This is a genomic window from Pseudomonas sp. S3_C06, assembly GCF_054667675.1.
Map to the genome: position 1 here is coordinate 3,047,695 of NZ_CP162747.1, position 182,306 is coordinate 3,230,000.

171 protein-coding genes, 4 tRNA genes, 2 rRNA genes and 2 pseudogenes (2 of these 179 only partly in view) are annotated in these 182,306 nt (G+C 58.6%); 64 read left to right on the top strand and 115 right to left on the bottom strand.

Going from position 1 to position 182,306, the window contains the following annotated elements:
* A protein-coding gene (locus AB4N44_RS13450) for a DUF2788 domain-containing protein (RefSeq protein ID WP_007909655.1) crosses the window boundary here: on the top strand, positions 1–174 show its 3' portion. The gene continues 36 nt to the left of window position 1, outside the view; 174 of the gene's 210 nt are visible here — the last part of the coding sequence; its start codon lies beyond the left edge, outside the window; it ends in the stop codon at positions 172–174.
* On the opposite strand, the gene AB4N44_RS13455 is transcribed toward AB4N44_RS13450, so the two are convergent.
* The 4 genes from AB4N44_RS13455 to AB4N44_RS13470 form a co-directional block, all read right to left on the bottom strand.
* Positions 169–804, bottom strand: a complete 636-nt coding sequence (locus tag AB4N44_RS13455; RefSeq protein ID WP_455807161.1) for a pseudouridine synthase — start codon at positions 802–804, stop codon at positions 169–171. The two genes, AB4N44_RS13450 and AB4N44_RS13455, sit on opposite strands and share 6 nt — an antisense overlap.
* Before the next feature lie 70 nt (positions 805–874).
* Positions 875–2,374 (bottom strand): AMP nucleosidase, encoded by a 1,500-nt coding sequence (amn, locus tag AB4N44_RS13460; protein ID WP_016986142.1) that lies wholly within the window; start codon positions 2,372–2,374, stop codon positions 875–877.
* A gap of 181 nt (positions 2,375–2,555) precedes the next feature.
* Positions 2,556–4,205, bottom strand: a complete 1,650-nt coding sequence (locus tag AB4N44_RS13465) for an acyl-CoA dehydrogenase family protein (protein WP_460108713.1) — start codon at positions 4,203–4,205, stop codon at positions 2,556–2,558.
* Between the two features lie 97 nt (positions 4,206–4,302).
* Positions 4,303–6,657: a 7TM diverse intracellular signaling domain-containing protein gene (locus tag AB4N44_RS13470; protein ID WP_460108711.1), complete on the bottom strand. Its 2,355-nt coding sequence runs from the start codon at positions 6,655–6,657 to the stop codon at positions 4,303–4,305.
* Between the two features lie 303 nt (positions 6,658–6,960).
* Between AB4N44_RS13470 and AB4N44_RS13475 the strand changes: the two genes are divergently transcribed.
* The 4 genes from AB4N44_RS13475 (at position 6,961) to AB4N44_RS13490 (ending at position 10,481) form a co-directional block, all read left to right on the top strand.
* Positions 6,961–7,758 carry a hydroxymethylpyrimidine/phosphomethylpyrimidine kinase gene (locus tag AB4N44_RS13475; RefSeq protein ID WP_007909650.1) on the top strand — a complete coding sequence of 266 codons (798 nt, stop codon included), beginning with the start codon at positions 6,961–6,963 and terminating at the stop codon, positions 7,756–7,758.
* Between the two features lie 18 nt (positions 7,759–7,776).
* Complete coding sequence (gene thiE / locus AB4N44_RS13480) at positions 7,777–8,400, top strand: thiamine phosphate synthase (RefSeq protein WP_127929895.1); 624 nt, start codon at positions 7,777–7,779, stop codon at positions 8,398–8,400.
* A gap of 17 nt (positions 8,401–8,417) precedes the next feature.
* Positions 8,418–9,701: a glutamate-1-semialdehyde 2,1-aminomutase gene (hemL, locus tag AB4N44_RS13485; RefSeq protein ID WP_460108710.1), complete on the top strand. Its 1,284-nt coding sequence runs from the start codon at positions 8,418–8,420 to the stop codon at positions 9,699–9,701.
* Positions 9,702–9,926: 225 nt separating this feature from the next.
* A complete protein-coding gene (locus AB4N44_RS13490; protein WP_003228518.1) occupies positions 9,927–10,481 on the top strand; it encodes a tetratricopeptide repeat protein in 555 nt (184 codons plus the stop codon).
* A gap of 123 nt (positions 10,482–10,604) precedes the next feature.
* Here the strand turns inward: AB4N44_RS13490 and AB4N44_RS13495 are convergent, their stop codons facing one another.
* Positions 10,605–10,934 (bottom strand): DUF1820 family protein, encoded by a 330-nt coding sequence (locus tag AB4N44_RS13495; protein ID WP_077045543.1) that lies wholly within the window; start codon positions 10,932–10,934, stop codon positions 10,605–10,607.
* 133 nt (positions 10,935–11,067) lie between these two features.
* On the opposite strand from AB4N44_RS13495, the gene miaB reads away from it, so the two are divergent.
* The 5 genes from miaB to lnt all read left to right on the top strand — a co-directional run bounded on the left by miaB (position 11,068) and on the right by lnt (position 16,483).
* Positions 11,068–12,396 (top strand): tRNA (N6-isopentenyl adenosine(37)-C2)-methylthiotransferase MiaB, encoded by a 1,329-nt coding sequence (miaB, locus tag AB4N44_RS13500; protein WP_095048763.1) that lies wholly within the window; start codon positions 11,068–11,070, stop codon positions 12,394–12,396.
* A 215-nt stretch (positions 12,397–12,611) separates the two neighbouring features.
* The gene (locus AB4N44_RS13505) at positions 12,612–13,610 is read left to right on the top strand and encodes a PhoH family protein (RefSeq protein ID WP_034153779.1); all 999 of its coding nucleotides are present in this window, start codon (positions 12,612–12,614) and stop codon (positions 13,608–13,610) included.
* The gene (gene ybeY / locus AB4N44_RS13510) at positions 13,603–14,097 is read left to right on the top strand and encodes an rRNA maturation RNase YbeY (protein ID WP_007909643.1); all 495 of its coding nucleotides are present in this window, start codon (positions 13,603–13,605) and stop codon (positions 14,095–14,097) included. Before AB4N44_RS13505 ends, ybeY begins: the two co-directional genes overlap by 8 nt.
* A gap of 5 nt (positions 14,098–14,102) precedes the next feature.
* Positions 14,103–14,942 (top strand): HlyC/CorC family transporter, encoded by an 840-nt coding sequence (locus tag AB4N44_RS13515; protein ID WP_007909641.1) that lies wholly within the window; start codon positions 14,103–14,105, stop codon positions 14,940–14,942.
* Positions 14,943–14,959: 17 nt separating this feature from the next.
* The gene (gene lnt / locus AB4N44_RS13520) at positions 14,960–16,483 is read left to right on the top strand and encodes an apolipoprotein N-acyltransferase (RefSeq protein WP_127929897.1); all 1,524 of its coding nucleotides are present in this window, start codon (positions 14,960–14,962) and stop codon (positions 16,481–16,483) included.
* An 87-nt stretch (positions 16,484–16,570) separates the two neighbouring features.
* On the opposite strand, the gene AB4N44_RS13525 is transcribed toward lnt, so the two are convergent.
* Together AB4N44_RS13525 and AB4N44_RS13530 are read right to left on the bottom strand one after the other, a co-directional pair.
* A complete protein-coding gene (locus tag AB4N44_RS13525; RefSeq protein WP_460108707.1) occupies positions 16,571–17,332 on the bottom strand; it encodes a YdcF family protein in 762 nt (253 codons plus the stop codon).
* A 104-nt stretch (positions 17,333–17,436) separates the two neighbouring features.
* The gene (locus AB4N44_RS13530) at positions 17,437–17,760 is read right to left on the bottom strand and encodes a hypothetical protein (protein ID WP_127929899.1); all 324 of its coding nucleotides are present in this window, start codon (positions 17,758–17,760) and stop codon (positions 17,437–17,439) included.
* A 255-nt stretch (positions 17,761–18,015) separates the two neighbouring features.
* Here AB4N44_RS13530 and leuS point away from each other — a divergent pair, with 255 nt between their 5' ends.
* The 5 genes from leuS (at position 18,016) to AB4N44_RS13555 (ending at position 24,067) form a co-directional block, all read left to right on the top strand.
* Positions 18,016–20,622: a leucine--tRNA ligase gene (gene leuS, locus AB4N44_RS13535; RefSeq protein WP_150751743.1), complete on the top strand. Its 2,607-nt coding sequence runs from the start codon at positions 18,016–18,018 to the stop codon at positions 20,620–20,622.
* A gap of 87 nt (positions 20,623–20,709) precedes the next feature.
* Positions 20,710–21,315 (top strand): LPS-assembly lipoprotein LptE, encoded by a 606-nt coding sequence (locus tag AB4N44_RS13540; RefSeq protein WP_127929901.1) that lies wholly within the window; start codon positions 20,710–20,712, stop codon positions 21,313–21,315.
* A gap of 39 nt (positions 21,316–21,354) precedes the next feature.
* Positions 21,355–22,392 (top strand): DNA polymerase III subunit delta, encoded by a 1,038-nt coding sequence (holA, locus tag AB4N44_RS13545; protein ID WP_127929902.1) that lies wholly within the window; start codon positions 21,355–21,357, stop codon positions 22,390–22,392.
* Positions 22,393–22,519: 127 nt separating this feature from the next.
* Positions 22,520–22,684, top strand: coding sequence for an alternative ribosome rescue factor ArfA (arfA, locus tag AB4N44_RS13550; protein WP_053124158.1), 165 nt, complete (start codon positions 22,520–22,522; stop codon positions 22,682–22,684).
* Positions 22,685–22,744: 60 nt separating this feature from the next.
* Positions 22,745–24,067, top strand: a complete 1,323-nt coding sequence (locus AB4N44_RS13555; protein ID WP_460108704.1) for a lytic murein transglycosylase — start codon at positions 22,745–22,747, stop codon at positions 24,065–24,067.
* Positions 24,068–24,179: 112 nt separating this feature from the next.
* Here the strand turns inward: AB4N44_RS13555 and AB4N44_RS13560 are convergent, their stop codons facing one another.
* The 13 genes and pseudogenes from AB4N44_RS13560 to AB4N44_RS13620 form a co-directional block, all read right to left on the bottom strand.
* Positions 24,180–25,130, bottom strand: coding sequence for a S66 peptidase family protein (locus tag AB4N44_RS13560; RefSeq protein ID WP_368967551.1), 951 nt, complete (start codon positions 25,128–25,130; stop codon positions 24,180–24,182).
* A 173-nt stretch (positions 25,131–25,303) separates the two neighbouring features.
* Positions 25,304–26,302: a lipoyl synthase gene (lipA, locus tag AB4N44_RS13565; RefSeq protein ID WP_161986515.1), complete on the bottom strand. Its 999-nt coding sequence runs from the start codon at positions 26,300–26,302 to the stop codon at positions 25,304–25,306.
* 25 nt (positions 26,303–26,327) lie between these two features.
* On the bottom strand, positions 26,328–26,975 hold the full coding sequence (gene lipB / locus AB4N44_RS13570) for a lipoyl(octanoyl) transferase LipB (RefSeq protein ID WP_127929905.1): 648 nt from the start codon (positions 26,973–26,975) through the stop codon (positions 26,328–26,330).
* Positions 26,975–27,250, bottom strand: a complete 276-nt coding sequence (locus AB4N44_RS13575) for a DUF493 domain-containing protein (protein ID WP_008087908.1) — start codon at positions 27,248–27,250, stop codon at positions 26,975–26,977. The genes lipB and AB4N44_RS13575 overlap by 1 nt, the downstream gene beginning before the upstream one ends.
* An 85-nt stretch (positions 27,251–27,335) precedes the next feature.
* The gene (locus tag AB4N44_RS13580; RefSeq protein WP_016986121.1) at positions 27,336–28,493 is read right to left on the bottom strand and encodes a D-alanyl-D-alanine carboxypeptidase family protein; all 1,158 of its coding nucleotides are present in this window, start codon (positions 28,491–28,493) and stop codon (positions 27,336–27,338) included.
* Positions 28,494–28,678: 185 nt separating this feature from the next.
* Positions 28,679–29,688: pseudogene (locus AB4N44_RS13585) on the bottom strand (septal ring lytic transglycosylase RlpA family protein).
* A complete protein-coding gene (gene mltB / locus AB4N44_RS13590) occupies positions 29,688–30,698 on the bottom strand; it encodes a lytic murein transglycosylase B (protein WP_460108702.1) in 1,011 nt (336 codons plus the stop codon). Before mltB ends, AB4N44_RS13585 begins: the two are co-directional and overlap by 1 nt.
* A gap of 17 nt (positions 30,699–30,715) precedes the next feature.
* Complete coding sequence (rodA, locus tag AB4N44_RS13595; protein WP_049802149.1) at positions 30,716–31,819, bottom strand: rod shape-determining protein RodA; 1,104 nt, start codon at positions 31,817–31,819, stop codon at positions 30,716–30,718.
* Positions 31,820–31,850: 31 nt separating this feature from the next.
* Positions 31,851–33,746 carry a penicillin-binding protein 2 gene (mrdA, locus tag AB4N44_RS13600; protein ID WP_150751745.1) on the bottom strand — a complete coding sequence of 632 codons (1,896 nt, stop codon included), beginning with the start codon at positions 33,744–33,746 and terminating at the stop codon, positions 31,851–31,853.
* 10 nt (positions 33,747–33,756) lie between these two features.
* Positions 33,757–34,224, bottom strand: a complete 468-nt coding sequence (gene rlmH, locus AB4N44_RS13605; RefSeq protein ID WP_003185785.1) for a 23S rRNA (pseudouridine(1915)-N(3))-methyltransferase RlmH — start codon at positions 34,222–34,224, stop codon at positions 33,757–33,759.
* Between the two features lie 9 nt (positions 34,225–34,233).
* Positions 34,234–34,728: a ribosome silencing factor gene (rsfS, locus tag AB4N44_RS13610; RefSeq protein WP_016986117.1), complete on the bottom strand. Its 495-nt coding sequence runs from the start codon at positions 34,726–34,728 to the stop codon at positions 34,234–34,236.
* Between the two features lie 72 nt (positions 34,729–34,800).
* Positions 34,801–35,523, bottom strand: coding sequence for a nicotinate-nucleotide adenylyltransferase (gene nadD / locus AB4N44_RS13615; RefSeq protein ID WP_460108701.1), 723 nt, complete (start codon positions 35,521–35,523; stop codon positions 34,801–34,803).
* Positions 35,492–36,763, bottom strand: a complete 1,272-nt coding sequence (locus AB4N44_RS13620; RefSeq protein ID WP_127929909.1) for a glutamate-5-semialdehyde dehydrogenase — start codon at positions 36,761–36,763, stop codon at positions 35,492–35,494. The genes nadD and AB4N44_RS13620 overlap by 32 nt, the downstream gene beginning before the upstream one ends.
* 177 nt (positions 36,764–36,940) lie before the next feature.
* On the opposite strand from AB4N44_RS13620, the gene AB4N44_RS13625 reads away from it, so the two are divergent.
* From AB4N44_RS13625 to AB4N44_RS13645, 5 genes are all read left to right on the top strand, one after another.
* Complete coding sequence (locus AB4N44_RS13625) at positions 36,941–37,636, top strand: DNA-3-methyladenine glycosylase (protein WP_150751747.1); 696 nt, start codon at positions 36,941–36,943, stop codon at positions 37,634–37,636.
* A 127-nt stretch (positions 37,637–37,763) separates the two neighbouring features.
* Complete coding sequence (locus AB4N44_RS13630; protein ID WP_127929911.1) at positions 37,764–39,080, top strand: bifunctional DedA family/phosphatase PAP2 family protein; 1,317 nt, start codon at positions 37,764–37,766, stop codon at positions 39,078–39,080.
* A 570-nt stretch (positions 39,081–39,650) separates the two neighbouring features.
* Positions 39,651–41,417, top strand: a complete 1,767-nt coding sequence (locus AB4N44_RS13635; RefSeq protein WP_460108700.1) for a hypothetical protein — start codon at positions 39,651–39,653, stop codon at positions 41,415–41,417.
* 88 nt (positions 41,418–41,505) lie between these two features.
* Positions 41,506–44,988 carry a calcium-binding protein gene (locus tag AB4N44_RS13640; RefSeq protein ID WP_460108698.1) on the top strand — a complete coding sequence of 1,161 codons (3,483 nt, stop codon included), beginning with the start codon at positions 41,506–41,508 and terminating at the stop codon, positions 44,986–44,988.
* Positions 44,989–45,026: 38 nt separating this feature from the next.
* Complete coding sequence (locus tag AB4N44_RS13645) at positions 45,027–47,060, top strand: hypothetical protein (protein WP_238786303.1); 2,034 nt, start codon at positions 45,027–45,029, stop codon at positions 47,058–47,060.
* A gap of 56 nt (positions 47,061–47,116) precedes the next feature.
* Here AB4N44_RS13645 and AB4N44_RS13650 read toward each other — a convergent pair whose 3' ends face one another.
* The 5 genes from AB4N44_RS13650 to AB4N44_RS13670 form a co-directional block, all read right to left on the bottom strand.
* Positions 47,117–47,692 carry a hypothetical protein gene (locus AB4N44_RS13650; protein WP_127929913.1) on the bottom strand — a complete coding sequence of 192 codons (576 nt, stop codon included), beginning with the start codon at positions 47,690–47,692 and terminating at the stop codon, positions 47,117–47,119.
* Positions 47,693–47,762: 70 nt separating this feature from the next.
* Complete coding sequence (locus AB4N44_RS13655) at positions 47,763–47,993, bottom strand: hypothetical protein (protein ID WP_127929914.1); 231 nt, start codon at positions 47,991–47,993, stop codon at positions 47,763–47,765.
* Between the two features lie 114 nt (positions 47,994–48,107).
* Positions 48,108–48,698: an LON peptidase substrate-binding domain-containing protein gene (locus AB4N44_RS13660; protein WP_127929915.1), complete on the bottom strand. Its 591-nt coding sequence runs from the start codon at positions 48,696–48,698 to the stop codon at positions 48,108–48,110.
* Between the two features lie 10 nt (positions 48,699–48,708).
* Positions 48,709–49,425, bottom strand: a complete 717-nt coding sequence (locus AB4N44_RS13665) for an LrgB family protein (protein ID WP_053124192.1) — start codon at positions 49,423–49,425, stop codon at positions 48,709–48,711.
* Positions 49,425–49,790 carry a CidA/LrgA family protein gene (locus tag AB4N44_RS13670; protein WP_127929916.1) on the bottom strand — a complete coding sequence of 122 codons (366 nt, stop codon included), beginning with the start codon at positions 49,788–49,790 and terminating at the stop codon, positions 49,425–49,427. Before AB4N44_RS13670 ends, AB4N44_RS13665 begins: the two co-directional genes overlap by 1 nt.
* 194 nt (positions 49,791–49,984) lie before the next feature.
* Here AB4N44_RS13670 and AB4N44_RS13675 point away from each other — a divergent pair, with 194 nt between their 5' ends.
* From AB4N44_RS13675 to AB4N44_RS13685, 3 genes are all read left to right on the top strand, one after another.
* On the top strand, positions 49,985–50,440 hold the full coding sequence (locus tag AB4N44_RS13675) for a MaoC family dehydratase (RefSeq protein ID WP_007909575.1): 456 nt from the start codon (positions 49,985–49,987) through the stop codon (positions 50,438–50,440).
* Between the two features lie 102 nt (positions 50,441–50,542).
* Positions 50,543–52,270 (top strand): C13 family peptidase, encoded by a 1,728-nt coding sequence (locus AB4N44_RS13680; RefSeq protein WP_127929917.1) that lies wholly within the window; start codon positions 50,543–50,545, stop codon positions 52,268–52,270.
* A gap of 27 nt (positions 52,271–52,297) precedes the next feature.
* Positions 52,298–52,939 carry an oxidoreductase gene (locus AB4N44_RS13685; protein ID WP_008083662.1) on the top strand — a complete coding sequence of 214 codons (642 nt, stop codon included), beginning with the start codon at positions 52,298–52,300 and terminating at the stop codon, positions 52,937–52,939.
* 107 nt (positions 52,940–53,046) lie between these two features.
* On the opposite strand, the gene AB4N44_RS13690 is transcribed toward AB4N44_RS13685, so the two are convergent.
* The 4 genes from AB4N44_RS13690 to AB4N44_RS13705 form a co-directional block, all read right to left on the bottom strand.
* Entirely contained in the window at positions 53,047–53,331 is a 285-nt protein-coding gene (locus AB4N44_RS13690; protein WP_460108695.1) for a YceK/YidQ family lipoprotein, read from the bottom strand.
* Entirely contained in the window at positions 53,324–53,971 is a 648-nt protein-coding gene (ubiX, locus tag AB4N44_RS13695) for a flavin prenyltransferase UbiX (protein ID WP_007909567.1), read from the bottom strand. Before ubiX ends, AB4N44_RS13690 begins: the two co-directional genes overlap by 8 nt.
* A complete protein-coding gene (gene mpl, locus AB4N44_RS13700; RefSeq protein WP_460108694.1) occupies positions 53,968–55,317 on the bottom strand; it encodes a UDP-N-acetylmuramate:L-alanyl-gamma-D-glutamyl-meso-diaminopimelate ligase in 1,350 nt (449 codons plus the stop codon). The genes ubiX and mpl overlap by 4 nt, the downstream gene beginning before the upstream one ends.
* A 370-nt stretch (positions 55,318–55,687) precedes the next feature.
* Entirely contained in the window at positions 55,688–57,601 is a 1,914-nt protein-coding gene (locus AB4N44_RS13705) for a sigma-54-dependent Fis family transcriptional regulator (RefSeq protein ID WP_460108693.1), read from the bottom strand.
* Positions 57,602–57,902: 301 nt separating this feature from the next.
* Here AB4N44_RS13705 and exaC point away from each other — a divergent pair, with 301 nt between their 5' ends.
* From exaC to AB4N44_RS13750, 9 genes are all read left to right on the top strand, one after another.
* Complete coding sequence (exaC, locus tag AB4N44_RS13710) at positions 57,903–59,423, top strand: acetaldehyde dehydrogenase ExaC (RefSeq protein ID WP_034153748.1); 1,521 nt, start codon at positions 57,903–57,905, stop codon at positions 59,421–59,423.
* A 99-nt stretch (positions 59,424–59,522) separates the two neighbouring features.
* On the top strand, positions 59,523–60,974 hold the full coding sequence (gene eat, locus AB4N44_RS13715) for an ethanolamine permease (protein WP_127929921.1): 1,452 nt from the start codon (positions 59,523–59,525) through the stop codon (positions 60,972–60,974).
* Between the two features lie 52 nt (positions 60,975–61,026).
* Positions 61,027–62,421 carry an ethanolamine ammonia-lyase subunit EutB gene (locus tag AB4N44_RS13720; RefSeq protein WP_460108690.1) on the top strand — a complete coding sequence of 465 codons (1,395 nt, stop codon included), beginning with the start codon at positions 61,027–61,029 and terminating at the stop codon, positions 62,419–62,421.
* Positions 62,418–63,251: an ethanolamine ammonia-lyase subunit EutC gene (eutC, locus tag AB4N44_RS13725; protein ID WP_460108688.1), complete on the top strand. Its 834-nt coding sequence runs from the start codon at positions 62,418–62,420 to the stop codon at positions 63,249–63,251. Before AB4N44_RS13720 ends, eutC begins: the two co-directional genes overlap by 4 nt.
* 115 nt (positions 63,252–63,366) lie before the next feature.
* Entirely contained in the window at positions 63,367–63,828 is a 462-nt protein-coding gene (locus tag AB4N44_RS13730; RefSeq protein WP_003228592.1) for a GNAT family N-acetyltransferase, read from the top strand.
* 229 nt (positions 63,829–64,057) lie between these two features.
* On the top strand, positions 64,058–64,708 hold the full coding sequence (locus tag AB4N44_RS13735; protein ID WP_127929924.1) for a DedA family protein: 651 nt from the start codon (positions 64,058–64,060) through the stop codon (positions 64,706–64,708).
* Between the two features lie 4 nt (positions 64,709–64,712).
* Positions 64,713–65,525: a M90 family metallopeptidase gene (locus tag AB4N44_RS13740; RefSeq protein ID WP_150776542.1), complete on the top strand. Its 813-nt coding sequence runs from the start codon at positions 64,713–64,715 to the stop codon at positions 65,523–65,525.
* A gap of 112 nt (positions 65,526–65,637) precedes the next feature.
* Entirely contained in the window at positions 65,638–66,165 is a 528-nt protein-coding gene (ppa, locus tag AB4N44_RS13745; protein WP_003205933.1) for an inorganic diphosphatase, read from the top strand.
* Positions 66,166–66,388: 223 nt separating this feature from the next.
* Entirely contained in the window at positions 66,389–67,135 is a 747-nt protein-coding gene (locus AB4N44_RS13750; protein WP_460108686.1) for a S24 family peptidase, read from the top strand.
* A 363-nt stretch (positions 67,136–67,498) separates the two neighbouring features.
* On the opposite strand, the gene AB4N44_RS13755 is transcribed toward AB4N44_RS13750, so the two are convergent.
* The 6 genes and pseudogenes from AB4N44_RS13755 to AB4N44_RS13780 all read right to left on the bottom strand — a co-directional run bounded on the left by AB4N44_RS13755 (position 67,499) and on the right by AB4N44_RS13780 (position 76,997).
* On the bottom strand, positions 67,499–68,392 hold the full coding sequence (locus tag AB4N44_RS13755) for a helix-turn-helix transcriptional regulator (protein ID WP_460108684.1): 894 nt from the start codon (positions 68,390–68,392) through the stop codon (positions 67,499–67,501).
* Between the two features lie 206 nt (positions 68,393–68,598).
* On the bottom strand, positions 68,599–71,703 hold the full coding sequence (locus tag AB4N44_RS13760; RefSeq protein ID WP_460158219.1) for a type I restriction endonuclease subunit R: 3,105 nt from the start codon (positions 71,701–71,703) through the stop codon (positions 68,599–68,601).
* Entirely contained in the window at positions 71,704–72,753 is a 1,050-nt protein-coding gene (locus tag AB4N44_RS13765) for a PDDEXK nuclease domain-containing protein (RefSeq protein WP_460108683.1), read from the bottom strand.
* Positions 72,750–74,144 carry a restriction endonuclease subunit S gene (locus AB4N44_RS13770; RefSeq protein ID WP_460108681.1) on the bottom strand — a complete coding sequence of 465 codons (1,395 nt, stop codon included), beginning with the start codon at positions 74,142–74,144 and terminating at the stop codon, positions 72,750–72,752. Before AB4N44_RS13770 ends, AB4N44_RS13765 begins: the two co-directional genes overlap by 4 nt.
* A pseudogene (locus AB4N44_RS13775) lies at positions 74,134–75,812 on the bottom strand (class I SAM-dependent DNA methyltransferase). Before AB4N44_RS13775 ends, AB4N44_RS13770 begins: the two are co-directional and overlap by 11 nt.
* A gap of 141 nt (positions 75,813–75,953) precedes the next feature.
* Positions 75,954–76,997: a restriction endonuclease gene (locus AB4N44_RS13780; RefSeq protein ID WP_460108678.1), complete on the bottom strand. Its 1,044-nt coding sequence runs from the start codon at positions 76,995–76,997 to the stop codon at positions 75,954–75,956.
* Positions 76,998–77,533: 536 nt separating this feature from the next.
* On the opposite strand from AB4N44_RS13780, the gene AB4N44_RS13785 reads away from it, so the two are divergent.
* The 3 genes from AB4N44_RS13785 (at position 77,534) to AB4N44_RS13795 (ending at position 79,891) form a co-directional block, all read left to right on the top strand.
* Positions 77,534–78,709: a GGDEF domain-containing protein gene (locus tag AB4N44_RS13785; protein ID WP_460108676.1), complete on the top strand. Its 1,176-nt coding sequence runs from the start codon at positions 77,534–77,536 to the stop codon at positions 78,707–78,709.
* 127 nt (positions 78,710–78,836) lie between these two features.
* Complete coding sequence (locus AB4N44_RS13790; protein ID WP_460108674.1) at positions 78,837–79,394, top strand: hypothetical protein; 558 nt, start codon at positions 78,837–78,839, stop codon at positions 79,392–79,394.
* Positions 79,395–79,456: 62 nt separating this feature from the next.
* Positions 79,457–79,891, top strand: a complete 435-nt coding sequence (locus AB4N44_RS13795) for a hypothetical protein (protein WP_455807120.1) — start codon at positions 79,457–79,459, stop codon at positions 79,889–79,891.
* A 24-nt stretch (positions 79,892–79,915) separates the two neighbouring features.
* Here AB4N44_RS13795 and AB4N44_RS13800 read toward each other — a convergent pair whose 3' ends face one another.
* Genes AB4N44_RS13800 through AB4N44_RS13825 form a run of 6 tightly spaced genes read right to left on the bottom strand, consistent with a single transcriptional unit; the run spans position 79,916 to position 90,103 of the window.
* The gene (locus tag AB4N44_RS13800) at positions 79,916–80,728 is read right to left on the bottom strand and encodes a YfaP family protein (RefSeq protein ID WP_460108672.1); all 813 of its coding nucleotides are present in this window, start codon (positions 80,726–80,728) and stop codon (positions 79,916–79,918) included.
* 3 nt (positions 80,729–80,731) lie between these two features.
* Positions 80,732–82,351: a DUF2300 domain-containing protein gene (locus AB4N44_RS13805; protein WP_460108670.1), complete on the bottom strand. Its 1,620-nt coding sequence runs from the start codon at positions 82,349–82,351 to the stop codon at positions 80,732–80,734.
* Between the two features lies 1 nt (position 82,352).
* Complete coding sequence (locus AB4N44_RS13810) at positions 82,353–86,927, bottom strand: alpha-2-macroglobulin family protein (RefSeq protein WP_460108668.1); 4,575 nt, start codon at positions 86,925–86,927, stop codon at positions 82,353–82,355.
* Positions 86,924–87,562, bottom strand: a complete 639-nt coding sequence (locus tag AB4N44_RS13815) for a DUF1175 domain-containing protein (protein ID WP_127929933.1) — start codon at positions 87,560–87,562, stop codon at positions 86,924–86,926. Before AB4N44_RS13815 ends, AB4N44_RS13810 begins: the two co-directional genes overlap by 4 nt.
* Positions 87,559–89,271: a DUF2138 domain-containing protein gene (locus AB4N44_RS13820; RefSeq protein ID WP_150774606.1), complete on the bottom strand. Its 1,713-nt coding sequence runs from the start codon at positions 89,269–89,271 to the stop codon at positions 87,559–87,561. Before AB4N44_RS13820 ends, AB4N44_RS13815 begins: the two co-directional genes overlap by 4 nt.
* A 40-nt stretch (positions 89,272–89,311) precedes the next feature.
* Positions 89,312–90,103, bottom strand: a complete 792-nt coding sequence (locus AB4N44_RS13825; RefSeq protein WP_127929935.1) for a YfaP family protein — start codon at positions 90,101–90,103, stop codon at positions 89,312–89,314.
* A gap of 278 nt (positions 90,104–90,381) precedes the next feature.
* On the opposite strand from AB4N44_RS13825, the gene AB4N44_RS13830 reads away from it, so the two are divergent.
* From AB4N44_RS13830 to AB4N44_RS13850, 5 genes are all read left to right on the top strand, one after another.
* Positions 90,382–91,527 (top strand): Fic family protein, encoded by a 1,146-nt coding sequence (locus AB4N44_RS13830; protein WP_460108665.1) that lies wholly within the window; start codon positions 90,382–90,384, stop codon positions 91,525–91,527.
* Positions 91,528–91,640: 113 nt separating this feature from the next.
* Positions 91,641–91,883 (top strand): exodeoxyribonuclease VII small subunit, encoded by a 243-nt coding sequence (locus tag AB4N44_RS13835; protein WP_003228627.1) that lies wholly within the window; start codon positions 91,641–91,643, stop codon positions 91,881–91,883.
* Positions 91,880–92,767 carry a (2E,6E)-farnesyl diphosphate synthase gene (ispA, locus tag AB4N44_RS13840; protein ID WP_099757289.1) on the top strand — a complete coding sequence of 296 codons (888 nt, stop codon included), beginning with the start codon at positions 91,880–91,882 and terminating at the stop codon, positions 92,765–92,767. Before AB4N44_RS13835 ends, ispA begins: the two co-directional genes overlap by 4 nt.
* 91 nt (positions 92,768–92,858) lie before the next feature.
* Complete coding sequence (gene dxs / locus AB4N44_RS13845; RefSeq protein WP_150751763.1) at positions 92,859–94,757, top strand: 1-deoxy-D-xylulose-5-phosphate synthase; 1,899 nt, start codon at positions 92,859–92,861, stop codon at positions 94,755–94,757.
* Positions 94,758–94,896: 139 nt separating this feature from the next.
* Positions 94,897–96,780 (top strand): TonB-dependent receptor domain-containing protein, encoded by a 1,884-nt coding sequence (locus AB4N44_RS13850; RefSeq protein WP_460108663.1) that lies wholly within the window; start codon positions 94,897–94,899, stop codon positions 96,778–96,780.
* Positions 96,781–96,890: 110 nt separating this feature from the next.
* Here AB4N44_RS13850 and AB4N44_RS13855 read toward each other — a convergent pair whose 3' ends face one another.
* The 12 genes from AB4N44_RS13855 to nrdR form a co-directional block, all read right to left on the bottom strand.
* Positions 96,891–97,691, bottom strand: a complete 801-nt coding sequence (locus tag AB4N44_RS13855) for a cobalamin-binding protein (RefSeq protein ID WP_160041978.1) — start codon at positions 97,689–97,691, stop codon at positions 96,891–96,893.
* Positions 97,691–98,110 (bottom strand): MFS transporter, encoded by a 420-nt coding sequence (locus AB4N44_RS13860; RefSeq protein ID WP_122661425.1) that lies wholly within the window; start codon positions 98,108–98,110, stop codon positions 97,691–97,693. The genes AB4N44_RS13855 and AB4N44_RS13860 overlap by 1 nt, the downstream gene beginning before the upstream one ends.
* Positions 98,107–98,724 carry a GTP cyclohydrolase II gene (ribA, locus tag AB4N44_RS13865; RefSeq protein WP_016984117.1) on the bottom strand — a complete coding sequence of 206 codons (618 nt, stop codon included), beginning with the start codon at positions 98,722–98,724 and terminating at the stop codon, positions 98,107–98,109. The genes AB4N44_RS13860 and ribA overlap by 4 nt, the downstream gene beginning before the upstream one ends.
* A gap of 235 nt (positions 98,725–98,959) precedes the next feature.
* Positions 98,960–99,697 (bottom strand): substrate-binding periplasmic protein, encoded by a 738-nt coding sequence (locus AB4N44_RS13870; RefSeq protein ID WP_127929940.1) that lies wholly within the window; start codon positions 99,695–99,697, stop codon positions 98,960–98,962.
* 37 nt (positions 99,698–99,734) lie between these two features.
* Positions 99,735–100,238 (bottom strand): phosphatidylglycerophosphatase A family protein, encoded by a 504-nt coding sequence (locus tag AB4N44_RS13875; protein WP_011336134.1) that lies wholly within the window; start codon positions 100,236–100,238, stop codon positions 99,735–99,737.
* Entirely contained in the window at positions 100,235–101,200 is a 966-nt protein-coding gene (thiL, locus tag AB4N44_RS13880; RefSeq protein WP_460108661.1) for a thiamine-phosphate kinase, read from the bottom strand. Before thiL ends, AB4N44_RS13875 begins: the two co-directional genes overlap by 4 nt.
* 18 nt (positions 101,201–101,218) lie before the next feature.
* Positions 101,219–101,719, bottom strand: coding sequence for a transcription antitermination factor NusB (gene nusB, locus AB4N44_RS13885; RefSeq protein ID WP_460108659.1), 501 nt, complete (start codon positions 101,717–101,719; stop codon positions 101,219–101,221).
* On the bottom strand, positions 101,716–102,192 hold the full coding sequence (ribH, locus tag AB4N44_RS13890) for a 6,7-dimethyl-8-ribityllumazine synthase (RefSeq protein WP_003228649.1): 477 nt from the start codon (positions 102,190–102,192) through the stop codon (positions 101,716–101,718). Before ribH ends, nusB begins: the two co-directional genes overlap by 4 nt.
* A gap of 91 nt (positions 102,193–102,283) precedes the next feature.
* A complete protein-coding gene (gene ribBA / locus AB4N44_RS13895; RefSeq protein ID WP_127929942.1) occupies positions 102,284–103,375 on the bottom strand; it encodes a bifunctional 3,4-dihydroxy-2-butanone-4-phosphate synthase/GTP cyclohydrolase II in 1,092 nt (363 codons plus the stop codon).
* Positions 103,376–103,391: 16 nt separating this feature from the next.
* On the bottom strand, positions 103,392–104,057 hold the full coding sequence (locus AB4N44_RS13900) for a riboflavin synthase (RefSeq protein WP_116029888.1): 666 nt from the start codon (positions 104,055–104,057) through the stop codon (positions 103,392–103,394).
* A gap of 47 nt (positions 104,058–104,104) precedes the next feature.
* A complete protein-coding gene (gene ribD, locus AB4N44_RS13905; protein ID WP_455807108.1) occupies positions 104,105–105,238 on the bottom strand; it encodes a bifunctional diaminohydroxyphosphoribosylaminopyrimidine deaminase/5-amino-6-(5-phosphoribosylamino)uracil reductase RibD in 1,134 nt (377 codons plus the stop codon).
* Complete coding sequence (gene nrdR / locus AB4N44_RS13910) at positions 105,235–105,699, bottom strand: transcriptional regulator NrdR (protein ID WP_007910946.1); 465 nt, start codon at positions 105,697–105,699, stop codon at positions 105,235–105,237. The genes ribD and nrdR overlap by 4 nt, the downstream gene beginning before the upstream one ends.
* Before the next feature lie 128 nt (positions 105,700–105,827).
* On the opposite strand from nrdR, the gene AB4N44_RS13915 reads away from it, so the two are divergent.
* The 3 genes from AB4N44_RS13915 to trxA all read left to right on the top strand — a co-directional run bounded on the left by AB4N44_RS13915 (position 105,828) and on the right by trxA (position 107,998).
* A complete protein-coding gene (locus AB4N44_RS13915) occupies positions 105,828–106,292 on the top strand; it encodes a YbaY family lipoprotein (RefSeq protein WP_127929945.1) in 465 nt (154 codons plus the stop codon).
* On the top strand, positions 106,289–106,942 hold the full coding sequence (locus tag AB4N44_RS13920) for a class I SAM-dependent methyltransferase (RefSeq protein ID WP_127929946.1): 654 nt from the start codon (positions 106,289–106,291) through the stop codon (positions 106,940–106,942). Before AB4N44_RS13915 ends, AB4N44_RS13920 begins: the two co-directional genes overlap by 4 nt.
* Before the next feature lie 183 nt (positions 106,943–107,125).
* Positions 107,126–107,998 carry a thioredoxin gene (gene trxA, locus AB4N44_RS13925; protein ID WP_455807107.1) on the top strand — a complete coding sequence of 291 codons (873 nt, stop codon included), beginning with the start codon at positions 107,126–107,128 and terminating at the stop codon, positions 107,996–107,998.
* 88 nt (positions 107,999–108,086) lie between these two features.
* Here the strand turns inward: trxA and AB4N44_RS13930 are convergent, their stop codons facing one another.
* The gene (locus AB4N44_RS13930; protein WP_455807106.1) at positions 108,087–108,446 is read right to left on the bottom strand and encodes a hypothetical protein; all 360 of its coding nucleotides are present in this window, start codon (positions 108,444–108,446) and stop codon (positions 108,087–108,089) included.
* A 134-nt stretch (positions 108,447–108,580) separates the two neighbouring features.
* Between AB4N44_RS13930 and AB4N44_RS13935 the strand changes: the two genes are divergently transcribed.
* From AB4N44_RS13935 to AB4N44_RS13970, 8 genes are all read left to right on the top strand, one after another.
* Positions 108,581–109,162, top strand: coding sequence for a PAAR domain-containing protein (locus tag AB4N44_RS13935; RefSeq protein ID WP_224790146.1), 582 nt, complete (start codon positions 108,581–108,583; stop codon positions 109,160–109,162).
* Positions 109,159–110,109: a CHAP domain-containing protein gene (locus AB4N44_RS13940; RefSeq protein ID WP_150751771.1), complete on the top strand. Its 951-nt coding sequence runs from the start codon at positions 109,159–109,161 to the stop codon at positions 110,107–110,109. The genes AB4N44_RS13935 and AB4N44_RS13940 overlap by 4 nt, the downstream gene beginning before the upstream one ends.
* A complete protein-coding gene (locus AB4N44_RS13945) occupies positions 110,106–110,672 on the top strand; it encodes a hypothetical protein (protein ID WP_150751772.1) in 567 nt (188 codons plus the stop codon). The genes AB4N44_RS13940 and AB4N44_RS13945 overlap by 4 nt, the downstream gene beginning before the upstream one ends.
* Positions 110,673–110,830: 158 nt before the next feature.
* On the top strand, positions 110,831–111,430 hold the full coding sequence (locus tag AB4N44_RS13950) for a DUF2796 domain-containing protein (RefSeq protein ID WP_460108653.1): 600 nt from the start codon (positions 110,831–110,833) through the stop codon (positions 111,428–111,430).
* Positions 111,431–111,569: 139 nt separating this feature from the next.
* Positions 111,570–112,280 (top strand): ABC transporter ATP-binding protein, encoded by a 711-nt coding sequence (locus tag AB4N44_RS13955; protein WP_460108651.1) that lies wholly within the window; start codon positions 111,570–111,572, stop codon positions 112,278–112,280.
* 1 nt (position 112,281) lies between these two features.
* Positions 112,282–113,547: an ABC transporter permease gene (locus AB4N44_RS13960; RefSeq protein WP_150774595.1), complete on the top strand. Its 1,266-nt coding sequence runs from the start codon at positions 112,282–112,284 to the stop codon at positions 113,545–113,547.
* An 11-nt stretch (positions 113,548–113,558) separates the two neighbouring features.
* Positions 113,559–114,077: a DUF3299 domain-containing protein gene (locus tag AB4N44_RS13965; RefSeq protein ID WP_460108649.1), complete on the top strand. Its 519-nt coding sequence runs from the start codon at positions 113,559–113,561 to the stop codon at positions 114,075–114,077.
* Between the two features lie 222 nt (positions 114,078–114,299).
* Positions 114,300–114,998 carry an OmpW/AlkL family protein gene (locus AB4N44_RS13970; RefSeq protein ID WP_007910962.1) on the top strand — a complete coding sequence of 233 codons (699 nt, stop codon included), beginning with the start codon at positions 114,300–114,302 and terminating at the stop codon, positions 114,996–114,998.
* Positions 114,999–115,463: 465 nt separating this feature from the next.
* Here AB4N44_RS13970 and AB4N44_RS13975 read toward each other — a convergent pair whose 3' ends face one another.
* Both AB4N44_RS13975 and AB4N44_RS13980 read right to left on the bottom strand, forming a co-directional pair.
* Positions 115,464–116,396 (bottom strand): NAD-dependent epimerase/dehydratase family protein, encoded by a 933-nt coding sequence (locus AB4N44_RS13975; protein WP_127929952.1) that lies wholly within the window; start codon positions 116,394–116,396, stop codon positions 115,464–115,466.
* Positions 116,389–117,273, bottom strand: coding sequence for a sugar nucleotide-binding protein (locus AB4N44_RS13980; RefSeq protein WP_127929953.1), 885 nt, complete (start codon positions 117,271–117,273; stop codon positions 116,389–116,391). Before AB4N44_RS13980 ends, AB4N44_RS13975 begins: the two co-directional genes overlap by 8 nt.
* 278 nt (positions 117,274–117,551) lie before the next feature.
* On the opposite strand from AB4N44_RS13980, the gene AB4N44_RS13985 reads away from it, so the two are divergent.
* Positions 117,552–121,838, top strand: a complete 4,287-nt coding sequence (locus AB4N44_RS13985; protein ID WP_460108647.1) for a DEAD/DEAH box helicase — start codon at positions 117,552–117,554, stop codon at positions 121,836–121,838.
* 115 nt (positions 121,839–121,953) lie between these two features.
* Here the strand turns inward: AB4N44_RS13985 and AB4N44_RS13990 are convergent, their stop codons facing one another.
* Positions 121,954–124,047 carry a mechanosensitive ion channel family protein gene (locus AB4N44_RS13990; protein ID WP_150751775.1) on the bottom strand — a complete coding sequence of 698 codons (2,094 nt, stop codon included), beginning with the start codon at positions 124,045–124,047 and terminating at the stop codon, positions 121,954–121,956.
* A gap of 410 nt (positions 124,048–124,457) precedes the next feature.
* On the opposite strand from AB4N44_RS13990, the gene AB4N44_RS13995 reads away from it, so the two are divergent.
* The 4 genes from AB4N44_RS13995 to AB4N44_RS14010 are packed head-to-tail and all read left to right on the top strand — an operon-like array spanning position 124,458 to position 128,435.
* Positions 124,458–125,384 carry a DUF72 domain-containing protein gene (locus tag AB4N44_RS13995; protein ID WP_460108645.1) on the top strand — a complete coding sequence of 309 codons (927 nt, stop codon included), beginning with the start codon at positions 124,458–124,460 and terminating at the stop codon, positions 125,382–125,384.
* A complete protein-coding gene (locus AB4N44_RS14000; protein ID WP_038362074.1) occupies positions 125,381–126,178 on the top strand; it encodes an endonuclease/exonuclease/phosphatase family protein in 798 nt (265 codons plus the stop codon). The genes AB4N44_RS13995 and AB4N44_RS14000 overlap by 4 nt, the downstream gene beginning before the upstream one ends.
* Positions 126,175–127,449 carry a cardiolipin synthase ClsB gene (gene clsB, locus AB4N44_RS14005; protein ID WP_127929957.1) on the top strand — a complete coding sequence of 425 codons (1,275 nt, stop codon included), beginning with the start codon at positions 126,175–126,177 and terminating at the stop codon, positions 127,447–127,449. Before AB4N44_RS14000 ends, clsB begins: the two co-directional genes overlap by 4 nt.
* Complete coding sequence (locus AB4N44_RS14010) at positions 127,446–128,435, top strand: lysylphosphatidylglycerol synthase domain-containing protein (RefSeq protein WP_127929958.1); 990 nt, start codon at positions 127,446–127,448, stop codon at positions 128,433–128,435. The genes clsB and AB4N44_RS14010 overlap by 4 nt, the downstream gene beginning before the upstream one ends.
* A 93-nt stretch (positions 128,436–128,528) precedes the next feature.
* On the opposite strand, the gene AB4N44_RS14015 is transcribed toward AB4N44_RS14010, so the two are convergent.
* The 3 genes from AB4N44_RS14015 to AB4N44_RS14025 all read right to left on the bottom strand — a co-directional run bounded on the left by AB4N44_RS14015 (position 128,529) and on the right by AB4N44_RS14025 (position 131,665).
* A complete protein-coding gene (locus AB4N44_RS14015) occupies positions 128,529–129,284 on the bottom strand; it encodes an alpha/beta hydrolase family protein (protein ID WP_102901724.1) in 756 nt (251 codons plus the stop codon).
* Complete coding sequence (locus tag AB4N44_RS14020; protein ID WP_127929959.1) at positions 129,274–130,383, bottom strand: DUF3182 family protein; 1,110 nt, start codon at positions 130,381–130,383, stop codon at positions 129,274–129,276. The genes AB4N44_RS14015 and AB4N44_RS14020 overlap by 11 nt, the downstream gene beginning before the upstream one ends.
* 280 nt (positions 130,384–130,663) lie before the next feature.
* Positions 130,664–131,665 carry a GlxA family transcriptional regulator gene (locus AB4N44_RS14025; RefSeq protein WP_316917185.1) on the bottom strand — a complete coding sequence of 334 codons (1,002 nt, stop codon included), beginning with the start codon at positions 131,663–131,665 and terminating at the stop codon, positions 130,664–130,666.
* A 101-nt stretch (positions 131,666–131,766) separates the two neighbouring features.
* Between AB4N44_RS14025 and AB4N44_RS14030 the strand changes: the two genes are divergently transcribed.
* The 7 genes from AB4N44_RS14030 (at position 131,767) to AB4N44_RS14060 (ending at position 137,017) form a co-directional block, all read left to right on the top strand.
* On the top strand, positions 131,767–132,321 hold the full coding sequence (locus tag AB4N44_RS14030) for a cysteine hydrolase family protein (RefSeq protein ID WP_316917186.1): 555 nt from the start codon (positions 131,767–131,769) through the stop codon (positions 132,319–132,321).
* A 145-nt stretch (positions 132,322–132,466) separates the two neighbouring features.
* Positions 132,467–133,135: a YjfI family protein gene (locus tag AB4N44_RS14035; RefSeq protein WP_095122196.1), complete on the top strand. Its 669-nt coding sequence runs from the start codon at positions 132,467–132,469 to the stop codon at positions 133,133–133,135.
* Positions 133,136–133,152: 17 nt separating this feature from the next.
* Complete coding sequence (locus AB4N44_RS14040; RefSeq protein ID WP_016983574.1) at positions 133,153–133,851, top strand: PspA/IM30 family protein; 699 nt, start codon at positions 133,153–133,155, stop codon at positions 133,849–133,851.
* Positions 133,852–134,052: 201 nt separating this feature from the next.
* Positions 134,053–134,703, top strand: coding sequence for a DUF2491 family protein (locus AB4N44_RS14045; RefSeq protein ID WP_127929962.1), 651 nt, complete (start codon positions 134,053–134,055; stop codon positions 134,701–134,703).
* Positions 134,704–134,718: 15 nt separating this feature from the next.
* Complete coding sequence (locus AB4N44_RS14050; RefSeq protein ID WP_127929963.1) at positions 134,719–135,144, top strand: DUF350 domain-containing protein; 426 nt, start codon at positions 134,719–134,721, stop codon at positions 135,142–135,144.
* Positions 135,145–135,161: 17 nt separating this feature from the next.
* The gene (locus AB4N44_RS14055) at positions 135,162–135,857 is read left to right on the top strand and encodes a DUF1190 domain-containing protein (RefSeq protein WP_460108641.1); all 696 of its coding nucleotides are present in this window, start codon (positions 135,162–135,164) and stop codon (positions 135,855–135,857) included.
* Positions 135,858–135,859: 2 nt separating this feature from the next.
* Positions 135,860–137,017, top strand: a complete 1,158-nt coding sequence (locus AB4N44_RS14060) for a glutathionylspermidine synthase family protein (protein WP_150774585.1) — start codon at positions 135,860–135,862, stop codon at positions 137,015–137,017.
* A gap of 73 nt (positions 137,018–137,090) precedes the next feature.
* Here the strand turns inward: AB4N44_RS14060 and AB4N44_RS14065 are convergent, their stop codons facing one another.
* The 3 genes from AB4N44_RS14065 to AB4N44_RS14075 all read right to left on the bottom strand — a co-directional run bounded on the left by AB4N44_RS14065 (position 137,091) and on the right by AB4N44_RS14075 (position 140,472).
* The gene (locus tag AB4N44_RS14065) at positions 137,091–138,296 is read right to left on the bottom strand and encodes an acyltransferase family protein (protein ID WP_127929966.1); all 1,206 of its coding nucleotides are present in this window, start codon (positions 138,294–138,296) and stop codon (positions 137,091–137,093) included.
* A gap of 241 nt (positions 138,297–138,537) precedes the next feature.
* Positions 138,538–139,065, bottom strand: a complete 528-nt coding sequence (locus AB4N44_RS14070; protein WP_127929967.1) for a single-stranded DNA-binding protein — start codon at positions 139,063–139,065, stop codon at positions 138,538–138,540.
* Positions 139,066–139,074: 9 nt separating this feature from the next.
* Positions 139,075–140,472, bottom strand: coding sequence for an MFS transporter (locus tag AB4N44_RS14075; protein WP_460108639.1), 1,398 nt, complete (start codon positions 140,470–140,472; stop codon positions 139,075–139,077).
* 191 nt (positions 140,473–140,663) lie between these two features.
* Here AB4N44_RS14075 and uvrA point away from each other — a divergent pair, with 191 nt between their 5' ends.
* Positions 140,664–143,498, top strand: coding sequence for an excinuclease ABC subunit UvrA (gene uvrA / locus AB4N44_RS14080; protein WP_460108637.1), 2,835 nt, complete (start codon positions 140,664–140,666; stop codon positions 143,496–143,498).
* Positions 143,499–143,561: 63 nt separating this feature from the next.
* Here the strand turns inward: uvrA and bfr are convergent, their stop codons facing one another.
* The 52 genes from bfr to AB4N44_RS14340 form a co-directional block, all read right to left on the bottom strand.
* Positions 143,562–144,029: a bacterioferritin gene (gene bfr, locus AB4N44_RS14085; RefSeq protein WP_053124309.1), complete on the bottom strand. Its 468-nt coding sequence runs from the start codon at positions 144,027–144,029 to the stop codon at positions 143,562–143,564.
* Between the two features lie 149 nt (positions 144,030–144,178).
* Positions 144,179–145,633: a catalase gene (locus tag AB4N44_RS14090; RefSeq protein WP_460108635.1), complete on the bottom strand. Its 1,455-nt coding sequence runs from the start codon at positions 145,631–145,633 to the stop codon at positions 144,179–144,181.
* A gap of 240 nt (positions 145,634–145,873) precedes the next feature.
* Entirely contained in the window at positions 145,874–146,260 is a 387-nt protein-coding gene (rplQ, locus tag AB4N44_RS14095; protein ID WP_003176402.1) for a 50S ribosomal protein L17, read from the bottom strand.
* Positions 146,261–146,302: 42 nt separating this feature from the next.
* A complete protein-coding gene (locus tag AB4N44_RS14100; protein ID WP_003186012.1) occupies positions 146,303–147,304 on the bottom strand; it encodes a DNA-directed RNA polymerase subunit alpha in 1,002 nt (333 codons plus the stop codon).
* 22 nt (positions 147,305–147,326) lie between these two features.
* Entirely contained in the window at positions 147,327–147,947 is a 621-nt protein-coding gene (gene rpsD / locus AB4N44_RS14105; protein ID WP_003176404.1) for a 30S ribosomal protein S4, read from the bottom strand.
* Between the two features lie 18 nt (positions 147,948–147,965).
* Complete coding sequence (gene rpsK / locus AB4N44_RS14110) at positions 147,966–148,355, bottom strand: 30S ribosomal protein S11 (protein WP_002555466.1); 390 nt, start codon at positions 148,353–148,355, stop codon at positions 147,966–147,968.
* A 30-nt stretch (positions 148,356–148,385) separates the two neighbouring features.
* Entirely contained in the window at positions 148,386–148,742 is a 357-nt protein-coding gene (gene rpsM, locus AB4N44_RS14115; protein WP_003186020.1) for a 30S ribosomal protein S13, read from the bottom strand.
* A gap of 130 nt (positions 148,743–148,872) precedes the next feature.
* A complete protein-coding gene (rpmJ, locus tag AB4N44_RS14120) occupies positions 148,873–148,989 on the bottom strand; it encodes a 50S ribosomal protein L36 (protein ID WP_002555468.1) in 117 nt (38 codons plus the stop codon).
* A gap of 27 nt (positions 148,990–149,016) precedes the next feature.
* The gene (secY, locus tag AB4N44_RS14125; RefSeq protein ID WP_003228718.1) at positions 149,017–150,345 is read right to left on the bottom strand and encodes a preprotein translocase subunit SecY; all 1,329 of its coding nucleotides are present in this window, start codon (positions 150,343–150,345) and stop codon (positions 149,017–149,019) included.
* A complete protein-coding gene (rplO, locus tag AB4N44_RS14130) occupies positions 150,346–150,783 on the bottom strand; it encodes a 50S ribosomal protein L15 (RefSeq protein WP_003228720.1) in 438 nt (145 codons plus the stop codon).
* A 3-nt stretch (positions 150,784–150,786) separates the two neighbouring features.
* Positions 150,787–150,963 carry a 50S ribosomal protein L30 gene (gene rpmD / locus AB4N44_RS14135; protein WP_003176408.1) on the bottom strand — a complete coding sequence of 59 codons (177 nt, stop codon included), beginning with the start codon at positions 150,961–150,963 and terminating at the stop codon, positions 150,787–150,789.
* A 2-nt stretch (positions 150,964–150,965) separates the two neighbouring features.
* Complete coding sequence (gene rpsE, locus AB4N44_RS14140; protein ID WP_003186035.1) at positions 150,966–151,466, bottom strand: 30S ribosomal protein S5; 501 nt, start codon at positions 151,464–151,466, stop codon at positions 150,966–150,968.
* Positions 151,467–151,469: 3 nt separating this feature from the next.
* On the bottom strand, positions 151,470–151,820 hold the full coding sequence (rplR, locus tag AB4N44_RS14145; protein WP_003186037.1) for a 50S ribosomal protein L18: 351 nt from the start codon (positions 151,818–151,820) through the stop codon (positions 151,470–151,472).
* Between the two features lie 10 nt (positions 151,821–151,830).
* The gene (gene rplF, locus AB4N44_RS14150; RefSeq protein WP_003176412.1) at positions 151,831–152,364 is read right to left on the bottom strand and encodes a 50S ribosomal protein L6; all 534 of its coding nucleotides are present in this window, start codon (positions 152,362–152,364) and stop codon (positions 151,831–151,833) included.
* Between the two features lie 12 nt (positions 152,365–152,376).
* Complete coding sequence (gene rpsH / locus AB4N44_RS14155; RefSeq protein WP_007918458.1) at positions 152,377–152,769, bottom strand: 30S ribosomal protein S8; 393 nt, start codon at positions 152,767–152,769, stop codon at positions 152,377–152,379.
* Positions 152,770–152,978: 209 nt separating this feature from the next.
* On the bottom strand, positions 152,979–153,284 hold the full coding sequence (rpsN, locus tag AB4N44_RS14160; protein ID WP_003228726.1) for a 30S ribosomal protein S14: 306 nt from the start codon (positions 153,282–153,284) through the stop codon (positions 152,979–152,981).
* Positions 153,285–153,297: 13 nt separating this feature from the next.
* The gene (rplE, locus tag AB4N44_RS14165) at positions 153,298–153,837 is read right to left on the bottom strand and encodes a 50S ribosomal protein L5 (protein ID WP_003176415.1); all 540 of its coding nucleotides are present in this window, start codon (positions 153,835–153,837) and stop codon (positions 153,298–153,300) included.
* A 20-nt stretch (positions 153,838–153,857) separates the two neighbouring features.
* On the bottom strand, positions 153,858–154,172 hold the full coding sequence (gene rplX, locus AB4N44_RS14170; protein ID WP_008081905.1) for a 50S ribosomal protein L24: 315 nt from the start codon (positions 154,170–154,172) through the stop codon (positions 153,858–153,860).
* An 11-nt stretch (positions 154,173–154,183) separates the two neighbouring features.
* Positions 154,184–154,552, bottom strand: a complete 369-nt coding sequence (rplN, locus tag AB4N44_RS14175) for a 50S ribosomal protein L14 (protein WP_002555479.1) — start codon at positions 154,550–154,552, stop codon at positions 154,184–154,186.
* Positions 154,553–154,575: 23 nt separating this feature from the next.
* Positions 154,576–154,842, bottom strand: coding sequence for a 30S ribosomal protein S17 (gene rpsQ / locus AB4N44_RS14180; RefSeq protein WP_003194644.1), 267 nt, complete (start codon positions 154,840–154,842; stop codon positions 154,576–154,578).
* Between the two features lie 2 nt (positions 154,843–154,844).
* Positions 154,845–155,036: a 50S ribosomal protein L29 gene (gene rpmC, locus AB4N44_RS14185; RefSeq protein ID WP_002555481.1), complete on the bottom strand. Its 192-nt coding sequence runs from the start codon at positions 155,034–155,036 to the stop codon at positions 154,845–154,847.
* On the bottom strand, positions 155,036–155,449 hold the full coding sequence (gene rplP, locus AB4N44_RS14190; protein ID WP_007896757.1) for a 50S ribosomal protein L16: 414 nt from the start codon (positions 155,447–155,449) through the stop codon (positions 155,036–155,038). The genes rpmC and rplP overlap by 1 nt, the downstream gene beginning before the upstream one ends.
* A gap of 12 nt (positions 155,450–155,461) precedes the next feature.
* Positions 155,462–156,148: a 30S ribosomal protein S3 gene (rpsC, locus tag AB4N44_RS14195; protein ID WP_003176422.1), complete on the bottom strand. Its 687-nt coding sequence runs from the start codon at positions 156,146–156,148 to the stop codon at positions 155,462–155,464.
* A gap of 13 nt (positions 156,149–156,161) precedes the next feature.
* A complete protein-coding gene (gene rplV, locus AB4N44_RS14200) occupies positions 156,162–156,494 on the bottom strand; it encodes a 50S ribosomal protein L22 (protein WP_003103908.1) in 333 nt (110 codons plus the stop codon).
* An 11-nt stretch (positions 156,495–156,505) separates the two neighbouring features.
* Positions 156,506–156,781: a 30S ribosomal protein S19 gene (gene rpsS, locus AB4N44_RS14205; RefSeq protein WP_011336172.1), complete on the bottom strand. Its 276-nt coding sequence runs from the start codon at positions 156,779–156,781 to the stop codon at positions 156,506–156,508.
* Between the two features lie 16 nt (positions 156,782–156,797).
* Positions 156,798–157,622: a 50S ribosomal protein L2 gene (gene rplB / locus AB4N44_RS14210; RefSeq protein ID WP_003228734.1), complete on the bottom strand. Its 825-nt coding sequence runs from the start codon at positions 157,620–157,622 to the stop codon at positions 156,798–156,800.
* 14 nt (positions 157,623–157,636) lie between these two features.
* Positions 157,637–157,936: a 50S ribosomal protein L23 gene (rplW, locus tag AB4N44_RS14215; RefSeq protein WP_002555488.1), complete on the bottom strand. Its 300-nt coding sequence runs from the start codon at positions 157,934–157,936 to the stop codon at positions 157,637–157,639.
* Positions 157,933–158,535 carry a 50S ribosomal protein L4 gene (gene rplD, locus AB4N44_RS14220; protein ID WP_007918468.1) on the bottom strand — a complete coding sequence of 201 codons (603 nt, stop codon included), beginning with the start codon at positions 158,533–158,535 and terminating at the stop codon, positions 157,933–157,935. Before rplD ends, rplW begins: the two co-directional genes overlap by 4 nt.
* Positions 158,536–158,547: 12 nt before the next feature.
* Positions 158,548–159,183 carry a 50S ribosomal protein L3 gene (rplC, locus tag AB4N44_RS14225; RefSeq protein WP_003228738.1) on the bottom strand — a complete coding sequence of 212 codons (636 nt, stop codon included), beginning with the start codon at positions 159,181–159,183 and terminating at the stop codon, positions 158,548–158,550.
* Between the two features lie 80 nt (positions 159,184–159,263).
* Positions 159,264–159,575 (bottom strand): 30S ribosomal protein S10, encoded by a 312-nt coding sequence (gene rpsJ / locus AB4N44_RS14230; protein WP_003186070.1) that lies wholly within the window; start codon positions 159,573–159,575, stop codon positions 159,264–159,266.
* Positions 159,576–159,732: 157 nt separating this feature from the next.
* On the bottom strand, positions 159,733–160,926 hold the full coding sequence (gene tuf, locus AB4N44_RS14235; RefSeq protein ID WP_064361246.1) for an elongation factor Tu: 1,194 nt from the start codon (positions 160,924–160,926) through the stop codon (positions 159,733–159,735).
* A 31-nt stretch (positions 160,927–160,957) separates the two neighbouring features.
* Entirely contained in the window at positions 160,958–163,063 is a 2,106-nt protein-coding gene (gene fusA / locus AB4N44_RS14240; RefSeq protein WP_016984188.1) for an elongation factor G, read from the bottom strand.
* A 30-nt stretch (positions 163,064–163,093) separates the two neighbouring features.
* Positions 163,094–163,567 (bottom strand): 30S ribosomal protein S7, encoded by a 474-nt coding sequence (gene rpsG / locus AB4N44_RS14245; protein WP_007916467.1) that lies wholly within the window; start codon positions 163,565–163,567, stop codon positions 163,094–163,096.
* A gap of 107 nt (positions 163,568–163,674) precedes the next feature.
* Positions 163,675–164,046, bottom strand: coding sequence for a 30S ribosomal protein S12 (rpsL, locus tag AB4N44_RS14250; protein WP_003186084.1), 372 nt, complete (start codon positions 164,044–164,046; stop codon positions 163,675–163,677).
* 215 nt (positions 164,047–164,261) lie between these two features.
* Positions 164,262–168,461 carry a DNA-directed RNA polymerase subunit beta' gene (rpoC, locus tag AB4N44_RS14255; RefSeq protein ID WP_034156498.1) on the bottom strand — a complete coding sequence of 1,400 codons (4,200 nt, stop codon included), beginning with the start codon at positions 168,459–168,461 and terminating at the stop codon, positions 164,262–164,264.
* Positions 168,462–168,525: 64 nt separating this feature from the next.
* Complete coding sequence (gene rpoB, locus AB4N44_RS14260) at positions 168,526–172,599, bottom strand: DNA-directed RNA polymerase subunit beta (RefSeq protein ID WP_150751785.1); 4,074 nt, start codon at positions 172,597–172,599, stop codon at positions 168,526–168,528.
* A gap of 221 nt (positions 172,600–172,820) precedes the next feature.
* Positions 172,821–173,186 carry a 50S ribosomal protein L7/L12 gene (gene rplL / locus AB4N44_RS14265; protein WP_003228750.1) on the bottom strand — a complete coding sequence of 122 codons (366 nt, stop codon included), beginning with the start codon at positions 173,184–173,186 and terminating at the stop codon, positions 172,821–172,823.
* Between the two features lie 74 nt (positions 173,187–173,260).
* Positions 173,261–173,761 (bottom strand): 50S ribosomal protein L10, encoded by a 501-nt coding sequence (gene rplJ, locus AB4N44_RS14270; RefSeq protein ID WP_008081912.1) that lies wholly within the window; start codon positions 173,759–173,761, stop codon positions 173,261–173,263.
* A 198-nt stretch (positions 173,762–173,959) separates the two neighbouring features.
* Positions 173,960–174,655 (bottom strand): 50S ribosomal protein L1, encoded by a 696-nt coding sequence (rplA, locus tag AB4N44_RS14275; protein WP_007916481.1) that lies wholly within the window; start codon positions 174,653–174,655, stop codon positions 173,960–173,962.
* Positions 174,655–175,086, bottom strand: a complete 432-nt coding sequence (gene rplK / locus AB4N44_RS14280) for a 50S ribosomal protein L11 (RefSeq protein ID WP_003228756.1) — start codon at positions 175,084–175,086, stop codon at positions 174,655–174,657. The genes rplA and rplK overlap by 1 nt, the downstream gene beginning before the upstream one ends.
* Before the next feature lie 117 nt (positions 175,087–175,203).
* The gene (nusG, locus tag AB4N44_RS14285; RefSeq protein ID WP_007957598.1) at positions 175,204–175,737 is read right to left on the bottom strand and encodes a transcription termination/antitermination protein NusG; all 534 of its coding nucleotides are present in this window, start codon (positions 175,735–175,737) and stop codon (positions 175,204–175,206) included.
* Positions 175,738–175,746: 9 nt separating this feature from the next.
* Positions 175,747–176,115 carry a preprotein translocase subunit SecE gene (secE, locus tag AB4N44_RS14290; protein ID WP_127929972.1) on the bottom strand — a complete coding sequence of 123 codons (369 nt, stop codon included), beginning with the start codon at positions 176,113–176,115 and terminating at the stop codon, positions 175,747–175,749.
* A gap of 45 nt (positions 176,116–176,160) precedes the next feature.
* Positions 176,161–176,236: transfer RNA gene (locus AB4N44_RS14295), tRNA-Trp, on the bottom strand.
* A gap of 53 nt (positions 176,237–176,289) precedes the next feature.
* The gene (gene tuf, locus AB4N44_RS14300; protein WP_064361246.1) at positions 176,290–177,483 is read right to left on the bottom strand and encodes an elongation factor Tu; all 1,194 of its coding nucleotides are present in this window, start codon (positions 177,481–177,483) and stop codon (positions 176,290–176,292) included.
* A gap of 85 nt (positions 177,484–177,568) precedes the next feature.
* Positions 177,569–177,644 (bottom strand) — tRNA-Thr (locus AB4N44_RS14305).
* Between the two features lie 25 nt (positions 177,645–177,669).
* A tRNA-Gly gene (locus tag AB4N44_RS14310) sits at positions 177,670–177,743 on the bottom strand.
* A gap of 25 nt (positions 177,744–177,768) precedes the next feature.
* A tRNA-Tyr gene (locus AB4N44_RS14315) sits at positions 177,769–177,853 on the bottom strand.
* Between the two features lie 143 nt (positions 177,854–177,996).
* Positions 177,997–178,428 (bottom strand): hypothetical protein, encoded by a 432-nt coding sequence (locus AB4N44_RS14320; protein WP_150776696.1) that lies wholly within the window; start codon positions 178,426–178,428, stop codon positions 177,997–177,999.
* 7 nt (positions 178,429–178,435) lie between these two features.
* A complete protein-coding gene (locus tag AB4N44_RS14325; RefSeq protein WP_455807068.1) occupies positions 178,436–179,188 on the bottom strand; it encodes a pantothenate kinase in 753 nt (250 codons plus the stop codon).
* A complete protein-coding gene (gene birA, locus AB4N44_RS14330) occupies positions 179,178–180,131 on the bottom strand; it encodes a bifunctional biotin--[acetyl-CoA-carboxylase] ligase/biotin operon repressor BirA (RefSeq protein WP_460108633.1) in 954 nt (317 codons plus the stop codon). The genes AB4N44_RS14325 and birA overlap by 11 nt, the downstream gene beginning before the upstream one ends.
* A gap of 132 nt (positions 180,132–180,263) precedes the next feature.
* Positions 180,264–180,379: ribosomal RNA gene (rrf, locus tag AB4N44_RS14335) — 5S ribosomal RNA — on the bottom strand.
* Between the two features lie 164 nt (positions 180,380–180,543).
* Positions 180,544–182,306: ribosomal RNA gene (locus tag AB4N44_RS14340) — 23S ribosomal RNA — on the bottom strand; it runs 1,131 nt beyond the window's last position.

Consider the following 182,306-nt stretch of genomic DNA (forward strand, 5'->3'; position numbering starts at 1 on the left):
GGTCTGGTCAGCATCCTGATCATTTTCATGGGTTTCATCGTCTGGGATCTGGCGAAGAAGTCCAAGGCCGGGCGCTTTGGCTCGTTCATTCTGTTTTTCGTGCTAGGCCTGGGCGTGGCCGCGTTCATCATCAAGAGTGTGGTGATCGGCCTGATCGAATCCGGCGCTTTATAAGCGCGCCGACACTTCCTTCCACTGGCCCTGATCGAGGCCTTCGATCGTCCAGTCGCCAATCCTGACCCGCACCAGCCGCAACGTCGGCAGACCGACCGCCGCGGTCATGCGCCGCACCTGACGGTTGCGCCCTTCGCGAATCACCAGTTCCAGCCACGAAGTCGGTATGGTCGCGCGAAAACGCACCGGCGGATTGCGCGGCCACAACTCAGGCTCATCCAGTTGTCGCGCTTCGGCGGGCAAGGTCATGCCGTCATTCAGCTCAACGCCGTCACGCAAACGCTGCAGCTGTTCGGCCGTCGGCACACCTTCAACCTGCACCCAATAGGTCTTCGCCAATTTGTGTTTCGGATCGGCGATGCGCGCCTGCAACTGCCCGTCGTTGGTCAGCAGCAACAAGCCTTCACTGTCACGATCCAGGCGTCCGGCCGGATATATGCCGGGCACATCAATGTAATCCTTGAGCGTCGCCCGCCCTTCGCCGTCGCTGAACTGCGTCAGCACATCGAACGGCTTATTGAACAGGACCAGTTTCGGCTCGGCCGGGGGTGCCTTGGCAACACGGCGCGGGGAAGCAGACTGAGGCTTCGCGCCAGGGCGGCGGGAAGGTGGACGCGGGGGACGGGACATGGCGAAAAGAACATCTAACGGTCAGGGCTGCCAATGCTAGTAGCCTGACCGTTAAATGACCATCAACAAATCAGCGGAACGGCGGCTCGTCGAAGCTGCGCAGTTTGCGCGAGTGCAGCGAGTTGAGTTCGGTGCGCAGCAAGTCCACCGCCTCGATACCGATCTTCAAGTGCTGGCTGACCGCGCGCTCATAGAACGCGTTGGCCGACCCCGGCAGTTTGATTTCACTGTGCAGCGGTTTGTCCGAGACACACAGCAACGTGCCGTACGGCACCCGCAGGCGATAACCCTGCGCGGCAATCGTGCCGCTTTCCATGTCCACCGCGACCGCGCGGGACAGGTTGATCAACGGACGTTCCTGGGCCCAACGCAACTCCCAGTTACGGTCGTCGTAGGTCAGCACGGTGCCGGTACGCAGGCGTTTTTTCAGGTCGTCGCCCTTCTCGCCAGTGACATTCGCCGCTGCTTGCTGCAGCGCCATTTGCACTTCGGCCAGGGCCGGGATCGGAATGTTCGGCGGCACCACGCGGTCGAGAATGCCGTCGCGACGCATGTAAGCGTGAGCCAGCACGTAGTCGCCAATGGTCTGCGACTGACGCAAACCGCCGCAGTGACCGATCATCAGCCAGCAATGCGGACGCAACACCGCCAGGTGGTCGGTGATGTTCTTGGCGTTGGACGGACCAACACCGATGTTGACCAGCGTCACGCCGTGGCCATCGCTGGCGATCAGGTGATAGGCCGGCATCTGGTAACGGTGCCAGACCACACCGGCAGCAATCGCCGACGCTTCGCCGTGATCCATGCCCTTCTCGATGATCACGTTGCCCGGCAAGACCATGCGCACAAAACGCGGGTCGCGGCGCAACTGCTCCAGACCATGGACGATGAACTGATCGACGTAGCGGTGATAGTTGGTCAGCAGAATCCACGGCTGCACATGACGCCAGTCGCTGCCGGTGTAGTGCACCAGACGGCGCAGCGAGAAATCCACGCGCGCGGCGTCGAACAGCGCCAGCGGCAGCGGATCAGTGTTTTCCCAGTCATAGAGGCCGTCGGCGATGCCATCGGTGGCGGCGGACAGGTCGGTGCTCGGAAACACCCGCGCCAGCACAGCAGCGGTGACGCCGGAGCCGGCGAGTTCATCGCCCTGCTCGACCACGTACGGATACGGAATGTTCTGCTGGCTGACACCGACTTCCACGGTCACGGTGAAGTCGTGCATCAACGGCACAAGTTGTTCGAGCAGGTATTTGCGGAACGCCGCCGGGTGGGTGACGGTGACGCTGTAAGTGCCCGGCAGTTGCACCTTGGCGTAAGCGCGAGTGGTCTGCGGGACTTCGCCCTGGCAGTGATAGGTCAGACGCAGTTCGGGATAACGAAACAGAGCACGCTGCGCAGCGTCGGGTTCGACGCGATCCTTGAGGTAACGCTTGAGCGCCGAGTTCAGCGCAGTGGTGGCCCGCTCATGCAGCTCGGCCAGACGATCCACGGCTTGTTCGGCGGTTTGAACGACAATAAACGCTTCGGTCACGATCAGCTTCCTGTGTTCTGACTTGCAGAGCTTCATCTTGCCTGCATCGTGGCGTCACGGGAACAGTGGCGTTGTGGGTGTACCCAAATCTCCCCATCAACGGATATCCCATGTGGGAGCGAGCCTGCTCGCGATAGCGGTCTATCCGTCGACATTTGCATTGACTGATACACCGCTATCGCGAGCAGGCTCACTCCTACAGGGGATGTGTGGTGGGTCAGAGAATCTGTGGGGTTGCGCGGGCGACGATGGCTTCGACGTCCAGCCCACGCGGCAAGGCGCCGTAAACCCGGCCACCACCGCTCAGGCGGCTGGCAATGAAGGCATCACTGACCGCCGAGTTACCGGCCTCAAGCAACAGTTTGGCCTGCAAACCAAGCGCGATATCTTCAGTCAGTTGCCGCGCCCGATACTGAATATCGCTCGTATCCTTGAACTGCGCCTGCAATTGCTGAATATGCGCGGCCAGCCGTTTGTCACCATGCCCATCGCCCAACTCGCTGAACAACACATCCAGCACACCCGGCTCTTTCGACAAGGCTCGCAGCACGTCGAGGCACTGCACATTGCCCGAGCCTTCCCACGTCGAATTCACCGGCGCCTCGCGGTACAGACGCGGCAGAATGCTCTCTTCGACATACCCGGCACCGCCCATGCACTCCGCTGCTTCGTTGATCATCCCCGGCGCGCGTTTGCAGATCCAGTACTTGCCCACCGCCGTCACCAGCCGCGCAAATTGCGCTTCGTGGCGATCGTCCAGATGATCCAGCGCCTTGCCCATGCGCAAGCTCAGCGCCAGCGCGGCTTCGCTTTCCAGGGCCAGATCAGCCAAGACGTTCTGCATCAATGGCTGTTCGCTGAGCAGTTTGCCGCCGACCTTGCGGTGCGCGCAGTGATGGCTGGCCTGGGTCAGCGCCTGGCGCATCAGCGAACTGGAACCGACCATGCAATCGAATCGGGTCATCGCCACCATCTCGATGATGGTTGGCACGCCGCGCCCTTCCTCACCGACCATCCACGCCAGCGCGCCACGAAACTCCACTTCACTGGAGGCGTTGGACTGGTTGCCGAGTTTGTTTTTCAGACGCTGGATATAGAACTGATTGCCCGTGTCGTCCGGACGATGGCGAGGGAGCAGGAAGCAGCTCAAACCCTTGTCGGTCTGCGCCAGCGTCAGGAAGGCATCGCACATCGGCGCCGAGCAGAACCACTTGTGCCCGACCAGTTCATAGGCCTGACCCGGACCACTGGCGCCGACCGGATACGCCTTGGTGGTGTTGGCGCGCACGTCGGTGCCGCCCTGTTTCTCGGTCATGGCCATGCCGATGGTCACGCCGGCCTTGTGCGCGATGCCGACGTTGCGCGGATCGTATTCCGTGGCGAGGACTTTCGGCAGCCATTGCTCAGCCAGATTCGGTTGCAAACGCAGGGCCGGCACGCTGGCGAAGGTCATGGTCAACGGGCAACCGCTGCCGGCCTCGGCCTGGCTGTGCAGATAAGTCATCGAGGCGCGGGCGACATGGGCGCCATCCTGCGGGTGCGCCCATGGCAATGAGGTCAAACCGTGCTCGATCGCCGTGCGCATCAGCTCGTGATAGGCAGGATGAAATTCCACCAGATCGATGCGATGGCCGTAGCGGTCATGGCTGGCGAACACGGGTTTGTTCTGATTGGCAAGGAAACCGGCTTGCATCAACGGCCCGCCGGCGAGCGCGCCGTAAGCATCGATCCGCGACTCGGCCCAACCAGCACCAAAGCGCCGCGACCACTCCTGCAACGGCAGGTCGATGCGGTACAGATTGATGCCGTCCAACGACGGTGGCTGGTTGGTGACTTCGTGAGTTTCGGCGAACTGATGCAGGTTCATGTCGGGGCTCCTTTGGGCAACCAAGGAACTCAGTTAAGCACCGCACCGCGACGGGTCAAAGTGTCATACCAGCCGAATTTGCGGCGCTTTTACCTTGTCAGCAGCACAGTACCCGACGCTCCAGAGCCGACTGCAAATCTTCGAATTTGACCGGTTTGTTCAAGTAATCGACCGGCGCCCCCGTGGCGCAAAGCTCTCGGTCAGCGGTCAACGCCAACATGAACACCGGCAAATTCGTGCAGCCCGGCAAGGCGTGAATCTGGCAGCACAACGATGCGCCATCGTGAGCGGGTAGCTGACAATCGATCAGCACTGCGTCGAAGGTCTCTCGTTGCAAGCAATCCAATGCCGCCGCGCCGTTGTCGGCGGTACGCACGCGAAAACCGAGCTTGAGCAACATACCGCGCATCACCAGTTGATTGACGCTGTTGTCGTCCACCAGCAGCACCGTGCAATCCTGTGGTGCACGCACGCAATCGCGCGAAGGCGCGCAGATCGGCGCAGTTTCGACCACTGGCAGTTCAAACTCGACGTCCAGTTGGAAGCGACTGCCACGCCCGGGCTCCGAGCGATGTGTGAGCTTGCCACCGAGCAACTCGACCAACTGTCGGCAAATCGCCAGACCTACGCCCAGGCCGCCGTATTCGCGGGTCATCGAACCGTCGAGCTGGAAGAAGCGCTGGTACATCGTCGCTTCGCCCAGATCGGTAAAACCGATACCGGTGTCAATCACCGCAAAGGACAACGCCAAACGATTATCCGTCGACGGTTTACCAGTGACGCGCAATGCCAAACCACCGATGCGAGTGAACTTGATCGCGTTATCCAGCAGACACTCCAGGCATTGCGCGAGTTTGGCGCTGTCGCCGTGCAGGCGATCCGGCAGGGTCGGCAGCACCTCGACTTTGAAGTCCAGCGACTTGCTCGACGCATTGCCCTCGAACTGCACCCGCAGCGCCTCGACCACACCACGCAGGCTGAAACTGCCCGGCGCGGCCTTGAGCTTGCCGGCCTGCAATTCGGTGAGGGTGAGAATGCCGTTGACCATGCGCATCATGTCTCGCGCCGAACCGGCAGCGGTCTGCTGGTATTGCTCAAGTTCCGGATCCAGCTCGACGGTCTGCATCAATTCCAGCGAACCGATGACACCATTCATCGGCGTGCGCAGTTCGTGGGTCAGGGTCGCCAAAAACTCATCTTTGAGCTTGTTGCTGTGGGCCAGTTGCTGGTTGAGCACTTCGAGTTTCTGCCCGGCGTCGTACAGCGTCTGCGCCTGTTGCTCGCGCATGGCGTTGATGCGATCGGCCAGCGCCAGCGACAACAGCGCCACTTCGATGGCCGAACCGATCTGGCTGGCGTACATGGTCAGGAACACGTTCGGCAGCAGGCCGAGCACCATCAGCGTGTTGACGATGCCGCCGAGCAGGAACGCCGACCAGGCGATGATGAAATAGCGCGCCACCCGCAAGCCGCGCCACCAGGCCAGAATCCCGGCGGCGAAAATCACTACGGTGAAGGTCAGCGCCAGCGTCGTTGCCAGGCGCAGGGCCAGGGCGTAACTGGTCATCAGCGACAGGCCGATGACCAACGCACCGAATGCAATCAGGCCGATCAACAAGCGGTCGAGCCAGCGGCTGTGGGTTTTGGTCTGCAGAAAGCTGCGGGCGAACTGGCTGCCGAACAGGCCGGCGCAGCCAATGAAGAATGGCGTCGCGGCGTTGGCCCACCACGGGTTGTCCGGCCAGAAGTACTCGACCGCCGCACCGTTCACCGACAGTTGATAGAGACCAAACGAGGCAATGTAGAAGATGTAATAGAGGTAACTGGTGTCGCGCACGCTGAGGTAGATGAACAGGTTGTAGACCACCATCCCCAGCAGCACGCCATAAATGATGCCGAGCACATACAGGCGCACCGGTTGGTCTTCGAGGTACGCGGTGCTTGACCACAACGTCACCGGTGCCTGGATCGAGCCCTCGCTGGCCAGTCGCAGGTACACGGTTTGCTGTTGATCCGGTTTGAAGGAAAGGTCGAACAAATAGTTGTTCTGACGGATCTCGCGGCTGGCGAACGGCAAGGCATCACCGGTTTGCCGGACGAGGCGGTAGTCGCCAGTTGCATCAGGCATGTACAGGTCGAGATGATCGAGCGGTGGATACGCCAGTTCCAGCAGCCAGGTACGCTGGGCGGCGGGATTGCTCGGGCGGTAATGCAGATCGATCTTCAGCCAGAACGCCGAGCGCGAATAACCGGCATTGAGCGTGGCTTTATCGTGAGGTTTGAAATTGCCAGCGGCAGCCTGCGCGCGAACATCGGCAATGCTCGCCTGACCGCTCGGGTCTTCGAACACTTGCAGCGACCGGCCCAGAGGCAGGCTCTGGGTAAATTCGTCGAATTCGACGGCGCTCGCCAGGAGGGGCAAGCAGAACAGCAACATCAGCAAATAGCGCATTGAAGCCCCAGCGTGGCTCGTCCGGTTGTGTCAGGAAGCCCCCCATTCCCTTTGAGTAGACGTAAAACCGGTATTACCTGTTATTGGTTTGGATCCAGACTAGCATAGCCGTTGGTGGCCATTGAGCACCATCGAAATATTTCCTACAAAGGCTCTAGAACGGGCGTTTCAGAGCAAAGCAGCGAGCTAGAGCTGTTGAGTCGGTCAGGTTGTGACAGTACGGTCGGATTCTCTTGCCAGGTTATCGGCCATGCATAACGGCACTGAACCCGAAAATCAGCTTTGGTGGTAAGCTCGCGCACCATGAATATCTACAGCTCCCGCCCCGTTGTCCTCTGTCTCTCCGGCCACGACCCAAGTGGTGGCGCCGGCTTGCAGGCAGATATCGAAGCCCTGCTCGCGCAGGGTTGCCATGCGGCTCCGGCCGTCACCGCCCTGACCGTGCAAGACACCGTCAACGTCACTGACTTCCGCGTCCTCGACCGTGAGTGGGTGTTGGCTCAAGCCAATGCCGTACTCAACGACTCCGAAGTCGCCGCGGTCAAACTGGGCATGCTCGGTTCGCTGGAAATGGTCGACACCGTTGTCGAACTGCTCTCGGCGCACCCGCACTTGCCAGTGGTCTGCGACCCGGTGCTGCGCGCCGGTGGCGGCGGTCGCCTGGGCAAGGACGAGGTCGGCTATGCGATGCGCGAGCGTCTGCTGCCGCTGTCGATCATTGCCACCCCTAACCTTCCTGAAGCGCGAATCCTCGCCGAGCTGCCCGAAGGCACTGCGGACGAGTGCGCTGAAAAACTCCTGCCGTTCGTCAAAAACCTGCTGATCACCGGCGGCCATGGCGACGAAACTGAAATCCACAACCGCGTGTACAGCCGCGACGGCCTGCGTGAAACCTTTATCTGCCAGCGTCTGCCGGGCAGCTATCACGGTTCCGGTTGCACACTGGCCAGCGCCCTCGCCGGTCGTCTGGCCCAGGGCGAACACCTGGCCAGCGCTGTACGCAGTGCTCTGGATTACACTTGGCGCACCCTGCGCGACGCTGAACAACTGGGCAAAGGCCAGTTCGTCCCGCGTCGCCTGCCGCTGGATTTCTGCTCGTAACGTCGTGAGGTCTGCCCGATGAAACTACGTGGCCTGTATGCCATTACCGACAGCCAATTGCTGGCGGGCAAGTTTCTGTCTTACGTGGAGGCGGCGCTGGAAGGCGGCGTCACCCTGCTGCAATACCGCGACAAGAGCAGCGACGAGGCCCGCCGTTTGCGCGAGGCCGAAGCGCTGCGCGATTTGTGCGAGCGCTACAAGACGCAGCTGATCATCAACGATGATGCCGAACTGGCCGCGCGGCTTAACGTCGGCGTGCACCTTGGTCAGACCGACGGCCCACTGTCACCGACCCGCGCCCTGCTCGGTTCAAAAGCGATCATCGGTTCGACCTGCCACGCGCAAATCGCACTGGCCGAACAAGCCGCCAAAGAAGGGGCGAGTTACGTCGCCTTCGGCCGCTTCTTCAACTCCAACACCAAACCCGGCGCGCCGACCTGCAGCCTCGAACTGCTCGACGACGCCAAGCGCACGCTGCACCTGCCGATCTGCGCGATTGGCGGCATCAGCCTCGACAACGCCGCGCCGCTCGTAGCCCACGGGGTCGACCTGCTTGCCGTGGTTCACGGTTTGTTCGGTGCCGAGAGCACCGCCGAGGTGACACGCCGCGCCCGCGCGTTCAACGAATTGTTCAAATCCTGAAGATTGAGAGCCCGATCATGTCTCGTTCCGAAACCCTGTTTGCCAATGCTCAGAAACACATTCCCGGTGGCGTAAACTCGCCAGTCCGTGCATTCAAGAGCGTTGGCGGCACACCGTTGTTCTTCAAGCACGCTGAAGGTGCTTACGTTACCGACGAAGACGACAAGCGTTATGTCGATTACGTTGGTTCGTGGGGCCCGATGATCCTCGGCCACAGCCACCCGGACGTACTGGACGCCGTGCGCAATCAGCTGCAACACGGCTTGTCGTACGGCGCGCCGACCGCGATGGAAACCGAAATGGCCGATCTGGTCTGCTCGCTGGTGCCATCGATGGACATGGTGCGCATGGTCAGCTCCGGCACCGAAGCGACCATGAGCGCGATCCGTCTGGCCCGTGGTTACACCGGCCGCGACAGCATCATCAAGTTCGAAGGCTGCTATCACGGTCACTCCGACAGCCTGCTGGTCAAGGCTGGTTCTGGTGCACTGACCCAAGGCGTTCCAAGCTCGGCCGGTGTGCCGGCGGCATTCGCCAAACACACCCTGACCCTGCCGTTCAACGACATCGACGCGGTGGAAAAGATGCTCGCTGAAGTCGGCGAGGAAGTGGCGTGCATCATCGTTGAGCCGGTGGCCGGCAACATGAACTGCGTACCACCGGCACCGGGCTTCCTCGAAGGTCTGCGTTCGCAGTGCGACAAACATGGCGTGGTGCTGATTTTCGACGAAGTGATGACCGGTTTCCGCGTCGCCCTCGGCGGTGCCCAGGCGTACTACGGGGTCAATCCTGACCTGACCACCTTCGGCAAGATCATCGGTGGCGGCATGCCGGTCGGCTGCTTCGGCGGCAAGCGCGAAATCATGGAGCGCATCGCACCACTGGGCCCGGTGTATCAGGCCGGTACGCTATCGGGTAACCCACTGGCCATGGCCGCTGGTTTGACCACCCTCCGTCTGATCAGCCGTCCAGGCTTCCACGCTGAGCTGACCGACTACACCACGCGTCTGCTCGACGGCCTGCAACAGCGCGCCGATGCTGCTGGCATTCCGTTCGTGACCACCCAGGCCGGCGGCATGTTCGGTCTGTACTTCAGCGGTGCCGACGATATCGTCACCTTTGAAGACGTGATGGCCAGCGACGCAGCACTGTTCGGGCGCTTCTTCCATCTGATGCTGGAAGGTGGTGTTTACCTGGCCCCGAGCGCTTTCGAAGCCGGTTTCACCTCGATCGCCCATGGTGAAGCCGAGTTGCAACTGACGCTGGACGCTGCCGAGCGTGCCTTCGCTGCACTGAAATAATTGTCGTACCGCTGACGTTGGCTATCGCCAGCGTCAGCATTCACCTACATCCGCGCTGTTTTTCCGATGCCCCTGCTAAAAATCTCCCCTAAAGTGGGCGATATATTCCCCACGCAGCAGAAAAACGAGTAAAGACTTTGTAAGGTTGGCCCTGCTTATTTCATAATGCGCGCTTATTGGATCCCTCGATGGGTCCGCGTGCCCTTCAGAGGTAAGTCGATTCCCATGAACCGCACCGGCCGCACCCTTGCCTTGGGCTGCCTGTTGCTCCTTCAGCCCCTGCTCGCGCATGCACAAGCAGGCGGCAACTCGTTGTTGATCCCGGCGATGGGTCGTTGCACCCTCAATACTCAGCCGCAAGACGTCACGCAGGCACTGGCCGCCTGCCAGAAAGCGGCGGATGAAGGGGATGCGCAAGCGCAATACGAGTTGGGTGAGTTCTACTACGACGGCAAGAATGCGCCGCGCGACCTCAATCAAGCCCTGAGCTACTTCGAAAAAGCCTCGCTGCAAGGCCACGCTCAGGCGCAATTCAAACTTGGCACCATGTTCTTCCACGGTGAAGGCGTGCAAGCCAACAATATTCAGGCGTACATCGTGCTGAAGATGGCCGCGGTCAACGGCGCTGAAGACGCGCTGGACACGGCCGACGAAGTCTCCGAAAAAATGTCCCGCGAAGACCTCGAAACCGCCACGCAGGTGCTCGGGCAAATTTTCCGTAAATACCTGATGGAACTGCAGAGCGCCGATGGGCGTACGCCTTTCTCGCCTCTCCCCTGATTTTTGCGCCGACCTTTCCGGCCCCTTCGCGAGCAAGCTCGCTCCCACAGTAGATCTCCAGTGTTCAGAAGATCCCCTGTGGGAGCGAGCCTGCTCGCGAATGAGGCGACTCGGTTTTAAGGCTTACTTCTCAGGCATCGGCACCGGGAACGGCATTACATTGCCGACCGCGCCACGGGCTTCGCTGATTTTCGGGGTGCCCAGACGCTCCACTTCGTCGATGCGCACAATCGAGTGCATCGGCACAAAGCTGCGCACCACGCCTTCGAACTGCGCCTTGAGCTTTTCTTCGCTCGGATCGACGACCACTTGCGTGCGCTCGCCAAAGACGAACTCTTCCACTTCCAGAAAACCCCACAGATCACTTTGATAGATCTGCTTGGCGTACATTTCGAACACCTGGCCCTGGTTGAGGAAAATCACCTTATAGATTGGAGCTTCGCGTTTGGTCATGGCGGGGGGATAACATCGGGGATAAAAATGAGGGCGCAAACTATAGCATAGCCACCGGACGCGCAGCGGTAGGAACCTGAGGGCTTGTTCCCTATAATGCCGGGTTCTTTGAATCACGTGACGACCCTACTCCATGGCCAAGAAGCTTTACATCGAAACCCACGGTTGCCAGATGAACGAGTACGACAGCTCGCGCATGGTCGATCTGCTGGGCGAACATCAGGCCCTGGAAGTCACCGCGCGTGCGGAAGACGCCGACGTGATTCTGCTCAACACCTGCTCGATCCGCGAGCGCGCGCAAGATCGCGTGTACTCGCAGCTGGGCCGCTGGCGCGAACTGAAACTGGCCAACCCGGAAATGGTGATCGCTGTCGGCGGTTGCGTAGCCAGCCAGGAAGGCGCGGCGATTCGCGATCGCGCGCCGTACGTCGACGTGGTCTTCGGCCCGCAGACCCTGCACCGCCTGCCGGAAATGATCGACGCCGCGCGTATCACCAAACTGCCGCAAGTCGACGTTTCGTTCCCGGAAATCGAAAAATTCGACCACTTGCCCGAGCCGCGTATCGATGGCCCGAGCGCCTATGTGTCGGTGATGGAAGGCTGCAGCAAGTACTGCACGTTCTGCGTGGTGCCTTACACCCGTGGCGAAGAAGTCAGCCGACCGTTCGATGACGTGGTCGCCGAAGTCATTCACCTCGCCGAAAACGGCGTGCGTGAAGTGACGCTGCTGGGGCAGAACGTCAACGGCTATCGCGGTACGACCCATGACGGTCGTCTGGCTGATCTCGCCGAACTGATCCGCGTTGTCGCCGCCATCGACGGCATCGACCGCATTCGCTACACCACGTCGCACCCGCTGGAGTTCTCCGACAGCCTGATTCAGGCCCACGCCGATGTGCCGGAACTGGTCAAGCACCTGCACTTGCCGGTGCAATCGGGTTCCGACCGGATTCTAGCGGCAATGAAGCGCAACCACACGGCGCTGGAGTACAAATCCAAGCTGCGCAAATTGCGCGCTGCCGTGCCGGGCATTTGCATCAGCTCGGACTTCATCGTCGGTTTCCCCGGCGAGACCGAGAAAGACTTCGAACAGACCATGAAGCTGATTGCCGACGTCGGTTTCGACTTCTCTTATTCCTTCGTTTATAGCCAGCGCCCGGGCACCCCGGCTGCCGATCTGGCCGACGAGACCCCGGAAGAGTTGAAGAAGGAGCGCCTGAACGCGCTGCAACATCGCTTGAACCAGCAGGGCTTCGAGATCAGCCGACAAATGGTCGGCTCGATCCAGCGCATTCTGGTGACCGATTATTCGAAGAAAGACCCGGGCGAGTTGCAGGGGCGTACCGAGAATAATCGTATCGTCAACTTCCGCTGCGACAATCCGACCCTGATCGGCCAGTTTGCTGATGTGCACATCGATGCCGCACAACCGCACTCGCTGCGTGGCTCGCTGATCCAGTAACACTGCATTTCCCTGTGGGAGCGAGCCTGCTCGCGAAAGCGGTCTGTCAGACACATCAATGTTGAATGTGTCGCCGCCTTCGCGAGCAGGCTCGCTCCCACAGGTACAGCGTCAGAGGCATGAATCGGGCGACCTCATATAAGAGCTTTCGCACCCAGGCCTCTGGCGTTATCCTTGATTTCATCTTAATTGCCCCAGGGCGGCTAAATACGACCTTGAACGCACCCATAGAACCACATCGTTTTATCCTCGAGCCCTTTGAGGCTCGCCGCTTCGCCAATCTGTGCGGGCAATTCGACGAGCATTTACGCTTGATCGAACAGCGCCTGACCATCGAGATCCGCAACCGCGGAAACCAGTTCGAGCTGATCGGCGACCCCAAACTCACCACGTCTGCGGAAAATCTGATTCGCCGCCTGTACCGGGAAACCAAAGGTTCAGAGCTGTCGCCAGATACGGTGCACCTGTTCCTGCAGGAATCGTCCGTCGTCGAGCTGGACAATCACGCCCCCGCCGAAGCCTCCGTTGCCCTGCGCACCAAGAAAGGCATGATTCGCCCTCGTGGCTTGAATCAGTTGCGCTACGTGAAGGAAATTCTCGGCAACGACATCAACTTCGGCATTGGCCCGGCCGGTACCGGCAAGACCTATCTGGCTGTCGCTTGCGCTGTCGATGCACTGGAGCGCGAGCAGATCCGTCGCATCCTGCTGGTACGCCCGGCGGTTGAGGCTGGCGAGAAACTCGGCTTCCTGCCCGGCGACCTGTCGCAGAAAATTGACCCATACCTGCGCCCGCTCTACGACGCGCTCTACGAAATGCTCGGCTTCGAATACGTGGCCAAGCTGATCGAACGTCAGGTGATCGAAGTTGCGCCGCTGGCCTACATGCGCGGCCGTACGCTGAACAACAGCTTCATCATCCTCGACGAAAGCCAGAACACCACCGTCGAACAGATGAAGATGTTCCTCACCCGAATTGGCTTCGGCTCTACAGCGGTCATTACCGGTGACATCACCCAGGTCGACCTGCCGAAAGGCACCAAGTCGGGTCTGCACCATGTGATCGAAGTGCTCAAAGACGTGCCGGGCATCAGCTTCACGCACTTCCAGCCCAAAGACGTCGTGCGCCATCCTTTGGTACAGCGGATCGTCGAAGCCTACGAGCGCTTCGAAAACCGTGACGAAGCGCCCAAGGACACCTCGCGAAATGCTTGAGCTAGACCTGCAAATCGCGACTGAAGCGAGCGCGCCGAGTGAAGCCGACTTCCGCCTGTGGTGCGAACTGGCCCTGCGCCAGCGCACCGCCGATTCGGAAATGACCATTCGTCTGGTCGACGAGGAAGAGGGCCGCGAGCTCAACCACACCTGGCGGCACAAGGATTACGCAACCAACGTCCTGTCCTTCCCGGCAGAAGTGCCTGACGAGTTTCTCGACATCCCGTTGCTTGGCGATCTGGTGATCTGCGTGGCCGTGGTCGAACGAGAAGCCGCTGAACAAGGCAAGGAACTAAAGGCCCACTGGGCACATCTGGTCATTCACGGCTGCTTGCATCTGCTCGGTTACGACCATATAGATGACGAGGAAGCCGAAGAAATGGAAGCACTGGAACGCGAGTTGCTTGCTGAACTGGGCTATCCCGATCCGTACGCGGACGACGAACCCGAAACATCCCCTATCGTTACAACAAAGGATTCAGAGTAATCGCTATGAGCGAAGATCGATCGAGCAACGGGCAGAAGTCATGGCTGGGTAAACTGACCCAGGCTTTTGCCCACGAGCCGAAGAACCGTCAGGAGCTCCTCGAGCTGCTGCGTGATGCACATCAGAACAAACTGCTGGACAGCGAAGCGCTGGCCATCGTCGAAGGCGCCATTCAGGTGGCTGACCTGCAAGTTCGCGACATCATGGTGCCGCGTTCGCAGATGATCAGCATCAAGGCGACCCAGACACCGCGTGAATTCCTCCCCGCCGTGGTCGACTCGGCCCACTCGCGCTATCCGGTGATCGGCGAAAGCCATGACGACGTGATGGGCGTGCTGCTGGCCAAGGATCTGTTGCCGCTGATCCTCAAGGAGAACGGCGACAGCTTCAACATCAAGGATCTGCTGCGCCCGGCCACGTTCGTGCCGGAGTCCAAGCGTCTGAACGTATTGCTCCGTGAATTTCGCGCCAACCACAACCACATGGCCATCGTCATCGACGAATACGGCGGTGTGGCCGGTCTGGTAACGATTGAAGACGTACTGGAGCAGATCGTCGGCGACATCGAAGACGAGCACGACGTCGAGGAAGACAGCTACATCAAGCCGCTGCCCAGTGGCGACTTCCTGATCAAGGCCCTGACGCCGATCGAGAACTTCAACGAGTTTTTCGACAGCGAGTTCTCCGACGACGAGTTCGACACCGTCGGCGGTCTGGTGATGAGCGCGTTCGGGCACTTGCCAAAACGCAACGAAATCACTGAAATCGGCGCCTATCGTTTCCGCATTCTGAACGCCGACAGCCGTCGGATTCATTTGCTGCGACTGACCCCTATCGCCCGGTAAGAAATCTAAGGACTGAAATGCGCTGGACAACCCGCCCCGGCTGGCCCGGTAACCTGCTGGCCGTGGCGGCCGGTGCTATCACCACCCTCGCTCTGGCACCTTTCAACATCTGGCCGCTGGCTTTGCTCGCGGTCGGCTTGTTCTATGCCGGGTTGCGCGAGCAGAGCCCGCGTCAGGCGCTGGGCCGTGGCTGGTGTTTTGGTTTCGGCCTGTTCGGCGCCGGCACCAGCTGGATTTACTACAGCATTCACCACTTCGGCGGCGCTTCGGTGCTGCTGGCCGGTTTCCTGATGCTGCTGTTTACCGCAGCGATTGCCTGGTTCTTCGCCCTGCCCGCCTGGATTTGGGCGCGCTGGTTGCGCCGTAACGAAGCGCCCGTGGCGGATGCTTTGGCGTTTGCTGCGTTGTGGGTCGGACAGGAAGCCTTTCGTGGCTGGTTCCTGACCGGTTTCCCTTGGTTGTACTCCGGTTACAGTCAGCTGGATGGGCCATTGGCCGGGCTCGCACCGGTGGGGGGCATGTGGCTGGTGTCGTTCGTGCTGGCATTAACCGCCGCGCTGATCTACAACGCGCGGCGCCTGCTGCAAAGCGGCCGCAAGGCCTTTGTCGTTGCCGGCCTGGTGTTGTTGGCTGGGCCATGGGTGGCCGGCATTGCGCTCAAGGGCCACGCCTGGACCAGCCCGTCCGGCGCACCATTGAGCGTCGCAGCTATTCAGGGCAACGTCGCACAGAGCATGAAATGGGATCCGGCCGAGCTCAACGCGCAGTTGGCGCTTTACCGCGATCTGAGTTTCCGCTCGAAACCGGTCGATCTGCTGATCTGGCCGGAAACCGCCGTGCCGGTACTCAAGGAGTCCGCCGAAGGTTACCTGAGCATGATGGGCACCTTCGCCGCCGAACGTAAATCGGCGCTGATAACGGGTGTGCCGATCCGCCAGACGGTGCACGGCGAAAGACGCTTCTTCAATGGCATCACCGTAGTAGGCGAAGGCGATGGCACTTACCTGAAGCAAAAACTGGTGCCATTCGGCGAATACGTGCCGCTGCAGGATGTGCTGCGCGGGCTGATCGCCTTCTTCGATCTACCGATGTCGGACTTTGCCCGCGGCCCCGCCGATCAGGCACTGCTGCAAGCCAAGGGTTATCAGATTGCGCCGTTCATCTGCTACGAAGTGGTCTATCCGGAATTTGCCGCCAGCCTGTCGGCGCGCAGTGATCTGCTGCTGACAATCAGCAATGACACGTGGTTCGGCACCTCGATTGGCCCGCTGCAACATTTGCAGATGGCGCAGATGCGGGCACTTGAAGCGGGACGCTGGATGATCCGCGCAACCAACAACGGCGTGACCGGGCTGATCAACCCGTTCGGGCAGATCACCGAGCAGATTCCGCAGTTTGAACAGGGCATTCTGTACGGCGAAGTGGTGCCGATGCACAACCTGACGCCGTATCTGCAATGGCGCTCGTGGCCGTTGATCATCGTGTGCGTGCTGCTGTTTGGCTGGGCACTGATGGCGAGCCGGATGTCGAAAACCCTCTAAAGCAAAAGATCGCAGCCTGCGGCAGCTCCTACAGGGAAAACGCAAATCCCAATGCAGGAACTGCCGCAGACTGCGATCTTTTGATCTTCAGCGGTAGAACAACGAATACCCCACCTGCCCCACCGCTTCATTGAGCAACTGCCCGCTCTGCCAGATCGATTTGAACTCCGGCAGCCAGCCACCAAAGGGTCTTGCGTTATCAGTGCCCAAAAAGCCCACCGGCGCCGGCACCACTTCAAATCCTGCCTGTTCAAAACTCCAGACTGATCGCGGCATGTGCCAAGCCTGCGTCACCACAACCACGCGCTTGATCCCCTGCGGCAATAAAATGTCAGCGCTGAACTTGGCGTTTTCCCACGTGGTACGGCTTTCACCTTCCTGCCAGCGCACCGTCACACCGAAGTCATCGCGCAGCGAATCCGCCATCAGCTTCGCCTCGGTCGGCGGCGTCCCGTAATGCAGACCGCCGCTGGTCAGAATCGGCAAACCGGATGCCTTGGCCAGCCGCGCCGCATAACGCTGACGCTCAAGCCCCACGCCAGTCGGCTGATCCTCGCCCCAGGCCAGATCGCCGCGCTCGCGTCCGGAACCCAGCACCACGATCGCATCGGCCCGTTGCGCCAGCGTCGCCCATTCTTCACGGGCCAACGGTGGCTCGCGCTCCAGCGCTTTTGCGCCCCACTGCACGACCACTGGCAAGCTCATCAGCCACAACCCGCCAAAGCCAAGCGCAAAGCACACACCAGCCAGGCGCGGCCGAGAGCGGCGCAGCCACCACGCAGCCAGCAATAGCAGCAAGAGAATGCCGGGCGGCAATAAAAGTTGTTTGATGAAATAACGAAAAGGCATCGAGCATCTCCAGAGATGCCCGAAGCCTAAGAGTGTTAATAAAGCGTTACAACCAATAGGTGGGATCCTGTTGAAAAAGATCCGGTTCTTGACCTGCCATGCGCTTACTTGGCCTGCAAAGAGCGAACCTTGACGGTGTCTCTGCCGGGTGCCTTGTCCTTGAGCCAGATGACCTTGGCCGAATGTGCTGCATCGAGCTGCTTCACTGCCTGTGACAAGCATCCGTGCGATTCACGTTCACTGCGATCCAGATAGGCCTTGACCAGTTTGAACTCAGCGGGGCTCAAGCCACGCAATTCCAGTTCCAGGGGGCGCTCGTCGCGCAGCCGGTCAGCGGTTTTTACAGCGTCCAGGGCCATACCCAGACGGTCGATCAACCTTTCGTACAACTCGGGTTTAGTCACTTTTTTCTGCCGTTGCTCCACCATCCCTCACCTCATTGAAGATAAGACTCACTCCCCAGTTAGAGCTTAGCTTCGCTGCACAAACCGGCTGCACGCCGCGACCAACGGCCCTCGCCACGGATTGCCCGGGGAAAACAGCTGTAATCAGGGTTTCCCTAGGCCAAGCGCGGTCATGTATGCTACGGCGCTTCCTGTAATTCCACTTCCAGCTCGTCCGGGCCAACCCCGGAACCTGCGTTGAAGAGGATTAGGCCACCCCTATCCAGTACAAAAGTAGCCATGCACGAACAATATCAGCCCCGTGAAATCGAAGCCGCCGCCCAGTCGTTCTGGGACGAGCAAAAGTCCTTTGAAGTCAGTGAACAGCCAGGCAAGGAAACCTACTACTGCCTGTCGATGTTCCCTTACCCCAGCGGCAAGCTACACATGGGGCACGTGCGCAACTACACCATCGGCGACGTGATCTCCCGCTACCAGCGCATGCTCGGCAAGAACGTTCTGCAACCGATGGGTTGGGACGCTTTCGGCATGCCGGCGGAAAACGCCGCGATGAAGAACAATGTCGCCCCTGCCAAGTGGACCTACGAAAACATCGCCTACATGAAAACCCAGCTGCGCAGCCTGGGTCTGGCGGTCGACTGGTCGCGCGAAGTCACCACCTGCAAGCCGGATTACTACCGCTGGGAACAATGGCTGTTCACTCGCCTGTTCGAAAAAGGCGTGATCTACCGTAAAAACGGCACCGTGAACTGGGACCCGATCGACCAGACCGTTCTCGCTAACGAGCAGGTGATCGACGGTCGCGGCTGGCGTTCCGGCGCGCTGATCGAAAAGCGCGAAATCCCGATGTACTACTTCAAGATCACCGCTTACGCGGATGAGCTGCTGGAGAGCCTCGACGAGCTGACGGGCTGGCCTGAACAGGTCAAGACCATGCAGCGCAACTGGATCGGCAAATCCCGCGGCATGGAAGTACAGTTCCCGTACAACGTCGACTCGATCGGCGAAGCCGGCACACTCAAAGTCTTCACTACCCGTCCGGACACCCTGATGGGCGCGACCTATGTCGCCGTGGCTGCCGAGCACCCACTGGCCACACTGGCGGCAAAAAACAACACCGAGCTGCAAGCGTTCATCGCTGAATGCAAGGGCGGCAGCGTTGCCGAAGCCGACGTCGCCACTCAAGAGAAAAAAGGCCTGCCAACCGGCCTGTTCGTCGAGCACCCGCTGACCGGTGAGAAACTCCCGGTGTGGGTCGCCAACTACGTACTGATGCATTACGGCGACGGCGCTGTAATGGCAGTACCGGCGCACGACGAGCGCGATTTCGAATTCGCTCACAAGTACAACCTGCCGGTGAAATCGGTCGTGCGTACCAGCTCTGGCGACAGCAACCCGGCCCCGTGGCAAGACGCCTACGGCGAGCATGGCACGCTGATCAACTCCGGTGAGTTCGACGGTCTCGACTTCGCTGGCGCGTTCGACGCCATGGAAGTCGCCCTGATCAAGAAAGAACTGGGCGCCTCGCGTACCCAGTTCCGCCTGCGCGACTGGGGCATCAGCCGCCAGCGCTACTGGGGCTGCCCGATCCCGATCATCCACTGCGATGCGTGCGGTGACGTGCCGGTACCTGAAGATCAATTGCCTGTCGTCCTGCCGGAAGACGTGGTGCCGGACGGCGCCGGTTCGCCGCTGGCACGCATGCCTGAGTTCTACGAGTGCAGCTGCCCGAAATGCGGCCAGCCTGCCAAGCGTGAAACCGACACCATGGACACCTTCGTCGAGTCGTCGTGGTACTACGCCCGTTACGCCTCGCCGCACTTTGAAGGTGGCCTGGTAGAAAAATCCGCAGCCGACCACTGGTTGCCGGTGGATCAGTACATCGGCGGTATCGAACACGCGATTCTGCACCTGCTCTACGCGCGCTTCTTCCACAAACTGATGCGTGACGAAGGTCTGGTCAGCTCCAACGAGCCGTTCAAGAACCTGCTGACCCAAGGCATGGTGATCGCTGAAACCTACTATCGTCGTGAAGCCAACGGTGCCTACACCTGGTTCAACCCGGCGGACGTGGAACTCGAGCGTGACAGCAAAGCCAAGGTCATCAGCGCCAAGCTGAAATCCGACGGCCTGCCGGTGGAAATCGGTGGCACCGAGAAGATGGCCAAGTCGAAGAACAACGGCGTCGACCCTCAGTCGATGATCGATCAGTTCGGCGCTGACACCTGCCGCCTGTTCATGATGTTCGCTTCGCCACCCGACATGAGCGCCGAATGGTCCGACTCCGGCGTTGAAGGTTCGCACCGCTTCCTCAAGCGCGTCTGGCGTCTGGCGCAGGCCCACGTCACTCAGGGCCTGCCGGGCAAACTGGACATCGCCGGCCTGAACGACGAGCAGAAAGCCGTTCGCCGTTCGATCCACGTGGCCATCAAGCAAGCCAGCCACGACGTCGGCCAGAACCACAAATTCAACACCGCCATCGCTCAGGTGATGACGCTGATGAACGTGCTGGAAAAAGCCGCACAAGCTACCGAGCAGGATCGCGCGCTGATTCACGAAGGTCTGGAAGCCGTGACGCTGTTGCTGGCGCCAATCACGCCGCACATCAGCCACGAACTGTGGAACAAGCTGGGTCACGCTGACGCCGTCATCGACGCTGGCTGGCCGGCTGTCGACGAAAGCGCTCTGGTGCAGGACAGCCTGACCCTGGTGATCCAGGTCAACGGCAAGCTGCGCGGCCAGATCGACATGCCTGCCAGTGCGACGCGTGAAGAAGTGGAAGCGGCAGCCCGCGCCAACGAAAACGTATTGCGTTTCGTCGATGGTCTGACTATTCGTAAAGTGATCGTAGTGCCCGGGAAACTGGTCAATATCGTCGCCAGCTAATTGGATCGGGCGTCAGGTTCGCCTGACGCCAAGTAAAACCTTTCGGGCCGTACAGTCGGCCCACGTGGTTTCAAGGGGAGCAACACAATGATCAAACGCAATCTGCTGGTGATGGGCCTCGCCGTTCTGTTGAGCGCCTGCGGTTTCCAGCTGCGCGGTACCGGCACCAACGAACTGTCGATCAAGGAACTCGACCTGAGCGCCCGTAACGCCTATGGCGAGACGGTCACGCAACTGCGTCAGGTACTGGAGTCGAGCGGCGTCAAGGTTTACAGCGGTGCTCCGTACAAGCTGTACCTGGCTGACCAGCAGGAGAGCCAGCGCATCCTCAGCTACGCCGGTGCCGGTCGTACGGGCGAGTATCAGGTCAACACTGTTCTGAAATATGAGATCAGTGGCGAAAAGAACCTGCAGCTGCTCAGCGACAAACTTGAAGTTCAGAAAGTGTTTATCCACGACGGTAACAACCTCGTGGGCTCCGATCAGGAAGCCAACGACGCCCGTCGCGAAACCACTCGCGAACTGGTTCAGCGCATGATGCTGCGTCTGCAGCAACTGACGCCGGGCCAGCTGCAACAACTGCAGCAAGCCGCCAATGACCGCGCCAAGGCAGAAGCCGATGCGCTGCAAGCGGCGCAAAAGGCTGAAGCGGAAACCCCGCGTCAGTCGCCGCTCGAAATACCGCAGCAGTAAGACGTTCGGGGCGCTCAGGCGCCCCGTTCGACATTTATTATGAAGCTCGCTCCCGCCCAACTCGGCAAACACCTGCAAGGCGCTCTCGGCCCGGTCTACATCATCAGTGGCGATGACCCGCTGCTGTGCCAGGAAGCCGCCGACGCCATCCGCAGTGCTGCGCGCCAGCAAGGTTTTGACGAACGCCAGGTCTTTGCCGCCGACGCCAATTTCGATTGGGGCACGCTGTTGCAGGCCGGCGCCAGCATGTCGTTGTTCTCGGAAAAACGCCTGCTGGAACTGCGCCTGCCTTCGGGTAAGCCCGGTGACAAAGGTGCCGCGGCACTTATCGAATACTGCTCGCGCCCCGCTGAAGACACAGTGCTTCTGGTCAGCCTGCCCAAGCTCGATGGCAGTGCGCAGAAAACCAAGTGGGGCAAGGCGCTGGTTGAAGGCCAGCAAACCCAGTTCATCCAGATCTGGCCGGTGGACGCCAATCAATTGCCGAGCTGGATTCGTCAGCGCCTGTCGCAGGCCGGTTTGTCGGCCAGCCAGGACGCGGTCGAGTTGATTGCTGCACGCGTCGAGGGCAATTTGCTCGCCGCCGCGCAGGAAATCGAAAAGCTCAAGTTGATGGCCGAAGGTGGCCAGATCACCGTCGAAACCGTGCAGGCCGCTGTGGCAGACAGTGCGCGGTTCGACGTGTTCGGCCTCACCGATGCCGTGCTCAATGGCGAGCCGGCCCACGCCTTGCGCATGCTTGAAGGGCTGCGCGGCGAAGGTGTCGAACCGCCGGTGATTCTCTGGGCGCTGGCGCGGGAGTTGCGCCTGCTGGCTAATATTTCGTTGCAATACAGCCAGGGCACGCCGCTGGACAAGTGTTTCAGCCAGGCGAAACCACCGGTCTGGGACAAGCGCAAACCGTTGATGAGCAAAGCCCTGCAGCGCTACTCGGCGCAACGCTGGGGGCAGCTGTTGCTCGAAGCGCAGCGTATCGATGCGCAAATCAAAGGTCAGGCGGCCGGTTCGCCGTGGATGAGCCTGAGCCGCTTGGCATTGTTGATGTCCGGCCAGCGTCTGACACTCCCCGCCGAATAACCTGTTCTACCGCATAACGGCCTGCTCGCGAAAGCGTCAGAACATTCCTACACAACAGGCACTGGACAGACGCCCGACATCGGCAGATTATTTCCCGCGCAAAACCCACTCACTCGAGAGAACCCTAATGAGCAAAAAGCCAGCAAAGCATGGCCCCAACAAGGCCAAATCCATCGTCGCCCAGCCCCTGTTCCGCAGTCGTCAGGAACGACCAACCAAGGGTAAAGGCAGCTACCGCCGCGAAGCCTTCCAGTCTGATAGCTGGGAGGCTTCTTACTTTCTGGCCGCTTGAAGCGCAGTACCCCCCGGTCATGTTAAGGTCTGCACCTGATTCGTTTTCCTGGAACTGTGCATGCCCCTAAGTCTTTCCCGTCGTTGGCCTGTTCGCCAATTGATCGCTGCCTCCAGCTTCATTCTGCTTGTCGCCTGCGCGGAAAAACCGACCGCCGCCGATGCGCAACCCCTTCAAGCCGCGCCTGTCGCCACGGCCCCAGCGATTATCCCGCCGGTAGTGCCGTCCGCCGACCCTCTCGATCTGCAACCGACCCAGACCTTTGCCGAATGGCAGGCAGGCTTTCGCAAAGATGCACTGACCGCCGGGATTAGCCCAGAGCTGTTCGATCGCGCCTTTGCCAATGTCAGCTTCGACGCCAGTGTGATTCGGGCCGACCGCAGCCAACCAGAGTTCTCGCGCCCGGTATGGGAATACCTCGACGGTGCACTGTCGCCGCTGCGCGTGCGCAAAGGTCAGGCGCTGATCAGCCAGTACGCCGACATTCTGCAAAGCATCGAACAGCGTTATGGCGTTGATCGTCAGGCGCTGGTGTCGGTGTGGGGCATGGAAAGCAACTTCGGTCAGTTCCAGGGCAGCAAGTCGGTGATCAACTCGCTCGCCACCCTTGCCTACGAAGGCCGTCGCCCGGGCTTCGCTCACGCACAGCTGATCGCCGCCCTGCAGATCCTGCAACAGGGCGATATCTCGCCGGAGAAGATGCTCGGCTCGTGGGCCGGCGCCATGGGTCAGACCCAGTTCATTCCGACCACCTACAACACCCATGCTGTGGACTTTGACGGCGATGGCCGCCGCGATATCTGGGGCAGCCCTGCTGACGCACTGGCCTCGACCGCGCATTACCTGCAAAGCTCCGGCTGGCAGCGTGGCCAGCCGTGGGGGTTTGAAGTGCAGCTGCCGAGCAGCTTCAACTACACCCTGGCTGATGGCGCGACTCGCAAGAGTGTCGCCGAATGGCGTCAGTTGGGCGTGACTCTACCGAATGGCGGTCAGGTGCCAGCAGGCTCTGAACAGCTGTCTGCCGCCCTGCTGCTGCCGGCTGGTTATCGTGGGCCGGCGTTCCTGATCCTCGACAACTTCCGCGCGATTCTCAAGTACAACAACTCCTCGTCGTATGCGCTGGCAGTGAGCCTGTTGTCCGAGCGTTTCAGCGGTGGCGGCTTGATCAACGGCAGTTGGCCAAAAGATGATCTGCCGCTGAGCCGCACCGAGCGTATGGAATTGCAGACCCTGTTGAGCGCGCGCAATTACGATGCCGGCACCGCGGACGGGATTATCGGCGCCAATACGCGTAAAGCGATTCGCAGTGCCCAGCAGTCATTTGGCTGGCCGGCGGATGGTTATCCGACGCATAAACTGCTGGAAAGCCTGCGTTCCCAATAGAACGAATGCCGTATGGCTGATATCGCTTTCGCGAGCAGGCTCCCACATTGAAATGCATTGCAAATGTGAGAGCGAGCCTGCTCGCGAAGACTGACTATCAGGCAATAAACCTTCAGGCCTTGATCACCACATCCTGCTCCAGGATCAATTCCTGCTTCCCGGCATCCAGTCGCACCAGTGCGCCCAGCGGCAGCGTCAGGTTCGGATCACAATGCCCGCTGCGCCAGCCAGACAAAACCGGAATTCGTAAAGGCTCGAAGGTCTGCTTGAGCAAGCGGTTCAGCGCTGCGACATCCACGCCGGCAATATCCCCGACCAACACCCCGCGCAACTTGGCCAACTTGCCGGCCAGACGCATCTGGGTCAGCAAGCGATCAATGCGATACAGCGGCTCGTTGATGTCTTCGATCAGCAGAATCACCCCCTCGACATCGATTTCGTAAGGCGTACCCAACGTCGAAGCGATCATCGCCAGATTACCGCCGAGCAAGCGTCCGTGCGCGATGCCAGGTTCGACGCTAGTCAACGGATAAGCCACCGGATGGCTCAGCACACTCCCCGCCTTCAATTGCCCGCGCAGCATGGCGAAGAACGAAGTCACCGTCGGTGGCTCCTTGTCACCCAACAGGTCGGCATTGAGCAGCGGACCGTGAAAAGTCACGAATCCGGCATAACGACTGATGGCCAGGTGCAGCGCGGTGATATCGCTGTAGCCAACGAAGGGCTTGGCGTTGCGGCTCAGCAGGTCGTAGTCGATGCGGTCGAGCAATCGCGGCGTGCCGTAGCCACCGCGCAGGCAAATGATCGCATCGATCTCGGGATCAGCGAACGCCGCGTGCAGGTCACGCAGGCGCACATCGTCACTGCCGGCCAGATAGCCGTCCTTTTCATAGACACCGGGAAACACCTTCAGCCCATAGCCACGGGCGCGCATCCATTGCACCGCCTTGTCGGTGTCCAGAGTACCGGGACCGGCAGGTGCAATAACGCCGATCAGTCCCTCTGAAGGCAGTGCGGGCACGGCTCTGTGCGGACAAAGTGTGTGGGTCGGTCGAACGGTCATCCTTGGATCTCCCTGTGAAGTCATGCACACACAGTAGTCAGGAACGGCGGCAAACAGAAGAGGGTCAGCCACGCCGTGGATTGAAGGAAAAATCAGCAGCGAAGGTAATCCGGGCAAAAAAATGCCCGCCGGGCATCAAAGCCTCGGCGGGCATGTTTTCATTCAACGCGGACTCAGGAACCCAGCAGCTCAGCCTTGACCAGCTTCGCTTGCTCGTCGGCGTGGTACGAAGAACGCACCAGCGGGCCCGAGGCAACGTTTTTGAAGCCCATCTTGTAACCTTCTTCGGCGAACCAGGCGAAGGTGTCCGGGTGCACAAAACGCTGCACCGGCAAGTGGCTGCGCGACGGCTGCAGATACTGACCGAGGGTCAGCATGTCGATGTCGTGTTCGCGCATGCGCTTCATGACTTCGATGACTTCTTCGTCGGTCTCGCCCAGACCCAGCATCAGGCCGGATTTGGTCGGAATGTGCGGCATCATCTGCTTGAAGCGTTGCAGCAGGGTCAGCGACCACTGGTAATCCGAGCCCGGACGCGCAGCCTTGTACAGACGCGGCACGGTTTCCAGGTTGTGGTTGAACACATCCGGCGGCTCGGCGGCGGTGATTTCCAGCGCGACGTCCATGCGCCCACGGTAGTCCGGAACCAGAGTTTCCAGCTGCACGTTCGGCGACAGTTTGCGGATTTCGCGGATGCAGTCGGCAAAGTGCTGGGCACCGCCGTCACGCAGGTCGTCGCGGTCAACCGAAGTGATCACCACGTACTTGAGCTTGAGGTCGGCAATGGCGATGGCCAGGCTTTCCGGCTCATTGACGTCCAGTGGCTTCGGACGGCCGTGGCCAACGTCGCAGAACGGGCAGCGACGGGTGCAGATGTCACCCATGATCATGAAGGTCGCGGTGCCACCGGAGAAGCACTCGCCGAGGTTCGGGCAGGACGCTTCTTCGCAGACGCTGTGCAGTTTGTGTTTGCGCAGCAGGCTCTTGATCCGGTCGACTTCCGGCGAAACCGGGATACGTACACGAATCCAGTCAGGTTTCTTCGGCAGCTCGGTGGTCGGAATGATCTTTACCGGGATGCGTGCAACCTTCTCGGCACCGCGCAGCTTGACGCCGGCTTCTACCTTGGGACGCGGGGCCGGGCGCTCGGTCACGTCGAGCGTCGGGATCATGGTTTGCACTGCATCAGTAGTCATATCAGTCGATTCCGCCCGTCAGGGTCGTCTGCTCAGCATAGTCGAGGTGTTTGACGAGCTGCGCGCGCAGCCGGGCACTTACCTCGGCAAATTCAATCGATCCTGCGTGATCGCTCAGCTGGGTCATCGCCAGCCCGGCATAGCCGCAGGGATTAATCCGTCGAAACGGTTCCAGGTTCATATCCACGTTCAGGGCCAGGCCATGAAAGGAGCAACCGTGGCGAATCCGCAAACCCAGAGAAGCGATTTTCGCTCCATCGACATAGACGCCGGGAGCATCTGGCTTGGCTGCGGCGGTCACGCCGTAGCTGGCCAGCAGTTCGATCAGGCACTGTTCCATGCGACTGACCAGATCTCGTACGCCGAAACCCAGTTTGCGCACATCCAGCAGCAGGTAAGCCACCAACTGGCCGGGACCATGATAAGTCACCTGCCCGCCGCGATCGACCTGCACCACCGGAATATCCCCCGGCAGCAGCAAGTGTTCGGCCTTGCCGGCCTGGCCCTGAGTGAACACCGGCGGGTGCTCGACGAGCCAGATTTCGTCGGCGGCATCGCTGCCGCGTTCGTTGGTAAAACGTTGCATGGCATGCCAGACCGGCTCGTAGGCCATCTGGCCGAGCTCGCGAAAGCCCAGCGTGCCCGGCATCACAACACCATGTGCACGAAGCCGGTCGCCCGCAGTTCGCTGTTGATGTTGTACAGCTGATCCTGATCGGTCGCGACGATGTGCAACTGAATCGTGGTGTATTTGCCGTTGCTGCTCGAACGCTCGTCGACACGCTCATCATTGATCTTCGCGAATTTCTTCACGATTTCGATGATCTTGTCTTTGTGGCCAACCCCCGTGTCGCTGATCACCTTAACCGGATAATCAACCTGGGGAAATTCGATCTTTGGCGCCTTTACTTCGGTATCGGTCATGGCGTAACGGCCTCTAGAGCGCAAGCCGTGGTAACGCACATGGCCCCGCTCCGGATCGGGGCGGGGCCATGCAGGTCAACACAAATCAGTTGAACAAGCCGTAGAAGAATAGACGGATGCTATCCCACATGCGGCGGAAGATACCACCCTCCTCGACGCCATCCAGAGCGATCAGGTCGGCGCTGTGCACCACCTTGTCTTCCAGTTTGACTTCGACTTTACCGATCACGTCGCCCTTGGCGATTGGCGCGGTCAGTTGCGGGTTCATGGTCATGCTCGCAGCGAGCTTCTTCAGCTGGCCTTTTGGCAGGGTCATGGTCAGGTCTTCAGCCAGGCCGGCCTTGACTTGATTGGTGGTGCCTTTCCACACCGGAGCCTGAGCCAGTTCGGTGCCCTTCTGGTAGAAGGTCTGGGTTTCGAAGAAGCGGAAACCGTAGGTCAGCAGCTTCTGGGTTTCAGCGGCGCGAGCCACTTCGCTGTTGGTGCCAAACACGACGGCGATCAGGCGCTGGCCATCACGTACAGCCGAGGACACCATGCAGTAGCCGGCTTCGTCGGTGTGACCGGTTTTCAGACCGTCAACGGTCTTGTCGCGCCACAGCAGCAGGTTGCGGTTAGGCTGCTTGATGCCGTTCCAGAAGAACTCTTTCTGCGAGTAGATCGCGTAGTGAGCCGGGTCTTCGTGGATGATCGCACGGGCCAGGATCGCCATGTCGTGGGCCGACGAGTAGTGCTCAGGATTTGGCAGACCGGTCGGGTTCATGAAGTGGGTATTGGTCATGCCCAGATCGGTGACAGTCTTGTTCATCAGATCGGCGAACGCATCTTCGCTGCCGGCGATGTGCTCGGACAGCGCCACACTGGCGTCGTTGCCGGACTGGATGATGATGCCGTGCAGCAGGTCGCTGACAGTCACCTGCGAGCCGACTTTGATGAACATCCGCGAACCGCCGGTGCGCCAGGCGTTTTCGCTGACGGTCACCGGATCGTTTTCACCGATCTGGCCACGACGGATTTCCAGCGTAGCAATGTACGCGGTCATCAGTTTGGTCAGGCTGGCCGGCGGCAGACGCTGGTCACCGTTGTTCTCTACCAGCACGTTGCCGCTGGCGGCATCCATGAGTACGTAGGCTTTGGCGGCCAGTTGCGGTGGCGACGGCATCATCTCGGCCGCGAAGGCGGCTGGCGAGAGGAGCAGCGGGACTAGCAGACACAGGCGTTTGGCAAAGGTGGTGATGTTCATCCGTCTCTCGAAATCGCTAATGGAAACTGTCCTTGCGGACAAAATTTAATCAGATGACTTTCTAACGAGCCATCGCGTGTTCAGTTGCTCACTCCAGTCACCCTTGCCGGGCTTTTGTTCTTCGACGAGCCAACAACCTGATTCACCCCCCAATCGCTGGCGAATCGTCAATCAAGTTCTACGTATTACTCGGTGACCACACTTGGCGAACCAAGGTTGGCCAGGCGCACGCTGTTCTGCACCTGGGCAATTTCACCCGGCGAACCGATCGGCCCCAGACGTACCCGATGCAGGGTCTGCTGATTGCGCACGATCGAACTGATGAACACCGGAGCGCTCACCATCCCGCTGAGCTTCGACCTCAGCAGTTCTGCAGCGTCCGGGTTGGCGAACGCGCCCACCTGCAGATACTGGCCAGACGCTGTTGCAGAAGCGTTTTTTTTGCGCTCATTGGCACCGGGACGGTGTCAGAGGCATGTTGCTGCGGCGGTGGCGTCCATTGCTCAACGGTGCCGGCCGAGGCCGTGATCACCGGTGCGCTATTCTGCGCGACTTGCGGCTCGTTGAGCATCAAAGGCGCCGGACGGCCCTTGGCGGCCCACCATTGCTGAGGATCGATGCCTTCAACCTTGACCCGCGCAGTGCCGGTTTCGGCGTAACCGAGTTTTTTCGCCGCCGCGTAGGACAAGTCGATGATGCGGTCAGAATAGAACGGCCCACGGTCGTTGACCCGCAGGATCACCGTGCGGTTGTTGTCCAGGTTGGTCACCCGAACGTAACTTGGCAATGGCAGAGTCTTGTGGGCAGCGCTCATGCCGTACAGGTCATAGACCTCGCCGTTGGCGGTGTTCTGACCGTGAAACTTGGTGCCGTACCAGGACGCCGTACCGGACGCGACGTAAGTCTTGGATTCCTGCAACGGGAAGTAAGTCTTGCCCAGCACGGTGTACGGGTTGGCCTTGTACGGGCCAGTGTGCAGGGTCGGGGTGGCATCGGGGATGCGCGACACGTCGACGTCCCACCACGGCGCGCCATCTTTGTGCGCACGGTTGATGTCCAGGCCCGGCTGCGCCCGCACGGCGGTATTCGTGGTTTTCTGGGTCGGCGAACGGCTGGTCGAACAACTGGCGACCAGCACTGCCAACGCAGCGAATGCCACCAGCTTCAGGGGTTTACTGTTAGGCAATGCCTGCATTACTTGACGCCCCGTGCTTGTACCAGCTGTTCAGACAGTTGATGTACGGCCATGGCGTACATCACGCTGCGGTTATAACGCGTGATCGCGTAGAAATTCTTCAGGCCCATCCAGTATTCGGGGCCATTGTCGCCTTCGAGGCGAAATGCAGTCACCGGCATATCATCGCGCAGCGCATCATGACTTGACCAGCCCAGCGCCCGCAACTCTCCGACCGTCTTCGTCGGCTCGATGCCGGTGGTCAGGCCTTCATCAACCTGCTCGCCCCGCACATCGGCGCGGCTGACCACCGGCTCGCCGGCCACCCAGCCATGTCGTTTGAAGTAACTGGCAACGCTGCCAATCGCATCATCCGGGTTGTTCCAGATATTGATGTGGCCGTCACCGTCGAAATCCACCGCATAGGCGCGAAAGCTGCTCGGCATGAACTGCGGCAGACCCATGGCCCCGGCGTACGAGCCTTTTAGGGTCAATGGATCGACTTGTTCTTCACGGGCCAGCAGCAGGAACTCACGCAGCTCCTTGCGGAAAAATTCGGCACGGGGAGGATAGTCGAAACCGAGCGTCGACAAGGCATCGATCACCCGGTAATTGCCGGTATTACGTCCGAAAAAGGTTTCAACGCCGATAATCGACACGATGACTTGTGCCGGCACCCCGTATTCCTGCTCGGCACGGGCCAGGGTCGCCTCGTGTTGACGCCAGAAATCCACACCACGAGCAATGCGCGCGTCAGTGATGAACATCGGACGGTATTCTTTCCACTGCTTGACCCGTTCGGCGGGCTTGGAAATGGCGTCAAGAATCGACTGCTTGCGCTCTGCCTCGCGGAACACCCCCATCAGTTGTTCACCGGCGAAACCATAGTCGCGGGTCATTTCACCGACGAACTCGGCCACCTGCGGCGAGCCTTCGTATTCGCCGGCCAGCGCTTCCTGCACGCTCCCCAGGAGGCCCATCAGGCCAACCAGCGGCGCGCATCGAGTCGCCCAGCCACGCATTACTTGCATTGAACTCTTCACCTTATTCAAACCTGTGCGATCCACTTGCGATGGGTATGGATCGACATCAAAACCCCAAACGCTGACAGCAGTGTCACCAGCGAAGTTCCTCCGTAGCTAATGAACGGCAACGGCACCCCTACAACCGGCAACAGGCCACTGACCATACCGATGTTGACGAAAACGTAAACAAAAAACGTCATGGTCAACGCACCGGCGAGCAATTTGCCGAACAGCGTTTGTGCCTGGGCGGTGATCACCAGCCCCCGGCCAATCAGCAAGAGATAGATCAGCAGCAGCGCGCAGATGCCCACCAGGCCGAACTCTTCACCGAGTACGGCAATGATGAAGTCCGTGTGGCTTTCAGGCAGGAAGTCCAGGTGCGACTGGGTGCCAAGCAGCCAGCCCTTGCCGAACACGCCGCCGGAACCGATCGCGGCTTTCGACTGAATGATGTTCCAGCCGGTGCCGAGCGGATCGCTTTCCGGGTCGAGGAAGGTCAGGATTCGCTGCTTCTGGTAGTCGTGCATGATGAAGAACCACATCGCCACCGACACCGGAATCGCCGCCGCCAGCACGCTGAGAATCCAGCGCCAGCGCAGCCCGCCCATGAACAGCACAAACGCGCCGCCCGCCAGAATCAGCAGCGAAGTACCGAGGTCAGGCTGGCGCACGATTAGCGCGAACGGCACGCCGATCAGCATCAGGCTGATGCCGACATGCTTGAGTTGTGGCGGTAACGTGCGCTTGGACAGGTACCAGGCGATGGTCGCCGGCATCAGGATCTTCATGAACTCCGAGGGCTGGAAGCGGATCACCCCGGGGATGTTGATCCAGCGCGTCGCGCCCATCGCGTTGTGGCCCATGATGTCCACCACCAACAGCAGCACCACGCCAATCACATAACCAAGCGGCACCCAGCGCGCCATGAAACGCGGCTCGAACTGGGCGATGATGATCATCGACACCAGACCGATACCGAACGAAGTGGCCTGTTTAGCCAACAGATCCCAGCTCTTGCCGCTCGCCGAATACAGCACGAACAAACTGCCGGCGGCGAGGATCAGCAGCAGGATCAGTAACGGGCCATCGATATGCAGTCTTTGCAGCAACGTCGCGCGGCGACGCATCACATCCTCACTGGAGAGCATGCGATCAAAGTTATTCATCACGGGCCGTAGCCTCCGCACTGATTGGGCTGGCGTATTCGGCCTTCAAACGTCCGTCCTGATCGAGCAGCCAGGCGTCCATGACCTGACGCACCACCGGCGCCGCAACGCCGGAGCCGGACTCACCGTTCTCGACCATCACCGATACAACGATTTTCGGGTCATCGGCCGGGGCAAAACCGACGAACAAGGCGTGGTCGCGGTGACGCTCCTGAACCTTGGAGCGGTCGTACTTCTCACCCTGCTTGATCGCCACGACCTGCGCCGTACCCGATTTGCCGGCGATGCGGTATTGCGCGCCGATCGCCGCTTTGCGCGCAGTACCGCGCGCACCGTGCATGACCTGCTGCATGCCGTGGTTGACCTTGTTCCAGTCGGACGGATCGCGCAGGACAATGTCCGGCATCGGGTTTTCATCCACCGGCTTCACCCCTTCGAGGGATTTGGCCAGGTGCGGACGATTCCAGATGCCTTTGTTGGCCACCAGCGCGGTGGCCTGAGCCAACTGCAGCGGGGTTGATTGCATGTAGCCCTGGCCGATCCCGAGAATCAGGGTTTCGCCCGGGAACCACGCCTGTTTACGCGTCGCCCGTTTCCATTCGCGGGACGGCATCAGGCCGGGGGATTCTTCGAACATGTCCAGCGAGACCTTCTGGCCGATGCCGAACTTGTTCATATAAGCCGACAACCGATCAATGCCGAGCTTGTGCGCCAGGTCATAGAAGTAGGTGTCGTTGGAACGCATGATCGCGGTATCGAGATCGACGAAGCCGTCACCGGTGCGGTTCCAGTTACGGTATTTGTGATCGTAGTTGGGCAGCATGTAGTAGCCGGGGTCGAACACTCGGCTCGACGCCGTCACCACACCGGAATCGAGACCGGCAATCGCCACCGCTGGCTTGATCGTCGAGCCCGGCGGGTACAGACCGCGCAGCACGCGGTTGAACAATGGCCGGTCGATGGAATCGCGCAACTCGGCGTAGGCTTTGAAGCTGATGCCGGTGACGAACAGGTTCGGGTCAAAACTCGGCTGGCTGACCATTGCCAGAACTTCGCCGGTCTTCGGATCGAGCGCCACGACCGCGCCGCGACGTCCGCCCAATGCCGCCTCGGCCGCTTCCTGCAATTTGATGTCCAGACTGAGGACGATGTCCTTGCCGGGAATCGGATCGGTGCGCTTGAGCACACGCAACACGCGGCCTCGGGCATTGGTCTCGACTTCTTCGTAACCGACCTGACCGTGCAATTCCGGCTCGTAGAAACGCTCGATGCCGGTTTTACCGATGTGATGGGTGCCGCTGTAGTTGACCGGATCGAGGGTCTTCAGCTCTTTCTCGTTGATCCGCCCCATGTAGCCGACCGAGTGCGCAAAATGCGCGCCCTGCGGGTAGTGACGAACCAGTTGCGCAACCACCTCCACGCCGGGCAGGCGGAACTGGTTCACGGCGATCCGGGCAATCTGCTCTTCGCTCAGCTCGAACAGGATCGGCACCGGTTCAAACGGCCGGCGCCCCTGACGCATGCGCTTCTCGAAGATCACCCGATCCTCGGGCGTCAGCTCCAGCACTTCGACAATCACGTCGAGCACTTGCTGCCAGTCGCCGGAGCGCTCACGGGTCATGCTCAGGCTGAAGCTTGGACGGTTGTCCGCCACCACCACGCCGTTGCGGTCGAAAATCAACCCACGGGTCGGTGGAATCGGCTGCACATGGACGCGGTTGTTTTCCGAGAGTGTCGAGTGGTACTCGTACTGGATCACCTGCAAGTAATACAGCCGCGCAATCAACACGCCGATCAACAGCATGATCGCAATGGCCCCGAACACGACGCGGCTACGCACCAGACGTGCGTCCTTTTCGTGGTCCTTGATGCGGATCGGCTGAGACATGAGGGCTGGATTACTTGTGGTAAGGGTGACCGGACAGCACGGTCCAGGCACGATACAACTGTTCGCCGATCAGGATCCGCACCAGCGGGTGCGGCAACGTCAGCGGCGACAACGACCAGCGCTGATCGGCACGGGCACAGACTTCCGGCGCCAGCCCTTCCGGGCCACCGACCATGAAATTGACCGTGCGCGAATCCAGCCGCCAACGGTCGAGTTCGACCGCAAGCTGCTCGGTGCTCCAGGGCTTGCCGTGGACTTCCAGCGTGACGATCCGCTCGTTCGGCCCGACCTTGGCCAGCATGGCTTCGCCTTCCTGGCGGATGAAACGGGCCACGTCGGCATTCTTGCCACGGGTATTGAGCGGTATTTCCACCAGTTCCAGCGCCAGCTCGGACGGAAGACGCTTGGCATATTCATGCCAGCCTTCTTCCACCCACTTGGGCATGCGTGAACCGACGGCGATCAGGCGCAGTCGCACAGCAATCCCTTACAGCTGGTCTTTGTTGAGCTTGGTGAAATGCTCGTGGGTATTTTCCGGGCTGTGGTGTTTGGCGTCGGCCGCACGGCTCTGCTCGGCACCGGCCCACAGGCGCTCCAGGTCGTAGAACTGACGTGCCGAGGCAGTCATCATGTGCACGATCACCAGGTCCAGGTCGAGCAGCACCCAGTCGCTGTCGCCCTTGCCTTCTTCGCCCAGCGGCTTGGCGCCCTGCTTTTTGACTTCTTCGCGAACCTTGTCGAGCATCGCGTTGATCTGGCGGTTGGACGTACCGGTGGCGATGATCATGTAGTCAGTGATGCTCTGCTTGTCGCGAACATCGATGATCTGGATGTCTTGCGCCTTGACGTCTTCCAGAGCGGCTACGGCCAGTTTGACCAGCTCGTCGCCCTTCAGCGGCTCGTTGGTGTTGACCGGTTCAGGCAGCGGGGCGCTCTTGAATGTGCCTTTGCGCTTTACTTTGGTTTGGTCTTTGTCAGTCATATAAAACTCGTTTTGCTCATATATTCGGCGGCTTGGCGATACGTGGATTCGTATCAGTGAAGCACGCCTTGCTCAGTTCGACGCACGGTAAAGACCGTGCGCATCGATGTAGGCCAGGACCGCGTCGGGCACCAGGAAACGTACCGACTTACCGCTGGCCAGCAGTTGACGGATCTGGGTGGCGGAAACCGCGAGCGGTGTCTGCCAGACGAATGCAATCTGTCCGCTCGGCCCTTTCAGGGCCAGCGGGTCGCTCGCCGAACGCGCTGCCAGCAGGTTGCGCAAGGCATCCGGCGGTTCGCTGTCGGCGTCCGGGCGCTGTAGCACCAGGATGTGGCAATGCTGGAGCAACTCTTCCCAGCGATGCCAAGTGGGCAGGCCGCAAAATGCGTCCCAGCCCAAAAGCAGAAAAACCTGGGTCTCGGCGGGCATTTCGGCACGCATCGACTCCAGGGTATCAATGGTCCAGGACGGCTTGTCCCGCTGCAATTCGCGGGCGTCCACCACCAGCGGCGGCAATCCGGCCACCGCACACTCGACCATCGCCAAGCGATCCTGCGCCGACACCTGCGGCGTACCGCGATGTGGCGGCCGCGCATTCGGCATCAGGCGCAACTCGTCGAGCGCCAGCGCTTCGGCAACTTCCAGCCCACCACGCAAATGGCCGATGTGCACCGGGTCGAACGTGCCGCCCAATACGCCGATGCGTCGGGGGCGGGACTCGCTGCCGGTCTGCGGCGCTGTCAGGTCGAGGTCGGTCAAGTCAGACCGTCGCCTGGCCGCGCAACTGGCCATCACCGACCACGATGTACTTCTCGCAGGTCAGTCCTTCGAGACCCACCGGGCCGCGGGCGTGCAGCTTATCAGTAGAAATGCCGATCTCGGCACCCAATCCGTATTCAAATCCATCGGCGAAGCAGGTCGGGGTGTTGATCATCACCGACGCCGAGTCGACTTCCGCCACAAAGCGCCGGGTATCGGCGAGGTTTTCGCTGACAATCGAGTCGGTGTGATGGGAGCCGTAATGGTTGATGTGTTCAATCGCCTGATCCAGACCCTCGACCACACGGATCGACAGGATCGGCGCCAGGTACTCGGTGCTCCAGTCGTCTTCGCTGGCCGCAACGGCGTCAATAATCGCCAGGGTGCGCTCGCAGCCGCGCAATTCGACGCCTTTTTCGCGGAACTGGGCGGCCATCGACGGCAGGAAATCCTTGGCAACCGTCTGATCAACCAGCAGCGTCTCCATCGCACCGCAGATGCCATAACGATAAGTCTTGGCATTGAAGGCGATGCGCTGGGCTTTCGGCAGATCGGCGTTTGCACTGACGTAAACGTGGCAGATGCCGTCCAGATGCTTGATCACCGGCACGCGGGCATCGCGGCTGATGCGTTCGATCAGGCCACGGCCACCACGCGGCACGATCACGTCGACGTACTCGGGCATGGTGATCATCGCGCCGACGGCGGCACGGTCAGTGGTTTCGACCACTTGCACCACAGCAGCGGGCAGTTCGGCTTCGGCCAGACCACGCTGAATGCACGCGGCAATCGCCCGGTTGGAATGAATCGCTTCGGAGCCACCGCGCAGGATGGTCGCGTTGCCAGACTTGAGGCACAGGCTGGCGGCATCGATGGTCACGTTCGGACGGGATTCGTAGATGATCCCGATCACACCCAGCGGCACGCGCATCTTGCCGACCTGAATCCCCGACGGACGGAAGCTCATGTCGCGGATCGCACCGACCGGATCCGGCAGCGCGGCGACCTGACGCAAACCAACGATCATGCCGTCGATGCGCGCCGGGGTCAGTTCCAGACGTTCCAGCAAAGCGGGTTCCAGACCGTTGGCGCGACCGGCGGCCAGATCCTGTTCATTGGCTGCGGCAAGCTCGGCGCGCGCGGCGTCGAGGGCATTGGCAGCAGCCTGCAAGGCGCGGTTTTTCTGCGCGGTGCTGGCACGGCCGATGACCCGGGAGGCTTCGCGGGCGGCGCGACCCAATCGGGTCATGTAGTCAAGAACGGACTCAGTCATGGTCTGCTGGGGTCTTGGCAAAGAGGAAAGCGGCAGATTATAGCTGTCGCGTCCCGGGACTAACAGCGGTGACGGGCGGATGGTCGAAATGAACGCGGATTCGCCGGCGTTCAGGCCCAATTAAGCCGTGCGTTGTTATCATCACGACCTCCTGAGCCTGGATAAACGTTACCTGCCATGTCCAACCTGACCGTTCGCAACCGTGCCGAACGCCTGCCGCTGGGGCTCCCGGACGCCTTTTTCGACCGAGATGCACAAGTGCTGGCGCAGGACCTGCTCGGCAAAGTCATTCGCCACCGGGTCGGCGACCTGTGGCTAAGCGCGCGAATCATCGAAACCGAAGCCTATTACTGCGCCGAAAAAGGCAGCCACGCTTCGTTGGGCTACACAGAAAAGCGTAAGGCTTTGTTTCTGGATGGCGGCCACATCTATATGTATTACGCCCGTGGCGGTGACTCATTGAATTTCAGCGCGCAAGGGCCGGGCAATGCGGTATTGATCAAATCCGCTTATCCGTGGGTCGATGAAGTCAGCGGGCCGGCGAGTCTGGCGCAAATGCTGTTGAATAACCCCGACGCTCAGGGACGTGCGCGTCCTTCGCAAAAACTCTGCGCCGGGCAAACCCTGCTGTGCAAAGCGCTGGGGCTGAAAGTGCCAGTGTGGGACGCCAAGCGTTTCGATCATGACGTCCTTTTGGTAGAGGACACCGGGCCGGCACCTTCGCGCATCATTCAAACCACACGCCTGGGCATTCCCCATGGCCGCGATGAACATCTGATGTATCGCTTTGTCGACGCTGCCTACGCGCAATGGTGCACGCGGAACCCGCTGCGCCGCGGTCAGGTCGAAGGCCGGGATTATTTTCTGCTGTAAACACAAACCTGTGCAGGAGCTGGAGGAGGCTGCGATCTTTTGACTTTGTTTTAAGGATCAAGATCAAAAGATCGCCGCCTGCGGCAGCTCCTGCATAGGGATCATCAATGGTTTGGAGTTTTTCTGTATGGGCCCATGGCTCGATAGCGTGACCGGGTGGCTGGCGGCCAACCCACAATGGCTGGCTGCGGCGGTATTCATTGTTGCCTTTGTGGAATGCCTGGCGATTGCCGGTCTGATCGTGCCGGGCACCGTGCTGCTGTTTGCCGTCGCCGTTCTGGCCGGCAGCGGCGCATTGTCGCTGAGCGAAACCCTGCTGCTGGGTTTTCTCGGCGGGATTCTCGGCGACGCTGTTTCGTATCTGCTCGGCCGCCATTTCCACCAAAACATTCGGCGCCTGCCGGGGTTACGCCATCATCCGGAATGGATGGCCGGCGCCGAGTCGTATTTCCAGCGCTACGGCATTGCCAGCCTGTTGGTCGGCCGCTTCATCGGGCCGCTGCGGCCGATGCTGCCAATGGTCGCCGGCATGTGCGACATGCCCTTCCCGCGTTTCGCCGCTGTCAGCCTGCTGGCCGCCGCCGGCTGGAGTCTGGCCTATCTGCTGCCGGGCTGGGCCACTGGCGCGGCCTTCCGCCTGCCCTTGCCTGAAGGGTTCTGGCTACAAGCCGGCATTGTCGCCGGGAGCATCGCCGCAATGGTTGGTCTCAGCGTGAACAGCAGCTTGCGCCGTCACCGTCGCGCGACGATCTGGATCAGCAGCATGAGCCTGTTGATTCTGACGGGCCTGTTCGTCGGCTATCCGTATCTGACAGCACTCGATCAGGGCGTGATGACACTGGTGCAGGAGCATCGCCAGCCAATGCTGGATGAAATTGCAGTCACGCTGACGCTGATCGGCGAGTTCCGCAACATGCTCATGTTCAGCGCTTTGCTCGTCGTCCTGCTGCTGATCTGCCGGCAATGGCGTCACGCGCTTTTTACCGCAGGCACGTTGCTGGTTACCGCACTGGCCAACACCGCAACCAAATACTTCTTCGCCCGCGTGCGCCCGGAAGTCCTGACCGACCCGCTGACCACCTACAGCATGCCCAGTGGCCATGCCTCGGGCGCGTTCGCGCTGTTTCTGAGCCTCGCTGTGCTGGCCGGTCGCGGGCAACCACCGCGCATGCGTCTGACCTGGCTGCTGATCGGTTGCATGCCCGCACTGGCCATCGCCCTGTCGCGGGTTTATCTCGGTGCGCACTGGCCAACCGACGTGCTCGCCGGCGCCATGCTGGCCAGTTGCGTGTGTGCGGCGAGCCTGTGGCTGAGCCAGCGTTCGACATCGCTCAATGCCATGCCCTTCAAAGTCTGGTGGCTGATCCTGCCGGCGATGCTGGCAATGTTCGGTTTCTTCGTACTGCGGCATCTTCCGCATACGTTGTTGCGTTACGCTTATTGATTGAAACTTCACAAGCGTTATTTTCTTGCGCGGCTCTTTTCGGAAACTTCCGACGAGAGCAGCGCTCTTGCCCTATTCAAACTTGCTTGTCATGGGAAAGTTTTCAGGCAACCAACTATCAACTTTCGTACATATAAACCCGGCATAAACCGAGTTACATAATTGCCCGCACAACACCGAGATAAAGCATTCCACCCCGCGGAAAAACCATTAGATTGACTCAGCCAATTCAATAACTTTCGATCATCAAAACACTTCAACCAACGCAACGTTAACTACGGCGCGTGTTTTGGTTATCTATTGATTCGAGTCATTCATGAGTCCGAAGATACCGCGCAAACCAACATCGATCCTTCGACAACCCGACCCGCAGACACCTGCGCCATCCCCAGGGGGCCCTGCGGCCTGGCGGCTGCCCGGTTTTGCAGACTCCGTCGGCCCGCCGCGCAGCATCGAGGCTCCGGGCGCGACTGACCCGGTCCTTCCTCCCGCCATTACGATCAGTGCCCTGCCCTCGCAACCCCCTGGGACATCCCGTCACGACGGGACGGGACGGGAAATCGATACTGGTTGAAACAAGACTTTCTGCACGGCATGCAGCCGGCGGACGAAGACGGCTTTCGCTGGATTGTCGGCCGCCGTTTTGTCGACGTCGAATACGAGGGCCGTCTCGAAACGACCCATGCCGGCACCGACGATTACGGTGTCTGGCGGAGCAAACTGCTGACCGAGCGTCATCCCTCTGGCCCCAGGCTTTATAAAAACCAGGACCGTGCGACCTGGCGTCTGAGCGAACAGGTCAGCGAGATCCCGCCAGTCAGTGCTGAGCGGCTGACACCCGAAGCGGCTTCGCAGAAGCGCCCCGGGATGCCTAGCGTCAGGCCGATTGCTCCGAAGCAGCCTCGAACGACCGATACACCCACCGAGATCGATCAGGCTCGCTACAGGCCTACCTATCGTTCACCGGATGCTCAAGGCTATTACGAGTTCACGCCCTTCCTGAGCACGAATCCGGCCGACATCCAGTTTGCCTTCAGGAACAAATACGGCAACCCGGTCCGGGTCGATCCGCCTGCGGCAGGGTTTGGCGCAGAACCCGCCCACCTGAAACACTGGACCGATCACGAAATTTGGCAGGTGTACAGCCTCGTAGGCCAGGACATCTTGAGGTTTCGTGCCGAAGCGGGGTCCAGCGGCAGACCGCCACAATGGGCCGAAGCCCGAGAGACCGGCAACCCGCACAGTGACTTGCTGAGCGACGCCCTGCGCTGGCTGCAGCCGACCATGACTCGCCAGCAAAGCGAAACTTTCCTGCAGGCCTACAATCTGCTGCCGAGCCAGTTGACGCGCTTGCGCCAGGAACTCAAAAACACCTTGGCAATCCCCGAGTGGGCCGAGGCGCACAAGCGCTTGACCGAGGACACCGGCAATCCTCAGCGCCTCGAACAATTGAGCCGCGATGCCGTCAGCGAACTCAATCTCAAACGCGATGCCCGACACGATTGGTACGACCCCGAAAGCAGCCTGACCCCTGAAGTGCGCGAAGCGCTCCTGACGAAGCTCGGTTACCTGCGCAACAAGAATAACTGCCTGTACCGCACCGACATTCCGGCCCTGTTTCGCGGCGATGAGCGCACACCGTTCGAACTGGCCAATGACGGCGCCATGCTGCCGCGCTACCACCACGAACCGGGGGCGACTACGCACAGGCCGATCAGTGCCACGTTCAGCCTCGATGAGGGGCAGACGTATGCCAGCAAACCTGATCCCGAATATCTGCGTTACAACAGCCAGACCAACAAGTACCCGGGACGCAGGGCCGATGAGTCGTCTTCGGACAGTGATGCCAGTGATACGGAAAGTACGGCGTCGTCCGACTGGTCCAATCCGGACAGCCCGATTGCCTGGGATCACGACCGGCATTACCGCAGCACCCGCGAAAAACAAAAAGAGATGTTTGTGTATGTCCTCGACACCCGCCACCTGGAAGTGGTCCCGCATGAAGAGAACATGCTGTTCAACTCCGCAGCCCGCGATACCCGCCCTACCTGGTTCCCCTCCGACGACTTCGAAGGGCTGATTTCGGTTACCCGCAGCGGATTGGCGGCAGAACGCATCTGGCTGCTGAACTCATCCCAGACCAAAGGCGCCAAGGTCGACGACATCAGAACTCAGGCCGGCGACCGCGCCGAGCGCATCGAGGCAGCCACCCATGCCGGACATGCCAACGCCTTCGAATATGACCGCTTGATCGACAGCGTCGAAGCGGCGGGTCAACCGATCATCAGACTCTCGGGCAACCGCAACGAATTCGCCTACGACATCGCCTGGCCGTAAGTGCCGGCAGTCATCTGCGCAACGTGCCTTACAGAAACGCACCGGCTCGGATGCCGGTTCATAGCGCAATTCATTAAAGGACTAATACGTGTCAACACTCATAGTACCCAGCATCGCAGCCCTTGAGGCCCGGGCACTGGGAATGGAGCAGATCGAAGCCTCGGCCAATCCCCATGGACGCCAGCCGCGTCCTGTCGTGCGCAAAAGCATCGCCACCCAGACGGATCCGGATGCCCCCTTCATGCGCACACTGGAATCCCTCGACAAACATTTTGGCCCCTTACGCATTGGCGAAGTCACGACCACTCGCGTCGAACTGCAGGCCTTCGGCGCGACAGTGCATGGTCAGCCCATCAGCCCGGCGAATGCCGGCATGCAAAAGGTCGATCAGGCTTTTCTGGACGCTCTCAACTTCGATGCGACCAAGGCCCACGCACGACTGAAGGCCATCGATACCGCCGACATCGATGGCCCCGGGCTGTTGTTCTTTGAAATTTCCAGCCAGCGCTCGTTCAATGCCGGAAAACTCTTCGTCGGCACCGCCGGCCTTGAGCCGGGCAGTGTGATGGAACGCCTCAATCGTTTGTGTCACGCCGCGCAGAAACTGGACATCCAGAAAGTCGACTCATTTGAAAACTCGCCAGGTTGGGTCAACAGAGGCAAAAGCTATCTGATGAGCGGCGCCGGTGTCGGCATGCAGGCGTTCGGTATCTACAGCGGCTACCGGGCCATGCTCGATGCCATCAAGAACGGAGAGACTCGGGAAGCCTGGATTCAGGGTGGCTCGATTGCCGCCGAGCTGGGCTCGTTGATCCTGGAACAGGGTTTCAGCAAAGGCGGCCAGGCCATGCTCACCCAGAGTGGCAATGTCTTCCGGTACTTTCCGCGGACTTCTTTTGGCAAATACCTCAGCCGCGGCGCCGGGATGTTTGCCAGCATTATCACCTTGCCGTTCGACATCAATGATGCAGTGACATCATTCAATGCCGCAGCAGTCACCAGCGGCAAAGAAGCCCAGGACCACTACGTCAGCGGTGGGCTGAGTGTCGCCGGCGCGGCCATCAGTCTGGCGCTGGGCATGGCGGCTGTGGCCGGTTTCGGCAGCGTTGCCGGCCCTCTTGGCCTGGCCGCCGCCGGGCTGCTGATCGCCACCTCGTTGATTTACCAGGCCGCGCGCGTGGTCGATGACATCGACGACTACATCGAACTGACGTTTCACGAGCGTCTGCGCTCCGGCTGGTTCGCCTTCACCCGTCAGGAACTGGACAAGGACGTCATGGACCGTTTCAAGCTGTCCAAGGGCTATCGCGACCATAAGGGCCAACTGGAGATGTCCGCCCGCCAGATGCTCGACGGCGCGTACAAACACTCCCTCGAACACGTCGTCAACGGTGCGTTTCGGGTAGAACTCAAACCCGTGGAAATCTGGCGCTACCGATGGGATGAAAGCGCGGATGAACAGCCGTTCAAAGTCGATAGTTATGCGGCGGTCGTGGAAGGCGACGACGTCATCGATGCCGGCAAGGGTCTGCCGGCAGACCTCGAGGGCAAGGTCTCCGGCAGTGCCGGCGATGGCAAAGGTGTGTTCTGGCGCCTTGGTGATGGCAATGACCGGGTGATCGGGCTGGAGAACCAGCCCAATATTTTCACCTATCGAGCGGATCACAAAGCGCTGACGGGCGGCGCCAAAAGCGACGCGTTCTATCAAGAGGTCACCGAGGCGGAACTCGACCGGACAAGCAAACCGGCGCATCTGAGCGTGCTGGATGGCGGTGCAGGTTCCGACACTCTGGCGTTCGAGGGCAGCCGCCCGCGCAACGACACGCGCAATATCGGCCATGACATCAATCTGCAAAGCGGCAAGGTCAGCCTGCGCGGCCTTGATCCCGATGTCGATGCCCTCCACGTCACCCAACTGACATCGATTGAAAACGTGTCGACGTTGCGCAAAGGCACCAGCCGCGTGACCGGCAGCGATGAAGCCAACCGCATCGCTGCGAATGGTTACGACCAGGTCAACGCTGGCGGCGGTGACGACACCATCGCCATCGGCGGCATCGACTGCCGGGTCGATGGCGGCAGCGGGATGGATCGCTATTACATTGCCGATACCTGCGCACGCACGACGATTGTCGAAGATGGCGAACACGCCAGCCTGATCGAGTTTGGCTGGCCGCAGGACATCATCCAGCACTGGGAAATCAACGACACTGCACTTCGGGTCCGCTCCCTGCGCGGCAAGGATGGCAGCGACCCCGAGCACGTCCTCACCGTCGCAAATGTCTACCAATGGGTCGATGGCCAGCGCCAGCTGAAAAACGACAAACTGGTGTTCAAGACTCAAGACGAATACGAACTGCTGGCGCTGCTGCCAGTGAAACCGGGCGAGGCCCTGATCGAGCGTGTCGACGTGGCAGTGAGCGTTGCCGGCAAACCGGCCCCCGCTGCAGAAATCGTCAATGGCGGTACGGTGGAGATCAATGACCTGGGGCGCAAACGGCATTATCTGTCGCGCATGGCGGGCAACGTCGAGTTCGTCGCCAGGCAACAGGTTGCGCAGACCTCGCGTACGATCCATCTGGATTTCAAAAGCACTGAAATCAGCGACGTGGTCGTTAGCTACAACGTCGAAGTGCGCAAGGGTGTGTCCGGCAACACGCATCTCACCTACAAGAACATCGATCTGGCGCTGCACTTGCCAGAGAAGATCGTGACATTCAAAGGGGTGATTCAGACTATCCCCGCAGCCACCGGTTACAGCGGCCGAAACAGCCTGAAAGTGACGACACCACTGCTCGCACAGGACGTCGTGTTGATCCTGCAGGATGAAGTGTCGTATCGCCTGCAAGTGCCGGATCTGGATTACGAAGACGATGTCCGCAATCCCGGCACCCGCAGCCAAAGCACGCGCAGTTGCCTGAAGCGGCGGAAAGGGAATTATCTGTTCACCCGCCCCGTGCCCGGCGAAAAGCTCTCGCTGCCAGCACAGCCCAGCAAAGTGGTGATTCCGCCAGGCCCACACACCGGCATCTACGTGCTCGATGGGCAAAGCTCGAGTTACGACGTGTACCTTGCCAGCAACTCGATCGTGCGCCTCTCGACGCCGGGTGCCGCCGCCAACACCGCTGACGCTTCTATCTGGAACATTTTCACCAGTGCCCTGAAGGAAACGGTCAAGCGCGACGATATTCAACTGAACGCCAACCGCTTGCGCATCGGTAGCGCGATGGTTGAGTTGCCGACTATCAACGCTGAATCACCCGTGGAGTCAGTCAGCGTCGTGACGTCTGCGGAAAACATCTATGAAGTGTCGCTGCTGTTCGAAGTCTTCCAGTTGTACGTCATCGACGCCCGCCGTTTTGCCAGTGTCGAAGCACTGCTGGCAGACATCGAAGCGCATCGACAGCGTAACGAACTGGCCGCCAACGTTCATGTCACCCACCTCAGCGCCAAGGGCACAACCGGCAAGGTGGTTTACCGCTCGGCGAAAAAGTACTGGAGCGTCGACAGCGATCCGCAGAGCCAGGTCAGGGCTGAGGACTTGCTGATCAGTTCAAAGCAGAAAACCTGATCACGTCTACCCAACATTGAATGCGCGCCGATGTGGCTATGACTGCTGCGCCGGCGCTCGTTCCACTCAGCCAACGGACAGGCTGCGTCATGTTTCAAGGAGTTCATCGCATGCGCCAAAAACCGGGACCTCGCCCCAAGTCACCGACCACCAGTCCACCGCAACCTGCAACACGGCATCCGGCTGACAGCCCGATACTCGCCAGACCGGAAAGCGTTCCGGGCCAATCATCCGTGGACTTGCCTTCTGCCTCCAAACGGCTGCGTCTGGATGAGCCGGACACTTCGCGCCAGCAGGCTGCGTCCATCGCAGTCAGTGTTCTGCCGACGACATCTGCACAAAGCCGCTCTTTTTCGATGACGTCGCTGGAGGATTTCGCCCATCCGTATTTCGGCGATTTGCCAGCGTCAAATGCATCCGGGGTCAGGCACTACCTCGGCCGGGATTGGGTCGATGTTCAGCTACCCGACATCGAAGGCCGACAACACGTTTGTGTTCGCTATGATGCCGAAGTCAAGGCGTATCGAGTGATCTCGTTCCGGCGTACGGCCCCTGGCCCACCGATTTATCGCACCACGCAAGACAATCTCTGGAGTCTGGATCGACACCTGACGTTCCTTAACGCCGATGATCATGCGATCTCCGCGACGCCGAATGCGGATGGCTACTACCCGTTTCACGCTGCCGGATCGAACAGCGACACGGCTGTTCTCGGCTATGCCTTCAGGGATAGCGAGCAGCGCTGGATCGCAATCGATCCGGCGCGGGCAAAGGCTGATGCGCCGCTTGCGCAGTGGTCGGATCAGGACATCCGGCAACTGTATATCGTCGAAGACTCGCAGGTTTCCGCTTTTCGCACAGCCGCGCAACAGTCTGGAAAAGCACCGGAATGGGCGCAGCGGGCACAGAACGTCGAGGATCACACCTTTGTCGCCGACTCGTTGAAATGGTCGCATCCACAACTGGATTCCGCTCAGCGCGCGCAGTTGCTGCGCAGCTATAACCTGAGCAAGGCCCAGTTGAGCCGTTTGCGCAAGGAATCCAGTGACGGCCAGATGCCGGAATGGGCGCAGCAACACAAGCGCCTGACGCTCGACGCCGGCAACGAACAGCGCTTCAAACTGATCGCCGAAGAACTCGAAAACTACCTTCACGACCTGCGCACCCAAGGCCTGGACTTCAATCATCAATGGCCAGCGACGCGATACAGCGATGTGTTTTTAGCTGACTACGCCGCCCATCTCGGCTATCTGCGCACGCGCCACAACATGCTCTTCCGCACCGATATTCCAGCGCTGTTCAGGGGCGAAACCCGTTTGCCGTTCGAACTGGCCAGGGATGGCCGGATGATGTACCGCAAAGGCAATCCCACGGGGACCACGAACAAGCGCGCCTTGAGTGCAACGTTCGGGTTGCACGACGCCACTGCCTACGCAGCGACCAGGGGCGGCTTCTATCACGAGCTGCATTACAACACCCAGGCCAATCGCTTTCCGGGCGTGAATCCGCAGAGTTCCAAAGGGCGTACCGGCGAGTCCTCGGATTCCGCAGACAGTTCCGTGTCGGACGGCAAACGAACCGGAGACGAGGCCGACTCGGACAACTCGTTCGTGTTCGATGATACGACGGGCTATGCGTCCACCCGCCGCCAGCAAACCACCACTTTTGTCTACGCCATCGATACTCGCGGGCTGGAAGTGGTACCGGGCGCGGAAAACAAGGCATTCAACCCCGGCCAGGGCAAATTTCTCTTCGACGCCCTGGAGGGGCACATTTCCACACCGACACGCGGCATCAGCGCCGAACGGCTCTGGCTGGTGCGCTCTGACCTGAGTAAAGCGGCGCGGGTCAAGGACGTGCTGGAACAGGCGGGTGATCGTGCCGCAACAATCGAACAGGCCACCTGGGCGGGCACCGACAGCCGAGCGGCCGGCTACTTTGGCGCTAATGCCTACGATCGCCTGATCGATGAAATCGCCGGCTCGGGCGGTGTGATTCTGGACTTGCCAAAAGGCGACAAGACCTTTGCCGACGACGTCGTCTGGCCGGTCGCCGAGCATGATCGGGCCTGAGATAAAGCGCCATTCATCCAATAATGAATGGCGCGTTTTTAAACGGTAACTTGCAGCTATCCGACCACCTTGATCACGAAGATCGCCGGGATGCTATTGAACGCGTTGTGCCCCGTCGGGTTGGGGTCTACGTCCAGAAATGTGCTCATGCCACTGCTCACGCTGCGGTATAACGGCTTGCTTGAGGATTTTTTGTCATCTGTTTCGCGGTTCAATTCAAGATAAGCCGGACCTGCTTCGAAGTGGCCAAGCGAAGCTTTCGGCACGCCAGACGTACTGAATGAAAAGTCCTGCAGCGGAGCGCTGGTACTGGCCAACAGATTATGCGTCTTGTCTTCGATGAATAACCGCGCACCGTCGAACACGCCCGGATGCACGAGGCTGATTGCGTAACGCTCGCCCTGCGGGACGAACTTCAGCAGCAGCGGTTTATCGTCATCGTGGTTCGCCAGCGTGATGAAACTTGCGACGCGCGAATCAGCCAGTCCGACCTCGGCTTCCAGTTGCTCACCTCTGGTAATCCGCAGGTCGCGAAGCACCTGTTGCAGGCGTTGTTGATTAAGCACCAGCGGCCGGCCATTGAGATAAAGATGCGCGGTGAATGCTTTGCTGTTTACTGTTGCTATAGACATGGGGCGCCACCTGTAAACGTCCCGCCCTCGGTAACACCAACGGCAGGCAAATGCTGAAAAAAGGAAAGAATCAAACGGCGGCTTCAGCCATTACGGCTTTGGCTGTCGCGGCCATGCGCGGAATATCGCCGACCGGGACTTTTTCGGATTTTCGCTTACGTCGGGCAATCACCATGCGATCCGCATAATTCGAGGCGGCTTCAATAACATTGTTAACGTTATGATCAGTTCCGGCATGTTTCATAATGTACTTGCCGGCAATATCGTCCCAAAACGCCCATTCATCTTCATATACAGTCATGACTTCGTCCTTGTTTTTATAAAAGTCGCCCGCGTCCTGCGGGCAACTTGAAATTAAGGCAAAGCCATAAGCGAGACAATACTGGCAAATACGAACAGTTGATTCGAAGTGCAACTACGCAAACAACTCGCCCTGCAACTCATCGAGCAGGGCCTGAATCGCATCCAGACGTTGTTGAGGATCGTCGAGTTGCAACAGATCGATCTTGTCTTCTTCGGCGAACGGCAACAGATAGGCCAATTGATTGGCCAGCGATTGCTGACCGAGCGCATCGGTGCCCATGTTCAGCGCTTCGACCATCGGGTGCTCGGCCAAGGCCTTGAGCAGCGCCACCAGATCGGCGTCCTCATCCTGCAGCGGTTGCTCGGGATCGTCATCCAGCCACTCGACATCGGCGAGAAGCAACTGATCGCGCTGCACCTCGGTGCGCAATACATTGAATCGGCGTCCGCCCTGCACGCGGATCCCCAATAAACCGTTGTCCTGCTGCTGGAAATCAGTGATCCGCGCTTCACAGCCGACCAAGGCAAAACCTTCTGGCGCGACGCCGACTTCACTGCCCTCGAGGATGCACACCACGCCGAATCCACCGCCCTGCTTCATGCAACGGCCGATCATATCCAGATAGCGTGCCTCGAAAATCTGCAAGTCGAGGTTGCAGCCGGGAAACAGCACTGTATTGAGCGGAAAAAGCGGCAAACTCATAGACATTTCCTTACACCACCATCGACACCGCCAACGGCAGGAACACCGCCGTGGCCACGCCCATCAGACTCATCGCCAGCGCCGCAAAGGCGCCGCACTCATCGCTTTCCTGCAACGCCACCGAGGTGCCGACCGCGTGCGCGGTCATGCCCAGCGCCATGCCACGCGCCTCAGGGCTATGCACACCGAGACGGGTCAACAGCGCCGGACCGAAGATCGCGCCAATCACCCCGGTGATCAACACGAACACCGCCGCCAGCGCCGCAACGCCGCCGATCTGTTCGGCCACCAGCATGGCGATCGGTGAAGTCACCGACTTCGGCGCCATGGTCATCAGGATCATGTGCTCGGCACCGAACCACCAGCCCAGCAACACGCCCATGCCCGTTGCCACCACCCCGCCTATCACCAGCGTAGTAAAAATCGGCCAGAACAATTGCCGAATACGTCGCAGGTTGAGATACAGCGGCACCGCCAGCGCCACAGTCGCCGGGCCAAGTAGAATGCTGAGGATCTCGGTGCTCTTGCGGTACTCCGCATAGGTCAGGCCGCAGCCGACCAAAACGCCAATCACCAACAGCATGGAGACCAGCACCGGTTGCAGAAAGATCCAGCGGGTTTTCTCGAACGCCGCCAGCACCAGTTGATAGGCACCGAGGGTGATGCCGATACCGAACAGCGGATGATGAATCACCGAAGCCCAGGCGCCCTGCCAGTCAAAAAGCATCAGGATTCCTCCGATGACGACGGCGCGTGACGCTTGACCAGACGCTGCATCAGCACGCCGGCGAAGGCCATCGACAGAATCAGCGACAGCACCAGCGCGCCGACAATTGCCCAGAAGTCTGCGGCAATTGCTGTGGCATAGACCATCACGCCAACGGCGGGCGGCACCAACAGCAACGGCAGATAACGCAACAGACTGCCGGCCGCAAGGTTCAGCGGTTCGCCGACTTCACCGCGAACGATCAGGAATACGAGCAACAGCAACAGACCGATGATCGGCCCCGGCAGTACCGGCAACAGCAAATGATTGAGCGCCGTGCCGAGCAGTTGGAACAGCACCAGCAGGGTCAGGCCACGTAGCAACATCCGACATCTCCGTCTTACTTTCCACTGTGCAAGTCGCCCGCATTATAAGCACGCCTGCGCTATGGATCGGCATTCGCCAAAAGCATGGTCGGTTGACCGGAGCAAATCGCCATGATGATCTACAGTGGTTCGCAGGGAGGTCAAATCCCCCCACCTGAAAAACTATAAAACCGATGAACCCAAGGAGAGTCTCAATGCCCTATGTTCCCGTTGCAGAGCTCAAAGATTATGTCGGCAAGGAACTCGGACGTTCCGAATGGCTCACCATCGATCAGGAACGCATCAACCTGTTCGCCGAAGCCACCGGTGATTATCAGTTCATTCACGTCGACCCGGTCAAAGCCGCGCAAACGCCATTTGGCAGCACCATTGCCCACGGTTTCCTGTCGTTGTCGCTGATCCCGAAATTGATGGAAGACATCCTGATCCTGCCGCAAGGCGTGAAGATGGTCGTCAACTACGGTCTGGACAGCGTGCGTTTCATTCAGCCAGTGAAGGTCAACTCGAAAGTCCGCCTGAAGGTCGATCTGGGCGAAGTGACCGAGAAAAAACCGGGCCAGTGGCTGCTCAAAGCCACTGCAACGCTGGAGATAGAAGGCTCGGACAAACCGGCCTATATCGCCGAGCCACTGTCGCTCTGCTTCGTGTAAACGTTCCGGATGCGAAGCAGCGCACGCTGTTTCGCGTCACGTCTCTATATATGCCACGCATAGCTGCGGCATACTCGGTCGCCTAATTGCCCGGATCCCGCTATGCGCTCACTTGCTCGTCTTGCACCCCTTGCCTTGACCCTGATGCTCACCGCGTGCGGCGACGGCGAATCGCTGCTGCCCCCGGATGCGCGCCTGCCGGACGGCGGACGCTATCGCGGTGAACTGGTCGATGGCTTGCTGCAAGGTCAGGGCCGTGTCGACTACCCCAACGGCAGTTGGTATGCCGGCCAGTTCGACAAAGGTCAATGGCATGGTCAGGGCGAATGGCACGGCAGCAATGGCGAGATCTATCGCGGCCAGTTCCAGCAGGGGTTGTTCGACGGCCAGGGCAGCCTGACCACCAACGCCAGCAGTTACACCGGCGGCTTCAAGCAGGGCCGGCGCGAAGGCGAAGGCACGCTGAAAGAAAACGCCATGACCTATCGGGGCGAATTCAAGGCTGACCAGTACTCCGGGCTCGGCCGTCTGGAAATGGACGACGGCAGCTCCTATCAAGGCCAGTTCGCCCACGGCAAACCCAACGGTGAAGGCCAGCGTGGCGATGCCAGCGGCAACACGTTCAGCGGGCATTTCGTTAACGGGCAGCTGGAAGGCAACGGCACCTTCAACAGCGCTGACGGCGATATCTACGTCGGCGGCTTCAAGAACAATCAATTGCACGGCAAGGGCCGCTACGAAAACGCTGACGGCGATGTCTGGCTCGGTCAGTTCAAGGAAGGCGCGCTAACCGGTAAGGGTGAACTGATCGGTGCCGACGGCAGCCACTACATCGGCGCATTCAGTGACTGGCGCTTCAGCGGTCAGGGCCGCTTGAACCTGTCCGATGGCAGCTTCTACATCGGCGGTTTCGATAACGACAGCTACGCCGGACGCGGCACCCTGGTGCTGACCGATGGCAGCGTGATGAGCGGCACCTGGATCAACGGCCAGCGCGTGCGCGACGCCGACGGCAAGTTACTGCCCGACACCCTCGAACTCGGCTTGCTCGCTCAGGGCCGCTTGCTCGACGACGCATTGGCCGCCATCCCCGCGTCGACCCCGGCGGTCGAGTTGTACACCCTGACCCTCGGCGGCGACGGCAAGCAAAGCGTATTCCTGCGCGAATCCGACTACGTCGCCAACATGCTCAGCACGCGCTTCGGTGCTTATGGCCAGATCCGTCTGGTCAACCACCGCGACCACCTCGGCGACCGGCCGATGGCCACCCGCGAGAACCTGCGCCGCGCCGCACAAACACTGGCCGAGCGCAGCGGTCCGGAAGATCTGCTGTTTATCTACCTGACCAGCCACGGCACTGCCGAACACGAACTGGTGCTCGACCAACCGCGCATGGAGCTGGCCGACCTGCCTGCCGACGAACTCGCTGCGGTGCTGGCACCGCTGAAAAATCGCGACAAGATCATCGTGATTTCCTCGTGCTACTCCGGCGGTTTCATCCCGGCGCTGAAAGACGAACGCACGCTGATCATGACCGCCTCGCGTGCGGATCGGGTGTCCTTCGGCTGCTCGGAAGAAGCCAACTTCACCTATTTCGGCGACGCGCTGTTCGCCCAAGCGCTGAACCAGACCGATGATCTGGAACAAGCCTTCAAACTGGCCAAGGCCACCGTCGCCGAGCGTGAACTGGCGGACAATTTCGAAGCCTCGGAGCCGCAGATCTGGGCGCCGAAAACCGTGCTGTCGCACTGGCAACTGCTGCGTAAACAGCAAGCCAGAAAAGCATTGCAAAGTGCTGCGTTGAACGACGGAGCGACAAAGAGCAACTAAGCTGAACAGTATCAAGGGAGAGACACTATGTACTTGACGCCTCAGCACGTATTGCTTGCCGGAGCCACCGGTTTGACCGGTGAACATCTACTCGACCGTTTGCTCAACGAGCCAACGATTTCTCGCGTGCTCGCCCCTTCGCGTCGGCCATTGGCGGAACATCCACATCTGGAAAACCCGGTGGGTGATCCGCAGGTGTTTCTGCCGCAGCTCAGTGGCCGCGTCGATATCGCCTATTGCTGCCTCGGCACCACGATCAAGCAGGCCGGATCGGAAGCGGCGTTTCGCGCGGTGGATCTGGACATGGTCGTGGCGTTTGCCAAACGTGCGCGGGAGATGGGCGCGCGGCATCTGATCGTCATCAGTGCGATCGGCGCCGACCCGAAGTCGTCGGTTTTCTACAATCGGGTCAAAGGCGAAATGGAGCAGGCACTGCGCGCGCAGGACTGGCCGCAACTGACCATTTGCCGGCCATCGCTGTTGTTGGGTGAGCGGACTGAACCGCGTCTGGCCGAGCAATTGGCCGGGCCGTTGTCGAAGCTGATTCCGGGTAAATACCGTGGTATCGAAGCATGCCAATTGGCGCGGGCGATGTGGCGGTTGGCGCTGGAAGAGCAGGATGGCGTGCGGGTGATCGAGTCGGATGATTTACGCAAGCTCGGCAAATAATCTATAGCGCCCGGAAGAAAGTTTTCGCGAGCAGGCTCGCTCCCACATTTGCACCGCGTCCCCCTGTGGGAGCGAGCCTGCTCGCGAATGGAGTGCGCAGCGCTCCCCTACAATCCGCCAGTCGCCTGAAAACTCACGCCAATCACCGTGAGCAATGACAGCGGCAACAGCAGCGTATCGAGCAAGGCACTCGCCGGCAGATCCACCCCCGGATAGCTCGGCGCCTCAGCCCCGAACCGATCCATCGCGCAACAGCCGCCATTCATCGCGTACAAGTCCAGCCGCGTTCCGGAATACACCACCGGTGCGCCCGGTTTCGCCGCATCCAGCGTGCGCGCCGTCGCGCACCCGGTCAGCAACAACGCCAGCCCGATCGCCAGCAGCTTATTCATCGCTGCTCAGGTGATGCTCACCCCAACGCGGCAGCATGTCCTGGGGAATGCCGAGCAGATTGAGAATCCGCGCCACCACGAAATCGATCAGGTCGTCGATAGTCTGCGGCTGATGATAGAACCCCGGCGAGGCCGGCAGAATCGTCACGCCCATGTTCGACAACTTGAGCATGTGCTCCAGATGAATACTCGAATATGGCGCTTCGCGCGGCACCAGAATCAATTGGCGACGCTCCTTCAAAGTGACGTCGGCGGCGCGCTCGATCAGGTTGTTGCAGGCGCCGGTGGCAATCGCCGACAACGTCCCGGTGGAACATGGCACCACGACCATCGCCGCCGGTGCGCCGGAGCCCGAAGCTACCGGCGACATCCAGTCTTCCTTGCCGTACACGCGGATCTGCCCGGCGGCAGCCCCGGTGTATTCGGTCAGGAAGGCCTGCATCATCTGCGGCTTCGGTGGCAGCGTGACATCCGTCTCGGTGGCCATGACCAATTGCGCAGCCTTGGAGATCAGGAAGTGCACTTCGCGATCTTCCCGCACCAGACAATCGAGCAGGCGCAAGCCGTACTGAGCGCCGGAGGCACCGGTCATCGCCAGCGTGATGCGTTCGGGGCCATTGCTCTCAAAACGAGTGTTCATTGCAGCGCCTCGGCGAGTTTGCCGTGCAGGCCGCCGAAGCCGCCATTGCTCATGATCACTACGTGAGTACCGGGCTGGGCCTGGCTCTTCACGCGTTCGATGATGCCTTCCAGCGAATCGCTGACAATCGACGGCACGGTGCACAACGCGGCGATGCCGGCCAGGTCCCAGCCGAGGTTGGCCGGGGCGTACCAGATCACCTGGTCGGCATCGACCACGCTGTCCGGCAAACCGTCACGGTGCGCGCCAAGTTTCATCGAGTTGGAGCGCGGTTCGATGATGGCGATCAGCGGTGCGTCGCCGATGCGCTTGCGCAAGCCGTCGAGTGTGGTGGCAATCGCCGTCGGGTGGTGGGCGAAGTCGTCGTAGATGGTGATGCCGCGTACTTCGGCGACTTTCTCCATGCGACGTTTGACGTTCTTGAATGCGCTCAGGCCGGCGATGCCCATCGACGGCACCACGCCAACATGCCGCGCCGCCGCCAGAGCCGCCAGGGCGTTGGCAACGTTGTGCTGACCAGTCAGCTCCCACTCGACGGTGCCTTGCGACACGCCTTCGAACATCACTTCGAAGGCCGAACCGTCTTCGCTGAGCAGTTTGACTTGCCACTGACCGCCGGCACCGGTGGTTTGCACCGGGGTCCAGCAGCCCATCTCGATCACACGCTGCAAGGCCGGCTCGGTGGTGGGGTGAATGACCAGGCCTTCACTCGGGATAGTCCGCACCAAGTGGTGGAATTGCCGCTCGATCGCCGGCAGATCCGGGAAGATGTCGGCGTGATCGAACTCAAGGTTATTGAGGATCGCGGTGCGCGGACGGTAGTGCACGAATTTCGAGCGCTTGTCGAAGAAGGCACTGTCGTATTCGTCTGCCTCGATCACGAAGAACGGTGTACCGCCCAGACGCGCCGATACCGAGAAATTCTGCGGCACACCACCGATCAGGAAGCCCGGGCTCATGCCGGCATGTTCCAGCACCCAGGCGAGCATGCTGCTGGTGGTGGTTTTGCCGTGCGTACCGGCTACCGCCAGTACCCAGCGACCTTGCAGCACGTGGTCAGCCAGCCACTGCGGGCCGGAAACGTACGGCAGGCCTTTGTTCAGCACATACTCCACCGCCGGGTTGCCGCGCGACATGGCGTTGCCGATCACCACCAGATCCGGTGCCGGATCGAGCTGCGCCGGGTCATAGCCCTGCGTCAGCTGAATGCCTTGGGCTTCAAGCTGCGTGCTCATCGGCGGATAGACGTTGGCGTCGGAACCGGTCACGTGATGGCCCAGCTCTTTGGCCAACACCGCCATCGAGCCCATGAAAGTCCCGCAGATACCCAGAATATGAATGTGCATAGTCGACCTCGTAAAACATGGCCGCAGGTTAGCGTAGGGAGGGGGAAATCGCACTCTTTAGGTGAGGGGCGGGGTGGGTGGGCCGTAACATCTCGACTCGACTGCAGACTGCCGCCCTCACCCCAGCCCTCTCCCAGAGGGAGAGGGAGCCGATCTGCGTCGTTTTCAAATCCTGAGTTCGACTCGATATTTCAGGTCGGCGTAGATCAGTAGATCTGAATCGGCCAGTCCACCTTTAGGCGGGAGAGGAAGCCGATCTGCGTCGTTTTCAAATCCTGAGTTCGGCTCTATAACTCAGGTCGGCGTAAATCAGTAGATCTGACTCGGTCAGTCCCCTCTCCCTCTGGGAGAGGGCTAGGGTGAGGGCCTTCTAACTGACTCGCCGCTCAATCCCATGCTTACGCAGCTTTCTATAAAGCGTATTACGGCTAACCCCAAGCTGTTCTGCCGTATGCGTCATATGCCACCGCGTTTGCTCAAGAGCTCCGAGCAAGGCCAGCCGCTCGGCGTTTTCCAGTGGATGTTCAGATAAATCAGTCTGCAAGATCGGTACCCGCCCCTGCCGAATCATCACCGGCAAATCCTCAACCCCGATCCGCCCTTCATCACACAACGCCGCCAACGTGCGCAGGACATTGCGCAACTGCCGCACATTGCCCGGCCAATTGAACGCCAGCAACGCCTCACGCGCCGGCTCGTCGATCACTATCGTTTCACCGCCCGCCTCTTCGGCCAGCAGAAAATCCAGCAACTGCGATTTATCACTGCGCGCGCGTAATGCCGGCAACCCCACTTCCAGCCCATTGAGCCGGTAATACAAATCCTCACGGAAGCTGCCGTCCGCGACTCGCTCCAGCAGATTACGGTGGGTGGCGCTGATGATCCGCACGTTGACCGACTCCGGCTCGCCGCCGATCGGCACCACCTGACGATCCTCCAGCACGCGTAACAGACGAGTCTGCAAGGCCAGCGGCATATCGCCAATTTCATCGAGAAACAGCGTGCCGCCATCAGCCTGCTGCAACTTGCCGCGCATGCCGTCCTTGCGTGCGCCGGTGAAACTGCCGCCGCGATAGCCGAACAGTTCGCTCTCGATCAGACTTTCCGGAATCGCCGCGCAATTGAGCGCAACGAAGGCTTTGTTCGAACGCTGGCTGGCCTGATGCACAGCCTTGGCGAAGGCCTCCTTGCCGGAGCCGGTTTCACCATTGATCAACAACGGCACATCACGTTCGAAAACGCGTAAGGCTTTGCGGAAGTCTGCCTGCAACGCCTCGTCACCGAGGCAGATGCCCGACAGGCGCGGCGCCTCAGCGACCACCGGCGTCGATACCCTCGGTACAGCTTTGCGCGATTCCCCGCGCAACACCGCAAACAGATGTCGCCCGTCACGGGTGCGCAGCGGCCAACTGGCGCTGGCATGGGCACTGGCGCGGCCAAGCAATTCATCCAGCGAACAGTCGAAAAACGCCTCCACCGGTTTACCCAGCAAGCCGCCACGAATATGCCCGAGCAGATTCAGTGCACTCTGGTTGACCGCGCTGATCCGCCCTTCCCCATCAAACGCCAGCAAACCTTCACTAAACAGCCCAACGGACTCGGCCTGCAGATGAAAGCGCAGCAACCATTGGTTATCGAAACAACGCAGGAAATAGCAACTCTCGATCATCTTCGCCGACAGATTGACCAGCGCCATGGTGTGGAACTGGCTTTGCCGCGAGACGTCATGGCGCGCCGAAGAGACGTCGAGCACCGCCAGCAGTTCGCCATGCGGGTCGAACACCGGGCTCGCCGAACAGGTCAGGCCGGTGTGGCGACCGCGAAAGTGTTCATCTTGATGAATGGTCAGCGCCTGACGTTCGACCAGGCAGGTGCCGATGCCATTGGTGCCTTCGCAGGCTTCGCTCCAGTCCGCACCGAGCCAGAGGCCGGCGCGCTCGAAGATCTTGCGTTCGGCGGGCGCGGTGACGCAGTTGAGGATCACCCCGCGCGCATCGGTCAGCAGCACCGCGTGGCCGGCGCCGGAGAGTTGTTGATGCAGGCTGCTCATTTCATTGCCGGCGATCTGTAGAACCTGCTGCAGACGTTCGCGGCTTTCCAGTACCCGGCCGTGTTCGAGCACAGTCGGCGCCATGCTCAGCGCCGGGTCGAGGTGATAGTCCTCAAGACAGCGCAGCCACGAACGGGCAATCGACGGATCGGCACCGGGCCCGTGCAGGTGCGGTTTGCCCTGGGTAGCAGTGAGAACCTGTTGGGCATGGCGACTCAAATGGTTGTCGTGCATTTCTTATTGTTCTCCCCGAGGCTCGACGGCCCAATGCTGAGGTGACGCCCAGCATCCCCCAGCCACCGACGCATTGCAATGCTGGCAAGACTGTCCGGTCACGGGCTGTACCGAAAGCGGTACAAACTGTCACCCCATCTGTACCGAAACCGTCACAGGCAAAATCCACTCGTCCGACAAAAACCTGCCAAGCCCTTGATTTACCTACCCTGCACGGCAGTGGCCCGACCTTTGCTCTACGCTTATAGCAAGCGCACTTGCGCGTTTCTCTAATAAGTACAAAGCCAAGGAGAACATCATCATGCGTTACGCTCACCCCGGTACTGAAGGCGCCAAAGTCTCGTTCAAAGCCAAGTACGGTAACTACATCGGCGGCGAGTTCGTCGCGCCTGTCAAAGGTCAGTACTTCACCAATACCTCGCCAGTGAATGGCCAGCCGATTGCCGAATTCCCCCGCTCCACTGCCGAAGACATCGACAAGGCACTGGACGCCGCCCACGCCGCTGCCGACGCGTGGGGCGCGACCTCCGTGCAGGCGCGCTCGCTGATCCTGCTGAAAATCGCCGACCGCATCGAAGCCAACCTTGAACTGCTGGCGATCACCGAAACCTGGGACAACGGCAAAGCCATCCGCGAAACCCTCAACGCCGACATCCCGCTGGCCGCCGACCATTTCCGCTACTTCGCTGGCTGCCTGCGCGCCCAGGAAGGCAGCGCTGCCGAAATCGACGGCAACACCGTGGCCTATCACATCCATGAACCGCTGGGCGTGGTCGGCCAGATCATCCCGTGGAACTTTCCGATCCTGATGGCCGCGTGGAAACTCGCCCCGGCACTCGCCGCCGGCAACTGCGTAGTGCTCAAGCCTGCCGAGCAGACCCCGCTGGGCATTACCGTGTTGCTGGAACTGATCGGTGATTTGCTGCCGCCAGGCGTGCTGAACATTGTCCAGGGCTATGGCAAAGAAGCCGGCGAAGCGCTGGCCACCAGCAAACGCATCGCCAAGATCGCCTTCACCGGCTCGACCCCGGTCGGCTCGCACATCATGAAATGCGCCGCCGAAAACATCATTCCGTCGACCGTGGAACTGGGCGGCAAATCGCCGAACATCTTCTTCGAAGACATCATGCAGGCCGAGCCGACCTTCATTGAAAAAGCCGCTGAAGGTCTGGTGCTGGCGTTCTTCAACCAGGGCGAAGTCTGCACCTGCCCATCCCGTGCGCTGGTGCAGGAATCGATCTACGACGAGTTCATGGCCGTCGTCATGAAGAAAGTCCTGCAAATCAAACGTGGTGATCCGCTGGACACCGACACCATGGTCGGCGCGCAGGCGTCCGAGCAGCAATTCGACAAAATCCTTTCGTACCTGGAAATTGCCAAGGGCGAAGGCGCCGAGCTGCTGACCGGTGGCAAGGTGGAAAAACTCGAGGGCAATCTGTCGACCGGTTATTACATCCAGCCGACCCTGCTCAAGGGCACCAACAAGATGCGCGTGTTCCAGGAAGAAATCTTTGGCCCGGTGGTGAGCATCACCACCTTCAAGGACGAAGCCGAAGCACTGGCCATTGCCAACGACACCGAGTTCGGCCTCGGCGCCGGCCTGTGGACCCGCGACATCAACCGCGCCTACCGCATGGGCCGCGCGATCAAGGCTGGACGTGTGTGGACCAACTGCTACCACCTGTACCCGGCGCATGCCGCGTTTGGCGGGTACAAGAAGTCTGGCGTGGGCCGTGAAACCCACAAGATGATGCTCGATCACTATCAGCAGACGAAAAACCTGCTGGTGAGCTACGACATCAATCCGTTGGGCTTCTTCTAAACCTGCAGCCCTGATCGTTCCCACGCTCTGCGTGGGGACGATCATGCTACCCACCGGCAAAAAAGCCGGGCCAATACAACAATAAGAAAGGTAAACCCTATGCCTAGCGAATCCCCGGCTGGCGCTCCGGCGACCGGCGCCTCCGTCGACTTTGAAAAAGTCGGATCGGATTACTTTCAACAACGCGAACTGAAAAAAGGTGCCGCCGGCTGGGTACTGCTGGTGGGTCTGGGCGTTGCCTACGTGATTTCCGGTGACTATGCCGGCTGGAACTTCGGCCTCGCTCAGGGTGGCTGGGGCGGCATGTTCCTGGCGACGCTGCTGATGGCCACTATGTACCTGTGCATGTGCTTTTCTCTGGCCGAGTTGTCGTCGATGATCCCCACCGCTGGCGGTGGCTACGGTTTTGCCCGCAGTGCATTCGGGCCGTGGGGCGGGTTTCTCACCGGCACCGCGATCCTCATCGAATACGCCATTGCCCCTGCGGCTATCGCGGTGTTTATCGGTGCCTACTGCGAATCGCTGTTCGGCATCGGCGGCTGGATGATCTACCTGGCCTTCTACATCATTTTCATTGCCATCCACATTTTCGGGGTCGGCGAAGCGCTCAAGCTGATGTTTGTCATCACCGCCATCGCCGCGCTGGCGCTGGGGGTGTTTCTGGTGGCCATGGTGCCGCACTTCGACGTCGCCAACCTGCTCGACATTCCGGTCACCGCCGCAGCGGGCGCCAGTCCGTTTCTGCCATTTGGCTATGTCGGCGTCTGGGCGGCGATACCCTATGCGATCTGGTTCTTCCTTGCTGTTGAAGGCGTGCCGCTGGCCGCCGAGGAAACCAAGAACCCCAAACGTGACCTGCCGCGCGGCTTGATCGGCGCCATGTTGGTGCTGCTCATGTTTGCCCTGCTGATTCTGATCGTCGGCCCCGGCGGTGCGGGCGCCAACTCGCTGCTGACCTCCGGTAACCCGTTGGTCGAAGCCTTGAGCAAAGCCTACGGCGGCTCGACCTGGATGGGCAGTTTCGTCAACCTCGTCGGGCTGGCCGGACTGATCGCGAGTTTCTTCTCGATCATCTACGCGTACTCGCGGCAGATTTTCGCGCTGTCCCGGGCCGGCTACCTGCCACGCAAACTGTCCGAAACCAATAAAAGCAAGGCACCGGTCCTGGCGCTGGTGATTCCCGGCATCATCGGTTTCGGCCTGTCGCTGACCGGCCAGGGCGATCTGCTGATTCTGGTGGCGGTATTCGGCGCAACCATCTCCTACGTGCTGATGATGGCCGCGCACATCACCTTGCGGATTCGTCGCCCCAAAATGGACCGGCCGTACCGCACACCGGGCGGCATCTTCACCTCCGGCGTGGCCTTGGTGCTGGCGTGCATCGCCGTGGTCGCAGGCTTTTTGGTTGATCCACGGGTGGTCATCGGTGCCGCCGTCATCTATGGAGTGTTAATTGCTTACTTTGCGTTCTACAGTCGACATCACTTGGTAGCAGGCACGCCGGAAGAAGAGTTCGCGGCGATCCAGAAGGCTGAGCAAGCCTTGCACTGAGTGCCGACAATCCCGGCGCAGGCTCGGTCTGCGCCGTCACGGAGAATTGTGTATGGCCAGTTTCGCTCACACGGTCGGCGCCCAGACCTATCGCTTCGACAGCTTCAAGGACGTCATGGCCAAAGCCAGCCCGGCACGCTCCGGGGACTTTCTCGCCGGCGTCGCCGCCCTCAACGACGGCGAGCGGGTGGCCGCGCAAATGGCGTTGGCCGACATTCCGCTCACGCATTTCCTGCAGGAAGCGCTGATTCCTTACGAGTCCGATGAAGTCACCCGGCTGATCATCGACACCCACGACAAACAGGCCTTCGCCGTGGTCAGCCACCTCACCGTGGGCGGCTTCCGCGACTGGCTGCTCAGTGATGCCGCCGACGAAACCAGCCTGCGCAACCTCGCCCCCGGCCTGACCCCGGAAATGGTCGCCGCCGTATCGAAGATCATGCGCGTGCAGGATCTGGTGCTGGTGGCGCAAAAGATCCGTGTTGTGACGAAGTTTCGCGGCACCCTTGGCCTGCGCGGACGTTTGTCGACGCGCCTGCAACCCAATCACCCGACCGACGAACCGTCCGGCATTGCCGCGAGCATCCTCGACGGCCTGCTCTACGGTAATGGCGATGCGATGATCGGCATCAACCCGGCCACCGACAGCATCGCCTCGATCTGCGCGATGCTGGAGATGCTCGACGCGATCATCCAGCGCTACGACATCCCGACCCAGGCCTGCGTACTGACCCATGTCACCACCTCGATCGAGGCGATCAACCGTGGCGTGCCGCTGGATCTGGTATTCCAGTCGATTGCCGGCACCGAAGCGGCCAACGCCAGTTTCGGCATCAACCTGAATGTCTTGCAGGAAGGCTATGACGCCGGTCTGAGTCTGAATCGCGGCCCCCTCGGGCAGAACCTGATGTATTTCGAAACCGGTCAGGGCAGCGCACTGTCGGCCAACGCCCACCACGGCGTCGACCAACAGACCTGCGAAACCCGGGCCTACGCCGTGGCGCGACATTTCAAGCCGTTTTTGGTGAACACGGTCGTAGGATTTATCGGCCCGGAATACCTCTACAACGGCAAACAGATCATCCGCGCCGGCCTCGAAGACCATTTCTGCGGCAAGTTGCTCGGCGTACCCATGGGTTGTGACATCTGCTACACCAACCACGCCGAAGCCGATCAGGACGACATGGACACCTTGCTGACGCTGCTCGGGGTCGCCGGGATCAACTTCATCATGGGCATCCCCGGATCCGACGACATCATGCTCAATTACCAGACCACGTCGTTCCATGACGCGCTTTACGCCCGGCAGACCCTGGGCCTGAAACCGGCGCCGGAGTTCGAGCAATGGCTGGCGAACATGGGCATCTTCACCCAAGCGGACGGCAAGGTTCGCTTCGGTAACAACTTGCCGCCGGCCTTCCGCCAGGCATTAGCGCAACTGGGATGAGTCACATGGAAAAACCGCCCATCGACCCGCAAAACCCGTGGCTGGAACTGCGCCGTCTGACGCCTGCGCGGATCGCCCTCGGCCGCACCGGCACCAGTTTGCCGACCAACGCACAACTGGATTTCCAGTTTGCCCACGCGCAAGCGCGGGATGCCGTGCACTTGCCGTTCGATCACGCCGGGCTCAGCGCGCAACTGACTGAGCGCGGCCGTGAAAGCCTGCTGCTGCACAGTGCCGCCGTAGATCGAAACAGCTATCTGCAACGTCCGGATCTGGGCCGCAAGCTCAGCGATGAATCGGCGCAGGCCTTGCGCGAGTACGCGGCGGCGCATTCCGGCGGTGTCGATCTGGCAATTGTCGTGGCCGATGGCCTGTCGGCATTGGCGGTGCATCGGCATACGCTGCCGTTTCTCAACCGTCTGGAGGAGCAGATCAGTGACGACGGCTGGTCTGTTGCACCGGTGATTCTGGTGGAACAGGGCCGCGTCGCGGTCGGTGATGAAATCGGCCAATTGCTCGGCGCAAAAATGCTGGTGATGCTGATCGGCGAGCGCCCTGGGCTGAGCTCACCAGACAGCCTCGGTTTATATTTCACCTACAATCCAAAGGTCGGACTGACCGATGCCTATCGCAATTGCATCTCCAATGTGCGGCTCGAAGGCTTGAGCTACGGCATGGCGGCGCATCGCTTGCTCTATCTGATGCGCGAAGCCTGTCGGCGGCAGTTGTCAGGGGTCAACCTGAAGGACGAAGCACAGGTTCAGACGCTGGAATCGGACGCCGGTGTAGATATGAAAGGTAATTTCCTACTCGATCCGCCCACAACCTGAACCGTTTCCGCATTGCGTTTCTGCGCCGGTTTCAGGCAGGATCGATGCACGGCCGCACGGGTTTCCCATCGCCGTCAGAGCAGTTGAAGACAGCCACTTGAAGACGAGACCTATCATGCGGATTATTCAAGCGACCCTCGAACATCTGGACTTACTGACTCCGTTGTTCGTCAAATATCGCGAGTTCTACGGTTCCCTGCCTTACCCGGATTCATCCCGCGCCTTCCTTGAAAAGCGCCTGCGCCGCAAGGAATCGGTGATCTACCTGGCCTTGGCCGATGATGACGACAAGAAACTGATGGGCTTCTGTCAGCTCTATCCAAGCTTCTCCTCGCTGTCACTCAAGCGCGTGTGGATCCTCAACGACATCTATGTTGCCGAAGACGCACGTCGCCAACTGGTCGCCGACAACCTGATCCGCACCGCAAAAAAAATGGCCAAGGAAACCCAGGCCGTGCGCATGCGTGTTTCCACCAGCAGCAACAACGAAGTGGCGCAGAAAACCTACGAATCCATCGGGTTCAAGGAAGACACCGAGTTCAAGAACTACGTGTTGCCGATCAGCGACGAACTCTGATTACGCGGTTTGCCTGTGATGAGGGAGCAAGCTCCCTCGCCACAATGATTATCTGTCTGACAAATCCTCACATCCCGACATCCCCCGCTACAAAACCAACGCGCTTTTCATCCTTCAGACCGTATAATCCCGAGCTTTCCGGCTTGTAAGAAAAACTACACCCCGCTGTAGGCTTACACGAAGTCATCCGCACAGGCCTGCCGAGTCGGGCCGTCAAACAGGTGCCCCCATGGATTTCAACCCGCTCGACCTTATCCTGCATCTCGATGTGTACCTCGATTTGCTGGTGAACAACTATGGGCCATGGATCTACGCCATCCTGTTTCTGGTGATCTTCTGTGAAACCGGACTGGTGGTGATGCCGTTCCTGCCGGGTGATTCGCTGCTATTCATTGCCGGTGCCGTTGCGGCCGGTGGCGGGATGGATCCGGTGCTGTTGGGCGGTCTGCTGATGCTCGCGGCCATACTCGGCGACAGCACCAACTACGTGATCGGACGAACGGCTGGGGAACGACTGTTCAGCAACCCGAACTCGAAAATCTTCCGCCGCGATTACCTGCAAAAAACCCACGACTTCTATGACAAGCATGGTGGCAAGACTGTCACCCTGGCGCGCTTCCTGCCGATCATCCGCACCTTTGCGCCATTCGTCGCCGGTGTGGCGAAGATGCCGTATCCGCGTTTCTTTGGTTTCAGCGTGCTGGGCACCATCCTCTGGGTCGGCGGCCTGGTGACATTGGGCTACTTCTTCGGCAACGTACCGTTCATCAAGAAAAACCTGTCGTTGCTGGTGGTGGCGATCATTCTGCTGTCGCTGGTGCCGATGATCCTTGGTGTGGTTCGCAGCCGTTTCGGCGGCACCAAAGCCCAATCGCACTAAGCCGATGTGGTCGCTGAGCGCCTGGCGCCGCCGGCGCATTCTGGCGAAGCACCCGATTGCCGACGACATGTGGCAACGGGTGCGCCATCAATTGAGTTTTCTTGATGGCATCAGCGCTGCCGAAGACCAGTGGCTGCGTGAAGCCTGCGTGCTGTTCCTCGACGACAAACACCTGAGCGCCCTGCCTGGCGTCGAACTGCATCAGGAACAACGCCTGCTGCTCGCCGCCCAAGCGCAATTACCGCTGCTCAACCTCGGTAATCTGAACTGGTATCAGGGTTTCCACGAAATCGTCCTCTACCCGGACGATTTCCTCAGTCCGCAACGTCATCGCGACGCCAGCGGCGTCGAGCACGAATGGGACGGCGAACACAGCGGCGAAGCCTGGCAGCAGGGACCGATCATCCTCGCCTGGCCCGGCGTCATGGCCAGTGGCGGCTGGGAAGGCTACAACCTGGTGATTCACGAACTGGCGCACAAACTCGACATGCTCAACGGCGACGCCAATGGCCTGCCACCGCTGCACGCCGATATGCGCGTCAGCGACTGGGCCGAAGTGATGCAACACGCTTACGACGATCTCAATCGCCAGCTCGACCGCAATCCCGACGCCGAAACTGCTATCGATCCCTACGCCGCCGAGAACCCGGCGGAATTCTTTGCGGTCACCAGCGAATACTTCTTCAGCGCCCCGGATTTGCTGCATGAGGCCTATCCACAGGTCTATGCGCAGTTGCAGCTTTTCTACCGCCAGGATCCGTTGGGCAGGTTGCGGCAACTTCAGGCCACAGACCCGGTCTATCAGCCACACGACTAAGCGCTGCACGACTTTCGGTACATGGCGTCCACGGCAGAATATGCCTATAATCGCCGCCACTTTTTGGTCAATCCGGCCAAGTGTTTTTGGTCAACTACGGGGGCAACGCCCAATGAGCTACAGCAAGATTCCGGCTGGCAAAGACCTGCCGAACGACATCTACGTCGCGATCGAGATCCCGGCCAACCACGCGCCGATCAAATACGAAATCGACAAAGACAGCGATTGCCTGTTCGTTGACCGTTTCATGGCCACCCCAATGTTCTACCCGGCCAACTACGGTTACATCCCGAACACCCTGGCTGACGACGGTGATCCCCTCGACGTGCTGGTTGTGACCCCTTACCCGGTTGCGCCAGGTTCGGTGATCCGCGCACGTCCAGTCGGCATCCTGAACATGACCGACGACGGCGGCGGCGATGCCAAAGTCATCGCAGTGCCACACGACAAGCTGTCCCAGCTGTACGTCGATGTGAAGGAATACACTGACCTGCCGCCACTGCTGATCCAGCAGATCGAGCACTTCTTCGCGAACTACAAAGATCTCGAAAAAGGCAAATGGGTCAAGATCGAAGGCTGGGCCGGTGCTGACGCCGCCCGCGAAGCGATCACCAAGTCGGTTGCCGCCTACAAAGGCTAAGCACCTGCACGACGCGTGATGCTTGAAGAAAACCCCGGTTGATCCGGGGTTTTTTGTGCTCGGAAAAAGCCGCCTTAAACAGCGTGTTTATGGCGGACTACAGAAAAGTTTTATCCTGTGTAATTTCCCACAAGAGCGTCTTACATCCCGTCGCAAAATTCAGCCCGTTTTTGAACGTTCAGTTTATTCAAACCGCTCTGGCACGGCCGTAGACTCCGTGTTTATGAGAAAGAACACTAGCGGTCCAAGATTCAAGGCACTCCTGGAAGCAGCGAACATCTCCACAACGGGTTTCGCAAAGTTCTGGGGCACGGAAGCCCAAAATGTCCACAACTGGTACACCCGGGGCGTCCCGGCGTATCGCATGGAAGAAGTCTCACGCCTGCTGTCCGTCAACAGCGAATGGCTGAAAACCGGTGAAGGCATTAAAGAGCTGCCAAGCCTGACTCCGCCTGCCAGCAACGGCGACAGCTTTGACGCCCACGATCCTCAGGGCGCCTACCGATTCATCCATCCCAACGACATCGAACTGGCCTTCTTCAAAGAAACGCCACTGACCAACGGCTCCGACAAAACCCACGTCATTCAGGACCCGGACCTGTCCATCCGCCTGCTGCGTGCACAGGTTGATCAACTGGAGATCCGCCCCGCCGACGCCATCTGTGCACACATGATCGGCAACAGCATGGCCGAACGCATCGAAGACGGCTCCGTCGTTGCCATCGACCGCGGCCTGACCCAAGTGGTGGACGGCGAAATCTACGCCATCGAACACGACGGCATGCTGCGCATCAAATACCTGCACCGCATGCCCGGCAACGGTCTGCGCCTGCGCAGCCACAACAGCGCCGAATACCCGGACGAAGTGTTCCGCGCGGCGCAGATCGAAGAGCAACGGATTCATATATTGGGCTGGGTGTTCTGGTGGTCGACGCTGAGCAAGCGGCGGCCGGTGGTGCCGTTTCTTTGATCCGACGCAGCTATGCCTGCTTGCACAGAACCCTGTGGGAGCGAGCCTGCTCGCGAAGAGGCCCGGACAATCGGTACAAATCCCGGATTTCTGGTGAAGAAGTCGCTCTAAACCGCACTTCAGACTGGGAATCCCAAGCAAAACTCAGTATCCTGCGCCCCACATTTGCGCATCGACCCGCCCCGCGGCTCAGACAGCGCCCGACGCGGCAGACCAACGTCTGACCAAGTCCCGCAGCCGGACGCAGATCCGGATGTAAGTTTTGAAGGCTGGCAAGGCTTACCAAAAATAGGCCAAGCCAGTCCCCGAGAAGCCGGCCACAAGCCGGCTTTTTAATGCCTCGGATTTGGCGACATCAAGTGCTCAACTATTCGCTAACTCATCCATCGAAATTCGGGCTGCGCTCTGATACTGGGTCAAGGGCATATCGATCAGTGCGACGTTATGCGCAGGGAAAAAATTAAACTCACCACTGTTCTGATCTCTCAAAACTACGCGTTCCGGGCTCTGGCAATCAACATCAAGGCTAAGTGAAAACAGGTCTTCTGCCTCCGCACAAAATGAGACCTGCGACCCAGACTTGAGATAAACAAACGTGTATTCCAACAACCTGGAAGCCTCTTCCTCCGTCATTCCGATCTCTTCAAGCTGATCAATTGCAAGCTTTTGCAATGCTTCAGAATAATCATTTTTAAACGCGTGTTCATCCCAAAAATAATCATTGATCGCACTGTAAATCTCTGGAGACAGTCCTTGGTAACCATCCCAAGGCAAATTCCAGTTGCCGTCGTTTGGCTCGTCGGCCGCGTCATCCAGTAGTCTGATTCGCAGCATAGCTGCCGGGTTCATCAGCAACACTCGGTTATTCAAGGTCGAAACAACAAGCCATTCTGAACTGTCGGTATCTCCCTGCAAATTCCGGCTGACTCTCCGTCGTTCGCCTTCCGTGATCGGGAACCATTGATGGTTTGGCAGCCCTGGCAAAAGCACTCCCAGGTGGCCCCAGAACCCATCTACCATTTGGTCATTGGCAGGATCCCAGTGCTGCGATGATATTCGGGCAGCACCGGCTTCAAACTCTACTAAATCATCGACGCTAGTACCCATTAGGGTGGCTAAATCCCTGAGCATCGCGAGACTTGGTTCTGTATCACCTTTTTCCCAGCGCGCTACTGCTTGCTGGGAAACGCCGAGCGCTGTCGCGAGGGAAGCCTGGGTGAATCCGATCCCTTTACGCAATTCTTTTAATCGCTTCATATTGCCCTTTCAAAAAACAACCAAAAAGAGTTTAGTACAACAAAATCGAGTATCCGCTCGTAAGGGTTTTCATGGAAGGAAATTTTGAGATTGATTTGCAACAAAATAAAAAAGGCGCGAATCGCGAAGCGAAGGCGCCTGTATTGTCTCGATATATGATTGTTGCCTTACTTGGTAGTCAGACCGTTACCTAGTGATCACGTCTTTCATCCCCACGCTGCACATAGCGCTTCAGCCTGCTCAAGAATAAGCTTGGTGGCCTCATCTTGCCTATCTGGGGGGTATTTGTACTTACGCAAAATCCTTTTAACCAGCAAACGCAGCTTCGCTCGGACACTCTCGCGGTTGTTCCAGTCGACCGTTACGTTCTGGCGCAGACTATCGGTCAATTCGTGAGCAATTTTGGCGAGTATTTCATCACCCAACTCGCGAACAGAAGATTCGTTATTTGCCAAGGCATCATAGAACGCCAACTCATCATCGTTTAGACCGAGCTTGTCACCGCGCCTGCTAGCCGTGGCGAATTTTTTGGCCATCTCGATCAGTTCTTCAATGACCTGAGCCGTTTCGATTGATCGGTTTTGATAGCGCTTGATCACGCTATCCAAGAGTTCGGAAAACTTCTTATCTTGAGCAAGGTTAGTTTTGAAGCGGCTTTTAATTTCACCCTCAAGCAAACGCTCAAGCAGCTCAACTGCAAGGTTTTTTTCGGGGAGATTACGCACCTCAGCGAGGAAGTCATCATCCAACAATCCAATGTTGGGTTTATCCAGGCCAACCGCTTGGAAAACATCAACCACTTCACCGGAAACCACAGCGTTGCCAATGATCTGGCGAATTGCCAACTCACGCTCTTCGTCAGTCTTTTTTTGCTGGCTAACATCACGCTTGATCAAGATGACTTTGATAGCTTGAAAAAATGCTACCTCCTCACGGACGGCCTTGGCTTCATCCAAGGTGCAGCACAAAGTAAACGCCTTGCTCATGGCTAGCGCTGCGTCAGCAAAACGCTTCTTCCCATCCTGAAGGCCAAGTACATGATTGGCTCCACCCGCCAGCAACCTGTGTCCGCCCTTTAGGAAATCGCTGTAGTCAAAGCCGTGCAAAAAGCTGCGAAGCAAATCGAGCTTTTCATCAAGAACCGCGTAAGCCTCATGAGCATCTACGGTTGGGCGCCCTTTGCCTTTGCTCGCGGTGTATTCCTTTAGTGCAGCTTTCAACTCATTGGCAATACCGATGTAGTCGACGACCAATCCACCTTGCTTGTCTTTGAACACCCGATTAACCCGTGCAATCGCCTGCATCAGGTTGTGGCCCTTCATCGGTTTATCGACATACAAGGTATGCACACAGGGGGCATCGAAACCCGTCAGCCACATATCACGGACAATCACGAGTTTGAGTGGATCTGCGGGGTCCTTGAAGCGTTTTTCCAGGCGTTTTTTTACCTGTGCTGGATAAATATGCGGACGTAATACTGCCTTGTCTGAAGCACTACCAGTCATGACGACCTTGATTGCCCCCTTTTCCGGATCTTCGTCATGCCAGTGCGGGCGCAGCGCAACTATTTCGTTGTACAAATGCACACAGATTTCACGACTCATCGCCACGATCATGGCCTTACCATTTTGCGCTTGGCTACGCTCTTCATAGTGGGCAACCAGATCCTTGGCCACACTTCGAATTCGCGGCTCGGCTCCCACCACTTTTTCCAAAGCAGCCCAACGGCTCTTCAAGCGCGACTGCTGATCCTCTTCTTCGTCTTCGGCTAACTCGTCGACTTGATCGTCAAGCGTCGGCAGTTCACTGGCTTTAAGGGACAGCTTGGCTAAGCGCGACTCAAAATAAATGCCTACCGTCGCGCCATCGTCCTTCGCTTGTTGCATGTCGTAGACATGGATGTACTCACCAAACACGGAGCGCGTATCACGATCCTCACTGGACACTGGCGTACCGGTAAAAGCTACGAAGGTCGCGTTCGGCAACGCATTACGCAGGTGTTCGGCGTAACCGACCTGATAACGGGCTCTGGTTTCAGCGGCTTTGTTGATATCCGGCGCTTTCAACGCGGCATTAAAGCCATATTGAGTGCGATGAGCCTCATCAGCGATGACCACGATGTTCCGCCGCAGTGACAACACTGGAAAGCGGTCTTCATCTGCTCCAGGCATGAACTTCTGAATTGTAGCGAACACAATGCCGCCACTAGGGCGGTTGTCCAGCTTGCTGCGCAGATCGCCACGGGTCTCGGCTTGCACTGGTTGCTCACGTAACAAATCCTGCGAGAGCGAAAACACTCCGTACAACTGACCATCCAGATCATTGCGGTCGGTAATCACCACAATGGTCGGATTCTCCATCGCCGCTTCCTGCATCACCCGAGCAGCGAAACAGGTCATAGTGATGCTTTTACCCGATCCTTGGGTATGCCAGACCACTCCACCCTTATGGGTTCCACCAGGGCGGGAAGCGATTACCACTTGTTGGATGGCCGCCCGAACTGCATGGAACTGGTGATAGCCGGCAATTTTCTTCACCAGACGACCGTCATCCTCAAACAAGACGAAGTAACGAAGGTAGTCCAGCAGCATCCCCGGGGCGAGCACGCCGCGAGTCAGGGTTTCCAGCTCGTTGAATTGACCCAAGGGATCCAGATCCAGCCCGTCTATGGTGCGCCAGTTCATGAACCGCTCGGCGTCCGCTGACAGCGACCCCAGACGAGCTTCAGTACCATCGGAGATGACTAGAATTTCGTTGTACTGAAACAGATCCGGGATCTGTTCCTTATAAGTCTGAATTTGCTCAAACGCTTTCCAAAGATCGGCGTTCACATCCGCCGGATTCTTCAACTCCAGCAACACCAATGGCAACCCGTTGATGAACAAGATGATATCTGGCCGTCGAGTAGTCTTCGGCCCTCGGACTGGAAACTGGTTGACCGCAATCCAGTCATTGGCCTTCACCTGAGCCCAATCCACCAAACGAATGAAATCGCCCCGCGTCTCGCCCTCCTTCTGGTACTGCACAGGTACACCGCCAACCAGTAAACGGTGGAAGGCCCTATTCGCCAACATTTGCACCGGAATGCCAAAATCCAGTACCTGCTTCAGCGCATCTTCCCGCGCAGCTAAAGGTACTTTGGGATTGAGCCGATCGATTGCAGTACGCAGGCGCTCTACGAGCACTACCTCACGGAAGCTATCGCGCTCGGGACTTTCTCCCTCGGGAGCCATCGTGGGTCCGTAGACATGTGTGTAGCCCAGTTCGCCCAACCATCCGAGGGCTTCTTGTTCCAACTGGTCTTCGGTCATTTACATTTCACTTCCTGTGTCCATGTCACCGGCCAGCTCCGCTTCGATCTCTGCGATGCTCGGTAGTTTGCTGCCTAGGGTTTCTGGCAGATCACGCAATAGTTGATATTCGGCCACACCAATGGGCTTATCAATGCCCGAAAGTGCGTATTCGGCGACCAATCGATTCTGTTGTTTGCACAGCAACAATCCGATGGTGGGATTGTCATCATCGGCCTTGATCTGCGCGTCGACGGCGGCCAAGTAGAAATTCAACTGACCGGCATGTTCCGGTTTGAAAGCCGTTGCCTTGAGCTCTACCACTACATAGCGTTTGAGCCGGATGTGGTAGAACAGCAAATCGATGAAAAACTCGTCCCCTCCTACCTCCAGACGGAATTGTCGGCCGACAAAGGCGAATCCTGCGCCTAGCTCAAGCAGAAAACGGGTGATGTGTCGAATCAGACCTTCCTCGATTTCCCGTTCGTGGGCGTCATGGCCCAGGCCGAGAAAATCGAACAGATAGGGGTCTTTCAATGTTTCATTCGCCAACGCTGAATCCGCTGCGGGTAAACGGGCAACGAAATTAGTGATCGCTGCGCCTTGGCGCTGTTGTAGGCGACTCTTGATATTCAGTTCCAGAGTGCTACGCGACCAACCGTGCTGTACGGTTTGTTGCGCATACCACTCCCGTTCGGTGGGGCTGTCCAGCTTGGTTAGAAGGGTAACTACGTGGAACCAAGGCAATTGGTCAGCAGGCTGCTGACCAAATTGACCATCTGGGCAGTGCAGGGCGAAGTAACGCATGTACTTCAGATTGCTGGACGACCAGCCACGCATGTCTGGAAACGCGTCTTTCAAATCGAGAGCTAGCCGGGCGATGACTTTCGCCCCCCAGCCTTGCGTTTCTTGTCGCTGTTGAATCTCTCCCCCGATGCGGTGATAGAGCTGAACCAGCTCGGCATTGACTGCCAATGCGGCCCTTTGCTGAGCGTGGGCGATGTCACCTTTCAATTGGGCCAACCAAATAGCGTAGCCCTCTGGAAGTGCAGAGGAGGAAATTTTTGTCATGCGCAAGCTTCCTCTATCAGCTTCTGGGTATCGGATAACCGAAGTTGCCCGGAGATCAAACGAGGAAGCAAGGCATCGCGGAGTTGGGTCAGAGCTCTAATTTGAGTTAGGTGAGCACGATTGGCTATTGGATGAATTATCTCTGCAAAAGCCGCCAGCACCGACGAGGGTGGCATCGCTACCAGCTCATTTTTTAGAAAGTACGTCGTTTGAAAATTTGCAATACCAGTACTTTGATTTTGGTACTCCCAAGTTTTACCAATGGAATAGATATAGGCCAGATGTTGAGCCAACAAGAAACCCGTATGTCTATCAACGGGGCGAAAAAGCCGACAAAAACTTGCTGGTTCAACCGGGCAATCAAACTCACCTAGCAAATCGTCTGTCAGATATAGCGCACGCCCTGTAGGCTGATCTCTACTACCACCAGAGACCTCTACCAAAAGATCTCCATCTTGCAGGGCTCTAGTAGCAAGCTTCTTCACTGAGGTATAGCGGATTGGTACCCGGCTCGCAGCTCCAGACCGCAAATCGGGAATGTCGGTGCCCCGTATGATAGCTACACGAGTATCATTTTTTTCGCTAGGTACCTCATCCCCCCAGTCGCCGCCAATGGTATGACTCAAAAGCTCGCCAAATGGGACTAAGCGCCACCCTCTCGGCACCTTCCCCAATATAGTCTCCTCAAAACTGTCGGGAAACAGCTCGGCGGTAGCCGATCGAATGTTTAACGGATCTAAACCTTCGGATTTGGCCTGCACGGGCTCAAAATCTACAAACCAAGACTTGAATAGTGCCTGAGCAATGGCCTGAAGAGTCTTGCTGGTTTCACGTAGCAAGGTAATACGATTTGTAAACAAATCAAGTGTATCGGCTATGGCGCGTTGCATATGTAGCGGGGGGAGAAGTATCTCATGTTTACGCAATTGACCGAGATTGAAACCTGGGACTGAGCTCCCGATACCATTATCGAGTATCTCTGATTGCTTAACCGGCCCGGAAAAAACATAGTAGATGAAACGTGAATCTACCCGCTGTACGTCTACCGTGAGTTTCATTTGTTTGTTCGAAATAATGTAGCGTTCAAAGCTTGCGCTTTGATCAATCAATCCAACCTGATTGATGGTTCCCCAACAAGTGAAAATCAAATCTCCGGCGCGAACTAGGCAGCGATCAAACTCACGAGCTTTTTCCTCAGAAATGAAAACCAAACCAGAATCATCCAGCTTAGTCTGAACATCGGAGCTCAAGTTAGATCCCCGGATGACCGGGATACCGGTGCTTTTGAAATACTTAGCACTGATGCTTGAGCCAAATGGGCCTGTTGCCATCGCACCGGGCCGCAATGCAGCGATATCTTCTACACGGACAGTTTGCCATTCAGAGCTCATTACACAGCCCTTCCAATTTCCGAAGTATCAATTCATCGAGCTCTATACCCTTTGCAATCTGCTCGCCCAGCAGAGCGGTGAGGTTTTGCATCTTCTCAGCGAACGCGTCACCGTCATCCACCAAAGTTTCGGCCCCTACATAACGTCCCGGTGTAAGCACATAACCATTTTCGGCTATTTCATTAAGAGACACGCTGCGACAGAAGCCAAGGACATCAGAGTACAATTCGACTTCACCACCTACATCCAATGGCTCGCCACGCCAGTTGGCCACTGTTTGAGCAATCAACTCGATATCACTATCCAGAAATTCGATCTGCACTCGCGTGATGTTCGCTCCAAGCTTACGAGCATCAATGAACAACACTTCCCCCGGACGTTTAGCCTTGTGTTTGGTAAGGAACCATAGACAAGCCGGAATCTGCGTATTCAGAAACAACTGCCCCGGCAGCGCTACCATTACCTCCACGGCATCGGCCTCCACCATTGCGCGGCGAATTTCCCCCTCCCCCCCTGACTCGAACTCATTGAGCCATTGGCCAGTACAATCCCCGCTCGCCCTGTCGTTTTAAGATGGTGATGCATGTGCTGCAACCATGCATAGTTGGCGTTGCTTTGCGGCGGGATGCCGTATACCCAGCGCGGATCAGTTTCTAAACTACTGTGCCACCAATCGCTGATATTGAAAGGTGGATTGGCCAACACAAAGTCAGCGCGCAAGTCTGGGTGCTGATTGCGAACAAAACTGTCGGCAGGCTCTTTACCGAGGTTGCCCTCGAAACCATGAATTGCGATGTTCATGGCCGCCAAACGCCAGGTCGTGGGATTGGACTCTTGGCCGTATATAGAGACATCACCCCGCTTACCGCCGTGGGCTTCGATAAACTTTTCCGACTGAACAAACATCCCACCAGAACCACAGCACGGATCGTAAACCTTACCGTGATGCGGATTGAGTACGGAAACTAGAGTTTTAACGATGCTAGCCGGCGTATAGAACTGACCAGCATTCTTGCCCTCAGCCCGGGCAAACTGACCTAGAAAGTATTCGTAAACCTGCCCTAGCAGGTCTCGCGCCTTACTGACCTCCGAGCCGAAGCCGATTGTCGAAATCAGGTCAACCAACTCGCCCAACTTGCCATCCGGCAACTCAACACGAGCAAAACGCTTGTCGAGCATGTTCTTGAGTTTAGGGTTTTCCGCTTCAATGGCGCTCAGAGCATCGTCGATTCTTTTACCGATATCGACCTGTTTGGCAGCCGCTCGAATGGACTCCCAACGTGCGACCTCCGGAACCCAAAAAACGTTGACCTCACGGTAGTAATCACGGTCTTCCAGCTCATCGGCCAGCAACTCGGCGCTGTCAACTCCGAGATAGTAATCATCGTTGGCGTCGGAAAACCTGCGCTCCAACTCAACTCGGCGACCGGCAAAGCTGTCGGAAATGTACTTAAGAAATATCAGCCCCAGCACGATGTGCTTGTATTCGCCAGCGTCCATATTGGCGCGCATTTTATCGGCCGAAGCCCAGAGCGTTTTCTCCAGCTCCTGCATCGTGGTGGCCGCTTGGGCCTTCTGTTTTTTAGATTTAGGCGCCGGAGATTTTTCCCCGGCAGATTCAAAACGCGCCCGCGCTTTGCTCAAGGCTTGCTCGGCCAGATTCGTCATTTACAGCTCCAACTGCCCCCGCGATACAGGGACTACAGAATAGTTTGCCCACGACCAGCATGGCGCGAACGAAAAAACGTTGATTATCCTGCATGCGAGGCCAGTCGGGGAGAATTACCTACTGTGTGATCCGATAAGAGGTCAAATCTCGTCAGTGAGTGCCGCCGTCCAGATCCTCTTCAGCGGCAGCTCCGACTTAATGCCTTCGTCCAGTCGGTCGTAATACAAAAACAACTGATCCAGCAGATCGTTCTGGTTCCAGAGACGCAGGCAGAAGAAGCTTGAAGCCAATTCCTTTTGTACGTTGCCTCGATAGCCACCCCATGCCACAAACAGCCCCTGATTGGCGTTGAATTTGCGCATCGCCCCAAGCAGTTTGTCAACAGTCGGCCTGTCGACTAAACCGGTCCCGGATTTCACCTCGACGCAGATGGCTTGCTCGCCAAAGCCCATTACGCCATTGCTGGCCAAAATATCTACGCCACCGTCGGCGCCCTCGGGGCTCTGCCAAACGCTGAAACCCTGAGCCCGTAGAATTGCGGCAACCAAGGTAGTCAGGCGATGACCTTTAAAGCGCCGCTCGATCAGTCGAACGATATGGTCCTTACCGGTTCGCTCCAGATCAGTTTCCGCCTCCTCAACGGCAACCTCATCCGACGCAGTCGCCACATCCATGACCAATTGCTGCAACGACTCTGGTTGCCAATAATTAGCAGCCATGGAACGAATTCGTGCCTCAGCGTTGTTGCGCTGAATACGGCAGATAGTCATAAACGCGCCGAAGCTGTAGAGCAAATCCTGGGAAAAGTTAGAGCGGGGAATCGCCTCACCGATCCAGCGTACCCCACGCCAATGGTAGAACGGCTCGGGACCTTCGCTTTCAAATTGGTAACCACCGACAAGTTCGCCGATGTACACAACTGGCTGAGTTTTGAGCGGCATGATGACCAAGTCGCCAGCCTGCATGCGTTGAGCAAACGGCCAGATCTGACTACTCCAATTCACCAAGCTTTTGGGTTTTGCATCAGGATATCGTTGCGCCAATGCATCCAGCACTTGCTCACGTTGGGTAAAGCCACTCAGATCCACATCTAGCAAATCCCACGTCACATAGACGCGACGCTCGCTGATGAACTTATCCTCAAATTCCCCAGATGAGCCCGCACGCACTAACCAGACAGCCATCAAACTTGCTCCTTGCTGGATTCTTCAGCCTACGATGTCCGAAATTGATGTACTGCACAATTACCGATTGGTGTGGGATAACTGATAAATGAACGACTTCACCAGCGTCAACGCCCCACCGCCCGCATCGAAAACAGAAATGTCCCCATCTTCTCGTTCGGCACTCCCTGTGCAGTAATCACCGTCACTTGTGCCCTATTCAACGAGCCACCGGGGGTGGTGGGGCGCAGGTCGAGGTCAGAGCCGTCGCTATCCCAAGCCAGCAGGACACCGCCGGTGGTATCGGGATCGCGGTGGGGGAGGCTGCTCAGCTAGAGCCAGAGAAGTTGCGTGAGAGATCCAAAACTGCTGAACCTGACCATAGGCAGAATTTGTAGGAGCAGTCCTTGCACCTCTGGCTTAGCAAGCTCAACTCAACACTTGCCAACCTCAACTCCCACAGTGCTAAATCCCGCCTTATAACCACCCCCTCTGTTTTTACCCGCATTCCCGCCACCGGCCGGATTCCGGTATTGAGCCTCACGGGAATCCATGGAATGGCCCTGCATATCCCGACCCTGTTGGTCGTTTCGGTCTTCGTCTTCTTTTTGATGGGGCTTTTGACGCTGCACGCCTGGTATCGCGAAACCCGTGAGCCACCGCTGGCGTACCTCGGCAGCATGATGCTGCTGGGCGCTTTGGGCGTGGTATTGGTCAGTTGGCGTGATCGAGGAGTCGACTTCATTCCCATTGTGTTCGGCAATGTTGTTCTATTGCTCAGTGCAGCGATGAACTGGACGGCCATGCGCACGCTGGTCGGGCGCAGGCCGTCAGTGTCCGGCATTCTGGCAGGGGCGTTCGCCTGGCTGACCTTGTGTCTGATTCCCGCCTTCTACGAGTCGATGCCAAATCGGGTTTTAATCTACTCCTTGCTGGCATTCGGTTACGGCGTGATGACAACGCTGGAGCTCTGGCGCAGCCGCCACACTCTGGACGTCGCGTTTATGCCGGCGCTGGTGCTGACCGTTCTGCACACTGTGTTCTACGCCGTTCGCAGTGCGACCGATGAAGGGCTGCCGGTGACAAAGGCGCTGCTGGGCACTGGCGAGGGTGTGCCGTTTTTCTCATTCATGCTGTTCGAGTCGATGCTGTATGTCATCGGCATTGCCTACATCACCCTGGCGATGGTCAAGGAACGTGCAGAGCTCAAGCTCAAAGCGGCGGCGTTCAGCGATCCGCTGACGGGCATTGGCAATCGTCGCGCGTTCATGATGAACGCCGGCCAGTTGCTTACTGAAAGCCAGCAACACGCAGAACCGGCGGCGTTGCTGCTTTGCGACCTGGATAACTTCAAGCGTCTGAATGATACCTATGGCCATCCCGTTGGGGATCAGGCGTTGATCGCGTTCGGCCGGATCGTGGTCGAGAGCCTGCGCAAGGACGATGTTTGCGGGCGGATTGGCGGTGAGGAGTTTGCCTGCCTGCTCAACGATTGCGATGAGCAGACTGCACTGGAAATTGCCGAACGGATCCGCCGTTCGTTCTCGCAATTGTCGATTCTTGAGCCGGGGCTGCTCAGCGTCAGCATCGGAGTTGTGACTACCCGCGAATCCGGCTACGACTTGTCACGTCTGCTCTCGGAGGCCGATCAGGCGCTGTACGGCGCCAAAGACAAGGGGCGTAATCGTGTACAGACGTTGCGTTCGCTGTACTTGAGCCTTACCGATAATTAGTGCCCAGCTACCGACCATTTCAATAAGCCATTAGCACATCCGCCCTAATTGCCCCTGCCGGCGCCCGCCACTAAATTTCCATTCTGTTTTTGTGCATTACAAAAGCGCCAAGGAATGGAGCAACACCATGTCATCGTTTTTCAAACTGAGTAAATCCGTCGCTTTACTGACTGCACTCTTGACTGCCACTTCAGTGTCAGCAGAAGAGCCGAACCCCGTTGGCGACTGGTGGATCATTTACGGTAACGGCGTCCCGCACAAGAACATCATGTATGTCGCCGACAGCACATCCGTGGTGCCGTCGACGCGTACCAAGGGTGCGCAAATGCTGGCGGTGATGCTGGTGTATGAAGAGCCGGGCAAGCCAATGATCGATGCCTACAACCTGGAAGTTCAGTGCAAGACCAACAAGGTGCGGTTTGTTAACGGCCAGTCGGTGGATCGAATTGCCTACATGCTGCGGCACCTGAAAGTGAACGAGCAATGGCAACAGCCGAAGGAGTTCTGGGTGCAGCGCGCTTTGGCTTTCGTTTGCACTCCAGAGAAAAAAGACATGATTGCAGTGGGCAAGATGGAGCACTTGCAGATGATTCAGGGCATGCAGCAGATGTTTTTCAAACTTGCACCGATTCAAGAGAAAGGCCAGATGATGGACAACCTCGACTCGATACTGGGCAACAAGTAACAGCCTGATTTCTGGGCGCTGCAGCGCGCTATTTCGTCTCGCACATGACACCGGGAGTCATGATGAATCAATGGACTAAGACGCTACTGACGCTGCTGATAACAGCCACAGTATCAATGGTGAATGGCTGCCACCTGATTGCACAGTCGCGCTGGGAAGGACGGGATGTTCAGGAAGCACTCGATCTGTTCGGCAAACCTGACTCGATGAAAAAACAGACCGGTGCCAACGGCGAAAATCTGGCCGTCCTGACCTGGTTCAAATCCTCCAGCTGGACAACTACTGAAGCGGCCGGCACTTCCATGAATCACACCGGCAACGGCATGGTGTACACCGAGTACTACGAGACGGTCGGGCATAGCTCTGACTGCAAACTGGAAGCCACCGTCAACAAAGCCAAAAAGATCGTACTGTTTCGGATCGAGGACGGAAAGATCATTCATGGCAAATGCATCAACGTTCCGTTCGTACCCGGTTACATCCCGCCTGGACTCTAGCGCTGTCCCTGAGCAACTAACTGCTCAGGGATAACTGAACGACTTCACCAACGTCAGCTCACCCACCGCGCGCATCGGGATCAGAAACGACTCCATTTTCTCGCTCGGCGTGCCTTCTTCAGTGATCACCGTCGCCTGCGCCGTGGTCAGCGGCTGCACCGCCTCATCGCCGCCCTCGTCATCCCCGCGATAGCCACCGCCGTAATAATTCACATACACCAGATACTGGCCCTTGATCGGCGCCGGCATGGCGAAGATTTCCGGGCCATAACCGGTGGTGACGTCGACGTCGAGCGCGGCGCCGTTGGCGGCGCTGCGGTTGCCGTACCAGATGTGCGCGCCGTCGGGGGTGACGAGGTGCAGGTCGAGGTCGGTGCCGTCACTGTCCCACGCCAGCAGCACGCGCAGCTTGGCCGGGGTGGCGCCGCCGCTGGTGTTGAGGAACTGTGTGCGGCGGCGCTGCTGGCCATCGGGACTGCGCACTTCCACGCTGTTGCTGCCGTTGGGGAAGGAAAACGGGCGGTCAAAGCGGCCGCTGTCGTCGATTTTCAGCGGCATGCTGACGCCGTTGACGATCAAGCGACCGGGTTCGTTGCCCTTCTGCGTAGCTTTGATTTCGCCGCTGATGCGGGCGGTATTGGCCTGGCCAATCGGGGTGTTGACCGAGGAGGCCGGGTAGTTGACGGTCTGACGGAAGCTTTCGCCCTCGCCTTCCGGGGCGCCGCTGCGCCAGCCGCCGACCGGGGTGTCGAGTTTGACGCTGTCGGCGGCCATCGCTGGCGATAGCGCGGTCAAGGTGCAGAGCAACAGCAAGACCTGTGGATAACGGAGTGTCATGGTCTATTCCAGCAAAAGATGACGGGCGAGCCCTTCGATGTAGGTTTCATCCTGGCCGTTGGGGTGTGCTTCAAAAGCCAGGTGCAGATATTCGTGGGTGAGGTCTAGGCGATCCTGCAAAGTCAGTACGCCGCGTACGTAGATGCGTTGGCGTTCGCGATCAACAAAGGGGCGACCGAAAGCGAGTTTGCACACGGCGAAGGTGCTGACTTCGTTGTAGCCGGTTTCGCTTTCCAGCTTCGGACGCCAGCCGCGTCGCTGTTTTTGCAGCCAGTCTTGGGCTGCGGGCAATGCTTCGCAGGAGGCGACCGGGTTGTCCCAACGGCTGAGGCTGGCGCGCGGATAGGCGTGCAACAGAATCGCGTCGTAACGTTGACCGGCGTTGGCTTGCTCGACGGCTTGTTGCCAGGCGAGCTTGTCCGGACCGGGTTGATCGGAGTGATAGGTGACGGTGCTACCAGCCAGCACGAGGTCTGCCGTCCATGCGGCGATGCTGCGGGATTCGGCCGAGGCTGGACGCGGGGCGACACGCTGGCGATTGCTGCTGTCATCGATGCTCAGGCAGTCGCCGTTACGTGTGGCGTTTTGCAGCAGATAAGTGCGGATTGCCACGGCCAGCGCTTTGGCCGCTTCGGCGGGTTCGGGTTTGGCTTCACGCTCAAGGACGCGGGCTACATATTCTTCGCGATCAAGCCTTGCGACGAGTTTGTCGTTGAGTAGAAACAGTTCGCCGTCGCTGTGGATATCCAGCGCGTTGCCGTTGGCGAATTCGACGCGGTAGTCGCCTTGCAACGGGCCGGATGTCGCGAGGCGATCACCCGCTAACACCTTCGAAACTGGGTACTTCGAAAACAGGCTGACTTCGACACAACGCCCCGCCTCCGCCGGCCAGGCTGCCGGCAACACGGTCGCCAATGCTTGGCCGTAATGCCGCAAGACCATCTGACTGGTGCCTCGCCCACCCGCCCATACCGGCGCGCCATCTGCCGTCCAGCCAGCAAAACCACCCTGCCGCGACTGCGGATCCTGATCGCCGAGCCAGCTCCAGGTTTTCACCCGCAAGCGCCCGCCCAGTTCACCAACGACATTGCCGTCCGCCGCGTTCAGCACCACGTCGAGTAGCACTCGACGCGCCTGATCCTGCGCCGGCAACGAGGCCATAACCTTCAGCAGTTCAACCACGGAAACCCGTTGAGCCGGCTGCACCGAAGGCAGATCCAGCAACCACGACGGCGCCTGCCGCGTCTGCCAATAGGTACGCCAATCCGCCGCCGAAATCCCCAACCGCACCGGCTCAAAATACAAACCGCAGGATTTCACCAGCGCCTGATCACGCTCGATTTTGCCACCCGCCGCGCAGCAATAAACCTCTTCCTTCGACTGCCCGCGACATTCATACGCCGGCTCCCGCGCGCCGGTATCCACCAGCCATGCGTATACAAACAACTTCCACAGACTGCCCAGCGGCGTATCCAGCGATGACGGAAACGGTTCACGCTTGATCAGTTGCGTCTGACTCAACGACAACAATTCGCCCTTGTAGGCCACGCGCAACGGCTCGTCCTGCGCCGTCGCCAGCGCAGGGATCACACACATCAGCAGCCACAGCAGCGGCCGGGTCATGTCAGTTGACCGTGACCTGACCGAGGGCGGCTTTCGCTTCCTGGGCCTGATGCTGCGGTGCGTAGACCTGCTTGAACCGCACCGGCGGCAAGTTGAACTGGCCCTTCTGCGAGAATCGCACCAGATGGCGCAGCCGCAACTCGCCGCTCAGCGCATCGACCGGCACCGCGTAGGCCAACTGGCCCGGTTCGAAACGCGCCTTCTCCAGCGCAGTCGGCTCGGTGCCGTCCTTGCCCTGCAACTTGATGCCCCACGTGGTGCGTTCGACATCGGCGCCCGGTGGCAGCGGCACTTCGAGCATGCCGTAGCGCAGTGGTTTCGGCGCTTTGCTGGTGAGGATCACTTCGTCCAGATACAGGCTGTCGCTGGACAGCGGCTTGGTGCCCACCGGCTCCAGCTTGAAGGTGAAGGCTTCATCGCTTGGTACCAGTCGCGACAGGCGACGGGTGATGGTCACGGCCATTGGATCGACTGGCGGTTGCTGGGTCTGGAAGCTCAACGCCGCGCGCAATGGACGCTCTTGCGTGCCGGACACTGTCAGCACGCTCGGCACCGGAGTGGCGCCTTGCCAGGTCCAGTACATCTCACCGGTTGCACCGTAGTTTTTCTTCCAGCCCTCACCCGGCGTCAAGGCGATGGTCGGCGAAGCCTGGGCGATGCTGCGTTGCAACCAGGTCAGCGCCAGCGCACGTTCGAGGGTCGATTGCTGCGGCAACAGTCGTTGCAACAGCGCTTGCGCACGTGCCTGATCGAACGGTTGCAACGACAGGTTCAGCGCTTCGGCAAACGGCTGCGAGCTGACCGAAAGACGCTGTTGTGCAGCAGCCAACTGACGATTGAACGCGTCCGGCAAGGCGACTTTCGACTGCGTGGCCAAAGAGGCGGTCAACACCCGTGCCGCTGCCAGACCGAGCGCCGAATCCGGATCGCTCATCACCAGACTGTCTTCACCATCGTCGAGCATGGTCTCAGCATTGCCTTCACCGGCCTTGGCCAGATCGTCGATCAAGCCGCTAAGCAGCGTGTTCACCGGCAAATGCATCTGCTTGGCGAACGACAGAATCAGCGCGCGTTGCAGCAAAGGCGTGTTCGGCGCTTGCTTGGCGTAAACTTCCAGCACCCGCTGCCAATGCTCCGGCGGCAAGGTCAGCTCCAGCACCTGGCTGGCGTTCCAGTCGGCGTAATAGGCGTAGGCAGTGAGGAACGCATCCGGCTCACCGTCGTAACCCCACCACGTGAAGCTCGCCGATGGCCCGGCCATTTGCACCAGACGCAGACGGCTGTTCTGCATGATCAGGCGCAAGCGATCACGAATCTGCGGATTCGATGCCAGCGACGGATAAGCGATGCTCAGCGGCAGCAAACGACTGGCAGTCTGCTCGACGCCACCGTACGGATAACTCAGCAGATCATCGAGAGCCGAACGGAACAGCGCTTGCGGACTGTCATCCAGACGCAGGCGAATATCCGTGGCATCCGCCGGCAGGCTCAACGGCGTGTCACCACTGGCGACATCGAGGCCTTGCGTCTGCGTCACCTGCCAGCCGTCACCGGTCGCACTGAGGCGCACGGCGAGGGAATCGGCGGTTTTGCCGTCCTGCACCAGTTCAGCCGTCCAATCACCGGAAGCCAAGGCGAATGCTGGCAGCGGCAGGTAATTGATGCCGTTGTTGAGGGTCACCGGGACACGTTGTTCAGCGCCAGCGTAGTGCGTCACGAGTTCAGCCTTGACCGGTTTCTCGGCCTGACTGAACGCGAACACACCGAGTTGCGGCTGATCGCCCTCGCGGAATTTGCTCGGGCCGCTCCACTTCAGGTACAGCGGTTTTTCCGAACGCACGAACTGTTTCTTTTGTCCCACCTGACCGTCATCGGCGATGGCGCGGGCGGTAATGCGCCAGCGGGTCAGCGAGTCCGGCATTTTGAAAGTGAAACGGGTTTTGCCGTCGGCGCCGGTCAACAACTCCGGTTGCCAAGCGGCCGTGTCGACGTCTTCACGACGCGGCCGCTCCAGCACTTTCACCCCACGCTCGCTGCGGTTGGCTTTGCCCGGCGCACCGGGGCTGCCCGGCAGCGCGACGTCGTAACTGATGAACGACAGACTGGCGCTGGTACGCACATTGTTGCGGCGCGGGTGATAGAAGAACTGGTCGATGGTCGGTGCGACTTCCGGTTGCAGCGCATAGACCATTTCGTCGACGACGCTAACGGTCAGATGCGCCGGAACCGCTTTGCCGGCGAACTGCGTGGTCAGGTCAACCGTGACCGTGTCGCCCGGCAGATACACCGCTTTGTCGGTGCTGATCGCCACGTCGATTTGCGGCGCGACCACTTTGATCCCGGCGTTCTGGAAGCTGTACTGACCACCCTTGGTGTAGAGCACGGAGAAGGTCAGGTTCGGCGCAAAGTTGTCCCTCACCGGGATACGCGCGCGGTATTGGGTGTCGCTGAGCTTTTCCAGTTTCAGCCAGTCGCCGCCCTTGGCCAGCAGCGCAGTAGCTTCGACCTTGTCGCGCTCCAGAGAAAGCAGAGCATCGCTGACCGGTTCCGGGAACGTGATCAGCGCCAGCGCTTCATCGCCAGCCTTGTACTCAGGTTTATCGAGGACGATTTCCACGGTGCCCGGCACTGCTTTGACGCCATCGCCGGTGACCGAATGCCCGGTGGCACCGAGCACGCGACCGTGCTGATCCTTGAGTGTCAGGTTGTAAGTGCCCGGACGTTCGAAGGCAATGCTGAAGCCTTTGTCAGTCGCCGCAAGTTTGCCTTCACCAGTGCTCTGGTCTTCCAGACGCACCCAGCCATACGTGCTCGGCGTCACCGCTTTGCTTTGCTCGGTGCCGCCCTCGTTGGCGTAGCTGAACGCAACCTTGTCGCCGACCGCGCTGAAGCGTTGCGGTGCGCTCAAGCGAAAGCTCGCGGCGCCACGGTCGATGAGGATTTCCTTGGTGGTCTTGACCCGATACGCCGCGCCATCGCTGGCAAACACGGTGAGCATGTAGCGGCTCGGTTTGTCGGCGGCAGGCAGGTCGAGGGTCGCGTTGCCCTTGCTGTCGGTGGTCAGTTCGGTGCTGGTCAGCTCCACCGGGAATTGCCCGAGGTATTGCAGCTCGTTGTCGACCATCGACAGTTGCTGGGCGCGCAGGCTCAGGGTCAGTTTGGCGTTGGCCACCGGTTTGCCGTCCGGGTAGAGCAGCACCAGACTGCCCTTCACCGGTTCGCCGGTGCGGTAATCCTGCTTGGCCAGATTCAGCGAAATCTCGAAGTGCGGCTTGATGTACTCCGCCACACGGAACGCGCTGCTGTAAGCCTGATCCTTGTAGTTGAAGCGAATCTCGTAACCACCGGCAACGGCGTTGTCCGGCAACTGGAAACGGCCCTGAGTGCCCGCCTTCGAATCAAGCTTAAGGTCAAGGTGTTGTAGCTCGGTACCGGTCGCATCGAGCACGCTGACCGAGACATCCGCTGCCCCCGGCAATACCGAATCCCGCGCATTCTTGAACTCGCGACCGACGATCTTCAGCGACACCCAATCACCCGGGCGGTACAGCGGCCGGTCGGTGAAGGCATAGAGTTTGGTGTCGTAGATTTCGCTGTCGTAGTAGAAGTTTTCCGAGACGAAGACGCCGCCCTCTTCATCCTCGCCGATCACGAACGAACGCTCAGGGCTGACGTGTTTCAGGCGCAGCAAACCATCAGTGTCGGTCGCGCCGCTGCTCATCACACCGAGGCCATCCGTCCACAGCACATTGACCTTCGGCACCGAGCTGCCTTCGTGTTTGCGTGCGGCCCAGACCAGCAATTCATCGCCAGCAATCTTGCTCACCGCGACGGTGTTGGAGACGAACACCATGGTGGTCGCGCGGTATTTACCGATCAGCGCTTCGACCAGATACAGACCCGGCTTCAGATTGCCCAACGGGATGTAAACGTTACCCGGCGCGACGCTGACGAAGTCGCTCGAAGAGCCCGCGAGATTGACCCCGGCTGGCGGCTGAATCGGCTTGGCTTGCCACAATGGATAACGGAACTGGCTGACCACCGGCAGACCCGGAATCAGCGCAAATTGCGGCTGTGCATCGTACGGTGTCGGCGCGGCAATGGCGTTGCCCATCTTCAGTTCCGGCACCTCTTCGGTGACCTGTTTGCGCGACTCATAAGAGAACGCGCGCTGCATCACCCGACGGGATTTTCGGTACCAGTTGTCCCACAAGTACGCGAGGGTGTTGGACAAGCCTTCGCCCTTGAACTGGCCATCGCTGACCACGCGGTGCAGGTTCTTCTGGCGCTTGAGGAAATCCAGCGGCTTGTCGATGCGGTACACACGAATATCGGCGCCGCCGTACGGTTCCATGCGGAAACGGCGATAGTCTCGGCCCGGCGCTTCGAGGCGCACCATCGCCTGCTCGTCCGCTGCGAAACTACTGTCGGCAAGGAGGAAAAAGCTCTCACCGGACACCGGCGTATAGCCGCTCGGTTCCACCGAATCTTCGGCGTTAACGGTCGCCAATGGCAGCAACAGCGCCAGCAGCAAAGGAATTCGCGAGCAGATACGCAACATGCGGGCACCGGTCATTGGGAGAGAAAGTTCAGTCGATAGACGCCGATGAAGTTGGGGTTGGCTGCGTCGGGTATCCATCGGGTGTCCTTCCATGTCATGAGTTGCTGCAGGCTTGCCGAACGCATGCCGTTGTCAGTCGGGGTGGTGGTACCGGTGTGATAGGCGATGTAGCGGCCCATCCAGATCATCAGGTGCTGGTCGTCGCCCTGATCGAAAAACATCAGGTCACCGGGCCGCGCCTGCGACACATCGCGGCTGACCAGGTGGCTGTTGAACTGAATCAGTTTGATCGCGTTGACGTACGGCCCGACCTTGCCGCCGCCCTGCTGCCATTGCTGGGCGAGTTTGCGTTGCTCATCGCTGAGCGACAGCTCCGGCGGCAGATAACGATTGGACAGGCCATTGCTGCGCAGCCATTTGTCGTCATGGACTTTCAGCGCTTCGTTGGCGGCGAAACGCACCAGCCCGGCACAGTCCTGCTGATACCAACGCGGACTCGGGCCTTGGCTGAGTTGCTCTTGGGCGATGCGCACAAACCAGGCGCGAAACACCTGGGATTGCGCCGGGTCCAGCGCTGGCGTTTCAACGGCTCGGGCACCCGCACTCAATAGCAGCGCAAGCAGGCCGAGGCTGCGGATCAGTGTCGTCACAGCGCTTTCCACTCCAGCGGCAGCCACTGCCAGTGGCCGTCAGGCTCGCTGCCTTCAGGTAAAGTCAGGGCATATTTGCCGTAGCCGCCGAAGGTGCGCAGTTTCGGAATCAGGTAGGTTTGCGCGGCGTTGTAGAACACCGGCTCCATGTCCTGCGGCAGGCTGTCGAGGGTTTCCTGTTGCATCAGCTGCGCCATCGAGTCCGGGCCGAAATAGATCGGCATCAGCACATCTTTCGGCAGCACGTCGGCCATTGGCGGGAAGCGCTTATCGAGGGTGCCGAGCGCCTTGTCGACCAGTTTGTCGTCGAGGGAAAACAGCAGCGTCGAGCCGTGACGGGCAAGACTGACTTTCATGAATGCCTTGCCGGAAATCGCGTCCGGGTTTTCCGCAGTCTTCGCCGCGTAGGGGCCGAAATTGGAACTGACCTGACGCTGCCAGACGTGGTTCTGGCCTTCCTGCTTCTCGACCACCGGGAACACGTTTTCTTCGACGTTGGCCTCGAACGCACCAACCATCGAACCGAACAGCTTGCCGAGATCGCCATCAAGTTTGCTGCTGTCCTCGTCTTTCAAACTGGCCACCAACAGCGGCGTGTACAAACGCGAATCGGCGTACCAGCACAGGCCTGCCGCGCCGGCCACGTGTTCGGTGAGGGTCTGCGCCACGGTCTCTTCGGCACCAAGCTTTACCAACAGCGGTTTTTGCGGTTCGGCCGCGACCGGCAAGGTCACGCAGGTACTGGCCCCCAGCGGCATGGCTTGCCAGACCGGTTTGAAATCGAAGTCGGGCTGGTTGTCCAGTTCGTCCATGGCGAGGTAGCTGTGCCAGCCCTTGTCATCCATGTCGAAGCGCAGCCCGGCGAAGTTCGGGATAAAGCGCTGATAACCCATGGCCAGGACGCTGGAATTGACCGACAAACGCTGTTTGGTTTCCGCAGTTTTCGCCGGCAGCCCGAAGGCTTCAGGGAACAGTTTTTCGCCATTGAGCAGCGCCGCCAGCGCTTGCGGTGAAACATGGCCGGACTCTTCGGACGCGCCGCTTTCCGGGTCGTAATACTTGGCCGGGTTCGACAGCACCACCAGTTTGTCGCCGTGGGAGGCGAACAGCAGCGCTTTGCTGGCGTTATAGGTCAGTTGGTACAGCGGCACGCTATCGCCGCCGACCTTGAGTTCGCCCATCTGACTGAGCTGAGTGTCATCCAGCGCGACTTTCGCCAGCGGCTCCAGCAGTTTCGCCAGACCACCACGATCCATCACCAGCAGAAAATCCTTCAAGCGACCATCCGCGCCACGCCACAGCGCGACATCGGCCGGTTGATCGAAAAGCTGCTCGATCAGGCTGTCCTGCAACTTCAGATCATGCTCGTAGATGATCCGGCGCAGACTGCCGATCAAGCCGAGGCGATCAGCATGAGTCTCGTAATAGAAGACGAAATCCTCGGTGAGCGTGGCCTTGAGGAACGGCACCGTCAGCAGGTCCTTGGGCAACTGGCTCAGCGAACGGGTTTCCAGCAACGCATCCGGACGGCTGAGGCCAAGCTTGTCACTGGCCAATTCCGCCGGCGGTGCCTTGGGCTTGAGCAGCAACCAGCCAAAACCACCCGCCACGCCGGCCACCAGGCACAACCCGGCCAGAAGCAAAGGCCAGCGCCGCGAAGGTTTGGCCGCTGGCGTGTCGGCAGCCGGAGTAACAGTGTTATCGCTCATCTTTTCAAAGCCCGATTTCATCCGTGCAGCGGGATGCTTATTAATAGTTGAAAGTCTTGACCAGCAGCAGATCACCGATCGCCCGCAGGGGTACGATGAACGTTTCGCGTTTTTCGTCGACGGTGTTTTCGTTGAGCACCAGCGTGATTTGCGAGGTGATCACCTCGTTCTGGTTGCTGGTCTCCTCGAAGTTATAGCCGCCGTTGCCGAAGTTGCCCCAATAGTTGACGTAAACCAGATAGGTGCCGTGCAACGGCGCGGTCATGGTGAACATTTCCGGGCCCGGGCCATCAACGCCATCCGGGTCAAGACCGCCGCCATTGCTCAGCGCTGGCCGAGCCCAGAACGCATGCTGACCGTCAGGCGTGACAATGTGCAGATCGAGCTCGGCTTTCGGATCGTCCCATCCCAAGACAAGACGAATCCGCGCCGGCGTGCGCAAATTGTTTGCTTCATAAAATTGCACGCGCTTGAGCGACTGGCCTTCGGCGCTGATCACTTCGACGCTGTTGGAGCCAGCGCCGAACGCGTACGGCCGGGCGAAACGGCCTTGGTCGTCGGTGTACAGATTCAGTGGATTGCCATTCACGGCGAGACTGTGCGGCGGGCGCATATCGCCGATGGCCTTGAGCTGGCCCTGGATCATCGTGCGATTGCGCTGGATGCCGCGATCGATCGGCGGCGTCGGATAGGCGACTTGCGGGTTTTCGCTGCGGTCGAGCAAGCCGTGATAGCGCCAACCGCCCACTGGCTCCGACAGCTCGGCCGTCGGCGCCGCCAGCAGCGCGGGCGCGCAGGCCAGGCCGATCAGCAGCCAAAGAAATGAACGCATGTAATGCCTCCTGCCATGCCTGAACGAAACCTTGCACCCGATCCTCGGTACTTCACAGCGGTGAAAACTGCGTTTCGTCTGAAAGACCCGTGACTATGGGGTCGTAGAAGGCGCGAAGATTAGCGATTCGGCGGTTTTTTAACAATCGGATACATGTGCTTTTACTGTAGGAATCACGCCAATCCGGTGGACGGTGAGCCGAATAGCCGTCATATTCGGCTCACAAAATGAGCCGAATAGCTTTTCTATTTGGCTCACGGACTCAAGGCAGGCAACGAATGGCAACTCACTGGATCTGGCAGCAGCCCGATTGGCCCGACTTCAACTGGCAGGCAGAACGCCTGACACCGTTGTTGCGTGAGTGTGTGCAGGCGCAAGGTCAGTTGATGGGTATGGCCGGTTCGGTAGGTGACTCTTTGGGGGCTCAGGCCGAACTGGACGCCCTTTTGCAGAATATCGTGACGTCTTCGGCCATCGAAGGTGAGCAACTGAATGTCGGCTCCGTGCGGTCATCCTTGGCGCGACGTTTGGGCCTGGAGTTGATCGACGGCGATAAAGTCAGCCAACGCAGTGAAGGTCTGGCGCAACTCATGCTCGATGCCACCCGTCGATTTGTCGAACCGTTGACGCTGGAACGCTTGCTGGAATGGCACCAATGGCTGTTTCCCGATCAAGAGGCTGACCTTACTGCGCGCTCAATGCATGTGGGTGCGCTACGCGGTGACGAGCCAATGCAGGTGGTTTCGGGTCGCATTGATCGTCCAACGGTTCATTTCGAAGCCCCACCACGCCAAGGTCTTGAACAGCAGCTCGACCAGTTTCTCCAATGGTTCGAGACCAGCCAGCATCAGACAGCACTGGACCCGATGCTTCGCGCGGGCATCGCCCACTTCTGGTTCGTCACCCTGCATCCGTTCGACGATGGTAACGGCCGTCTGACCCGCACCATCACTGATCTGGCGCTGGCACAGGGCGAAGCGCAAGCCATCCGTTTCTACGCCATATCGGCGAGCATTCTGGATGATCGTTCCGGCTACTACCGGATTCTGGAATCGAGCCAGAAAGCCACGCTGGATATCACCGAGTGGCTCTCTTGGTTCCTGCAAACCTTGCTACGCAGCCTGCAACAAGCCATCACCCGGATTGAAAGCGTGCTGGGCAAGACGCGTTTCTGGCAGGCACACCGCGAGTCCGAACTTTCGGCTGAGCAGGTCAAAGTGCTCAATCGCCTGCTCGATGGCGGCGAGCGGGGCTTTGAGCACGGCATCAGCGCCGGGCAATATCAAGCGGTGGCGAAAGTGTCGAAGGCCACGGCGACCCGACATCTTGTGGAGTTGCTGGAGAAAGGTTGCCTGCAACGCTTGCCGGGAGGTGGCCGTAGCACGCGCTACCAGATCAATTATCCGGACAGAGCAGCACGTTAAACCCAACCGCCACAGTGTCATTCTTTGCCCTTGAGAGCCGGCCCGCTCATTTGCCCATAACCCCCCTATCTGCTAGTGTCGCGCCGGTTTAACGTCAACCGGAAATCGCCGCCATGGCCCGCAAAAAAGCTGCACTGGATTTCGAACAGTCCCTCGCCGACCTGCAAACACTGGTCGAGCGTCTGGAGAACGGTGAATTGTCGCTGGAAGACTCGCTGACCGCTTTCGAGCAGGGCATCGGTCTGACCCGTGACTGCCAGGCAGCGCTGGCGCAGGCCGAGCAGAAAGTGCAAGTGCTGCTGGAGCGCGATGGCGAACTCGCCGAGGAACCCTTCGACGCGGAACAGCCAGAATGATTGCGGCGTATACGGCGAGCAGCCAGACCCGGGTCAACGCAGCGCTGGAAACCCTGTTCAATGCGCCGCTGCCGGAGCTGGCGCGGCTTTACGAAGCCATGCGCTACAGCGTGATGAACGGAGGCAAACGCGTGCGACCGCTGCTCGCCTACGCGGCGTGCGAAGCGCTCGGTGGCAAGGCTGAACAAGCCAACGGCGCGGCCTGCGCGGTTGAGCTGATCCACGCTTATTCGCTGGTTCACGATGATTTGCCGGCGATGGACGACGACGATTTGCGTCGCGGCCAGCCGACCACCCACAAGAAATTCGACGAAGCCTGCGCGATTCTCGCCGGTGACGGCTTGCAGAGCCTGGCTTTCAGTGCCCTGCTCGACCCGCGCCTGAGCGATTGCAGCAGTGACATCCGCCTGCAAATGGTCACCGCGCTGGCTAATGCCGCAGGCCCGGCAGGCATGGTCGGCGGTCAAGCCATCGACCTCGGTTCGGTTGGTCTCAAACTCGATCAGAAAGCCCTCGAACAGATGCACCGGCACAAGACCGGCGCACTGATCGAAGTCAGCGTCAAACTCGGTGCTCTGGCCAGCGGCCGTGCCGAGCAGGATGAACTCCGTGCCCTGCAGACTTATGCACAGGCCATCGGCCTGGCCTTTCAGGTGCAGGACGACATCCTCGACGTCGAAAGCGATACCGAAACCCTCGGTAAACGCCAGGGCGCCGACATTGCCCGCGACAAACCGACCTACCCGGCGCTGCTCGGTCTCGACGCTGCCAAGGCTTACGCGCTGGAACTGCGCGATCAGGCCCTGCACGCCCTGCGACCATTTGACGCGGCGGCCGAGCCCTTGCGCGAGCTGGCCCGGTATATCGTCGAGCGGCGCAACTGACGGCGTATCCGCCAAAAAAGACCAACGCGTGGGCAGGGGGCGATGCATCAGGTAAACTGCGGCATCTTTTATACCTATAACGATTCGCCTGATGCCCACGACGTTTCATGAGATTCCCCGCAAGCGCCCGACCACGCCCCTGCTCGACCGCGCGAACACGCCGGACGGCCTGCGCCGGTTAGGCGAAGCCGAGCTGGAAACCCTGGCCGATGAGTTGCGCCTGGAATTGCTCTACACGGTCGGCCAGACCGGTGGGCATTTCGGTGCCGGCCTGGGCGTGATCGAGCTGACCATCGCGTTGCATTACGTCTTCGACACGCCGGACGACCGTCTGCTGTGGGACGTCGGGCATCAGGCGTATCCGCACAAAATCCTCACCGGTCGCCGCGAGCGCATGGGCACCCTGCGCCAGAAAGACGGCATCGCCGCTTTCCCGCGTCGCTCCGAGAGCGAGTACGACACCTTTGGCGTCGGCCACTCCAGCACCTCGATCAGCGCTGCGCTGGGCATGGCGATTGCCGCCCGCCTGCAAGACAGTGATCGCAAGGCGATTGCCGTGATCGGCGACGGCGCATTGACCGCCGGTATGGCCTTCGAGGCGCTGAACCATGCGCCGGAAGTGAACGCCAACATGCTGGTGATCCTCAACGACAACGATATGTCGATCTCGCGCAATGTCGGCGGTCTGTCGAACTATCTGGCGAAGATCCTTTCCAGCCGCACTTACGCGAGCATGCGCGAGGGCAGCAAGAAAGTCCTGTCGCGCCTGCCCGGCGCCTGGGAAATCGCCCGCCGCACCGAAGAATACGCCAAAGGCATGCTGGTCCCCGGCACGCTGTTCGAAGAGCTGGGCTGGAACTACATCGGCCCGATCGACGGCCACGACCTGCCAACCCTGATCGCCACGCTGCGCAACATGCGTGATTTGAAAGGCCCGCAGTTCCTGCACATCGTCACCAAGAAAGGCAAAGGCTTCGCCCCGGCGGAAGTCGACCCGATCGGTTACCACGCCATTACCAAACTCGAACCACTGGACGCTCCGGCCGCCGCGCCGAAGCAGGCCAGCGGGCCGAAGTATTCGGCAGTGTTTGGCGAGTGGCTGTGCGACATGGCAGCCGCTGATCCACGTCTGGTCGGGATTACCCCGGCGATGAAGGAAGGCTCGGATCTGGTGGCGTTCAGCGAACGTTTTCCGTTGCGCTACTTCGACGTGGCGATTGCCGAGCAACACGCGGTAACGTTCGCTGCCGGCATGGCCTGTGAAGGCGCAAAACCGGTGGTGGCGATCTACTCGACGTTCCTCCAGCGTGGTTACGACCAACTGGTGCATGACGTCGCGGTGCAGAACCTCGACGTGCTGTTCGCCATCGACCGTGCAGGTTTAGTTGGCGAAGACGGACCGACCCACGCTGGCAGCTTCGATCTGTCGTATCTGCGTTGCATCCCGGGCATGGTCATCATGACCCCGAGCGATGAAAACGAGCTGCGCAAAATGCTCACCACCGGCCACCTCTACAACGGCCCGGCGGCGGTGCGTTACCCGCGTGGCAATGGTCCGAATGCGACCATTGAGAAAGACCTCGAGCCGATCGAAATCGGCAAGGGCATCGTCCGTCGTCAGGGCAGCAAAGTCGCCTTGCTCGTGTTCGGTGTGCAACTGTCCGAAGCGCTGAAAGTCGCTGAAAAACTCGATGCCACCGTGGTCGACATGCGTTTCGTCAAACCGCTCGACGAAGAGCTGGTGCGCGAGATTGCCGACAGCCACGAATTGCTGGTGACCATCGAAGAGAACGCGATCATGGGCGGCGCCGGTGGCGCGGTCAGCGAGTTCCTCGCGCGCGAGAACATTCTCAAGTCGATGCTGCATCTGGGCTTGCCGGATATCTACGTTGAGCACGCCAAGCCTGCGCAAATGCTGGCCGAGTGCGGGCTGGATGAGGCCGGGATCGAAGCGTCGATTCGTGAGCGTCTGGCCTTACTCGACAAATAAACGCAATACCCTTGTGGGAGCGAGCCTGCTCGCGAATGCGGACTGTCAGTCAAATCAGGGCTGACTGATACACCGCATTCGCGAGCAGGCTCGCTCCCACATTTGATTTGTGCACATCTGAAATTCCCGATGGATTTCCATGAAACTCTCGCGCCTCGCCCTGCCCTTTCTTCTGCTGCCATCCACCAACGCTGTCGCCGATACCTTCGAGCGTGATCAGGCACTGAAACTGCCGGACACGCTGATCTCAGCCAACCGCCAGGTCGAAGCCCGAAACGACAGCAGCGCCGCCAACACGGTATTCACCCGCGAAGAAATCGACCGCCTGCAACCGAGCGACGTGCCTGATCTGCTGCGGCGCGTACCCGGCGTGCAAGTGGCGCAGGCCGGCGGGCGCGGCAGCCTGCCGGGGATCTACATTCGCGGCACGCAGTCGGCGCAGAGTCTGGTGCTGGTCGATGGCCAGCGCATCGGCAGTTCAACGTCCGGCGACAGCAACCTGCAGCATCTGAATATCGAACAGATCGAGCGCGTGGAAGTACTGCGCGGTTCGCGTTCGGTGATTTACGGCAGCGATGCGATTGGCGGGGTGATTCAGATCTTCACCCGACGCGGCACTGAGCAGGGTTTGCAGCCCCGGATGCACGTCGGTTTCGGCAGCAACCAGACTTGGCAGCGCAGCCTCGGCTTGTCCGGCGGCGATGAGAAAACCCGTTTCAACCTCGGCGCCAGCCTGGATGAGACTGCCGGGATTGATCGCACCCATGAGTCGTATCCAAGCGATGGCGATCACGACGCCTACCGCAATAAATCCGTCAGCCTGAGCCTCAGCCATGCACTGACCGATGACATCGAAATCGGCACCAATCTGCTCGATAACCGTGGCAAGGGCGAGTTCGACAACCCGTTCGGCCGCTTCGATATGACCACGTTCGAGTCTGTGCAACAGCAGCCGTACAGCGATTTCAACGTCAGCAGTGTCAGCAGTTACGTCGATGCCCGGATCAGCGAGATCTGGAAAACCCGCGTCGAGTTCGGCCACACCGAGAATCGCGAGAAGACCCTCGACAAGCTCAGCGACGAACGCACGGTGTTCAACACGTACCGCGATTCGGTGAACTGGCAGAACGACCTGACACTGGACGCACGCAACAGCCTGATCCTCGGCGGCGACTGGTACGAGGACCGGGTCAACAGCAGCACCGCATTCGACGAAGACAGCCGCTGGAACCGCGCCGCGTTTATCCAGCATCGTTATCAAGCCGACAGCTTCTCCACGGAGCTGGGCCTGCGCCATGACGACAATCAACAATTCGGCAGCCAGAACACCTGGAGCGGCACGTTCACCCTGCCACTGAACCCGGACAACGATTTGTTGCTGAGTTACAGCGAAGGTTTCCGCGCGCCGACCTTCAACGACCTGTACTACCCGGACTTCAGCAACCCGGATCTGAAACCGGAAACCTCGAAAAGCTACGAGCTGCAATGGCGCAGTCAGTTGACCGACAGCAGCCGTCTCGAGGCGTCGATTTACCGTACTGACCTGGGAGACGCGATCATCTTCGGCAGCAACTCACTTCCAGAGAACGTGGCTTCGGCACGAATCAATGGATTTGAAGCGGCATTGAAGCAGGAGCTGTTCGACTGGCAGAGCAACCTTGGCGTTTCGATCATCGATCCGCGTGATCGTGATACCGGGCACACCTTGGCCCGACGTGCGCGGCGCACGTTGAGCTGGGATCTGGATCGACAGTTTGATCAAGTCAGCCTCGGCGCCAGTTGGCAGGCGGTCAGCAGCAGTTATGACGATAAGGACAATACGCAGGCGCTGGGCGGCTATGCGCTGTTCGGCTTACGCAGCGGCTGGGCGTTGAACCGCGAGATCAAGCTGGATCTGAAGGTCGATAACGTTTTCGACAAGGGCTACAGCCGGGCGAACTACAGCTATGACGGCAGCCAGTATGGCTATCGCGAAGAAGGTCGAGCGTGGATGTTTGGTGTCACCTGGACTCCCCAGCTTTGATTTGAATCTTCGGTGATTTCACAGGCCCCTTCGCGAGCAGGCTCGCTCCCACATTTGGAATGCAATCCCCCTGTGGGAGCGAGCCTGCTCGCGAAGTAGTCACCACGGTTTCAGTGGTCCGGCGCGATCAATTGGCAGAGTTTGGCGGTGGCGCTGATCATCTGGCCGCTTGGGCGCTCAAGGCCTTTGTCGGTGACCAGCAGTAATTTCCCCTGCGTCACCGCGGCGACCTGCGGCCACGCCTTCCACGCATTCAGCTGCGCCCGATCACTCGCCAGAATCACCTCAGGATCGCGCTGCAACACTGCCTCAATACTCACCTGCGGCGCCGGCAGACTCAGATCACCGAACACATTGCCCGCCCCGCACACTTGCAGCGCATCGCTGATGATCTGCCCGCCACCGACGGTGTACAGCGGCTTGTCCCACACCTGATAAAACACCCGCAACGGCACGTCCCGGCGATAGCGCTGGCGCAGCTCTGCGAGTTGTTTGCGCAACTCCGAAGCCCGTTTCACCCCACGTTGAGGTCGCCCCAATTGCGCGGCAATGGCTTCTATCTGGGTAATGAGTTGCTCAAAGGAATGCGGTTCGGCGACGAAGGTCGGGATGCCCAAGCGCTTGAGCTGATCACGCTGCGCAGGGCCGACACTGCCGGGCCACAGCAACAATAAATCAGGCTGGAGGCTCAGCAATTGTTCCATGTCGAGTTGGCCATAGCGGCCGACAGAGGGGACGTTGGCAATTTCAGCAGGACGCTCCCCGGCATCCAGCACGCCGACCAGCAGGTCAGCCGAATCCAGTTCAACGACAATTTCAGACAGCGACGGCGCGAGGCTGACCACCCGCAGGTTCGCCAGCACAGGGCCACTGACGGCCAGCAGCAGAAGCGCCAGCCACAGACGACGCATCAGCCGAGTTGACGCGGGATACGGTAGAGATAAAACAGCACCGCCGTGGACAACGCCAGCAGCATCAACGGTACGGCTTCAAGACCGACAAACACCGCCAGCGCGCCGATCCACGCCGGCAAGGCTGCCGCGAGAAAAGCCGCACGACGACGGGCTGCGAGGGCAATCCACGCTGCAGGTTCATCCGGGGTATCGAGGGCTTTTTGCGTGGCGATCAGCGCATGTTTATAGCGACCGAAAAACTTCAGGCTGACAAACATCGACGCGACGCCGGCAATGAAAAACGGCATCGCCAGTACTGGCAGAATCCCTTCGCCCTGACCAAACAGCGCGTTGAGCACGAACAACGGCACTAGCGCCAGCGCGAGGTATTTCCACCAATCGACCGACAATCGGCGCCGCACCTGACCGCGAGTCACGCGCGATCAACCTCGCCCTGATGCTCATTGCCCATCATGTGGTCGAGCTTGCTGGCCTTGGTCGCCAGGTAGAGCTTGTTGTGCGGGTTGTGCCCGGTGTGCAACGGCACGCGCTCGGCGACGGTGATGCCCATGTCGGTCAAGGCTTTGACCTTGCGCGGGTTGTTGGTCATCAGACGCAGGGATTTCACGCCCAGATGTTCAAGCATCGGCAGGCACATTGCGTAGTCGCGCTGGTCAGCGGCAAAGCCCAGACGCTCGTTGGCTTCAACGGTGTCGGCACCGCCGTCCTGCAATTCGTAGGCACGGATCTTGTTCAGCAGACCAATACCGCGACCTTCCTGACGCAGGTAAAGCAATACGCCACGGCCTTCACGGGCGATGGCTTTGAGCGCGCCTTCCAGTTGCGAGCCGCAGTCGCAGCGCTGGCTGAACAAGGCGTCGCCAGTCAGGCATTCGGAGTGCAAACGGCCGAGAACCGGGGCACCGTCGGCAATTTCACCCAGGCTCAGCACGACGTGCTCGCGGCCGGTGGCTTCATCGAGAAAACCGTGCATGGTGAATTGCGCAAAAGGCGTTGGCAGCTTGGAAGCGGCGACAAAGACGACAGGCACCGGTGTGCTCCTGATCTAAAGAGTCTGAAAATTCGCAGGCCGGCATTGTAACAGCAGGTTCCTACAGACGCTTAGGCTGAATTATCGGGCATAACGATCAAAAAGTTTGATAACTACTGAGTTGCCTCTGTCCCTTTGGGAGCGAGCCTGCTCGCGAAGGCGTCAGGTCAGTCGCCCTCATGCTGGCTGAACCGCCGTTTTCGCGAGCAGGCTCGCTCCCACAGGAGTTGTATGCTCAATTCGGGTTGAACGGATACGGCTGCTTCCACTTCTCAAAGATCGGCTTCAACTCGCCGCTCTTCACCAACTGCTCCATGCGCTGGTCATACAGCGCCATCAGCGCTCGCGCCTGCGGAGTGTCGGCAAAGCCGAGAAACAACGGCAGCTCGATCAGATGTGAATAGCGATACAGCGCCGGATCTGCTGCGGTTTTGAGCACGGCCTCGATCTCGGTCAACGCATCGATGTAGTAATCCGCCCGCCCCTGCTTGAGCATCGATAAAATGCCGGTGCGCCGTTGGATCTGGTTGTAACGCTTGATATTCGGCAGGTAGTTTTCGTAGCGATAACCGCGCACCCAGGCCAGACGATATTTGCCCAGCGTCGCCTGCGTCGGCGATGGATTGCTCGCCAGACCCAACGCGTAGATGTGGTCGGAATCGAAGTTCCAGTGTGGATACAAGACCTGCTCGGCTTCGTCGCGATAGGAACCGACCAGCGCGTCGACTTCCTTCAACTGCACCAGCCCGACCGAACGGGTGTATGGCACGCTGCGGATATCCAGCTTTACTCCGGCCGGTTCGAACACTTTGCGCAACACATCCCAGCCAAGGCCATGACCGTCGGCGGCGGTGTAGTCTTCCCAGTCTTCGCTGGCCAGATGGATGACCGCCGGCGTCGGCGCAGCTTCCTGCGCACCGGCCACGGTACTCAGCAAAGCCAAAACCACTAACGCCAACCAGCGTCGAGCCATCCCTAGTCCCCTCACTTGACCCTGATATCCCGTGGAATCAGGCGAAAACCCACACCAGACCCTGCATGGCCAGCCAGGCAAATACACCGGCCAGCACGTCGTCGAGCATGATGCCGACGCCGCCATGCACATGCCGGTCGATCCAGCGGATCGGCCATGGCTTGAGAATGTCGAAGAAACGGAATACGAGGAAACCCGCGAGCAGCCAGTACCAGCCTTCCGGCACCAGCCACAGGGTGATCCACATCCCGACCATTTCGTCCCAGACGATGCCTTCGTGGTCATGTACCCGCAGATCGTCGGCGACTTTGCCGCACAGCCAGAAGCCGAACAGCATGGTGATCCCGAGCATCAGCCAGTAACCCCAGTCGGGCAACATTTGCCACAACGGAATAAAGGGTAGCGCAACCAGCGAGCCCCACGTGCCCGGCGCCTTGGGCAAGGTGCCGGAACCGAAGCCGAACGCAAGAAAATGCCAGGGATTGCGCCAGACCGACGGCGGAACGAATTCGGCCGGAACCTGTTTCGGGTGATCTGTCACGGTGTCTCCTGAAAATGTTGATAGCCCCGGATTTGCGGGGTGATGTCGTGCCCTTCGCGATCCAGCAGAATCACGCCCTGACCTTCTGACACACGACCGATCACATGGATCGGCCAGCCATTGGCCAGCAGCGCCGGCAACTCGACGGACGGCAGGGTGAAGGCCAGCACGTAATCATCGCCACCGCTCAGCGCTGCACGCTCGGCGCCGCGCTGACCGAGAAACGCCACTAATGCATCCGACAGCGGTACGCGCTCGCGTTCAATCTCAAGCCGCACCTTCGACGCCAGTGCGATGTGGCCACAGTCGGCGAGCAGGCCATCGGAGATATCCAGCGCCGAGGTGGCTTTGCCGCGCAGGGCCTGACCGAGGGCGAGTTGCGGTTGCGGCGACCAGTAATGATCGAGCAGCGGTTGGGCGATGTGTGCTTCAGCCTCACGCTGACCGAGCACCAAAGGCAAGGCGCCGGCCGCATTGCCCAGCTCCCCGCCGACACATAACAAGTCACCCGGTTGCGCACCGCTGCGGGTCAGCGCCTGCCCCGCCGGCACTCGACCAAACACGGTTACTGTCAGGCTCAACGGCCCGCGCGTGGTATCGCCGCCGACCAGCGCAACGCCGCAGCTCTGCGCCATGCGGTTCAAACCGTGGGCATAGGCTTGCAGCCAATCGGCGGTCACCGTCGGTACAGTCAGGGCAAGGGTAAAGGCAATGGGCGTGGCGCCCATGGCGGCCAGATCGCTGACCGCGACGGCCAGCGAGCGCTGACCGAGCAGAAACGGATCGCAGGGGTCGGCGAAATGCACACCGGCCACCAGCGTATCGGTAGAGATCGCCAACTGTTCCCCGGGGGGAACAGCAAGCAAGGCGCAATCGTCGCCGATCCCCAGAGCAACGCCTTCGCCGCCCTGCGCACAGGGCGCGGCGGCGAAGAAATTGCGGATCAGCTCGAATTCGCCCATTGAGGTTTCAAGCGCGTTTCAGCGCTTGAACGCCTTCACTTCAGCTTCACGCAGGCGCGGGGCCAGCTTGTCGAGCACGCCGTTGACGAACTTGTGGCCGTCGGTCGAACCGAAGACTTTCGCCAACTCGATACCTTCGTTGATCACCACGCGGTACGGCACGTCGACGCGCTTGAGCAGTTCCCAGGTCGACAGGCGCAGAACGGCCAGTTCAACCGGGTCCAGCTCTTCGATGGTCAGGTCCAGGCACGGCGCCAACGCAGTGTCGATCTCGGTCAGACTGGCCGGAACACCGTGCAGGATGTCGTGGAAGTAGCTGGCATCGGCGAAGGTGAAATCGTTATCGACGCGAAACTGCGCTTCGATTTCGTTTAGCGAAGTACTGGCCATGTGGCGCTGGTACAACGCTTGAGTCGCCAGCTGACGGGCAGCGCGGCGCTTTTCACTTTTCGAAGGCTTGCCGGCGTCCGTTGGACGCGGTTCGCGCGGGTTGAAACGATCGCTTTCGTCGCTAATCACTTGGCCTCCAACTGTGCCAGCAGGCTGACCATTTCCAGTGCGGACAGGGCAGCTTCGGCACCTTTGTTACCGGCCTTGGTGCCGGAACGTTCGATGGCTTGCTCGATGGAATCAACGGTCAGGACGCCGAAAGCGACCGGAACGCCGAATTCCATGGACACCTGGGCCAGGCCCTTGGTGCACTCGCCTGCGACGTATTCGAAGTGCGGAGTACCGCCACGAATGACCGCGCCGAGGGCGATGATGGCTGCGAATTCACCTTTCTGGGCGACTTTCTGCGCAACCAGCGGGATTTCGAAGGCGCCAGGTGCGCGGATGATGGTGATGTCGCTTTCGCTCACGCCGTGGCGAACCAGGGCATCAACTGCACCGCTGACCAGGCTTTCAACCACGAAGCTGTTGAAACGGCCCACTACCAAAGCGTAGCGGCCTTTAGGGGCGATGAAGGTACCTTCGATGGTCTTCAGGGTCATTCGTCAGTTCTCTTAAAGAGCCGGGACGCGTCTGCTACGCGTCCCTCAGTGATTTATTTGCCGCGAATCGGAGTCCGGAAACAACCGGTCATTATTCGGAGGGCACGTATTCTACAACTTCCAGATCGAAACCGGATATCGCATTAAATTTCATTGGCGCAGACATCAAGCGCATTTTGCGTACGCCGAGGTCACGCAGGATTTGCGAACCGGCACCGACGATGCTGTAGGTGGTCGGTTTTTTCGGCGTGGCCTGATCACCGGTTTCGCGGATGTGCGCGAGCAGCACGTCGCCATCGAGCGGATGACCGAGCAACAGCACCACACCGCTGCCTGCCTCGGCAACCGCAGCCATGGCGGCGCGCAGGCTCCAGCGGCCCGGTTGCTTGACCATCAGCAGATCGCGCAGCGGGTCCATGTTGTGCACACGAACCAGCGTCGGTTCTTCAGCGCAAACAGTGCCCAGGGTCAGCGCCATGTGCACGTCGCCTTCCACGGAATCACGATAGGTCACCAGGTTGAATTGGCCCAGTTCGCTGTCCAGTGGCTGCTCGGCAATCCGCTGAACGGTACGTTCGTGGATCATCCGGTAATGAATCAGGTCGGCGATGGTGCCGATCTTGATGTTGTGCTCAGCGGCGAAAGCTTCCAGTTCAGCGCGACGGGACATGGTGCCGTCGTCGTTCATCACTTCGCAGATCACCCCGCTCGGCTCGAAACCGGCCATGCGCGCGAGGTCGCAAGCCGCTTCAGTGTGGCCGGCGCGAGCAAGGGTGCCGCCGGCCTGTGCCATCAGCGGGAAAATGTGGCCCGGGCTGACGATATCTTCCGCCTTGGCGTCCTTGGCCGCAGCCGCTTGCACGGTGCGCGCACGGTCAGCGGCGGAGATGCCGGTGGTCACGCCTTCGGCGGCTTCGATCGACACGGTGAACTTGGTGCCGAAACCGGAACCGTTGCGCGGCGCCATCAGTGGCAGCTTCAACAGTTCGCAGCGCTCGCGGCTCATCGGCATGCAGATCAGGCCACGGGCGTGCTTGGCCATGAAGTTGATGTGTTCGGCCTGGCAGCATTCGGCGGCCATGATCAGGTCGCCTTCGTTCTCGCGATCTTCGTCATCCATGAGGATGACCATCTTGCCTTGGCGGATGTCTTCGACCAGTTCTTCGATGCTATTGAGCGCCACAAGGCACCCCCTTCAGTCAGGATTTGAGATAGCCGTTGGCGGCCAGAAAGCTTTCGGTGATCGTGCCGCCGGATGCCGACTCTGCGGCCTTGTCGCCCAAAAGCAGACGCTCCAGATAACGCGCCAGCAAATCGACTTCCAGATTCACCCGGCGACCCGGCGTGTACGACGCCATGATGGTTTCGCTCAGGGTGTGCGGAATGATCGTCAGCATGAACTCGGCGCCATCGACGGCGTTCACGGTCAGGCTGGTGCCGTCGACGGTGATCGAGCCTTTGTGGGCGATGTACTTGGCCAATTCTTTCGGCGCGCGGATGCGAAATTCCACGGCGCGGGCGTTGTCGCTGCGCGAGACGATTTCACCGACACCGTCGACGTGGCCGCTGACCAGATGCCCGCCGAGACGAGTGGTCGGGGTCAGAGCTTTTTCCAGATTGACCGGGCTGCCGCTTTTCAGGTCATTCATAGCGGTGCAGTCGAGGGTTTCGCGGCTGACGTCGGCAGCAAAGCCGTCGCCCGGCAGCTCAACCGCCGTCAGGCAAACGCCGTTGACCGCGATGCTGTCGCCAAGTTTGACGTCGCTCAGGTCGAGCTTGCCGGTGGCGACGTGGACCCGCACATCACCGCCCTTTGGGGTCAGTGCGCGGATACTGCCGATGGATTCGATGATGCCGGTAAACATGGGGTTCTCCTTGAGAACTAAGCCAGCGCTAACGCGATGGCCGGGAATTATACGCTCGCCGCTTGAGCAGGGATGGCAGTGACTCGCCAGTCATCGCCCACCGCGCGAATCTCAGTGATTTTCAGCTCTGGCGCATCCTTCATATAAGCCAGCGGCCAGTCCAGCAACGGACGCGCCGTGGAGCCGAGGAACTTGCCGGCGATGAAGATCACGAACTCGTCGACCAGACCCAGCTGAGCAAAAGCGCCGGCCAGCCGTGGGCCAGCTTCGACGAGCACTTCGTTGGTACCACGGTTGGCCAGTTCGATCAGCAATTGATGCAGATCGACCTGACCGTCATCACCCGGCACGATCAGGCATTCAGGGCCGTGAGCGTATTGCTCTTCGATCGCGACGCAGGTGGCGACCAACGCCGGGCCGGCCTTGAAGAACGGCGCATCGAGCGGCACCCGCAGGCGGCCGTCGATCAGCACGCGCAGCGGCGGGCGACTCATGGCCAGCGCCGTTTGCTCGGCATCCAGGCCCAACTCTTCAGCACGCACGGTCAAACGCGCGCCATCGGCCAGCACGGTGTCGGCGCCAGTCAGTACCACGGCGGCCTGAGCGCGCAGACGCTGGACGGCTGAACGCGCGGCCGGGCCGGTGATCCATTGGCTCTCGCCACTTTCCATCGCCGTGCGACCGTCGAGACTCATGGCCAACTTGACCCGCACGAACGGCAAGCCGTGTTCCATGCGTTTCAGAAAACCTTGATTGAGCCTGCGGGCTTCGGCTTCCAGCACACCACTTTCGGTGGCGATGCCGGCATCGGCCAGGCGCTGCAAACCACGTCCGGCGACTTGCGGATTCGGATCACGCATCGCCGCCACAACTCGGCCGACACCGGCATTGACAAGCGCATCGGCGCACGGCGGCGTACGGCCGTGGTGGCTGCACGGTTCGAGGGTCACATAAGCGGTCGCGCCCCGGGCCAGCTCACCGGCGGCGCGCAGGGCATGGACTTCGGCATGCGGTTCGCCGGCACGTTCATGCCAGCCTTCGCCGACAATCTGCCCGTCACGCACCACCACGCAGCCCACCCGAGGATTGGGATGGGTGGTGTAGTGACCTTTGCGCGCCAGTTCCAGCGCACGCGCCATGAAGTGAGCGTCGAGGATGGCCTGTTCGGCGGCGGTGGTCATTCTTTCACCGGTTCGCGGGCGAGGCGGTCGATTTCTTCGCGGAATTCGTTGAGGTCCTGGAAGCGCTTGTACACCGAAGCGAAACGGATGTAGGCGACTTCATCAAGCTTTTGCAGCTCGGCCATGACCAGTTCGCCGACCACAAGGGATTTGACCTCGCGTTCGCCAGTGGCGCGCAGCTTGTGCTTGATGTGAACCAGAGAGGATTCGAGGCGCTCGACGCTCACCGGACGTTTCTCCAGGGCGCGTTGCATGCCGGCGCGGAGTTTTTCTTCGTCGAACGGTTGGCGGCTGCCGTCAGTTTTGATCAGGCGCGGCAACACCAGTTCGGCCGTCTCGAACGTCGTGAAACGCTCGCCGCAGGCCAGGCATTCACGCCGGCGGCGCACCTGTTCGCCCTCGGCGACCAGACGCGAGTCGATGACCTTGGTGTCGTTGGCACCGCAGAAGGGACAGTGCATGGTGGCTGGCAACAAAAAAAGGGAGGGCCATGGTAGCGCATCCCGGTGGCAAGACAAGCCATAGGCTTTGCGGTATACAGAACGGCATGATCGTTTGATCCATGGATTTCATTTTGCTGGAGCATCCAATGCCGTTACGTCCGCTCGTTTTGCTCAGTCTTTTCAGCCTGCTGGTGGCCTGTGGCAGCGATGCACCCAAGCCCCAGCCGCCAACGCCGGGCCCTGCGCCGCAACAGGCGCAGAAAAAAGCCAAGGAAGCCGCTGACCTCGGCCCGCTGCCGGCTTATCAACGCGAACTGAGCGGCACCCTGCAAGGCGTGCCGGCCGGTGCCGAAGTCGAACTGGCGTTGCTGGTGATCGATGAAAAGGATCGCCCGCAACAATTGCTCGCCAGTTCCAGCCTGATCGGCAACAACCAGGTTCTGCCGTTCCGCCTGCGCTTCAACCCGGACGCCTTCCCGGCCGGCGCGCGGGTCGAGCTGCGCGGTCGCGCCAGCCAGTCCGGTCAGTTGATCCTGCATCTGCCGTCGCAAACTATCGGCCAGCCGACCACTCAGGCGTTGGGCCAACTGCAATTTGTCAAAGCACCATGAATGCACCGCTCGACCTGCAACAGGCGTTAGGTGAATTGCTCGGCGACGCCAGACTCAAGGTCTGTGCGTTGCCGGACACTGATTTACAGCTATGGCTGATCGATGGCGACAACATGGATCGCGAGTTCAGCCAGGAAGAAATTCAGCGAATTCTGCATGAGCCACCGTATTGGGGTTTCTGCTGGGCCAGTGGTCTGGCGGTGGCGCGGTATCTGGCCGAGTTCCCGGAGTGGGTGCGTGGCAAGCGCGTGCTGGATTTCGGTGCCGGTTCCGGGATTGCCGGGATCGCGGCAGTGAAGGCCGGAGCGCAGGAAGTCGTGGCGTGCGATCTCGATCCGCTGGCGATTTCCGCGTGCCGGGCGAATGCCACGCTGAATGGCGTAGAGATGAGTTACTCGACGGACTTCTTTGCCGAAGCCGATCGGTTTGATCTGATCCTGGTGGCGGATGTGTTGTATGACCGGGCGAATCTGCCGTTGCTCGATGCATTCTTGAGTCGTGGCCGTGAAGCGCTGGTGGCGGATTCGCGGGTTCGGGATTTTCGTCATCCGTTGTATGAGCGGATTGAAATGCTTGAGGCGATGACGTTGCCGGATCTGGCGGAGCCGGAAGAGTTCAGACATGTCAGCCTGTACCATGCGCGGCGCTAGCTAAAAGCTTCGCGAGCAGGCTCGCTCCCACATTGGATCTATGTCGTTCACAAATCCCCTGTGGGAGCGAGCCTGCTCGCGAAGGCGTCCGCCCATGCAACACACCTCTCAAAAGCTGACCGCTTCCGGCCACACCCCGCCAAGCCGTATAGTTGCCCCATCCACGCTTCTACGAGATCCCCCATGAGTGAGCAAACGCCGTACATCTTCGACGCCACGACGGCCGATTTCGACCAGTCGGTGATCGAGGCCTCTTTCAACAAACCGGTGCTGGTGGATTTCTGGGCCGAATGGTGTGCGCCGTGCAAGGCGCTGATGCCGATGCTGCAAGGGATTGCCGAGAGCTATCAGGGCGAGTTGCTGCTGGCCAAGGTCAACTGCGACATCGAGCAGGACATCGTCGCCCGCTTCGGCATTCGCAGCCTGCCGACCGTAGTGCTGTTCAAGGACGGTCAACCGGTCGACGGTTTTGCCGGTGCACAACCAGAGTCCGCCGTCCGCGCCCTGCTTGAGCCGCACGTGAAAATGCCACCGCCGGCCGCAGCCGATCCGTTCGAGCAGGCTCAGGCACTGTTCGATGACGGTCGTTACGCCGACGCCGAAGCGGCGCTGGTGGTCATGCTCAATGAAGACAACACCAATGCCAAAGCGCTGATCCTCTACGCGCGCTGCCTGACCGAACGCGGCGAGCTGGGCGAAGCGCAAACCGTGCTGGATGCGGTCAAGAGTGATGAGCACAAGGCTGCACTGGCCGGCGCCAAGGCGCAGATCAAGTTCCTCGGCCTGGCGCGTGATCTGCCGGATGCCGCCGACCTGAAAGCGCGTTTGGCGAAAGATCCGCAGGACGATGAAGCGGTGTATCAACTGGCGATCCAGCAACTCGCTCGCCAGCAGTATGAAGCGGCGCTGGAGGCACTATTGAAGCTGTTCATCCGCAACCGCAGCTACAGCGAAGGCTTGCCGCACAAGACCTTGCTGCAGGTGTTCGAGCTGCTGGGCAATGATCATCCGTTGGTGACGATGTACCGCCGCAAGATGTTTGCTGCGCTTTATTAAGATCAAAAGATCGCAGCCTGCGGCAGCTCCTACATTGGGATCGTGTACACCCTTGTAGGAGCTGCCGCAGGCTGCGATCTTTTGCAACTCACTCGATCCAGCTGTAGAGCGGCGTATCCCCGCCGCTCACCACTTTCACGTCCGAACTGTGGCGCAAACGCACCAGCAAGCGTTTGCCCGCTGCCGCGCTGCCGGTCAGCCCTTCCAGCTGATCAAGCAGGTCCGGACCGCTGAGTTGCCCGGCCTTGCGCAACAGATCCTTGGCCACCTGCCACAACGCATCGTCCTGATTCAGCGGTTTCGCTGCCGGAGCTGACGCGAGCGCTTCAGATTGCGCAAGCGGCGCCTGCCCATTCAGCGCCGAACCGAGCTTCGCCCAGTCGCCGTCATCCAGTTCCACCGTCAAGTCCACCGGCACATCGCCGACGGTTCCGCGTATCCGCAACATTGAGTTCGCTCCCGCACATTTCTGACCTGCATGCTCCCACGGGACTTGTGCAACGCCAAGTAAAGGCGCCAAACGCATCTGGTAATTCTTGGATAATCGACTACATTGATCTCTTTTTCGCGGGAAGGATCCCAATGTCTTCAGGACGAAAACTGGCCTCAAAGGGAGGCCCGACCTCGACAGGTGGTGTGGTACTTGAGGGAAATGAAAACCTCAATATCGAAGGAAAAATAATCGCCTCCATCGGACAACTCGCCAGTTGTCCGATTTGCGGTCCCGGCAAAGGTCCGATCGTGGCGGTGGGCGAAAGAACGCTGATATTGCCTGCTGGCCCCGCCGCTTTGGTAGATGATTATGTCGCCTGCGGCTGCCCGCCCATGTCCAACAAACTGCTGCCTCAACAACACAGTGGTTTTGCCGGAATAGGCCGCCCCACCCCTATCGACATGGGGCCACCGATTGTTGCGCTGACTTCGTATCGTTACCTGCAGGTAATCATCGAACGCTTGGACGACGTCGAAAAGCCTGGACTGTCCTACAAACTCAAAGACAAAAAAAAGGTGGCTGTCTTGCAAGACAGCACCTGCAGCGCCACGGGTGAAGGCTGCGAACACAAAGTAGAAAACCACGCGGATTACGACACTCTGTTGGTCGGTGAAGATTCCGAGTGGTCGTTTTATGCCTACGAAGAACCGTTGCAACAGGATCTGTCATGAAATCGGAAATCAAACTGATCTTTAAAGACTTTCTGATGCAGCCACCAAAAGGCATCAAGTTTCAGATGCTGGTGGATGGATCGATCATCGACGACAACATTATTCAGAACGATGACAAACCCCGCATTTACTCGCTCATCTCTGACAAGGGGCAAACCGGCATCACCCTCTCGGGTTCAAAGACATTGCCCTCGGTAAAAACCCGCGATAGCCACGAAGTTACTGTTCAGATCGTCGGCTCATCGGGAGCGACGAAGGCGATGCACACAGCCACGCTGACCGAAGGCAAATCACTGTCGATCGTCGCAGTTTCACCGTGGGTCAAGGTTCCCTTGTCCACCAGCGGTGCCGTTTCCAATGACACCTTTTACGAGGTGGAGTACGGGGTCAAACGCAAAAACGAGACCCGCACCGTGAAAGTGGTCATCCAGGATATGCCGCGCCGAATATTGATGGAGGCGCTTTCACACCGAGGTTCGACCGTATGGGCCGGTAACAAAGTTAAACACTCTTTACCGCATCCAACACTTAAGAAAAGCGTGGAATTCCGGGCGGAATCAAACAAGTGCAATGTATTCGTCTATGACGTATTGACCGCAATCGGTGTCAATGTGGCGATGATCGAACATGGCTCTTCAAAGTATGTTCCGGGTTACTCCAAAGTGAGTCCGCCGACCGCAGGAGAATGGGCAGACGAAACCCGCTTGCTTAATAGCTGGAACGCCGAGAAATCACCGCTTCCCGGAGACGTCGGTGCGTATGCTGTCAATTACACTGATGCCAGCGGCCACGTAGGTTTTGTTCTGACCCAAGGTGTCTGCATTTCTGCAGGCTGGGACAAAATAGAAGTCAACGATGTTGGTTTTCGAATCGCATCGGGCAATGCCGCTCGCGGTGACCACGACTTCTCCATCTTCCGACGCTACAAATACAGCAAACCACAATGAAACGTCTTTTCTGGATAATCCTGACTGCTTCACTTTTACTGATTGTGGCATGGCGTTTTTTGTCGCCCGCCAACCTTTCAGCCTGTACCTACAAAGACATAGCGCCGGGTCCGCTGACCGCTGTGGTCAGCAATTACTTTGAGGGCAATAGCCGCATCGACTGGCGGGATATGGACGACCGTTTCGACATACTTTCTACTCCAGAAGGCCAAAAAATCGCTGGCCAACCAGAGCCGTACACCTGCGAAGCACTGCAGATACTACAAAGCCCGGCGTTCAGTCAGAGTGAAAAAATCTTCACCACTGCGTTGATGTTCCAGTTGCCGATAGGCCAATACATGGCCTTCATGGATCGTACCCATCAACTCTATGCAGAGGGCAAAATAGATCAGGAGGTCATGAAAGTGGTGATACGCCCACGCGGAACAGCCATCAAATACTGGTGGCTGCCAGCATGGCGCCAGCGCTTCACTCGCGATGCCCCGAGCGTACTTGAGGCAAATCTGATCAATTATGTGCTATCGGGCCATTACTGGTTCGACTATCCCGGCGCAGGCTTCTGACTCTAAAAGCGTGACTTCCAATCTAAGCACCGCCCCGGAATCTACCTTGGGCGGTGCTCAGTCATGTCTTGCGCAAAGCGGAGCACACGGGCAAACTCTGCGCACTTTCGTTATAAGATTACATAACAAACTCTTCACTTTACTTCCCGGAGACCGCCATGCGTCGTCTGCTGCTCGCTTTGCCGTTTGCCCTGTTGCCGCTGGCTATCGCCCATGCTGCCGATGAGCATGACCACGATCACGACCATGAACACGGCAGCCTCGGCGCGCATGAGCATGGCGTTGGTCGACTGAACGCGGCGCTGGATGGTCAGACCCTGGAGTTGGAGCTGGAAAGCCCGGCGATGAACCTCGTCGGTTTCGAACACGTCGCCACCAGCGATGCCGACAAGGCCAAAGTCGCTGCCGCCCGCGCACAATTGGAAAAACCGCTGACCCTGTTCAGCCTGCCGTCTGATGCCGGGTGCAAAGTAGTCAGTCAGGAACTGGAGAGCCCGCTGTTCGGTGACAAGCCGGATGCTGACGACCATGACGACGATGAAGCGGACAAGGACGGTCACGAGCATCACCACGACCACAGCGAAATCCATGCGCACTATCAGTTCAACTGCGCCACACCGGGCGCGCTGAAGACCCTGGATCTGGCGAACGTCTTCAAGACCTTCCCGGCGACGCAGAAAATTCAGGTACAACTGATCAGCGCCAGCGGCCAGCAAGGTACCGAAGTGAGGGCCAAGGCTGCCGCGCTGAAATTCTGATCACTCCGTAAATCCCCTGTGGGAGCGAGCCTGCTCGCGAAAGCGGTGCATCAGTCGATATCGATGTCGACTGTCAGATTGCATTCGCGAGCAGGCTCGCTCCCACAAGGGTTCAGTGTCCAACCATGAAACTGGTGCCATGACCCAAGCACTCATCGAACTGTCCGACCTGGGCTTCAACTGGCCCGGTCACCCGCCGTTGCTGGACATCCCGGCGTTTCGTCTGGAAGCCGGCGAAACCCTGTTCCTCAAAGGCCCCAGCGGCAGCGGCAAGACCACCCTGCTCGGCCTGCTCGGCGGCGTGCAGAAACCCGGTCGCGGCAGCATTCGCCTGCTCGGCCAGGAGCTGACCGAACTCTCCGCCGGCGCCCGCGACAGCTTCCGCGTCGATCACACCGGCTACATTTTCCAGCAGTTCAACTTGCTGCCGTTTCTCTCGGTCCGCGAGAACGTTGAGCTGCCGTGTCACTTCTCAAAAATGCGCGCACAACGGGCGAAACAGCGCCACGGCAGTGTCGATCAAGCGGCAGCGACCTTGCTCGCCCACTTGGGTTTGAAGGATGAAAGCATCCTAAGCCGTCGCGCCGACTCGCTGTCGATCGGCCAACAGCAACGGGTTGCCGCCGCACGCGCATTGATCGGCCAGCCTGAGCTGGTGATCGCCGACGAACCAACCTCGGCACTGGATTACGACGCCCGGGAAAACTTCATTCGCCTGCTGTTCGCCGAATGCCGCGAGGCCGGATCGAGTCTGCTGTTCGTCAGCCACGATCAGAGCCTGGCGCCACTGTTCGACCGTCATCTGTCCCTGGCCGAACTCAATCGCGCCGCCACGTCTGCCGAGGTCTGAGATGTATCTGTTTCGTCTGGCCATGGCCAGCCTGGCCAACCGCCGTTTTACCGCCCTGCTCACTGCATTCGCCATCGCCCTGTCGGTGTGCCTGCTGCTCGCCGTCGAGCGGGTGCGCACCGAAGCCAAAGCCAGTTTCGCCAGCACCATCAGCGGCACCGACCTGATCGTCGGCGCCCGCTCCGGCTCGGTGAATCTGCTGCTGTACTCGGTGTTCCGCATCGGCAACGCCACCAACAACATCCGCTGGGACAGCTTCGAACACTTCGCCAGCAACCCGAAAGTGAAGTGGGCAATCCCGATGTCCCTCGGCGACTCCCATCGCGGCTATCGCGTGATGGGCACCACCGAAGCCTATTTCGAGCATTACCAGTACGGTCGCCAGCAACACCTGGCACTGGCCGACGGCCGCGCGTTTGCAACGGATCCGTTCGAAGTTGTGCTGGGTGCCGAGGTCGCGGATACGCTGCATTACAAACTCGGTGACAAACTGGTGCTGGCCCACGGTGTGGCGGCGATCAGTCTGGTCAAGCACGACGACAAACCGTTCACCGTGGTCGGTATTCTCAAGCGCACCGGCACCCCGGTCGATCGCACGCTGCACATCAGCCTCGGCGGCATGGAAGCGATTCACATCGACTGGCACAACGGTGTGCCGGCACGGGGCAACGGCCGGATCAGCGCCGATCAGGCGCGCAACATGGACCTGACGCCGCAAGCGATCACTGCATTCATGCTCGGTCTAAACAGCAAGATTTCCACGTTTGCGCTGCAACGCGAGATCAATGAATTCCGTGGCGAACCGATGCTGGCGATCCTGCCGGGCGTAGCGTTGCAAGAATTGTGGAGCCTGATGAGCACCGCCGAAAAAGCGCTGTTTGTGGTCTCGCTGTTTGTGGTGCTGACCGGGTTGATCGGCATGCTCACGGCGATTCTCACCAGCCTCAACGAACGGCGCCGCGAAATGGCGATTCTGCGTTCGGTCGGTGCGCGACCGTGGCACATCGCGAGTCTGCTGGTGCTGGAAGCGTTTGCTCTGGCGCTGACCGGGGTGATCGCCGGCGTTGCGTTGTTGTACATCGGCATCGCCGCTGCGCAGGGTTACGTGCAGGCCAATTACGGTTTGTATCTGCCGCTGGCATGGCCGAGCGAGTATGAATGGACGCTGCTCGGTGGCATTCTGGCGGCCGCGCTGCTGATGGGCAGCGTGCCGGCCTGGCGCGCTTATCGCCAATCCCTGGCCGATGGCCTGTCGATCCGTTTATGAGGATGTTCACCATGCCCCGCGCTGCACTCGCGCTGCTGTTGCTGATCGCCCTGCCCGTGTGGGCAGCGGCGCCGAAAGACCTGACGTGGTCGGAAATGATTCCGCCGGACGCCGCGCCGGAGGTGCCGAACATGACACCGCTGCACGACATGTCGAAGATGAGCGACGCGCTCTCCGCCGAGTCCGCGCCAGCGGCCAAGCAGGACATGCCGAATGCGCCGGTGGTGAAGGCTCTCGACGGTCAGAATATTCGCTTGCCGGGCTACATCGTGCCGCTGGAAGTCAACGAAGAAGGACGCACCACGGACTTTTTGCTGGTGCCGTACTTCGGCGCCTGCATCCACGTGCCGCCACCGCCGTCGAACCAGATCGTGCATGTGAAAAGCGAGTTGGGCGTGAAGCTTGATGAGCTGTATCAGCCGTACTGGGTCGAAGGGCCGTTGCAGGTCAAGGCGTCGAGCAGCGAACTGGCGGATGCCGGGTATCAGATGGATGCCGACAAGATTTATGTGTATGAGCTGCCGGAGTGAATCCCGGTAGTTTGGTATTGGCTGATCTATCGTCTTCGCGAGCAGGCTCGCTCCCACAGGAGATCACATTCCAGGGTGGGAGCGAGCCTGCTCGCGAAGAGGCCCTCAAGGTTCCACAGAAATCTGCTCCTTCACTGTTTCATTGAGCTGAGTCAAAAGACCGTATCAGTTGGCTTCGTACCATAGGACATCAGAAACTTTTAACGTCCTTTTGGAGCCCCCATGAACAAGTCCTTGCTCAGCGCCTCGCTGTTTGCCCTTGCGCTCGCAGCCCCGCTCGCCCACGCCCACGAAGCTGGTGACATCCTCATCCGCGCCGGTGCGATCACCGTCAACCCGAAGGCCGACAGCTCCAGCGTCAAAGTCGATCAGGGTCCGTTGAGCGGCACCAATCTGGGCGGCAAGGCGACCATGAGCAGCGACACCCAACTGGGTCTCAACTTCGCCTACATGCTCACCGATCACGTCGGCCTCGAACTGCTCGCGGCCACGCCGTTCGAGCATGACGTCAAGCTCAAGGGCACTGCCCTGCCAGCGGCCAATGGCAAGCTCGGCACCCTGAAACACCTGCCGCCAACCCTCAGCGTTGTGTACTACCCGCTGGACTCGAAGTCGCCGTTCCAGCCCTACGTCGGCGGTGGCATCAACTACACCTGGATCTACGACGAGCACGTTGGCAGCGAAGCCAGCGCCAACGGTTTCAGCAACTTCAAGGCGAAAAACTCCTGGGGTCTGGCCTGGCAGGTCGGTGCTGACTACATGCTGACCGACAACATCATGCTCAACGCCCAAGTGCGTTACATCGACATCGACACCCGCGCCACCGTCGAGAACAACGCGGTTGCACCGGGCACTCGCGCACGGGTCAACGTCGATGTGGATCCGTTCATCTACATGGTTGGCTTGGGCTATAAGTTCTAAGTCGAGTTATCGAACGTTCACGTGGTGGTGAATGAGGCTTGGTGGCGAGCAGGCATAGAACTGACGGCGACCGTACGCAGTTGATCGGGGGATAACATCCCCTTGCCACAGGAGTAGCGACATATTCCGGCCGTGAAAAAGGCGCCTGTCAAAGGGCGCCTTTTTCATGTCTGCTGGAAACCTGTGGCGTGAACTGGATTCCCCCCTCACCCCAGCCCTCTCCCTCAGGGAGAGGGGGAAAGGGAGCCGATTTGGGTGACTTTCAAATCCGAGTTCGACTCGATATTTCACGTCGATGTATCTCGTCCAAACACCTCAGTCAGTCCCCTATCCCCCGGGAGAGGGAGCCGATTTGGGTGACTTTCAAAACCTGAGTTCGACTCGGTATTTCACGTCGGTGTAACTCGAAAGAACACCTCGGTCAGTCCCCTCTCCCTCTGGGAGAGGGCTAGGGTGAGGGGATTTTCAGGAGCGACCGAGCAACCGCGCCAAACCCACGCTCATCGCCGTCTGCTGCGGCAGCTTGAAGCGCTCCAGCAAACGAGCGTTGTTCGCCCGCGAATGCCGGATGTCGCCGGAACGCGCCGGGCCGTAGCTGACGGGCGGCAGCTCACCGACTACCGCTTGCAGTGCTTCAAGCATCTGCTTGAGGCTCATTGCCTGATTCCAGCCGACGTTCACTGCACCGACCTCCACCTCAGGCTTTTCGATCGCCTGCACCAGCAGATCGACCAGATCTTCGACATACAGGAAATCGCGCGTCTGTTCACCATCGCCGAACACGGTAATCGGCAGACCTTTCTGCGCGCGTTCGCTGAAGATGCTGATCACCCCGGAATACGGCGAGGACGGATCCTGACGCGGGCCAAAAATGTTGAAGAAGCGGAAAATCACCGGTTCCAGCGCATGTTGGCGACGATAGAAATCGAAATAATGCTCGCCCGCCAACTTGTCCGAGGCGTAAGGCGTCAGTGGCGCTTTGGGCGTGTCCTCATCAATCGACTCGCCCTCGCCGTTGTTGCCGTACACCGCCGCACTGGAGGCATACACCACGCGCTTGACCCCGGCCAGACGCATGGCTTCGCAGACGTTCAGCGTGCCAATGAAGTTGCTTTGATGCGTCTTCACCGGATCATCCACCGACGCCTGCACCGACGCCACAGCCGCCAGGTGAGCGACCGCGCTGCAGCCGTGCATGGCTTTGGCCACCAGCGCCGCATCGGCGACGTCGCCAACAATCAGTTCAACCTTCGGATTGTCCAGCGGCAGGTTGCTGCGTTTGCCAGTCGACAAGTCGTCGAGGATGCGCACCGAATGCCCGGCAGCGAGCAACGCATCGGTCAGGTGCGAGCCAATGAAACCGGCTCCGCCAGTGATTAATACAGTCCCTTTAGCCATGACGGTAGAACCTATCCAGTAAGCCCGGGAGCGCCGCACGCCAGGCGCGCGGTTTGATCCCGAAAGTGTGCAGAATTTTCTTGCAGGCCAGCACCGCGTGTTGCGGTTCCTCGGCAGCGTCCGGCCGCGCGGCGTGGGCCTGGGCGGTCGGCGCTTCGATGGCCAGGGCGTGCAGGCTGCGCGCCTCAGTCAGAATCGCCTGACCCAGCGCCAGCGGTGTGGTCGCTTCGTGGCCCGCGTAGTGATAAGTGCCCCACAGCGGCGCGGCGCAATCAAGTTGTTTGAGCACTGAAATGATCACTCGCGCGGCATCATCGACTGGCGTCGGGTTGCCACGACGGTCATCGGCCAGGAGCAATTCTTCCGGTTGCTCGGCCCGTGCGAGGAAACGTCCGAGGGTGCCGTCCGGGCTGTCATCGAGCAGCCAGCCGAAACGCAGCAGCACATGTTGCGGGCAAGTGGCGCGAACGCTTTGTTCGATCCGCCACAACGCCTGACCACGCAGGCCCAGGGGCACTGGTTCGTCTTTTTCGCTGTACGCCGTGGCGCGCGAACCATCGAACACTCGATAACTGGAGGGCTGCACAAGGACGATGTTGTGGTGCTGGCACAGTTCGGCCAGACGCTCAACCGCGCGTTCCTGCCCGGCCATGCGGCTTTCGCTGACGGTTTCGGCCTGGAACCAGTCGAAATAGTAGGCGAGGTTGATCAACGCGTCGGGACGGGTGTCGTCGAGCAGTTGGGTCAGGCTCGCGGCATCCCAGCCGTCTTCGGGCGGGCGGGGGGCGAGGAAACCGATGTCTTCCTCCGCACCGAGGCGAATCAGCGCCTGCCCAAGGGCATTTCCGCCGCCCAGTAACATAAGGCGCATTCGCATAGAGTCAGCAGGCCCAGTCTGATTGGAACGATGGCTTTAGCGACGGATCTCGTGGAACCGTCGTCGATAATTACCGGAATCGTTGCATTTTGCGGGTTTAGTGCGCAACCGTCATCCGTAAAGTGTACATCCCGGATATTTGTAGCGCTTCGACTGGCGCCATCGCGAGCAGGCTCACTCCTACAATTGAAATGCATTCCCCTGTAGGAGTGAGCCTGCTCGCGATGAGGCCCGAACGGTACTTGCATCTTCCCCCCTGCGCCCGCATAACTTGAGCCATGAATCTGCCCATCCCCACGGACGCGGCCCTGGCAGGCTTTCACACCGCCGTCAGCGCCTGGTTCAGCAAGACTTTCCCGACGGTCACCGCCGCCCAGGCCCGCGCATGGCCGTTGATCCGCCAGCGCCGTTCGACGCTGATCGCTGCGCCCACCGGCTCGGGCAAAACCCTCACAGCTTTTCTCGCCGTACTCGATGATCTGGTTCACCGTGGCCTGGAAAAACCCGAAGGTTTGCCCGATGAAACGCTCGTCGTTTATGTCTCACCGCTAAAAGCACTGTCGAACGACATCCGCATCAACCTGCAAAACCCGCTCGCTGGGATCACCGAACAACTGCGGCAGATGAACCTGCCGGAAGTACACATCACCACCGCCGTGCGCACCGGTGACACGCCGCAGAAAGAACGCGCGGCCATGCGCAAATCGGCACCGCACATTCTGGTGACCACACCGGAATCGCTTTACGTTCTGCTCGGCTCGGAATCGGGCCGCAAAATGCTCGGCACCACGCGCACAGTGATCATCGACGAAATCCACGCGATGGCCGCCGGCAAGCGCGGCAGTCATCTGGCCCTGAGCCTGGAGCGCCTGCAAGCGTTGTGCGCCGAACCGCTGACCCGCATCGGCCTGTCCGCCACACAGAAACCGGTGGAAGCGGTGGCGCAATTTCTCGTCGGCCATGAGCGCCCCTGCGAAATCATCGACATTGGCCACGCGCGGCCACGGGACCTGGGCATCGAAGTACCGCCCGTGCCGTTGTCGGCAGTCATGGCCAACGATGTTTGGGAACTGGTTTACGACCGCCTCACGGAACTTGCACGCGAGCACCGCACCACGCTGATTTTCGTCAACACCCGGCGCCTCGCCGAGCGGCTTAGCCGGCACCTCAGCGAACGCCTCGGCAAGCAGGCCGTGGCGGCGCACCACGGCAGTCTGGCCAAGGAGTTTCGCCTCGACGCCGAACAACGCCTCAAGCGTGGCGAGTTACAGGTGCTGATCGCCACCGCTTCGCTGGAACTGGGCATCGATATCGGCGAAGTCGATCTGGTCTGTCAGATCGCTTCACCGCGCTCCATCGCCGGGTTTCTGCAAAGGGTTGGCCGTTCCGGGCACCAGGTGGGCGGCACACCCAAGGGTCGGTTGTTTGCCACCACCCGCGACGACCTGATCGAATGCGCCGCCCTGCTCGACTGCGTGCGCCGTGGCGAACTCGATACCCTGCACATCCCGGTCGCGCCGCTGGATGTTTTGGCGCAGCAGATCATTGCCGAAGTCAGTTGCCAGGAATGGCCGGAGGACGCCTTGCTGGCGATGTTCCGCCAAGCCTCGCCCTACCGTGACCTTGACGAAAGACACTATCAGGCCCTGCTGAGCATGCTCGCCGAAGGCTACAACGGCCGACAGGGCATCCGCAGCGCTTATCTGCATCGCGACGCCGTCAACCGCACCTTGCGGGGCCGGCGTGGCTCGCGACTGACCGCTGTGACCAGCGGCGGCACCATCCCCGACAACGCTGATTACAGCGTGATGCTCGAGCCGCAAGGCCTGAACATCGGCAGCGTCAACGAAGACTTCGCCGTGGAAAGCATTGCTGGCGACGTGTTCCAGCTCGGCAACACGTCCTATCGGATTCTGCGCGTGGAAACCGGCAAGGTGCGCGTCGAGGATGCCCACGGCCAGCCGCCGACCATTCCGTTCTGGCTCGGCGAAGCGCCGGGACGCAGTGATGAATTGTCGTTCGCCGTGGCACGTCTGCAAGCGCAGCTCGACGAACTGCTCGGCGCCAGCCCGGGCAACCTGCAACCGGCGCTCGACTGGCTGACGCACACCCTCGGCCTCAACCGCGCCAGCGCCGAGCAACTGGTCGAATACCTCGCCCGCGCCCGTCAGACCCTCGGCGCCCTGCCGTCGCAGGACACGCTGTTGATGGAGCGTTTTTTCGACGAGTCCGGCGGCACGCAATTGATCATCCACTCACCGTTCGGCAGCCGTATCAACCGCGCCTGGGGCCTGGCCCTGCGCAAGCGATTCTGCCGCACCTTCAATTTCGAGTTGCAGGCTGCCGCCAGCGAAGACGCGATCGTGCTGTCGCTGTCCACCAGCCACAGCTTTGAACTCGATGACATCTGGCGTTACCTGCACAGCAACAGTGCCGAGCACATCCTCATTCAAGCAGTGCTCGATGCGCCGCTGTTCGGCGTGCGCTGGCGCTGGAATGCCGGGGTGGCGCTGGCATTGCCGCGTTTTACCGGCGGACGCAAAGTCGCCCCGCAGTTGCAGCGGATGAAAAGCGAAGACCTGATTGCCAGCGTGTTTCCCGACCAGATCGCCTGCCTGGAAAACCTCGCCGGCGAACGGGAAATTCCCGAGCATCCACTGATCGAGCAAACCCTCGACGATTGCCTGCATGAAGCGATGGACAGCGAGGGCTGGGTGAATCTGCTGCGGCGCATGGAGCGTGGCGAGGTGCGTTTGATCAGTCGCGATCTGCCGGCGCCTTCGCCGCTCGCGGCAGAAATTCTCAGTGCGCGGCCGTACACCTTTCTCGACGATGCACCGCTGGAAGAACGTCGCACCCAAGCGGTGATCAACCGGCGCTGGAGCGATCCGCAATCGACCGATGACCTCGGTGCGCTGGACGCGGACGCTATTAACGCCGTGCGCGAAGAAGCCTGGCCGACGCCGAACGCTGTGGATGAAATGCATGAAGCGCTGATGAGCCTTGCATGCGTCAGCGAGGGGGAAGTGCAAGCGAATGAAGGCTGGCGCGCATGGCTGGAAACCCTGGCCCGCAGCGGGCGCGCCTGCCGTTTGCAGATCGACTCCGAGCATGGCTTGTGGCTGGCCCGCGAACGCCTGACCTGTCTGCAAGCGCTTTATCCACAGGCCAAATTGCAAGACGACCTGGAGGCGTTACCGGGGTTCGAGGAAGCCTGGACGTTCGATGAAGCGCTGATCGAAGTGATCCGCGCGCGCCTCGGTGCCTTCGGACCGCTGCCGTTATCCGCGATTGCCGAACCGCTCGCGCTGCCGACCACTGAAGTCCATCAAGCCCTCGCGCAACTGGAGCGCGAAGGTTATGTGCTGCGCGGTCAGTTCACGCCCAAGGTCAACGTTGAAGAATGGTGCGAACGGCATCTGCTCGCGCGCATTCATCGCTACACGGTCAAGCGCCTGCGCCGGGAAATCGAACCGGTAGCGCTGCAGGATTTCATGCGGTTTCTGTTCGACTGGCAGCATCTCTCGCCTTCTACTCGCGGTCAGGGTAGAGCCGTGTTGCCGGCGATTATCGGCCAGTTCGAAGGCTACGCGGCGGCGGCTTCGGCGTGGGACAGCGATATCCTCCCGGCGCGATTAAAAGACTATTCGCCAAGTTGGCTGGATGAGCTGTGCCGCAACGGCAAACTGGTGTGGACGCGCCTCAGTGCCCGGCAAAAAATCAGCGGTACGGCGTTGCGCAGCACGCCTATCGTGCTGCTGCCGCGCAGTCAGGTCGGCCTGTGGAGTGCGCTGGCCGAACAGACGCCGGTGAGCGAACTTTCGCCGAAAACCCAGAAGGTTTTTGAAGCCTTGAGCCAGCACGGCGCGCTATTTTTCGATGAGCTGATTCATGAAGCGCACCTGCTGCGCACCGAGCTGGAAATCGCCTTGCAGGAACTGGTCGGCGCCGGCCTGGTGAACGCCGACAGCTTCGCCGGCCTGCGCGCGCTGATCACCCCGGCGAGCAAGCGCCAGCAGCGCAGCAGTCGTCGCGGGCGCGGGGCGTTTATCGGTGGGATGGATGATGCCGGGCGCTGGGCCTTGCTGCGGCGCGGGGCGGCTGTGGATAACAGCGAAATCCTTGAACATGTCGCGATGACATTGTTGCGGCGCTATGGCGTGGTGTTCTGGCGTTTGCTGGAACGCGAGGCGGACTGGTTGCCGAGTTGGCGCGAATTGCTGCGCACGTTTCATCGGCTGGAGGCGCGCGGCGAGATTCGCGGTGGGCGGTTTGTCAGTGGTTTGGCGGGGGAACAGTTTGCCTTGCCCGAGGCGATTCCGTTGTTACGCGAAGTTCGGCGGCGACCGCATGACGGTAGTTTGATTGCGGTGTGCGGGGTGGATCCGTTGAACCTGGCCGGGACGCTGCTGCCGGGGGTGAAAGTGCCGGCACTGGTGAGTAATCGGTTAGTGTATCGCGATGGATTGCCGGCGGCGGCGGAGATTGCCGGCAAGCAGCAGTTTTGGCTGGAGCTGGATCAGATTGATATGGAGCATGTGCGCGGCAAATTGATCCGGCATTGAGGGTGTTTGGGCTGACGTCTTCGCGAGCAGGCTCGCTCCCACAGTTTGATCGCGTTCCCCCTGTGGGAGCGAGCCTGCTCGCGAAAGGGCCGGCACAGCCTCACAAAATCCTGCATTAAGTCCGCGATTCCTGTGGCACCTCGCTTGCCACGACCTCACCCTCCTGCTGCCGTTTCGGCAACAAAACCTGCTGTGGATAAGTCTGCGCGAAATGCACGGTCGCGGTGTTATCCACAAGCTTCTTCAACCGCTGGTTGAACGCCCGACTCACCGCATACTGCCCCCCCGACACAGTGCGGAATTGCGCCGTCAGCACCACGCCATTCAAATCCATCTTGTCCACGCCAAACACGTCCAGCGGCCCTTGCAGGTTGTACTTGAGGAACGGGTCTTCGCGGATCGAATCACCGGTCTCGCGGATCAGCTCGATGGCTTTATCCACGTCCGTGTCATAAGTGAACTGCACCGAGAAAAACGCAAAGGCAAACTGCCGCGATTGGTTGGTCACAGCCTTGATCTGGCCGAACGGCACCGAGTGCACAAAGCCCTTGCCGTCGCGCAGACGCAAGGTACGAATGGTCAAACCCTCGACCGTGCCGGCGTGCCCGGAATCGAGCACCACCCAATCACCAATCGACAGGGTGTCCTCGATGATGATGAACAGCCCGGTGATCACGTCCTGCACCAGTTGCTGCGAACCGAAACCGATGGCCAGACCGACCACCCCGGCACCGGCCAGCAGTGGCGCAACGTTGATCCCCAGGTTAGCCATGGTAGTGATCGCGCAAATCACCACAAGGATGATTTTGATCGCGTTGCGCAGCAGCGGCAGAATGGTTTTTACCCGCGTACTTGGCTGGCGTGCGCCGCGCTTGCTGACCGGTGGTTTCAGCGCTTCCTGAATTGCCGTGTCGAGTACCACCCACAGTAACCACGTCACCAGGAAGATCAGACCGATGCTGCTCAGCGCGTTGCTGATGGCCCGACCGACCGTGCTGCTCTGGGCAAAATCGAGCAGCGACACGCCCCAGATCCGCCCGAGGATATCGATGAACGCGATGGCGATGACAATCCGCAGCAAGGCGTGCAACAGGCTGAGAAAACGCTCCTTGTAGGCACTGCTGCGCTGGATCGCTTCGGCTTTTCGTGACTTGAACAGATGCTGCAGAATCGTGCTGAGGAACACCGTGCCAATCAGCAGCACCGTGGTGAACAGCGCGCAGCGCAAGGCTTTCTGATTGTCCTCGCCGATGCCGATCAGATTGACCGCAGAGACCAGCACCATCAGCACGATCGGCCAATACCACAGCCCGGAAAAAATCCGCAGCGACTCCTGCAACGAGGGCTGTTTCAGCCGCTGGCTCAGCGAGCGATTGCGGATCAGGTGTGCCACCGGGCGACGCAGGCGAATCACCAGCAAACCGAAAATGATCGAGGCGACCAACCCGGTAAACACCGCGATGCTGCTGGTGATATTGCCACCCAATTGACGGGCGATCTGCGGGCTGGTCAGCGCATCGCTGAGAGCAGCGAGGAAGCCGATCAGGAACAGCGGGCGCGGGCAATAATCACGAATGATCCGCGCCGCCGGACGTTTATGGCCGACGTTGAACATCACCACCACGCACAGCAACATCGAAGTCGAAAAGATGCCGCTGCTGGTGGCGTAAGCCAGACACAGCGCCAGCGCGCGTCCCACCGAGGCTTGCAGAAAATGGCTGACGTACAGGGTCAGCGGCAGGCAGATCAGCGCCGGCACGGTGTACGGCAGCAAGTAACCGAGCAGATCCTGACTGCGCTGACGGGTGCGCAACCAGCGGCCCTCGCGCAGGCGCTTGGCCAACAGACTGCCCAGTACGGTCAATAACGCGAAACTGCCGAGCCAGACGCCCGACAGCGTGAGGAAATCCCCGGCGACGCTCCAGCCCGAGCGATTCGACGGTTGATTGACCAGTTTGTCGACTTCATCGGCGGCGCGATCGGCGCGCAGGCGCCAGGCGTCGACCAGGTGTTCGTTGAGATCGAGTTTGTCCTGGACGTCGTCGATGCTTGAACTGATCGCACCGAGCAGACCACCCTGCACAATCGGTTCAGGTTTGGCCGCTTCTTCGGTGGCGGCCGGGATGCCCGGTAATGCGGCGGCGTCGATTTCACTGGCGCCGAGAAACAACAGTGCTCCCAGCAGAATAGCGATCCTGAACTTGACCAAAACTCCGATCTCCCTTGGCTGAACCTGTAAGGAACTGATCGGTAATTGCACAGCAAGTTCAAGAGCGCCCTCACAGAGCACCACCGCGAACCCGATCGTTCCCACGCTCTGCGTGGGAATGCAGCCAGGGACGCTCTGCGCCCCAAAAGCGGACGCGGAGCGTCCATTGAGGCGTTCCCACGCGGAGCGTGGGAACGATCAACAAATCCGGAGTCGAACTCGAATCCTGAGATCCCTGAAGATCAGCTCCCTTCCCCCTCGCCCCCTTGGGGGAGAGGGTTGGGGTGAGGGGGAGCGCTCTTGATCTTCGCCTTGGACGTGACCGTACGTAATACCGTGGAAACTTTCCCGAACCGCCCACAGTCATCAGAAGACAGCGGCAACACGAGGGCTTTCAACGGGAGGGCAGCATGGCAACGATTCACATCGGTATTTCCGGCTGGCGCTACGCACCGTGGCGCGGGGACTTCTACCCCAAGGGACTGGCGCAAAAACGCGAATTGCAGTTCGCGTCGCGGGCGGTCAACAGCATCGAAATCAATGGATCGTTCTACGCCCTGCAACGGCCCGAACGTTACGCCCAGTGGTATGCCGAAACACCCGACGACTTCGTCTTCAGCGTCAAGGCTCCACGCTTCATCACCCATATCCGGCGTTTGCGCGAGATCGAAAAACCGCTGGCGAACTTCTTCGCCTCGGGGATTCTGGAGCTCAAGGAAAAACTTGGCCCGATCCTTTGGCAATTTCCGCCCAACTTCAAATTCGAGCCTGAGCGTTTCGAGCACTTCCTCGCGCTACTGCCACACGATACCGAAGCCGCGGCCACCCTCGCCCATCAACACGATTCCCACCTGCACGGCCACGCGAGCATGAAAGCCTGGCGTAAAAAACCGCTGCGCCACGCTGTAGAAATCCGCAACGACAGCTTCCTTGATCCCGATTTTGTGCGGCTATTGAAGCGCTACAACACTGCGCTGGTGATCGCCGACACCGCCGACAAATGGCCGTACCGCGAAGACCTCACCAGCGACTTTGTCTACCTGCGTCTGCACGGTGCCGAAGTACTCTACGCCAGCGGCTACACCGCACCAGCCCTCAAGCGCTGGGCCGAACGCATCGACGCCTGGCACCATGGCCAGCAACCGAAAGACGCGCACTTGATCGCGCCACGCCTGAAGCCGCGCGCACGCAAATCCCGCGAAGTGTTCTGCTATTTCGACAACGACATCAAAGTCCGCGCGCCCTATGACGCCCGCGAGCTGCTGCATCGTTTCGAGCTGGATAAAGACTTCGCCACTGCCCCCGGCGAACCTGTTGCCGAAGGGGTACTGCCATGAGCATTCCGGAACCGGTCGGTTTCACAGACGAAGGCTCGGTAGTCGCGCCATCGGTACGCACCTTCACCGTGCTGACGGTCAACACCCACAAGGGTTTCACTGCGCTCAACCGACGCTTCATCCTGCCGGAACTGCGCGAAGCGGTGCGCAGCGTGGCCGCCGACGTGGTGTTCCTGCAGGAAGTCCATGGCACCCACGAGCATCATCCCAAGCGCTACAGCAATTGGCCGACAATGCCGCAGTACGAGTTCCTCGCCGACAGCCTCTGGCCGCAGTTCGCCTACGGACGCAACGCAGTGTACCCGGAGGGTGACCACGGCAACGCGTTGCTGTCGAAATTCCAGATCATCCGTCACGACAACCTCGACGTGTCGATCAACGGCCACGAGAACCGCGGCCTGCTGCATTGCGTGCTGCGCCTGCCCGGTGACGGCACCGAGGTGCATGCGATCTGCGTGCATCTGGGCCTGCGCGAAAGTCATCGCAACGCCCAACTGGATTTGCTCATGCAACGCCTCGCGGAGCTGCCAGATGACGCACCGGTGATCGTCGCGGGCGATTTCAACGACTGGCGCCAGCGCGCCGATGCGCAGCTCAAACCTTGCGGCCTGCGCGAAGTGTTCGCCGAGCACCAGGGCAAACCGGCGCGCAGTTTTCCCGCGCGCCTGCCAGCACTTCGGCTTGATCGTATTTACGTGCGCAACCTCAAGGCCAGCCAGCCGAAAGTCCTGGCGAACCGGCCATGGTCGCACCTTTCCGACCACGTTCCTTTATCGGTAGAGATCGAACTATGAGCAGCGCGCCGCTGGAGAAATCCGCCGTGGAACCGATAGCCATCAACCCGCCGATCCGCGAGCCCGGCCACGTTGATGTCGAGTACAGCTGGCAGGGCAACAATCGGGTCGAGTTGCTGGAAAACGGTGAGGAATATTTCCCGCGGGTGTTCGAAGCGATGCGCGCGGCGAAGAGTGAAATCCTCCTCGAGACCTTTATCGTTTTCGAAGATAAGGTCGGTGCCGAATTACAGGAGATTCTGATCGACGCTGCCCGGCGCGGTGTGCGCACCACGGTCAGTCTCGACGGTTTCGGTTGCGGTGAGTTGACTACCGGTTATCTGACCGCGCTGAGCGAAGCCGGCGTACACCTGCAAATCTTTGACCCGGCGCCGAAACGTCTGGGCATCCGCACCAATTGGTTCCGTCGTTTGCACCGCAAGATCGTGGTGGTCGACGGGTTGATCGCATTCATTGGCGGGATCAACTTTTCCGGCGATCACCTGGCCGATTTCGGCCCCGAAGCCAAGCAGGACTACTCGGTGCAAGTGCAGGGGCCAGCGGTCGCCGACATTCACCACTTCGCCCTGCTGCAAAGTGGTCGTCCCGGTCGTGCACGCTTCTGGTGGCAACGCCGGCGCCAGCGTCGTGCCGAGATGGCCTTCACTGATCACGATGGTCAGGTGCGCCTGGTGTTCCGCGATAACGACCAGCACCACTCCGACATCGAAGACGTGTATTTACAGGTACTGCGCCGTGCCAAACGCCGCGTGGTGATCGCCAACGCCTACTTCTTCCCCGGTTACCGCTTGCTAAGGGAAATCCGCAATGCAGCGCGGCGCGGGGTCGAGGTGCGGCTGATTCTGCAAGGCCAGCCGGACATGCTGGTGGCCAAACTCGCCGCGCGCATGACCTACGATTATTTGCTCAAGGCCGGGGTGCAGATTCACGAATATTGTCAGCGCCCGCTGCACGGCAAAGTCGCGCTGGTTGACGACGAATGGAGCACCGTCGGCTCAAGCAATCTCGACCCGCTGAGCCTGTCGCTCAACCTCGAAGCCAACGTGCTGATCCGCGACCGCGCGTTCAATCAGCATCTGTTCGAACGCCTCGAAGACCTCAGTCAAAACCATTGCAAAGCCATGGATGCCAGCAAGTCGCCGCGTGGCCGCATCTGGCACATGACCGTGGGTTTTCTGGTGTTCCACTTTCTGCGGCATTTCCCGGCGATGGCCGGTTGGCTGCCAGCGCACAAACCAAGGCTCAAGCCGTTTCGAGGTGACCGCTCATGAGCCATTCCGAGGTGCATTCCGCCCAGCATTCGGCGCCAGCAACGCACTCGAAATGGAGCCGCTGGAAGCGTCCGTTGACGCTGCTGTTTTTCCTCGCGCTGATCGTGTTGCTGACGATGTTCGCCACGCGCATCGAATGGGCCGAAGTGCTGCAGACCCTTGCCGACTTCAAGGTGCGCACACTGATCATCGCCGCCAGCCTGACGCTGCTGAGTTTTCTCGTGTACGCCAGTTTCGACCTGATCGGCCGCACTTACATTCGTCAGGACCTGACCTGGAAACAGATTCTGCCGGTAGGGATCATCAGCTATGCGTTCAACTTGAACCTGAGCGCGTGGGTGGGTGGCATCGCCATGCGCTATCGGCTGTATTCGCGTCTTGGCGTGAGCAAAAGCAACATCGCCAAGATCCTCGGTTTGAGCCTGGCGACCAATTGGTTTGGCTACATGACCATTGCCGGGGTGGTGTTCAGCAGTGGATTGGTGACAATGCCGCCGGGCTGGAAAATCAGCAGCAGTGCGCTGCAAGGCATCGGCGTGCTGTTGCTATTGATCAGCGCCGGCTATCTCGCCGCGTGTCAGTTTTCCAAACGCCGCGAGTGGTCGATTCGTGGCGTGGAAATCAATCTGCCGTCGTTGCGCATGGCAGTCCTGCAATTGCTGCTGGGGGCGTTGAACTGGTCACTGATGGCGGCGGTGATTTTCACCTTGCTGCCGAGCAAACTGGATTATCCGTTGGTGCTGGGCGTGCTGTTGATCAGTGCGATTGCCGGGGTCATCACCCACATTCCGGCAGGTCTTGGCGTGCTGGAAGCGGTGTTTGTGGCCTTGCTGCAACACGAGGCTTCGCGCGGCAGTCTGGTGGCGGGGTTGCTGGCGTATCGGGCGATTTATTTTCTGCTGCCGTTGTTGATCACAGTCGTGATGTATCTGGTGGTTGAGGCCAAGGCCAAGGCACTGCGAATAGAGAAGAAACCCAGACATTAGAATCAAGATCAAAAGATCGCAGCCTTCGACAGCTCCTACAGGGAGAATACATTTCAAATGTAGGAGCTGCCGAAGGCTGCGATCTTTTGATCTTCAGGATTGGATAATGCTCAACCGCTCACCCACGACCATCTCGGTAATCCAGTCCACCAGAATCGAGGTGTACGCCTGCTGCGACACCGGCTCGCTCAACGCATGATCGGCACCGTCGATAATCCGGTGCGTCAGTGAATGGGTCTGCTGACACGCCGCGCGGTAACTCATGATCGCCGCGTGTGGCACGTAATCGTCGGTTTCAGACTCCACCAGCAACACATCGCCGGTGAATTGCGAACAGGCATGCAGCGCCCGATTGGTGTCCGCGCGCACCAGCGTGCTGCGGTAATCACGCAAATCGGCCTTGTCCAGCTCACGCTTGGGTGTGTGCCATTGCTCGTCGCGGTACAGCGCCGGCACGCGCAACGCCAGCCAGCGCACCGGGCGCAGCGAGGTGAGGATCGCCGCCAGGTAACCGCCATAACTGGTGCCGACCACGGCGATCGCCGAGGTGTCGAGCGCCGGATGCGCAAGCAAGCGATCATAAGCCGCCAATAAATCGCGCAAATTGTCTTCGCGAGTCACGCGGGTCAATGGGATCCCGGTACCACCGGTGTGCCCGCGCAAGTCGAAGGTCAGGCACACGCAACCGAGACCGGCGATGCCTTTGGCGCGCTCGAGGTCGCGCTCCTGACTACCGCCCCAACCGTGCACAAACAACACCCCCGGGACTTTCGATTTGGGACTGAGAAAGGTCCCGCTCATCTGTTCATCATCAATGTCGATTTGAATGCTTTCGCTTCTAGCCGTCATAGGATTTGACCGTTACGTATTTGAGGAGAAATTCACTGTTCTCGGCCGGGCCGCGATACACCTCGATGGCGTCCGCCGGCAGCGGCTGATCGATGTAGGTTTCCACCGACGACACGCGGATCGCGCGCATTCCCGGATCATTGACGAAGCTTTGCAGCGCCGCCACTTCGGCGCTACTGGCACCGCCCATGCGCCAGGATTGCTCGAGCACGCCGCTGCGGGATTTGCCGTTGCTGTCCAGGCCTTGGGCGATGTCATAGTTGCGCCGCGAAGCGTAGAAGCGCGGGTAGGCTTCATCGGCGGCGCTGTCGAAAATCTGCGCCTGTTCGATGGCCAGCCGTACATCATCCGCTAGATCCAGCGCTAGCAGATCGTCATAGCCGCCTTGCACCACCAGCAGATTCGAGCCGCCGTACACGTCTTCGCCGTGGGCATCCTTGGTCAAGTATTGATCGCCACAGTAGCTCAGCACCTTGTCGCCGATGAATGACTGGCCGACGCTGTGGGTGACGACATCGCTCAAGTCCTGTTCCAGCACCACGCCCTCGCTGAACTGCTTTGCAATGTCGGGGCGGGCAAGGATTTCGTCGAAGGCGTCGAGGCTCTTGATCACTTCCTGGCCGCGACCGGCGCAGGCATGAACCGGCTTCAAGCGGATCGGGCCGCTGTACAGCAAATGCTCGGCAGCAGGCCGCGCATCTTCCAGCGCAAACACGCTGAGGCCATCGAGCACCACGTTACGCACGCGCTCCGAAAACAATGGCGACCAGCCTTGCGGCGCATGAGCCAGATGACTGCGCAAACCGTGGCTGATGGCTTTGGTGCAGATGAAATCGTGCTCGACAAAGCCACCCCACAAATCGTCAGGGCCTGTGATACCGAGTTGATGAGCGCTGGCAGCGCCGACGATGGTTTGCGTCGGTAGCAGATACAGGTCACGGCCGCGGTGTTTGTCCGGGTCGTAGCTGCCGCCGAATTTGCATCCGAGAATCTGCGCCAGCCATCGCGCCAGAGACTTGTTGGTCTGTACTTCATGTTGCGGTGCGTCGGCGCGCACCGAGTGGGCGACGACGATTTTCCTGCGGGGTGTCAGGGTCATGCGTCCCCCTTCCATCGGTTCGATGACTGTAGCGGTGAGAGGTGCAGAGATCAGGCCAACGGCCACTCTACGAAAATCCTAGTCCAATCAGAAACTTGCCAGAATCGTGCTGGCACCACGCCTGTTTCAATCTGCACGACCGCGCGCAAAACCCCGGCAATTTGCACGATCTATGGCCCTGTGGAATTCAATGTGGGAGCGAGCCTGCTCGCGAAGGCGTAGTGTCAGCGGACAGCAATTTCGCAGATCCACCGCTTTCGCGAGCAGGCTCGCTCCCACATTAGATATTCGTCGACTTCGGGTTTGGGGTCACCCCAAACCGTGCCCGATAATCACTCGGCGCCAGCCCGGTGATCTTCTTGAATATCGCACGAAACGCGCCCGGATCCTGATAGCCCACCGTCCAGGCAATGTGATCGATCGTGCCATTGCTGAATTCCAGCATTTCCCGCGCCTTGCCGACCCGCAGATGCTGGCAGTACTCGGTCGGTTTCAACCCGCTCGCTGCGCGAAAACGCCGCAGAAAGGTGCGCTCCTCCAACCCCGCCCGCTCAGCCATTGCCGCCAGCGAAACATCCGTCGCACCGGTGCTTTGCAGCCAGTGCTGCACCTTGAGAATCGCCGCATCGCCATGCCCGAGAATCGGCGCGAAGTTACTGCCGCACTCACTGGCGCTGTCACTGTGCTCGATCACCAGAAATCGCGCGGTGCCGGTGGCAATGCTCGGCCCGAGCAACCTGTCGACCAGACGTAATCCCAGTTCCGACCACGCCATCAATCCGGCCGTGGTGATCAAGTCGCCGTCGTCGACAATCGGGGTATCAGCCTTGAGCTTGATCTTCGGGTAACGCTCGGCGAAGGCCTTGGCCGAGGTCCAGTGGGTGGTGGCGCTGCGGCCGTCGAGCAGACCGCTTTCGGCCAACATCAGCGAGCCTACGCAAACCCCGCCCAGCGTCGCACCGCGGGCATGTTGATCCCGTAACCATTGCATCAGGCTGGCCGGCGCCTGCGCCGCCGAGAACCCGCCGATCGATGGCGGAATCAGCACCGCCAGCAAAGCGCTGTCGTCACCCGCATGACTGGCGTAAGTGCGCGTTGGCGGCTGATTACCTTCGACCTGCCAGTGACTGACCCGCAGCACCGGCAACTGCGCGGCCTGATGTTCGGCAGCAATCCGGTTGGCCACCGCAAACAGATCAGTCAAACCATGCACCGCTGCCATCTGCGCGCCGGGATAGATCAGCACGCCCAGTTCAGCGATGGCAGCCCTTTCTGCGCCCATTGTCAGTTTTCCCCTGTCTATTGTCGGTGCGGCCAATCCTCGAATCGCTGGTCAGCACCAATACTGAAGCCACTTCCAGCCAACACATCGAGGACACACCCATGGCCAAGCAAGCGCTCATCGTAGTCGATATCCAGAACGACTACTTCCCCCAAGGCAAGTGGCCGCTGGCCGGTGCTGATGCCGCCGCCGACAATGCCGCCCGGCTGATCGCCGCGTTCCGCGAGAACAGTGATTCGGTAATACACATTCGCCACGAATTCACCTCAGCGGACGCGCCGTTTTTCACCCCGGGTTCGGAAGGCGCCAAGCTGCATCCGAAAGTGCTCAACCGCGCCGATGAACCGGTGGTGCTCAAGCACTTCGTCAACTCGTTCCGCGAAACCGAACTGCAAGCGATCCTCGACGAACAAGGCATCAAGGAACTGGTGGTGGTCGGCAGCATGAGCCACATGTGCGTTGACGGCATTACCCGGGCTGCGGCGGATCTCGGTTATGGCGTGACGGTGATTCATGACGCCTGCGCCAGCCGTGACCTGGAGTTCAATGGCCTGACGGTGCCGGCCGCCCACGTCCATGCTGCGTTCATGTCGGCGCTAGGGTTCGCCTACGCCAGCGTGGTCTCCACTGACGAATTCCTCGCCGCCCAGCGCTAAGCAACATTCTGCAAAAACACCAGGCCCGCCTTGCCGCGGGCCTTTTTTCGCCTGTCATAAAAATCTCACGCGTGAGCCATTGATGGCACTTTGAATTGGTTGTAGTGTGGCTCACGCGTGAGATATCCATAACCGAGCCATTGCCATGAAAAGCCGTTCCCCCACCGCGAAATCAGAGAGTCCCAAGGGGGAGCGCGCGAAACCGTCGGCGAAAAAACCGTCGAGCTTCTATATGAAGCAGATGCGCGCAGGCCTGGCCGCTGCCGGTTATGTGAAACACGAAACTTGGGTGCTTCCCGAAAACCGAAGCTTGCTCAAGCAAATGGAGCAACAGCTACGCCAACCGATTCTGGCTGGCTCTTTCATGTCGGAGAATTACATGAGCGCAGGCAACAACTGGACCATCGATAGCCTCTTCAACGCCCTCAAGGCTCTGGACGAGGTGGCTTCGCAAGAGATCACGCTGTCGCTGATCCAGAGCTCCGAACCCAGCATCAAGCTGGAAATGAACGAATTCGGCGGTCTGCCGATTCACATCGCCCTGGCCGGCCAGCAGATCATCGTCGACACCGTGCTGGTGGACATCGATTCGATCTCGGACGTAGCGGCCTTCAACGACGCCGTGTTGCGCAGCCGGGAAATGTTCCCGCTGTCGTCGATCGGTATCGAGTCGATGCCCAACGGGCAGACCGTTTACAACATGTTTGGCGCCCTCAGCGCCGACTCGAGCCTGACCAACGTCGTCACCGAGGTGAAAACCCTGGTCGACAACGTGCAGCGCGCGAGCGAAGCCTTCGAACACTTCTTCAAGTAATCAACAGGGAATATCCAATGACTCAGTCCATCTGGAGCAAGTTGTTCACCGCACTGCGCGGCGGCGCCAATGAAGTCGGCGAAGCGATCGCTGACCAACAGGCCTTGCGCATCCTCGACCAGGAAATCCGTGATGCCGACAGCGCGCTGTCGAACGCACGTCGCGAACTGGTCACCATCATGGCCAAACACAAACTGGCGGCAGACCGCGTGAGCGAGTACGACGCCAAGATCAAGGATCTGGAAGCCAAAGCCGTCTCGGCGCTGAACGCCGGCCGTGAAGACCTGGCGCTGGAAGTGGCCGAAGCGATTTCGACCCTGACCAACGAACTGGATGTTGAGAAAAAGCAGAGCGACGAGTTCGGCACTTACGCCGAAAACATGCGCAAAGACATCAGCAAGGCCGAATCGCGGATCAAGAGCCTGCGCCAGCAAGTGGACATGGCCAAGGCCCGTGAAAGCGTGCAGAAAGCCCAGGTCAGCGCTTCCATCGCCAGCGGCGGTGCCAATGGCAAACTGGAAACTGCCGTCGGTACCTTGAACCGCCTGCAAGCCAAGCAGCAGCAACGTGCTGCCGAGCTGAGCGCGGCGGACGAACTGGCTGACGCTTCGACCGGCAACGACCTGGAACGCAAACTGCGCGACGCCGGCATCACGCCGAACGAAGGCAGCGCCAACGCGATTCTTGAGCGTCTGAAGCAAAAGTCCTCCCAGTAATCACTGCGGAAAAACAACCTGTGGGAGCGAGCTTGCTCGCGAAAGCGTCGTATCAGTCGACATCGATGTTGACTGACACGCCCTCTTCGCGAGCAAGCTCGCTCCCACATGGTTTACGGCGTGTCGTTCGCCGCTCAGCCCGGTACACTAGCCACGCTTTTTCGCCGACGAACACTTCCACCCGCTTCAAGGAACGTACCCATGGGATGGTTTAAAGACTTGCTGGGCACCAGCAACTGGCAGACCGCTGCGCCAACGCCGACCGTTGTCAGCGGTCCACTCGGCATGGCGCAAGGCAAAGCCGTCAGGTTCGATACGACGCTGGCGCTGTTGCTCGACGGTTCGACCACGGTGCGCGTGCCCTTCGATCAGGCGATCTGGAGTCACGGCTGGGTCGACCTCGGCCAGTCCAATAAACTGCACCGCTATTACATGAACGACGAGGATTTCTGGCTGCAGATCCACGTCACCGGTGACGATCAGATCGAATCGGTCACCCTGTTCAACTACCTCAGTTACGTGACCGTCAACAGTGACGCCGAACTGCAGCGCCTGGCCGGCCCCAACAGCCAGATCGGCTTGCCCGCCTACAACCACGACGGTGTCGAATACAACCGTGAGTGGGGCACCGAACAAGGCCAGACCGAACTGGTACCGATGACCGAACAAGTGGTCAATCCGGACGAGAGCTACACCATCGAACATCACTCCATGCTTTATGCGCGCGAGACCGGCCTGACCGATCGCCGCGAATTGCTGCTGTTCTCCGTCGAGCAGGACGAAGAAGGCACCGTCAGCCTGAGCACCTCGCTCGGCATCTCGCTGTACACGACAGATCTGAGCACCATTTAAAAAAGGAAGTTTTTCATGCTGGAAGTGCTGGCCGTTTCCCTGAACAAAACCGCACTGGTCGGTTTCGTCGTCTACCTCATCGGCGCCGTACTGTTGTTCATGCTGTTCCAATTCGTCTACACGCGCATCACGCCGCACAAGGAGTTCGAGCTGATTCGCTCCGGCAACGTTGCCGCCGCGATCGCTTTGTCCGGCGCGATCATCGGCTTCGCGATTCCGGCCAGTAACGTGATTGCATTTTCGGTGAATGTTCTCGATTTCGTGCTCTGGGCGGTGATTGCCGCCGTCGTGCAACTGCTGGCGTTTCTGGCCACGGGTGTGGTGCTCAAAGGCACTTCGCAACGCATCGCCAACGGTGAAATCGCTTCGGGTATCTATGTCGCTGCGGTCGCGATCAGCGTCGGCATGCTCAATGCGGCGTGCATGACACCGTCCAACTGATCGGCAGGAAGCCTTCGATGAAACGCAGCAAATACGTTCAGCTGTCCCTCGCGGCCTCGGTGGCCATGGCCATTTCCGGCCAGGTGACAGCCGCGGATCAACCGCGCAATTTCCAGAGCCTGGAACAGTGTGTCGGCGCCGAAGTGGCTGCCGACATCTGCTCCAGCGCCTACGTCGCCGCCCTGACCGAACACCGGCGCATCGCCCCGGTGTACAACGACAAGGCCAAATGCGATGCGGACTTTGCCGCCGACTGGTGTCAGAAGAATTCCGACGGCCGCTTCGTGCCGAAACTCGGCGGCTTCAAAGTGCCGAAAGACGGTGAGCCGGCGCAGAATCTCGACGCCATCGCCGGCGCGCAAATGCCTGCGGGTGATGCGGCGGCTGTGCAGAGTGTGCAAAACACTTCGCACACCTCCAGTGGCGGTGGCAATGGCTGGCTGACCGGCTGGCTGATCGGCAATGCGATGAGCAACAACGCCGAACGCACGGTTTACCGCGATCGCGAAACGCGCCAGCCCTACAACACCTCGACGCAGTACCGCAGAGCCGACACCACGACGCGCAGCCAAACGGATTACGAGAGCAGTAAAAGCAAACCGGTCAACGTGGCTTCTTCGACCTCACGCGGCGGCTTCGGCAGCCAGTCCAGTGCGCGTAGCGGCTGGGGTGGTTGGGGCAGCAGTTCTGGTTCTGGTCGTTCGAGCAGCTGACGATGAAGAAGATCCTCTGCACCGAGCGCCCCGACTGGAAACAGACCGCCGAGAGCCTCGGTTTCATGTTTCACACCATCGACGATCAGCCGTACTGGGACGAAAGCGCGTACTACCAGTTCACGCTTGCGCAAATCGAAAACGATCTCGAAGACCCGACCACCGAACTGCACGAGATGTGCATGGATCTGGTCGACCGTGTGGTCAACAGCGAAGAGTTGCTGGATCGCCTGAGCATCCCGGCGGCGTACTACGACATGATCCGCACGTCCTGGCGGGAAGGTCATCCGCATCTGTATGGGCGCATGGACTTTTCCTACAGCGGCAACGGCCCGGCGAAGCTGCTGGAGCTCAACTACGACACGCCAACCAGTCTTTACGAAGCGGCGGCGTTCCAGTGGGGCTGGCTGGAGCAATGCATCGAGCGCGGCACGCTGCCGCGCCATGCCGACCAGTTCAACAGCATCGATACCAAGCTGCATCAGGCCTTCGCCGAGCTGCAACTGAAGCGGCCGTTCTACTTCGCTTCAATGAAAGATTCGGTCGAAGACAAGGGCACCACGGATTACCTGCGCTTGATTGCCGAGAAGGTCGGTATCGAATCGCGGCATATCGATATTGAAGACATCGGCTTGACCGCTGAAGGTCGCTTTGTTGATCTGGAGGATCGCTGGATCCCCCACCTGTTCAAGCTGCATGCCTGGGAGTTTATCTTCCACGAACCGTTCGGCGCGGCGATTGCCGAGTGCGACACGCAGTTTTTCGAACCAGCATGGAAAGCCATCCTGTCGAACAAAGGCGCGCTGCCGTTGCTGTGGGAACTGCACAAGGGCCATCCGAATCTGCTCGCGGCGTATCTGGATCCGGATCCAGCCAGTGCTGTGCCCAAGGGCTGGGTACGCAAACCGTACTTTTCCCGGGAAGGTGCCAACATCGAGCTGCAAACGGCGGAAGGTCTGATTGTCAAAGAGGACGGGCCCTACACCGATGCGCCATTCATCCTGCAGGAATTTGCGCCGCTGCCAAAGTTCGATGACAGCTACACGCTCATCGGTTCCTGGGTGATTGGCGATCAGGCGGCGGGGATTGGCGTGCGTGAGGACAACAGTCTGATCACCAAGGATTCAAGCCGGTTTCTGCCGCATTTGATCCTCGATTGATCGCTTCGGCACGCAGAGGCCGGGCATAAAAAACCGTAGCGTTGGCGCGCTACGGTTTTTTTATGGCTGTGGCTTACGACAGCTCTGTCGTGCGCGAGCGATCCGTAAGCGGAGCATCCGCATTGGCGGTCTCGGTGGCAGCAATGCCGGCCATTCTGCGACGGGAGATTTCCGCGCCACGACGACGCAATGGTGTTTCGACGAACCGATAATTCAGTTCACTACACACCAGCATGATCAACAACGACGTGAGCAAGAGTTCAACCGTGTAGTCCGCCCCCAGCGTCCCGCCATTGCTGCCGGCCATGCGCGTCCAGATTTCGGTACTCAGGTGGTAAGCGAATACATGCACGACGTACAAGGCGTATGAGCGCGAGCCCAGCCAGTCGAACAACCCGCGCAACAGCGCAGGACAATAGATGTAGCCTTTGTCGTAACTGGCCAGCCAGACCATGATCACTGCGGTTATCGCGATCAGGCCGACAGCAATCGGCATTACGAGCAATTGCGCCGCGATGGCCCCCAACATGTACAGAAGCCCCAGGGTCAGCGCCAGGCGCTTGAACAGACTGGCGCCGAGCGCGACCGGCTCAAGTTCCTTGTACAGCGGCGTGCGTGTGAACAGGCAGAGCAGAATCCCCCACATCATCGCATCGAGCCGGAACGAAAAAAGCATCGGTGCCGGCGCTGCGCCAAAGGCATTGCGATCAAAGCCGAACTGCGCGGCGATCAGCGCGATCAAGACAATCACCCGCCAGCGTGTCGAGGTCACCAGCAACAGGAACAACGGGAAGATGAAGTAAAACTGCTCCTCCAGCGCCAGGCTCCAATACACCGAATTAGGCCCCAGAATCGCGCCGTACTGATTGGCCAGATTGCCCGAGAATGTCGCAACAGCGGTGAAGCTGCGCAAATTGTCGAACCAGGACTGGAAGGCGTTCGACTGGTTGAAGAAAATCGAGAACACCAGTGGGATCAATACCCACAGCCATGCCGTCGGCAAAAGGCGATACGCACGGCGGATCCAGAAGGAAGTCGCGGCCATGCCAAACCGGTTCTGCTGGCGGTTTTTATCGAAATAATCGAGATAAGCCTTACTGACCACGTATCCGGAAATGCAGAAGAACAGATCCACTCCGGTCCAGGGTGAATACACCGTGAACAATTTGGTCAGGAACACTCCCTGAAACGGCAGCAATTGAGGAAGATGGGCCATGATCGTCATGAGGATGGCCGCCCCGCGCAAATACTCGATTTCCTTGTTTTTGCTACTGCTCATTGGACTCTCTTGTTGTTGTGTATGAACAGTCTGCAAAGCTGTTCTGGCGAAGACGGACAGGTTCAACAGTCGACGGCACGGATCATGGAACGGCTGGCAACGGCCTTCAAGACTCTGAGCGTAACTTTATCGAGATATCGACGAAGACTGGCTGGTCAGTTGGCGGTCATCGCCTTGAAGTGCGCCCCCAGAAATGACAAAACCCCCGCAATGCGGGGGTTTTGGTCAAATCAGATCAGCATCAGAACGGGATATCGTCATCAAAGCTGTCGAAATCCGGAGCCGGTTGCGGTGCGGCCTGCTGTGGAGCCGGAGCCGAACGCTGCTGTGGAGCCGACTGCTGCGGGCGCGGAGCCTGCTGACGTGGAGCAGATGGCGCCGACTGCTGGTAGTTGTTGCCACCGCCCTGCTGGTCGCCCTGTTGTGGACGGCCGCCGAGCAGTTGCATGGTGCCTTGCATGTCGACCACGATTTCAGTGGTGTAACGCTTGATACCGTCTTTTTCCCACTCGCGGGTCTGCAGCTTGCCTTCGATGTAAACCTGCGAACCCTTGCGCAGGTATTCGCCGGCGATTTCGGCAACCTTGCCGAACATCGAAACACGGTGCCACTCGGTCTTCTCGACCTTCTGACCGGTTTGCTTGTCGGTCCACTGTTCGCTGGTGGCCAGACTCAGGTTGGTCACGGCGTTACCGTTAGGCAGGTAGCGAACTTCGGGATCCTGGCCGCAAGTGCCGACCAATATGACTTTGTTAACCCCACGGGCCATAACGTTCTCCTAGGCTTCGCAAGCAGCCCCGGCCGGGCTGTTCACCAGGCGTTCGAGGGTGTCGCGATCCACTAATTCTTTGTCCAGTTTGATGTAAACAGCTGCTTCGTCAGCAACTATCACTGCATCGGTTACCCCTACGAGGGCCTTGAGGCGCTCGACCAGACCCGCTTCGCGGATCGCCTCGGGCGACAACGGCAAGCGCAGGCTCGTCACGTAGGGAGGTTCACGCATGGTAACAGCAAAGGCCAGCCAGATGGCAGCCAGACCCGCGCATCCAAGGAACACAACCGACAGACCGCCATGCTGAAACAGCCAGCCGCCGAGTATCCCGCCGAGTGCCGAACCGAGGAACTGGCTGGTGGAATACACGCCCATGGCCGTGCCCTTCCCGCCCGCCGGTGAAACCTTGCTGATCAGCGACGGCAATGAAGCCTCCAGCAGATTGAACGCGGTGAAGAACACCACCGTACCGATCACCAGAGCCCGCAGGCTGTCGCCGAACTGCCAGAAGAATAGCTCAGTCAGCATCAGCGTCAGGACGGCGCCAAGCAAAACTCGTTTCATTTTGCGTTTCTTCTCGCCATAGATGATGAACGGGATCATGGCGAAGAACGAAATCAGCAGCGCGGTGAGATAGACCCACCAGTGCTGTTCCTTGGGCAAACCGGCTTTTTCCACCAGCGCCAGAGGCAGCGCGACGAAGCTCGACATCAACATGGCATGTAACACAAAGATGCCCAGATCGAGCCGCAGCAAGTCAGGATGCTTGAGTGTCGGCATCAACGCCTGACGCGCCACGCCGGACTCACGGTGCGTCAGCGGACCCGTGGACCTGGGCACCATGAACATCACGATCACGATCCCCACCAATGCCATGCCACCGGTGGCCAGGAACAACCCGGACAAACCGAACGCGCGCGTCAGCAAAGGCCCCACAACCATGGCCACGGCGAAAGACAGGCCAATTGTCATGCCGATCATCGCCATGGCCTTGGTGCGGTGTTGCTCGCGGGTGAGGTCGGAAAGCAATGCCATCACCGCCGCAGAAATGGCGCCGGCACCTTGCAGGATCCGCCCGGCAATCACGCCCCAGATCGAATCGGCTTGCGAGGCCAGCACGCTGCCAAGGGCGAAGACGATCAGTCCGAGGTAAATCACCGGGCGACGGCCGATGCGGTCGGAAATGATCCCGAACGGAATCTGGAAAATCGCTTGGGTCAAGCCGTAAGCGCCGATTGCCAAGCCGATCAGGGCCGGGGTCGCGCCTGCCAGATCCATGCCGTAGGTCGCCAGTACCGGCAACACCATAAACATGCCCAGCATACGGAAGGCGAACACCAGGGCCAGACCGCTCGCCGCGCGGGTCTCGCTGCCACTCATGCGTTCGCTGTGGGGATCGTGCATGGAAAAACCTCGTGTGAACCGGCGGCGATTCTACCAGTCCCATCGGAAGACGGGGTAGATCGCGACGCTTTGACGCGTATAGATGAAACTCTCTTCATCCAGGGCAAAAAACCCTTCGTTTGATAGTGTGCATCCATCCAGTATTTGCCCGTATACTCCTACGTTTTCGACGCCCGCCGAGCGAGGCCACTTTGGACAAGATCCTGATACGTGGGGCCCGTACCCACAACCTGAAGAACATCGACCTGACCCTGCCACGGGACAAACTGATCGTCATCACCGGCCTGTCCGGATCCGGCAAGTCGTCCCTGGCCTTCGATACCCTGTATGCCGAAGGTCAGCGCCGCTATGTCGAATCGCTGTCGGCCTATGCCCGCCAGTTTCTGTCGTTGATGGAAAAGCCCGACGTCGACACCATCGAAGGCCTGTCGCCGGCAATTTCCATCGAACAGAAGTCGACCTCGCACAACCCGCGCTCTACGGTCGGCACCATCACCGAAATCTACGACTACCTGCGTTTGCTCTATGCACGCGTCGGTACGCCGCGCTGCCCGGATCACGATATTCCGCTGGAAGCGCAGACCGTCAGCCAGATGGTCGATCTGGTCCTGGCGCAACCGGAAGGCAGCAAACTGATGTTGCTGGCGCCGGTGATTCGCGAGCGTAAAGGCGAACACCTTTCGGTCTTCGAAGAGCTGCGCGCCCAGGGTTTCGTCCGTGCACGGGTCAATGGCCGCATCTGCGAGCTCGATGAACTGCCGAAACTGGATAAACAAAAGAAGCACTCGATCGATGTGATCGTCGACCGCTTCAAGGTTCGCGCCGACCTGCAGCAACGCCTGGCCGAGTCCTTCGAGACCGCGCTGAAACTGGCGGACGGCATCGCCCTGGTCGCGCCAATGGACGACGAGCCGGGCGAAGAGATGATCTTCTCCGCGCGCTTCGCCTGCCCGATCTGCGGCCACGCCATCAGCGAACTTGAGCCGAAGCTGTTTTCCTTCAACAATCCGGCCGGCGCCTGCCCGACTTGCGATGGTCTGGGGGTCAAGCAGTTCTTCGACATCAAGCGCCTGGTCAACGGCGAGCTGACGCTGGCCGAAGGCGCGATTCGCGGCTGGGACCGGCGCAACGTCTATTACTTCCAGATGCTCGGCTCATTGGCCTCGCACTATGGCTTCAGCCTCGAAGTGCCATTCAACGAGTTGCCGGCCGATCAGCAGAAATCCATTCTGCACGGCAGTGGCTCGCAGAACGTTGACTTCAAATACCTCAACGACCGTGGCGATATCGTTAAACGCTCGCACCCGTTCGAAGGCATCGTGCCAAACCTGGAGCGTCGCTACCGCGAGACCGAGTCGGCGAGCGTGCGCGAAGAGCTGGCCAAGTTCCTCAGCACCCAATCGTGCCCGGATTGCCGTGGCACTCGCCTGCGCCGTGAAGCGCGGCACGTCTGGGTTGGCGAGAAAACGCTGCCGGCAGTGACCAACCTGCCGATTGGCGATGCTTGCGTGTACTTCGGCGAGCTGAAGATGACCGGCCGCCGTGGCGAGATCGCTGACAAGATCCTCAAGGAGATTCGCGAGCGCCTGCAGTTCCTCGTCAATGTCGGTCTCGATTATCTGTCGCTGGATCGCAGTGCTGACACCCTGTCCGGCGGTGAGGCGCAGCGGATTCGCCTGGCCAGCCAGATCGGTGCCGGACTTGTTGGCGTTCTGTACATCCTCGACGAGCCGTCCATCGGCTTGCACCAGCGAGATAACGATCGACTGCTCGGCACACTCAAGCACCTGCGCGATATCGGCAACACGGTGATTGTGGTCGAACACGACGAAGACGCGATTCGCCTGGCTGACTATGTCGTCGACATCGGCCCGGGCGCCGGTGTGCATGGCGGGCAAATCGTTGCCGAGGGTACGCCGGCTGAAGTCATGGCGCACCCGGACTCGCTGACCGGCAAATACCTGTCGGGCCGGGTGAAGATCGAAGTGCCAGCCAAACGCACCCCGCGCAACAAGAAGCTCAACCTGTCGCTCAAAGGGGCACGCGGCAATAACCTGCGCAATGTCGATCTGGACATCCCGATTGGTCTGCTGACTTGCGTCACCGGTGTGTCCGGCTCGGGCAAGTCGACGCTGATCAACAACACCCTGTTCCCGCTGAGCGCCACCGCCCTCAATGGCGCGACCACGCTGGAAGCCGCGGCGCACGACAGCATCAAAGGCCTGGAGCATCTCGACAAAGTCGTCGACATCGACCAGAGCCCGATCGGTCGTACACCGCGTTCCAACCCTGCGACCTATACCGGCCTGTTCACCCCAATCCGTGAGCTGTTCGCCGGCGTACCTGAGTCACGTTCCCGGGGTTACGGTCCGGGTCGTTTCTCGTTCAACGTCAAGGGTGGCCGCTGTGAGGCGTGCCAGGGCGATGGCCTGATCAAGGTTGAGATGCACTTCCTGCCGGACATCTACGTGCCGTGCGACGTGTGCAAGAGCAAGCGCTACAACCGCGAAACCCTTGAAATCAAATACAAGGGCAAGAGCATCCACGAAACCCTCGAGATGACCATCGAGGAAGCCCGGGTGTTCTTCGACGCGGTGCCAGCCCTAGCGCGCAAGCTGCAAACACTGATGGATGTCGGTCTGTCGTACATCAAGCTTGGCCAGTCGGCGACCACGCTGTCTGGTGGCGAGGCACAGCGGGTCAAGCTGTCTCGCGAGCTGTCCAAGCGTGACACTGGCAAGACCCTGTATATCCTCGATGAGCCAACCACTGGTTTGCACTTCGCGGATATCCAGCAATTGCTCGACGTGCTGCATCGCCTGCGCGACCACGGCAACACTGTCGTGGTGATCGAACACAACCTCGACGTGATCAAAACGGCCGACTGGCTGGTGGATCTCGGGCCTGAGGGCGGTTCAAAAGGTGGGCAGATCATTGCCACTGGCACCCCTGAGGACGTGGCCGAGATGAAGCAATCTCACACTGGCCATTACCTCAAGCCATTGCTGATCCGCGATCGGGCTTAAACGCCAGGCATGAAAAAGCCCCTGTCACTTCAACAGTGACAGGGGCTTTTTTAACTGCAGCAATCAGGACGTATGCGATTGCAGGTAGTTCTCGAGACCGATCAGCTTGATCAGGCCCAACTGCTTTTCCAGCCAGTAGGTGTGATCTTCTTCGGTGTCGTTCAACTGCACGCGCAGGATCTCGCGGCTGACATAGTCCTTATGCTGTTCGCACAGCTCGATGCCTTTGCACAGGGCGGCGCGAACTTTGTATTCGAGGCGTAGATCCGCTTCGAGCATCTCCGGCACAGTGCTACCGACATCCAGATCATCCGGACGCATGCGCGGCGTGCCTTCGAGCATCAGAATCCGACGCATCAACGCGTCAGCGTGACCCGCTTCTTCTTCCATCTCGTGGTTGATTCGCTCGTAGAGCTTGGTGAACCCCCAGTCCTCATACATCCGCGAATGAACGAAATATTGATCACGCGCGGCCAGCTCGCCGGTCAGCAACGTGTTGAGGTAATCGATTACGTCTGGGTGGCCTTGCATCGCCCTACATCTCCCTACTTGAAAGTCTGTAGTTTGAACCAACCTGACTGGAAGGTCACCCGTTACGCGCAATAAAAGCGAAGATATTCTTGGAAAAGCAGCCTAAATAACGCAAAAACCGCCCAAATGAGGGCGGTTCTGCTTCTCGTTTAGACTTCGTTAAGCTGTACGTTGAGCAGCTTTGCGATTGCTTCTCCATACGCCTGGTCGGCTTTGTAGAAATGCTGCAACTGGCGGTCGACTACATCAGTCGAAACTCCGCTCATCGCACCAGCGATGTTGCTGACCAGCAACGCTTTCTGATCGTCGCTCATCAGGCGAAACAGCACACCGGCGTGGCTGTAATAATCGGTGTCTTCGCGATGATCGTAACGATCAGCCGCACCACTCAGAGCCAGCGCCGGCTCGGCGTAATGTGGAGCTTGTTTCGGCGATTCGACGTAGCTGTTCGGTTCGTAGTTAGGCGCTGCACCACCATTGCTGCCGAACGCCATCGAGCCATCACGCTGGTAAGTGTTCACCGGGCTACGTGGCGCGTTCACCGGCAACTGCTGGTGATTGGTGCCCACACGGTAGCGGTGTGCATCGGCATAGGCGAATACGCGTCCTTGCAGCATGCGGTCTGGCGAGAGACCAACGCCTGGGACCATGTTGCTTGGGCCGAACGCGGCTTGCTCAACTTCAGCGAAATAGTTCTGCGGGTTGCGGTTCAATTCCAGTTCGCCCACTTCGATCAGCGGGAACTCCTTCTGCGACCAGGTCTTGGTCACGTCGAAAGGGTTCTCGTAATGCGCTGCGGCCTGGGCCTCAGTCATGATCTGGATGCATACGCGCCATTTCGGGAAGTCACCGCGTTCAATGGCTTCAAACAAGTCACGTTGAGCGTAATCCGGATCAGTGCCGGCCAGACGTGCTGCATCTGCGGGTGCGAGATTCTTGATGCCCTGTCTGGTTTTGTAGTGCCACTTCACCCAATGGCGCTCGCCTTGAGCGTTGATCAGGCTGTAAGTGTGGCTGCCGAAGCCGTGCATGTGACGGTAGCCGTCAGGAATGCCACGATCGGAGAACAGAATGGTCACCTGGTGCAGTGCTTCAGGCGAATGCGACCAGAAGTCCCACATCATCTGCGCGCTTTTCAGGTTGCTTTGCGGCAGGCGCTTCTGGGTGTGGATGAAGTCAGGGAATTTCAGTGGGTCACGGATGAAGAACACTGGCGTGTTGTTGCCAACGATGTCCCAGTTGCCTTCCTCGGTGTAGAACTTCAGCGCGAAACCGCGCGGGTCACGCTCGGTGTCGGCCGATCCACGCTCGCCACCCACGGTAGAGAAGCGCAGGAAGGTAGGGGTTTGCTTGCCGACAGACTCAAACAGCTTGGCGCTGGTGTATTCGCTGATGTCACGGGTCACGGTGAACGTGCCATAAGCACCCGAGCCTTTCGCATGTACGCGGCGTTCAGGGATATTTTCACGGTTGAAGTGGGCAAGCTTCTCGAGCAAATGAAAATCGTCGAGCAGCAGCGGGCCACGCGGGCCGGCGGAGCGAGAATTCTGATTATCAGCGACAGGTGCGCCACTGGCGGTCGTAAGCGTTTTGATCTGGCTCATGCGGTCTTCTTCCTCTGTCAGTCTTGAAACTGCCGGCTAATCGGCTTGCTGGGAAGTATTGATCATCCATGTGACAGCTACAAATTCATTAACTTGTAGACATCGATAGATAATTACTAATTATGTTTCCCGGGACATAGTGACAACAGAGACATGTCAAAAGCTTGTATGAACAGCGCATTTTCTTGCGCGCACAAAAAACCGGGCACTAGGCCCGGTTCTTTGTTTCAGACTGACGTCTTACTCGGCGGATACAGCTTCGCCAGCAGTAGCACGATCAACCAACTCGACGTACGCCATAGGCGCGTTGTCGCCAGCGCGGAAACCGCACTTGAGGATGCGCAGGTAGCCACCCTCACGGGTAGCGTAACGCTTGCCCAGGTCGTTGAAGAGCTTACCAACGATAGCTTTCGAACGAGTACGGTCGAAAGCCAGACGGCGGTTAGCCAGGCTGTCTGTCTTGGCCAGAGTGATCAGCGGCTCAGCAACGCGACGCAGTTCTTTGGCTTTTGGCAGAGTAGTTTTGATCAGCTCGTGCTCGAACAGCGACACCGCCATGTTTTGGAACATGGCCTTGCGGTGCGAGCTGGTGCGGCTCAGGTGACGACCACTTTTACGATGACGCATGGTTCATTCCTTACCAAACACTACGTTCGGTGATTACGACGATCAGGCAGTCGCCTTGTCGTCCTTCTTAAGACTTGCAGGCGGCCAGTTGTCGAGGCGCATGCCGAGGGACAGACCGCGGGAGGCCAGAACGTCCTTGATTTCAGTCAAGGATTTCTTGCCCAGGTTCGGAGTCTTCAACAGCTCTACTTCGGTACGCTGAATCAGGTCGCCGATGTAGTAGATGTTTTCCGCCTTAAGGCAGTTAGCCGAACGTACAGTCAGTTCCAGATCGTCAACCGGGCGAAGCAGGATCGGATCGATCTCGTCTTCCTGCTCGACAACCACTGGCTCACTGTCACCTTTGAGGTCGACGAACGCAGCCAACTGCTGTTGCAGGATGGTTGCAGCGCGGCGGATAGCCTCTTCAGGATCCAGAGTACCGTTGGTTTCCAGATCAATAACCAGCTTGTCCAGGTTGGTACGCTGCTCGACACGGGCGTTTTCCACCACGTATGCGATACGGCGAACCGGGCTGAACGAAGAGTCAAGCTGCAAGCGACCGATGCTGCGGCTTTCGTCTTCATCGCTCTGACGCGAGTCGGCTGGTTCATAACCACGACCACGAGCTACGGTGAGCTTCATGTTCAGGGCGCCGTTAGACGCCAGGTTAGCGATTACGTGATCGGGATTAACGATCTCGACATCATGATCCAGCTGAATATCGGCAGCGGTAACCACCCCCGAACCCTTCTTCGACAAGGTCAGCGTAACTTCGTCACGACCGTGCAGCTTGATGGCCAGACCTTTAAGGTTCAACAGGATTTCAATTACGTCTTCCTGTACACCTTCGATGGCGCTGTACTCGTGGAGCACACCGTCAATCTCGGCCTCGACTACTGCGCAGCCGGGCATTGAGGACAACAGGATGCGTCGCAGCGCGTTGCCCAGGGTGTGGCCAAAACCACGCTCGAGAGGCTCGAGAGTGATCTTGGCGCGGGTTGGACTGACAACCTGCACATCAATGTGGCGGGGTGTCAGGAACTCATTTACCGAAATCTGCATGGATGCACCTATTTTCTAGCCCTTACTTGGAGTAGAGCTCGACAATCAGGCTTTCGTTGATGTCGGCGGACAGATCACTGCGAGCAGGAACGTTCTTGAAAACGCCCGACTTCTTCTCAGTGTCTACTTCTACCCATTCTACGCGGCCACGTTGGGCACACAGATCGAGAGCTTGGACAATGCGAAGTTGGTTTTTTGCTTTCTCGCGAACTGCAACCACGTCACCAGCACGAACCTGATACGACGGAACGTTTACGGTCTGACCGTTAACGCTGATCGACTTGTGCGATACCAGCTGACGGGATTCGGCACGAGTCGAACCAAAGCCCATACGGTATACAACGTTGTCCAGACGGCATTCGAGCAGTTGCAGCAGGTTTTCACCGGTTGCACCTTTCTTGCCAGCAGCTTCTTTGTAGTAGCCGCTGAACTGACGCTCGAGAACGCCGTAGATACGACGGACCTTCTGCTTTTCACGCAGTTGGGTGCCGTAATCGGACTGGCGACCGCGGCGTTGGCCGTGGATACCAGGTGCTGCTTCAATGTTGCACTTCGATTCGATCGCGCGCACGCCGCTCTTCAGGAAGAGATCGGTGCCTTCGCGACGAGCGAGTTTGCATTTTGGACCAATGTAACGAGCCATTCTTTACAATCTCCTGGATTACACGCGGCGCTTCTTCGGCGGACGGCACCCGTTGTGCGGGATTGGCGTCACGTCGGTGATGCTGGCGATCTTGTAGCCACAGCCGTTCAAAGCGCGGACTGCGGATTCACGACCTGGACCTGGACCCTTGACGTTAACGTCGAGGTTTTTCAGGCCGTATTCCAGCGCAGCTTGACCAGCACGTTCAGCAGCTACTTGAGCAGCAAACGGGGTGGACTTGCGGGAACCGCGGAAACCCGAACCACCGGAGGTAGCCCAGGAAAGAGCGTTACCTTGACGGTCGGTAATGGTCACGATTGTGTTGTTAAAAGATGCATGGATGTGGGCGATGCCATCAACCACTGTCTTTTTAACTTTTTTACGAGGACGAGCAGCAGGTTTTGCCATGATTAAATTCCTGTCGATTCGCTGGGGCGATTACTTGCGGATCGGCTTACGCGGACCTTTACGGGTACGCGCGTTGGTCTTGGTACGCTGACCGCGTACTGGAAGACCGCGACGATGACGCAGACCGCGATAGCAACCGAGGTCCATCAAGCGCTTGATTTTCATGTTGATTTCGCGACGCAGATCACCTTCAGTGGTGAACTTCGCCACTTCGCCACGCAGCTGTTCAATTTGCTCGTCGCTCAGATCTTTGATCTTTGCTGCTGGGTTTACCCCAGTCACTGCACAGATCTTCTGTGCAGTAGTGCGACCAACACCATAGATGTAGGTCAGCGAGATAACAGTATGCTTGTTATCTGGAATGTTAACGCCTGCAATACGGGCCATTCAGTGGGACTCCAATTGACAGCTACCTACGCCCCGGAAGCCAAGAAATAGGGCGCGAGATAATATCGCTGTAATAACAAATAATCAACCCGGTAGCGCACTAGCTACCGGGCTTGAAGCACAATCACACTCAGCCTTGGCGCTGTTTGTGACGCGGTTCCGCGCTGCAAATTACTCGAACAACACCTTCGCGGCGAATAATCTTGCAGTTACGGCACAGCTTTTTCACCGATGCACGAACTTTCATCACCAACTCCTCGAACCTTATGGGTACTCAGCGCAACATGCCGCTGCCGTAACCCTTCAGGTTGGCTTTCTTCATCAGGGATTCGTACTGGTGCGAAACGAGGTGCGATTGTACTTGGGACATGAAGTCCATCACAACCACGACCACGATCAGCAACGAGGTCCCGCCAAGGTAGAACGGAACGTTTGCTGCAACCACCAGGAACTGGGGCAACAGGCACACGGCCGTCATGTAAAGAGCACCGAACATGGTCAAGCGGGTCAGAACGCCATCAATATAGCGTGCAGACTGCTCACCTGGACGGATGCCCGGAATAAAGGCACCGGACTTCTTCAGGTTTTCCGCTACGTCTTTCGGATTGAACATCAACGCCGTATAGAAGAAGCAGAAGAAAATAATCCCTGCACTAAACAGCAGAATATTCAACGGCTGACCAGGAGCGATCGACTGCGAGATGTCCTGCAACCAGCCCATACCTTCAGACTGACCGAACCAGGCACCCAACGAAGCCGGGAACAGCAAAATGCTGCTCGCGAAAATAGCCGGAATAACACCGGCCATGTTCACCTTAAGCGGCAAGTGGCTTGTCTGCGCAGCAAAAACCTTGCGGCCCTGCTGACGCTTGGCGTAGTGAACAGCGATACGACGCTGACCACGCTCAATGAACACCACGAAACCGATAATCGCTACTGCCAGCAAACCGATGGCAACCAAGGCGAAGATGTTGATATCACCCTGACGCGCAGACTCGAAAGACTGCCCGATTGCTCTCGGAAGACCGGCGACGATACCCGAAAAAATCAACATCGAGATACCGTTGCCCACACCACGCTCAGTAATCTGCTCACCCAGCCACATCATGAACATCGCACCAGCCACAAACGTGGATACTGCGACGAAATGGAAGCCAAAGTCACCAGTGAACGCAACGCCCTGCCCCGCCAGACCAATGGACATGCCAATAGCCTGAACGAGAGCGAGGACGACGGTGCCGTAGCGGGTGTACTGGCTGATCTTGCGACGGCCAGCTTCACCTTCCTTCTTCAACTGCTCCAGCTGCGGGCTGACGGCGGTCATCAGTTGCATGATGATCGATGCCGAAATGTACGGCATGATCCCCAGTGCAAAGATACTCATCCGTTCCAGCGCGCCGCCGGAGAACATGTTGAACAAGCTAAGAATGGTCCCCTCATTCTGTCGAAACAGGTCTGCGAGTCGGTCCGGGTTGATACCTGGAACCGGGATGTGTGCGCCTATTCGGTAGACGATAATCGCCAGGAACAGAAAACGCAGACGAGCCCAGAGTTCAGACATACCGCCTTTGCCGAGCGCAGAGAGAGCACCTTGCTTAGCCATTTATTCCTCGAACTTGCCGCCAGCTGCTTCGATAGCCGCACGCGCACCTTTGGTGGCGCCGATTCCCTTGCCGATAGTGACAGCGCGAGTCACTTCACCGGACAGCATGATTTTCACACGCTGTACGTTGACGTTGATCACGTTGGCATCTTTCAGGGACTGCACGGTGACGATGTCGCCTTCCACTTTAGCCAGCTCGGACAGACGCACTTCTGCGCGATCCATGGCCTTCAGGGAAACGAAACCGAACTTCGGCAGGCGACGATGCAGCGGCTGTTGACCGCCTTCAAAGCCTGGAGCAATGGTGCCACCGGAGCGGGAGGTCTGACCTTTGTGACCACGGCCACCAGTCTTACCCAAACCGCTACCGATACCACGGCCCGGACGATGCTTTTCGCGACGGGAACCCGGCGCTGGACTCAGATCATTGAGTTTCATCGATTAACCCTCGACACGCAGCATGTAGTAAGCCTTGTTGATCATCCCGCGATTCTCGGGAGTATCCTGGACTTCTACAGTGTGACCGATGCGACGCAGACCCAGACCCTTAACGCACAATTTGTGGTTAGGGATGCGGCCGGTCATGCTTTTGATCAGCGTTACTTTAACGGTAGCCATGATCAGAAGATCTCCTTGACGCTTTTGCCACGCTTGGCGGCAATGGATTCAGGAGACTGCATAGCTTTCAAACCTTTGAAAGTGGCGTGAACCACGTTTACCGGGTTAGTCGAGCCGTAGCACTTGGCCAGAACGTTCTGAACGCCAGCAACTTCGAGGACAGCACGCATAGCGCCGCCAGCGATGATACCGGTACCCTCAGAAGCAGGCTGCATGTACACCTTCGAAGCGCCGTGAGCGGACTTCATTGCGTACTGCAGAGTGGTGCCGTTCAGATCAACTTGGATCATGTTGCGGCGAGCAGCTTCCATTGCCTTCTGGATCGCAGCAGGCACTTCACGCGACTTGCCACGGCCGAAGCCAACACGCCCTTTACCATCACCAACCACGGTCAACGCGGTGAAAGTGAAGATACGGCCGCCTTTAACGGTTTTGGCTACGCGGTTAACTTGAACCAGCTTCTCAATGTAGCCTTCGTCGCGCTTTTGGTCGTTATTTGACATAACTTAGAACTCCAGCCCAGCTTCACGAGCAGCATCAGCCAGCGCTTTCACGCGACCGTGGTACTTGAAGCCAGAGCGGTCGAAAGCCACTTGCGAGACGCCAGCGGCCTTAGCACGCGTAGCGACCAGCTGGCCAACCTTTGTGGCCGCGTCGATGTTGCCAGTGGCACCATCACGCAGTTCTTTATCCAAAGTCGAGGCGCTTGCCAGGACCTTGTTGCCGTCGGCCGAGATGACCTGGGCGTAGATGTGCTGCGACGAGCGGAACACGCAGAGACGCACGACTTCGAGTTCGTGCATTTTCAGGCGTGCTTTGCGAGCGCGACGCAGTCGAGTAACTTTTTTGTCGGTCATTTGCTATGCCCTACTTCTTCTTGGCTTCTTTACGACGGACGACTTCGTCCGCGTAGCGCACACCTTTGCCTTTGTACGGCTCTGGTGGACGGAAGTCGCGGATCTCAGCGGCCACTTGACCTACCAGCTGCTTGTCGATGCCCTTGATCAGGATATCGGTCTGGCTAGGAGTCTCAGCGGTGATGCCTTCCGGCAGTTCGTAATCCACTGGGTGCGAGAAGCCAAGGGCCAGGTTCAGAACCGTGCCTTTTGCTTGCGCTTTGTAACCAACACCGACCAGCTGGAGCTTGCGCTCGAAGCCTTGGCTTACGCCTTGGACCATGTTGTTTACCAACGCACGCGTGGTACCGGCCATTGCGCGAGTTTGTTGATCGCCATTGCGAGCAGCGAAACGCAGCTCACCAGCTTCTTCAACGATCTCAACGGACGAATGGATGTTCAGTTCAAGAGTACCCTTGGCACCCTTCACCGAAAGCTGTTGGCCTGCGAATTTTACTTCGACACCGGCTGGCAGCTTAACGGGGTTCTTAGCGACGCGAGACATGCTTATCCCCCCTTAGAACACAGTGCAAAGAACTTCGCCGCCGACACCGGCAGCGCGCGCAGCACGATCCGTCATCACACCTTTGTTGGTGGAGACGATAGACACGCCAAGACCGCCACGAACTTTCGGCAGATCTTCAACGGACTTGTACTGACGCAGGCCTGGACGACTAACGCGCTTCACTTCTTCGATAACCGGACGGCCTTCGAAGTACTTCAGCTCGATGGACAACGACGGCTTAGCGTCGGTGGTGATCTGAAAATCCGCGATGTAACCTTCGTCCTTCAGGACTTTTGCTACAGCCACCTTCAACGTGGAAGACGGCATGCTTACGACAGACTTTTCAGCCATCTGGGCATTACGGATTCGAGTTAGCATGTCCGCTAACGGGTCCTGCATACTCATGGGCTAGACGCTCCTAATACAGAAAAATTAGCCTTGCGGCTACTACTTGTCGCCGAGAACTTCCGGGCATGAAAAACACGGGCTCAGGCGAGCCGGTCATTCTAGACACACCCCAGAAATGAATCAAGCCCCAAAAGGGGCTTGATTCAGATTCAAGGCCACCGATGGTCAGGTTCTTGCGAACCCGAACATCGAGACTTTGACAGCAATTACCAGCTGGCTTTAACCAGACCTGGTACGTCACCACGCATTGCAGCTTCACGCAACTTGTTACGGCCAAGGCCGAACTTGCGGTAAACGCCGTGCGGACGACCAGTCAGGCGGCAACGGTTACGCATGCGCGAAGCGCTCGCGTCACGTGGTTGCTTCTGCAGAGCTACGGTAGCTTCCCAACGCGCTTCTGGACTTGCGTTCAGATCGACGATGATAGCTTTCAGCGCTGCACGCTTGGTGGCGTACTTGGCAACAGTGAGCTGACGCTTCAGCTCACGGTTTTTCATGCTCTTCTTGGCCATTTTCCTACTCCAATCAGTTGCGGAACGGGAATTTGAAAGCACGCAGCAGAGCGCGGCCTTCATCATCGTTCTTGGCAGTGGTGGTCAGGGTAATGTCCAGACCGCGGAGAGCATCGATCTTGTCGTAGTCGATTTCCGGGAAAATGATCTGCTCTTTCACGCCCATGCTGTAGTTGCCACGACCATCGAAGGACTTGGCATTCAGGCCGCGGAAGTCGCGAACCCGAGGCAGGGAGATCGACAGCAGACGATCCAGGAACTCATACATACGCTCACGGCGCAGAGTCACCTTGACGCCGATCGGCCATCCTTCACGGACTTTAAAGCCAGCGATGGATTTACGAGCGTAGGTCACAACGACTTTTTGGCCGGTGATCTTTTCCAGGTCAGCAACAGCATGCTCGATGACTTTTTTGTCACCAACAGCTTCGCCCAGACCCATGTTCAGGGTGATTTTTGTAACGCGTGGAACTTCCATCACGTTCGAAAGCTTAAGTTCTTCCTTAAGCTTCGGTGCGATTTCCTTCCAGTAAATCTCTTTTAGTCGTGCCATGGTCTTCTACCTAGCAGTGTTCAAGCATCAACCGCTTTTTGGGTCGACTTGAAGACACGAATTTTCTTGCCGTCTTCTACTTTGAAACCAACGCGGTCAGCCTTGTTGGTTTCGCCGTTGAAAATGGCGACGTTAGAAGCGTCCAGTGGAGCTTCTTTTTCGACGATACCGCCTTGCACGCCCGACATCGGGTTAGGCTTGGTATGACGCTTGACCAGGTTCAGACCGCTGATAACCAGACGGTTATTAGCAAGAACCTTGAGCACCTTACCGCGCTTACCTTTGTCTTTGCCGGCGATCACGATGATCTCGTCGTCACGACGAATCTTTTGCATGTCGGATCTCCTTACAGCACTTCTGGGGCGAGCGAGACGATCTTCATGAACTTCTCAGTACGAAGTTCACGGGTCACTGGCCCAAAGATACGGGTGCCGATCGGCTCTTGCTTGTTGTTCAGAAGAACAGCAGCGTTGCCATCAAAGCGGATAATGGAGCCATCAGCACGACGTACGCCGTGACGAGTGCGGACTACAACAGCAGTCATCACTTGGCCTTTTTTCACTTTACCGCGAGGAATTGCTTCCTTCACGGTAACTTTGATGATGTCACCGATACCAGCGTAACGACGATGGGAGCCACCCAGCACCTTGATGCACATAACACGGCGAGCGCCGCTGTTATCGGCCACATCGAGCATGGATTGAGTCTGAATCATATAATTTCTCCGACCCCTAGTCCTTAGACTTCCACAGCGCGTTCGAGAACATCAACCAGCGCCCAAGACTTGGTCTTGGCCATAGGACGAGTTTCACGAATAGTGACTTTGTCGCCGATGTGGCACTGGTTGGTTTCGTCGTGCGCGTGCAGCTTAGTCGAACGCTTAACGTATTTACCGTAGATCGGGTGCTTTACGCGACGCTCGATCAGTACGGTGATGGTTTTGTCCATCTTGTCGCTGACAACACGGCCAGTCAGCGTACGGACAGTTTTTTCGGCTTCAGCCATGATCACTTACCTGCCTGCTGGTTGAGCACAGTCTTCACGCGAGCGATGTCACGTTTAACTTGCGAGAGCAGATGAGACTGCCCCAACTGGCCAGTTGCTTTCTGCATACGCAGATTGAACTGGTCGCGCAGCAAGCCGAGCAGTTGCTCGTTCAGCTGCTGTGCGGATTTTTCACGAAGTTCATTCGCTTTCATCACATCACCGTCCGTTTAACAAAGGCGGTGGCGAGCGGCAGCTTTGCAGCAGCCAGGGCAAAAGCCTCACGCGCCAGCTCTTCAGAAACACCCTCGATTTCATACAGGACTTTGCCTGGCTGAATCTGGGCAACCCAGTACTCCACACTACCCTTACCTTTACCCATACGAACTTCGAGGGGCTTTTTGGAAATAGGCTTGTCCGGGAATACACGGATCCAGATCTTGCCGCCACGTTTAACGTGACGGGTCAGAGCACGACGCGCTGACTCGATCTGACGAGCGGTGAGACGACCACGAGCTACAGACTTCAGCGCGAACTCGCCGAAGCTGACTTTGCTACCGCGCTGAGCCAGACCACGGTTGTGGCCTGTCATCTGCTTGCGGAACTTCGTACGCTTAGGTTGCAACATTTGGCGTACCCCTTACTTAGCAGCTTTTTTACGAGGCGCTGGTGCTTGTGGCTTCAGCTCTTCTTGGCGACCACCAATTACTTCGCCTTTGAAGATCCAAACCTTTACACCGATCACACCGTAAGTGGTGTGAGCTTCGTAGTTGGCATAGTCGATGTCGGCACGCAGGGTGTGCAATGGCACACGACCTTCGCGATACCATTCAGTACGTGCGATTTCAGCACCGCCGAGACGACCGCTCACTTGGATTTTGATGCCCTTGGCACCAATGCGCATGGCGTTCTGAACTGCGCGCTTCATAGCGCGACGGAACATTACACGACGCTCCAGCTGCTGAGCTACGCTCTGCGCAACCAGCATACCGTCGAGCTCCGGCTTGCGGATCTCTTCGATATTGATGTGCACAGGCACACCCATTTGCTTGGTCAGGTCCTGACGCAGTTTCTCAACATCTTCACCTTTCTTCCCGATAACGATACCTGGACGAGCGGTGTGGATGGTGATACGTGCAGTTTGGGCCGGACGATGGATATCGATACGGCTTACGGACGCGCTTTTTAGTTTGTCTTGGAGATACTCACGCACTTTCAGATCTGCGAACAAGTAGTCCGCATAAGTCCGACCGTCTGCGTACCAGACGGAGGTGTGCTCCTTGACGATTCCCAGGCGAATGCCAATGGGATGTACTTTCTGACCCATCTCTTCGACTCCGTTACTTGTCAGCAACCTTGACAGTGATATGGCAAGACCGCTTGACGATGCGATCAGCACGGCCTTTGGCACGTGGCATGATGCGCTTCAGCGAACGCCCTTCGTTGACGAAAACGGTGCTGACCTTCAGGTCATCAACATCTGCGCCTTCGTTATGCTCGGCGTTGGCTACGGCCGACTCCAGCACTTTCTTCATGATCTCGGCGGCTTTCTTACTGCTGAAAGCCAACAAGTTGAGCGCTTCGCCCACCTTCTTCCCGCGGATCTGGTCGGCGACCAAGCGGGCTTTCTGGGCGGAGATTCGAGCGCCCGACAACTTAGCGGCTACTTCCATTTCCTAACCCCTTAACGCTTGGCTTTCTTGTCAGCCACGTGCCCGCGATAGTTGCGGGTACCGGCGAACTCGCCCAGTTTGTGGCCGACCATGTCTTCGTTAACGAGAACTGGGACGTGCTGACGACCGTTGTGTACTGCGATGGTCAGACCGACCATTTGTGGCAGGATCATCGAACGACGCGACCAAGTCTTAATTGGTTTGCGATCGTTCTTTTCCGCCGCCACTTCGATCTTCTTCAGTAGGTGAAGATCAATAAAAGGACCTTTTTTCAGAGAACGTGGCACTGTCGTATCCCTCTATTTACTTGCGACGACGGACGATCATTTTGTCGGTACGCTTATTACCACGAGTCTTCGCGCCCTTAGTCGGGAAGCCCCATGGCGATACCGGATGACGACCACCAGAGGTACGACCTTCACCACCACCATGTGGGTGGTCAACCGGGTTCATGGCAACACCACGAACGGTTGGGCGAACGCCACGCCAGCGCTTGGCACCAGCTTTACCCAGCGAACGCAGGCTGTGCTCGGAGTTCGAGACTTCGCCCAGGGTCGCACGGCATTCAGCCAGGACTTTACGCATTTCACCGGAACGCAGACGCAGGGTCACGTAGACACCTTCACGAGCGATCAGCTGAGCCGAAGCACCAGCGGAACGAGCGATCTGTGCACCTTTACCTGGCTTCAGTTCGATGCCGTGTACGGTAGAACCGACTGGAATGTTGCGCAGTTGCAGAGCGTTGCCTGGCTTGATTGGAGCCAGAGCGCCTGCGATCAGCTGGTCGCCAGCACTCACGCCTTTAGGGGCGATGATGTAGCGGCGCTCGCCGTCTGCGTAGCAGAGCAGTGCGATGTGAGCAGTACGGTTTGGATCGTATTCGATACGCTCGACAGTGGCGACGATGCCATCTTTGTCGTTGCGACGGAAATCGACCATACGATAATGCTGCTTATGACCACCACCGATGTGACGAGTGGTAATACGGCCATTGTTGTTACGACCACCAGTCTTCGATTTTTTCTCGAGCAGCGGTGCGTGAGGAGCGCCTTTATGCAGCTCCTGGTTGACCACCTTGACCACAAAACGGCGGCCAGGGGAAGTCGGTTTGCATTTAACGATTGCCATGATGCACCCCTTCCTTACTCAGCACTGCTGCTGAAATCGAGATCTTGGCCTGGCTGAAGGGAGATAACTGCCTTCTTCCAGTCATTACGCTTGCCCAGACCGCGAGCAGTGCGCTTGCTCTTACCCAGAACATTCAGGGTAGTGACGCGCTCTACTTTCACGCTGAACAGGCTTTCGACGGCCTTCTTGATTTCCAGCTTGGTTGCGTCAGTAGCAACCTTGAAAACGAACTGGCCTTTCTTGTCTGCCAGAACCGTAGCCTTCTCGGAAACGTGCGGGCCAAGCAGAACTTTAAATACGCGTTCCTGGTTCATCCCAGCAGCTCCTCGAATTTCTTCACGGCCGACACGGTGATCAACACCTTGTCGTATGCGATCAGACTAACTGGATCGGAACCTTGAACGTCACGTACATCTACGTGCGGCAGGTTACGAGCAGCCAGGTACAGGTTCTGATCAACAGCGTCCGACACGATGAGAACATCGGTCAGGCTCATGTTGTTCAGTTTGCCCAGCAGATCTTTGGTTTTCGGAGTTTCAACAGCGAAATCCTGAACCACGACCAGACGATCAGTACGCACCAGCTCAGCAAGGATGGAACGCATTGCTGCGCGGTACATCTTCTTGTTCAGCTTCTGGGAGTGATCCTGAGGACGAGCTGCGAAAGTGGTACCGCCGCCACGCCAGATTGGGCTACGGATAGTACCGGCACGAGCACGGCCAGTACCTTTCTGACGCCATGGGCGCTTACCGCCACCACGAACGTCGGAACGGGTCTTCTGCTGCTTGGTACCTTGACGGCCGCCAGCCATGTAGGCCACGACTGCTTGGTGAACCAGCGTCTCGTTGAATTCGCCGCCAAATGTCAGTTCGGAAACTTCGATCGCTTGAGCGTCATTTACATTTAATTGCATGTCAGCTTCCCCTTAACCGCGAGCCTTGGCTGCTGGACGTACAACCAGGTTGCCGCCAGTAGCGCCAGGAACAGCACCCTTGACCAACAACAGATTGCGTTCAGCGTCCACGCGCACTACTTCCAGGGACTGCACGGTCACGCGCTCAGCGCCCATATGACCGGACATTTTTTTGCCCTTGAATACACGACCAGGAGTCTGGCACTGGCCGATAGAGCCTGGGACGCGGTGGGATACGGAGTTACCGTGGGTGTTATCTTGCCCGCGGAAATTCCAACGCTTGATCGTACCCTGGAAGCCTTTACCCTTGGACTGACCGGTTACATCAACCAGTTGACCAGCGGCGAAGATTTCAGCGTTGATCAGATCGCCAGCCTGGTACTCGCCTTCTTCAAGACGGAATTCCATGGTGGTGCGACCAGCGGCAACATTCGCTTTAGCGAAGTGGCCAGCCTGAGCTGCTGTTACACGCGAAGCACGACGCTCGCCGACAGTGACTTGCACTGCACGATAGCCATCGGTCTCTTCAGTTTTGAACTGGGTGACGCGATTCGGCTCGATCTCAATGACCGTGACCGGAATGGAGACACCTTCTTCGGTGAAAATACGGGTCATACCGCATTTACGACCGACTACACCAATAGTCATGTTGTAAACCTCATGAGTGTACGGGGCTTTCACCCGCTATGGCCGCCCATTTCAGAGCGTTACACGACTAAGACCGAGTCTTAGCCGAGGCTGATCTGCACTTCCACACCGGCCGCAAGATCAAGCTTCATAAGAGCATCAACGGTTTTATCCGTTGGCTGGACGATGTCCAGAACGCGCTTATGAGTGCGGATTTCGTACTGGTCGCGCGCGTCTTTGTTGACGTGCGGAGAAACCAGAACGGTGAACCGCTCTTTACGGGTAGGCAGTGGAATTGGACCACGCACTTGAGCACCAGTACGTTTCGCGGTTTCCACGATTTCCTGGGTTGATTGGTCGATCAGGCGATGGTCGAAAGCCTTCAACCTGATACGGATTTGCTGATTTTGCATTGGATTTCAGACTCCGGCTGCTATTCCCACCGAGCGCAATACGCCCGTTAAAAGGAGGCGCAATTCTATAGACGCCCCAGATAGGTGTCAACCCAATAAAAAAGCCCCCGCTGAGCGGGGGCTTTTTCAATCCATCAAGCGAACTCTATAAAAGAGATTACTCGATGATTTTGGCTACGACGCCAGCGCCGACGGTACGACCGCCTTCACGGATAGCGAAACGCAGACCGTCTTCCATCGCGATGGTTTTGATCAGGGTAACAGTCATCTGAATGTTGTCACCTGGCATTACCATTTCAACGCCTTCTGGCAGCTCGCAGTTACCAGTCACGTCAGTAGTACGGAAGTAGAACTGTGGACGGTAGCCTTTGAAGAACGGAGTGTGACGACCGCCTTCTTCCTTGCTCAGAACGTAAACTTCTGCAGTGAACTTGGTGTGCGGCTTAACCGAACCCGGCTTAACCAGAACCTGACCACGCTCAACGTCGTCACGCTTGGTACCACGCAGCAGAACGCCGCAGTTCTCGCCAGCACGACCTTCGTCGAGCAACTTGCGGAACATTTCAACACCGGTGCAAGTAGTAACAGTGGTGTCACGCAGACCAACGATTTCCAGCGGATCCTGAACGCGAACGATACCGCGCTCGATACGACCAGTCACAACAGTACCGCGACCCGAGATCGAGAATACGTCTTCGATTGGCATCAGGAACGGCTTGTCGATCATACGAACTGGTTCTGGGATGTAGGCATCCAGAGTCTCTACCAGCTTCTTGACAGCGGTAGTGCCCATTTCGTTGTCGTCTTTGCCTTCCAGCGCCATACGAGCCGAACCGATGATGATTGGAGTGTCATCGCCCGGGAAGTCGTAGGTGGACAGCAGGTCGCGAACTTCCATCTCAACCAGTTCCAGCAGCTCAGCGTCGTCTACCAGGTCAGCCTTGTTCAGGAAAACCACGATGTACGGAACGCCTACCTGACGGGACAGCAGGATGTGCTCACGGGTTTGTGGCATCGGACCATCAGCGGCCGAGCAAACCAGAATAGCGCCGTCCATTTGAGCAGCACCGGTGATCATGTTCTTCACATAGTCAGCGTGACCTGGGCAGTCAACGTGAGCGTAGTGACGGATCTTCGAGTTGTACTCAACGTGTGCGGTGTTGATGGTGATACCGCGAGCTTTTTCTTCTGGTGCACTGTCGATCTTGTCGAAGTCAACGATTGCGGAACCGAAAACTTCGGAGCAAACGCGAGTCAGAGCAGCAGTCAGAGTGGTTTTACCGTGGTCAACGTGACCAATGGTGCCAACGTTGACGTGCGGTAGGGAACGATCAAATTTTTCTTTAGCCACGACAATTAACTCCTAGCCTAAAGGGGCTGAATCAGCCTTGTTTTTTGGTTACGGATTCGACGATGTGCGACGGAGCCGTATCGTATTTTTTGAATTCCATAGAGTAGCTTGCGCGACCCTGGGACATGGAACGAACGTCGGTCGCATAACCGAACATCTCACCCAGTGGAACCTCGGCACGGATAACCTTGCCGGACACTGTGTCTTCCATACCCTGGATCATGCCGCGACGACGGTTAAGGTCGCCCATCACATCACCCATATAGTCTTCAGGCGTAACAACCTCTACAGCCATGATCGGCTCAAGCAACTCACCACCGCCCTTCTGGGCCAGTTGCTTGGTCGCCATGGAGGCAGCCACTTTAAACGCCATCTCGTTGGAGTCGACGTCGTGGTAAGAACCATCGAACACGGTAGCCTTCAGGCCGATCAGCGGATAGCCGGCAACAACGCCGTTCTTCATCTGCTCTTCGATACCCTTCTGGATAGCCGGGATGTATTCCTTAGGAACCACACCACCTACAACTTCGTTCACGAATTGCAGACCTTCCTGACCTTCGTCAGCAGGAGCAAAACGGATCCAGCAGTGGCCGAACTGACCACGACCGCCGGACTGACGAACGAACTTGCCTTCGATTTCACAGTTCTTCGTGATGCGCTCACGATACGAAACCTGAGGCTTGCCGATGTTGGCTTCGACGTTGAACTCACGGCGCATCCGGTCAACCAGGATGTCCAGGTGCAGCTCGCCCATGCCGGAGATGATCGTTTGACCAGTCTCTTCATCAGTTTTAACGCGGAAAGACGGGTCTTCCTGAGCAAGTTTGCCCAGAGCGATACCCATTTTTTCCTGGTCATCCTTGGTCTTAGGCTCTACGGCAACCGAAATAACCGGCTCCGGGAAGTCCATGCGAACCAGGATGATTGGCTTGTCAGCGTTGCAGAGGGTTTCACCAGTGGTGACGTCCTTCATGCCGATCAGGGCCGCGATGTCACCAGCGCGTACTTCCTTGATCTCTTCACGGGCGTTTGCGTGCATTTGCACCATACGACCCACGCGCTCTTTTTTACCTTTAACCGAGTTGATCACGCCGTCTCCGGAGTTCAACACGCCCGAGTAAACACGGACGAAGGTCAAGGTACCCACGAATGGGTCGGTAGCGATCTTGAACGCCAGAGCCGAGAACGGCTCCGCATCGTCTGCATGACGCTCCAGCTCGATTTCCTCGTTATCAGGGTCAGTACCCTTGATCGCAGGAATGTCGGTCGGTGCAGGCAGGAAGTCGATAACGGCGTCGAGAACCAGGGGAACACCCTTGTTCTTGAACGAAGAACCGCAAACAGCCAGAACGATTTCGCCGGCGATAGTACGCTGACGCAAAGCAGCTTTGATCTCTTCGATCGACAGCTCTTCGCCTTCCAGGTACTTGTTCATCAGCTCTTCGTTGGCTTCAGCAGCAGCTTCAACCATGTTGTTGCGCCACTCTTCAGCCAGCTCTTGGAGCTCAGCAGGAATGTCCTTGCGAACAGGGACCATACCTTTGTCAGAGTCGTTCCAGTAGACAGCTTGCATGTTGATCAGATCGATCTGACCCTGGAAGTTGTCTTCGGAACCGATAGCCAACTGGATCGGCACCGGAGTGTGACCCAGACGCTGCTTGATCTGACCGATCACGCGCAGGAAGTTGGCACCAGCACGGTCCATCTTGTTTACGTAAACAAGACGTGGAACACCGTATTTGTTGGCTTGACGCCATACGGTTTCCGACTGAGGCTCAACACCCGAAGTACCGCAGAACACAACGACAGCGCCGTCGAGTACGCGCAGGGAACGTTCAACTTCAATAGTGAAGTCAACGTGGCCCGGGGTATCGATTACGTTGAAGCGGTGCTCGTCCTTGTACTGCTTCTCGGAACCTTTCCAGAAAGCGGTGATGGCAGCAGAAGTAATGGTAATACCACGCTCCTGCTCCTGCACCATCCAGTCTGTGGTCGCGGCGCCATCATGCACCTCGCCCATTTTGTGACTTTTGCCGGTGTAAAAAAGGACGCGCTCGGTGGTGGTGGTTTTACCAGCATCCACGTGAGCGACGATACCGATGTTACGGTAGCGGCTAATCGGAGTAGTACGAGCCATAAAGCCCTCGCAAAATTAGTGAAGCTAAAATTAGAAGCGGTAGTGCGAGAAAGCTTTGTTGGCTTCAGCCATACGGTGCACGTCTTCACGCTTCTTAACAGCAGCACCTTTACCTTCAGCAGCATCCAGCAGTTCGCCAGCCAAACGCAGAGCCATAGACTTCTCGCCACGCTTACGTGCGAAGTCTACCAACCAGCGCATTGCCAGAGCGTTACGACGGGAAGGACGAACCTCGACCGGAACCTGGTAAGTAGCACCACCAACGCGGCGCGACTTCACTTCGACCAGCGGAGCGATGGCGTCGAGTGCTTTTTCGAAGAGTTCCAGGGGATCGGTGCCAGCCTTACGGGTCGCAACGGTTTCCAGGGCACCATAAACGATACGCTCGGCAACGGCTTTCTTGCCGCTTTCCATAACGTGGTTCATGAATTTGGCGAGGATCTGGCTTCCGTATTTCGGATCGTCCAGAATCTCACGCTTTGCTGCTACGCGACGTCTTGGCATGATAAGCCCTCAAGCGGTCTTCAGGTTAGCTCGGGACAGATCCAATGGATGCGTGCCCGACCTTACTCTTATCGACTCAATAAAATGAAAATCTGCAAAACGGCCGATTACTTCGGACGCTTGGTACCGTACTTCGAACGACCCTGGTTACGGCCTTTAACGCCGGAAGTATCCAAGGAGCCGCGAACGGTGTGGTAACGAACACCTGGCAAGTCTTTTACACGACCGCCGCGGATCAGTACCACGCTGTGCTCTTGCAGGTTGTGACCTTCACCACCGATGTACGAGGAAACCTCGAAACCGTTGGTCAGGCGCACACGGCATACTTTACGCAGTGCCGAGTTAGGTTTTTTCGGCGTAGTGGTGTACACACGGGTGCACACGCCACGACGTTGCGGGCAGTTCTGCAGCGCAGGTACGTCGGATTTCTCGACGATACGCTTACGCGGCTGACGTACCAGCTGGTTGATAGTTGCCATCTACTAGCTCCACTGTTGTCTTGCGACGCTATTGTCTTGCAAGAAAAGCAAAATGGCAGGAACGAATTCCCGCCAAATTTAGGGGATCAAGAGTCTAAAGAGGATCTTGTCCCCAGTCAAGGCAAGGCCCCGACCTCCCCGCCCGTCGAACCTTGACAATATGTCTCGATTCGACGAACGGAGCGATCAGGGCCTCAGCTCATTTACCGCAGAACTCAGTTACCGCTCGAGTTCAGCGCTTCGGTCAGTGCAGCTTCCACTTCACTGGCGCTTACGCGCAACGGTTTGTCAGCATCACGACGACGCTTGCGCTCGCTGTGATAAGCCAGACCGGTACCAGCCGGGATCAGACGACCCACGACCACGTTTTCTTTCAGGCCGCGCAGGTAATCGCGCTTGCCGGTGACTGCCGCTTCGGTCAGTACACGGGTGGTTTCCTGGAAGGAAGCCGCCGAGATGAACGATTCGGTGGACAACGACGCCTTGGTGATACCCAGCAGAACGCGAGTGTACTTGGAGACGAACTTGTCTTCGCCACCCAGACGCTCGTTTTCTACCAGTACGTGAGTCAGTTCCATCTGGTCGCCCTTGATGAAACTGGAATCGCCGGATTCAGCGATTTCAACTTTACGCAGCATCTGACGCAGGATGGTCTCGATGTGCTTGTCGTTGATCTTCACGCCTTGCAGACGGTAAACGTCCTGGATCTCGTTAACGATGTACTTGGCCAGCGCGCTCACACCCAGCAGACGCAGGATGTCGTGCGGATCGCTTGGGCCGTCGGAGATAACTTCGCCGCGGTTTACCTGTTCGCCTTCGAACACGTTCAGGTGACGCCACTTCGGAATCAGCTCTTCGTACGGATCGCTACCGTCGTTCGGGGTAATAACCAGACGGCGCTTGCCTTTGGTCTCTTTACCGAACGCGATGGTGCCGCTGACTTCAGCCAGAATCGACGCTTCTTTCGGACGACGAGCTTCGAACAAGTCGGCAACACGCGGCAGACCACCGGTGATGTCGCGGGTCTTCGAAGTTTCTTGCGGGATACGCGCGATAACATCACCGATCGCGATCTTCGCACCATCCGCAACACCGACCAGGGCGTTGGCTGGCAGGAAGTACTGAGCGATAACGTCAGTGCCTGGCAGCAACAGATCCTTGCCGTTGTCGTCGACCATCTTCACTGCTGGACGGATTTCCTTGCCCGCAGCTGGACGATCTTTCGCGTCGAGTACTTCAATGTTGGTCATACCGGTCAATTCGTCAGTCTGACGCTTGATCGTGATGCCTTCTTCCATGCCCACGTAGGTCACGGTACCTTTCATTTCGGTAACGATCGGGTGAGTGTGCGGATCCCACTTGGCCACGATTGCGCCAGCGTCGACCTTGTCACCCTCTTTAACCGAAATCACAGCACCGTACGGCAGCTTGTAACGCTCACGCTCACGACCGAAGTCATCAGCGATGGCCAGCTCACCGGAACGGGACACAGCCACCAGGTGACCATCCACTCGCTCAACGTGTTTCAGGTTGTGCAGACGGACGGTACCGCCATTCTTCACCTGAACGCTGTCGGCTGCGGAAGTACGGCTTGCCGCACCACCGATGTGGAACGTACGCATCGTCAGCTGGGTACCCGGCTCACCGATGGACTGGGCAGCGATAACGCCAACCGCTTCACCGATGTTCACCTGGTGACCACGAGCCAGATCACGGCCGTAGCACTTGGCGCAAATGCCATAGCGGGTTTCGCAGCTGATCGGCGAACGCACGATCACTTCGTCGATGCTGTTCAGCTCGATGAATTCAACCCACTTCTCGTCTACCAGAGTACCGGCCGGAACGATAACGTCCTCGGTGCCTGGCTTGAATACGTCACGGGCAATAACACGACCCAATACACGCTCACCCAACGGCTCTACAACGTCACCGCCTTCAATGTGCGGAGTCATCAGCAGACCGTGTTCGGTGCCGCAATCGATCTCGGTTACAACCAGATCCTGCGCCACGTCTACCAGACGACGAGTCAGGTAACCGGAGTTCGCAGTTTTCAACGCGGTATCCGCCAGACCTTTACGAGCACCGTGAGTCGAGATGAAGTACTGAAGTACGCTCAAACCTTCACGGAAGTTCGCAGTAATCGGCGTTTCAATGATGGAACCGTCCGGCTTGGCCATCAGACCACGCATACCGGCCAGCTGACGAATCTGTGCTGCGGAACCCCGCGCACCCGAGTCGGCCATCATGTACATCGAGTTGAAAGACTCTTGATCGACTTCAACGCCGTGACGGTCGATAACCTTCTCTTTCGAGAGGTTGGCCATCATTGCCTTGGAAACTTCGTCGTTCGCTTTCGACCAAAGGTCGATCACTTTGTTGTACTTCTCGCCCTGGGTTACCAGGCCGGAGGCATACTGGCTCTCGATCTCTTTCACTTCGTCGGTGGCTGCACCGATGATGCGGGCTTTCTCGTCCGGGATAACGAAGTCGTTAACACCGATGGAAACGCCGGAGATGGTCGAGTAAGCGAAACCGGTGTACATCAACTGGTCAGCGAAGATCACGGTCTCTTTCAAACCAACCACGCGGTAGCACTGGTTGATCAGCTTGGAGATCGCTTTTTTCTTCATCGGCAGGTTGACGACGTCGTACGACAGACCTTTTGGCACAACCTGGAACAGCAGCGCACGGCCGACAGTGGTGTCGACGATACGGGTACCGCTCACGCTGTTGCCATCACGGTCGTTGACGGTTTCGTTGATACGAACCTTGACCTTGGCGTGCAGTGCGGCTTCGCCGGCACGGAACACACGGTCAACTTCCTGCAGATCCGCGAACACACGACCTTCGCCTTTGGCGTTGATCGCTTCACGAGTCATGTAGTACAGACCCAATACAACGTCCTGCGACGGAACGATGATTGGCTCACCGTTGGCTGGCGACAGAATGTTGTTGGTCGACATCATCAACGCACGCGCTTCCAGCTGGGCTTCCAGTGTCAGCGGTACGTGCACGGCCATTTGGTCGCCGTCGAAGTCGGCGTTGTACGCGGCGCAGACCAGAGGGTGCAGCTGGATAGCCTTACCTTCGATCAGTACCGGTTCAAACGCCTGGATACCCAGACGGTGAAGGGTCGGTGCACGGTTGAGAAGAACCGGGTGTTCGCGAATCACTTCAGCGAGAACGTCCCAAACCTCTGGCAGTTCGCGCTCGACCATTTTCTTGGCCGCTTTGATGGTGGTCGCGAGACCACGCATTTCCAGCTTGCCGAAAATGAACGGTTTGAACAGCTCGAGAGCCATCTTCTTCGGCAGACCGCACTGATGCAGACGCAGGGTCGGGCCTACGGTAATTACCGAACGACCGGAGTAGTCAACACGCTTACCGAGCAAGTTCTGACGGAAACGACCTTGCTTACCCTTGATCATGTCAGCCAGGGATTTCAGAGGACGCTTGTTCGAACCGGTGATAGCGCGGCCACGACGACCGTTGTCGAGCAGAGCATCGACAGCTTCCTGCAACATACGCTTTTCGTTGCGCACGATGATGTCCGGAGCGGACAGATCCAGCAGGCGCTTCAAACGGTTGTTACGGTTGATCACTCGACGATACAGATCGTTGAGGTCGGAAGTCGCGAAACGACCGCCATCCAGCGGGACCAGTGGACGCAGATCTGGCGGCAGAACCGGCAGAACGGTCAGCACCATCCACTCTGGCAGGTTGCCGGAACCCTGGAAGGCTTCCATCAACTTCAGACGCTTGGACAGCTTCTTGATCTTGGTTTCCGAGTTGGTTTGCGGAATTTCTTCACGCAGACGGCCAATCTCGTGTTCCAGGTCGATAGCGTGCAGCAGTTCACGGACAGCTTCAGCACCCATACGGGCGTCGAAGTCGTCACCGAACTCTTCCAGCGCTTCAAAGTACTGCTCGTCGTTCAGTAGCTGACCTTTTTCAAGGGTGGTCATGCCTGGATCGATAACGACATAGCTCTCGAAGTAGAGAACGCGTTCGATATCACGCAGGGTCATGTCCATCAGCAAGCCGATACGGGACGGCAGCGATTTCAGGAACCAGATGTGGGCAACCGGCGAAGCCAGTTCGATGTGCGCCATGCGCTCACGACGAACCTTGGCCAGTGCAACTTCAACGCCGCACTTCTCGCAGATCACACCACGGTGCTTCAAGCGCTTGTACTTACCGCACAGGCACTCGTAATCCTTTACCGGGCCAAAGATCTTGGCGCAGAACAGACCGTCACGCTCAGGTTTGAACGTACGGTAGTTGATGGTTTCCGGCTTTTTAACTTCACCGAACGACCATGAGCGGATCATCTCAGGCGAGGCCAATCCGATACGGATGGCGTCGAACTCTTCGACTTGACCCTGGTTTTTCAGCAAATTCAGTAGGTCTTTCAAGGCCTTTCCTCCTGGCGGAGCAGAGAGCGGGCAATCCTGCCCCGCTCTCGATTCGCGTCACGTGTTATTCGGTTTCCAGATCGATATCGATGCCGAGGGAACGAATTTCCTTGATCAACACGTTGAAGGACTCGGGCATGCCCGGCTCCATACGGTGATCGCCATCCACGATGTTTTTGTACATCTTGGTACGGCCGTTCACATCGTCCGACTTCACTGTGAGCATTTCTTGCAGAGTGTAAGCAGCACCGTATGCTTCCAGTGCCCAGACCTCCATCTCCCCGAAACGCTGACCACCGAACTGCGCCTTACCACCCAGCGGCTGCTGGGTAACCAGGCTGTACGAACCGGTAGAACGCGCGTGCATCTTGTCGTCTACCAAGTGGTTCAGCTTCAGCATGTACATGTAGCCAACGGTAACTGGACGCTCGAACTTGTTGCCGGTACGGCCGTCAGTCAGCTGCATCTGGCCGCTTTCCGGCAGGTCTGCCAGTTTCAGCATGGCCTTGATTTCGCTTTCCTTGGCGCCGTCGAACACTGGGGTGGCCATTGGAACACCGCCACGCAGGTTCTTCGCCAGATCCAGGATTTCCTGATCGGAGAAGCTGTCCAGATCTTCGTTACGACCGCCGATCTGGTTGTAGATCTCGTCCAGGAAGGTACGCAGTTCAGCGACTTTACGCTGCTCTTCGATCATCCGGTTGATCTTCTCACCCAGACCTTTGGCCGCGAGGCCCAGGTGGGTTTCAAGGATCTGACCAACGTTCATACGCGAAGGTACGCCCAGTGGGTTGAGGACGACGTCGACCGGGGTGCCATTGGCATCGTGCGGCATGTCTTCAACCGGCATGATCACGGAGACCACACCTTTGTTACCGTGACGACCGGCCATCTTGTCGCCCGGCTGGATGCGACGACGGATTGCCAGGTAAACCTTGACGATTTTCAGCACGCCTGGAGCCAGGTCATCGCCCTGCTGCAGTTTGCGCTTCTTGTCTTCGAACTTGTCGTCCAGCAGACGGCGACGATCAACGATGTAGGCCTGAGCCTTCTCGAGCTGCTCGTTCAGAGCATCTTCAGCCATGCGCAGTTTGAACCACTGACCATGCTCAAGACCGTCGAGAACTTCGTCGGTGATGTCCTGACCTTTCTTCAGACCTGCGCCGCCTTCAGCCTTGTGGCCTACCAGAGCGGAACGCAGACGTTCGAAAGTCGCGCCTTCAACGATACGGAACTCTTCGTTCAGATCCTTGCGGATCTCGTCCAGCTGGGACTTCTCGATCGACAGTGCACGAGCATCACGCTCAACGCCGTCGCGGGTGAAGACCTGTACGTCGATGACAGTACCTTTGGTACCGGTAGGTACACGCAGGGAGGTGTCTTTAACGTCGCTGGCTTTTTCACCGAAGATTGCACGCAGCAGTTTTTCTTCCGGAGTCAGTTGGGTCTCGCCTTTCGGAGTGACCTTACCTACCAGAATGTCGCCTGCGCCAACTTCAGCACCTACGTAAACGATACCGGCTTCGTCCAGCTTGTTCAGTGCAGCTTCACCCACGTTAGGGATGTCCGCAGTGATTTCCTCTGGGCCAAGCTTGGTGTCACGGGCCACACAGGTCAGTTCCTGAATGTGGATCGTGGTGAAACGGTCTTCCTGAACCACACGCTCGGACAGGCAGATGGAGTCTTCGAAGTTGAAGCCGTTCCATGCCATGAACGCGATGCGCATGTTCTGACCCAGCGCCAGTTCACCCATGTCGGTGGACGGGCCGTCGGCCATGATGTCGCTACGCTGAACGCGATCACCCTTGCTCACCAGCGGACGCTGGTTGATGCAGGTGTTCTGGTTCGAGCGGGTGTATTTGGTCAGGTTGTAGATGTCGACACCAGCTTCGCCGGTTTCAACTTCGTCATCAGCAACACGAACCACGATACGGCTGGCGTCGACGGAATCGATCACGCCGCCACGACGAGCAACGACGCAAACGCCGGAGTCACGGGCTACGTTACGCTCCATGCCGGTACCTACCAGCGGCTTGTCAGCGCGCAGGGTTGGTACAGCTTGACGCTGCATGTTCGAACCCATCAACGCACGGTTGGCGTCGTCGTGCTCGAGGAACGGAATCAACGACGCTGCAACCGAAACTACCTGCTTCGGCGAAACGTCCATCAAGGTGACTTCTTCAGGCGCCTTGACGGTGAATTCGTTCAGGTGACGTACGGCTACCAGTTCGTCGATCAGGACTTTCTGGTCGTTCATGGTCGCCGAAGCCTGCGCGATCACGTGATCGGCTTCTTCAATAGCGGACAGGAACACGATCTCGTCGGTGACCACACCCTCTTTCACCACGCGGTACGGGCTTTCCAGGAAGCCGTACTGGTTGGTGCGAGCGTAAGCAGCCAGGGAGTTGATCAGACCGATGTTCGGACCTTCCGGCGTTTCAATCGGGCATACACGACCGTAGTGAGTCGGGTGTACGTCACGGACTTCAAAGCCTGCGCGCTCACGAGTCAGACCGCCAGGGCCGAGTGCAGAGACACGACGCTTGTGGGTAATCTCGGACAGCGGGTTGTTCTGGTCCATGAACTGCGAGAGCTGGCTGGAACCGAAGAACTCTTTCACCGCTGCAGCCACTGGCTTGGCGTTGATCAGGTCTTGCGGCATCAGGCCTTCGCTTTCAGCCATCGACAGACGCTCTTTGACCGCACGCTCAACACGCACCAGGCCAACGCGGAACTGGTTCTCGGCCATTTCGCCTACGCAGCGAACACGACGGTTACCCAGGTGGTCGATGTCATCGACGATGCCTTTACCGTTACGGATGTCGACCAGAGTCTTCAGTACCGCGACGATGTCTTCCTTGCACAGCACGCCCGAACCTTCGATCTCGGTACGACCGATACGACGGTTGAACTTCATCCGGCCGACCGCAGACAGGTCATAGCGCTCAGGGCTGAAGAACAGGTTGTTGAACAGGGTTTCGGCAGCGTCTTTGGTTGGCGGCTCGCCTGGACGCATCATGCGATAGATCTCGACCAGCGCTTCCAATTGGTTGCTGGTGGAGTCGATCTTCAGCGTGTCGGAGACGAACGGACCGCAGTCGATATCGTTGGTGTACAGAGTCTCGATGCGAACAACGCCGGCCTTGGCAATTTTTGCCAGGACTTCAGTGTTCAGTTCGGTGTTGCACTCTGCCAGGATTTCGCCGGTAGCCGGGTGCACGATGACCTTGGCGGTAGTACGGCCCAGGACGTAGTCCAGAGGTACTTCCAGAGTCTTGATGCCGGCTTTTTCGATCTGGTTGATGTGGCGCGCGGTAATACGGCGGCCCGCTTCAACAATGACCTTGCCCTTCTCGTCCTGAATGTCCAGAACCGCAATTTCACCACGCAGACGCGAAGCAATCAGTTCCAGGCTGAGGGTTTCGCCGCTCAGGTGGAAAACGTTGGTGGTGTAGAAAGCGTCCAGCACTTCTTCAGTGGTATAGCCGAGCGCGCGCAGCAGTACCGATGCCGGCAGCTTGCGACGACGGTCGATACGCACGAACACGCAGTCTTTCGGGTCGAACTCGAAGTCCAGCCACGAACCGCGGTAAGGAATGATGCGCGCGGAGTACAGCAGTTTGCCGGAGCTATGCGTCTTGCCGCGGTCGTGGTCGAAGAACACGCCCGGGGAACGGTGCAGCTGGGAAACGATTACACGCTCGGTACCGTTGATTACGAAGGTACCGTTCTCAGTCATCAGGGGAATTTCACCCATGTAGACTTCTTGCTCTTTGATGTCCTTGATCGCTTTGTTCGACGATTCTTTGTCGAAAATGATCAGGCGCACTTTTACCCGCAAAGGTACGGCGAAAGTTACACCGCGCAATACGCATTCTTTGACATCAAATGCCGGTTCGCCCAGGCGATAACCGACGTACTCCAGCGCAGCATTGCCGGAGTAGCTGATGATCGGGAAAACGGATTTGAAGGCCGCATGCAGGCCCACGTCGCGGAACTGATCTTTAGTCGCTCCCGCTTGCAAGAATTCACGATACGAATCCAGCTGGATGGCCAGGAGGTAAGGCACATCCATGACGTCCGGCAACTTGCTAAAGTCCTTGCGGATACGTTTTTTCTCAGTATATGAGTAAGCCATCAGCGTTCCCCAGCTTGGTCACCTGCTTGTTTGGCCCCTCCCGACGGGAGCAGCCAGAAAATCGTGCAAACCCCATGGTTTGCGCCACCGCATCGGGTGGTTACAGCGCCTTTATCAGCACCGACCCAGTCGGCTGCCAATAACGGAAAAAGGCCGGTGGCAAGAGCCACCAGCCATCAGCCTGTCGCTTGACGCTCGGGCTGGAGGAGCAAAGTCGATACTTATTTCAGCTCGACTTTAGCGCCTGCTTCTTCCAGCTTCTTCTTGGCGTCTTCAGCCGCTTCTTTCGAAACGCCTTCAGCTACAACCTGAGGAGCGCCGTCTACTTTCTCTTTGGCTTCTTTCAGGCCCAGACCGGTCAGTTCACGAACTGCCTTGATCACGTTAACCTTCTTCTCGCCAGCTTCCAGCAGAACAACGTTGAACTCGGTTTGCTCTTCAACAACAGCGGCAGCAGCAGCTGGACCAGCCGAAGCAGCAGCAGCGGTAACACCGAAGGTTTCTTCCATCGCTTTGATCAGCTCAACGATTTCCACTACGGATTTCTGGCCGATTGCTTCGATGATTTGTTCGTTAGTCAGAGACATGACTCAATTCCTGAATTGGGGGACGGCCTACGCGACCATCGAAATAAACAAAAAACGCGAGAAGTTGACGAGCCTTAGGCTGCGGCAGCTTCTTTCTGGTCGCGAATTGCCGCCAGAGTACGAGCCAATTTGCTGGTAGCGCCTTGAATCACGCTCATCAGCTGAGAAATTGCTTCGTCACGGGTCGGCAAGGTTGCCAGTACGTCGATCTGATTAGCTGCGAGGAACTTGCCCTCGAACGCAGCTGCCTTGATCTCGAACTTGTCCTGACCCTTGGCAAACTCTTTGAAGATACGGGCAGCAGCGCCCGGATGTTCGTTCGAGAATGCAATCAGGGTCGGGCCGGTGAACACGTCGTTGAGGACACTGTATTGAGTGTCAGCAACAGCGCGCTTGAGCAGGGTGTTACGTACAACACGTACGTAAACGCCAGCTTCACGAGCCTCTTTACGGAGTCCGGTCATTGCGCCTACTGTTACGCCACGTGCATCAACCACGACAGCGGACAGAGCGACTTTGGCAGCCTCGTTGACTTCAGCGACGATGGCCTTCTTGTCTTCGAGATTAATTGCCACGGGTTTAACTCCTGCTTGTTACCGTTTCATTCGATCGGAACCGAATGTCGTTTTGGTGTCTGATTCGGTAAGGAACCGGGAGCACCATCTGCGTAGGCTTATGGTTTAAGACTTGCGTCGCCTACGGTCTTGGATAGCCCCCGCCAGGCAGGGACCCCAATCTTTCAATTGGCGCGAACCATCGCGCCAACCTTTGTCTTACGCGTCCAGCGAGCTCTGATCGATGACCAGACCTGGGCCCATGGTGGTGCTCAGGGTAACGCGCTTGACGTAGATACCTTTCGAAGAAGCAGGCTTGATACGCTTCAGATCAGCGATCAGGGCTTCAACGTTTTCCTTCAGCTTGACGGCGTCGAAGCCCATCTTGCCAACGGAAGTGTGAATGATGCCGTTTTTGTCGGTGCGATAACGAACCTGACCAGCTTTAGCGTTTTTAACCGCGGTAGCTACGTCTGGAGTTACGGTACCAACCTTAGGGTTAGGCATCAGACCACGTGGACCGAGGATCTGACCCAGTTGACCTACAACGCGCATGGCATCCGGGGATGCGATCACTACGTCATAGTTCAGGTCGCCGCCTTTCATTTCAGCAGCCAGGTCGTCCATACCTACACGGTCAGCGCCGGCAGCCAAAGCGGCCTCAGCAGCTGGACCCTGGGTGAACACAGCAACGCGAACAGTCTTGCCAGTGCCGTGTGGCAGCACAGTAGCGCTACGAACAACCTGGTCGGATTTACGCGGGTCTACACCCAGGTTTACAGCAACGTCGAACGACTCGCTGAACTTGACAGTCGACAGCTCAGCCAGCAGAGCAGCGGCGTCTACAATGTTGTAGGCCTTGCCTGCTTCGATTTTGCCGGCGATAGCCTTTTGACGCTTGGTCAGCTTAGCCATTACACACCCTCCACGTTAAGGCCCATGCTACGAGCAGAACCGGCGATAGTACGCACGGCTGCATCCATATCAGCTGCAGTCAGATCCGCGTTTTTGGTTTTCGCGATTTCTTCCAGCTGAGCACGGGTAACGGTGCCAACCTTAACGGTGTTCGGACGAGCGGAACCGCTGGTCAGACCGGCCGCTTTCTTCAGCAGAACCGAAGCAGGGGTGGATTTTGTTTCGAAAGTGAAGCTACGGTCGCTGTAGACAGTGATGATCACTGGAGTCGGCAGACCAGCTTCCAGACCCTGAGTACGGGCGTTGAAAGCTTTGCAGAATTCCATGATGTTCACGCCGTGCTGACCCAGAGCAGGACCAACAGGTGGGCTTGGGTTAGCCTGAGCGGCCTTCACTTGCAGCTTGATGTAAGCGGTAATTTTCTTGGCCATGAGGCACTCCAATTACGGGTTCAAACGCCTCGAAAGGCTCCCCGGTTACTTGCGCGTTTATCCCAGTGACGACAAAACCCCACAGCCTAGGGCTGCGGGGTTGGGATGCTTGTCCAGTTAGACCTTTTCGACCTGACTGAACTCCAACTCTACCGGAGTAGAGCGACCGAAAATAAGCACAGCCACTTGGATCCGGCTCTTTTCGTAATTAACTTCTTCAACAACGCCATTGAAATCAGCGAATGGACCGTCATTGACTCGCACCGTTTCACCTGGCTCGAAGAGAGTCTTTGGCTTCGGCTTGTCGCTACCATCAGCAACACGACGCAGAATCGCTTCTGCTTCTTTATCGGTGATCGGTGCAGGTTTATCAGCAGTACCGCCAATAAAGCCCATCACCCGAGGAGTATCCTTGACCAAGTGCCAAGTACCCTCATTCATATCCATCTGAACCAGCACGTAGCCCGGAAAGAACTTACGCTCGCTTTTGCGCTTCTGGCCATTACGCATTTCAACCACTTCTTCAGTGGGAACCAGAATCTCGCCGAAGCCATCTTCCATGCCAGCCAGCTTTACGCGCTCGATCAGCGAGCGCATCACATGCTTCTCGTAACCCGAGTAAGCATGCACAACATACCAACGCTTAGCCACGGGACACCCTTAGCCGACAATCAAGGAAACAAGCCAGCCGAGCAGGGAATCAAGCCCCCACAACAGCAACGCCATAACCAGAACAACAGCCACCACAATCAGGGTGGTCTGCGTGGTTTCTTGGCGAGTTGGCCACACGACTTTACGAATCTCGGTGCGAGCTTCCTTAACCAGTACAAAGAAAGACTTGCCCTTCGCAGTCTGCAGGCCTACAAAGGCAGCTACAGCAGCAATGACAAGCAAAGCGAGTACACGGTACAGGATCGGCGAAGCAGAGTAATACTGATTGCCAACAACGCCAATAACCACCAAAGCGACAACTACAAGCCACTTGAGCAGATCGAAGCGAGAGCCTTGAGCTTCAGCTTTAGGAGTCATCTATGAAGATCCTGTGAAAAGAAAGCCAGACACACCGAGTGAATCTGGCAGGTCAGGAGGGAATCGAACCCCCAACCTACGGTTTTGGAGACCGTCGCTCTGCCAATTGAGCTACTGACCTAAAACAAAATCAGGCCGACCATTATGCCGGCCCGAAAAATACATTACAACCACTTACTCGATGATTTTAGCTACGACGCCAGCGCCGACGGTACGACCGCCTTCACGGATAGCGAAACGCAGACCGTCTTCCATCGCGATGGTTTTGATCAGGGTAACAGTCATCTGAATGTTGTCACCTGGCATTACCATTTCAACGCCTTCTGGCAGCTCGCAGTTACCAGTCACGTCAGTAGTACGGAAGTAGAACTGTGGACGGTAGCCTTTGAAGAACGGAGTGTGACGACCGCCTTCTTCCTTGCTCAGAACGTAAACTTCTGCAGTGAACTTGGTGTGCGGCTTAACCGAACCCGGCTTAACCAGAACCTGACCACGTTCAACGTCGTCACGCTTGGTACCACGCAGCAGAACGCCGCAGTTCTCGCCAGCACGACCTTCGTCGAGCAGCTTGCGGAACATTTCAACACCGGTGCAAGTAGTAACAGTGGTGTCACGCAGACCAACGATTTCCAGCGGATCCTGAACGCGAACGATACCGCGCTCGATACGACCAGTCACAACAGTACCGCGACCCGAGATCGAGAATACGTCTTCGATTGGCATCAGGAACGGCTTGTCGATCATACGAACTGGTTCTGGGATGTAGGCATCCAGAGTCTCTACCAGCTTCTTGACAGCGGTAGTGCCCATTTCGTTGTCGTCTTTGCCTTCCAGCGCCATACGAGCCGAACCGATGATGATTGGAGTGTCATCGCCCGGGAAGTCGTAGGTGGACAGCAGGTCGCGAACCTCCATCTCAACCAGTTCCAGCAGCTCAGCGTCGTCTACCAGGTCAGCCTTGTTCAGGAAAACCACGATGTACGGAACGCCTACCTGACGGGACAGCAGGATGTGCTCACGGGTTTGTGGCATCGGACCATCAGCGGCCGAGCAAACCAGAATAGCGCCGTCCATTTGAGCAGCACCGGTGATCATGTTCTTCACATAGTCAGCGTGACCTGGGCAGTCAACGTGAGCGTAGTGACGGATCTTCGAGTTGTACTCAACGTGTGCGGTGTTGATGGTGATACCGCGAGCTTTTTCTTCTGGTGCGCTGTCGATCTTGTCGAAGTCAACGATTGCGGAACCGAAAACTTCGGAGCAAACGCGAGTCAGAGCAGCAGTCAGAGTGGTTTTACCGTGGTCAACGTGACCAATGGTCCCAACGTTGACGTGGGGCAGGGAACGATCAAATTTTTCCTTAGCCATCGATATCACCCTCAACAGAAGAAATTAGACAAACAATATCAACCATTAAAACAAAGGCAGATATTTTCATATCTGCCTTGTTATATGGAGCTCTTGAGCGGATTTGAACCGCTGACCTCACCCTTACCAAGGGTGTGCTCTACCAACTGAGCTACAAGAGCGAAACACTTGCACAACCTGCAAACTTGGAGCGGGTAGCGGGAATCGAACCCGCATCATCAGCTTGGAAGGCTGAGGTTCTACCACTAAACTATACCCGCGGAGCCTGCAGCTCACGCTTAAATCTGGTGGAGGGAGAAGGATTCGAACCTTCGAAGTCGTAGACGTCAGATTTACAGTCTGATCCCTTTGGCCGCTCGGGAACCCCTCCTAATCAGGCCGGCATTCTATACCATGCCAAGCCCCTGTCAAGCATTTTCTCATTTAAAAACCTGAGGTTAGCTGCGTTGACGTCGCTTCACTTTGAGTCCCTGTTTAGGTCTTCACTGTGGAGCGGGCGCCATTCTATGCAAACTATTCAGCAGGTGCAACCCCCTCACACAGCATTATTTTATGTTTTAACTCATTGAATTCCTTGGAAAGGTTTTGCAACTGGGCGTCCCCTAGCAAACGCTGGCTCTGAGGCGCGACAGACAACCAATAACCAGCCCCGGGAGCATCCTTCGACGAAGTTTTCACATCGACACCCATTTCAGCCAACCGCTGTCGAAGGGCGGAAATCGATTCTTCCCGGGAAAAGCCACCAAGGAAAAGGCACTCTTGCCGCCGAGCTCCCTGCACCTCCCGAACATCGCCCTTCGTTTCACTGAGCAAGCGAATGTCTTGCTGGGAACCTCGATACAAACTAAGAGGCGTCACGTCCTTCGCCCGCAAGGGCGCCTCCTGCTGATGCCAGACATAATAGAAACCATTAAGAACAAGGAGCAGGAGAAACAACCAACGCATACAAACCTCAGGAAAAAGGACACGCCATAGCCAAGCCCACAAACACGAGGTCGGGTACGACTCGGGCCTCAGGCGCGACATCTGCGACCAAAACAGCATCACCGCCAGTTATAAAGACTGCAAAATCTTTCCCCCAGTAGGAACTCGCCATTTCCAGTTGAGTCAGCACAAAACCTCGCAACATTAACGAGCACCCACGCTCCACCGCCTCAACAGTGCTCCGCCCAGGCGCATTGCTGGACAGCGCGCGTTCAGCCGCCAGGTCGCCATAGCGAATCTTGCGGGTATGAGTACGCAACTGATTTCGCATCAACGGCATCCCCGGGCAAATAAAGCCGCCCAGATGCTCGCCATCAGCGGCAATAAAATCAGCAGTTACCGCCGTACCGAAATCGAGTACCAGGCAAGCGCTGCCCGATGCCAGATGAAACCCGCCAAGCATGGCCAACCATCTATCGAGCCCTAGACGCTCGTAGTCTTCATAACCATTTTTGACACCAGACATTTCACGAGCGGACTCAGCGCACACAACCGAAATACCGAACTCCCGCTCGATCGCACCGATCAATGCATCAGTTTCCTCTGCAGTCCTGACACTCACCAGGCGACACTTGCGCAGCACAAGCCCATCAAGAGATCTCAAACTGTCAAGCAACGCCAGATCAGAGTCGACAACCCCTTCAGAAAAGAGAGCGTCGGGCGCAGCCTTCAGTACTCGCCATTTAATAAAGCTGTTCCCGCAGTCGAGCTCAAGAATCATCACGCAACCTCAGACTGAGCTCACCACCACTAAAGACTTTTTCCACGCCACTCACCTTCAGGCGCAGAGCACCCTGACTATCTATTCCGAGCACCACGCCATCTACCTGACTCGAACCCGCAATCAATGAGACAGGCCGATCCTGCCACAGGTGATTGGCCTCCCATTCTGCCTGGAGAACCGAGAAACCATCCGCCTGATGACGCTGGATGTAAGCACTTAACTGCTCACTCAGCTCAACCACCAAAGCATTACGATCACTGCTCTTGCCTGACTCAAGCCGGATAGAGGTCCATTGCTGGTCAACCTCATCAGCAAGCTGCATATTCACGTTGATACCAATACCCAACACCACGTGGCAAACATCTGCCGGATCACCAACGAGCTCCAGGAGAATGCCGGCGATTTTCTTGCTACCTACCAAGACATCGTTGGGCCACTTCAATCCGGCACTTGGCACACCAAAATTTCGCAGAGCCTGCAAGACAGCCAACCCCACGACAAGACTCAAGCCCTCGAGCTGGCGCATTCCGCCATCAATACGCAGGACAAGGCTGTAATAAAGATTTTCAGCGAACGGACTCACCCATTTGCGACCTCTTCGCCCACGCCCGGAGACTTGCCGTTCTGCGAGCACCAAAAAGGGGGCCAAACTACCTTGGCCGATCGCGCGCAAAGCCTCAGCGTTTGTCGAGTCGACCGAATCCAGAACGGTCACCGGCCAGCTTGGCGCCATTGCAGATATAGTCAGAGAGTCGAGCAGCATCAATGGTGCAGCCAGTTGATAGCCCCGCCCCCGAACTTTATGAATGGATAAGCCAAGATCAGCCTCCAGATGCTGAAGCTGCTTCCATACCGCACTTCGACTTATTCCCAGGGCAGCGCCCAGATCCTGACCAGAATGGAATCGACCATCCTTCAGAAGGTTCAACAACGTCAGCATGCAGGTCTCGCCTCACAATGAGGCCCGAATAATAGCCATGGCCCGGGCCGTTGCATAGAAATCAAGCAGATACATTTCCTGCGGGCAAAACAAAACCCCAACTGCTTTCGCAATTGGGGTTTCGGAATTTAATCTTGACGATGACCTACTCTCACATGGGGAAACCCCACACTACCATCGGCGATGCATCGTTTCACTGCTGAGTTCGGGATGGGATCAGGTGGTTCCAACGCTCTATGGTCGTCAAGAAATTCGGGTACTGAGTCGTGGCCTTGTGGCCTCGCTTCAGCAAATTGGGTATGTGACAGCTTTCGGTGTTTGTGCTGCTTTTTTAAGTGCAGTCGAACTTTCGGTTCGTTTCGTCTTCACACACCGCAATCTGGCCTTTCGACGCAAATTGCTTGGGTGTTATATGGTCAAGCCTCACGGGCAATTAGTATTGGTTAGCTCAACGCCTCACAGCGCTTACACACCCAACCTATCAACGTCGTAGTCTTCGACGGCCCTTCAGGGAACTCAAGGTTCCAGTGAGATCTCATCTTGAGGCAAGTTTCCCGCTTAGATGCTTTCAGCGGTTATCTTTCCCGAACATAGCTACCCGGCAATGCCACTGGCGTGACAACCGGAACACCAGAGGTTCGTCCACTCCGGTCCTCTCGTACTAGGAGCAGCCCCTCTCAAATCTCAAACGTCCACGGCAGATAGGGACCGAACTGTCTCACGACGTTCTAAACCCAGCTCGCGTACCACTTTAAATGGCGAACAGCCATACCCTTGGGACCGGCTTCAGCCCCAGGATGTGATGAGCCGACATCGAGGTGCCAAACACCGCCGTCGATATGAACTCTTGGGCGGTATCAGCCTGTTATCCCCGGAGTACCTTTTATCCGTTGAGCGATGGCCCTTCCATACAGAACCACCGGATCACTAAGACCTACTTTCGTACCTGCTCGACGTGTCTGTCTCGCAGTCAAGCGCGCTTTTGCCTTTATACTCTACGACCGATTTCCGACCGGTCTGAGCGCACCTTCGTACTCCTCCGTTACTCTTTAGGAGGAGACCGCCCCAGTCAAACTACCCACCATACACTGTCCTCGATCCGGATAACGGACCTGAGTTAGAACCTCAAAGTTGCCAGGGTGGTATTTCAAGGATGGCTCCACGCGAACTGGCGTCCACGCTTCAAAGCCTCCCACCTATCCTACACAAGCAAATTCAAAGTCCAGTGCAAAGCTATAGTAAAGGTTCACGGGGTCTTTCCGTCTAGCCGCGGATACACTGCATCTTCACAGCGATTTCAATTTCACTGAGTCTCGGGTGGAGACAGCGCCGCCATCGTTACGCCATTCGTGCAGGTCGGAACTTACCCGACAAGGAATTTCGCTACCTTAGGACCGTTATAGTTACGGCCGCCGTTTACCGGGGCTTCGATCAAGAGCTTCGCGTTAGCTAACCCCATCAATTAACCTTCCGGCACCGGGCAGGCGTCACACCCTATACGTCCACTTTCGTGTTTGCAGAGTGCTGTGTTTTTAATAAACAGTCGCAGCGGCCTGGTATCTTCGACCGGCATGAGCTTACGGAGCAAGTCCTTCACCCTCACCGGCGCACCTTCTCCCGAAGTTACGGTGCCATTTTGCCTAGTTCCTTCACCCGAGTTCTCTCAAGCGCCTTGGTATTCTCTACCCAACCACCTGTGTCGGTTTGGGGTACGGTTCCTGGTTACCTGAAGCTTAGAAGCTTTTCTTGGAAGCATGGCATCAACCACTTCGTGTTCTAAAAGAACACTCGTCATCAGCTCTCGGCCTTAGAATCCCGGATTTACCTAAGATTCCAGCCTACCACCTTAAACTTGGACAACCAACGCCAAGCTGGCCTAGCCTTCTCCGTCCCTCCATCGCAATAACCAGAAGTACAGGAATATTAACCTGTTTTCCATCGACTACGCTTTTCAGCCTCGCCTTAGGGACCGACTAACCCTGCGTCGATTAACGTTGCGCAGGAAACCTTGGTCTTTCGGCGTGGGTGTTTTTCACACCCATTGTCGTTACTCATGTCAGCATTCGCACTTCTGATACCTCCAGCAAGCTTCTCAACTCACCTTCACAGGCTTACAGAACGCTCCTCTACCGCATCACCCGAAGGTGATACCCGTAGCTTCGGTGTATGGTTTGA

Excerpts from the sequence above, each read along its gene's own strand:
- AB4N44_RS13455 (WP_455807161.1), bottom strand. The coding sequence starts at position 804 with ATGTCCCGTCCCCCGCGTCCACCTTCCCGCCGCCCTGGCGCGAAGCCT.
- amn (WP_016986142.1), bottom strand. The coding sequence starts at position 2,374 with ATGAAGCTCTGCAAGTCAGAACACAGGAAGCTGATCGTGACCGAAGCG.
- AB4N44_RS13465 (WP_460108713.1), bottom strand. The coding sequence starts at position 4,205 with ATGAACCTGCATCAGTTCGCCGAAACTCACGAAGTCACCAACCAGCCA.
- AB4N44_RS13470 (WP_460108711.1), bottom strand. The coding sequence starts at position 6,657 with ATGCGCTATTTGCTGATGTTGCTGTTCTGCTTGCCCCTCCTGGCGAGC.
- AB4N44_RS13475 (WP_007909650.1), top strand. The coding sequence starts at position 6,961 with ATGAATATCTACAGCTCCCGCCCCGTTGTCCTCTGTCTCTCCGGCCAC.
- thiE (WP_127929895.1), top strand. The coding sequence starts at position 7,777 with ATGAAACTACGTGGCCTGTATGCCATTACCGACAGCCAATTGCTGGCG.
- hemL (WP_460108710.1), top strand. The coding sequence starts at position 8,418 with ATGTCTCGTTCCGAAACCCTGTTTGCCAATGCTCAGAAACACATTCCC.
- AB4N44_RS13490 (WP_003228518.1), top strand. The coding sequence starts at position 9,927 with ATGAACCGCACCGGCCGCACCCTTGCCTTGGGCTGCCTGTTGCTCCTT.
- AB4N44_RS13495 (WP_077045543.1), bottom strand. The coding sequence starts at position 10,934 with ATGACCAAACGCGAAGCTCCAATCTATAAGGTGATTTTCCTCAACCAG.
- miaB (WP_095048763.1), top strand. The coding sequence starts at position 11,068 with ATGGCCAAGAAGCTTTACATCGAAACCCACGGTTGCCAGATGAACGAG.
- ybeY (WP_007909643.1), top strand. The coding sequence starts at position 13,603 with ATGCTTGAGCTAGACCTGCAAATCGCGACTGAAGCGAGCGCGCCGAGT.
- AB4N44_RS13515 (WP_007909641.1), top strand. The coding sequence starts at position 14,103 with ATGAGCGAAGATCGATCGAGCAACGGGCAGAAGTCATGGCTGGGTAAA.
- lnt (WP_127929897.1), top strand. The coding sequence starts at position 14,960 with ATGCGCTGGACAACCCGCCCCGGCTGGCCCGGTAACCTGCTGGCCGTG.
- AB4N44_RS13525 (WP_460108707.1), bottom strand. The coding sequence starts at position 17,332 with ATGCCTTTTCGTTATTTCATCAAACAACTTTTATTGCCGCCCGGCATT.
- AB4N44_RS13530 (WP_127929899.1), bottom strand. The coding sequence starts at position 17,760 with ATGGTGGAGCAACGGCAGAAAAAAGTGACTAAACCCGAGTTGTACGAA.
- leuS (WP_150751743.1), top strand. The coding sequence starts at position 18,016 with ATGCACGAACAATATCAGCCCCGTGAAATCGAAGCCGCCGCCCAGTCG.
- AB4N44_RS13540 (WP_127929901.1), top strand. The coding sequence starts at position 20,710 with ATGATCAAACGCAATCTGCTGGTGATGGGCCTCGCCGTTCTGTTGAGC.
- holA (WP_127929902.1), top strand. The coding sequence starts at position 21,355 with ATGAAGCTCGCTCCCGCCCAACTCGGCAAACACCTGCAAGGCGCTCTC.
- arfA (WP_053124158.1), top strand. The coding sequence starts at position 22,520 with ATGAGCAAAAAGCCAGCAAAGCATGGCCCCAACAAGGCCAAATCCATC.
- AB4N44_RS13555 (WP_460108704.1), top strand. The coding sequence starts at position 22,745 with ATGCCCCTAAGTCTTTCCCGTCGTTGGCCTGTTCGCCAATTGATCGCT.
- AB4N44_RS13560 (WP_368967551.1), bottom strand. The coding sequence starts at position 25,130 with ATGACCGTTCGACCGACCCACACACTTTGTCCGCACAGAGCCGTGCCC.
- lipA (WP_161986515.1), bottom strand. The coding sequence starts at position 26,302 with ATGATCCCGACGCTCGACGTGACCGAGCGCCCGGCCCCGCGTCCCAAG.
- lipB (WP_127929905.1), bottom strand. The coding sequence starts at position 26,975 with ATGCCGGGCACGCTGGGCTTTCGCGAGCTCGGCCAGATGGCCTACGAG.
- AB4N44_RS13575 (WP_008087908.1), bottom strand. The coding sequence starts at position 27,250 with ATGACCGATACCGAAGTAAAGGCGCCAAAGATCGAATTTCCCCAGGTT.
- AB4N44_RS13580 (WP_016986121.1), bottom strand. The coding sequence starts at position 28,493 with ATGAACATCACCACCTTTGCCAAACGCCTGTGTCTGCTAGTCCCGCTG.
- mltB (WP_460108702.1), bottom strand. The coding sequence starts at position 30,698 with ATGCAAGTAATGCGTGGCTGGGCGACTCGATGCGCGCCGCTGGTTGGC.
- rodA (WP_049802149.1), bottom strand. The coding sequence starts at position 31,819 with ATGCGTCGCCGCGCGACGTTGCTGCAAAGACTGCATATCGATGGCCCG.
- mrdA (WP_150751745.1), bottom strand. The coding sequence starts at position 33,746 with ATGTCTCAGCCGATCCGCATCAAGGACCACGAAAAGGACGCACGTCTG.
- rsfS (WP_016986117.1), bottom strand. The coding sequence starts at position 34,728 with ATGACTGACAAAGACCAAACCAAAGTAAAGCGCAAAGGCACATTCAAG.
- nadD (WP_460108701.1), bottom strand. The coding sequence starts at position 35,523 with ATGGCCAGTTGCGCGGCCAGGCGACGGTCTGACTTGACCGACCTCGAC.
- AB4N44_RS13620 (WP_127929909.1), bottom strand. The coding sequence starts at position 36,763 with ATGACTGAGTCCGTTCTTGACTACATGACCCGATTGGGTCGCGCCGCC.
- AB4N44_RS13625 (WP_150751747.1), top strand. The coding sequence starts at position 36,941 with ATGTCCAACCTGACCGTTCGCAACCGTGCCGAACGCCTGCCGCTGGGG.
- AB4N44_RS13630 (WP_127929911.1), top strand. The coding sequence starts at position 37,764 with ATGGGCCCATGGCTCGATAGCGTGACCGGGTGGCTGGCGGCCAACCCA.
- AB4N44_RS13645 (WP_238786303.1), top strand. The coding sequence starts at position 45,027 with ATGACTGCTGCGCCGGCGCTCGTTCCACTCAGCCAACGGACAGGCTGC.
- AB4N44_RS13650 (WP_127929913.1), bottom strand. The coding sequence starts at position 47,692 with ATGTCTATAGCAACAGTAAACAGCAAAGCATTCACCGCGCATCTTTAT.
- AB4N44_RS13655 (WP_127929914.1), bottom strand. The coding sequence starts at position 47,993 with ATGACTGTATATGAAGATGAATGGGCGTTTTGGGACGATATTGCCGGC.
- AB4N44_RS13660 (WP_127929915.1), bottom strand. The coding sequence starts at position 48,698 with ATGAGTTTGCCGCTTTTTCCGCTCAATACAGTGCTGTTTCCCGGCTGC.
- AB4N44_RS13665 (WP_053124192.1), bottom strand. The coding sequence starts at position 49,425 with ATGCTTTTTGACTGGCAGGGCGCCTGGGCTTCGGTGATTCATCATCCG.
- AB4N44_RS13670 (WP_127929916.1), bottom strand. The coding sequence starts at position 49,790 with ATGTTGCTACGTGGCCTGACCCTGCTGGTGCTGTTCCAACTGCTCGGC.
- AB4N44_RS13675 (WP_007909575.1), top strand. The coding sequence starts at position 49,985 with ATGCCCTATGTTCCCGTTGCAGAGCTCAAAGATTATGTCGGCAAGGAA.
- AB4N44_RS13680 (WP_127929917.1), top strand. The coding sequence starts at position 50,543 with ATGCGCTCACTTGCTCGTCTTGCACCCCTTGCCTTGACCCTGATGCTC.
- AB4N44_RS13685 (WP_008083662.1), top strand. The coding sequence starts at position 52,298 with ATGTACTTGACGCCTCAGCACGTATTGCTTGCCGGAGCCACCGGTTTG.
- AB4N44_RS13690 (WP_460108695.1), bottom strand. The coding sequence starts at position 53,331 with ATGAATAAGCTGCTGGCGATCGGGCTGGCGTTGTTGCTGACCGGGTGC.
- ubiX (WP_007909567.1), bottom strand. The coding sequence starts at position 53,971 with ATGAACACTCGTTTTGAGAGCAATGGCCCCGAACGCATCACGCTGGCG.
- mpl (WP_460108694.1), bottom strand. The coding sequence starts at position 55,317 with ATGCACATTCATATTCTGGGTATCTGCGGGACTTTCATGGGCTCGATG.
- AB4N44_RS13705 (WP_460108693.1), bottom strand. The coding sequence starts at position 57,601 with ATGCACGACAACCATTTGAGTCGCCATGCCCAACAGGTTCTCACTGCT.
- exaC (WP_034153748.1), top strand. The coding sequence starts at position 57,903 with ATGCGTTACGCTCACCCCGGTACTGAAGGCGCCAAAGTCTCGTTCAAA.
- eat (WP_127929921.1), top strand. The coding sequence starts at position 59,523 with ATGCCTAGCGAATCCCCGGCTGGCGCTCCGGCGACCGGCGCCTCCGTC.
- AB4N44_RS13720 (WP_460108690.1), top strand. The coding sequence starts at position 61,027 with ATGGCCAGTTTCGCTCACACGGTCGGCGCCCAGACCTATCGCTTCGAC.
- eutC (WP_460108688.1), top strand. The coding sequence starts at position 62,418 with ATGAGTCACATGGAAAAACCGCCCATCGACCCGCAAAACCCGTGGCTG.
- AB4N44_RS13730 (WP_003228592.1), top strand. The coding sequence starts at position 63,367 with ATGCGGATTATTCAAGCGACCCTCGAACATCTGGACTTACTGACTCCG.
- AB4N44_RS13735 (WP_127929924.1), top strand. The coding sequence starts at position 64,058 with ATGGATTTCAACCCGCTCGACCTTATCCTGCATCTCGATGTGTACCTC.
- AB4N44_RS13740 (WP_150776542.1), top strand. The coding sequence starts at position 64,713 with ATGTGGTCGCTGAGCGCCTGGCGCCGCCGGCGCATTCTGGCGAAGCAC.
- ppa (WP_003205933.1), top strand. The coding sequence starts at position 65,638 with ATGAGCTACAGCAAGATTCCGGCTGGCAAAGACCTGCCGAACGACATC.
- AB4N44_RS13750 (WP_460108686.1), top strand. The coding sequence starts at position 66,389 with ATGAGAAAGAACACTAGCGGTCCAAGATTCAAGGCACTCCTGGAAGCA.
- AB4N44_RS13755 (WP_460108684.1), bottom strand. The coding sequence starts at position 68,392 with ATGAAGCGATTAAAAGAATTGCGTAAAGGGATCGGATTCACCCAGGCT.
- AB4N44_RS13760 (WP_460158219.1), bottom strand. The coding sequence starts at position 71,703 with ATGACCGAAGACCAGTTGGAACAAGAAGCCCTCGGATGGTTGGGCGAA.
- AB4N44_RS13765 (WP_460108683.1), bottom strand. The coding sequence starts at position 72,753 with ATGACAAAAATTTCCTCCTCTGCACTTCCAGAGGGCTACGCTATTTGG.
- AB4N44_RS13770 (WP_460108681.1), bottom strand. The coding sequence starts at position 74,144 with ATGAGCTCTGAATGGCAAACTGTCCGTGTAGAAGATATCGCTGCATTG.
- AB4N44_RS13780 (WP_460108678.1), bottom strand. The coding sequence starts at position 76,997 with ATGGCTGTCTGGTTAGTGCGTGCGGGCTCATCTGGGGAATTTGAGGAT.
- AB4N44_RS13785 (WP_460108676.1), top strand. The coding sequence starts at position 77,534 with ATGGCCCTGCATATCCCGACCCTGTTGGTCGTTTCGGTCTTCGTCTTC.
- AB4N44_RS13790 (WP_460108674.1), top strand. The coding sequence starts at position 78,837 with ATGTCATCGTTTTTCAAACTGAGTAAATCCGTCGCTTTACTGACTGCA.
- AB4N44_RS13795 (WP_455807120.1), top strand. The coding sequence starts at position 79,457 with ATGAATCAATGGACTAAGACGCTACTGACGCTGCTGATAACAGCCACA.
- AB4N44_RS13800 (WP_460108672.1), bottom strand. The coding sequence starts at position 80,728 with ATGACACTCCGTTATCCACAGGTCTTGCTGTTGCTCTGCACCTTGACC.
- AB4N44_RS13805 (WP_460108670.1), bottom strand. The coding sequence starts at position 82,351 with ATGACCCGGCCGCTGCTGTGGCTGCTGATGTGTGTGATCCCTGCGCTG.
- AB4N44_RS13810 (WP_460108668.1), bottom strand. The coding sequence starts at position 86,927 with ATGACCGGTGCCCGCATGTTGCGTATCTGCTCGCGAATTCCTTTGCTG.
- AB4N44_RS13820 (WP_150774606.1), bottom strand. The coding sequence starts at position 89,271 with ATGAGCGATAACACTGTTACTCCGGCTGCCGACACGCCAGCGGCCAAA.
- AB4N44_RS13825 (WP_127929935.1), bottom strand. The coding sequence starts at position 90,103 with ATGCGTTCATTTCTTTGGCTGCTGATCGGCCTGGCCTGCGCGCCCGCG.
- AB4N44_RS13830 (WP_460108665.1), top strand. The coding sequence starts at position 90,382 with ATGGCAACTCACTGGATCTGGCAGCAGCCCGATTGGCCCGACTTCAAC.
- AB4N44_RS13835 (WP_003228627.1), top strand. The coding sequence starts at position 91,641 with ATGGCCCGCAAAAAAGCTGCACTGGATTTCGAACAGTCCCTCGCCGAC.
- ispA (WP_099757289.1), top strand. The coding sequence starts at position 91,880 with ATGATTGCGGCGTATACGGCGAGCAGCCAGACCCGGGTCAACGCAGCG.
- dxs (WP_150751763.1), top strand. The coding sequence starts at position 92,859 with ATGCCCACGACGTTTCATGAGATTCCCCGCAAGCGCCCGACCACGCCC.
- AB4N44_RS13850 (WP_460108663.1), top strand. The coding sequence starts at position 94,897 with ATGAAACTCTCGCGCCTCGCCCTGCCCTTTCTTCTGCTGCCATCCACC.
- AB4N44_RS13855 (WP_160041978.1), bottom strand. The coding sequence starts at position 97,691 with ATGCGTCGTCTGTGGCTGGCGCTTCTGCTGCTGGCCGTCAGTGGCCCT.
- AB4N44_RS13870 (WP_127929940.1), bottom strand. The coding sequence starts at position 99,697 with ATGGCTCGACGCTGGTTGGCGTTAGTGGTTTTGGCTTTGCTGAGTACC.
- thiL (WP_460108661.1), bottom strand. The coding sequence starts at position 101,200 with ATGGGCGAATTCGAGCTGATCCGCAATTTCTTCGCCGCCGCGCCCTGT.
- ribH (WP_003228649.1), bottom strand. The coding sequence starts at position 102,192 with ATGACCCTGAAGACCATCGAAGGTACCTTCATCGCCCCTAAAGGCCGC.
- AB4N44_RS13900 (WP_116029888.1), bottom strand. The coding sequence starts at position 104,057 with ATGTTTACCGGCATCATCGAATCCATCGGCAGTATCCGCGCACTGACC.
- ribD (WP_455807108.1), bottom strand. The coding sequence starts at position 105,238 with ATGACCACCGCCGCCGAACAGGCCATCCTCGACGCTCACTTCATGGCG.
- nrdR (WP_007910946.1), bottom strand. The coding sequence starts at position 105,699 with ATGCACTGTCCCTTCTGCGGTGCCAACGACACCAAGGTCATCGACTCG.
- AB4N44_RS13915 (WP_127929945.1), top strand. The coding sequence starts at position 105,828 with ATGCCGTTACGTCCGCTCGTTTTGCTCAGTCTTTTCAGCCTGCTGGTG.
- AB4N44_RS13920 (WP_127929946.1), top strand. The coding sequence starts at position 106,289 with ATGAATGCACCGCTCGACCTGCAACAGGCGTTAGGTGAATTGCTCGGC.
- trxA (WP_455807107.1), top strand. The coding sequence starts at position 107,126 with ATGAGTGAGCAAACGCCGTACATCTTCGACGCCACGACGGCCGATTTC.
- AB4N44_RS13930 (WP_455807106.1), bottom strand. The coding sequence starts at position 108,446 with ATGTTGCGGATACGCGGAACCGTCGGCGATGTGCCGGTGGACTTGACG.
- AB4N44_RS13935 (WP_224790146.1), top strand. The coding sequence starts at position 108,581 with ATGTCTTCAGGACGAAAACTGGCCTCAAAGGGAGGCCCGACCTCGACA.
- AB4N44_RS13940 (WP_150751771.1), top strand. The coding sequence starts at position 109,159 with ATGAAATCGGAAATCAAACTGATCTTTAAAGACTTTCTGATGCAGCCA.
- AB4N44_RS13945 (WP_150751772.1), top strand. The coding sequence starts at position 110,106 with ATGAAACGTCTTTTCTGGATAATCCTGACTGCTTCACTTTTACTGATT.
- AB4N44_RS13950 (WP_460108653.1), top strand. The coding sequence starts at position 110,831 with ATGCGTCGTCTGCTGCTCGCTTTGCCGTTTGCCCTGTTGCCGCTGGCT.
- AB4N44_RS13955 (WP_460108651.1), top strand. The coding sequence starts at position 111,570 with ATGACCCAAGCACTCATCGAACTGTCCGACCTGGGCTTCAACTGGCCC.
- AB4N44_RS13960 (WP_150774595.1), top strand. The coding sequence starts at position 112,282 with ATGTATCTGTTTCGTCTGGCCATGGCCAGCCTGGCCAACCGCCGTTTT.
- AB4N44_RS13965 (WP_460108649.1), top strand. The coding sequence starts at position 113,559 with ATGCCCCGCGCTGCACTCGCGCTGCTGTTGCTGATCGCCCTGCCCGTG.
- AB4N44_RS13970 (WP_007910962.1), top strand. The coding sequence starts at position 114,300 with ATGAACAAGTCCTTGCTCAGCGCCTCGCTGTTTGCCCTTGCGCTCGCA.
- AB4N44_RS13975 (WP_127929952.1), bottom strand. The coding sequence starts at position 116,396 with ATGGCTAAAGGGACTGTATTAATCACTGGCGGAGCCGGTTTCATTGGC.
- AB4N44_RS13980 (WP_127929953.1), bottom strand. The coding sequence starts at position 117,273 with ATGCGAATGCGCCTTATGTTACTGGGCGGCGGAAATGCCCTTGGGCAG.
- AB4N44_RS13985 (WP_460108647.1), top strand. The coding sequence starts at position 117,552 with ATGAATCTGCCCATCCCCACGGACGCGGCCCTGGCAGGCTTTCACACC.
- AB4N44_RS13995 (WP_460108645.1), top strand. The coding sequence starts at position 124,458 with ATGGCAACGATTCACATCGGTATTTCCGGCTGGCGCTACGCACCGTGG.
- AB4N44_RS14000 (WP_038362074.1), top strand. The coding sequence starts at position 125,381 with ATGAGCATTCCGGAACCGGTCGGTTTCACAGACGAAGGCTCGGTAGTC.
- clsB (WP_127929957.1), top strand. The coding sequence starts at position 126,175 with ATGAGCAGCGCGCCGCTGGAGAAATCCGCCGTGGAACCGATAGCCATC.
- AB4N44_RS14010 (WP_127929958.1), top strand. The coding sequence starts at position 127,446 with ATGAGCCATTCCGAGGTGCATTCCGCCCAGCATTCGGCGCCAGCAACG.
- AB4N44_RS14015 (WP_102901724.1), bottom strand. The coding sequence starts at position 129,284 with ATGACGGCTAGAAGCGAAAGCATTCAAATCGACATTGATGATGAACAG.
- AB4N44_RS14020 (WP_127929959.1), bottom strand. The coding sequence starts at position 130,383 with ATGACCCTGACACCCCGCAGGAAAATCGTCGTCGCCCACTCGGTGCGC.
- AB4N44_RS14025 (WP_316917185.1), bottom strand. The coding sequence starts at position 131,665 with ATGGGCGCAGAAAGGGCTGCCATCGCTGAACTGGGCGTGCTGATCTAT.
- AB4N44_RS14030 (WP_316917186.1), top strand. The coding sequence starts at position 131,767 with ATGGCCAAGCAAGCGCTCATCGTAGTCGATATCCAGAACGACTACTTC.
- AB4N44_RS14035 (WP_095122196.1), top strand. The coding sequence starts at position 132,467 with ATGAAAAGCCGTTCCCCCACCGCGAAATCAGAGAGTCCCAAGGGGGAG.
- AB4N44_RS14040 (WP_016983574.1), top strand. The coding sequence starts at position 133,153 with ATGACTCAGTCCATCTGGAGCAAGTTGTTCACCGCACTGCGCGGCGGC.
- AB4N44_RS14045 (WP_127929962.1), top strand. The coding sequence starts at position 134,053 with ATGGGATGGTTTAAAGACTTGCTGGGCACCAGCAACTGGCAGACCGCT.
- AB4N44_RS14050 (WP_127929963.1), top strand. The coding sequence starts at position 134,719 with ATGCTGGAAGTGCTGGCCGTTTCCCTGAACAAAACCGCACTGGTCGGT.
- AB4N44_RS14055 (WP_460108641.1), top strand. The coding sequence starts at position 135,162 with ATGAAACGCAGCAAATACGTTCAGCTGTCCCTCGCGGCCTCGGTGGCC.
- AB4N44_RS14060 (WP_150774585.1), top strand. The coding sequence starts at position 135,860 with ATGAAGAAGATCCTCTGCACCGAGCGCCCCGACTGGAAACAGACCGCC.
- AB4N44_RS14065 (WP_127929966.1), bottom strand. The coding sequence starts at position 138,296 with ATGAGCAGTAGCAAAAACAAGGAAATCGAGTATTTGCGCGGGGCGGCC.
- AB4N44_RS14070 (WP_127929967.1), bottom strand. The coding sequence starts at position 139,065 with ATGGCCCGTGGGGTTAACAAAGTCATATTGGTCGGCACTTGCGGCCAG.
- AB4N44_RS14075 (WP_460108639.1), bottom strand. The coding sequence starts at position 140,472 with ATGCACGATCCCCACAGCGAACGCATGAGTGGCAGCGAGACCCGCGCG.
- bfr (WP_053124309.1), bottom strand. The coding sequence starts at position 144,029 with ATGCAAGGCCACCCAGACGTAATCGATTACCTCAACACGTTGCTGACC.
- AB4N44_RS14090 (WP_460108635.1), bottom strand. The coding sequence starts at position 145,633 with ATGAGCCAGATCAAAACGCTTACGACCGCCAGTGGCGCACCTGTCGCT.
- rplQ (WP_003176402.1), bottom strand. The coding sequence starts at position 146,260 with ATGCGTCATCGTAAAAGTGGTCGTCACCTGAGCCGCACCAGCTCGCAC.
- AB4N44_RS14100 (WP_003186012.1), bottom strand. The coding sequence starts at position 147,304 with ATGCAGATTTCGGTAAATGAGTTCCTGACACCCCGCCACATTGATGTG.
- rpsD (WP_003176404.1), bottom strand. The coding sequence starts at position 147,947 with ATGGCTCGTTACATTGGTCCAAAATGCAAACTCGCTCGTCGCGAAGGC.
- rpsK (WP_002555466.1), bottom strand. The coding sequence starts at position 148,355 with ATGGCAAAACCTGCTGCTCGTCCTCGTAAAAAAGTTAAAAAGACAGTG.
- rpsM (WP_003186020.1), bottom strand. The coding sequence starts at position 148,742 with ATGGCCCGTATTGCAGGCGTTAACATTCCAGATAACAAGCATACTGTT.
- rpmJ (WP_002555468.1), bottom strand. The coding sequence starts at position 148,989 with ATGAAAGTTCGTGCATCGGTGAAAAAGCTGTGCCGTAACTGCAAGATT.
- secY (WP_003228718.1), bottom strand. The coding sequence starts at position 150,345 with ATGGCTAAGCAAGGTGCTCTCTCTGCGCTCGGCAAAGGCGGTATGTCT.
- rplO (WP_003228720.1), bottom strand. The coding sequence starts at position 150,783 with ATGAAACTCAATGATCTGAGTCCAGCGCCGGGTTCCCGTCGCGAAAAG.
- rpmD (WP_003176408.1), bottom strand. The coding sequence starts at position 150,963 with ATGGCTACCGTTAAAGTAACGCTGATCAAAAGCATGACCGGCCGCATC.
- rpsE (WP_003186035.1), bottom strand. The coding sequence starts at position 151,466 with ATGTCAAATAACGACCAAAAGCGCGACGAAGGCTACATTGAGAAGCTG.
- rplR (WP_003186037.1), bottom strand. The coding sequence starts at position 151,820 with ATGACCGACAAAAAAGTTACTCGACTGCGTCGCGCTCGCAAAGCACGC.
- rplF (WP_003176412.1), bottom strand. The coding sequence starts at position 152,364 with ATGTCTCGCGTCGCTAAGAACCCCGTTAAGCTGCCAGCCGGTGTCGAA.
- rpsH (WP_007918458.1), bottom strand. The coding sequence starts at position 152,769 with ATGAGTATGCAGGACCCGTTAGCGGACATGCTAACTCGAATCCGTAAT.
- rpsN (WP_003228726.1), bottom strand. The coding sequence starts at position 153,284 with ATGGCCAAGAAGAGCATGAAAAACCGTGAGCTGAAGCGTCAGCTCACT.
- rplE (WP_003176415.1), bottom strand. The coding sequence starts at position 153,837 with ATGGCACGACTAAAAGAGATTTACTGGAAGGAAATCGCACCGAAGCTT.
- rplX (WP_008081905.1), bottom strand. The coding sequence starts at position 154,172 with ATGCAAAAGATTCGTCGTGACGACGAGATCATCGTGATCGCCGGCAAA.
- rplN (WP_002555479.1), bottom strand. The coding sequence starts at position 154,552 with ATGATTCAGACTCAATCCATGCTCGATGTGGCCGATAACAGCGGCGCT.
- rpsQ (WP_003194644.1), bottom strand. The coding sequence starts at position 154,842 with ATGGCTGAAGCCGAAAAAACTGTCCGTACGCTGACTGGCCGTGTTGTC.
- rpmC (WP_002555481.1), bottom strand. The coding sequence starts at position 155,036 with ATGAAAGCGAATGAACTTCGTGAAAAATCCGCACAGCAGCTGAACGAG.
- rplP (WP_007896757.1), bottom strand. The coding sequence starts at position 155,449 with ATGTTGCAACCTAAGCGTACGAAGTTCCGCAAGCAGATGACAGGCCAC.
- rpsC (WP_003176422.1), bottom strand. The coding sequence starts at position 156,148 with ATGGGTCAGAAAGTACATCCCATTGGCATTCGCCTGGGAATCGTCAAG.
- rplV (WP_003103908.1), bottom strand. The coding sequence starts at position 156,494 with ATGGAAGTAGCCGCTAAGTTGTCGGGCGCTCGAATCTCCGCCCAGAAA.
- rplB (WP_003228734.1), bottom strand. The coding sequence starts at position 157,622 with ATGGCAATCGTTAAATGCAAACCGACTTCCCCTGGCCGCCGTTTTGTG.
- rplW (WP_002555488.1), bottom strand. The coding sequence starts at position 157,936 with ATGAACCAGGAACGCGTATTTAAAGTTCTGCTTGGCCCGCACGTTTCC.
- rplD (WP_007918468.1), bottom strand. The coding sequence starts at position 158,535 with ATGCAATTAAATGTAAATGACGCTCAAGCGATCGAAGTTTCCGAACTG.
- rplC (WP_003228738.1), bottom strand. The coding sequence starts at position 159,183 with ATGACTATTGGTGTAGTCGGTCGTAAATGCGGTATGACCCGTATTTTC.
- rpsJ (WP_003186070.1), bottom strand. The coding sequence starts at position 159,575 with ATGCAAAATCAGCAAATCCGTATCAGGTTGAAGGCTTTCGACCATCGC.
- fusA (WP_016984188.1), bottom strand. The coding sequence starts at position 163,063 with ATGGCTCGTACTACTCCGATTAGCCGCTACCGTAACATCGGTATCGTC.
- rpsG (WP_007916467.1), bottom strand. The coding sequence starts at position 163,567 with ATGCCAAGACGTCGCGTAGCAGCAAAGCGTGAGATTCTGGACGATCCG.
- rpsL (WP_003186084.1), bottom strand. The coding sequence starts at position 164,046 with ATGGCAACTATCAACCAGCTGGTACGTCAGCCGCGTAAGCGTATCGTC.
- rpoB (WP_150751785.1), bottom strand. The coding sequence starts at position 172,599 with ATGGCTTACTCATATACTGAGAAAAAACGTATCCGCAAGGACTTTAGC.
- rplL (WP_003228750.1), bottom strand. The coding sequence starts at position 173,186 with ATGTCTCTGACTAACGAACAAATCATCGAAGCAATCGGCCAGAAATCC.
- rplA (WP_007916481.1), bottom strand. The coding sequence starts at position 174,655 with ATGGCTAAGCTGACCAAGCGTCAAAAGGCTATCGCCGGCAAAATCGAA.
- rplK (WP_003228756.1), bottom strand. The coding sequence starts at position 175,086 with ATGGCCAAGAAAATTACCGCTTACATCAAGCTGCAAGTGAAGGCCGCT.
- secE (WP_127929972.1), bottom strand. The coding sequence starts at position 176,115 with ATGACTCCTAAAGCTGAAGCTCAAGGCTCTCGCTTCGATCTGCTCAAG.
- tuf (WP_064361246.1), bottom strand. The coding sequence starts at position 177,483 with ATGGCTAAGGAAAAATTTGATCGTTCCCTGCCCCACGTCAACGTTGGG.
- AB4N44_RS14320 (WP_150776696.1), bottom strand. The coding sequence starts at position 178,428 with ATGCGTTGGTTGTTTCTCCTGCTCCTTGTTCTTAATGGTTTCTATTAT.
- AB4N44_RS14325 (WP_455807068.1), bottom strand. The coding sequence starts at position 179,188 with ATGATTCTTGAGCTCGACTGCGGGAACAGCTTTATTAAATGGCGAGTA.
- birA (WP_460108633.1), bottom strand. The coding sequence starts at position 180,131 with ATGCTGACGTTGTTGAACCTTCTGAAGGATGGTCGATTCCATTCTGGT.